Here is a 230,686-nt window from a genome sequence, read left to right as displayed (position 1 = left end):
GGTCGTGGCGGGCAGCACGATATCGGCGTGTCTGGCGGTGGAGGTCCAAGCGGACTCGTGGACGATGATCGTTTCCGGCCGCCTGAAAGCGGCTCGCAACCGGTTGATATCCTGATGATGGTGAAATGGATTTCCGCCCGCCCAATAGACAAGCCGGATGTCAGGATAAAGAAGCGTGCGCCCGTTGTAATGGAACTCGGCGCCGGGATTGAGCAGCATATCGGAGATGCGTGCGCAGGGAATGTAGTCCGGCACAGGGTTTTTGAATTGCTGCAGCGTTGGCAGGGGAACGGCGAGCAGGTTCTTGCCGATATTGCCCAGCGCGCCAAGGGAATAAGAAAATCCGCCGCCGTCCGATCCGATCTGGCCGAGCATGGCGGCAAGCACAATGCCCATCCACACCGGCTGCTCTCCGTAATCGGCCCGCTGCAGCGAATGACTGACGGTGATCAGGGTTCTCGAACCGGCCATCCTGCGCGCCAGCTTGCGTATTGTGTCCGGCGCGATGTTGCAGATTTCGGCCGCCCATTCCGGGCTTTTGTGCTGGCCGTCCTCCCTGCCGAGAAGATAGTTTTCGAACCGGTCATATCCGACCGTATAACGCTCCAGAAACGTCCGGTCGTGCAGCCCTTCCGTAACGAGGACGTGCGCCAGCCCGAGCATCATCGCCACGTCGGTGCCCGGGATGATGGGAAGCCACTCGGCATCCGCCTCAGCGGGGAAATCGTCTGCCAGAGGGCTGATGAATGTGAAATGCGCACCGCGAGCCTTCGCGCCGGCAAGTTTTTGCCGGACCGTGTGCGTGCTGATCCCTCCGCCGTGGACATCGGCATTCTTGATCGCCATCCCGCCAAAGGCGAGCACCAGCTCGCTGCTGCGTTCGATGGCATCCCAGGTCACGCTCTTTCGGTCGAAGCTGTCATAAGGGCCCAGGACATGGGGGATTATGACCATGGCCGCACCGGAACTATAGGTGTTGACCGACCGGACATATCCGCCGAGGACATTCAAGAAGCGGTGAATCTGGCTTTGCGCGTGATGAAAGCGACCGGCACTGGACCAGCCGTAGGAGCCGCCGAACACGGCGCTTGGACCGTGACTGTCGTAGACCCGCCTCAGTTCGTCGGCGACCAGTGTCGTCGCTTCGGCCCAGCTGACCTCGACATAGTCGTCAGCGCCCCGTCGCTGTGCATGGTCGGTTTCGCGCTCAAGCCACCCCCGCCGGACAGCGGGCCGTCGGATGCGGACGGGGCTGTCGGCGATCGCCGGAAGATTGCCCAGTAGCGGGGATGGATGGGGGTCGCCGGAGTGAGGCTTTATCTCCAGTCGCCCATTTGTGAGCCGCCCGGAGAAGGCCCCCCAGTGAGAACTGTGAGTCTTGAAGGAATTCATGGTGTCGCCCCAGCGGTCGCGGATCGCAAAGTAACATTCTATCTCGGCAGGATTTTGCCGGGATTCATGATGCCGGCTGGATCGACTGCATGTTTGATGAGCGCCATAAGATCGACCGCGTCACCATGTTCTTCACGCAGGTAGGCGATCTTGCCGGTGCCCACGCCATGTTCGCCGGTCGAGGTGCCGCCGACCGAGAGGGCGTATTGCACCATCTTCTTGTTGATGGCCGCCACCTCGCCGAGCTCTTCCGCATTGCCGGGATCGACCGCGAAGACGACATGATAATTGCCATCGCCGACATGGCCGAGAATGGCAGCCGGTACGCTGCAATCCTGCAGGAGCTCGCGGGTCTTCAATATGCAGTTGCTGAGCTGCGAGACCGGAACACAGACATCCGAAGACCAGCCTTTGGCGTTTGGCCTTTGCGATACGACAGCATAAAACGCGTTGTGGCGCGCTTTCCAGAGGCGATTGCGTTCTTCAGGGGCGTTGGCCCACTCGAAATCCTTGCCGCCATGGTCTTCCACAATGGCGGACACCATATCGACCTGCTCCTGAACGCCGGCGGGCGAGCCGTGAAACTCGAAAGCCAAGGCGTCCTGGATCTTCAGCTCCAGCCCGGAATAGGCATTGACGGCCGTGATCAGGCCACGGTCCATGAGCTCCATGCGGGCGACGGGGATGCCGAGTTGAACGACCTGAATGGCCGCCGCGACTGCCTGTTCGACGCTCTCGAAAGAGCAGAGCGCCGCCGAGATGGTTTCGGGTATTCCATAGAGGCGAAGGGTTATTTCGGTGATGATCCCCAGCGTTCCTTCCGAACCCACGAAAAGCCGCGTCAGGTCGTATCCGGCAGAAGACTTTCTGGCGCGACCGCCGGTTTTGATAACCTGGCCGGTCGGCAGCACCACGGTCAGGCCCAGTACGTTTTCACGCATTGTTCCGTAGCGGACGGCGTTGGTGCCGGAAGCGCGGGTTGCAGCCATGCCGCCAATCGAAGCGTTTGCGCCGGGATCGATGGGAAAGAACAGTCCCATGTCTCGCAGATATGTGTTCAACTGCTCCCGCGTTACCCCGGCCTCGACCGTACAATCCAGATCTTCACTGCTGATACGGGTGATTTTCGACATGCGTGAAAGGTCGATCGAGACCCCGCCATTGACGGCTGTCAGATGCCCTTCCAGCGAAGTGCCGGCGCCAAAAGCGATGACGGGCACCCTTTCCGCCGCACATAGCCGCACGACCTCGGACACTTCGGAGGTGGTTTCCGCGAAAGCGACCGCGTCGGGAAAGGCGGCTGCGTGATGCGCCTCGCCGCGCCCGTGCTGCTCGCGCAGTGTCGGCGACGTTGAAAGACGCTCCCCGAGGAGGTCTCGCAGGGATCGGATGAGAGAAGGAGACAGGTCAGGCATAAAACATTCCGTGTAGGCGGGTCGCAAAACGCTGCGACAGACTTACAAACCTTGAGGGCGAGGCGCGCGGCTGGCGACGCCAGACCGTCTCCGCCATCTGGCGGTGAACATCAGGCGGCCAGTTTTTCGCCCCTGAGATGACGCTCGAGGAACGGAAGGCTGTCCTGCCCCCAGTAGAGTTCATCCTGATAGCGATAGGTCGGAACCCCGAACACACCGGCGGCCCTGGCAGCTTCGAAGCTCGCCTTCTGCAAGACAGCAACCGCGTCGCTTTTGCCATGTTCATCGAGGGCTGCAGCATCGAAGCCTGCAGACCCTCGCGATGGTCTGGCGGATGTCGGCCTTGCCGATGTCTTCACGGCGGACCCAGAAAGCCTCCTGCAGTGCAACTGCAAGCTTCAGCCAGTCTTCACCCTTCTCGATTGCCGCCGCAACCATCAGGCCTGCCGGGGACGGATCCGAGAGCGCAGCGCGATTGTCGAAATTGAGCACTTTTCCGCGCAATGCCGCCCACCGCTTCAGATCCGTGATCCAGTAGGCGCGTCTGGCCTCCGGGCGATTTTTTGAGTAAATGCCACCGTTTTCCTCGATCAGCGGAATAAGGTGAGGGCGGATAGTGGCGCCCTGCTGTTTCGCCAGGGCGGCAAAGGGTTCAACACCAATGAAGGCCCAGGGTGAGCCGATGCTGAAGAAATAATCGATCGTCTTTGTCATTGTCTGCTGCTTTCAGTTCGGTTGATCGGTGGAGGCGGCGGCCGTGGCGAAAACGGAGAGAGCGCAGTCACGCGCGATCAGCACCGCCTTGGGGTCGCGTCCAACCGCGACGGTCGCCAGCGCCCCTTCGTAGAGAAGTGAGAGATGGGCGGCGGCGATCTCCACTGTGCTGCCGGCCCTCGCCAGGATAGCGGCGAACAGGTCCCTGACCTTCGCCTTATGGGTACGCGCAACGAACACGACCCGCTCGGATTCGCCATGTTCGGCAACCGCGAGAGCGAAGGCGCAGCCGCGAAAATCCGGGCTGTCGGCCTTTTCGTGGAGTTGCTCGAAAATCAGCCGGATCTGCTCCTTCGGAGCCATGTCCGCATCCACCACGTTCTGAAGCGCGTGGATCACCCGCTCATGACGCGCTTCCAGATAGGCTGCAACAAGATGATCCTTCGAAGGGAAATGCCGGTAGAGCGTCGCCTTCGCGACATTCGCTTCCTCGATGATCCGATCGATGCCGACAGCCCGGATGCCTTCGCGATAGAAGAGCGTGCCGGCGGCGGTGAGTATATGGTCTGATATGGCTTCTCTCATTATATCGTTTCACACTGTCGTTTGATAAATCGCACTGCTTGAGCCACCGGTCACGAAGGGCTGGCGGGATTGGGCGCCGGCCGGTCCGGGCCGGCGATGAGCGACGTGATTGCATCGAGCGGCAGCGGCTTTAAAAACCCGCCCTGTTGCGCCAGTTTGCCGGCCAGCGTCTGAACAGCGTCGTTATAGGGCGTTGGCACATTGTGAAGCCGGCCGAGCAATACGATCTCTCCGTTGAGGAAATCCACCTCACTTGAGGCTCCGCGCCTGAAACTCTGCCACGTCGATTGCTGGCCCGGGTGAATGCCGCTGTTCGGTGCTACTCGCCAGTTCGAGATGTCTAAGGTTCGCTCGGAGGGCGAGGCGAGGGTGTAACCTGCCGCGTCGAGCACATGGCGGGCTTCATCCACCAGCGCCGCGCTGATCTTGTCGTTCAGATCGGCCGGGCCGTCGAAGAGTTCGAGGACGTTGCGAACGTTGTGAAGGAGCTTTGCTGCTTTCCAGCGGCGGATATCGTCGCTTGCCTCGGCAAGATATCCCGCCCTGTTGAGGTCTGCCGTGACCTGCGTCGTCACGTCATCCTGTCCGAGCGGAAAACGCCCGACCGTCACGATGCCCAGTTGCGGCTCGCCGCCAACCACCACCTTCCCGGTTTCTGTGAACCGCGCCGGTGTCAGAATGCTTGCCCCATACACCCTGGAGAATGTTCTCAGGGCATTGGCTTCAGTCGCCAGTCCATTCTGAAAAGTCACTATAGGCAGCTGTGCAGCCGCCGGTGCCGTCGTGTTGGAGACGTTCTGCCAGGACCAGAAGGCGAGTGCGCTTATGGCATCCTGAGCCTTCACCGTGAGCAGGAGGATATCATCCCGTCTCAATTCCGGAAGATCCGTCAGGTCGAAGACCTTCAGATCGATCTGCCGCGTCTGTGCGGGTCGTTGAAAGGTGAGGCCATGCTGCCTGATATGGCTTATCTGGGCTCCCCGCCCGAAAAGTGCATAATCAATGCCGGAAAGTGCAAACTGTGCTGCAAGGCTCGCGCCCACCGCGCCGGCGCCAATGATAACATAACGTGGCATCTGTCGTTTCTCGTCCTGTCTCTTAACGCTCCGGATTTACGGAGATATTGGTGTGGTGATTGGTTCGGCGGTTTCGGCGGCGGTTGAGGACGGTGGCAGGATGCGTTCAGGAGCATTCTGAACGGATCGTAAGGCCTTCGAGCGGGGCAAAGGAAGACCGGTCATTCTATATCTACTAATTTTATAGAAAATAAGTTCCCGAAACCGGTGATTTCGGGAGAGATTGCGCCGCCCCGGCCCGCGCCTCGTATTGCCGGGGCAAGGGCGCGCCTTCGTTTGATACCGTCAGCCGCAATGGAATTTATTTGATAGCGAAACCGAGGCGACGCAACGTCCGGCTCAGTTCCGCACGGCCCTTCAGCGCGGCGGCGTTCTCCACACGCTGGGCAATGGGCCCTGTCCAGCCATTTTGGGGCAGGCCCTGTTTTTCCTGAAACACCTTTAATACCTCATCATAAGAATTGAGGTCATCGTGGGCGGGTTCCGAATAGGTTTCATGAAACAGAACGGATGATTGTGACAAGCGCGGTTTGACATCTGTTTTTACCGCCGGGTCAGGATAGCCGACCGTCAGGCCGAAGACCGCAACCGTCTCGGCAGGTAGGTTGAGTTCGCGGGCCACGTCCTCCGGCCTGTTGCGGATGCCGCCGACGTAGCAGGAGCCCAGGCCGACTGAATCAATCGCGGCTACAGCGTTCTGCGCTGCCAATGCAGCGTCGATGGCGCCGATCAGGAAGCTTTCCAGGTAATCCAGTCCTTCGCCCTCATTCCCCTGGCTTGAAGCGACCGTGCGCAGCCGCTTCAGGTCGATAAGCCAGATGAGGAAAAGGGGGGCATCCTTTATATGGGCGTTGCCGCCGGTGAAACCCGCCAGTCGTGCCTTGCGCTCCTTGTCCTGCACCGCAACCACACTCCACGCCTGAAGATTGGATGATGTGGGCGCTGATTGCGCGGCGGCGACCAGAAGCTCCAGGCTGCCCTCCGGCAGAGCCTTGGGCAGATAGGCGCGGGCGGTGCGATGGTTCAGCAAGGCGTCGATGGTGTCATTCCAGAAAGGCGGAGAAAAATCGGCCTGCGTTCCATAACGGGCCTCGACGCGCTGCTGTGGGATTTCCAGTTTGGTAATCGGACTGGGCGGGGTCATCGGATGAAACTCCATAATTGTGGGGGGCGGGCTCAATTGTGCGGATCAGAAAGGTGGCAAATTCCTGTGATTTGATATGGCCGGCCGAGGCATCTGCCGAGCAATGTCCTTCTCAATCGCGATTTTGAGATGAAACAACATTTCCACGGGAATGCTGAAACAAACGCCGGCGAGATTTCTTCGCATTCCACCATCTGCTCCGGATGCGCAACGAAGATCCCGATGGATGGGGCAATTCAGCGCGAGTTTTGGTGCCTGCTTGCGTAAGTATTGAAATAAAATTCCGCAAGGAATGATTTCTTCGACAAGGAGGAAGAATTTTATCCTTAGGAATGCGCTGCATTGCCCCGATGCTTTCGTCATCGAAACGACGTTTTCCAACGGGGATTTTCATGACGATCGGACGCCGGCAGTTCAATAAAATGCTTCTTTTGGCAACGGCAGGAACGGCCCTGCCTGGTTCGGTCTTCGCAGCGGGTGGCGATGCGAGCCGGCCCGTCTCCGGCGGCACGCTCAGGCTGCTTTATCGTGTCGATCCCGGCAACGCGCTTTTCGCCATCAACACATCGTCAGGCACGGGGCAGGCGATCGGCCCAAAGATTGTTGAAGGCCTCCTCACATTCGATTTCGACCTCAAGCCGCAGCCCTTGCTGGCAACGGAATGGTCCGTTTCCGATGACCACCTGCGTTATACGTTCAAACTCAGGCCAAATGTGAAATGGCATGACGGCAAAGATTTTACATCGGAAGACGTTGCCTTTTCGATTTTCCGCCTGAAAGAAGCGCATCCACGCGGCCGCATAACCTACCAGAACGTTCAGGCGGTGGAGACGCCGGATCCCCTCACTGCCATTATCGTTCTGTCCAAACCCGCACCGTTTCTCATTGCTGCGCAATCGAGTTCGGAATCGCCGATCGTGCCGAAGCATATTTTCGAAAAGCTGAAGCCCGCCGATGGCCAGACGCTGCAGACTGCTATTGGCACCGGCCCCTTCAAACTGACCGAATGGACGCCGGGGAGCCATCTGATCTTCGATCGAAATCCCGATTATTGGGATGCCGGCAAACCCTATCTTGATCGCATCATCCTGCGCATCATCACCGACCCGGCTGCGCGGGCAGTGGCGCTGGAGACGGGCGAAGTCGATCTTGGCGACAACCCCGTGCCGCTGGCGGATCTCGAACGGCTGAAGCAGAACCCCGATCTCGTTCTGGATACGAACACCTATGCCTATGCGGGTCCGCAGCAGCAGTTGTTCTTCAATTACGATAACGAAATCTTCCGCAAGAAAGATGTTCGCCTGGCCATTGCGAAGGCAATCAACCTCGACGAGATCGTCAATGTGGCGCTCTTCGGTTATGCGCAGATATCACCCAGCCCCGTCAGCACGGCCCTTCCCAACTGGTATGATGCTTCGGTCAAGCCATATGCCTTAGACCCGAAAGAAGCGGAAAAGTTACTCGACGCGGCGGGATATCCGCGCAAGGAGGACGGCAAGCGTTTTCCGGTACGATTGACGTATAATTCCTATCTGACACCTGGCTATGCCGATGTTCTTCGCAGCCAGCTTGAAAAGATCGGCATTGCCGTTGAAATCCGCAAATACGACCTGCCAACCTATCTGAAAACTGTCTACACCGACCGTGCCTTTGATCTTGTGGTGGAATCCCTCTCCAATACCTTCGACCCGTCGCTCGGCATCCAGCGCGCCTACTGGAGCAAGAATTTCAAGATCGGGCTGCCCTTTTCCAATGCAGCAAACTACGCCAATCCAGAGGCAGATGCGCTTCTTGAAGCGGCCGCCATCGAACCGGATCCGAAGAAACGCTGGGTAACCTGGAGCAAGTTCCAGCATCTCATCCATGACGACGTTGCCTCCGTCGATCTCGTGGCGGCGGGAAGCCAGATCGTGGCGCACAAGCGGGTCAGGAACTATGTCACCGGCGCGCAGGGGCTGAACTGGAGTTTCGGCGATCTGTGGCTCGATCCGACCGCTTGAAACCCCGCATGAAAATTCCGGATTTGTCAGGAGAAAACGCAATGTCCGTATTTGCTGTAACAAAAGATCGTCTCATCGAATGGCTGCGGGATGGCAGGGAACTTGCGGTTCTGGATATCCGTACCGCCGAGGAAGTGGGGTATGCTTCACCGCTATTTGCCACGAACCTTCCGGTTGACAGGCTTGAGGCGGAAATTGATCGCTTCATTCCTCGCCCCGTCGTGCGCACCGTGCTGGTGGATGATGGAAAAGGCAGCGCGGAGCAGGCGGCCGAACGGCTTGCCGCCAAGGGTTGGACCGACATTCATTTTCTGCGTGGCGGAATCCCGGCATGGATCGAAGGTGGCGTCGAGGCGTTGCCGACATTCGATATTCCCGGCGTTCCTTTCGTTCAGAAGGTGAGAAGCGAGAAAAACACGCCTGTGGTTTTTGCGCGTGAGCTCAAGGCGTGGCGGGACGCCGGAGAGGATGTTGTCATCCTCGATACGCGCACATTGCCGGAATATGAAAAGGCACATGTGCCCGGTGCGATCGGTGTGCCGGGTGCGGAACTCCTGCTGCGCTTTTCCGATCTCGTTCCCTCGCCCAAAACAAGGGTCGTCGTCTCCTGCGCGGGCCTGCCCCGCGCAATTCTCGGCGCGCAGACATTGATCGACGCCGGTGTCGAAAACGATGTCAGTTACCTGCATGATGGGACGCGCGGCTGGACGGATGATGGATTTGAGCTGGAAACAGGCCCCTCCCGGACATATTCGCATGTGAGCGCCAACGCGAAAGAGATTGCAGAGGCGCGGTTGAAGGCCTTTTCCAGGGATGACGATCTGCTCTTCATCGACCGTCCGACTGCCGAGACATGGTTGAAGGACCCATCACGAACGACCTATTTCCTGGACGTGCGCACACCGGAAGAGTTCGAGACTTCCCATCTGCAGGGCTCAATTTCGTCGGAAGGCGGGCAGCTTCTCGGTGTCGCCTATCGAACGATCGCGGTGCGCGGTGCCCGGGTCATTCTGGTGGATGACCTGCTCGGCGCCCGCGCCAGGGTCGTGGCCCACTGGCTGAAACGCAGAGGGTTCGAAATCGCGCTCCATTTACACGACTTCGAACAGGGTGCCGAAGCGGCAGCCGCCTAGACCCGGCCGGGTGTTCGCCAGACTGCTCCACAGACAGGAATTTGCAATGACCAATGCCAGCCATGCCTGGGGTTCTGCGCCCAGCAAACGTTTTGACGCGATCGCCGAGAGGTTTCGGGTAATTTTTTCCGAAATCGGCGAAGATTCGATACGACACGATCTGGAACGCGAGCTTCGTTTCGATGACTACGAAGCTTTGAAAAAGGCTGGCTTTTCCAGATTGCGCCTGCCGGAGAAGTTTGGTGGTCTGGGCCTGACGCTTCCCGAGCTTTTTGGCTTGATCATTGAACTCGCGCAGGCGGATCCCAACCTCACCAATGCTTACCGCAGCCATCTCGGCTTTACGGAGGATCTGCTGAATGCACCACCTTCGCCATGGCGGGATGCGTGGCTGGAGCGGATCGGACGTGGCGAAACCATTGGCAGCGGCTTTTCGGAAATCGGGGATGCCAAACTTGGAACCTATTCCACCCAGCTCACCCGGGATGGCGGCGGCTGGCGGCTGAATGGCGAGAAATATTATACGACCGGCTCGCTCTATGCCGACTGGATCACGCTTGGAGCCGTGGATGGGGACGGCATACCGGTTGGCGCGCTTGTTCCCACAAAGGCTGAAGGCGTCGAAATCGTCAACGACTGGGATGGTTTCGGACAGGCGCTGACGGCCAGCGGCACGGCGCGATTTACCGACGTGGCGATTTCCGAGGACCTCATCAAGCCGAGCGCGCTTCGTTTCAGCTATTCAGGCGGCTTTTTCCAACTCGTCCATCTGGCCTCGCTTGCCGGGATCGGCCGCGCGGCCGCATTGGAAATCGCCCGCCATGTTGCGGAGCGCAAACGCGTCTATCAACGCAGTAACGCCGCGCGTTTTTCTGAAGACCCTCAGGTGCTTCAGGTCGTGGGGCGGATCAGGGGTGCGGCCTATAGCGCCGGCGCCATCGTGTTAAAGGCCGCAGAAGCCCTGCAGGCTGCCTATGATGCCAATCTCTCTCGAGACGAGGAGCATATTGCATCTGCGAACCGTGACGCGGAGCTGGAAGTCAGCCAGTCGGTTACTGTCGTCAGTAACCTTATCCTGGATGCGTCCACTGTCCTCTTCGATGCGCTTGGCGCCTCGGCCGCAAAACGCAGCCATGGTCTTGATCGTCACTGGCGAAACGCCCGCACGATAACCTCACACAATCCTCGTATCTATCACGACCGTATCGTTGGAGATTTCGCCGTGAACGGCGCCTCACCGGCGCCAAATGGAGGCGTGGGGATAGCACCGCAAACGCAGAAGGAAAAATCCGAAGCATGATCAAAACATGCGGTCCGACGGGCGATACGCATTGGAGCCTGTTGTTCGGTATCCACGCAGTGCAAACAGGATAGTGAAATTGGGCAGGATTTATCGGGATTTTACAGAACTCGTCGGCAATACGCCGCTGGTGGAACTCACCAGAATTAGGACGAAATACAATCTCCAATCGCGCATTCTCGCCAAGATCGAGTACCTCAATCCCGCAGGCAGTGTCAAAGACCGCACCGCTTGGGGCATCATAAGTGAGGCTGAGAAGAGCGGCCGATTGAAGCCGGGCGATCTTCTTTTCGATTTGACCAGTGGCAATACAGGCATCGGAATTGCGGCGGTTGCCTCCGCACGCGGCTATCGCACGAAATTTTTACCTTCGCAATACCATCAGCGAAGACAAGATCAACATCCTCAGGCAGTTCGGCTCCGAGATCGAGCTGATCGAAAATGAGGAGCTCTTCCAGCCCGATGCCATCCATCGCATCATCGACAGGATCAAGGCTGAAAATCCGGATGCATTTTATACCGGCCAGCGTTCCAATGATGCCAACCCGCAGGTTCATTTCGAGACGACCGGGCCGGAAATCTGGCGCGATACCGAAGGTGACATCGATATCCTGGTCGCCACCGTTGGTACGGGCGGCACCGTGTCCGGTGCCGGACGTTTCCTGAAGGCGCAAAAACCGGAGATAAGGATCGTTGTTGCCGAGCCGACACCGCAGTCCGTTCCATCCCCCGAAAACCCCGGCGCTTCCACGATCGAAGGCGTCCACAAGGTGACCGAGGTGGAGGAAGGGACCTTGCCGGAGACCTACGACAAGAGCGTCGTGGATGAAGTCATTGCCGTTACCACCGAAGAGGCGCGGCGGGGCAGCGCTTGCGGTGGCCAGAGAGGAGGGCTTCCTTGTGGGAACCTCATCCGGTGCAGCCATCTTTGCCGCGATCGAGCTTTCCCGCCGCGCGGAAAACAACGGCAAGACGATTGCGGTCGTGTTTCCGGATAGTGGCGAGCGCTATCTTTCGCTTTTTGATGCCCCTGACTGAAAAGTCTGCTCGCATGGTTCGCGGCCCCGGAGAAGTTTGAACTGTGCCCGTGAATGACCATGTCGGCGAAATCATTGCCCTCTGACGCCGGATGTGGAGCGAACACAAGACCGTCAGCCGCCGATGCTTGAAAAGAGCGCAGGCCGTTATTGAAGCGGCCTTGAATGTCCCATTTTCAAACGCTACATTCCATCGGTCCGCAGCAACAACAGGATGGTCGACAATGGATTTCAACCCGATAGCAACGCCACTTTGCCTTGCCATGCGGGAAAACCTTGTCCATGACCCACTTTATCACACTCTCCAATCTGTCCTGGTTCACGCCTGACGGTCGTTCGCTTTTCACCAATCTGAATATTGTATTCGGCCCGGAGCGTGTCGGGCTGGTCGGTCGTAACGGCGTCGGCAAGACGACGCTCTTGAAGCTGATCGCCGGCGAATTGACACCATCTTCGGGTTCTGTCTCTGCCCCATCGGGTATCCACATCCTGCGTCAAAGCGTCCAGGTGGCCGAAGATGAGACGATTGCCGATCTCTTTGGCGCGCGTGATGCGCTCGCTGTACTTGAACGGGCGCAGGCGGGTGGCGCGACGTTGGAGGAACTGGCCGATATTGATTGGATGCTTGAGACGAATATCGAGGCGGCACTCGCGCGCTTCGGCCTGTCCATGCCCGCGACGACACTGCTCGCCCGACTCTCCGGCGGGCAGCGCACCCGTGCAGCGCTTGCCGCTCAAATCTATCATGCACCGGAGTTCCTGATCCTCGACGAACCCACGAACAACCTCGATCGTGACGGTCGGACTGCAGTGATCGAACTTGTGAGCGGCTGGCGTCACGGCGCAATCATTGTCAGCCATGATCGTGAATTGCTCGAAACGGTCGACAGCATTGCTGAACTGACATCGCTCGGTATCAGCCGTTATGGCGGAAACTGGAACCACTACAGCGATCGCAAGGCACTGGAGCTTGACAATGCCAGGCATGAACTGGCCGAGGCCGAGAAGCGGCTCAGCGCCGTCGAGCGCAAGGCGCAGGAGACGGCCGAGCGGCAGGCTCGTCGCGATGGTGCAGGCAAAAGGAAGGCGGCGGAAGGAGGAATACCGAGAATTTCGGCCGGAGGGCGCGCCATGCGGGCGGAGCAGACAAGCGGTGACAGTGCCGCCACGGCGCGCCGAATGACGGGGGAGGCCAAGGCAGACGTCGCAGAGGCGCGAGGGCGCATTGAGGTGCTTGAACCATTCATGCTGTCCATACCGTCCACCGAACTGGTGGCGTCAAAGACGGTTCTGCGGCTGGAAGACGTAACTGCGGGTTACGAACGCAATGCGCCTGTCCTGTCCGATCTGTCGCTTGCGATTACAGGTCCGGAACGGATTGCGGTGGCGGGGCCGAACGGTTCGGGAAAGACGACGCTGCTTTCCGTCATCACCGGGTCTCTCGCGCCATTTTCTGGTTCGGTCCGAGTTGAGGTTGCTTGCGCGTTGCTGGACCAGAAGGTCAGCTTGCTGCGACCCGGGCTATCCATCCGGGACAATTTCATGCGTCTCAACCCGCGGTCCAGTGATAACGCCTGCCGGGCCGCTCTTGCCCGCTTCCTGTTTCGCGGCGACGCCGGTTTGCAGGATGTGCGGCATCTGTCTGGCGGCCAGATGCTGCGCGCCGGCCTTGCCTGCGTCCTTGGCAACCAGAAGCCGCCGCAGCTTCTCATACTCGATGAACCGACCAATCACCTCGATCTTGATTCCGTCGCGATCGTGGAGGCCGGCCTGAAAGCGTATGACGGCGCAATTCTGGTCGTCAGCCACGACGAGGCGTTTCTGGAGGGGATCGGCGTGTCCCGACGGTTTGAGCTTCATGGACGCCGTCAAACATGAGCAACGCCGCGCATTTTAGCGCGGCATTTGGTCATTCGAGAAGCCAGCTCGACGGCCTGAAGAACGTCCTGAGGCTCTCTGTGCAGGCGATTGACGGCAGCACGCATCTTGATTTCTTACTTCGAAACGGAGGCCACCCGCCACTGCGGTTCAGCGTTAAACCTGTGCCTGGCCGCCGTCCGCGAAGAGCTCGGCGCCGTTGACGAAGCTCGCATCATCGGAGGCGAGGAACAGCGTCGCCTTGGCGATTTCCTCGGCTTCGCCGACGCGACCGAGAGGGATGCGAGAGGCGAGATAGTCGAGCAGGCCCTGCTGCTGTTCCTTGTCGTCGCCTGCAAGTTCGACGAGGCCTGGTGTGCGCGTGGCGCCGGGCGAGATGACGTTGACGCGGATGCCCGTGCCCTTGAGGTCGAGAGCCCAGGAACGAGCCAGGTTGCGCACCGCGGCCTTGGAAGCGGAATAGACGGAAAAGGCAGCCGTGCCTTCGGTGCCGGCAGTCGAACCCGTCAGCACGATGGACGAGCCCTTGCCCATCAGCGGAAGTGCCGCCTGCACGGTCAGGATCACAGCTTTCACGTTGCGGCCAAGGGTGTCGTCAATCTGCTCCTCGGTGATCTGGCCGAGCGGCAGCATGGTGCCGCCACCTGCATTGACGATGAGGGCGTCAAGGCGGCCCTGTTCCGCCTTCACCTGGGCGAACAGCTTGTCGAGGTCAGCGTTGCTCGAGGAGTCCGCCTGTACGCCGACCGCGCCCTGTCCTATTTCTGCCACCGCCTCGTCCAGAGCGGCCTTGCGGCGGCCTGTGATATAGACGCGTGCGCCTTCGGCAGCGAACAACTTGGCCGTCGAAAGACCGATGCCGCTGGTTGCTCCGGTGATGACGGCGATCTTGTTTTGAAGCCTGTTGGCCATGTTAACTCTCCTGATGCTTGGGCGCGCGAAATGGTTCAGCCCGAATGCACGGCCTGTTGAAGTTCTGAATTTGCTCGGGATGTGGCGCTGGCCATTGGCCTCGTCACCGTCCGATGAGGAGAAGTTAGTTCGTCAGCCCGGTGGAGAGAAGCCGCTCAGGATGGAGACATTATCCATCTGGATGGATAGTCGCCGTCACATCGCGCCGTGCGTCGACCGCTTCGAACACCTTCGCTGCCCATTCCGTGAAGGCGCGTAGCCGCGGATTTGGGAAACGATCAGCGGGATAGACGAGATGAAGGGGATGATTGTCCGGCTTCCAGTCGGGCAGAAGTTCAACCAGCGCCCCGCTCTTGAAATGGGGCCGCGCGAGAAATCCGAAGCTTTGGCCAATTCCCAGTCCCGACAGCAGCGCGTTCAGATGCGCGGTACTCTCGTTGACGGAAACGCCGCCAGAGGCCGGGAGATACTCGCTTCGCTCTTCGCCGCGCTGAAAACGCAATGGAAATCTCTTTCCAGATGACGCGGAGAAGTAGGAGACGATCCGATGCTTCTCGATATCGTCAGGTCGCTCCGGCAACTGCAGACCAGCCAGATAGGTGGGCGATGCGCAAATGACGTAGTCCAGCTCGCACAGCTTCCGCGCCTTCATTGATGAGTCACCCAGCGCCCCGCCGCGAATGACGCAATCGATACCCTCACTGACGAGATCGGCGGGGCGATCGCTGACACCGAGCATGAGATCGATTTCCGGATAATGGCGCTGAAAATCCGAAAGTGCCGGGATGAGGATCTGGTTTGCCAGCACAGATCCGATGTCGACGCGCAGCTTTCCTTTGGGTGTGCTGCGGGAGCCGGCAATAGTGCCGTCCATGTCATCGAGATCGGCGAGGAGCTTCAGCGCGCGTTCGTGATAGGCGACGCCCTCCGTGGTCATCGTGACCGACCGTGTGGTGCGCTCCACGAGCTTTGTTCCGAGATGTGCCTCGAGATCCTGCACCAGCTTGCTGACTGAGGACCGAGGAAGGTTCAGCATATCCGCCGCCTTGGCGAAGGACCCGGCTTCGGCGACGCGGACAAATGTTCGAATGGCGAGGATCTGATCCAAGAGAGGCCCAACAAGCAGGTGGAGATAATCTACATCTACACATGCCCGGCGAGCCCTGCCATGCAGGTTCTTGCGAAAGGTGGATAAATCTGCGCCATACGACGATATCCGAACGTTCATTCACGAACACAGGCAAAACGCCGCGTGTCCTTTCGGGCACGCGGCGATTTATCGTGAAACCGGATGGCAATTCCCTCGCGATCCGGTTCCGTTCATGCCTGTGCGTCAGCCGATCTTCACATTGTCGTCGCGCTTGATGGCGATGACGGTCGAGCGGGGCAGCTTGCCTTCGCCGTCCGGGAAGGGGGCGTCGGGGTGCTGGATGCCGACGAAGTGGGTGCGCTTGTCGGCGGACCAGGTCTGGCCGGTGACTTCGGAACCCTTCGGCGCAGTCAGGAAGCGCTCAATGCGGCCAGTGGCCGGGTCGCCCGCCAGCATCTGGTTGTTGCCCTGGCCGGCGAAGTTGCCTTCATTGGTGTCCTCGCCATCGGTCTGGATCCAGAGCAGGCCGGTCGAGTCGAACATCATGCCGTCAGGCGAATTGAACATGTTGCCTTCGTTGATGTTCGGGGAGCCGGCATAGGCGTCCTTGTGGACGGCGGGGTTACCGGCCATGCAGAACAGGTCCCACTTGAACTTGCCGTCCGCATGGTCGTCATTTTCCGGATACCAGCGCACGATCTGGCCGTATTCGTTCTTCTCGCGCGGGTTGGCGGCATTGATCGCCATGGCGTCGCCGCCGGCATTGGCGCGCAGCTTGCCGTCCTTCATTTCGCCGCGGCGGCTGTTGTTGGTCAGCGCGCAATAGGCCTCGATGGCGACGGGGTTGATGGCGACCCATTCCGGGCGGTCCATGGTCGTCGCGCCCACCTTGGAAGCGGCCTGGCGGGTGAAGACGCAGATTTCGTCGATCTTCATGCCCGTGGTTTCCGGCGTCAGGGCAAGCCACTCGCCGGCACCGTCATCGGAGAACTTCGCGACGTAAAGCGTGCCTTCGTCCAGCAGCTTGGAGGTGTCGCCGCCCGGGACGTAGATGCCGCTGGAGACGAATTTGTAGAGGAACTCGCCGCGCTCGTCGTCACCCATGTAAACGACGACACGGCCGTCACGGGCGATCACCACGGCGGCGTTTTCATGCTTGATGCGGCCAAGCGCGGTGCGCTTGATCGGTGTGGACTTGGCGTCCGAGGGATCGATCTCGACCACGTAACCGGCGCGGCGTGGTTCATTGGGGTTCTTGGCAACGTCGAAACGGGCGTCGAACTTCTCATAGGCGTAGCGGGTCTCGGCGACGATGCCGTAACGCTTGTAATCGTCAGGCAGCTTGAAGGCGGCGTCGGTGGTGCCGAAATAGCCGTTGAAGTTCTCTTCGCAGGTGAGGTAGGTGCCCCAGGGCGTGCGGCCTGCGCCGCAATTGTTGAAGGTGCCGAGACAGTCGACACCCTTGGGGTCGGCGGCGGTCTTGACGAGATCGGAGCCTGCGGCCGGGCCGGAAAGCTTCATCGGCGTGTTGTGGTGGATACGGCGGTTGAAAGGGCTGTCGAGAACGATTTTCCAGCCGTCCTTGTCTTCCGCGACTTCCATGACGGTGACGCCCTGCATGTTCTGCAGGATCTTCACGTCGTCGGCCGTCTTCGGGTTGCCTTTTTCGGCGTGCGGCAGGTTGGTTTCCGGGTTCACATATTCATGATTGACGGCGATCAGCTGGTGGTTGCCCACCACGAAGAGTTCCATGCCGTCGGTATTTTCGCCAAAGACCTTGTCGGAATTTTCAACGCTGACGCCCTTTGCGGGGTCGAGATCGGGAACGTTGGAGAACAGCGGCTGGCCCCATTTCGCCAGCGGCTTCCAGTTATAGCCTTCCGGGACATGGATGGTGTGGTCGGTGGCGGCGGCAACCGGCTTGAAGGGGAAACGGCCGACGGTGGCTTCCTGCGCTTCGGCCGAGGTGCTGCTCATCAGGTTGCCGAGCGTGCCCATGGCGGCTGCGGCCGAACCGAAGGCGAGCACGCCGCCCAGAAAGCCGCGGCGGGAAATAGCGATTTCGACCACGCGGTCGAAATCGGTTTCGGCCGGCGGCGGGTTCTGCAGTTCGTCCCACTCGTCCCAGGACAATTTGCTCGTATCGATGTCGGTCATATCGTGTCTCTACCGTTCAATGTTTGGAATCATTCCACAGGCTGCGTACCTTCCGAGTGTTTCACTCGGATGACGGGAAGACAGGTTTAAAATATGATTGTCACGGTTATGAATCTGCTGTTTTTCCCTCAATGCGGGATGAGCACGCGGGTGAGAAGCTGGCCCTCGAAGCGGCAGAAACGGAAAGGAACCTCCGTTCCGCACCGCCATTCCTCGCTGAGTTCAGCCGTCAGGCACAAGGATCCCGAGCCATTTGCGTCCAGGCGGGATAATTCGGCCGCCTCGAAAAAGAACAGCTTTTCCACCATGGGATACAGCGCCTTGAACAGGCTTTCCTTGGCCGAGAAAATCAAGCCGGTGATGAAGGGATCGATAATGTTGCCGAGGTTGTAGCGCTCATTTGCGGTCAAGAGTTGTGGGGCGATATCGCGGGCCTCCTCCTCTGTCAGCAGTTTCTCGATATCGACGCCGATAGCGCGAAACTGTCGACAGCAGCCGACAAGCGCAATCGCCGTACCCTCGCTATGGGAAATTGCGCCAATAACCCCTTCGGGCCAGAGAGGCGCACGGTCCTCGCCCATACCGGGAAAGATGGAACGGCCGGTCAGGCGGCGGATGGCTTCCGCAGCGCATCTGCGCCCCGCGATGAATTCCGCCTTGCGTCTTTGCGTGGCGCTTGAAAGCTGCGGCGGCAAGGGAGGGACCTCGCCGCCGCAGCCCTCATCGGCGCTGAAACGAAGGGTAAGGCAATGGCAGCCGCATATGTCGTCCGGCCAAGGCCAGATGGCCTCGGGTGGATCGCCGGAGATGGCGTCGTGATCAAACGCCGTTACAACGTCCATGTCCCTTACTCTCAATCCAACGGCTCGAATTCAAGCCGCAAGCGTGGCACCGCCATCAACCACGATCTGCTGCATCGTCACGTGCCCGGCCTGATCGGAGGCGAGGAACAGCACGGTATCGGCAATATCGTCCGGCCTTGCGATCTTGCCGAGCGGAATGCCGAGCTTGAACTGCTCGGGCAGGCCGGCGACCAGCCGGTCCCTGCCGGCGGGATCGCTCAACATGCCGGCAAGCATCGGCGTATCGGTGGAGCCGGGTGAAACGACGTTGCAGCGCACGCCATAGGGCGCAAGCTCGAGGGCGGCGCAATGGCTGAGGCTGACCAGCGCCGCCTTGGAGGCGCAATAGGCCATCATGCCGATGCGCGGCACGACGGCGGCATTGGAGCCGATATTGACGATTGCGCCGCGCCGCTGCCGTTTGAAGGTGGCGCTCCACTGTCTCAGCATATGGAACGGTCCGGCAGCGTTGACATCCATGCACGCCTTCCAGTCTGCGGGCGTCAGGCTTTCACTGTCGCCGAGCCGCAATATGCCGGCGGCATTGACGAGAATGTCGAGCCCGCCCCATTCGGTCTCGATCGCCTTGCAGGCCGTCTCCACCGCCGCCGCATCGGTGATGTCGAGTGCGATCTGGCGGAAGGGCGCTTCCGCCGTTCTGGCCTGGAGGTCGAGGCCGATGAGATCGGCCCCTTCCTCGATGAAACGTTCGGCGATGCGGCGGCCGATGCCCTGAGCCGTACCCGTTACCAGCACGCGCCGCCCGGTAAATCTCTGTTGCGTCATCTTTTTTGTCCGCTCAGGCCGCGAGCCGCTTTTGGTCGATCAGTGTCCACCAAGCGGAGAGAGTGGGCACACGCGCAAGCTCATCGAAGCCGACGGTGACGCCGCGTTCCTTCAACTCTCCGGCAAGCTTCATCACCTGCAGGGAATCCAGCCCGTAGAAGATCAGGTTTTCGTCGGGGTCGATATCGCTCTCATCCTCCACCATCTGCAGGACGCGGGCTTTCAGCCATTCGCTGATATCGTCGCCCTTTCCCGCGCCGACAAGGCTTGCGGCATCGATCACCACGCCGCAGCGTGTGGCCACATATTGCAGCGCCATGCGATGCTCCGCCTCGGAAAAATCGGCAACGCCATCACCGATCATGAACGGCTGGATGTCCTTCATAAAGGCTTCCACTGCCGTCATCATGCAGCCTATATGGGCATAAACGCCGCCGACGATGATCTGATCACGGTTCCAGCCCTTCATACGTTCGGCAAGGTCGGAGCGCTGGAAGGCGCTGTAGCGCCATTTGGTCAACACCACGTCGTCAGGCGTGGGGGCGAGCTTGTCCACCACCTTCTGCAGTTCGGGATCAACGACGGTCAGACCCGGTCCCCACATGTCGTTCAGAAGAGCGCGGTCGCCGGGCGGCTGATTATGCGGCTGGGCGGTGTAAATGACAGGGACGCCGTTCTGAACGGACCATGTCTTCACCTTCGCGAGATTGTCGATGAGGGTCGTCATCAGCTTGCCGTCGGCCTCGTAGAACCGCAGGAAATAACGCTGCATGTCGTGGATGAGGAGGACGGCGCGTTTCGCATCGGGCTGCCATTTTGTCTTGTTGGCCGGAAAACTCGCGGCGACCGGCATGGGATAGTCGGAAATGGTGGGGATCGTCATGATGACCTCGGTTTGTGCGGCACCGGCTGGGCTGGCGCATTTAGGAAACATGGGGACGCCATTTTGGCGTCCCATTCGATGGGTGCGGAATGTCAGGCGCTGACAGCGACGGGTGTCGTCAGCAGATCGCGCAGGCGTTTTTTGTCGATTTTTCCGACGGCGGTGAGGGGCATGGCGTCGATGAAGCGCACACGATCCGGCAGCTTGTAATCCGCGACGCCGAGGCCGGCGAGGTGCTGGCGAATAGCCGGCGCCTTGAGAGCGGGATTGCGAGACACGACGAAGACGCAGCTCTTTTCGCCCAAAAGTTCGTCCTGCATGGCCACCAGCGCCGCATGGGTGACATCCGGATGCCGCAAAATCAGGTTTTCGACCTCTTCCGAAGCGACCTTTTCGCCGCCGCGATTGATCTGGTCCTTCACCCGGCCAACGACCCGCAGATAACCTTCGGGCGTGCGCTGCACGACGTCGCCGGAATAATAGAAGCCATCCTTGTCGAAGACCCGGGCGCTGTGTTCGGGCGCGCGGTAATAGCCCCGGAACGTATAGGGGCCACGCGTTGCCAGCATGCCGGCTTCGCCCTCGGGCACGTCGTTGCCGTCCTCGTCGACGATGCGGATTTCGTCATCCGGGCTGATCGGCCGGCCTTGCGTGGTGAAGACGATATGGTCGGGGTCACCGACGCGGGTGTAGTTCACCAGACCTTCCGCCATGCCGAAGACCTGTTGCAGATCGCAGCCCAGCACTTCCGGCACCTGGCGGGCCAAAGCCTCGGCGAAGCTTGCACCGCCGACCTGCAGGAGCTTGAGCGACTTCAGCCGTTCGCGATGGGCGGGCGCCGCCTGCAGCCACAGCGCGACGGCCGGCGGCACCAGCGGCACAATGTTAACGCCGTGTTTTTCGATGAGATCGAAGCAGGCAAGTGGTTCCGGATTGGCAGCCATGACCACCGCACCTCCGGCGTGGAACACACCGAGCGCGCCGGGCGAACTCATCGGGTAATTATGCGCCACCGGAATGGCGCAGAGGAAGCGGGTCTCAGGGGAAAGGCCGCAGATTTCCGCACTGGCCCGAACGCTGTAATCATAGTCGTTATGCGTCCGGGGGATCAGTTTTGGCGTACCGGTGCTGCCACCGGAAAGCTGGAACAGCGCCACTTCATCGGCGGCGGAAGGGGCGTAAACGGGTGGGTTTTCGGCAGGGGCCGCCAGCCGCCGTTCTAGGCTCAACCGCGGATCTGTTTCGCCAAGCAGAAGGGTCACGGTAAGCCCGGGAGAAGCCGCCTTCAGCGCCTCCAAAAATGTGTCATTGGCGAAAAGCTCGTGGCTGCGCGAGCCGATCACCAGCTTCGGCGCGATCTGCTCCGCATAGGAGGTCATTTCCAGCTGGCGATGGCTGAAAAGTGCGTTGACGGGGGCCGCGCCGATCTTCATCAGCGCGAAAAACACGAGATAGAACTCGGCAATGTTAGGCAACTGCACAAGCGCGGTGTCGCCCTTGCCGATGCCCGCGGCGGAGAGATGTCCGGCCAGATTGGAGGATTGCCGGTCGATATCCGCGTAGGTGAAGCGGCGGTCGCCGCAGATCAGGGCCGTCGCGTCCGGCCGGCGCTCGATCTGTTCGGTGAGGATGCCGCTCAGCGGCCTGTCGATCCAGTAACCGCGCTCGCGGTACCGGCGCGTCAGATCGTCGGGCCAGCGTTGAAATTCGATTGTCATGGTTTGTCCCCGGGAAATCAGGCAGAAAGACCGCAGGCGTTCAGCATGGTCTTGAGTTTGGTCTGCACCTCGGCCCATTCGGATTCGGGCTCCGATGCCTCAACGATGCCGGCGCCGGCAAAGAGCCGCACCGTTTTTCGCTGCACGGTGCCGCACCGGATCGTCACCACCCACTCGCCATTGCCCTCAGAATCCGTCCAGCCGACCATGCCGGTGAAGAGGCCGCGTTCGAAAGGCTCGACGAAGCGGATAAGGCGATGGGCACGCTCGGTGGGGAAACCGCAGACGGCCGGCGTCGGGTGCAACAGGCACGCAAGCTGCAGGGCATTGGTCTCGGGGTCGGCGAGGCGGCCTTCGATGCGGGTCGAAAGATGCCAGAGAGCCGCCGTGTTGATGAGGGAGGGTTTTTCAGGGACATCGAGTTCCGCGCAGACCGGCGAAAGCAGGGAGCGGATATCCTCGATAACGAGGCTGTGCTCGTAGTGGTCCTTTTCCGAAGCCGATAGCCGCTCGGCGTTGGCCTTGTCCGCGGCGGGGTCGACCATCCGCTTTGCCGATCCCGCCAGCGGGTTCGAGATGATGTTCTCACCCTGCTTGCGAATCAGGAGTTCCGGGCTGACGCCGATGAGGTCGCCGCCATCGGGCAGCGGAATACGGAACTGGTAACCTTCGCGATTCTGTTTGGCGAGACTCGCCAGCAATCTCTCGACATTGACCTCGGAAGCGAAGGTGAGTTCGCGCATGACGGAAAGTACCGCCTTACGGACATCGGAATGGCGGAAATTGACGATGGCGTGCTCTACGGCGCGTTTAAAGCCGGTCTCGTCCGGCAGGCTGTTCTGGCCGACAAGCGCGGGCATGGCCGAATCGGCGACGACCGGCGCGGTTTCTCGTGGGCTCCACTCATGGTTGTTCGGTATATAAAGGCATGAGGGTTCGCTGACATCGAAGGGGATTGCCCCAATGGCGATCGGATTGTCCTGACCAGCCCGGCGGGCCCGTTCGAAAGCGGCTTTAATCGCTTGCTGCAATGGGCTGCCCGTATCTTCTCCGCCGCGGGCCGGAAGCGTTATCCTTTCGCGAATTCCTTTGGCCCGCAACTGCCCGGCACCGGAAGTGAAAAGAAAATCTCTATTAAAATCAGCAAGTTCGTCGGATTCGACGTCATTCGTCCTGAGTGCTCCCGTTTTCATGGGATGCCTCCTGTTCGAGTGGTTGACGATGGCTTATACTTGATTATGATAATCATGTTTTGTCAATCGGTGCAAATTCACATGCTAAATTTAACTCCGATGCAGGTGGCCTACTGGGTCGGTCGGGAGATGGATGGGATACTCGGAAAAGTTACGCCCCATCTTTATCTCGAGTTCGAGGGGCGAGCTCTGGAGCTGGAAAAACTGGCCGTTGCGGTCGGCAGGCTTTGCCGGCGACACCCGATGCTGAGCCTCAGGATCGATGCGGAAGGGCGTCAATCCGTCGATCCTGATGGTCGCCCGCTGCATCTCGATGTGGAGGACATGACGGCGCTTGATGCGGAGACGCTTGCGCGCCGGCTCGAGATCAAGCGCCACGCGTGGAGCCATCGCGCGACGGATCTTCGCACTGCGCCGCCCGCGGCGATTGCGCTCAGCCTGTTGCCGCATGGCCGTAGCCGGCTGCATGTGGACACGGACATGCTGGCCATCGATCCGGCCAGCGTGCGGATATTGATGGAGGACCTCGCCGGCCTTTACGACGAGGCGGACAAGGATGAGACCGCGCGTCCCCCGGCGGCGCAGCCATCCTTCTTCGACTGGACGAAACGCCTTGCGGCCGATCCTGACCTCAAGAGCGTGCGGGAATACGACCGGTCGTGGTGGCGGCAGCATATTGCGGATATTCCGGACGCGCCGCCGCTTCCATTTTTACCGGAGGATGCGTCACGCGCCGTTCATACGGACCGTTTTGCCACGATGCTTACGGTCGTTGAACGTGACGGTCTTGAACGGGCTGCGCGGCGTTGCTCGGTAACGATGTCGACCCTGTTGCTCGGTGTTTTTGCCGTGGCGCTGTCGCGGGCGATCGATTCCGAAAAGTTCCGGCTCTCCGTTCCGGCTTTCTGGCGTGCACCCCTGGTCGAAGGGGTTGATTCCATCGTCGGTGAGTTTTCCAACGTGCTGGTGCTCGGCGTCGATATCAGACCTGCTGAAAGCGTCGAAGCCCTGCTCGGGCGGGTTTTCGATGACATGAACGGCCTGCTTGCCCATCAGGCCTATCCGGGCGTCAGCATCATGCGCGACCTCTCTCGCCTGCGCGGCGGTTTGCAGACCTCGCCCGTGGTTTTTACCGCCGGTGTCGACCTGCCGGGCGGCGATCTGTTTTCACAAAGGGTTGGGCAGCTGTTCGGCTCCCTGGTCCACACGGTATCGCAAGGGCCGGGGGTTGCGCTGGACGCGCAGGTCGCGAGGCTTGATGGCGGCCTGCTGATAAACTGGGATGTGCGGCTCGATGCGCTGCCTGAACCATGGCTTCGCGCCCTGTTTAAAACCTACGTGGGTCTCCTTCGCCGGCTCGCTGATCACCCGGACCTCGTTGAGGAATGCGTGGAACGATTTGGTGCTGCGATGCCCGAACAGCTGGCCGATAAAAAAGGAAACGCCATGGAACGTCCGCTCTCGCCGCTGCAGAAGGCATATCTTCTCGGTCGCGGCACACATCTGCCGCTCAGCGGCGTGGCGATGCAGGAGTTTCGCGAATATCGCGGCAGCATCGACCCCGCCCTGCTGCGGACCCGCCTTTCTGCCATGGTCGAGAGACATGAAAGCCTGCGCACCCGCATCGACGAGCGGCGCCTCGTGCAGATCGTGTCCGGGGAAGCGGAGATCAACCTTGATATGATCGATCTCTCGGATATTTCCCCGGCGACAGCGGAAGCGAGGATCGATGCCGTCAGACGGGATTTTTCCCACGCCCATTTTGATCTCGCCGCCTCTCCCTGGCGGGTCACGGTCTTCCGCCTGCCGGTGTCCGAGGCAAAGGCTGATCATGTCGTGGTGTTCCTGCGTTTTGACGCTCTCATCCTTGACGGGCGGGCGATAGCCAGCCTCGCAACGGAACTTTTCGACGGAGTCCTGCCGGTCGCAATCGCCGCTGCGGCTGAAACGCCAGGAGAGGATATCGCAGCAGCCCGTGCCGGCGATGCGGCCTATTGGGCCGAGAAGCTGAAAGAAGCTGAAGTGCCCTCGCAGTTGCCCTGGAAAGCACCGCTCGAAACCATTCCGACGTCGCGATATAGCCGCCAGAGTCTGATTGTCGAAAAGCAGCGCTTCTCCGCCTTTGCGCGGGCCGGTGCGAAAGAGCGCCTGTTCAAGAATTCGGCGCTCACGGCGGTCATTCTCGAGGTGCTGTCGCTCTGGCTGAACGAGGGTGGGCTGGTGGTCGGCATTCCCGTTGCGCCGCAGGTGGACGGGGCCTTCGCCAACCGCTCCAGCTTCATCGCCGTCCAGTGGAGCGCGGCAAAAGACGATTTTGCCGTGCGGGCGGCGGGCCTGCAGAGGGATGTGCTGGAAGGGCTGAACCATCTGGCTTTTTCCGGCATCAATCTCAATCGCGTGCTTCTCAATGCGAATGCGGGCGGGCTCGCCCTGCCTGTGGTGATTACCAATGGTCTCACATGGCCGACGCTTTCGCCGGATTCGGCCATGCGCTGGACGGACGGTCTGACGCAGACGCCGCAGGTCGCGCTGGATTTTCGCTTTTCGCAGAATCCGGAGGGCGATCTCGTCCTCGATATCGACTATGCGGAGCAGGCGATCGATGCGGCGATGGTGGCGGATATTCTCGCAGCCGTCGAGCGCGCGATTGCGGGGATCGCGGATAGCGGCGCTTTCGTCCTCAACGGACGCGATATTGTCGACCTGTCCCATTACCGGCTGAATGGCGATGAAGGAAACTTCGTCTGCCCGCCATTTCTGGAACGGATCGCCGGCCGTCTTTTCGAAGGAGAGCCGTCACGCACCGCGCTTGTCAGCGGCAAGCGGCGCATCGCCTATAGCGAGCTTGGCGAGATGGTGGCGCGCGTGATCACGAGCCTAAGGGCGCGCGGCATCGGTCAGGGCGATGTCGTAGCCATCTGCCTGCAGCGTAGCCCCGAACACACGGCGATCACGCTCGCCGCGGCCCTGATGGGTGCGGTCTGGGTGCCGGTCGACGCCGGTTCACCCGACGATCGCCTGCAGTATCTGCTGACCAATTGCCGCCCGGCGCTCATCGTCGCCCGCCGCGCTCCGCAGGGTTTCCAAGCTGTCGATCCGGAAGTGCTTCTGTCCACGCCCGCTCCGGCTGGCGCACCGGTCGCCATGGCGGAGTTAGCGGCGCTTTCCCGAAGCGAGGGGCCTGCCTATTTTCTTTACACGTCTGGCACGACAGGCAAACCGAAATGCGTCGTGCTTTCCAACCGCGCCACGGCCAATGTCATTGGCGGCACGCTGGCGGAATGGGCGGTGACGGAACGCGACGTATTCATCTCGGTCACCCCGCTGCATCACGACATGTCGGTCTTTGATGTTTTCGGCGCGCTCGTTGCAGGGGCGACGCTGGTGCTGCCGGAACCCGGAGAGGAAAAGGATGCGGTGCGTTGGAACGAGCTGGTCGCAGAACATGGTGTCACGCTGTGGTGCTCCGTGCCTGCCATCCTCGAAATGCTTCTCGCCTGCCGCCGTGGTAACCAGCTATCGTCGCTCCGGCTTGTCGCGCAGGGCGGGGACTATATCAAGCCTGTTATCATAGAAGAGCTTCGCCGGCGGAATCCTGACCTGCGGCTGATATCGCTCGGCGGGCCAACGGAAACGACGATCTGGAGCATCTGGCACGAGATTGTTGCGGAAGATGTGGCGGCCGTGCCCTATGGCCACCCGCTGCCCGCCAATCGTTATTTCGTCCTCAACGATCACGGCGGCCATTGCCCGGCGGGCGTCGTTGGCCGCATCCATACGGCCGGCGTGAATGTCGCGATCGGCTATCTCGAGGACGGCGCGATTACCCAGACGGATTTCGTGACGATTACCGATCCGCAGGGAAACAGCGTGCGCGCCTTCCGAACCGGGGACCGCGGCCGCTACCGGCCGGATGGCAAGATCATGTTCGCGAGCCGTGTCAACGGTTACGTCAAGGTGCGGGGCGTGCGCGTCTCGCTGCCGGATGTGGAAAACGAGCTGATCCGCCACCCTTCTCTCCAGAGGGTTCTGGTTGTGGATTACGGTGTCGAGCAAAAGGGCGAGGCGGCCATCGGCGTGCTTTATGTCACGGCACCCGGCCTCGAACTCACCACTGCCGAACTGCGTAACTTTGCCCGCCGGCATCTGCCGGAATCGCATGTGCCCGGCCGGTTTCTCAAGGTTGACGATCTGCCGCTTTCGACCAATGGCAAGCCCGACCGCCGTCGCGCCCGTGAACTCTTGACCAGTGGAACGGCTGACGCGGAACCGGCAAAATTCTCCGCCCCTGCGGTTCCAGACGTCGATCACGGCGACCGCCGGGTGCTGGATATCTATCTCAGCGTATTGGGTAAAAAGCCGGCAAATGTGGATGCAGACAGCGACCTGCTGGCGCTCGGACTTTTGCCATCGCACCTGAAAACCGTCTCGGCCGAAATTCGCGCTGTCTTCGGTGTTGACCTGACACCGCAGCAGCTTTTGCGGTGCCGCAACGCCAGGCAGGTGACGTCGCTCATGGCCGTACGGGCGGCGTGAATCCCATCATTTCGGGTGGCACTTCGCGCCCGGCAACGAAAATAGTGCAAGGAAAAACAGATGGCGCATATCGATCCCGCCGGCGGCTGGCTTCCACTGACGCAGCCGCAACTCGATTTCTGGGAGGAGTTTTCCTTCCATCCCGACGAACCGGTTTCAACCGTCGCCCATTACATTGATCTTTCCGGTGCGGTGAATGAAAGCGCGCTCCTTCAGGCGATCACACGCACCGTGCGCGAATCCGAAGTCCTGTCTATCCGCTTCCGCGTCGGCGATGATGGCGAGACGCCGCAGCAATGCTGCGACCCAAACCATGCCCCGGTTGTGGAACTTGTCGATCTCCGCGGCAATCCCGCTCCGCTGGAGGAGGCTTTGCGGCGCATGAACGCGGATGTGGAAGCGCGGCTCGATCTCACGGCCGACAGGCTCTCGGCGCAGCTCCTCTACCGTATCGCCGATGATCGTTACCTTTGGTATATCCGCGCTCATCATATCGTCGTTGATGGTTATGGTCTGACGCTGGTGGAGCAGCGCTGCGGCCAGCTTTACGGGCACTATTGCGGCAAGGGTGAAGCGGGTCCGGATTTTCACCCCTTCGGTGATTTCCTGGCGGAAGAGGAAGCCTACAAGCGGAGCCGGCGTTTCGAAAAGGATCGCGATTTCTGGACAGCCTATCTCGCCGCACCCGCCGATCTGCCGGTGCTGGACAAGGATTGCGAGGATTATGGCGGCGGTGGCCTGCATGCGGATGCGGCCTTGCCGCCCGGTTTCAGCACGCGGCTGCAACGACTGGCCGGCGCACTGGAGATTGGCTGGCCCGATCTTCTGGTGCTGCTTTCCGGTCTTTATCTCCACCGGGTGCTGCCCCGTCCGGATCGTGATGTCCTGACACTGTGGCTGCCTTTCATGAGCCGCTGGGGCAGTGTCGGCGCGCATATGCCGGCCATGCTCGTCAACATCCTGCCGTTCCACCTCACCATCGAGCCTGGAGAGGACGTCGGCGCATTTCTGACGCGCAACGCCGCCAATCTGCGGAAGCAGCGCCTGCACGGCCGCTACCGTATTGAGCAGATCGCCTCCGACCGGGAAATACCGAAAGGCCGGCGCTTCTTCTTCTCGCCGCTCATCAATGTCCTGCCGTTCAGCGCGCCGGTGTTTGCCGGGCTCACCGTTGCCAGGCACATTCTGGCGAATGGTCCCGGCGACGGGTTCAACCTTACCTTCCGCGGTGAAGATGACGGCAGCGAACTGAACCTGCACATCGATGCGGACTCGGCACTGACACAAGCGGGAGACTTCGCCCGCTACCGTAAAGAGCTACCATTGTTCCTCGATGCCATGCTGCGCGAGGAGGCCTTGGCGCTTGCGGCGGTGGAGGCGTCCACGGCGTTCCGTCTGGCGGTCTGAGGTGTGACGGCGTGCGGATGCAGGGGCCGCGCCAGGACATTCTCATCAGCGTTCAAAGACAAAATAACCCGGCTCCGTCAGGCGAAGCCGGGTTTTCCTTCGCAGGTCCGGCTCAGGTGAGCGTCGTCAGCACGCGGTCCGAAGCCCCGGTTTCCGCAAAACGGCTGAAGATGCCGCTGGTGGTGCTGCGCAGCCGCTCGACATCCTCAGGTCCGTAACGGTCCGAACGGTAGCTCATCAGCACGCGAATGGAGCGATCGCCGCCGATCGTCTCTTCCATTACCTCGAACTGCAGCCCCAGCATGGATTCGTGTTTGTCCGGATCAATCTGGCGGAATTCCACCGCCCTGCCATCCGGCCCCGCAAGGGCGCCGTTCAGCTTGTTCTTGGCGTGGATCTGGATGAAGACCTCGAACAAATGGTCGCGACCCGGCGTCATGCCCAGTGCTTCCTCCACGAGATCGATCGGGATTTCGCTGTGTTCCAGCGAGTCATTGATGGTGTTCTTCACCGAGGAAATCAGTTCGCCGACGGTCATCGTTTCCGTGAAACGAACGCGATGGGCGACGACCGTGGTGAAATAACCGATCGTATCGAAATAGTTGCTGTCGGTGCGGCCCGAAGCCGAGGTGCCGACCACGAGATCGCTCAGCCCGCCGAGATGGCGCAGCGATGCGGCAATCGCGGCATAGACCACGTTGAACAGCGAGGCGCTGTTCTGCCTGGCAATGGCGTAAAGCCCGTCGCTGACATGTTTTTCCAGCTTGAACTCGATCCAGCCGCCCGCCGGTGCTTCGTCCTGCGATGCCTCGTGCGGTGTGCTTTCCTGTCCGTTGAGGGTAAGGCCTTTCGGCGCATCCCGCAACATATCGGTCCAGTAGGCAAGGTGGCTGGAATTGACGCCTGACGCGACCTGTTGTCTTGCAAATTCGTGGAACGGGGCTGGTCTGGTCGCAAAGACCGGGGCAACGCCCGTCGCCCTTGCCCGGTAAGCCTCGGTCAGCTCGTCCATCATCAGGTTCACCGACCATTCGTCCAGCACGATGTGATGGAAGAGGAAGGAAAGCACCTGACGGCCGGTGTGGGGGTCGCGCAGGAAGCGTAGCCGAATCGGCAGTTCGCGCGCTAGATCGAAGCGCCAGCCAGCCTCGGCGTGGCGGTCCACCCCTTCGCTTTCTTCGCTGGTCCAGAACCATTTGTAACCGGGCAGATCATGCATTGGCACGATCCTCTGCAGAACCATATCGTTTTCGACGTAGAAATGGGTCCGCAGGCCAGGATGGCGCTCGATTATATCGAGGAAGGCGCATTCGAAGGCGTTCTCATCGACCGGATCGAGGAAATCGAGCGCGAAGGGAATGTTGAAGATTTCGCCGAAACCGAAAGCGGCATAGGCTTTCCAGAGCGACATCTGCGCCAGCGAAAGCGGCGCGGTCAGCGAGCCGCTCGCCGTCGCGTCCGCCTGCGCAGGCGCAGCGGTTGCGAGCCGCGTCGCCTGTTTTGCGAGCGTGGCGGCGGTCGGGTAGCTGAACAGATCGTTGAAGCGCAGCTCGATGCCGTGATTGGCGAGAAGGCGGCCGATGATGCGGGTCGCGATCAGCGAATGGCCGCCGAAATCGAAGAAATCGTCATCCGGCCCCATGTCGGGTGAGACGAGCGCTTCACGGAACTCGGCGAGGATCGTTTCGGCGGTGTCGTCCTTCTGAGCGGACGCACTGGGCGAAAGGGCTGCCTGCTGCGGTGCTGCCGCGGCGTCTTGAGGGACGACCTCGGAAAAATCCGTGCCGCCTTCAAGATGGCTGACGAAGCGCTCCAGGAGGAAGGCCGTCGCATGCGGCGATGTTTCCCTGCCGCCCGTCAATTCGAGGCGGATCTCGCCCGCGGCCGTCGGCCCGACGGCAAGTGTCAGGCCGAGGCCGGATTGCAGGGAGGGCAGGGGCAGGTGCTCGAAGTGAAGACCATGTTCCGATATGGCCTGCACAGGTGTCGCAAGCGCCTGCAGCGTTAAGGTGACCTTTGCGCCTCCATTGTCGGTTCGTTGCTCCAGCCCTGACAGCACGGCATTTTCAGCCTGTTCGGGCGATTGGTCGCGGGTGATCGCTATCCGCGCCACGGACTCGGCTGAAATCGGTGTGGCTGCTCCGAGGCCGGGCCGCAGGCGAAAGGTTACTGTTTCGGGGCCACCGCTTCTTGCCAGGAAAAGCGCAAAACGCGATCCGGCACGCGCGAGGATCGCGTTTGCAGCCGTGGAGCTGTGGAGGCCGAGCAGGGAAGCCGCAAGGTCGACACCATGGCTATGGCTCGCAGGCCTGTCAATTGTGTTCCGCCGCAGCGCCACGACGGTCGAGCCGGTGGCCGGACGTTGCAGCCAGCCAAGCGGAAGCGGGTCGACGCTGTCACTTTCGACCGCACGCGGCGAAAGCGGTTTCGGCGTTCCACCGGCATAGGCCGCCGTAATACCGTTCAGCAGGATCTGCGGCGAGAGGACCTCGCCCAGCAGGGCATGGACCAGAAATGCCAGCAGGATTTCACCTTCGCTCAAAAGCACGACGGCCTGGAAAGGCGGGTCGGTCTCGGCATCAAAGGGCCTCCCCTGAAGGTCGTGCAGCAAAGTCAGTGCCTCCTCTGCCGAGGGGACATGCAGCAGCTGCACGATGGATGCGGATGGAGCCTCAATACTCTTGGCAAGCGTACCGTCCTCGCCAAAGGCAAAGCGCGCACGAAGCTCGGGCCAGACCTCACAAACCGTCTTCAGTGCCGAGGTTAGACGCAGCAGATCGCATTCTTCACCGATCCGATAGGCGAGAAGCTGCCGAAAAACCTGATCGGGATCCTGAAACTGTTCGAACCAGACCCGTTCCTCATATTGGCTCGGCGGGGCCTCCCCTTCGTTGTCGAAGCCTTCTTCGATGCGACGTGCGAGCATACGTGTGTTGTCTGCTGCCATGGTCCTCTCCTTGCTATAGTCGGAAATCGCGCTCCGGCGCGAAACGTGCCGGTTCGCGGGATCAATGTCCCGCGCGTGACCGTTCGATGAGTGCCTGCCACGCGGCAAGCGTTGGCCGCCGGGCCAGATCGTCATAAGCGAGCCGCGCTCCCGCAAGCTGTGAAAGCGGCTGCATCAGGCGCATGAGGGCAAGCGAATGAAGCCCATAGCCGAACAGGTTGTCCCCCGGTTCGATATCGCGCACTTCATCTTCCAGAACCCTTGCGAGAAGGGCTCTGAGTTGCGTCATAGTCGCTTCCGCATCCCGCATGGCAGCCGTCGTGATTGCCGGGTTACTCATCGAAATGATCGTGAACGCCGCTCGCGCCGCGCCGCCAGTAGCCGGAAGCACGGGTCCATTTGGGGTTGGCGCCAAATTCCTCGACCAGAAGGGCGCGAACCGCCTTTGCGGTCTTCGATTCGCAGGCGACCCAGCTGAAGAAATCGCCCTTTGGCAGTTCGAGCTGGCGCAGGGCGCTCGTTAATGCGTCGTGGTCGGTTCCGTTGTCCGGCCTCTGCGTTATCCAGACGATCGATGCGTCCGCCCTGGTTACGAGCTCCAGCCGGTCCGCCTCCGTCTCGACTTCGATCAGCGCCACGACGGGTGTGCCCGCAGGCATCTCCTCCAGTCGCCGTGCCAGCGCGGGAATGCCGGTATCGTCGGCGATCAGCAGGTGCCAGTCATAGGTGAAGGGAACGGTGAAGGAACCGCGTGGGCCGGCGATCCACGCCTTGTCACCAACTTTCGCGCTCTTCGCCCAGTTGCTGGCCGGGCCATCGTGATGGGTGGCGAAATCGATGGCGAGTTCGCCTTTTTCGGCATCGAAGCTGCGCGGCGTGTAGTCACGCGCCAGCGGCCGCGGCGCGCCTTCCGGGAATTCAATGCCGTTCGGGCCGATCACCGGCAGGGTCGGTTCGGTTTGGCCGGGCTGGGGGAAGAACATTTTGACGTGGTCGTCAAAACCGAGGCTCGTAAAGCCCTCCAGTTCCGGCCCGGTCAGCACGATGCGTACCATGGACCGGCTGAGTTTTTCGGTCCGCGCCACGTCCAGCGCGCGCAGCTTCACGGCGTGGCGGTGGCGTTTGGGAGTGCGGTCCGGAAGGGCGGAATCCATGGTTTCTGGCATGCTCATGCTGCTGTCTTTCCTGGGATGACGCCGACGGGTTCGGCGGTCTCGCTGTCCCGGGTCGGCGTGCCGGATGATCGCGCGTTGGGGTTCTCATCCGGCGCGATATTCCGGCGTCGTTGCGTCAAGATGCGCGGACCATAACAGGCGGTTTCCGCCCCGGCAATATAAGTTTCTTCGAAAACTCAAGTTTATGCCGGCACGTGATCGTGCCGGGATTTGTCGGGCAGAAAGGTGGTCAGCGGCGGCCTGCCCAGCTTTCCACTTCATCCAATGTATGGAGCGCGCTCGGAATGGAAGGCGTCGTCACCCCTGGTGGAATCGAGGAAAACAATCCTTTTCTCGCGTGCCGATTTTACGAAACGCTCCCAGCCGGGAATGATCTTTTCAAGCGCGGCGCGGGTTCCCGCCTCGCCGCGGGCTGGGCTGGTATAGCTGTTCATCACCACAAGCAGATCGGGATTGAGCTTGCCGAATGCTTCGGCGCTCAGCGGCATCATCAGGGTCGAGCCCATTCCGCCCGAAGAGGCGGTACTGTCGATCTTCAACCTGACATAACCGAGATCCTCTATTGCCTGCACCGCGCCGGACATGTTCCCCACGGCGTTGATCTGGTCCGTCAGCAGGATCGCGAGATAAGTCTTGCCGTTGATATCTTCACCCAGCGTCTTTTTGACGGCGGCGAGCTTGGTGTCATAAATCTTCCGACGCTCAGCGAAGACATCGCTTCGCCCGACCAGACCTGCAAGGTCTTCCTCCACGCTGAAGCCATAGGCTTTGCCGGCGCTTGCCTTTTGCAGATAGACCGGTGCGACTGTGGAGAGCTGTTCGGCCTTGCCGCTGTCCATTTCCGTGGCGACGATGAGGTCCGGTTGCAGCGCCCGCAGCTTTTCGAGGTCGATTTGGCCGACAGCGCCGAAACCCTTCGGTTTCGCGTGGCCTTCGCCAAGAACGGTATCAACGAAATCGACGGCGGTTGCGAATTTGCCGTCGCTGTTGCGGCCATAGGCGCCGACCACATCAGCGCCAAGATCCATCAGCGGCACGCCCAGAAGCGGCTCGTGCATGACGACAATGCGTTGCGGCTTTTCCGGAACGGAGAGGGTGCGGCCGGCGGCATCGGTCACGCTGCGCTCGGCGGCGAGACTCGTTCCGGCGGCCAGAAGTGCGGCGACGAGGATGGCAATTCGCATGGCATTCCCTTTATTCGATATATTAGTGAGCGGTGGTTCTGCGCAAGGCCTGCAGGCGCAGCGTGAGGATGAAGAGCGGCACGCCGATCAGCGTCAGAGCAAGGCCAATCGGCATCGGCACATCCGCCACCAGCCCGCGCGAGAGCGTATCGGCGGCGACCACCAGAATGCCGCCGGTAAGCCCCGACAGGAAAAGCCTGGCGCGGCCGACGGCGGGCGAAACGAAGGTGGCGAGATGCGGGGCGATGACGCCGAGAAATGTCAGCGGGCCGACAGCGGTAACGGAGGAGGCGCTTAGAATTACCGCAAACACAATGACGAGCGGTCGCGAATGCCTGACGGTTTCTCCGAGTGCCATGGCCATCTCGCTGCCAAGATCGAACACGGCAAGCGCCCGGCCAATGAGGAAAATGCCGGCAAGGCTTGCTGCAAAGAGGGGAGCAAAAACGATGATGGTCGGCCAGCTTGCCTGAAACAGCGAACCGGCCATCCAGTCCGCCAGCGAAAGCGAGGTTTCGGCTGGCGTATAGAGCAGAAGCACCGATGAGACAGAGGAAAGCGCCGACTCAATTGCGATGCCCATCAGCAATATGGCAAGGCCGCTCGAGCGTTCGCGCCCGACAAGTGCGATCAGAAGGAAGGCCACGGCCAAGCCTCCGCCGACAGCCGCAAGAGCCACCAGCGTCTTGGGGGCCGTCGGCACCAGCACCAGAAGCAGCATGATGGTGGTCATCGACCCCTGGCTTAGCCCGAACAGGCCGGGATCGGCGAGCGGATTGCGCGCGACGGATTGCAGCATCGCGCCTGCCAGCGCCACGCTCCAGCCAGCCATGAAGCCGAGCAGGATGCGCGGCAGCCGTACCGTCCACAGCGCATAGGCCTGATCATCGCCGAGATGCCCGCCGGCAAACCCGTTCAGGAGATCAATAAGGCCCGTTTCGGTATTGCCGAGGCTGACGGACACGGCGGCGATCGTCAACGCCAGCGCAACCAGCGTCAGGCCGGCCGTCAGGTTGCCGATGCCGATCTGCAGCCCGCCGCGCAGCCTGAGAACGGCTTTACCGTCCGTGGCGAAATCCCGTTTCACGATAGCCCCCTTGCCGAAGGCGACAGATAGAAGCGCTTGACGATGACGATGAAAACGAGGCCGCCAAGCAGGTCCATGAACAGCCCGGTATTGACCACGTAGGGCGCAAACAGGGTTTGCGCGCCAAGATCGGCGAGCACACAGATGCTCGCGCCGACAAGCGCGGAGGCCGGCAAAGCAAGCGTGAAATTCACGCCGACCAGCGGCCGGATCATATGTGGCACGATAAGGCCGACGAACCCGATCGGGCCGCAGATCGCTACCGCCGAGCCTGACGCCAGCATGGTGGCAAACAGTGCGAGCCGGGAAATACGCGTGACATTCACGCCGGCGGAAGCGGCTTTTTCCGCGCCCAGCAGAACGAGCGTCAGCGGCCGCGCGACCGATAGCAAAATCACCATTGCAATGGCGCCGATCCACCAGAAATCGGTGAGCCGTTCGATATAGACATGGTTGATATTGCCGCCAACCCAGCTCAGGAATTCGGCCCGACGCGTGGGGTTGGAAAGAAGCAGGGCGTTTGTCACGCCGATCAGCAGCATGGAAACCAGCGCTCCGGAAAGGATGAGCGACAGACCGCGCGGATCGTTCACCCGCCCGGCAAGACGCGCGACAACGAAGCAGGCGGCAAAACCGAAGCCGGCGCCCGCAAGCGCGGCAAGGCCCTGTGCCTCAGCAGAGAGATCGAACAGCAGCGCGCCGGCGATCACGAAAAGCGTCGCTCCGGCATTCAGCCCAAGGGTCGAGGGCGAGGCGAGGGGATTGCGGGCAAGCCCCTGCAGCACGCAGCCGCTGACGGCGGTTGTGGCGCCCACATAGATGGCGATCAGTGACCGTGGAATTTGCTGATAGAGGAGCACCGATTGTTCATAGCTGTCGGCCTCCCCGCGCCACAGTGTCGCCATGACTTCGGCAGGCGGCATGTCGCCGGACATGACGAACAGATTGACGGCGAGGATGGCGGCCAGCAACAGCGCCGCGGCAAGGATCAGCGTTATTTTCGCGATCATGCCGGAGTGGCCTGTTCCTGTCGTTCCAGCCGGGGCACGCAGATGAGACGCCCCTTTCTGGAAAATATATCGGCTTCGAGGTCGAAGATTTCGGCGACATTTTCGGGTGTGACCGTGTCTGCTACCGGCCCTGATGCCAGAACCTGCCCGGCCTTCAGCATGATGACGTCGTCGGCGAAAGTGGCGGCGAGGTTGAGATCGTGCAGCACGACGATAACGGTCTTGCCGTGCCTGTCGGTCAGCTCGCGCACAAGGCCAAGAACGGCATATTGATATTTCATGTCGAGATGGTTGACCGGCTCGTCCATCAGGATCACGTCCGTATCCTGCGCCAGCACCATGGCGATGAACGCGCGCTGGCGCTGCCCGCCGGAAAGCGTGTTGACCTGCGCTCTCGCCTTGTCCTCCAGCCCGACTGTCTTCAGCGCCCCGGCGAAAAGCGCCCTGTCACGCTCACTCGGGCCGCCGGCAAGGCCATAGCGTGCATAACCGGCAAGCTCGATCAACTCGCCGAGCGTCATATAGTCGGGGCAATGGCATTCCTGCGGCAGATAGGCGATACGGCGCGCGAGATCCCTGCGTCCGATGTCGCCCAGCGAACGCTCGCCAAGCCTTATCGCGCCCGATGTCAAAGGCACGAAACCCATGATGGTTTTCAACAGCGTCGACTTGCCACAGCCATTGGGGCCAACCAGCGCCGTGACGCGACCGCTGTGGAAGCGGCAAGAAAGCCCTCGCAGGACGGGAACGTGGCCATAGCTGGCGTGAAGGTCCGTGGCGTCAAGCACCGGATACAACTCCTGTTAGTCATGCGCTCATGCGTCGAGACGCCACATGAGGATTATAAGTCTTTGAATCTTAATATCGAACCTGCGGGAGACGGGCTCCTCCCCGACGGGCGCGACACTCTGGTCTTGAAGCGACACTAAACTATAGTAAAACTCTCCACAAATCGAAATTGCCGATTCAACGCGCGGTTTTCTTGCCGGATATTTCAGTCGAGGTGCATCATGTCAGTCGCAGCCAAACTTCATGTGGGCATGTCGCTGGCCCCAACCTGGCTCAGCGGCGAAGCATGGCGTCGAGCCGACAGCGATATAAATCGGGTATTTTCCAGCGATTATTTCGTCGATCTGGCACAGCGCGCGGAAGCTGCGCATGTGGATTTCGTGTTCCGGCCGGATACGCTTTTCCTCCGCACCGAGGGGCTGGAAACCGGCGGCGGATTTGCCAGCATGGACCCGACCATGCTTCTTTCGGCCATTGCGCGGGAAACGAGCCATGTCGGCCTGTTGTCCACCGTATCGACCACATTTCTGCCGCCCTATGTGGTGGCCCGCCAGCTTCAGTCGTTGAACTGGCTCAGCAATGGCAGGGCCGGGTGGAACATCGTCACGGCACTAGAGGGGCACGAAAATTTCGGCCTGAGAGAAATGCCGTCACCGCAGGAGCGTTATGGACGCGCCGCCGAATTCACGCAGGTCGTGCAGCAGCTCTGGGCGAGTTTTCCAAATGAAGCCCTTAAACTCGACAGGGAAAGTGGGCGATTTGCCGATTCCTCGCTGGTGCGCCCGGTAGCACATGAGGGCAGGCATTTCAGTGTGAAAGGGCCGCTCAACCTGCCAGCCCACGCCAGCCGCATTCCGCTGGTGCAGGCCGGTGCGTCTCCCGAGGGGCGCGATTTCGCCTCTTCGGTGGCGGATGCAGTCTTTGCTTCCACGCCGGACATGCGGGCAGCCATCGAACTGAGAGCGGACTTACGGCGGCGCGCCGAAGGACATGGCCGTGAGCCTGACGGGGTGAAGCTGATGCCGGGCCTCAGCCTATATCTGGCGGATACCGGCAAGGAGGCGCTTGAACTATTTTCTGAGACCCATGCCCGCGCCAACCGCGCCCGCACCCTGGCGTCGGTTCTCGACATGACGGGCCTCGACCTCACCGACTGGCCGCTCACGCGGCTGGTCACCGCTTCCGACCTGCCGCCGCCGCCCGAAAGACCGCGAAGCCGCACCCATGCTGGACTGCTGCGCAGGCTGATTGAGCGGGAGACGCTAAGTGTCGCGGAATTACTGCGGCGGCCGGAGGTGATGGGATCCGGCCATTGGCAGATCGTCGGCACCGTTGAAGATGCCTTTAAGGGCATCCGTGAATGGGCGGCCGCAGGGGCAATCGACGGTTTTGTCGCGGTGCCCGGCGGCTCGGTGGCATCCATGCGGCTGGTGCTGGAGCGGCTGTTGCCGAAACTTGCCGATGCCGGGCTTTTCCGCACCGCCTATTCCGGCCGCACCTTTGCGGAGCATCTGGCCGAAGGTGTCTAGCCGCCACCGGATTCGGCGGTTGCCTGCCGGGCGGCCTCGATCAGTCGCGAAAAATGCCGTTCCGCTTCGGCGGTAGCCACGAAGGAGACGGTGGTGACGACACAACAGAGTTCGCCCTGGGCATCGAAAACCGGCGCCGCCTTGCCCGTCAGGGCGGAGAACAGATGTTCATTGAGTTCGGCGCCGCCCGTCTCGCGGATGGTTTCGAGAATGCCGGCAGCAGGAGGAGAGCCGCGAAAGGCGGGTGGTTGCAGCCTGCGCACGGCAGCCACCCTGTCCGGTGGCAGATAGGCCTGAAAAACCAGACCGCAGGCGCTGTTGTCCAGCGGCAGAACATCGCCAAGAGCGACGGTGCTGATGGAAAAGCTGGCGCTTCGCGCCCACCGCACCACGGTCGGGCCGCGCTCGGTCCAGATCGCCACGCCGCAGCTGGCGCCGATTTGCGCGGCAAGCGCCTTCATCTCACGTCCGGCGGTTTCGACCGGGTTGATTCGTCGGAGGGCGCTGATGCCGATGCCCAGCGCTGCGGGGCCGAGATCGTAACTGCCGCTTGCGGGATCCTGTATCACCAGTCCCTCCCGCACGAGGCTTTGCATGTAACGATGCGCGGTGGAGCGACCGGTGCCGGCGCGTTTAGCAAGTTCGCCAAGCGCAAGCCCCGTATCGGACCTGGAGAGAAGATTAAGAAACCGCGCCGCAATCGATACGGATTGAATAAGCGCCGAGCGCTTTTCACCTTCGTTTTCCGGCCGTTCTTCGGTTTCGTCATCCATGGCGTTCAAGGTCGTGCCCCACTCTTTCGAGAATGCCTAACGCATTGCGACGAAAATCGGAATGGCTGTCTTCAGCCTTTTCAATGACTTCTCCGGCCGGGCTGCCATGGCGGAGAAGGCGGTCCCTTAAACTTTGTTGTAAATATGGCACATCCCGTTACGGAAGCCTGCTTGTCCGCAATACGGAACGCATTCTCTATTGCGAAACGGATAACGCTTCCGTTACTTGAATATGACTCTCATGTTTATTTGGGGTGTATGATGGGGTTTAGCTCTAATGGCCGTTTGATGAGTGGGGTCAGTGTTCTGACGTTGGCGACATTGTTCGTGACGCCGGTTGTCGGTCATGATCAGCAGGCTGATACAGCAGGGACGACCGTGTTGAAGCCGATTGTCGTGACCGGTGAAAAAGTGGCGCGCGACATGAAGAACACGGCCTCGTCCGTGTCAGTCAAAACCGCCGAGGAGATCAAAAAGGAAAAGACCGGCGATCCGACCGTATCCGAGGCGATCAAGGATATTCCGAACGTCGTCTACACCGACAACGTCAGTGCCCCCATCATTCGCGGACAGGACACGCAGGGCCCGAATACCGGCTCCATCGCCTTCTTCACCGGTACGGTGCCGCGCGCGACGATCAATGTGGACGGTCACTATCTCGGGTATAACGAGTTCATCTACGGGGCGACGTCCATATGGGATGTCGACACCATCGAGGTGTTCCGCGGGCCCCAGACGACCTCGCAGGGCGCCAACGCCATTGCCGGCGCCATCCTTGTCAACACCAAGGACCCGACCTTTACGCCGGAAGCCAGCTATCAGGCGGAAATCGGCAACTATCACCAGAAGCGTGGTTCCTTCGCCTTTTCCGGCCCGCTGATCGAAGACGAGTTGGCGGCGCGCATGGCGATCGATTATTCCGGCCGCGATACCTTCATCGATTACATCAATTCCGCCTTTGCGCATGAGGGAACGGACCAAAACTTCAAGGAATTCAACGGTCGCTTCAAGCTTCTTTGGGAACCGTCTGAAATTCCCGGTCTTTCCACAAAGCTGACCTATTCCTACAACGCCTCCAACCGGCCAAGCCAGGAAGCGGCGTCGCGTCCCTTCGAAGATCTCAACCACATCACCACGACGATGCCGAATTTCAGCCAGTATACCAATACGGGCATTCTCGACATCAATTACGATTTCGAGAACGGCGTGAAACTGTTCAACCAGACCCAGTTTTCCGACTCCACCGCCAAACGCCGGGTCGGCATCGCCAACAACGGCGACGCCGATGTCGATCTCAGGAACACGTCGCATGAAACGCGCGTCACCTTCGGCGATCAGGAGGATGTTCTGAGCGGTGTCGCCGGCATTTTTTATGCGCACACGAAAGCCGACGAGGTGCTTTATCTGCGCGGCACCTCTCGCTTCAGCGACACCAAGGACAATCTCGGCCTCTTCAGCGAGCTGAGCTATCGGCTGACCGACCAGTGGACCCTGACGGGTGGCCTGCGCTACCAGCAGGACCAGATTCAGCGCGCCGGTTACCGGACGCTCAGCGCCACCAGCAGAAGTTCGGTCAATTATGACGAAACCTTCTCTGAAATCCTGCCCAAGGCGTCTCTCGCCTATGCCATCAATGATGATTGGACTGTCGGCGGTCTTGTCAGCCGCGGGTACAATCCCGGCGGCGTCGCATTCGACCTGACCACCAGCAAATGGCGGAGCTTCGACAAGGAAACCATCTGGAACTACGAAGTGTTCACCCGCGCCAGCCTGCTCGATGACACGCTGACGGTAAACGGCAATCTGTTCTACATGGACATGAAGAACGCCCAGTTTAACGTACCGGTCGTCGTCTCCACCGGCATCAGCGAATCCTACACCGTTAACGCCGAAGAAGCCCATGCTTATGGTCTGGAAATTGGCGCGGATTATCGGGTGCTCGACAATCTCACGCTGAAAGCCAGCGCCGGTCTGCTGAAGACGAAGATCGACGAGATTTCCAGCAATGCCGCCTATGTCGGCAAGGAATTCGCCAAGTCGCCGGGATACAGTTTCACCGTCGGCGCAAGCTGGGACGTGACGGACAAGTTCACCGTGTCCGGGCAGGTCCGCCATCTCGACGGCTATTATTCCGATACGGACAACAAGGCCGTCTATGCGATCGATCCCTACACGATCGCGGATGTGCGGGCGAGCTACAAGTTCCAAGACGAACTCGAGTTCTACGCTTACGTCAAGAACGTCTTCGACGAGCGCGCGCCGACCCTTATGAAGGAAAACCGCGGCATTGGCGGCATCGAGGCGAGCATGACCGAACCGCGCATGTTCGGCATCGGGGTGCGCGGCACATTCTGAGCCTTCACCTGAGCTTGAAAAGAAAAAGGCCTTCGAAGCGATCTTCGGAGGCCTCTTTCTTGACGCAACCGCTACGGTCCATAACCCTCAGAAAAACGCCTGAATGCCCGTCTGGGCCCGGCCGAGGATCAGCGCGTGCACGTCATGCGTACCCTCATACGTGTTGACCGTTTCGAGGTTCTGCGCGTGGCGCATGACGTGATATTCGATCTGGATGCCGTTGCCGCCATGCATGTCGCGGGCCTGGCGGGCGATATCCAGCGCCTTGCCGCAATTGTTGCGCTTGACGATGGAAATCATTTCCGGCGCCATCTTGTGCTCGTCCATCAGCTGGCCGACGCGCAGCGATGCCTGAAGGCCGAGCGCGATCTCGGTCTGCATGTCGGCGAGCTTCTTCTGGTAAAGCTGCATGCCGGCAAGCGGCTTGCCGAACTGCTTGCGGTCGAGACCATATTGCAGGGCACGGAACCAGCAATCTTCGGCAGCGCCCATGACGCCCCAGGAAATGCCGTAGCGGGCGCGGTTGAGGCAGCCGAAGGGGCCCTTCAGGCCGGACACGTTGGGCAGCAGCGCGTCTTCGCCGACTTCGACGCCATCCATGACGATTTCGCCTGTTATGGAAGCGCGCAGCGAAAGCTTGCCGCCGATTTTCGGTGCTGAGAGGCCTTTCATGCCCTTTTCGAGCACGAAACCGCGGATCTGGTTGTCATGGGCTTCGGATTTGGCCCAGACCACGAAGACATCGGCGATCGGTGCGTTGGAAATCCACATTTTCGAACCGCGCAGACGATAACCGCCCTCGATCTTTTCAGCACGGGTCTTCATGCCGCCCGGATCGGAGCCGGCATCCGGCTCGGTGAGGCCGAAACAGCCGATCAGTTCGCCCGAGACGAGGCCGGGCAGGTATTTCTTCTTCTGCTCATCCGAACCGTAAGCGAAGATCGGGTGAATGACGAGCGAGGACTGCACGCTCATCATCGAGCGGTAACCGCTGTCGATCCGCTCCACCTCGCGGGCGACGAGACCATAGGCCACATAGCTCGCATTCGCCGCGCCATATTCTTCCGGCAGGGTAACGCCGAGAAGGCCTTGCCGGCCCATCAGGCGGAACAGTTCCGGCTCGGTGGTTTCAGAAAGATAGGCTTCGGAGACACGCGGCAAAAGCTCCGATTTGCCGAAGGCGGCCGCGGCGTCGCGTATCATCCGCTCGTCGTCAGTCAGTTGGTCTTCGAGCAGGAAAGGATCCTGCCAATTGAATGCTACGCGTTCGCTCACTTTATGCCTCCGGATTTGCTGGCAGGATTATTCGTATTCAGCCCGGATGGCACAAGCCATGTTTACTCATTTTTGCATTACATATAGTAATGGCTCATGACATCTCTCAGCCGCAAACTCCTGCCATCCACAAGTGCGCTTGCCGCTTTCGATTCCGTTGCCCGGCTCGGCAGCTTTTCCGCCGCCGCAGATGAGCTGGCGCTGACGCAGGGGGCAATCAGCCGGCAGGTTATGTCACTGGAAGAACAGCTTGGCGTGCGGCTCTTCGACCGCGGCGCACGCGGCGTGGCGCTGACGGCGGAGGGGCAGATCTACGCAAAATCGATTGCGGCAGCGCTCGGCGAGATACGCTCAGCCTCGCTGCAGATCATGACCAAAACGCATGGCAATACGCTGAACCTCGCCATGCTGCCCACCTTCGGCACCCGCTGGCTTCTGCCGCGTATACCCGATTTCGTGGCGAACCACCCGGAGATCACCATCAATTTTGCGACCCGCATCGGCCAGTTCGATTTCGAGCGTGAGCAGCTGGATATGGCAATCCATATCGGCCAGGCCGATTGGCCGGGCGCGGAAAGTACCTTTCTGATGCATGAAATGGTGGCGCCGGTGTGCAGCCCGCAGTTCCTCAGCGCCCATCCGGTGGAAAAGGGAGAAGACATCGCTGCCCTGCCATTGCTGCACATGGCCTCGCGGCCGGGCGCATGGGGCCACTGGTTCGAAAGCCTCGGCCTGTCACTCGTCTTGCCGCAGGGCATGCGCTTCGAACAGTTTTCCAGCGTTGCGCAGGCCTGCATCGCCGGCCTCGGCGTCGCGCTGATGCCGCTCTTCCTCATCGATAACGAGTTGAAATCGAAGCAGCTGGTCAAAGCCTTCGATCATCAGGCCAGAAGCCCGAGCTCGTATTACGCGGTGGCCCCGCTTTCACGCGCCAACCACGTCCCGGTCGTCCTGTTTCGAGATTGGCTGGTGCGTCAGGTGGAGGCTTATCGCGCAGCCAGTACCCAGAGCGCGTAAAAATAATCGCTCTTTTTTCGGGCATTTAACCTTTGTGCCCAGCTTTTCGCCCTATTTTGCCAGCGCAGGACTCGACAGCGGTTCGCGCCTCGATTATCGTGATTAAACGTTTAATCAGCCCTTCCGGACCATTATGGCGTCGTCACGACCTGCCACCAATCTGAGCGCGATAGCAGCGGCACTCGGCGTGTCGGTGGCAACCGTGTCCAATGCGCTGTCCGGCAAGGGCCGCGTTTCGCCCGAACTGGTGGAACGTATCCGCAAGACGGCGAGCGAGCTGGGCTATGTGCCGAGTTCGGCGGGCAGGGCGCTTCGCACCGGCAGATCGGGCGTTCTCGGGCTCGTCCTGCCCGATATTGCCAATCCTCTCTTTCCACAGATTGCGCAGGCCATCGAGAAGGCGGCTGTCAACGCGGGTTATGGCGTGCTGATCGCCGATGCGCGCGGTGAGATCGCCATGCAGACGGATGCGATCGACCGGCTGATCGAGCGCGGGGTGGACGGCATGGTGGTCGTTCCCCGACGTGGCACACGCATTTCCGGCGTTGATTGCCCGGTGGCCGTCATCGACAGCCCGTCGACACCTGGAAATACCGTTGCTGCCGACCATTGGGATGGCGGCCGGCAGGTGGGTGAATATCTTGCGAGCCTCGGCCATCGCAAGGTGGTGCTGGTCGGCAAGAACAGGGATTCCAATGTTCAGAATGACCGTCTCGGCGGCATTCGCGATGGTCTCGGCAAAACATGCCTGGCCCAGACGCTCTGGATCGATGGCATTGAAAAGGGCGGTGGCGCGGGCTGCCGGCTGGGCCTTGCGGAGAAAGTTGCCGAAGGTTTCACGGCCTTTGCCGCCGTATCCGATCTGCACGCTCTGCGCGTGCTGACCGAATTGCAGCGCGCGGGAATCGAGGTGCCGGAAGAGGCGAGTGTCACCGGCTTCGACGATCTTATCTTTTCTGCCGTGGTCACCCCGCCCTTGACGACCATGCGCATGGATATGGGCCGCATCGCCGATCTCGCCGTTGGCGCGCTTTTGCGCGCGATCGATGGCGCCGGAGAAAACGGGGCCGCGGTCGACGTCACGGCGGATGTTTCGAAAGTACCGATGGCGCTGATCATGCGCGGCTCCACCGGCAAGACAAAGCATGATGCGATTGAAGCCAAGAACACGACAGCAGGAGAACTCACACCATGAAAAAGATCATTCTCGCATCGGGCGCCGCCCTGATGCTGACGATGGGAGCCGCTGAGGCCCAGGACAAGACGTTGACGATCTCGGTCTACGCCTTCGCGCAGGATGAATTCAAGGAACTGGTCTATACGCCCTTCGAGCAGAAATGCGGCTGCAAGCTCGTCGTCGAGACCGGCAACAGCGTCGAGCGTCTGGCCAAGATGGAGGCCAACAAGGCCAGCCCGGTCGTCGATCTCGCCATCGTCTCCATGGCCGATGCGCTGTCGGCCACCCGCAAGGACCTGATCCAGAAGATCGATGCTTCCAGGGTTCCGAATATTGAAAAGCTCTATGACATCGCCAAGGACCCGAATGGCGATGGCATGAGCGTCGGCGTCAATTTCTACGCCACGTCGATTGTCTACCGCACCGACAAGATGAAGATCGACAGCTGGGCCGATCTTTTGAAGGACGGTATCGTCGACCACGTCGCCTTCCCGAATGTCACCACCAACCAGGGCCCGCCGGCGCTTTACATGCTGGGCAAGGCCATCGGCAAGGACACGCCCGATCTTGCCGGCGCCATCGAGGCCGTGGGCGAAAAGAAGGACGATATCGTCACCTTCTACGTCAAGTCCTCGCAGCTGGTGCAGCTCATGCAGCAGGAGGAAATCTGGGCAGCGCCGATCGGCCGCTTCTCCTGGGCGCCTTTCACCAAGCTCGACCTGCCGCTCGCCTGGGCAACGCCCAAGGAAGGCCAAACCGGCGGCATGAACGTGCTCGTCGTACCGAAGGGCACGAAGAACGAGGATCTTGCGCTGCAATTCATGGATTTCTGGCTCTCGACCGACGTCCAGAAGGCGCTGGCGGAAAAGCTGGTGGACAGCCCGACCAACAGGGAAGTCAAGGTTTCCGACGAGGTGGCGAACAACATCACCTATGGCGATGAAACCGCCCGCAGCCTGCAGCTCATTCCTTCCGACGTAACGCTCGATAACCGCGACAAGTGGCTGTCGGAGTGGAACGCCAAGGTGGGGCAGTAACAAGCTCGAAGGGGCGGGAATGGGTACGTGCTGGCGCACGTCACCCCCCTCTGTCCTGCCGGACATCTCCCCCACAAAGGGGGAGATCGATATGCCGGCACCCACTGACGCCAAATGAACAAGTCCTCCGCCAAACGTAGCCGGCGGAATTTCAAGACCGGAGAATGCCATATGTTTCAGAACCGGGCCGAAGCGCTGGCGCTTGCCTTGCCCGCCGCAATTTTCGCGGCGGCGGTCTTTCTCGTGCCGGTCTTCATGCTTTTGTCGGAAGGCTTTCGCACCGCTGACGGCTGGACATTGTCGGCCTATGGCGCTTTCTTTTCCGATCCGCTGAACCAGACGGTTTTCCTGCGCACGCTGAAGCTCGGCGCGCTCGTCACCGTCGTTTCGGCGGTGGTGGGCTACGCGGCGGCTTTCGCCATCGTCAACCTGTCGCCGGCCAGGAAGGGCCATGTGGTCAACCTCGTCGTGCTGCCGCTGATGATTTCGCCGGTCGCCCGCACCTATGCCTGGATCGTCATTCTCGGCAGAACCGGCATCGTCAACCAGGCGCTGCAGGCGGTGGGCCTCAGCGACGGGCCAATCCGCATCCTGTTTTCCGAAACGGCCGTCTTCATCGGCCTTCTGCAACTGTTCCTGCCATTGATGATCATCTCGCTCATCAGCGCGCTGGAGAACATGCCGAAGGATACGATCGCTGCTGCCCGCGTTCTCGGCGCCAACTGGTTTCAGGTGTTCTGGAAGGTCATCCTGCCGCTCACCCGGGAAGGGCTCGTCGTCGGTGGCACGCTGGTCTTCACCGGTTCGCTGACCGCCTATATCACGCCCGCCATTCTCGGGGGGTCCAAGGTGCTGATGCTGGAAACCCTGCTTTACCAGCAGGTCACGGTTTCCAATAATTTCGTCGCCGCCAGCGTCATCGCCTTCATCCTGATTGTCATGAGCTTTGCCGCCAATATCCTCTTGAAGCGCATCGCCACTGCGAGGAACAAGAAATGACCCGGCAGCTCTTCATTCCGCTCACGCTTCTGCTTGTCGTCGGCTTCCTCATCGGGCCGTTTCTCATCATCGTTGCGGCCTCGTTTTCGGCTGGCGATACGCTCGCCTTTCCGCCGCAGGGCTTTTCGCTGAAGTGGATCGCCAAGGTCTTCACGGTCGAAAGCTTCCGCGAGAGCTTTGCGATGTCGATGTTCCTTGCCATCGGCGGCACGTTCACAGCGCTGATCCTCGGCATTCCCGCTTCCTACGCCATGTCGCGCTACAAGCTGCCCTTTAGCGAGACGGTGCGCACCATCGTGTCCGCGCCGATCATCGTCCCGGGCATTATCGTGGGTCTTGCGCTGCTGCGTTATTTCGTCGTGCCCTTCGGCATCGGCATCACGCTTGCTTTGTTTCTCGCCCACACCGCGCTCATCCTGCCCTATGCGGTGCGCGTGGTTTCAGCCAGCCTCAACAATCTGCGCTCCGATATTGAGGAGGCGGCGGTGCTGCTCGGCTCGTCGCGGCTTGGCGCATTTTTCCGCGTTGTGCTGCCGAATATCCGCGGCGGCATCCTGTCGGCCTTCATTCTCGGTTTCGTGACGAGTTTCAACCAGGTGCCTGTGTCGCTGTTCCTGTCCGGTCCCGGCGTGCGCACGCTACCCATCGACATGCTGGGCTACATGGAAATCGTCTTTGATCCTTCCGTGGCCGCCCTTTCCTCGCTGCTCGCCTTCCTTTCCATCGGCATCGTTTTCATGGCCGAACATTTCCTGGGGTTCTCCCGTTATGTCTGACGCAAATTATCTTTCGCTCCAAAAAATCTCGCTCGCCTATGGTGGCAACGTCGCCGTCAAGGATCTCGATCTCGATATCAGCAAGGGCGAATTGCTTGCGCTTCTCGGGCCCTCCGGCTGTGGCAAGACCACGACGATGCGCGCCATCGCCGGGCTGATGCCGGTGGCTGCCGGGCGGATCAATCTCGATGGCGCCGATATTACCCGGGTGGCGGCCAACAAACGTGCCGTCGGGCTGGTGTTCCAGTCCTATGCGCTCTTCCCGCATCTGACGGTCTATGAAAACGTCGCCTTCGGCCTGAAACTCAAGGGAATGAGCGGCAAGGCGCTGGAGGACAAGGTCGCCTCCGGCCTGAAGTCGGTCGGCCTGTCCAATTTCGCCTCACGCAAGCCGGCGGAACTATCGGGCGGCCAGCAGCAACGCGTGGCATTGGCACGCTCCATGGTCATGGAGCCGAAAGTGCTGCTTCTCGACGAGCCGCTCTCCAATCTCGACGCCCGCCTGCGTCTTGAAATGCGGACCGAACTGCAGCGCGTGCAGAAGGAGACGGGTGTCACGATGATCTTCGTCACCCATGACCAGATCGAGGCGCTGGCGCTTGCCGACCGCATTGTCGTCATGAAGGGCGGCAAGATTGAGCAGATCGGCACGCCGGAAGAGATTTACAACGCGCCGGTTTCCGCCTTCGTGGCCGACTTCGTCGGCTTCGAAAACATCTTCGCCCTTCAAGGCGGGGCTTTGAAAACCGCCAACGGCACAACACCGCTTCCCGGACCAGTCCTTTCAGCATCCGGACTGGCCTGGCGGCCGCGCATGGTCACCCTCGGTTCAGGTCCTTTCCAGGGAACCGTGCGCGGCACATCCTTCGCCGGCAACAGCCGCGAATATCTGCTCGACACACCGCTCGGGCCCATCAAGGCTGAAACCGACGCGGCCCTGACCTCCCACGCAATCGGCGATACGCTTGCCTTCGACCTGCCGGTCGAAAAGGCGGCGAGCCTCAAGGTATTCAACTGATCATGGGTGTTTGGATCGATACCGATATGGGCTTTGACGATATCGCCGCCATCTTGGTGGTGCAATCGTCGGGTCTCGCCATAGACGCCATCTCGCTGGTTTTCGGCAATGCGACGCTTCAGGCCGTCTGCGACAATGCCGCGGGTGCGGTTGCCGCTTTTGGCTGGTCGATGCCGATCCATCAGGGCCGCGCCATGCCGGTGTTGGGTGCACTTGAAACGGCGCAGTGCATTCTGGGCGAAAACGGCATCCCGACCGTCGGCCAAAGCCTGCCGGATGCCGCGGCCTTGCCGAAAAGCGATGCCTTCGCCGCTCTCTGCGCCTGGCTGGAGGGGGAGGGCGAGAGGCGCATTCTCGCGCTTGGTCCGCTCACCAATATTGCCGCCCTGTGCCTCGCCCGGCCTGATCTTACCACGAGAATTTCCGACCTCACCTGGATGGGTGGCGGCGTGACGAGCGGCAATCACACGGCCTCGGCCGAATTCAACGCCTTTGCCGATCCGGAAGCGCTGGCCATCGTGCTCTCCCATGGCTTGCCGTTGCGTATGGTCGATCTGGACGCCTGCCGCAAGGTTACCGCTTCGCCCGCCGATGTGCTGCCGATCCGCAATGCGGGCGGCAGGAATGCCGGGCTGATCGCCGATCTGCTTGATGGTTTCATCGGCATCGCCACCCGTCGCGGCAGACCAGGCATGGCGCTTTACGATCCGGTCGCTGCCGTTGCCTTCGCCTCGGGCTCCGTTTCTGGCCTAATCGGCTGGCGTCACGCGCGGATAGATGTCGAGCTTCAGGCGACGCTGACGCGGGGCAGAACGGTGGTCGAGCCGCGTGCGGAGAAAGCGCAAACATTCAACGCGCATTTTGCTGAGACGCTGGATGCCGACGGTGCGAGGACGGTTATTCTTGAGGCGCTGCGCCGGGAGGCCGCCCGATGAACGCGAACCTCACCACATGCGAACCTGCCGATCTCGGCGATGATGCGCTCCGCGCCCGCGCCGTTGCCGCCGCGCGCGGCGATGCGCCTTTCGACATCCTCATCACCGGTGGAACATTGGTGGATGTGGTAACGGGTGAGCTGCGCCCTGCCGATATCGGAATTGTCGGTGCGCTGATCGCCAGCGTGCACGAACCGGCAAGCCGCAAAGATGCTGCAACAATCATCGATGCGGCCGGCGGGTATGTCTCGCCGGGTCTGATCGACACGCATATGCATATCGAGAGCTCGATGATCACACCGGCTGCCTATGCGGCAGCGGTTGTCGCCCGCGGCGTTACCACCATCGTCTGGGATCCGCATGAGTTCGGCAATGTGCATGGCGTCGAAGGGGTGCGCTGGGCGGCGAAGGCCATCGAAAACCTGCCGCTGCGTGCCGTTCTCCTGGCGCCCTCATGCGTGCCTTCCGCGCCTGGGCTGGAACGCGGCGGAGCTGATTTCGACGCCGCCATTCTCGCCGATATCCTGTCATGGCCCCAGGTCGGCGGTGTCGCGGAAATCATGAACATGCGCGGCGTCATCGAGCGCGATCCGCGCATGAGCGGCATCGTACAGGCCGGGCTTGCCTCGGAGAAACTGGTCTGCGGCCATGCGCGCGGCCTCAAGGACGCCGATCTCAATGCCTTCATGGCGGCTGGCGTCTCGTCCGATCACGAGCTGGTCTCGGGCGAAGACCTCATTGCGAAACTGCGGGCCGGCATGACCATCGAGCTGCGCGGCTCGCATGACCACCTGCTGCCGGAATTCGTGGAAGCGCTGAACGCGCTGGGCCACCTGCCGCAGACCGTGACGCTGTGCACGGACGATGTCTTTCCGGATGACCTGTTAAATGGCGGCGGGCTGGATGATGTGGTGCGCCGCCTTGTCCGTTATGGCCTGAAAGCCGAATGGGCACTGCGCGCCGCAACGCTCAATGCCGCCCAAAGGCTTGGGCGTCCTGACCTCGGGCTCATCGCCTCCGGCCGTCGCGCCGATATCGTTATCTTCGAGGACCTGAGCGGTTTTGCCGCTCGTTACGTCCTTGCCGGGGGCAGGACGGTTGCGGAAGGCGGACATATGCTCGTGGATGTGCCCGCCTGTGATACTTCGGCGCTCGAAGGCTCGATGAAGCTGCCGCTGCGCGTGGCCGAAGATTTTCGGGTTGCTGCCGAAGGCGCGAGGGTGCGCCTCGCCACCATCGACCGCCCGCGCTTCACGCAATGGGGCGAGGTGGAGGCCGAGGTGAGAGATGGTTTCGTCGTTCCGCCCGAAGGTGCGACGATGATCTCCGTCACCCACCGCCACGGCAAGTCCGAACCGGTCACCCGCACTGGCTTCCTCACCGGCTGGGGAGACTGGAACGGCGCCTTCGCCACAACGGTCTCGCATGACAGCCATAACCTCACCGTTTTCGGCGGCAATGAAGAAGACATGGCGCTCGCCGCCAATGCGGTGATAGCGGCAGGCGGTGGTATGGCCGTCGCCTCCGAAGGTAAGGTAACTGCACTTCTGCCGCTGCCGCTCTCCGGCCTCGTTTCCGATGCGGCACTTGAAGATGTTGCAAAGGCTTTCGAGGAACTGCGCGAAGCCGTTGGCAGGGTGGTGGAATGGCAGCCGCCCTATCTCGTCTTCAAGGCCTGCTTCGGGGCCACGCTCGCCTGCAATATCGGCCCGCACCAGACGGATATGGGCATTGCCGACGTGCTGACGGGACAGGTGATGGAGAGCCCGGTGATGGCGGTTTTAGGGTACTAACGCCACGGGCTGCCGCGACGGCAACGTCGCAGCAGCCCGTGCGTCTCAGTTGACATTGTGAAGTTGCGCTTCGCCGTTATGCAGAAAGCAGGCTTTGGTGAACAGGCCCAGATCAAGCAGGTTGGGAAGGCGGATATCGCGCATATCGGGAACTCGTTTGATTTGCGGATCAAATGAGCGGTCAATCTGCGAGATGAAAGCGAAAATAACGCCAGTCTTTTTTGCGAATTCTGCAAGAACGGTGACTTGTTGCGACAGGTCCGGCTTATGGCGCTGCTGGTCGAGTAACTGCAGATAATCGATTACGGCGAAGGTGCCGGATTTGGCTGGCGAGAGGTAACGGATCATGTAGTCCGCGCATATCTCGTCCGATGTCACGATCTCGATTTCTCTCTGAGCGCCTGCGTGTTGCCCGGTGCGTTTTCGTACCTGTTGCTCGGTCATTTCGAGCGTGAATAAAATGGACTGCCGTCCGTCTTCGGCTGCCGCCCGCAGAAGCTCAAAAGCAAGCGCTGTCTTGCCCTGGCCCGGGCGGCCGGCGAGCAGGAGCATGTCGCCATTCACGATGCGCGAGAACAGGTCTTTGGACAAAGAGCCAGCCGCAACGTGAGCGGAAAGCAGGCTCCAGGCTGCAAATCCTTCCTCGCACGCGATCTGGTCCAGCGCTTCGTGAAGGGGAATGGCATTATTCCGGACCATAAGTTTGGCCCGTCGCTTCAATTGGAAAATCGGAGTGGAAAGCTTCATCACAAAACCTCTGTTGCGGGTTCAAAACGCAATCCCTCCTTATGCGAATGCCCGAACAGATGGTTCGATGATGAGATTACCCAGCATGTCGAATGCTTCCCCGAAAGGAGGGGGGAGGCGTGGGTCCAGCCTATGTCTGAAAGCTACCGCGCCCGATGATTCGCCACAAGTGTCTGAGACGTTGCCGGTCGAAAAACAGCAGGGAACAAGATGGATTTACTCCGCCGCCAGTTCCTGCTCCACCAGCGTCGCCCAGAAAGCTACGCCCGGCACGATGGCCGCATCGTTGAAGTCGTAGGAGGTGTTGTGGTGCAGTGCGCCGTCCACCGCCGGGCCGTTGCCGAGCCAGACATAGCAGCCTGGGGCTTCGCCCGCGAAAAAGGCGAAATCGTCGCCGGCGGTCGAGGGCGGAAAGGCGGTGCGCGCCCTGTTGCCGAAGACGGTTTTGGCTGCCCGGACCGCCCGTTTCGTCGCGTCCGTTTCGTTGATGACGGGCGGGATGCGGCGGATGAATTCGTAATTTGCCTCGATGCCGAACATTGCCGCCGTGCCCTTGGCCAGCCTGCCGATTTCCGCCTCCAGCTGGTCTCGCACTTGAGGCGCATAGGCGCGCGCGGTACCGCCGATTTCGACGAGATCTGGGATAACATTGAGTGCCTTGGGGTCGCCTGCCTGCACCGAACAGGCACTGACCACGGCCGGCTGCAATGGGTCGACCACGCGGCCGACGATAGTTTGCAGCGAGGCGAGGAAGGTGCCGGCCGCCGTTACAGGATCGCGACCAAGATGCGGCTTCGCGCCGTGGGTGCCGACGCCCTTGAAGGTGACGCGCCAGCTGTCCGACGAGGCAAGCTGCGGTCCTTCCACCACCGCCATTTCGTCGATGCCCAGCCCCGGCATGTTGTGCAGGCCATAGACCGCATCGCAGGGGAACAGCTCGAAAAGCCCGTCCTCGACCATTTTTTTTGCGCCGCCACGGCCTTCTTCGGCCGGCTGGAAGATGAAATGCACGGTGCCGGAAAAATCGCGGGTCTTTGCGAGGTAACGCGCCGCACCCAGCAGCATGGCGGTGTGGCCGTCATGGCCGCAGGCATGCATCTTGCCGGGGAATTTCGATTTGTAGGGGCGGTCTGGGACCTCAGGCATGGCAAGGGCATCCATGTCTGCGCGAAGACCAATGCTGCGCGTGCCGTTGCCCACCTGCAGCGTGCCGACCACGCCGGTGCCGCCGAGACCGCGGTGCACCTTCAGCCCGGCGCGCTCAAGCAGATCGGCGACGATGGCGCTCGTTCTTTCCTCTTCGAAACCCAGTTCCGGATGCGCGTGCAGATCATGACGGAGTTCCGTCAGGAATGGCAGGTCCTCGCCGATCCGGTCCAGCAGTCTCATGGGAAGCTTGTCCTTGAATGTGGGAAAAACCCGCGTCATAGGTGGGTTTGTCCAAATGCCTGTTGCTTTATTCTCTTCTAACGGAAAAAGCCAATGAAATGAACCCGCAGCGTCTCTGTGGTTGCTAAAATGATAAATCTGCCGAACGGGATTGGCGTGGCTGAAAACCGTCTCCGCCATGCGCCATCTCCGTTCTGAAAGGAAAACAGATGCCATCACCAGCATCGCCCGCCATCGCCCCGTCTCCCGCCGCGCCGCATGAGTTCTGGCAGCAGATCCATCCGCCCCGGAGCTTCGAAACAGCAGGCGCATATTCCACATTCTTTCCCGCGGAACTGGATGATGGAAGGCAGATCTGTCTGCCCATACGGCCGCTTGCGGACGGAGAGCACGCACTCGCATCGCTCATCGTCAACCAGGCTTCCTTTGAGGTTCTGGAGGCGCTGGCCGCCGATCTTGCCGCAAAGCTTCTTCCCTTCAAGCCGGATGTCGTTATCGGCCTGCCGACGCTCGGCCTGACGCTTGCGGCCGCCGTTGCCCGCCATCTGGGCCATTCCCGTTACGTGCCGCTCGGCACCTCGCGCAAATTCTGGTATCTGGAGGAGCTGTCGGTGCCGATGTCCTCCATCACCACGAAGCAGGAAAAAAGGCTTTATGTCGATCCGCGCATGCTGCCGCTCATCGAGGGTAGACGGGTGGCGCTGGTGGATGACGTGATCTCCAGCGGCAGTTCCATCCTGTCGGGCCTTGCGCTACTCACCGCCTCCGGCATCAACCCCGCCGTCATCGGCGCAGCCATGCTGCAATCGGATCGCTGGCGGGAAAAAATCGCCGCTTTCGGGCCGGAATGGCCGGAGCGGGTGAGGGGTGTTTTCGCGACGCCGCTGCTGACCAAAGCGGAAGATGGCTGGCGGCGCCTGACGAAATGCAAATTCCGTCGAAAGGCAAGTGGTGATAAATTCACCGCTGCCTAATTTGTATCTTGCGAAGCTCGAATAGATCGTCCTAAGATCGCGGCTGACAGACAATAGCGGTCGGCTGATAACGCGCCGGCTTGCTTTCGCGCGGTGTCATCCCGGCGTCTGCCTGCCCCGTTTATTGTTTCGATGACTGGAATTTCTTCCCATGCATGCAGTGTTTGACGGTCATAATGATGTGCTGCTTCGGTTGTGGCGCAACAGCAAGGCCGGTGCTGATCCCGTGGCCGAATTCAAGAACGGCACTCGGGAAGGTCATATCGATGGTCCGCGCGCACGGGCAGGCGGGCTCGGCGGCGGTATCTGCGCCATCTATATCCCGTCCGGCGATCTGATTCTGCAGGAACCGGACGAGAACGGCCATTACGATACGCCGCTCGCCACGCCGCTCGAGCGACTGCCTTCGCTCGACATCGCGATGGAAAAGGCGGCGATTGCGCTGAGGCTCGATCGCGCTGGAGCGTGGCGGCTCTGCCGCTCCACGGCGGATATCCGCAAGGCCTTTGCCGAGGATATCTTCGCCGCCGTGCTGCATATGGAAGGCTGCGAGGCGATCGGCGCCGATCTCGATGCGCTGGAAGTATTTTATGCCGCGGGTCTGCGTTCGCTCGGCCCGGTGTGGAGCCGGCACAATATTTTCGGCCATGGCGTTCCTTTCTCCTATCCCATGTCGCCCGATACCGCGCCCGGTCTCACCGATGCCGGTTTTGCGCTGGTGAAGGAATGCAACCGCCTCGGCATTCTCATCGATCTCGCGCATATCACCGAAAAAGGCTTCTGGGATGTGGCCAAGACCACCAACCAGCCGCTGATCGCCAGCCATTCCAATGCGCATGCGCTCACTCCGGTCGCCCGCAATCTCACTGACAGGCAGATGGATGCCATCAAGGAAAGCGGCGGGCTGGTTGGCCTCAACTACGCCGTGACCATGCTGCGTGCCGATGCGCGTGATATCGCGGATACGCCGCTCTCCGATATGGTGCGCCATATCGACTATATGGTGGAGCGTATGGGCATCGACTGTGTGGCGCTCGGATCGGATTTCGACGGCGCGACGGTCCCTGTCGGAATTGCTGATGCCAGCGGCAACCACAATCTGGTTGCGGCGCTGAAATCGGCGGGCTACGGTGATGGAGAACTTGCTAAAATATGCCGGGAAAACTGGCTGCGCGTCTTGTCCCAGGCTTGGCACGAAGCGGCCTGATAAACAGTTTAAGCGAACCAAATCAATCTCATAACAAAAGGGGAGATCCTATGATCAAATCGCTCAACAAATCCATGCGTATCCTCAGCACCAGCGCTGCCCTGTCGCTGATGATGCTGTCTGCCCCACATGCTTTTGCCGCCACGCCGGCCGATACGCTGGTGGAAGGTTTCGCCATCGACGACATCATCACGCTCGATCCGGGTGAGGCTTTCGAACTGTCTGCCGCTGAAGTCACCGGCAACACCTATAGCAAGCTCGTTTCCATCGATCTCAACGACACGTCCAAGGTTGTCGGTGATCTCGCCGAAAGCTGGACGACCTCCGAGGATGGCCTGACCTATACGTTCAAGCTGAAATCCGGCCTGAAGTTCGCCTCCGGCAATCCGGTCACCGCTGATGACGTTGCCTTCTCCTTCGAACGCGCCGTCAAGCTCGACAAGTCACCAGCGTTCCTGTTGACGCAGTTCGGCCTGAAGGGCGACAACGTTACCGAAAAGGCGAAGGCAACGGACGCGAACACCTTCGTGCTGACCGTCGACAAGCCCTATGCGCCGAGCTTCGTGCTGAACGTGCTCACCGCAACCGTCGCTTCGGTGGTGGACAAGAAGCTCATCACCGAAAAGGCGAAGTCGGTCACGCCGAGCGCCGATTACAAATACGACACGGATTTCGGCAACGAGTTCCTGAAGACCGGTTATGCCGGTTCCGGCCCTTACAAGATCCTTGGCTGGAAGGCCAACGAAGCCGTCATTCTGGAGGCCAACCCGAACTATTACGGTGAGAAGCCGAAGCTGAAGCGGGTCGTCTATCGTCACATGAAGGAAAGCTCCGGCCAGCGTCTGGCGCTTGAAAACGGCGATATCGATGTTGCCCGTAACCTTGAGCCCGGCGATATGGAAGCCGTTTCCAAGAAGGAAGGCCTTGCCGTTACCTCCGCACCCAAGGGCACCGTTTATTATTTCAGCCTCAACCAGAAGAACGAGAACCTGAAGAAGCCTGAGGTCATCGAAGCGTTCAAATATCTCGTCGATTATGACGCGATCGGCGCGACGATCATCAAGGGCATTGGCGAAGTCCATCAGACCTTCCTGCCGAAGGGCCAGCTTGGCGCGCTTGATGAGAACCCCTACAAGCTTGACGTCGCCAAGGCCAAGGAACTTCTCGCCAAGGCCGGTCTGAAGGACGGCTTCACCGTCACCATGGATGTGCGCAACACCCAGCCGGTGACGGGCATTGCCGAAAGCGTGCAGCAGACGCTGGCACAGGCCGGCATCAAACTCGAAATCATCCCCGGCGACGGTAAGCAGACGCTGACCAAATATCGCGCCCGCACGCATGATATCTACATCGGCCAGTGGGGTTCGGACTATTTCGACCCGAACTCGAATGCGGAAACCTTCACCATCAACTACGACAATTCGGATGAAGGCAAGAACAAGACGCTGGCCTGGCGTAACGCCTGGGATGTTCCTGATCTGACCAAGGAAACCCAGTCTGCTCTCTTGGAAAAGGACAGCGCCAAGCGCGCCGCCATCTATGAAAACCTGCAGAAGGAAGTTCTGGCGAAGGGTCCCTTCGTCATCATCTTCCAGCAGACGGAAGTGGCCGGTTATTCCGCCAAGCTCAAGGGCCTGAAGCTCGGACCGAGCTTCGACACCAACTATGTCTATCCGATCTCCAAGGAATGATCCGGAAGGATCGGTCTCTTGAGCATCGTTGAAGCAAACAGCCGGGCGAGGCAGGGCAAACGCCGTGCCAACGCCCGCGCGAAGGCCATTCTCGGCTTCGCCGTCACCGTCATCACCACCTTTCTGGGGCTGATGGCGGTCACATTTTTCATTGGCCGTGTGGTGCCGATCGATCCCGCACTGGCGATCGTCGGCGACCGCGCGCCTGCGCATGTGGTAGAGCGCGTCCGTGAGCAGCTCGGCCTCAACCTGCCGCTCTGGCAGCAGTTCTTTATCTATCTGAAGCAGGCGCTTTCGGGCGATTTCGGCACCTCCGTCCTCACCACCAATCCCGTGATGGAGGACATCAAGCGGGTGTTTCCGGCGACGATCGAACTTGCCACGATCGGAACGATCATCGGCGCGGTTTTCGGCATTCCGCTCGGCGTTCTCGCGGCCGTCAAGCGCGGCAGCTTCGCCGACCAGGTCGTGCGTGTCATCGGCCTCATCGGTTATTCCGTGCCGATCTTCTGGCTCGGCCTGCTGGCGCTGCTGGTGTTCTACGCCCGGCTGCAATGGGTGGCCTATCCCGGGCGCATGGACATCGTCTATGAATTCACCTTCACGCCAGTCACTGGCTTCTTCCTGATCGACGCCATCTGGCAGCGGCAATGGGACGTGTTGTGGGATCTTTTCCGCCACATCATCCTACCGGCCTCGCTGCTCGGTTATTTCTCGCTGGCCTATATCAGTCGCATGACGCGCTCCTTCATGCTGAACGAGCTCGCCCAGGAATATGTCGTCGCGGCCCGCGCCAAGGGGCTTTCGGAAACGCGCATCATCTGGTTCCACGCGCTGCGCAACGCCGCCGTGCCGCTGGTAACCGTGATTGCGCTCTCCTATGCCGGTCTGCTGGAAGGTTCGGTGCTGACCGAAACCATCTTCGCCTGGCCGGGGCTTGGCCTCTACATCACCAATTCCCTGCAGAATGCGGATATGAACGCCGTTCTCGGCGGCACGATCGTGATCGGCGCCATCTTCGTCGGCATCAATCTCTTCTCCGATCTGCTTTACCGGACGCTCGATCCAAGGACGCGCAGCCGATGACGATTTCGACCGATACACTCAAACCCTATAGCCGCGAATGGCTGCTCTCCGACCGGCCGGCCTCGCGCAGGCAGGCACGGCTTGGCCGCGCCTATGTGATCTGGCGGCGCTTTTCGGAAAACCGGCTGGCGCTGCTCGGCCTTGGCATCATCATCGCGCTGCTGTTCGTGGCGATTTTTGCCAATGTGCTGGCGCCACATAATCCGGTGCAGGGCGATCTGCGCAATGCCCGGCTTCTGCCGCCCGGCACTGCCGGTTATCTGCTCGGCACCGATGATCAGGGCCGTGATATTCTCTCGCGCCTCATCCACGGTTCGCGCCTGACCCTGTTCGTCGTGCTTTTGGTGGCCATCATCGCCGCACCCATCGGGCTCATCGTCGGCACAGTCTCGGGTTATGCCGGCGGCTGGGTGGATGCGGTTCTGATGCGCATCACCGATATTTTCCTCGCTTTTCCGAAGCTCGTTCTGGCGCTGGCGCTGGTAGCGGCCCTGGGGCCTGGCATTGAAAATGCGGTGCTCGCCATCGCGGTCACCTCGTGGCCGCCCTATGCGCGCATCGCGCGCGCTGAAACCATGACCTTCCGCAATTCCGATTTTATCGCCGCAGTGAAGCTCATGGGCGCGTCGCCCTTCCGCATCGTCTTGAAACACGTCATGCCGCTTTGCATGTCGTCGCTGATCGTGCGTGTCACGCTCGATATGGCGGGCATCATCCTCACTGCTGCGGGCCTCGGTTTCCTCGGCCTTGGCGCACAGCCGCCGCTGCCGGAGTGGGGCGCGATGATCGCGTCGGGACGGCGTTTCATTCTCGATCAATGGTGGGTGGCTGCCATGCCGGGTATTGCGATCCTGATCGTCAGCCTCGGTTTCAACCTTTTGGGTGACGGTCTGCGCGATGCGCTTGATCCCAAGGAGGCGGGCCAATGAGTGCGTCTCTTCTGACGGTTGAGAGCCTGCGCGTTTCCTTCCCGACCCGCACCGGGTTGGTGGAGGCGGTGCGCGGCGTGTCCTTCACGCTGGGGCGCGAGCGCCTCGGCATTGTCGGCGAATCCGGCTCCGGAAAGTCGCAGACTGGCCGCGCCATCATGGGTCTGACGCCGAAAAATGCCCGGATCGAGGCCGATACGCTGCGGTTTGGCGATATCGACCTGCTCAAGGCGTCGGCAAAAGAGCGGCGGCTCATGCGCGGCAAGCGTATGGCCATGATCCTGCAGGATCCGAAATATTCGCTGAACCCGGTCATGACCATTGGCCGCCAGATCATGGAAACGCTGCGTACCCACGAAAAGATTGGCGCCAGCGAAGCGCGCCAGCGCACGCTTGCCATGCTGGAGGCAGTACAGATCCGTGATCCCGAGCGCGTCTTCGATCTCTTTCCACACGAAGTTTCCGGCGGCATGGGCCAGCGCGTCATGATCGCCATGATGCTGGTCTGCGGTCCGGAATTGCTGATCGCCGACGAGCCGACCTCGGCGCTCGATGTGACGGTGCAGCTGGAGGTGCTCGATATTCTCGACAAGCTGGTGCGCGATCGCGGCATGGGGCTGATCTTCGTCAGCCATGATCTCAGGCTCGTCTCCTCCTTCTGCGACCGGGTTCTCGTCATGTATGCCGGCAAGGTGGTGGAAGAGCTTGCTTCCGCTAACCTCAAGGAAGCGAAACATCCCTACACGCAGGGCTTGTTGAACTGTCTGCCGCAAATTGGTGGCCACCGGCATCCGCTGCCCGTTCTGGAACGCAAGCCGGAGTGGCGCGCATGAGCACAGTTCTTTCCATCAGAGACATGGTGGTGGATTTCGACGGTTACATCGCGCTCGACAGCGTCAGCGTGGATGTGGCCGAGGGTGAATCCTTCGGTATCGTCGGTGAATCCGGTTCCGGTAAATCGACCCTGCTGCGCGCCATCGCCGGCCTCAACCATTTCGATGAAGGTTCGTTGATGGTGGCCGGGCGCTCCTATTCGGGCAAGCACCGCGACAAGAGCTTTTATCGCGATGTGCAGATGGTGTTTCAGGACCCGTACGGTTCACTGCACCCGCGCCAGACGGTGGATGCGCTGCTGCTCGAGCCGCTGGTCATCCATGGTCTCGACAATCGCGAACAGCGCATTGCCCGCGCTTTGGACGAAGTCGGCCTCGGTTCCGGTTTCCGCTTCCGTTATTCACACCAGCTGTCCGGCGGCCAGCGCCAGCGTATCGCCATTGCCCGCGCACTGATCGTTGAGCCGAAGGTCCTGCTGCTCGATGAGCCGACCTCGGCGCTTGATGCGTCTATTCAGGCTGAAATCCTGAACCTCCTGGAACAGGCCCGCAAGGACCGCAACCTCACCTTCGTCATGGTCAGCCACGATCTCGGCGTCATCAGCCACATGTGCGACCGTCTGGCGGTGATGAAAAGCGGCAAGGTGGTGGAAATGCTGGAGGCCGAGGCGCTGGAAAGCCGCGAGTTCAGCGCGGATTATACGAGGCAGCTGCTGGTGGCGAGCGAGGGTTTCAAGCGTCCGTAAAGGCGTGAGGGTGCGGGCCGTTTCTTCTCCCTGAGGGGGAGAAGATGCCCCGAACGGGGCAGATGAGGGGGCAAGCTCTCCGTATATCTCCACCGTCGCCCCCTCATCCGGCGCTGCGCGCCACCTTCTCCCCGGCGGGGAGAAGAAACAAGCGGCGAGCTTTACTTTCACGAGCGATCTTTCCGGGTGAAGTATTCTCTCGCGACGCTGCGATGATATGGTGAGCCGCACACCAGCCCACCCGAACAAGGTACCACCCATGCAATTGCGCGCCTTGATGTATTTCGATGAACTCGTCCGCACCAATTCCATGCGCGCCGCGGCGGAAAACCTGAATGTGGCGCCGACGGCGGTGAGCCGGCAGATCGAAAATCTCGAATATTATTTCGGCTCGCCCCTGGTAGAGCGTTCCAGCCGTGGCGTGAAGCTAACGGCGGCGGGCGAGCTGCTGGCCGCCCGCGCCGGCAAGACGCTGCGCGAACTCGACCATGTGCACCAGTTGATCGACGATCTCAAAGGTCTGCAGCGCGGCCGGGTGACCATTTACGCCAATGGCGCTACAGTGGCCAACCTTCTGGCGCCGGTGCTGGCGCAGTTCAGCCTCAAATATCCGAAGCTGCGTTTCGAGGTCCATATCACAAGTGCGCGCCAAGCCATGGAAGCGCTGGGGGCTGCGGAAGCAGACCTCGTTGTCAGCCTGTTTGCGCCAAAGGTTTCCGGGGTTAAGGTGCGCTCGCGCACGCGCATCAATTACGATGCGATCTTTCCCGCCGGTCATGCCCTTGCCGGTCAGCCGGAGGTGTCGCTGAAGGAACTGGCCGGGTTGCCACTTGCCTTGCCGGACAAGAGTTTTGCCGCGCGTCAGGCCTTCGATATGCTTTTTGCCGAGGCGGATATCGAACTTGACCCCGTTTTCATCACCAGTTCGCTGGAAATGCTGAAAGAGCTGGTGCTGGGCCACGCCGCGGCCACGCTGCTGCCGGCGCTTTCGGTGGCGCGCGAAATCCGTAGCGGCCAGATGGTCGCCGTTCCGCTCTCGGGCAAGAAGGGTATCCACACCCAGGTTGACCTCTGTGTAGCGCCCGACAGGCAATTGTCCTTCGCAGCTTCCAAGCTTGCCGATTTCATCGAGCGTTTCATGCGTGAGGCGACTGCGGGATAGTTTCTTCTCCTCGGCGGGGCGAGGAACCGGAGACGTTCCCGGAATTGCCCACCAAGGTTGATTTTCACCCGCATTCCCGTGTAGCCATTTCAGCTACACGGAGCACACAAAAATCATGATTGTGTGTGCGCCTGCAACATGACACTCTTTTTGCAACGGGTGGTCTTTTGAAGGGCAAAAATGCCCCGGCCGCCAGACAGGGGACTAAAGGATGCCACGTACCTATCTTTCGCAGGCGGCGAAGCTCTCGCGCCGTACCGCGCTGGCGCTTGCTCTCGGCACGGCGCTCTTTCTACCGCTCTCGATTGCTGAGGCCGAAGCTGCGGCGAAAACGGCTTTGACGCTCGGCATGACGGTAGAGCCGACCGGTCTCGATCCGACCATTGCCGCTCCCGTCGCCATCGGTCAGGTCACCTGGCAGAATATTTTCGAAGGTCTCGTCACCATCGACAGCAAGGGCAAGGTGAAGCCGCAGCTCGCCGAAAGCTGGGAAATTTCCCCTGATGGCAAGACCTACACCTTCAAGCTGCGCAAGGGTGTCACCTTCCATGACGGCGACGCGTTCGATTCCTCCGTCGCGAAGTTCTCGCTGGACCGGGCGCGTGGTGAAGCTTCTGTCAATCCGCAGAAACGCTTCTTTGCGGCGATCGGCAGCATCGAGACCCCGGATGCCGACACGCTTGTGCTGAAGCTGAAGCAGCCCGCCGGCAGCCTCATCTACTGGCTCGGCTGGCCGGCCTCCGTCATGGTCGCGCCCAAGAGCGCAGAGACCAACCGCACCACGCCCGTCGGCACCGGCCCGTTCAAATTCGTGAACTGGGCCAAGGGCGACAAGGTGGAGTTGCAGAAGAACGCCGCCTATTGGGACGAGGCCGTGTCGGTAAAGCTGGAAAAGGCGACGTTCCGTTTCGTCTCCGATCCGCAGGCGCAGGCGGCGGCGCTGAAATCCGGCGATATCGACGCCTTCCCGGAATTCGGTGCGCCGGAATTGATGAGCTCGTTTGACGGCGATGCGCGCCTCGGCACCTTCGTCGGCAATACCGAGTTGAAGGTCGTGGCGGGCATGAACAGCGCCCGCAAGCCCTTCAGCGACAAGCGCGTGCGCCAGGCGCTGATGATGGCGGTGGATCGTGGCACCGTCATCGAGGGTGCATGGTCCGGTTTCGGAACGGCTATCGGCAGTCACTATACGCCGAATGATCGCGGATACATCGATACGACGGGCGTTCATCCCTATGATGTCGATAAGGCCAAGGCGCTGCTTGCCGAAGCGGGGTATGCGGACGGTTTCAGCTTCACCATCAAGGCCCCGCAGATGGCCTATGCCCAGCGCACCTCGCAAATCCTGCAGGCGATGCTGGCTGAAATCGGCGTGACCATGACCATCGAGACCACGGAATTTCCGGCCAAATGGGTGGCGGACGTCCTGAAGGGTGCGGATTACGACATGACCATTGTCGCCCATGCCGAGCCGATGGATATCGATATCTACTCCCGTGATCCCTATTATTTCAACTACAAGAACCCGGCCTTCAACGAGGTCATCGCCAGCGTCGAAAAGACGGCGGATGCGGCTGAGCAGGAAAAGCTCTATGGCGACGCCCAGAAAATCCTCGCCGAAGATGTGCCGGCTCTGTTCCTGTTCGTGATGCCGAAGCTCGGGGTCTGGGACAAGAAGGTGAAAGGGCTGTGGGAAAACGAGCCCATTCCCTCGAATGTTCTGACGGATGTGCATTGGGAAGAGTGACGTTTGACGATACTCGTGTCTTCCGTCATGCCGAACTTGATCCGGCATCCAGCCAGCCCAAGTCCTTGGGCTGAAAAGGCGCCCTCCGCCGCGCAGACGCGCGTCGGCTGGATGCCGGATCAAGTTCGGCATGACGGGAGAGTGTGGAGCTTTCCAGCCGCCGCGGGTAAAGTATCGCAAGGAGCAGATGCCAGATGTTAGCCGTCCTCTTCCGGCGTCTCGTAAGCCTCGTCATCACGCTGTTTGCCGTCTCGCTCATCATCTATCTTGTCATGGGCCTGTTGCCGGGTGATCCGGCCGCCATCATGCTGGGAACCTCGGCCAGTCCGGATACGCTGGCCGCACTGCAAAAGCAGATGGGTCTCGATCAGCCGCTGCTGCTGCGCTACATCGACTGGCTTGCTGGCGTCTTCCGCGGCGATCTCGGACAATCCTATACCTATGGCGTGCCGGTGGCGGGTCTGATCGTCGAGCGGTTGGCCGTGACGCTGCCGCTTGCGCTGCTGGCCGTTTGCCTGTCCGTCACTATCGCCATTCCGCTCGGCGTAGCGGCGGCGAGGAACCGCAACGGGGCGCTGGATTTCGCGGCCGGGCTGTTTTCCCATGTGGGCATTGCCGTGCCGGGCTTCTGGGTCGGGTTGCTGCTCATCATCGTCTTTTCCACCACGCTCGGCTGGATGCCGGCTGGCGGTTTTCCCGGCTGGTCGCCAAGCTTTGCAGCGGGTCTCACGGCGCTTATCCTGCCGGCGGTCGCTCTTGCGCTGTCGCAGGCCGGCGTTCTCACCCGCGTCTGCCGTTCCGCCGTGCTTGAAGTGATGAACGAGGATTTCGTCCGCACCGCCCGGGCCAAGGGCCTGAGCGAGCGGGTGGCGCTGTGGCGGCATGCGGTGCCGAACGCGATGATACCCGTCGTCACCATGATCGGCCTGCAGTTCACCTTCCTCATTGCGGGTGCGGTGCTGGTGGAAAACGTCTTCAACCTGCCGGGCCTTGGCCGGCTTGCCTATCAGGCGCTGACCCAGCGGGATATCGTCGTCATGCAGTCCGTCGTGCTGTTCTTCTCGGCGCTGGTCATCATCATGAATTTCGTGGTCGATATAGCCTATCTCTTCATCGACCCGAGACTGCGGGCAGGTGCGCGATGATGCGATTTATCCGCCGCCGCCCGGCCTTCGTTATCGGTATTGCCGTCACGGCCTTTCTCGTCGCCGTCGCGCTGTTGTCGCTGGTCTGGACACCGGTTTCGCCCACCAAGATGCAGATCGTCCAAAAGCTGAAATCGCCCTTCGTCTACGGTGGTCTCGGTACCGACCATTTTGGCCGCGATGTGCTCTCCATGCTGATGGCCGGTGCGTGGAACTCACTCTCCACCGCCATTGCCGCCGTCGCCATCGGCGCCTTTATCGGCACGGCGATCGGCGTCACGGTCGCGGCGCTGCGCGGTTTCACAGAAACCGTCGTCATGCGCATCTGCGATATCATCTTCGCCGTGCCGCCCATCCTGTCGGCCATGATGCTCGGCGCCTTCATCGGCACGGGACGCTTTACCGCCATCATCGCCATCGCCACCTTCATGGTGCCGGTCTTTGCGCGACTGACGCTGGGGGCGGCCTTACAAATCTGGGCGCGGGAATACATCACCGCCGCCACCAGCATTGGCCAGAACCGCGCCAAGATCACGATGTTGCACGTCGTGCCGAATATTTCCAACCAGATCATCGTGCAGGTGACGATCCAGCTGGGTCTTGCGATACTGACGGAGGCAGGCCTTTCCTTCCTCGGTCTCGGCATGCCGCCGCCGGCCGCCACCTGGGGGCGGATGCTGGCGGACGCCCAGACCTATCTCGGCGCGGCGCCCTGGCTTGCCATCATGCCCGGCCTTGCCATTGCGCTCGCCGTCTTCGGCCTCAATCTTCTCGGCGATGGCCTGCGCGACCTGCTGGACCCGCGCGATACAAGCTGACCGCTTCAAGCCGATATCGCCCCTATTTCCTGTTTTTCTGACGAGACGATGCCATGACCGATCTCATACACCTCAACACGCTCGAAATTCTGGCGCTTTACCGGGAAAAGAAACTCTCGCCATCGGAATATTGGCAGGCGGTGGAGGCGCGTATCGAGGCATTCGAGCCGGTTGTGAACGCCCTTTACGCTTATGATCCGGAGGATGCGCGCAGGCAGGCGCTGGCCTCGACGGAGCGCTGGCAAAAGGGTGAAACGCTGGGAGCCCTCGATGGAATTCCGGTCTCGCTGAAGGAACTCATCGCCACGAAAGGCCATCCTGTGCCGCTCGGCACCAGGGCGGTGGAGCTTGTGCCCGCGGTTGAAGACGCGCCGGTGGCCGCCCGTTGCCGTGAGGATGGTGCGATTATCTATGCCAAGACGACGTGCCCGGATTACGGCATGCTCTCTTCCGGCCTTTCCAGCTTCCATAAGCTCAGCCGCAACCCGTGGGACCCCACCCAGAATCCCGGCGGCTCCAGCGCCGGTGCTGCTTCGGCCGGTGCTGCGGGTTACGGCACCTTGCATATCGGCACGGATATTGGCGGCTCGGTAAGATTGCCGGCGGGATGGACGGGCCTCTTCGGCTTCAAGCCGAGCCAGGGTCGTATCCCGGTAGATCCCTATTATACCGGCCGCTGTGCCGGGCCGATGACGCGCACGGTCGTTGATGCGGCTTATGCCATGGCAACGCTTTCGCGGCCGGACTGGCGCGACGGCACATCGCTGCCGCCGAACAGCATCGACTGGATGGACCTCGATATTGATGTGAAAGGCCTGAAAATCGGACTGATGCTGGATGCGGGCTGCGGCCTGCCGCTGGACGAAGAGGTGCGCGACGCCGTTGTCGCGGCTGCAAAACTGTTCGAGGCGGCCGGCGCCATTGTCATCCCGGTCGAGCCGGTGCTGACGCGTGAGATGCTCGACGGGCTGGATGATTTCTGGCGGGCGAAGTTCTGGGGCGACATGGTGGCGTTGAGCGCGGATCGTCGTGCCGCGATCCTTCCCTATATTCACGAATGGGCGGAAAAGGGCGCTGATGTTTCCGGCGCGCGTGCCGTTTTCGGTTTTAATCAGACCATGGAAATGCGTAAAGTTTGCGGGCGGTTGATGCAGTCCGTTGATGTGGTGATTTCACCCGTTAACCCCATCGTCTCCTATCCTGCCGACTGGGCTTCTCCCACCAACGATCCTGCACGCCCCTTCGAGCATATCGCTTTCACCGTGCCGTGGAACATGTCGGAGCAGCCCGCATCCTCGATCAATTGCGGCTTCTCCACATCCGGCATGCCCATCGGCCTGCAGATCGTCGGTCCGCGTTACCAGGATCTATTCGTGCTCAAATTGTCCAAGTCTTTCGAGGATTGGGGTGGTGGCGTCCGGCGCTGGCCGGAGCCGCCGGCCGGCTGATATCACCTTTATCGAGCATGTAGTATTGCCATAATACCCGCATCTCGATCCCTCCTGTTAGGGTGCCCAAAGGCATTCGAAAACGGGAGGAGCAGACATGCCGAAGAAGATTTTGATGATCACCGGTGATTTCGCCGAGGATTACGAGACCATGGTGCCGTTCCAGACGCTGCTCGCTGTCGGCCACACGGTGCACGCCGTCTGCCCCGGCAAGAAGGCGGGCCAGACCATCGCCACGGCCATCCACGATTTCGAGGGCGACCAGACCTACTCGGAAAAACGCGGCCATAATTTCGCGCTCAATGCCACCTTCGCCGATATCAAACCGGCGGATTACGATGCGCTGGTCATTCCGGGTGGCCGTGCGCCGGAATATCTGCGGCTCAATGCGGACGTGCTGGCGGCGGTGAAACATTTCTTCGAGGCAGACAAGCCTGTCGCGGCCGTCTGCCATGGCGCGCAATTGCTGGCGGCTGCGGGTGTGCTCAAGGACCGCAACTGCTCGGCCTATCCCGCCTGCCGCCCGGAGGTGGAGCTGGCAGGTGGCACCTATGCCGATATCGCCATCGATGCGGCGGTGACCGACGGCAAGCTGGTGACGGCGCCCGCATGGCCCGCCCATCCCGCCTGGCTTTCGCAGTTCATGGCGGTGCTCGGTAAATAAGACCGGCGAACGGGGCTTTTTCCCGCCCCGTTTTCCGCCTATATCTCAGGCGTGGTGAGGGAGGAAACCATGTGCAAGCTCTTCATCAAGGCAGACCCGACGCTCTGGGAAAGCCATACGCGGTCGCTCCGCATCGATGGCATGGTCACCAGTGTCCGGCTTGAAAACTTTTTCTGGACGACGCTGGACGAGATCGCACGGCGCGACGGCATGAACAGCGTGCAGCTCATCGCCAAGCTTTATAATGAATCGATCGATGCCGGGCACGATCTCGGCAATTTCACCTCGTTCCTGCGGGTCTGCTGCGGGCGTTATCTCGCGCTTCAGCTTTCCGGCGATATTCCGGCGCGGAACGATATCCCGATTGCGGCGCTGGATGCGGACAGCATTCTGGATGCAGAAAAGGTGAATTATCACTAGGGCGCGTCACGCTTCTGTGCCGCGATACGCTCAACCTCATCCCCGTGACTAGCACAGGGATGAGGGAAGGGAAGCGTTCAGCTCTTCAGCGCCCGCGGATCAAGCGCATCGCGCACGGCATCGCCGATGTAATTCACGCTCAGGACCGTCAGCGAAATCGCCAGCCCCGGCCACAACACGCGCGAGGGCGTCAGTTGCAGGAAGTTCGCGCCGTCGAACAGCAGCCGTCCCCAGGTCGGAAAGTCGGAGGGGAAGCCGAGACCGAGGAAGGAGAGGGCGGATTCCGTGATGATGGCGGCAGCGATGCCGAGCGTGGCGGAGACCATGATCGAGCTCAGCACATTCGGCAGAATATGCCTGAGGATGATGCGGTATTCGCGCATGCCGCTCGATTTCGCAGCCATGATGAATTCCTGGCTTTTGATCGTCAGCACATCACCGCGCACGATGCGGGCTGTATGCATCCAGCTGGTTATCCCGATCACGAAGACGATCAGGATGAAGATGCCAGTCTCCGGCCCAAAGGCCGCACGCAGCGTGTCGCGAAACAGCATCAGGATGACGAGCAGCAGCGGCAGAAGCGGTAGGGCCAGGAACAGGTCGGTGAGGCGCATCAAGGGTCCGTCCAGCCTGCGGAAATAACCTGATAGAACACCCACCAGCGTGCCGAGGAACAGAGCCAGCAGCATGGCGGTGATGCCGACGGCAAGCGAAATGCGCCCGCCGGCCAGGACCTGCGCCAGCATGTCCTTGCCAAGATTATCGGTGCCGAAGGGATGCGCCAGCGACGGCCACTGGTTGCGCGCCTTCACATTGATGGCGTTCGGAGCAACGGTGTGGATATAAGGCCCGACATAGACCGCGAGCAGGATGAAGATGAAGACGAAGAGCCCCGCCACGCCGCCCTTGTGAACGCGAAACTGTTTCCAGATATCGGCAAGGGCGGATTGCGTGGGGGTGGCCGCAACCGTCGGCGCTGTAATGGTGGCGTCAGTCATAGCGGATCCTCGGGTCGAGAATGCCGTAAAGTACGTCGGCAATCAGGTTGAAGAGCACGATCAGCACCGCAAAGATGAAGGTCAGCGTCTGAACCAGCGGAATATCCGCCCCCTGAACGGCTGTTATCAGCAATTGGCCAAGCCCGTTCACGCGGAAAATCTGCTCGGTGATGATGGCGCCGGAGAAGATGGTCGGCACCCCAAGCGCAATAACCGTTACGACCGGGATGAGGCTGTTGCGCAGCACGTGGATGAGCAGCACGGATTTTTCCTTCACGCCCTTGGCGCGTGCGGTGCGCACGTAATCCTGATGCAGATTGTCGAGCATGGAGGCGCGCACGAAGCGGCTGATCTGCGAGACGTTATAGAGCGTCAGGACCAGCACCGGCAGGAACATCTGCTTCACCTGCGCCACGAAGCTCGCCCAGTCCGTGACCCTCAGATTGGTGTCGTAGACTGAAGGGAACCATTGCAGGTAAGAGCTGAAGATGACGACCAGCAACACGCCGGTGAAGAAGGTCGGCACCGAATAACCGACCATGGAGACGAACGTGCCGATCTGGTCGAAGATCGAATATTGCTTGTAGGCGGAGATCACCCCGATCGGGATCGCCAGCAGCGCACCGAAGAGATAGGCAAGGCCCACCACCCACAGTGTCTGCGGCATGCGCTGGATGACGAGATCGACCACCGGGCTGCGTGTCGCCCAGGAAAGCACCCGCATACGGCTGCCATCGCCGATCTGCCAGCCGGTCAGCTTTTCGAAGAGGTTCAGCGGCTCGTTGATGAAGAATTGCTGCAGCCACATCAGGTAACGGATGAAGAAGGGCTGGTCGAGGCCAAGCGAGGCACGGATTTGCTCACGCACTTCAGGCGGGATGGTGAGGGGAAGGTCGCCGGTCGGATCGTTGGGCGCGAGATCAAGCAGCGCGAAGATGACGAAGCTGATGACGAGCAACGTCGGAACGGCAAAGGCTAGCCGCCGGAGCGTAAAGGTAAACATCTGAAACTCTCCAGACCCAGAGCGCGGCAGAGCGAAAATTGGGAGCTATTTCGCCTTAACGCGGCAAATGTGTCTTCAGAACATGGTCCAGGGGCATGCAGAAGGCCGGCCTCTCCGAAGGAGAAGCCGGCGCATCTGCGTGTTACTTCTTGCGGGACCAGTCCGCGACGTTCCAGAGTTCCGAGTCCCAGGCATTCATGCGCACGCCTTCCAGCGTCAGCGAATGCGAGGAAACGCTGCCGCGGTGGATGAGCGGAATATGCGCGCCTTCCTCCGTCAGCATGTCGTTGAGCTGCTTGGAAATCTCCGCACGCTTTGCAAGGTCGGCGGTCTTGGAGAGTTCACCCACAAGCTTGTCGAATTCCGGGTTGCAGTAACGCGGAATATTCTGCCCCTGCCAGCCGTTTTCAGGGGCCGGAATCTTGTCGCACAGCCATTCCGCCAGATATTTTTCCGGGTCCGTACCGTCGAAATTGTTGGTGTACATTTCGACGTCGGCATAAAATTTCTGGAAAGTATCCGGGCTCGCCGGGTCACCGCCGAAGAAGACCGAGGCGCTGACATTGCGCAGTTCGGAAGCGACGCCGATCTGCGACCACATGTCCTTCACCAGTTCCTGCGTGGCCTGGCGAACCGAGTTGGTGGACGTCTGGTAAAGGAAGGAAAGTTTCACGCCATTCTTGGCGCGAATGCCATCGGCACCCTTCACCCAGCCGGCATCGTCCAATAGCTTGTTTGCGCCTTCCACATCCTGCTTCAGGCACCAGCTGTCATTCTTGGTGGAAGCGACGGCTTCCGGAGCCGGTACGATGTTGCAGGTCGGCTTGCCCGCTTCTCCGTAACCTGCTTCATCGATGACCTCACGGTCGATGGCGAGCGAAAGCGCGCGACGCACGGCGGGATCGGAAATGGCCGGATGGGGACCGGCCTGTTTGGTGGAGCGCTTGTCGCCCAGCGAAGGATCGGCATTGTACCAGTTGAGATTGATACGCTCGACCTGCGTGCCGAAGGCGGTTTCCAGCTTGCCCTTGCCGGCCGCCACCATGGTGGCGAGGATTTCCGGCTCCACCTGCATGTTCCAGGCATAGTCGAATTCCCCGGTTTCCAGCACGGCGCGCGCGGCGGAAGCGGCATCGCCGCCGCCCTTCAGGGTCGCCGTGGCGAAGGCGGGCTTGGCGGGGTCACGGTAATTGGGGTTGGCAACGAAGCTGATGACGTCGTTCGGCTTGAAATCCTTGACGACGAAGGGGCCGGTGCCGATGGGGCCGAAATTGGCGGAGGTGCAGCCGGGAGCTGCCGCGCCGACGCATTTTTCAAACTGCTTCTTCTGGATGACCGGCGACTGTGCGCCCACGAATGCCGAATAGGGGTAGGGTTTCGGCTCGGTGAAGCTGACCTTGACGGTGTGGGCGTCGATGGCTTCGACGTTCTTCACGCCCTCATATTGTGCCGCCTGCGCGCAGCCGCCATCGGGTGCGGTGCAATATTTCCAGGTGAAGATCACATCCTCTGCGGTGAAGGGCGTGCCGTCAGACCACTTCACGTCGGTCTTCAGCTTCCACGTCATGCTGAGAAGATCCTTCGCGACGCCGCCATTGTCGATCGTCGGAATCTCGGTCACCAGCATCGGCACCAGCTCGCCCTTTTCGTCATACCGCGCCAGCGGCTCGATAACCATGGACGAGCTGTAGACTTCCTTCGTGCCACCCGAAAGATAGGGATTAAGCGTCGATACGGCCTGCCAGAACAGGATTTTCAGTTCGCCGTCACTGCCGCGCTCGGCGTGGGCGGCAGAGCCCGCGAGAGCCATGGCCGCCACCGTGCCGGCAAAGAGAACGCTGCGCTTCTTCATTGTGGTTTTCCCCTTTTTGGATTTTATCTGTTTGAATGTTTGACGCTTTTCCCGTCGTCACGTGCAAGGTCTGTTATTCTAACTATTTGACTTTGCTAAGGAATATTCCTCCATTCCAGATGATGCTATTGTCAGTTTTTTTGAAAAGCAAGTCCCAATGTTTCATTGATGAACAAATTTTGAGCCATTTAGTTTTGGGCCTATTTTTCGCTCATGCAGCAAATTTCATGCTTGCAAAAGAGGAAATTCCAAACTCAATATGGCGTCCGACAACCCGGCGGGGAACAAAAAAAGGGAAAAAGAGAATGCCGATATTGAACCGTGTGGCTGAAATGCAGGAAGAAGTTGCCGGCTGGAGGCGCCATCTGCATGAACACCCGGAACTGCTCTACGATGTCTACGAAACATCGAAATTCGTTGCCGAAAAACTGAAATCCTTCGGCTGCGACGTGGTCGAAACGGGCATTGGCAAAACAGGCGTGGTCGGCATCATCAAGGGCCGGCACGGGGATGGGCCGACCATTGGTTTCCGATCCGACATGGATGCGCTGCCGATCCTTGAGACGAGCGGCAAGCCATGGGCCTCGAAGACGCCGGGCAAGGCCCATTCCTGCGGTCATGACGGGCATACCGCCATGCTTTTGGGTGCGGCGCAATATCTGGCCGAGACGCGCAATTTCAAGGGGTCGGTGGCCGTGATTTTCCAGCCGGCGGAAGAAGGTGGCGCGGGAGCGCTTGCCATGTTGAATGACGGCATGATGGAGAAATTCGGCATCTCGCAGGTCTATGGCATGCATAACGAGCCGGGCATCCCCGTCGGGCAGTTCGCCATCCGCAAGGGTTCCACCATGGCGGCTGCGGACAGTTTCGAAATCACCATCACCGGCAAGGGCAGCCATGCGGCAGCACCGCATCTTTCCATCGATCCGGTGCTGACTTCGGCGCATATCATCATCGCCCTGCAATCCATTGTCTCGCGCGAGACGGATCCGTTGAAATCACTCGTCGTCACCGTGGCCACCACCCATGGCGGCACGGCGTCCAACGTCATTCCCGGTGCAGTGACGCTGACCGGCACCGTGCGCACGCTGCTGCCGGAGACCCGCGATTTCGCCGAAAAGCGCCTCAAGGAAGTGGCCGCCGCCACCGCCATGGCTCATGGCGCGACGGTGGAGGTGAAATACGATCGCGGTTATCCCGTCACGTTCAACCACAGTGACGAGACAGAATTCGCGACCGGCGTGGCGATGGGTGTGGCCGGCGCCAACGCCGTCAACACCAATCCCAATCCGCATATGGGCGCCGAGGATTTCTCCTACATGCTGGAGGCGCGCCCCGGCGCCTTCATCTTCATCGGCAATGGCGATACCGCCGGGCTGCACAATGCCGCCTATGATTTCAACGACGACGCGCTGCCTTACGGCATCAGCTACTGGGTTTCGATGGCCGAAACCGCACTTGCTGCATGAGACATCCGGCGGCCCCTCGTGGCCGCCTTCTGCTTTTCAGGAGATCGGCATGCTTTTGGCAGCGACATCAATGGAACAGACCGGCGGTTCGGTCAGCCCGGTTTTATCGGTTCAAAATCTCACCACCTCCTTCCGCGTCGATGGCGGCTGGAAATCCGTGGTGCGCAATATGAGTTTCGAGATCGCGCCGCGTGAGACGGTGGCGATCGTCGGCGAGAGCGGCTCGGGCAAGAGCGTCACCTCGCTCTCCATCATGCGGCTGCTCGATAAAAAGACGAGCCGCATCGAAGGCAAGGTCATGCTCGGCGGGCGCGATCTGCTGGCACTGCCGGAAGAAGAGATGCGCAAGGTCCGCGGCAAGGACATTTCGATGATCTTCCAGGAGCCGATGACCAGCCTCAACCCGATCTTTCCGATCGGCAAGCAGATCGCCGAAGCGCTGACCGTACATCAGGATATTTCCTCCTCTGCCGCAAAGGCCGAGGTCATCCGGCTTCTGGAAAAAGTCCGCATTCCCAATGCGAAGAACCGTTTCGACGATTATCCTCACCAGTTTTCCGGCGGCATGCGCCAGCGCGTGATGATCGCCATGGCGCTTGCCTCCAAACCGAAGCTGCTGATCGCCGACGAGCCGACGACGGCGCTCGACGTGACCATCCAGGGCCAGATTCTCGACCTCATCAAGACATTGCAGGAAGAGGAGGGCATGTCGGTTCTCTTCATCACCCACGATATGGGCGTGGTGGCGGAAGTCTCTGACCGCACCATCGTCATGTTCCGTGGCGATGTGGTGGAAACCGGCACCACCGACGACATTTTCCATCGTGGCCGCCACCCATATACGCGAGCCCTGCTTTCCGCGGTGCCGAAGCTGGGTTCGATGAAGGAAAGGCTGCTGCCGGCCCGTTTCCCGATCATCGATATCAAGACCGGCGAAAGTCAGCCTGTGGCGGACGTGAAGGATACTGTCTCCGGCGGCCGCACGCCCATCCTTTCGGTCAAGGATCTGACCACCCGTTTCGACATCCGCTCCGGCCTATTCGGCCGCAAATCCGGCGCCGTGCATGCGGTGGAAAAGGTTTCCTTCGATCTCGCCGAGGGCGAAACCCTCTCGCTGGTGGGTGAATCGGGCTGCGGCAAGTCCACCACGGGCCGCTCCATCACCCGGCTGATCGAGCCGACGTCAGGCGATGTCATGCTCGATGGCTACGAGGTGCTGAAGCTCGACAAGACGACGCTGCGAACCATGCGCCGCAGCGTGCAGATGATCTTCCAGGACCCCTTCGCCTCGCTCGACCCGCGCATGAGCGTCGGCACGGCGATCATGGAGCCCTTTATCGAACATCGCCTCGGAACCAAACAGCAGGCCCGGGAAAAGGCTGCCGATCTTCTGGAAAAAGTGGGCCTGAGCCCGGATATGATGCGGCGCTTCCCGCATGAATTTTCCGGCGGCCAGCGCCAGCGCATCGCCATTGCCCGCTCGCTGATGCTCGATCCCAAGGTCATTGTCGCCGATGAGGCGGTATCGGCGCTCGATGTCTCGATCAAGGCGCAGGTCTGCAACCTGCTGCTCGACCTGCAGCAAAACCTCAACCTCGCCTTCCTGTTCATCAGCCATGACATGGCGGTGGTGGAACGGGTCAGTCACCGGGTGGCGGTGATGTATCTTGGCGAGATCGTCGAGATCGGCCCGCGCGCGGCCGTTTTCGATAATCCCCAGCACCCCTATACGAAGAAGCTGATGTCCGCCGTTCCGGTGCCCGATCCCGCGCGACGGCAGATCAAGCGCAACATGGCGACCGACGAGATCAGAAGCCCGATCCGGCCGGTGGACTATGTGCCGCCGCAGCGGCTTTATCGTGAGGTTTCGGCGGGGCACCTGGTGCAGGAAGCGGCTTGATTGAGCAGTGCTGGCTTCGGGCTGAGCGCCGGTAGGGAATCGGGCGGCGGCCACTTGTTTCTTCTCCCCGAGGGGGAGAAGTCCGCGGCAGCGGGATGAGTGGGCAAGCTCCCCGCATATCGCTGGCGTTGCCCCCCTTATCTGACCCTTCGGGCCACCTTCTCCCCGGCGGGGAGAAGAATTACGCCGCACCGCCCAGCGTTCTCTTCCGCATCCCCCGTTTGACAGCCGCTGCAAAAAAATGCCAGCAAATGCGCAGACGTAATTCTCAGAGGGCAGCGGCATGGCCAGACGAAACGACGCACATGGACGGCTGGATGATGCGGCCCGTGCTGGCTGGCTTTATTATGTCGCCGGTCGCACGCAGGACGAGATCGCCGCCGCCATGGGCATTTCCCGGCAGTCGGCGCAGCGGCTTGTGTCGCTGGCCGTTGCCGAGCGGCTGATCAAGGTTCGGCTCGACCACCCCATCGCCGCCTGTCTCGAAAAAGCCGAACGTCTCAAGGAAAAATTTGGCCTTGGATATATCGAAGTCGTGCCGAGCGATCCTGCCGGGATTTCTTCCACGGTGGGGATCGCCGAGGCCGGAGCGGCGGAAATCGAGCGCTGGCTGAGAAATGTCGATCCCATCGTGCTCGCCATCGGCACCGGCCGTACATTGAAGGCCGCCGTGGACCAGCTGCCGCCGATGGAATGCCCGCAGCACCGCATCGTCTCGCTGACGGGCAATATCGGCCCAGACGGATCGGCCGCCTATTACAACGTCATCTTCAGCATGGCCGACGCGATCAAGGCCAGGCATTTCCCGATGCCGCTGCCGCGTGCTCTGCTCATCGGCGGAAGAACGCGAGTTGCTGCACGATCAATCCATGGTGCGCTCCACGCTGGCGCTGGGGGCCGCTGCCAATGTTACCTTCGTCGGTATCGGTGAACTCGGCGAAAATGCACCGCTCTGCGTCGATGGGTTTCTTGATGTCGACGAGATGAAGGCACTGATGGCGAGCGGGGCGGTGGGAGAGATTTGTGGGTGGATGTATGATGCCAACGGCCACATCCTCGATCACGCTGTCAACGAGCGCGTCGCCTCCGTTCCCATTCCCTCACGAGACACCTGCACCGTCATCGGCATGGCGCAGGGTGCCCGCAAGAACGCATCGATTCTGGCGGCGCTGAAGGGTGGCCTGTTGAACGGGCTCATCACCGACGAAGCGACAAGTGAATATTTGCTCACACACTGAGCAAAAATTAATTACGTAAAATCAAGAGCTTGGTTTTTCCCTGTGCGTCCCAGCACAGGATGTCGCTTGACATTTTTGGTCTCCGGGTGAGTAAATGCCCCAGAGCAAAGCGAATGCTCATCATTTTTCTTCTGGGAGGAAGATATGACATTGAAGACCATTTTGCTGGGCGCATGCTCGGCACTCGCCTTTTCGACCCTTGCATCCGCCGAGACGCTGACCATTGCCACCGTGAACAACGGCGACATGATCCGCATGCAGGGTCTCACCTCGGACTTCACCGCCAAGAACCCGGATATCAAGGTCGAATGGGTAACGCTTGAAGAAAACGTCCTGCGCGAGCGCGTGACGACCGATATCGCCACCAATGGCGGTCAATATGACATCATGACCATCGGCAACTACGAAGTGCCGATCTGGGCCAAGCAGGGCTGGCTGCTGCCGCTCGAAAAGCTCGGCGACAAATATGACGTCGACGACATTCTGCCGGCGATCCGTGGCGGCCTTTCCGCTGACGGCAAGCTTTACGCAGCCCCCTTCTACGGCGAATCCGCCATGATCATGTATCGCAAGGACCTGTTTGAAAAAGCCGGCCTGAAGATGCCTGATAACCCCACATGGGAATTCATCGGCGATGCGGCCCGCAAGATCACCGACCGCAAGGCCGATATCAACGGCATCTGCCTGCGCGGCAAGGCCGGCTGGGGCGAGAACATGGCCTTCATCAGCGCGCTCACCAACTCCTTCGGTGGCCGCTGGTTCGATGAAAACTGGAAGCCGCAGTTCGATCAGCCGGAATGGAAGAGCTCGCTGCAGTTCTACGTCGATCTGATGAAGGATGCCGGCCCGTCCGGTGCCTCCTCCAACGGTTTCAATGAAAACCTGACGCTGTTCCAGCAGGGCAAATGCGGCATGTGGATTGACGCCACTGTGGCTGCCTCCTTCGTTTCCAATCCGAAGGATTCCACCGTTGCCGACAAGGTGGGTTACGCGCTCTTCCCGACCCATGGCGAGCTGAAGAACCATGGCAACTGGCTGTGGTCCTGGAACCTTGCTATCCCGAAGAGCTCGCAGAAGGCCGAAGCCGCTGAGAAGTTCATCTCCTGGGCAACCAGCAAGGACTACACCGCACTCGTCGCTTCCAAGGAAGGCTGGGCAAACGTGCCTCCGGGCACGCGCACCTCGCTTTACAAGAACGCCGACTATGAAAAGGCAGCCGCCTTCGCCAAGCCGACGCTTGCCGCCATGGATGCCGCCGACATCACCAAGCCGACTGTAAAGCCCGTGCCTTACACCGGCGGCCAGTTCGTGGCGATCCCTGAATTCCAGGCGCTCGGCACCACGGTTGGTCAGCTGTTCTCGGCGGTCGTCGCCGGCCAGTCCAGCGTCGATGATGCGCTTGCCAGCGCCCAGTCGACCGCGACGCGCGAAATGACCCGCGCCGGTTACATCAAGTAATCCTCCCGAAGATCGCTGTCCGGCGCCAATGCCGGGCAGCGAGACTGCGGGCTGAAGACCGCTATGCGGCTTCGATAGCTTTCAAATCAAAACAAGAATGAGCCGGTTCTTCCGGATATGCCGGGCGCATCTCTTGATGCCCGAGCCCAAGGGGAGGTGAGTGCAAATGGCAACACGAAACACAAGCGGTCTTGCGCGGGTGATGCTTGCGCCTTCGGTTCTGCTGCTTCTGGTCTGGATGATCGTGCCTCTGGCAATGACCCTGTGGTTCTCGTTCCAGAACTACAACCTCCTGAACCCGGCCAATGTCAGCTTCGCCGGCCTGTTCAATTATCAGTATTTCTACACCGACCCCGCCTTTTTCCAGTCGATCTGGAACACGCTGCTGATCGTCGGCGGGGTGCTTTTGATCACCGTGATCGGCGGCATTGCCATTGCTCTGTTGCTTGACAACGACATTTTCGGCCAGGGCATCGTGCGCATCATGATCATCTCGCCCTTCTTCGTCATGCCGCCGGTTGCCGCGCTGGTGTGGAAGAACATGATCATGCATCCCGGCTACGGCGTGCTTGCCGATCTCTCGCGCTTTTTCGGTTTCCAGCCCGTGGACTGGTTTGCACAGTTTCCGCTGCTGTCCATCATCATCATCGTCGCCTGGCAATGGCTGCCCTTTGCGACGCTGATCCTGCTCACCGCACTGCAATCGCTCGATGGCGAGCAAAAGGAAGCGGCCGAGATGGATGGCGCCAACTTCGCCAACCGCTTCATCTATCTGACGCTGCCGCATCTTTCGCGCGCCATCACGGTCGTCATCCTGATCCAGACGATCTTCCTGCTCGGCGTCTACGCGGAAATCCTCGTCACCACCAATGGCGGCCCAGGCTACGCTTCCACCAACCTTGCCTTCCTGATCTATCGCACCGCACTTCTGGGTTACGACGTCGGTGGCGCTTCGGCCGGCGGTATCATCGCCGTCATCCTCGCCAATATCGTCGCCATCTTCCTGATGCGCGCGGTCGGCAAGAACCTCGACCGGTAAAGGGGAAACATCATGGCCCGCAAGACAACCACTCGCGCAAAGATCGGCTTCTCCATCGCTGCATGGATCGTCGCGCTCCTGCTGTTCTTCCCGATCCTTTACGCCTTCCTCACTTCGATCAAGACCGAGCCGGAGGCGATCGCCGGCTTCAGCCTCATTCCCTCGGGCACGCTTGAGAATTACGTGACGGTCCAGACCCAGCGCGATTACTTCAAGCCCTTCATGAACTCGGTGGTGCTGTCACTAGGTTCTACGATCATCGCGCTGATCATCGCCATTCCTGCGGCGTGGGCCATGGCTTTCTCGCCGACCAAGCGCACCAAGGACATTTTGATGTGGATGCTTTCCACCAAGATGATGCCGGCGGTGGCCGTTCTGGTGCCGATCTATCTGATCTTCCGCAATGCCGGTCTGCTCGATACCCGGATCGGTCTCACCATCATGCTGACTTTCATCAACCTGCCGATCGTCATCTGGATGCTCTACACCTATTTCCGGGAAATTCCCGGCGAGATCCTGGAAGCCGCGCGCATGGATGGCGCATCGCTGTGGAACGAGATCGTGCATGTGCTGACACCGATGGCGGTGCCCGGCATTGCCTCAACGCTGCTCTTGAACGTCATCCTCGCCTGGAATGAATCCTTCTGGACCATCCGGCTGACCACCACCAATGCAGCGCCGCTAACGGCCTTCATTGCCTCCTTCTCCTCGCCGCAGGGGCTGTTCTGGGCAAAACTTTCGGCCGCCTCGATGATGGCGATCGCCCCCATTCTCGTCATTGGCTGGTTCTCGCAGAAGCAACTCGTGCGCGGCCTGACCTTCGGCGCCGTGAAATAAGGAACGACAAACATGGGCAGCATTTCCCTTCAGAACGTGTCCAAGGTCTTCGGTGAGGCAAAGGTCATCCCGTCGATCGATCTCGATATCCACGATGGCGAATTCGTCGTCTTTGTCGGTCCCTCCGGTTGCGGCAAGTCCACGCTTCTGCGCCTGATCGCCGGGCTGGAGGATGTCTCCGGCGGCAAGATCGTCATCGACGGCAAGGATGTGACCGAGCGGGCGCCGGCCGAACGTGGCCTTGCCATGGTGTTCCAGTCCTATGCGCTCTATCCGCATATGAGCGTCAGGAACAACATCGCCTTTCCGTTGAAGATGGCCAAGCTCGACAAGGCGGTTATCGACAAGAAGGTGGAGGATGCGGCACGGGTGCTGAACCTCACCGATTATCTCGAACGCCGGCCCTCACAGCTCTCGGGCGGCCAGCGCCAGCGCGTGGCCATCGGCCGCGCCATCGTGCGCGAGCCTTCCGCCTTCCTGTTTGATGAGCCGCTCTCCAACCTCGATGCGGCGCTGCGCGGCACCATGCGGCTGGAAATCTCCGAGCTGCACAACACGCTGAAAACGACGATGATCTACGTTACCCACGACCAGGTGGAGGCCATGACCATGGCCGACAAGATCGTGGTGCTGAACCGTGGCAATATCGAGCAGGTCGGTTCGCCGATGGAGCTCTATCGCTCTCCCGCCAACCTCTTCGTCGCCGGCTTCATCGGCTCGCCGCGCATGAACCTCATCACCGGTGACTTCGCCCGCCAAAAGGGTGCCGCCACAGCCGGGGTTCGGCCGGAACATCTGGTGCTGTCGAAGGAGAGCGGTCTCTGGCAGGGCAAGGTCACCGTCGCCGAACATCTCGGCTCCGACACATTTCTGCATATCGATGTCCCAGGCATCGGCCCGATTACCGCCCGCGCGGACGGCGAATTCGCCTGCAAGCACGGCGACACTGTCTTCATCACGCCCGACGATACCAAAATCCACAGGTTCGATGACAAGGGCAACGCAATCTAGGCGGGGCTGGCCATCAAGACGCAGCGGCTCGCCATTCGGTGGCGGCCGTTTGCAGATAGTCCGAATGCCCGCGACAGGGCGATTGGCAAGACCACCGTTTTCCCTTCGAGGATCATGACATGACATGCAAACTTTCCCTCGCAACGCTTGACGAAGCAAAAAAGACCGCGGCCGTTCCGTCCTACGGCCGGGACGATCTTTCTGCCGGCATCGTGCATTTCGGCGTTGGCAATTTCCACCGCGCCCATCAGGCGGTTTATCTCGACGACCTGTTCAACACCGGAGCGGACCATGACTTCGCGATCATCGGCGCGGGTGTCCTGCCGTCGGATACGGTGATGCGCGAAAAACTCGCCGCACAGGATTTCCTGACGACCGTTGTAGAGCAGGACAATAACCGCACCGGTGCGCGTGTCACCGGGCCGATGATCGATATTCTGCCGGTCGGCGATAGCGCGGCGATAATCGAAAAACTGGCCGATCCGAAGATTCGCATCGTCTCCATGACGATCACGGAAGGCGGTTATTTCATTGACGCCTCCGGCTCCTTCAATCCGCAGCATCCGGCGATTGCCGAAGACGGCAGAAATCCGGCTTCGCCGAAAACCGTGTTCGGGCTGATCGTCGCCGGGCTGAAGGCGCGGCGCGAGAAGGGCGTACAGCCTTTCACCGTCATGTCCTGCGACAACATTCCGCATAATGGCAAGGTCACGAAAAATGCCGTGGTCGGGCTGGCGGCTTTGTCCGATCCTGCCTTTGCCAACTGGATTGGCGAAAACGTTGCCTTCCCCAATTCGATGGTCGACCGCATCACGCCAGCCACCGGCGAGCGCGAACGCAACATCGCCCAAGACGATTTTGGCATCGACGACAACTGGCCGGTCTTCTGCGAAGAATTCAAGCAATGGGTGATGGAGGATAATTTCCCGGCGGGCCGCCCGGCGCTCGAGAAAGCGGGCGTGCAGTTCGTATCCGATGTTGCGCCCTATGAGCATATGAAAATCCGCATCCTCAATGGCGGCCATGCGGCAATCGCCTATCCGGCGGCGCTGCTCGACATCCACTTTGTCCACGAGGCGATGGAGCATCCGCTGATCCGGGCGTTTCTGGCAAAGCTCGAAAAGGAAGAGATCATACCGGTCATTCCGCCGGTGCCGGATACGGACCTTAATGAGTATTTCGCGCTGATCGAGCGGCGCTTCCTCAATCCAAAGATTGGCGACACCATTCCGCGCCTGGCGCAGGACGGTTCCAACCGCCAGCCGAAATTCATCCTGCCTTCCACCGCCGACCGGCTGGAGCGCGGAGAGGATATCACCGGTCTTTCGCTGGTTTCGGCCTTGTGGTGCCGCTATTTCTACGGCACGTCCGACAGCGGCAAGGAAATCGTCTTCAACGATGCCAGCGCCGAGCGCCTGCAGGCGGCGGCCATCAAGGCCAAGGACGATCCCATGGCCTTCCTCGCGCTTAACGATATTTTCGGAGCAGTTGCCGAATCGGAACTTTTCCGTAAACGCTTCGCCCACGCGCTGAAGACGCTGTGGCAAGAGGGTACAGCGAAGACCTTGCAGCTTTATCTGGATGACAAGCTGGCTGAAAAGTGACGATGAGATGGAAGACGACACCGGCCCCCTTTTGATTTTCGACTGCGACGGCGTTCTCGTCGACAGCGAGCCGGTTTCCATCTCCGTCCTCCTCGACATGCTCTCCCATCTGGGTGTGACGATGGGGGAGGAGGAAGCCTATGAGCGCTTTCTCGGCCGAAGCGTCGCCAGCATGACAAGGACGTTGTTCGAGGATTACGGTGTCGAGACGGATATCGATTTTCTCGATCATATGCGGGCGACGCTGTTCGAGCGCTTCAAAAGCGAGTTGCAGCCGATCGACGGCATTGCGCAGACGCTCGACAGGCTTGTGCCATTCAGGCGCTGTGTTGCTTCCTCCAGTCAGCCGGAACGTATCCGTTATTCACTGGGGTTGACCGGCCTGATCGACAAATTCGAACCGCATGTCTTCAGCGCCACCATGGTGAAGAACGGCAAGCCGGCGCCTGATCTCTTCCTGCACGCGGCGCGCCAGATGGGCGTCGATCCGCGTCACTGCATCGTGATCGAGGACAGCCCGGCCGGTATTGCCGCGGCAAAGGCCGCCGGCATGGGCGTTTTTGCTTTTACCGGTGGTTCGCATGCCCGTTTTCCCGCATTCCGTGAAAAGATCGCCGGGCTTGGCGCGGATGCCGTGTTTGACGCGATGCCGGATTTGGTCCAACTTGTCGGCAGCTATGTGGGGAAGGGCGGTTTGGGCGGCCAAGCGGAACGTGATGCAGGCTAAAACGGATTTCGCCTGCCGCCGCTGTCGCCGGGCCGTTGCGCAAGGGATGGAATTGCAGTCTTGAAGCGTCAAAATCTCGTCGCTGTCGATGTCGGCACCGCCAGCGCCCGGGCCGGCATTTTCGATGCGGCCGGCCGGCTGCTTGCCCGCGCCACCCATCCGATCCTGATGCAGAGACCGCAGGAAAACCACGCCGAACATGATTCCACCGACATATGGAAGGCAGTCTGCATCGTGGTAAGGGCAGCGCTTGCCGAGGCGGGTGTTGCGCCGGAAAGCATTGCTGCAATCGGTTTCGATGCCACCTGCTCACTCGTCATCCGCGATGGGCGGGGTGAGCCGGTTTCGGTATCCGTGACCGGGGAAGACCGGTTCGACACCATCGTCTGGCTCGATCACCGGGCGATATCGGAGGCCGACCGGCTGACGGCATCGGGACACCGGGTGCTGGATTTCGCCGGCAACAGCGTCTCGCCGGAAATGCAGATGCCGAAGCTGATGTGGCTGAAGCAGCATATGCCCGAGAGCTGGTCGCGCATGTCCTTCGCCTTCGATCTGGCGGATTTCCTGACGTGGAAAGCGACCGGTTCAGCAAAACGTTCTAATTGCACGCAGACGGCGAAGTGGAATTTTCTTGCGCAGGAAAATCCCGGCTGGCAGGCGGATTATCTCGAACTGGCGGGGCTTGCCGACTTGAGAGAGCGGGCGGGGCTCCCCGAAACCACCGTGATGCCGGGAGAAAGCATCGGTCCGCTTTCGCCCGAAGCTGCAGCCGAGCTTGGTCTGGATACCGGTTGTCAGGTCGCTGCGGGCATGATCGACGCCTATGCCGGCGCGCTGGGGGCGCTGGGCGGATGCCTGTCTGCCGATGTTGGCCGCCATGTTGCGCTGATCGCCGGGACTTCGAGCTGCCTTGTTGCGGTGTCGGAGCGGCAAATGCCCGGCCATAGCCTCTGGGGCCCCTATTGGCAGGCGATCCTGCCCGAGCACTGGCTGGTGGAGGGCGGGCAATCGGCCACCGGCGCGCTGCTCGATCATATGGTACGCATGCATGCGGCGGGCGGGGAGCCGGATACGGCGCTGCATGCCCGCATCGTTGCGCGGGTAACGGAATTGCGGGCGCTTGAGGGCGAGGCCTTTGCCGAGCGGCTGCATGTGCTGCCGGATTTTCACGGCAACCGCTCCCCGCTTGCCGATCCGCACGCCGTCGGCGTCATCAGCGGGCTGACATTGGATACGTCTTTCGACAGCCTCTGCCGTCTCTATTGGCGCACCGCCGTCGCGATTGCGCTCGGCGCGCGCCATGTGCTCGATGCGATGGAGCGTTTCGGTTATGCCGTGGAGAGCCTGCATGTCACTGGCGGACACGTGAAAAACCCGCTGCTGATGGAGCTTTATGCCGATGTGACCGGCAAGCGCATCGTGGTTCCCGCCACTGCCGATGCGGTGTTATTGGGCACGGCAATGACAGCGGCAACCGCCGGCGGGGTGCATGCAAGCCTCGCCGCTGCTGGCGCCGCCATGTATCCCGGCAACGCGGAAATATCAGGCGATCCGGCGCGGGGACCACGTTATGAGCGGGATTATCGCCGTTTTCTCGCCATGTACCGGCATCGTCAGGAACTGGAAAGTCTTTGACTTATCAGCGCGGAATTTTTGCTGACGGATGCCGCGCGATTCTTCTCCGGCGGGAGAAGAAACAGGTGGTGGCCACTCGATCCTGCCGCCTGCCAAGAGCAGATCAGCCGCGTAGCGAGCGCTTCAGCGCGGCAAAGTTTTTCGCCCGCGCTTTTGTTGCGTCATCGGCCCCGGCGCTTAGCGCGCAGAGGGTGAATTCCAGCAGGGAAACCAGTTGCAGCAAGCCTTGGCCGCCATTTTGCGCCTGCGGCATGGCGATACAGAGGTCGGCACTTTCCGGACCCCATTCGTAAAAGCGCGTGGTGATCAGCAATGTGCGATAGCCGCTCTTGCGCGCCATTGCAGCCAAGCGCTGCAGCGGTGACAGGCTGCCGCCGCAATCCATGATGACGAGCAGGGTCTTCGCGGCGTCGAAATCCCACAGGGCGACATAGGCGGCGCTGTCGCTACCGAGATAATGGATGTGCCCCCGGCTTTCGAGAAGACGCGCGTAGAAATGCCGCCCGGCATCGAGACCTTCCGGCGAGGTTGCCAGAAAGACATCGCCCGCCGTGGCGATCTCGTTCATGGCAAGCCGCCAGATTGACTGGGACGTCATGTCGAAGGCGGTCTGGACGGCCTGGATCTGCTGCGAAAGAAGCTGTGAAAACGGGTTGGACTGGCGTTCGCCGCCTTCCGCCGTTGCGGGCTGGTCCGCGCCGGCGGTTTCTTCGGCATGGCGCAGATCGGCGCGGATATCGCTGAACTGCCGGTATCCCAGCGAGCGCAGGAAACGTCCGACCGTCATCGGGCTGAGGCCGAGCTTCGCAGCCAGCGTCTGCGCCGTCTCGAACGGTAATTCGTCGAGATGTTCGATCAGATATTTGGCGATCTTGCGCTCGGAAGGGGTGCCTGCCTTCATGGCGCGCGTAAGGTTCAACAGCAGCTTTTCCACCAACGCCTCATTCTTATCTTTATTGAACGATGATGCATGCGCGCGCGCAGACAAGCGTGCGAACCGCAATTTGACGGTGGGGGATAGCTTTTCCGGCCTTGTCCTCCACCGGACCGGAATGCGAATTATGATAGGTATATTATTATATTTTAGAGATACCTTTTATTCAAGAGAAATTCCATCTCCGGTTTAGATCGCGCTAATCTACCTTTTGGGTCCCCGTCTTGCGCAGGATGGGGTCATCGCCTATCTCCTCCTGAGAGAGTGCCCCAACCCGAGAAGCTTCAAGGAGTTCCGAATGATTTTTGATGCGGCGCGGCTCGCCTTCCAAAATCTCTTTGCCGCCGAAACCCGGTCGGTATTCTGGAAGGTACTGGGGCTCACCCTTCTCGTGCTCGCGGCCCTGTGGTTCGCCATCCGCTCGATCTTCATCTATTTCGCCCTGCCATGGATAGACGCGCTGATTCCCGGCGTGCCGGACTGGGCGGGCTGGCTGAGCTTCGTTTTCGCCATTTTCGCCGGAATAGGGCTGGCTTTGGCACTGGCGCTGCTCATCTCGCCGGTCACTGCCGTCATCGCCGGCCTGTTTCTCGACGATGTCGCCGAAGTGGTTGAAAAGAAGAGCTATCCGGACGATCCGCCCGGCAAGGCGATGCCGATGGGCGAGGCCGTGCTCTCCTCCATCAAGTTTTTCGGCGTTGTCATTGCCGGCAACCTCATTGCGCTTTTTCTGCTGCTTGTTCCCGGTATCAACCTCATCGCGTTTTTTCTGGTGAACGGTTACCTGCTCGGCCGGGAATTCTTCGAATTCGCGGCGATGCGTTTCCGCTCGCCCCGCTGACGCCCGGCTGTTCCGGGTAAAACACCGCACCACCGTCTTCATGGCCGGGCTGGTCATTGCGGCCTTTCTGGCGGTTCCATTCCTCAACCTGCTGACGCCGCTTTTTGCGGCCTCCATGATGGTGCATCTGCACAAGGCTGTCAGCCGCCGCGACCCTTCATTCGCCGCCAGCCGAACCGAACAGCTGCGCGGGTAATTCCACCAGCGGCGCCGGAATATCGAAGGTCTTTTCCGGCGATTTGCAGATATCGGCAATCACGCAACGCTCGCATTCCGGCTTGCGTGCCTTGCAGCAGTAACGCCCGTGCAGGATCAGCCAGTGATGGGCATGGAACAGATATTCTTCGGGAATGATGCGGATCAGCCGGTCTTCAACCTCGTCAGGGGTCTTGCCCGGCGCAAGACAGAGCCGGTTGGCGATGCGGAACACATGTGTGTCCACCGCAAGCGTGGGCACGCCGAAGGCCATCGACATCACCACATTGGCCGTCTTGCGGCCCACACCGGGAAGCGTCACCAGTTCGTCGCGGGTCTTCGGCACCTCGCCGCCGAAATTGTCGATCAGCATCTGCGACAGGGCAATGACGTTCTTCGCCTTGTTACGGTAAAGCCCGATGGTCTTGATGTAACCGATCAGTTCTTCCTCGCCGAGCGCCAGCATCTTTTCCGGCGTATCGGCCACCCTGAACAGCGCGCGGGTGGCCCGGTTCACGCCCACATCGGTCGCCTGTGCGGACAGCGCCACAGCCACCAGCAGGGTGAAGGGATTGGTATGTTCCAGCTCGCCTTTCGGTTCCGGCCGCTGGATGGAAAAGCGGCGGAAGATTTCGCTGAGCTCCTCCCTAAAATAGGCCGTCTTCACCTGCGTCGGCCTGCGCGCGGCTGCCGGATTTGACTTTTTCAAGGTTTGGGTGCTGGATCGTTTCTTGGCGATTGTCATGGATTATCTATAGCCAGCCCGCCCAAAGGAAAGCAACGTGGATACGCTCAACGACCAGCCGATTTTCGCGGCGGAACTCGTTCCGCACCGTTCGCTTGGCCGCCGCGGTTTCCGGCTGCTTCTCATCCTGTCGGGACTTGCCTGCCTGATCTATGGCGGCTTTTTCTTCGCCACCGGAGCATGGCCGATCGGCCTGTTTTTCGGACTGGATTTTCTGCTGCTTTATATCGCTTTCCGCGTCAATTACCGGGCGGCCAAGGCGCGGGAGGAGGTCAGCGTCTCGCGCACCAGCCTGTCGATCCGAAAATTCTCCCCTGCCGGACGAATGGTGGAGCATCGCTTCAATCCGTTCTGGGCGCGTTTCAGGGTGAGGCGGCATGACGAGATCGGCATCGTCTCGATGCATGTGACGGGCGAGGGCCGGGCGACCGACATCGGCTCGTTCCTCAATCCGGATGATCGGGAAAGCTTTGCCAAGGCGTTTGGCGGTGCGCTGGCGACGGTGCGGCGGCGGATGTAAGAGGATAATCCAGCTCTCCCTCCGTCATTCCGGCCCTGAGCCGGAATCCAGCCGACGCGCGTCGGCGCGGCGGAAAAGACTCCTTTCAGCCCAAGGACTTGGGCTGGCTGGATACCGGCTCGAGGCCGGTATGACGGTAGAAATGGAGCAGGGCGCAAGAAACGGGTGGAGACGACCACACTTTAATGGTTTTCTCTTACCCGTTAGGAGATTTGCGATGAACGCCAATATTGCGCTGAACGAAGACATCACCCCCATCGGATCCGATTACGACACGGTGCGCGGGGTCATCGAGCTTTTGACGCTGGATTATCGCGAGCAGCCCTCCCTCGAAGCCATTGCCGCAAGGCTCGGCCAGTCACCGACGCAATTGCAGAAGACTTTCACCCGCTGGGCCGGCCTTTCGCCCAAGGCATTCCTTCAGGCTGTAACGCTCGATCATGCCAAGCGGCTTTTGCGCGAGGAGGATCTGCCACTGCTCGAAACCTCGATCGAGGTCGGCATGTCGGGGCCGGGACGCCTGCACGACCTCTTCGTCACGCATGAAGCCATGTCGCCCGGCGAATGGAAGGCGAAGGGCGGCGGGCTGACGATCCGCTACGGGTTCCACGCCTCGCCCTTCGGCCTTGCGCTGGTCATGGTGACCGATCGTGGCCTTGCCGGCTGCGCTTTTGCCGATCCGGGTGAGGAGAGGGCCTGTTTTGAGGACATGGCCGGCCGCTGGCCGAATGCGGATTATGTCGAGGATCGCGAAGCGACCGCGCCTTATGCCGCCCGCATCTTCGATCCGTCAATGTGGTCGGCGGACAGGCCGCTGCGTGTTGTGCTGCTCGGCACGGATTTTCAGGTGCGGGTATGGGAAAGCCTCCTCAAAATCCCGATGGGCCGCGCGGTCACCTATTCGCACATCGCCTGTGATATCGGCCAGCCCACCGCCTCCCGCGCCGTGGGTGCCGCAGTGGGGGCAAACCCGGTGTCCTTCGTTGTTCCCTGCCATCGCGCTGTCGGCAAAAGCGGGGCTCTAACGGGTTACCATTGGGGCCTCACTCGCAAGCGGGCGATGCTGGGTTGGGAAACGGGAAAGGTGTGAGGCTGGTCTCCCTCATCCCTGTGCTTGTCACAGGAATGAGGGGTGTCTGAGTAGGCTGCCTGACAACGCCTAAACTAGCTCCATCAACGCTCGCGCCGCCGCCTCGTCCGTTATCAGCGTATTGCAGCCGATCCGCTTGATCGTGGCGCGGATGGCGATGGCGCGGTGGGCGCCGCCGGAGGCAAGCACGATGTGTTTGGCCTTGCGCAGCGTGTCGAGATCGATCGCCATGGCGCGCTGGTTGATTGGATGATCGACCGAGCGGCCCTCGGCATCGATGAAGTTGAACATGGTGTCGCAGACGCAGCCGGCGTCAATGAGTTCGCGCAGCGTCTCCCTGGAGATGAAACCTTCCGACAAAGATGTGGAGTGCGGGCCGATATCGCCGCAGGAGACGATGGCAAGATCGAGCGTTTCGGCGAGATCGTACAGAGTTGCAAGCCCGCATTTTTCGATCAGCGCCCGTTTGGTCTCGACCGAATCCACCAGCAGCGGTGCGAGGAACATGTAACATTCCGCGCCGAGCGCGCTCGCCAGCCGCCAGGTGTAATCGAGCGGGTTGGTCTGGTGCACGGCGACGATACCGCCGAGCAGCGAAACGACCTTGCAGTTCTCCCGGCGCGGCGGGCGGAAGCTGGAAAGCGAGGCGGTCATGGTGCGACCCCAGCCAACGCCGATGGTGGCGCCATTCGGCACCGCTTCGGAGAGAAATTGCCCGAGCGCCAGCCCGACGGCCTTGGCGGTGCCTTCCGCACTGGCTTTGTCTGGAGAGGGGATGATCACGGCCTCGTCCAGCCCGTAAGCCGCCTCAAGCTGGCCGGCCAGCGAGACGAAATCTTCGATACCCTCATTGATCCATATCTGCACTTCGGAGCGCTTCATCGCTTCGTCCAGCAGTCGTATGACGGTGGAGCGGCTGATACCCAGTTTTTCGGCGACGTCCTTCTGCGTCATGCCCTGATTATAATAGAGCCATGCCGCCCGCAGCCGCAGCGAAGCCGCTTCCGAATAGGCCGTATGGGTTTCTCTTCTCAGTTTTGCCACGGTTTCCGCCATTCATTGTGTTTGCCGAGTATCGCAGGCATGAAACTTATGTCAATTGCGATGCGCAAATGTCTTGACTTTCGACCGTGCCGCTTGCGATAGTCAGAGCCGACGAAACCGCGATTTCGGCCTTGGGCGCACCCATGGTGCGGGAACGAAATGACGGCTGAGCAAGTTTTCAAGAGATCATGAAGGATCATTCGATATGACATCCAAACTCGAACAACTTCGCGCCATCACCACGGTCGTTGCCGACACCGGCGATATCGAGGCGGTTGCCCGCCTGAAGCCGGTGGATTGCACCACCAACCCGACCATCGTTCTGAAGGCGCTTGGCACGCCGGCATTTGCCGATGCGGTCAAGGAAGCCGTCGCCTGGGGCAAGAAGCAGGGCGGCCAGTCCGACGCCGTTGTTGCTGCCGTTGCCGATCGTCTGGCCATCTCCGTGGGGGCAGCGCTTGCCGGCCTCGTGCCGGGCCGCGTATCGACCGAAGTCGATGCCGACCTTTCATTCGATACCGAAGCCTCCATCACGAAGGCCCGCCACATCATTGCCGCCTACAAGGAGCGCGGCATCGAGCGTGAACGCATCCTCATCAAGCTTGCTTCCACCTGGGAAGGCATCAAGGCTGCCGAAGTGCTGCAGTCCGAAGGCATCGACTGCAACCTGACGCTCCTTTTCTCGCAGGCTCAGGCGATTGCCTGCGCCGAAGCCAAGGTCTTCCTCATTTCGCCCTTCGTCGGCCGTATCCTTGACTGGTACAAGAAGTCGACCGGCGAAAACTACACCGCCGAGACCGATCCGGGCGTCGTTTCCGTGCGCAGCATCTACAACTACTACAAGGCCAATGGCATCAGCACCGTCGTCATGGGCGCGTCCTTCCGCAACGTCGGCGAAATCGAAGCGCTTGCCGGTTGCGACCGCCTGACGATCAGCCCGGCGCTGCTGGAAGAGCTGGACAAGGATACCGGCAAGCTGGAGCGCAAGCTTTCGGCAGACAACGTCAAGGCCGAGCCGCTGCAGTCGCTGGACGAGAAGGCATTCCGCTGGGCGCTGAACGAAGACGCAATGGCCACCGAGAAGCTCTCGGAAGGTATCCGCCTCTTCGCCAAGGATCTGGTGACGCTGCGCGAAATGGTGCGCAAGGAACTGACGGCCGCCGCCGCCTGACGAAAAAAGGGGGAACCATCCACGTTCCCCCGACGTTTACGAGACATAAATCTCCAGTCAACTGAAACGCGATCGGGTCCCTGCCGGTCGCGTTTTTTTGTGCTCAGATAGTGCCCGTCACGATCTCGGAGATACGTTTTGCTGCCTCGCGGATCAACACCTCACAGGCCTCGCGTGTGGGCGCCTTGCCGCCAAGAGGGGTAATATAGGGACAGGTGATCACGGCCAGCGCGGTGCCATCGAGCGTCAGCACCGGAGCGGAAATATTGCGGACACCGGCGGTCTGGAGGCTGTCCATCGATTCGAAGCCGTTCTTGCGCACCTCTGCCAGCCGATCGGCAAGACCCGGCGGTATGGTCTCGCCGCTGCCGCGCACCTGTTCGGTTATCATGATCTGGCGCTGTGCTTCTGTCTGGAAGGCCAGAAGCACGTGGCCCGAGCCGGTGTGGAACAGGCTCATCTGCGCGCCGACACGCATGGACATGGCCCAGTAGGTGGATGATTCCTGTTGGGCAATGACCACAACGCTGCCGCGATCATGGACCGCCAGATGGCAGGCCTGTTCCGCACTCGCCGAAAAATCGCGCATGACAGGGGCCGCGAAGGAAACCAGCCGGCGGATAGGCGCATGGAAATGCGCCAGCCCGAACATCTTCAGCGTCAAAGAGAATCGATCGCCGTCAAGCCGCTGCACATAACCCCGGCGCACCAGCCGGTCCAGCATGCGGTAAAGCTCGTTGGGGCTCTTTCCGATGGACTTGGCGATCTCGATCTGCGTCAGCCCGCCATCGGTGCGGGCCAGAAGTTCGAGAATGTCCAGGCCCTTGTCGAGGGCGGGAGCGCGATATCTTTCGCTGTCGTCGTCAGTCATCTGGCCTCGATGATGATGGTGTGTATGGTCGCCGGCGCCGGGCTGGGCCTGAAAATAGGCTTGCCCTATACCGGCCGTCCACGCAAGTTTGCTTGACGCCATATGAATACCGCGTTTACATATGAATTGTCGATCCATATTTGAGGTCACTGAAATTCAACGGCTCGGCCCCGGCAGGCGGGCGTGCCTTAGCGGGAGGCTATTCATGGTGCAGGATTTTAACGGCCGGACAGTGGTGATCACCGCGGCCGGTCAGGGTATCGGGCGGGCGGCGGCAGAGCGGTTCGTGTCGCTCGGGGCGCGCGTCATCGCCACCGATATCAATGAGCAGGCGCTTTCTACGCTCAAGGGGGCAGAGACGCGGGTTCTGAACGTGCTCGACGGCGATGGCGTAAAAGATTTTGCCGCCGATATCGGCCATGCGGATGTGCTGTTCAACTGCGCCGGTTTTGTTCATTCCGGCACCATCCTCGAGTGTGAGGAGAAGGACTGGGATTTCTCCTTCGACCTCAACGCAAAGGCCATGTACCGTACCTGCCGCGCGTTCCTGCCCGGCATGCTGGAGAAGGGAAAGGGCGCGATCGTCAACATGTCCTCGGTTGCTTCCAGCGTAAAGGGCGTGCCAAACCGGTTTGCCTACACCGCTTCCAAGGCCGCCGTTGTGGGCCTGACCAAGGCGATTGCGGCGGACTTCGTGACAAAGGGCATTCGTTGCAACGCCATCTGCCCCGGAACGGTGGATAGCCCTTCGCTGCACGATCGTCTGCGCGCCACCGGCAATTACGAACAGGCTCTTGCAGATTTCATCGCGCGCCAGCCTATGGGTCGCATCGCCACGCCGGAAGAGATCGCAGCGCTCGTCACCTACCTCGCGTCAGACGAAGCAGGTTTCACCACCGGCCAGATCCATGTCATTGATGGCGGTTGGACGGGCTGACGGATTTTAAGGGAGAGAGGAGGGCGACCGGCGTGACAACCGGTCGCCTTTTTCATTCAGACGACGGCGCTTCCGGCCATCAGTGCAAGCACGAGGAAGACCAGGAAGATCACCACGGCGATGAAGAACAGAATGCGGGCCACGCCGGCTGCGGCTGCCGAAATGCCGGTAAAGCCGAACACGCCCGCGATCAAAGAAATGACAAAGAAAATAAGAGCCCATTTAAGCATGGCGCTTCCCCTTTTGCGAAATTTTCCCGAGCCGCCGCCCCGCGACAGGCTCGATAAAATGACGCGCAAAAGGAGAAAATGTTCCACGCGCCCGTAAAAATCGTTCTTTTATATTGCCGTCTCATGGGCCGTGTCGGTACGGCGGGTTTTCCAGATGGTGCGGACGAATGTCGCGACGAAGGTGACGCTCATGAAGAGCACGATCGTGGGGGCGGGAGCGCTGTCGATCAGGAAACTCAGCCATATGCCCGCTAGCGACGAGGCGACCGCCACCGCAATGGCCACCAGCAGCATGGCGGAAAAACGCCGGGTCAGCAGGAAGGCGATTGCGCCCGGTGCGACGAGCATGGCGACGGAGAGAATGATGCCAACCGCCTTCAGCGCGCCGACTACGGTGAGCGACAGCACCATCAGCAGGCCATAATGCAGCACACGCACGGGCAGGCCGATGGCTCTTGCATGTTGCGCATCGAAGGCGTTGACCAGCAGATCCTTCCGCAGGATGCCGAGAAACAGAGTGGCGAAAAGCGCGATCACGCCCGTCTCCAGCATGTCCAAGGGCGCGATGCCGAGCATGTCGCCGAAGAGGATATGGTCGAGATGTACGTCGCTCTGCACCTTCACGTAAAGCACCAGTCCCAGCCCGAACATGCCGGAAAAGACGATGCCGAGCACCGTATCCTCCTTGATGCGGCTGTTTTCCTTGATGAAACCGGTGCCGAGGGCACATATCATGCCCGCGATGAAGGCCCCGATGGAAAGCGGGATGCCAACGATATAGGCCACCACCACGCCGGGCAGCACGGCATGGGAAACGGCGTCCCCCATCAGCGACCAGCCCTTCAGCACCAGAAAACAGGAGAGCATTGCCATGGGCACCGCGATCATCAGCGTGATCAGGAAGGCATATTGCATGAAGGGCAGTTGAAACGGCAGTATGGCCAGTTCGAGATATTCGCTCATGGCGTTTCCTCCAGCGCCCTGCGCGCCTTGGCGCGCGAGGCGAGCAGGCCGTGTTTGGGTGCAAAGACAAAGGCGGCAAGGAAGATCGCCGTCTGTAGCACCACGATGACGCCGCCGGTCGCGCCATCGAGAAAATAGCTGAGATAGGCGCCGATGAAGCTGGTGGCCGCGCCGATGATGAGGCTCATCAGGATCAGCCGCTCGAAACGGTCGGTTAGGAGATAGGCAGTAGCACCCGGCGTCACCACCATGGCGACGACGAGGAAAGCGCCGACAGTCTGTAGGGCGGCAACCGTGGAGGCGGCCAGCAGGGTGAAGAAGATCACCTTCAGCACTTCCGGTTTCAGCCCCACGGTGCGGGCGTGGTTCTCATCGAAGAACACCACCATGAAGTCGCGCCATTTCAGCGAAAGCACAAGGAGGCTGATACCGCCGATCAAAGCCAGCTGGATGGTGTCTTCAGCGGTGATGGCGAGGATATTGCCGAGCACGATGGTCTGGATATTCACCGAGGTCGGCGAGAGCGACACCATGAACAGGCCAAGCCCGAAAAACGAGGTGAAGATCAGGCCGATGATCGCATCTTCCTTGAGCCGTGTCTTCTGATTCAGAAACAGCATGGACCCGGCCGCCAACCCGCCGGAGAGAAACGCGCCGAGCGAAAAGGGCAGGCCCAGCATATAGGCTCCGGCAACCCCGGGAACGATGGCATGGGAAAGCGCATCGCCGATCAATGACCAGCCCTTCAGCATCAGATAGGCCGAGAGAAAGCCGCAGACACCGCCCACCAGTGCGCTGACCCAGATGGCGTTCAACATGTAACCATAGGTGAAAGGCTCAAGAAGGGTGTCAATCATCGGCTTTCTCTTTCGGAGCCTCAGAATCGCCCCTGTCCTGGCCATTTTTGCCGTAGATCACGAAGGGCCGCTCGTCATCGGTTATGACCTTCAGGCGGCGCGGATCGGCGTCGCTATGTAGGTCTGCCCCGCCGAGAACGAAGTGGCGCAGGCTGCCGCCGAAAGCCCTTTGCAGGTTTTCCTCTGTAAAGGTGTCGCTTGTTTTGCCCGACGCCAGAACCGTACCCTTGACGAAGACGGCGCGGTCGCAGAATTCCGGAACGCTGCCAAGATTGTGGGTGGAGACCAGCATGACGCGGCCCTCGTCGCGCAGCGCCTTCAAAAGCGCGACTATCTGCTCCTCCGTCGTCACGTCGACACCGGTGAAAGGTTCGTCCAGCAGGATCACCTGTCCTTCCTGCGCCAGCGCGCGAGCCAGAAACACTCGCTTCTTCTGCCCGCCGGAGAGTTCGCCGATCTGACGCTTGCGATAATCGAGCATGTTGACGCGTCTCAGCGCCTCTTCCACCATCTGGTGATCGCGCTTCGAGGGGATGCGCAGGAAATTCATGTGGCCATAACGGCCCATCATCACCACGTCTTCCACCAGCACCGGAAAGCTCCAGTCCACCTCTTCCGCCTGCGGCACGTAAGCGACGAGGTTTTTCTTCAGCGCCTCCTTTACCGGCAGGTCGAAGATCGAGACGGAACCGGCGGCCAAAGGAACGAAACCCATGATCGCCTTGAAAATCGTGGACTTGCCGGCGCCGTTGACGCCGACAAGTGCCGTGATCGTTCCGCGGGGAATGGAGAAGCTGGCATCTCTTAATGCGGTGTGGCCGTTGCGATAGGTCACTGTCGCATTTTGAACCGTCAGGCCGCCGCCTGATTTTTTACTCCCCATTCTCATGAAGACAGTCCCTTGGCGATGGTTTCGCTCGTCACACGCAGCAGGTCCAGGTAAGTCGGGACGGGACCATCAGCCTCGCTCAGCGAATCCACATAGAGAATGCCGCCATAGGCCGCACCGGTTTCCTCGGCCACCTGCTGGGCGGGATCGGCGGAAACGGTGCTTTCGCTGAAGATGACGTGGATATTATGCTCGCGCATGGCGTCGATCACACCCCGAACCTGCTGGGGCGTGCCCTGACTGTCGGCGTTGACCGGCCAGAGGAACAATTCCTTCAGGCCGAAATCGCGGGCGAGATAAGAAAAGGCGCCTTCACTCGTCACCAACCAGCGCTTGTTTTCCGGAAGGGCCGAAAGTTCATTGCGGATCGGCTGCACCGTGGCCCTGATCCTGTCCGAATAGGCCTTGGCATTGGCGGCGTAGACATCGGCGTGGGCGGGGTCGATCTCGCTCAGGCCCTTGCGAATATTTTCGACGTAGATCAAGGCGTTATCGGGAGACATCCAGGCGTGCGGATTGGGCTTGCCCTGATAGGCGCCGCCGCTGATCGCCATGGGCTTCACACCATCGCTCACCGTCACATCAGGCACGCCGGAGAGGTTAGTCAGGAATTTCTCGAACCACAATTCCAGATTGAGTCCGTTGCGCAGCACCAGATCGGCCTTGCGGGCCTTCAGAATGTCGCGGGGCGTCGGCTGGTAATTGTGGATTTCCGCGCCGGGCTTGGTGATGCTTTCCACCTCGGCCGCGTCACCCGCTACGTTGCGCGCCATATCGGCGATGATGGTGAAGGTGGTCACGACAACAGGTTTTTCCTGGGCAAGGGCGACGCCCGGAAGAAAAAGCGAGAAAGCGAAAATGGCGTGGCGGAATTTTTGGACGTTCACGTGCTCACCAGATTTTGTTGCGACTAATTCGCAATACCATCTGTTATAAAATCACCTTTGTCAACGCTATTGCAAATCATTCGCAAATCTTGAGATTTCTGAAATGTCCGAAAATGATGCGCTTTTGCGGGTATCTTGCCTGCGGGATTAAACTTTTTTCAATGAGAAAGCGGCACTATCGCAAGGCTCGGACAGCGTGGTCCGAAGCTTATCCCGCGTGTGTTCCTCATCCTTCGAGCCACGTTTCCGGGGTGAGGGCGAGAGGCGGGGTACTTGATGTCAGGATGTTGCGGGTGAAAGCTGTATTCGGACGAATGCGGTTTTCGCGCAAGCTCGTTATGATTGGAGGCGGGATCCTGCTTTTGGCAGGCGCGACCGGTTCCGCTGCCGTGTTCATCGGCAGCGAGCGGCTGCTTGGCCCATCCTATGCCTCCACCAATGGGCTTTCCTGCGACGCAGTCCAGACAGTGAATATCCGCAAGAACGGCTCGCTATGGGTACGCAAGTTCATTCGCACCGAAGGCGGAGACGGCACGGAGCGGTTGAAAACCGCCCTGCGCGTCGCCAAAGCGGTTTACGACAAACAGAAGCCCGATCTGGTTCAGGTCTCCGTGCTTGACAGGAACGGCCCGCAGCTGCGCTCGGAAATGCGTGGCCGGGCCATTGCCGCACAGGTGGTCTTCATTCCGGATCCGGCGAAAATTCCCGAGGGCGCCGAGGCCCGCCGTTATTCAGCCTTCTATTATGACGGCGCAGCAAATGGCAGCGGCCAGTTTTACGGTCTGCGCATCGATCTGCCGCTTGAAGATACCGAAGCCATGGCTGCCAGCCTCAGCGACTTCGCCGATTGTGCGACGCCGGTTGCGGAGCCGGAAGCGGGCGGCCACGAGGGCAAGTCCGCCAAAGGTCACGGCGAAAGCAAGGGCGGGGCCAGCGGCGAACATGACGCTGCGCCAACGGAGCCCGGCCATGGCGAAACTGCTCCGGAAGCACATGACGAAACTCCGTCTCCCGAAGCGCATGGTGAGACCGTCACCGACGAGCTTCTGACCTCGACACCGGAAGCCGAGGGCAGCAGCATCTTCAGCCTGTCCTATCTAAAGTCACTGATCTTCGGAAAAGGCTCGACCACCGCGCAGGCGGCGGAGGAAAAACCGATGGACGGAGAGGCGGCGGTGGCAGAGGAAGCTGCTGGCGAAAAGGCCAAGGCGGGGCATTGAGAGGGATTCGGCTGTTGCCTAGGCGTTCCTGTTTCATGCCGGCGGTAGGTTCCGCCGACGCTGCCTTGTCATGCTTGCCCGACGTCATCCTTGGGCTTGCCCCACGCCTCTAAGCACGTCAACAAAATCGCTACGTTAGCAAATCCTCGGGACAAGCCCGAGGATGAGGTTGAGTGAATATTCACCTTTCAGCGCCAACTTCAAGGGGATTGCAGCTTGCCCGGAAATTCGAACCGGGCAGCGCTCCTGGTGCCTCAATCCGCCTTGTTGCGGCGGGCCGGGAAGAGAATGACGTCGCGGATCGACGGGGCGTTGGTCAAAAGCATGATCAGGCGGTCGACGCCGATGCCGAGGCCGCCGGCGGGTGGCATGCCCCTGGTCGATGGCGTCGAGGAACTCGTCGTCCAGCTGCTTGTCCTTTTCGCCACGCGCATGCGCCTGTTCCAGCTGCTCCACCATGCGGCGGCGCTGTTCTTCCGGATCGTTGAGTTCCGAGAAGGCGTTACCCACTTCCCAGGCGTTGCAATAGCTTTCGAAACGCTCGACGAGGCGCGGTTCGCCCGGCACTTCCTTGGCGAAGGGCGAGATGTCTTTCGGAAAGTGCGTGACGTGGCTCGGCTGGATCAGCGTGCCTTCCACCTTCTCTTCGAAGATGAAGGCAAGGCATTCGCCCCAGGTCCAGTCCTTCTCGACAGCGAAACCGGCGGCCTTGGCGGCAGCGCGGGCTTCTTCGTCGGTCTTGATGGCGAGGAAGTCGATACCGGTTGCTTCCTTCACCGCATCAGGCATCGGCACGCGCTTGAACGGACCCTTGAACGAGATCGTCTGGCCCTGGAATTCCACCTCTGTGGTGCCGTGGAGCGAGATCGCCAGCGTCTCGAACAGCCGCTCAACGAGACCCATGATGTCTTCGTAATCGGCATAGGCCCAATAGCACTCCATCATGGTGAATTCAGGATTGTGCCGTGTGGAGACGCCTTCGTTGCGGAAGTTGCGGTTGATTTCAAAAACCTTGTCGGACAGGCCCGAAACCAGCGTGCGCTTCAGGAACAGTTCCGGCGCGATGCGCAGATACATGTCCATCTTCAGCGTGTTGTGGAAGGTCTTGAACGGGTCGGCCGTTGCACCGCCATAGACGGTCTGCAGCATCGGCGTTTCGACTTCGAGGAAGCCTTCGGCTTCCATGAAGCGGCGGATGCCGGAGAGAATCTTCGAGCGCTGCAGGAATCGCAGCTTGGATTCCTCGTTGGAGAGAATGTCGAGGTGGCGCTTGCGGTAACGCAGCTCGATGTCGGAGACGCCGTGCCACTTCTCGGGCATTGGCAGCAGCGACTTCGTCAGCATGGTGATTTCTTCGGCGTTGATCGTCAGCTCACCGCGCTTGGTGCGGCGCACCTTGCCAGTCACGCCGATGATGTCGCCGATATCGATCATCGGCAGCAGGTTGCGCGCCGCTTCCGGCGTCGTATCCTTGTGCGAGAAGATCTGCACCTTGCCCGAGGCGTCATGAATATCCATGAACATGCCGGAATTGCGCGAGGAATAAACGCGCCCCGCCACCGTCACCGTATCACCGGTCTCGACGTCGGCTTCGATATCGGCATATTTTTCCGCCAGCTCGGCATTGCTCATCGTGCGGTGGAAATGCGCCGGATAGACGTCGCCGATCTGCTCGCGCAGCAGCGCAAGTTTCTGGCGGCGCACTTCTGTCGCGTCGGAGGAGAGGGCGGTGGTTTCGGTCTTGGTGTCGGTCATCGTGTTCGCCTTTAGCGGGCTTGTTCGTTGCGGTTACCCTTGGCGCTCTGGGTTACCCCCCTCTGTCCTGCCGGACATCTCCCCCACAAGGGGGGAGATCAGATGCCGCGCCCGCCCGTTCCATGGGCAAGGTGTCAGCCGCTTGTCGATCTCCCCCTTGAGGGGGAGATGCCCGGCAGGGCAGAGGGGGGTGAGCCCCAGGCAAAGGGCGTATTCTAAAATGCTGCCGTCACCGCCAGCACGTCATCATCAGCTTCCGCTGCCAACCATCGTGGCCACAACGGCGATCGCAGCCTTCAGGCGCTGGCGCACGACGGAGCGGCCAAGCAGCGCCATCGAGTCAAACAGCGGCAGCGAGCGCGACGATCCGGACATGGCGACGAAAAGCGGCGGCGTGACGACACGCAGCTTCTTGCCAGTGCGTTCGGCCACATCGCGCAACTCCGCCTCGATGGCTTCCACGTTCCAGTCGGGCATCTTTTCGAGGTCTGCCGCAACCGTGGTGAGGATTTCGTGGATTTCTTCCGGCTTGCTCTTCAGCCCGGCAAAGGAGGCGGGCGTCAGGCCGGCATCGCTTGCGAGCAGGAAGCCGGCAAGGTTAGGCAGCTCGCCGAGTTTGGAAACGCGGCTCTGCGCAAGCTTCAGGCCCTCGGTCAGGCGGGAATTCTCCATCGCCCATTCCAGTGTGCGGGCAATGAACTCTTCCGGCGAAAGCTTTTCGCGCAGCCAGCGGCCGTTCAGCCAATCGAGCTTCTGAATGTCGAAAATGGCGCCGGCCTTGGAAAGCGCTTCCGGGTCGAACTTCGCGGCGAGCTCGTCCATGGTCAGAAGCTCTTCGCCCTCTGCGATCTGGATGAAGAACAGGCCGAGGAAGTTCATCAACGCTTCCGGCAGGTAGCCGAGCGCGGAATAATAGGAGATCGAGGTCGGGTTCTTGCGCTTGGAAAGCTTGGACTTGTCGGCATTGCGCATCAAAGAAAGATGCATGAACACCGGCTCCTGCCAGCCGAAATAACGGTACAGCAGAATGTGCTTGGGCACCGAAGCCAGCCATTCTTCACCGCGCGCCACATGGCTGATCTTCATCAGATGGTCGTCGATGACGTTGGCCATGTGATAGGTCGGCATGCCGTCGGCCTTGATCAGCACCTGCATGTCGACGGAATCCCACGGGATCGAGACATCGCCATAAACGCCGTCATGGAAATCGCACGAGCCTTCGGTCGGGATTTTCATGCGCACGACGTTGGCTTCACCGGCGGCAACGCGCGCGGTCACTTCCTCGGCCTTCAGGTTGAGGCAGTGACCGTCATATTTCGGCGGCTTGCCGGCGGCGCGCTGGGCCTCGCGCATCTGCTCCAGCCGCTCGGGCGTGCAGAAACAGCGGAAGGCATGGCCCTTTTCCAGAAGTTCTTCGGCATAGGGCCAGTACATCGCCTTGCGCTCTGACTGGCGGTAGGGACCGTAAGGGCCGCCGACATCGGGGCCTTCCGACCAGGTAAGGCCGGTCCAGCGCAGGGCTTCCAGCACCTTCTGCTCATATTCGAGGGTCGAGCGGGTGGCGTCGGTATCCTCGATGCGCAGGATGAACTCGCCGCCGTGTTTCTTGGCGAAGAGATAGTTGAACAGCGCGATATAAGCGGTGCCGACATGCGGCTCGCCGGTGGGGGAAGGTGCGATGCGGACGCGAACGCCGGAAGTGGTCATGAATTTCACTCGTCGTGACGTGGCGGTGACATCGGGGCGGTTCCACCCTGATACCACGGAGTTTTCGTTTGGATGCGGCAGGACATCATGTCAAAAGGCGAAAGGAAAGTGCCTTTTTCATATTCCCGTTCGGCTTGGGCTTAGGCCATATTCTGCCGCAGGCGTCAAGGAAATATGGAGTCTCCAGAGGTCGTCCGGTCCTGCCGGCTGGCTTCAGTTGACCGGCCAGACGTAAAGCAGCATCGGAATGCTGGCGATGACGATCATGATCGACAGCGGCAGGCCAAGCCGCGGATAGTCGCTGAAACGATAACCGCCGGGACCCATGACCAGCGTATTGCACTGGTGCCCGATGGGGGTGAGGAAATCGCAGCCCGCGCCGATCGCCACCGCCATCAGGAAGGCCTCCGGCCGGAAACCGAGCGTGGTGGCAAAACCCGCGGCAATGGGCGCCATGACCAGCACCGTTGCGGCATTGTTGAGAAAGGGCGTAACCGCCATGGCGGTGAGCAGGATCATGCCGAGCGCGGCAAAGGGCGGCAGGCCCTGAGCCGCGTTGCCGAGCCAGGCGGCGATCAACTCGCTGGCGCCGCTGGTGCGCAGCGAGTCGCTGACGGGAATGAGGGCCGCGAGCATGACGAGGATCGGGCCATCGACGGATTTGTAGACTTCGGTAAGCGGAATGGCGCCGACGACGATCATCATGAAGGCGGCTGCGAAAAAGGCGACCGAGACCGGGACCAGACCGCTGCCGGCCGCGATCATGGCGGCGGCGAGTACGATGACCGGCAAAAGCGCGCGGCGCTGTACGCCGAGCAGAATCTCCCGCTGCGCCAGCGGCAGCAGCGAAAATTCCTGCAGCACCTGCGGCAGGTTCTTGCGGCTGCCCTGTAAAAGGATGACGTCACCCGCCTGCAATGTCAGTTCCGAGAGGCGCTGGCTGACACGCTGGCCGCGCCGGCTCACCGCGATCAGGTTGACGCCACGCGTATAGGACAGCGCGAGTTCCCGCGCCGAAATGCCGTTCAGAACGGATTCGTTGCTGATGACGGCCTCCATGGAAATGAGATCGGCGGTTTTCTGGCCGTTCTCCATCAGGGGCTTGCCGGAAAGCAGCAACTTTGCCTGGGAGACGATGCGGTCGAGGCCTTCCGGGCTGCCTTCGAGCAGAACCGTGTCTCCGGCCTTCAGCGTCACGTCGGGAAAGGGGGAAATGCGCCGTGGTCCGCGCAGGATGGTGCTGGCGATGACATCGCCATCGGCCTGCTTGAGAAGTTCGCGCAGCGGCTTGTCCGCAAAGGTATTGTCTGCAGGCAGCGTCGCTTCGGCGGTATAGGCGGACTGGTCGAGAATATCCTCGACAGAGGCCTTTTCCCGGTTGCGCACCGGCAGCAACCGATAACCGAAGGTCAGGAAGATGATGCCGATGACGGTGAGGCCAGCCCCTACGGGCGTGAAATCGAACATCGAGAAGCTCTCACCGGTCATCTCCTCACGCAGGCGTGAGACGACGATGTTCGGCGACGTGCCAATCTGCGTCATCAGCCCGCCCAGCAAGGCGGCAAACGCCATGGGCATCAGGTAATAGGAAACCGGGCTTCCGGATTTGCGGGCGAACTGGAACGCGACGGGCATCATGATGGCGAGTGCGCCAATGTTCTTGATGAAGGCCGACATGACGGCGACGACGATCATCAGGAAGGCGAGCTGCAGGCCTTTGGAATGCATCTCGGGGAAATATTTCTTGATCGTCATGTCGACGATGCCTGAACGCGCCACCGCCGAACTGACAACCAGTGCGCTGCCGACGATGATGACGATATCATCCGAAAAGCCGGAAAATGCCTTGTCGAAAGGCACGACGCCGAGTGCTACAGCCACCAGCAGCGCGCTGCAGGCGACGACGTCATAACGAAACCTGTCCCAGATGAAGGCCACCATCATGCCGGCGATGACGACGAAGGCGAGAATCTGGTCTGTCGTCATTTGTGCGGGTTACTTTCGCATGCGGGGGATGGAATCGTATTTGCTTTTTTTGTCAGGGACCTGCTCATCAACGCAAGTGCGGGGCGGGAGTTCCTCGTGCCTGCGCACATCATTTCATTGCTTGAAAAATGCCTCGATAAAACGGGTTGCCTCGTCAGATATGCCGACGATCTTGTCTGTCGCCTGGCGGTAAAGTTTGAAATTGAGTTCGGTCTCAGGCTGCCCGTCCTCCCAGTCCCGGAAATCCCGCAACTGTGCCCGGCCGAGAGGACGCCAGGCCGTTGCCGTTCTCTTTATGGTGAGATCGACCCGGGGCGTTTGGCGCGCGATGCCCGGTCTGCGGGCAATTGCCCGGGTAGCTGTCACGACGCCGCTCGCAATGAGGCCGTGCCCGCCCTCATTTTCGCTGGCAAACAGGAAAACAGTATCGCCCGCCATGATGGTCTTGCCGCCATACATGGTTTTCTGCGCGGTGAATGCGAAAGTTTCCGCGTCGGGGTCTGAGATTTCCGCTTTAATGACGAAAGCCATGTCCTCGTCCCTTCGGGCGATGCCATGTGTCGGCCCCCTTGGTCCGGTTATGCAAGGCCCGCATGCTGCGGGCCCTACCAGTCGTTGCAGCTATCACTCAATGCAGCTGTTTGTTCTTTCGCCTTGCATTGCGCGCCAGCATGTTGAGCAGTTCCACCAGTGCCGAGAACGCCATGGCGGCATAGACGTAGCCCTTGGGAACATGGAAGCCCATGCCTTCGGCGATCAGTGTTGTGCCGATCATCATCAGGAAGGCGAGCGCCAGCATGACGATGGTGGGGTTACGCTCGATGAAATTGGCGAGCGGCGTTGCGGCCAGCAGCATGACTGTCACGGCCACGATGACGGCGACGATCATGATCGGCAGGTGAGGGGTCATGCCGACGGCGGTGATGATGCTGTCCACCGAGAAGACGAGGTCGAGCAGCAGGATCTGGCCGATGGCGGCGCCGAAATTCATGCCCACAGGGCCGCCTACCAGGTCTTCCTTGTGGTCTTCCGGGTCGACATTGTGGTGAATTTCCTTGGTCGCCTTCCAGACGAGGAAGAGACCGCCGGCGATGAGGATCATGTCCTTCCACGAGAATGGGTGGCCGAAGGCTTCGAAGACCGGTGTGGTGAGCTGCACGATCCATGCGACGGTACCAAGCAGGCCAAGGCGCATGACGAGCGCGAGGCCTATACCGATCTTGCGGGCTTTTTCGCGCTGTTCAGGCGGCAGCTTGTTGGTGAGAATGGAGATGAAGATCAGGTTGTCGATGCCAAGAACGACCTCCATGACGATCAGTGTGACGAGCGCCACCCAGGCGGCGGGGTCCGACAGAAGAGGGAGAATGGACTCCATCAGGTATGTTTTCCTTTCAGCAACAAGGCCAGCCGATATATTCGGTGGGTGGAATTTATAGCGCAATACGCGAGAAACAAGGAGATAGCTCCTGTGTTTGGCAAGATTTCATCGAAATTTCGCGCAAACCGCGTATCGGACGCCATTGCCTTGCCGGCACGATGCCGGTCAGGCCGTCCCTTGCTGAATGGTCTCAGGCCTTGTCTGTTCCGTAAGCCGCCATGAATACGTTGATGGCGCTGCTGATAACCCGGTCCAGTTCCTCGTCGGGAACCGGGCCTTCCAGTTCGCCGAACAGCCGCAGCTTGAAGAAGGTGCCGGTGGAAAGCTCGATATATTGCCGGGCGGCCAGTTCAGGATCATCCACTTTCAGATGGCCGATCTCGACCTGATGTTGGATGAAATCCAGGAGCACGGTGCGTACGTTGTTCGGAGCCGACAGGAAAAAGCGCTGCGCCAGTTTCGGCATGCGATCGATGACGCCGAGCACCGAACGCATGGCGGGGATCATGTCCGAACAGATCATCTTGTTGGCAAAGGCCTTGCCGAACTGCTCCAGCCCCTCGCGCACCTCCTCGGTGCCCTCAAGGATATGGCGCATGGAGGTGGCGAATTCGTTGCGATGGTGGTCGACGAGCGCAACGAACAGATCCTCCTTGTTGGAGAAATAGACGTAGATCGTGCCCTTGGAAACGCCCGCTTCACGCGTGATGTCGTTCATGCTGGCCGCATCGAAGCCCTTGCGCTTGAACACACGCCACGCACCTGCCAGAATCTGCTCGCGTTTGGCCGGGTCTTCGCCCGCCGCAAAACGCCCGGCGGCATTGCCCGGACAGCCCGTTTCCGTTTCCGTCTCCATATCCCTGTCTTCACCTGCCATCGCTACCGCCCTCATAGCATCACAACGGCGTAAAAAAAATTAACCGAACGTCGAACCAATCGGTTCGATAACACTTGATATGTGTCAGGAAAGAGATTATGTCAATCGAACCGAACGGTTCAGTTCGAAAAACTTTCTTCAATCTATCACGGTAAGCTCTCTCATGTCGGCCCAGAAGAATAATGCGGTTCGCGCCGTCAACGATGCGGAAGAGGCGGATATCTCCGCCAAGGCCGAGACCTCTCCCGCAAAGCCGGCGGAGGCGCCTTCCCAGCAGCCGCAGGCAGCGCCGGCACCAAAGCAGAAGAAGCGCTCGAAGCTTCTGCCTGTCATTGCCATTGCACTGCTGGCCGGTGCTGGCTGGTACGGTTACAACTGGTGGATCGATGGTCGCTTCCTGGTGTCGACGGACGACGCCTATATCGAAGGTGACATCGCGGTCATCGCGCCGAAGGTTTCCGGTTACGTCGCCAGGGTGAACGTGGTCGAGAACCAGGAAGTCAAGGCGGGCGACCCGCTGGTGACGCTTGACGACGGCGATTATCGTATCGCGCTTGACCAGGCCGAAGCGCAGATCCGCACCGAGGAACTGTCTCTGAAGCGTATCGATGCGCAGATCATCGGCGGCGAAGCGGCGCTCGAGCAGGCCGTTGCCCAGAAGGGCGCGCTGGATGCAGCCCTTCGTGGTGCGGAAATCACCCAGAAGCGCGCAAGCCAGCTGCAGGCAAAGGATGTCGGCACGGTTGCCGCGTCCGATAATGCGCAGGTCGCGCTCGATCAGGCCAAGGCGAATGTCGTCGCCGGCGATGCCGCCATCGCCTCGGCCAAGGCCAATGTGGAGCTCCTGCGCGCCCAGCGTCAGGAGGCGGAAAGCACCATCCGTTCGCTGCAGCTGTCCCGCGACAAGGCGGCCCGCGATCTGTCCTTCACGGTTCTGAAGGCGCCTTATGACGGCGTTATCGGCAATCTCGCGGTACAGAATGGCGATCTGGTGTCTGTCGGCAAGCGTCTGGCTTCGCTGGTGCCGATGAACGAGCTTTATATCGACGCCAATTTCAAGGAAACGCAGCTCGCCCGCGTCGTACCCGGTTCGAAGGTGCGCGTGCATGTCGACGCCTTTGACGACGCGACGATCGAAGGCACGGTCCAGTCGATCTCGCCGGGTTCCGGCTCGGTCTTCTCGATGCTGCCGCCGGAAAATGCGACGGGCAATTTCACCAAGGTCATCCAGCGCGTGCCGGTTCGGATCGTCTTCTCCAAGGAAGACCTCGAAAAGCATAATCTGCGCGCGGGCCTCAGCGTTGTTGTCGATGTCGATACCCGCACGGCGCCGGAAACCACCAGAACGGCGCAAGCTAATCCGCAGGCCAAGTAAGGCGCGTCTTTGACGCACCGTTGAGGGCAAGATCATGGCGGCTACGGTTGTCGGTACGGGCGGGGCGTCCATCCCCGCCGATCCTCCGATGGACAGGCGCAGGCTCATCGCATTCTTCGCGATGGTCTTCGGCATGTTCATGTCCATTCTCGACATTCAGATCGTTTCCGCCTCGCTTGCGGAAATCCAGGCCGGCCTCGGCGCCGGCTCGGATGAGATCGCCTGGGTGCAGACGTCCTATCTGATCGCGGAAGTCATCATGATCCCGCTATCGGGCACGCTGGCGCGCATCCTCTCCACGCGCGTGCTCTTCGCCACCTGTGCTGCGGGCTTCACGATCTCGAGCGCGCTCTGCGCCACTGCCACCAATATCGACCAGATGATCGTTTACCGCGCGATCCAGGGCTTTATCGGCGGCGGCATGATCCCGTCGGTCTTTGCGGCCGCCTTCACCATCTTCCCGCCGTCCAAACGCTCGGTCGTCTCACCGATCATCGGTCTCGTCGCCACGCTCGCGCCCACCATCGGCCCGACGGTCGGCGGTTATCTTTCCAACGCCTTTTCCTGGCACTGGCTGTTTCTCGTCAACATCATCCCCGGCATCATCGTCACCATCCTGACATGGAGCCTGATCGATTTCGACAAGCCGGAGCGGTCGCTCTGGAAGAAGTTCGACTGGTGGGGACTGATCTCCATGGCCGTATTCCTCGGCTCGCTGGAATATGTGCTGGAAGAGGGTAACAACAAGGACTGGTTTAACGACGAGCACATCGTCATGGGAACGGTCGCCATGGTTATCGGCGCGGTCGTCTTTTTCTGGCGCGCCTTCAAGGTAGAGTTCCCCGTGGTTGATATCCGCGCCTTTGCGGACCGCAACTTCTCCATCGGCTCGCTGTTCTCCTTCGTCATGGGCATCGGGCTTTACGGGTTGACCTATCTCTACCCGCTCTATCTCGGCCGGGTGAGGGGATATGACGCGCTGATGATCGGCGAGACCATGTTCGTGTCCGGCCTTGCGATGTTCTTCACCGCGCCGATTGCCGGCAAGGTCTCCACCAAGCTCGATCCGCGGGCGATGATGGCCATCGGCTTCATCAGCTTCGGCTGCGGCACCTGGATCATGACGCATGTGACGACCGACTGGGATTTCTACGAGCTGCTGATCCCGCAGATCCTGCGCGGTTTCGGCCTGATGATGTGCATGGTGCCGATCAACAACATCGCGCTCGGCACCCTGCCGCCCGCCCGTATCCGCAACGCCTCCGGCCTGTTCAACCTCACGCGTAACCTCGGCGGCGCCGTTGGTCTTGCCGTCATCAACACCATGCTGTCGCAGCGCACGGACGACCATTATGTGCGTCTGGCCGAACATATCAGCTATTCCAACCCCAAGGCGCTGGAATGGCTGAACAGTGTCGGCGCCAACTATGATTCCTACGGGCTGGACGGCGCATCCGTCGCGGTCAAGAAAATGGTCGGCATGGTCTCGCAGCAGGCATGGATTCTAGCCTTCGCCGATGTGTTCTTCGCGCTGACGCTGCTGTTTTCCAGCCTGATCTTCATGACGATCCTGATCCAGAAACCCAAGGCAGCGCCGCCACCAGACGCGGCGCACTGATAACAATCCCCTCCCATCCACCGCAGAGCTGGGGCCGTCGGAAATGACGGCCCCTTTTTTATATCCGGCCAAAATCCCCATTTCGCCTGTTGCCAGATTTCAACTGTTGATCGCAGCGGGCAAGCCATGTATATCAATTTATGAGGCACGTACCTCAAAGGCGCAAGGGGAGCGAAAACGGGGCCGGGAGGACGGCTGACCGGGATTGTGGCCCCTTGGGCAGGGCGGTTCAGAGGGGGAGATCATGGCGGCCTTGGAACTCAATCCAGACTTCGCAATCACGGATGAGCAGTCGCTTCGCGGCCTGTTCGAGCCGACACATGCCCTCGCGCTACAGAAGTGTCAGGACAGGCTCGGCGAACATGCGCAGGAATTCATTCGGCGTTCGCCGTTTTCTCTGCATTGGCACCCAAAACCTTGAGGGAAAGGCCGATGTCAGCCCTCGCGGCGATCCGCCGGGCTTTGTAAAGGTTCTCGACGCGCGCACGCTGGCGATCCCGGACCGGCCGGGCAACAATCGCCTTGATACGCTCAGCAATATCATCGCCAACCCCATTGTCGGTCTCTTGTTTATCGTGCCCGGTTTCGACGACACCCTGCGGGTGAACGGGCGAGCGACACTGAGCACCGATCCAGAACTACTGAAGCTGATGAGCGTTGCGGATCGTATCCCCAAACTTGCCATCGTCTTGAAGGTGGATGAGGTCTTCATGCATTGCGCCAAGGCGTTCCGGCGCTCCCACCTGTGGGATCCCGCGCATCACCAGTCCCGGTCGGAAATGCCCTCGCTTATCAAGATCATCTTGGATGAAACGTCGCGCACTCCGACAAATGGGGATGACCTGCGGAAGATGGATGAGCAGCTGGAGCAGGACTACCGCCGGACCCTCTATTAGCCTCAGCCAATGCCGGGATTGATATTCCGCAGCCATTTGATGAATTATGAGGTACGTACATCATTTTTCGATTTACGGCGGCGGCAAAGCTGGATATGCAGGAGGCGGGAGGAGCCATGAAGCCGACAGTTCACGATATCGCCGAGCGGGCGGGCGTCAGTCTCGCCACCATCGACCGGGTGCTGAACATGCGTCCCGGCGTGCATGCGGCGACGCGGGCGCGGGTGGAAGCGGCCATTGCCGAACTGGGTTATGTGCGCGACATCGCCGCCGCCAATCTGGCTAAGGGGCGCAATTACTCGATGATCTTCATCCTGCCCGGCAACGACAATTCCTTCATGGCGACGCTGCGCGCCGAGGTGCGGGCTGCGGCCAGCCGCTCGCATCTGGAGCGGACGGCGATCCGCGTCATCGAGGTGCCGCCGTTTAATGCTGCGGCTCTGACCGAGGCTCTGGAAGTTGCGCGCCGGGAAAAGCCATCCGGGGTGGCCTTCGTCGCCACCGATTCCGAAGATGTGGCGGAGGCCGCCGACCGGCTGGCGGAAGACGGCATCGCCACGGTGACGCTGGTGTCGGACCTCTCGGGTTCGAGGCGCGACCATTATGCCGGCGTAGACAACGTCGCCGCCGGGCGCACGGCGGCGAGCCTGATGGGACGTTTTCTTTCCGGGCGCGGCGGAGATGTCGCCGTTGTGGCCGGCTCCATGCTGGTGCGCGACCATCGCGAGCGTCTGGAAGGGTTTCGCGCCGTCATCGAGGCAGAGTTTCCCCAGGCGCGGCTGCTGCCGGTGCTGGAGGGCAGGGACGATCCGCTGACCGTCGAGGCGCTGGTGCGCGAGGCGCTCGGCAATGCAACCCTCGCCGGCATTTACAGTCTCGGTGCCGGTAATCGAGGTCTCATCCGCGCGCTTGGAGCGGTAGATGACGAAAGACCGCTTTCGGTCATCGCCCATGAGCTCACCGAAACCACCGCCAATGCGCTGCGGCAAGGGCTGCTGGATGCCGTGCTCAACCAGGACGCGGGTCACGAGGTGCGCAGCGCCATACGCGTGTTGAAGGCGCGCGCCGATGGCCTGCCCGTCATCGCCGCGCAGGAACGTATTCGTATCGATATCTTCCTCAGGGACAATCTTCCCTGAAGAAACTCTTCCGAAGGACAAGTGGCCGCCGGTTTTCCCTCTGGCGGCGGCTTTAAAAAACCGCATGAACTTTGGCGCATGGCGCGCCGGAATGGAGAAATACATGTATCTCGGTCTCGATCTTGGCACTTCAGGCGTCAAAGCCCTGCTGATGGACGGCGATCAGAAAATCATCGGCTCGGCCAACGGCTCGCTGGATGTCTCGCGCCCGCATCATGGCTGGTCGGAACAGGACCCGGCCGACTGGATCGCCGCGACGAAAACCGCAGTTGCCGGCCTGAAGCAGAAGTTTCCGAAAGAGCTTGCCGCGGTGAAGGGCATCGGCCTTTCCGGCCAGATGCACGGCGCCACACTTGTCGATGCCGATGGCAAGGTGCTGCGGCCCTGCATTCTCTGGAATGACACCCGCTCCCATGCCGAAGCAGCCGCACTCGACGCTGATCCGCGCTTCCGCAAGATAACCGGCAATATAGTCTTCCCTGGCTTCACCGCGCCGAAGCTCGCCTGGGTGGCAAAGAACGAACCTGAAGTCTTCGCAAAAGTCGCCAAGGTATTGCTGCCGAAGGATTATCTGCGGCTGTGGCTGACCGGTGAGTATATCTCGGAAATGTCCGACTCCGCCGGCACCTCCTGGCTCGATACCGGCGCTCGCAAATGGTCTTCCGACCTGCTTGCCGCGACGGGGCTCGATGAAAAACACATGCCGTCTCTGGTGGAAGGCACGGATGAGGCGGGCGTTCTGCGCGCCGAGCTTGCCTCCGAATGGGGCATTTCCGGCCGGGCCGTGGTTGCCGGCGGAGCGGGCGACAATGCCGCCTCGGCCTGTGGCATGGGCACGGTGAAGGAAGGTCATGCCTTCGTGTCGCTCGGAACCTCTGGTGTGCTCTTTGCCGCCAATGCCTCTTATCTGCCGAAGCCGGAAAGCGCAGTTCATGCTTTCTGCCACGCGTTGCCCAATACCTGGCACCAGATGGGCGTCATTCTGTCCGCCACGGATGCGCTGAACTGGTATTCGCGGCTGACAGGCCAATCCGCCGCCGATCTGACCGGCGAACTCGGAGACACGCTGCTTGCCCCCACCGGTGTCACCTTTGCACCCTATCTTTCCGGCGAGCGTACACCGCACAATGATGCTGCCATCCGCGGCTCCTTCATCGGCCTTTCGCATGAGAGCGACCGCAAGGCGCTGACGCAGGCCGTGCTTGAGGGCGTGACCTTCGCGATCAGGGACAATCTCGAAGCCCTGAAATCCGCCGGCACCTCGATCTCTCGTGTCACCGCCATCGGCGGCGGCTCGCGTTCGGCCTATTGGCTGGCGTCGATTGCCACCTCGCTTGGTGTGCCAGTGGATATTCCCGCCGAGGGCGATTTCGGTGCGGCCTTCGGTGCTGCGCGTCTCGGCCTGATTGCTGCAACCGGGGCTGACCCGGTGGCGGTGTGCTCGCAGCCGGAGACGGCGCGGACGATTGAGCCGGTGGCCGATCTGGCCGGTGCCTATGAGGAGGCTTACCGGCGGTATCACGCGGTTTATCCGGCGATTAGGGGGCTATCGCATTGAGGTGTTGAGGGTGCGGCTTCACCCCCCTCTGCCCTGCCGGGCATCTCCCCCTCAAGGGGGGAGATCGGCAAGCGGCGGACACTTCGCTTCATCTTCAACCTCGCAAGAGGTGGACACCTAACCTCGAGTCGATCTCCCCCCTTGAGGGGGAGATGTCCGGCAGGACAGAGGGGGGTAGCCACACCCTCCATCAATTAAACCTAACCCACCAAGGAGGAACCACCCAATGAGCACAGGCTTCTTCGGCGATATCGCCAAGATCAAATATGAAGGCCCCGACAGCACCAACCCGCTGGCCTTCCGCCATTACAACCCCAACGAAATCGTTGCCGGCAAGCGCATGGAAGACCATCTGCGTTTTGCCGTGGCCTACTGGCACACCTTTACCTGGCCGGGCGGTGACCCCTTCGGCGGCCAGACGTTCGAGCGTCCATGGTTTGAAGACAGCATGCAGGCCGCGAAACTGAAGGCCGACGTGGCGTTCGAATTCTTTTCGCTGCTGGGTTCGCCGTTCTACTGCTTCCACGATGCCGACGTACGGCCGGAAGGCAAGAACTTCGCTGAAAACACCAAGAACCTCAACGAGATCGTTGATTATTTCGCGCAGAAGCAGGCCGATACCGGCGTGAAGCTCCTTTGGGGCACGGCCAACCTCTTCTCCAACCGCCGCTTCATGTCGGGTGCCGCGACCAATCCCGATCCTGACGTCTTCGCTTTCTCCGCCGCAACGGTGAAGACCTGCATGGACGCCACCAAGAAGCTCGGCGGCGCGAACTACGTTCTGTGGGGCGGCCGCGAAGGCTACGAAACCCTGCTCAACACCGATCTGTCGCGCGAGCTCGACCAGCTCGGCCGCTTCCTCAATCTGGTGGTGGAATACAAATACAAGATCGGTTTTGAAGGCACGATCCTTATCGAGCCGAAGCCGCAGGAGCCGACCAAGCACCAGTACGACTATGACGTCGCCACCGTTTATGCCTTCCTGCAGAAGAACGGTCTCGACAAGGAAGTGAAGGTCAATATCGAGCAGGGCCACGCCATCCTCGCCGGCCACTCTTTCGAGCACGAGCTTGCCATGGCCAACGCCTTCGGCATTTTCGGCTCCATCGACATGAACCGCAACGATTACCAGTCCGGCTGGGATACGGACCAGTTCCCCAACAACGTGCCGGAAATGGCGCTGGCCTATTACCATGTGCTCGCCGGCGGCGGTTTCAAGAATGGCGGTACCAACTTCGATTCCAAGCTGCGTCGCCAGTCGCTCGATCCGCAGGACCTGCTGATCGGCCATATCGGTGGCATGGATTGCTGCGCCCGTGGCCTCAAGGCGGCGGCGAAGATGATCGAGGACGGCGCATTGTCGAAGCCACTCAAGGAGCGCTACGCCAAGTGGGATTCGCCGGAAGCCCAGAAGATGCTGCGCGGCGAGCTGAAGCTCGACGAGATTGCGGCATTGGTCGAGCGCGAGGATATCAATCCTGAGCCAAAATCGGGTCGTCAGGAATATCTCGAAAACGTGGTCAATCGTTACGTTTGACGTGATGGAGGGGGTGACGGCAACGTTGCCCCCTCATCGCCCCGCTGCGCTCCGGCACTTCGCCCCGGCGGGGAGAAGAACAAGCTTCACGCTCCTTGCCAAACGCGGCGGGCTCGGCACATTTCTTCTCTCCGCCGGAGGAGCCCAAAGGGCTGGATAAGGGGCCCCGCTCTCAGTTCTGCTCCAGAAGAAGCGGACAACTCTGCGCCACCCCTCCATCCTTTTCAGTCACTTCCGAAAAAATTCTTCCTCTCCCATCCCCATTGCCTCCGTTGGCTGCATCATTCCTCCCGCAACCGGAACGGAAGGGCGATACGCGCGGCGCCTTTTGCGAACCGGTTGCCGGCATCGACAAGCATGGTTCTGGTAGACCGTGTTTCGGAGAGGCGTCCCGCACGGCCAGAGGCGGGAAGGGCTGATCGGATAGATGTCGTGAAAAGGCTGTAAGCGTGAGGCCATGATCATGGTCTCTATAATGCGGCCCGGTGCATGCAAATACTTCCACCAATACCTGTTCCACCCGCATTCACCGGGCCTGCCTTCCACGCCGCCGGCCGAGCGCCGCGGCGACGTTTGCGCATGCAAAGCGCTTTGGGTCTGTTCACCGCGCATCCTGAAACGTTGTAGATTCCGCCGAGCCCGACTGTACCTCGCAGGCGACATGGTCTAAACCGCTGCTGATCTTTTCACATCCGATGGACTCTCCGATGACCGATCCCAAAACGCTCGCAGCCCGTTTCCCCGGCGATTTCCTGTTTGGCGTCGCAACTGCCTCGTTCCAGATCGAAGGTTCCACCAAGGCGGATGGCCGCAAGCCCTCCATCTGGGATGCCTTCTGCAATATGCCGGGCCATGTCTTCGGGCGTCACAATGGCGATATCGCCTGCGATCATTACAATCGCTGGGAGGAAGACCTCGATCTCATCAAGGAGATGGGGGTGGAGGCCTATCGTTTCTCGATCGCCTGGCCGCGCATCATTCCCGATGGTTTCGGGCCGATCAACGAGAAGGGTCTGGATTTCTACGACCGTCTCGTTGATGGCTGCAAGGCACGCGGGATCAAGACCTATGCGACGCTGTACCATTGGGATCTGCCGCTGACCCTGATGGGGGATGGCGGCTGGTCTTCCCGCTCCACGGCACATGCCTTCCAGCGTTACGCCAAGACCGTCATGGCCCGCCTCGGCGACCGGCTGGATGCGGTGGCGACCTTCAACGAACCATGGTGCGCGGTGTGGCTCAGCCATCTCTACGGCGTCCACGCGCCGGGCGAGCGCAACATGGAGGCCGCGCTTGCCGCCATGCACCATATCAACCTCGCCCACGGTTTCGGCGTGGAAGCTTCCCGCCACGTCGCGCCGAAAGTGCCGGTGGGGCTGGTATTGAACGCCCATTCCGTCATTCCCGCTTCCGATGGCGAGGCTGATCTGAAGGCGGCCGAGCGGGCCTTCCAGTTCCACAATGGCGCGTTCTTTGACCCGGTCTTCAAGGGCGAATATCCCGCCGAGATGATGGAAGCGCTGGGTGATCGTATGCCCGTCGTGGAGGCGGAAGACCTCGGCATCATCAGCCAGAAGCTCGACTGGTGGGGCCTGAATTATTACACGCCGATGCGCGTTGCCGACGACGCGACACCGGGCGCGGAATTCCCCGCGACTATGCCCGCACCGGCGGTCAGCGATGTGAAGACCGATATCGGCTGGGAGGTTTACGCTCCGGCGCTGAAGTCGTTGGTTGAGACGCTCTACAAGCGTTACGATCTGCCGGAGTGCTACATCACCGAAAACGGCGCCTGCTACAATATGGGCGTCGAAAACGGCGAGGTGAATGACCAGCCGCGTCTCGATTATTACGCCGAACACCTCGGCATCGTCGCCGATCTCATCCGCGATGGTTACCCGATGCGCGGTTATTTTGCCTGGAGCCTGATGGATAATTTCGAATGGGCCGAGGGATACCGCATGCGTTTCGGCCTCGTCCATGTGGATTATGACACGCAGGTGCGGACGGTCAAGAATAGCGGCAAGTGGTACAGCGCGCTGGCTTCGGGTTTTCCGAAGGGGAACCATGGGGTGGTGAATGGGTGAAACCTCTCCAACGTCATCCTCGGGCTTGTCCCGAGGATCTGCAACCTACTGATTTTATTCAATGTGATTATATCCTCGGCACAGGGCCGAGGATGACGTCGAGAGGATGTATCGCGGGCACGCCAAAAAGTTCTCTCCCCTTATTATCAGTTTTCCAAACTTTTTTATCGGTTACCCCACGGTGCCTGCTTGCGCCTGCCGTCCCGGCTCCTATGTGAGACGGGCTACGAAGCGTAGCGCCCATCCTGCCGTCAAGGGGCAGGGCGGGCTGGTCCTCCCAGGGAAAACGAACATGCTTATCGAAAAACTTAACTGGCGTTATGCCACCAAGAAAATGGACCCTTCCAAGACGGTGTCCGAAGACAAGGTTGAGCGCATTGTCGAGGCAGCGCGGCTGGCGCCCACCTCCAGCGGTCTTCAGCCCTTTGAAGTCATCGTCGTCACCGATCCGGAAGTGCGCGCCAAAATCCGCGAGATTGCCTGGAACCAGGCGCAGGTGACCGAAGGCTCGCATCTGCTGGTCTTTGCGGCGTGGGATAATTACACCGAAGAGCGGATCAACCATATGTTCGATCTGGTCAATGAAGAGCGCGGTATCAAGAATGAAGGCTGGGAAGCCTATCGCCAGATGCTGCTTAACACCTATCCGCAGCGCGATCAGCAGGTGAATTTCGAGCACGCCGCCCGTCAGGCCTATATCGGTTTCGGCATGGCTGTGGCGCAGGCCGCCTTTGAGGGTGTGGATTCCACTCCGATGGAAGGTTTCGATCCTGCCAAGCTCGATGAAATCCTTGGCCTGCGTGAGAAGGGCCTGCGCTCCGTCACCATCCTGCCGCTCGGTTATCGCCAGCCGGAAGGCGACTGGCTGGTGAACCTGAAGAAGGTGCGCCGTCCCGCCGAAGAATTCGTCAGCCGCGTCTGATTCAAGGTACTCGCAAAATCTTGACTGCCGCAGGGCTGCACACGCGGCTTTGCGGTAGATTTTTCCTCTCTTTTCAGATAATTGAAAAAACATCCCTGTTAAAAGGTGGCGTGTGCGGGCAAGTATGCGCCATCGAATTGCCGATCCCCGGCATTTCTGAGTGAAAGCCTGACGAAATGACCCGGAAAATCAGCTGTCATCGAATGTGCCCGAAGGCTGCATGAAGAGAGCGGTTCAGCACCGCAACAGGATTTTTTGAGACCCGATCCGTCACGCATTCCCAGAGTTCACAATGAGTTTTCCATCCAGTGCGGCCTCGCCCGCGCGCCAAGAACAGGCGGTCCCTGAAGGGGCGGCAAAGGAGCCGATGGTCACGTTCGAAGGCGTGACCAAGACCTTTGGCGGCACGGGCGGCAAGCCCGGCTTCGCAGCTCTAGCCGGTATCGATTACGCCGTGCCGAAAGGCTCCATCACCGGCATCATCGGTCGCTCCGGTGCTGGCAAGTCCACGCTCATCCGCCTCGCCAACGGCCTTGAAAAGCCTTCGACCGGTCGTGTGATCGTTGATGGTGTCGATGTTGCGGCGCTCGATGAAAAGAGCCTGCGCACGCTGCGTCGTTCCGTCGGCATGATCTTCCAGCACTTCAATCTCCTGTCGTCGCGCACAGCGTTCGACAATGTCGCGCTGCCGCTCGAAATATCAGGCATGGGCAAGAAGGATATCGAGACCCGGGTTGCGCCGCTGCTCGATCTTGTTGGCCTGTCCGATAAGGCAAAACGGCATCCGGCGGAACTTTCCGGTGGCCAGAAGCAGCGTGTCGGCATTGCCCGGGCGCTCGCCACCCAGCCGAAGCTGCTCCTTTCCGACGAAGCAACGTCTGCGCTCGACCCGGAAACGACACAATCCATTCTCGAACTGCTGAAGCGCATCAATGCCGAACTCGGTCTGACCGTGCTGCTCATCACCCATGAGATGGAAGTGGTAAAGACCATCGCGTCGCAGGTGGCCGTCATCGACAGGGGACTGATCGTTGAGCAAGGCACCACCTTCGATATCTTCACGGCGCCGAAACACGAGACCACCCGCAGCCTGCTGTCCTCCTCTGTCGGCGTGAAGCTGCCGCACTGGGTTACCTCTGGTCTCAAGCCGCAGGCAGCGGAAGGCGATCGTGTTCTGGTGCGTCTGGTGTTCTTCGGCGAAACGGCCTTCCAGCCGCTGACGGCCCGTCTCGTCGCCGAAATCGGCCCCGATGTGAACATCCTCGCCGGCACCATCGAGGAAATTTCCGGGGAGCCCTTCGGTTCGCTTGTCGTCTCCTATCCGGCCTCGGCTGAGGTTACGGCGCGCGCCGATCGCTTTTATGCTGAAACCGGTCTTCACACGGAGGTGCTCGGTTATGTCGCCTGATATGATCTTCAACCTTCTGCTGAAAGGGCTGTTGCAAACCCTTCACATGGTTGCTGTTTCCGGCATCGTTGGGTCCATCATCGGCGTGCCGATGGGCGTTTTCCTCGCCACCAGCGGCAAGGGCGAACTGTTTCCCGCGCCCATGACCAACCGCATCCTCGGCCTCATCGTGAATGCGGCGCGCTCCACGCCCTTCATCATTCTTGTCGTGGCGATCATTCCCTTCACGCGTCTCGTGGCCGGCACATCGATCGGCACCAGCGCCGCTATCGTGCCGCTGACGGTTGCGACCGTGCCCTTCATCGCCAGGCTGGTGGAGGCGGCGATCCGTGAGGTGGACAAGGGTCTGATCGAGGCCGCCCGCGCCATGGGCGCGACCCCGCTGCAGATCGTCACCAAGGTTCTGCTGGCTGAGGCGAAGCCCGGCATCACGCTGGCGCTCACGCTCACGCTGGTCAGCCTCATCGGTTATTCGGCCATGGTGGGCGCGGTTGGCGGCGGCGGGCTGGGCGATCTCGGCATCCGCTACGGTTACCAGCGCTTCATGCCAGACGTGATGCTGGCCGTGGTTCTGGTGCTGATCGTGCTGGTGCAGCTGGTGCAGAGCGCCGGCGACCGGCTGGCGCGCAGCTTCGACAAGCGTACACGGAAGAATTAACTGCGTTCATAATAACAACCCAAGGAGACACCTATGAAGAAACTTATTCTCGCGGCATCGCTCGCCGCTCTCTTCACTGCCGGTCAGGCGCTGGCCGAGACGATCAAGATCGGCGTCACCCCCGCCGAACACGCGCAGATCATGGAACAGGTGAAGAAGATCGCGGCCGCCAAGGGCCTCGATATCGATATCGTCGAGTTCTCCGATTATGTCGTGCCGAACCAGGCGCTGAACGACGGCGAGCTGCAGGCCAACTCCTTCCAGCACCAGCCGTACCTCGACAACCAGATCGCTGACCGCAAGTTCGATCTCGTCAGCGTCGGCACCACCATCACCACCCCGATGGGCGTTTATTCGAAGAAGGTGAAGAGCCTTGACGAGCTGAAGGATGGCGCGACGGTCGGTATTCCGAACGATCCCACCAATGGCGGCCGCGCCCTTCTGGTTCTTGCTTCCAAGGGCCTGATCAAGGTCAAGGAAGAAGCTGGCCTCAAGGTAACGCCTGCCGACATCACCGAAAACCCGAAGAACATCCAGATCGTCGAACTCGACGCCGCACAGCTGCCGCGCTCGCTTGACGATACCGACGCTTCGGTCATCAACACCAACTATGCCACGGCAGCCGGCCTGAACCCGAAGAAGGACTCCATCGCCATCGAAAGCGAAAAGTCCCCTTACGCGAACGTCATCGCCGTTCGCACGCAGGACAAGGACAAGCCCTGGGTGAAGACGCTGGTGGAATCCTACCACAGCCCGGAAGTGAAGGCCTTCATTCTGGAGAAGTATAACGGCACGGTTATCCCGTCCTGGTAATCGCTCCATCACGATGAAAATGATGACCTCTCCAGCGCGCGGGAGAGGTTTTTTGTTTTACGGACGGGCGCAAATCCACTTTTCCTGAAAAACCTCCGTTCTTTCCAGAAAGGATTTTTCAGATTTCCGGTCGGACTGTCGTTTTGTACCCGTTGTTTTTTGGGTCGGTGTTACGGCGCGGCTTAACGGCTTTTGAATGTTTCCTTCGCAAGATGATGCTTTCGAAGGGGATTTTATGCGGATTGCGCCGCGCAACATTGGGGACTATTTGCCGGTCGGGCGCAGAACCGCCGTCGGCGTTGTGCTGTCCACCTTCGCGCTGGTGCTTCTCATCGTTACGGCGCTCGTCCTCTCCGCTCTCAGTCAGGTCCGGGAAAAGGCCAATCTGCTCGACAGTGCCCGTTCACGCGAGACGACGGCGGGAGCTCTCGTCACTTTTCGCGAACAGCTTGGTGCGACGCTCAACGATTACGCCGCCTGGGACGATGCCGCCGAATATGTCTATGCTCCTGATCGCTTCGACTGGGTGGCCAGCAATTACGGCGACATGACGGCCAATAACGATCTTTTCGATACTGCCGTTATCATCGACGAGGATGACAAGGTCCGTATGGCTTATCAGAATGGCAAGCCGGCGAAATGGGTGCCCGGCACCTATTTCGCCGCCGGCCTTCCGGAAATGATCGAACGGGTGCGGTCCATGCGTCCCGGCGTCACCTCGCAGGTCACGGGTTTCGTCAAAACCGGGGATGGCATCGCCGCTGCCGGTGTTGCGCTGGTGCGGCTCAAATCGGGAGCGCTGCCGCCGGTCGGCGCGGAGCGGCGCTATCTGGTTTTTGCCCGTCATCTCACCCAGGCGACGGTGCACAAACTCGCCCGCAACTACGTGATCGAGGGCCTGGAGCTGCAATATGGCGAGGGAACGGCCGCCAACCACGTGGATATCGTCAATCCGCTGGGGCAGGTGCTGGCACGGCTCGTCTGGCGGTCGCACCTGCCCGGAGATGTCAGTTTTCATGAGGCGCGGCCGGTCGTCTTTACCGCGCTCGGTATCGCCGGCACATTCTTTCTGGTGCTGCTCATTATCGGTTCGGCCACGCTCGATCGTCTGAAGGCGGATGAGGCGGCGGCGCGGGAAGAAGCTCTGCGCGATCGGCTGAGCGGCCTCAATAATCGCGCCGGTCTCTTCGCGAGGCTGGACCGCATGGTCGCCAGGGCAAGCCACGACAAGACGGATATCAAGCTGCTTTATCTCGATCTCGACGGCTTCAAGGAAATCAACGATTCCTACGGCCACGCGGCGGGTGACCGGCTCATCAAGGGCGTGGCGGCGGCGCTCAGGGTGCTGGTGCCGGAAGGCGCGGTTCTGGCGCGGCTCGGCGGCGACGAATTCGCCATCGCCATTCAGGGCGACGACGTGTGGGTGGAAGGCCGCAAGCTCTGTATGTCACTGCTGGAACTCTTCACCGAACCCTTCAGCATAGGCGAGCGTGTGGCAAGTATAGGCTGCAGCATCGGCACGTCAATCTCGCGGGCGGGGGACATCAATGGTGAGGAATTGCTGCGCCGCGCGGATATGGCCATGTATCAGGCCAAGGAAAACGGCCGCGGTCGTTACGTGTCCTACGAATTGAAAATGGATGCGCTGCGCGAGGAAAAACTGCAGCTCGAGGCCGATCTTCGCTCCGCCATTTTGAACGACGAGATACAGGTGGTTTATCAGCCGGTCGTCAGCGCCGCCACGCGCTGCATTACCGGGGTGGAGGCGCTGGCCCGCTGGCAGAGGCCGGGATATGGCTTCGTCCCGCCCGACATATTCATCGCCGCTGCCGAGACGAGCGGTCTCATCGACCGGCTCGGCCTGCTGGTGCTGCGCAAGGCCTGCGAGACAGCACAGCAATGGCCGTCCATCAAACTGTCGGTCAATATTTCACCCGTGCAGTTCCGCAATCCGGCCTTTTCCGGCCATGTCGCGGATATTCTGGATGCGACGAAGACGCCGCCGGAAAGGCTGCGGCTGGAAATGACGGAAGGTTATTTCATCCAGCACCCGGAGCGGGCAAGTGCGGCGATAGACAAGCTGAAACAGCTCGGCCTGCATATTGCGCTCGACGATTTCGGCGCCGGCTTTGCCAGCGTCGGCTATCTGCGTCGCTTCGGCTTCGACAGGATGAAGATCGACCGTTCGCTGATCATGGCGCTCGACAAGGGCGGCCGCTCGCTGGAAATGCTGCAGGCGACCGTGGCGCTGGCGAAATCACTCGACATTCCGGTCACGGCCGAAGGCGTGGAAACGGAAGAGCAGGCGGCCATACTGCATCTGTGCGGCTGCGACGAATTGCAGGGTTACCTGTTCTCAAAACCGGTCGCGGCGGAAGAGATCACCGCCATGCTGGACGGGCAGGATGCGCCGCTCTTTGCGCTGCGGGCGGGGGCGTGAGGTTCTCGACGTGTCGCTTCTCGTTTCTTCTCCCCGGCGGGGAGAAGAAACACGCGGCGCCGCTCTATCCAAATTTAGATACAGTCCTATAGCTACCTGGGCTTACCGCCCAAGATGCCGCTCGCCGCGCTTCTTTGCCAGGTCGATCTGCTGTTGCCGGTCGCGGAAGCGCTGGCGGTCTTCTTCGCTGCGCTCATCGTAGCAGCTCGGGCAGGAGACGCCTTCCTCGAACTTGAGTGACAGGCGCACTTCCGGGGTGATCGGGTTGCGGCAGGCGTGGCACAGCTGGTGGTCGCCTTCGGCCAGGCCATGCACCACCGACACACGCTCGTCGAAAACGAAGCAGGCGCCCTCCCACAGGCTTTCTTCTTCCGGCACTTCTTCCAGATATTTCAGGATGCCGCCCTTGAGGTGATAGACCTCGTCGAAGCCCTGCTCCTTCATGAAGGCCGTGGCCTTTTCGCAGCGGATGCCGCCGGTGCAATACATGGCGATCTTCGGCTTGTTGTGCAGGCCGGGATTGTTCTTCACCCAGTCCGGAAACTCGCGGAAGGTTTTCGTCTTCGGATCGACTGCACCCTTGAAGACGCCGATGGCGGTCTCGTAATCGTTGCGGGTATCGATGACGATCGTGTCCGGGTCGGAGATCAATTCGTTCCAATCGCGCGGGTCGACATAGGTGCCGACGATCCGGTTCGGATCGATATCAGGCACGCCCATCGTGACGATCTCTTTCTTGAGCTTCACCTTCAGCCGCACGAAAGGCATGTGCGAGGCGCGGCTTTCCTTGTGCTCCAATGCCGAAAATTCTGGCTGTGCGCGCAGGAAGGAAAGCACGGCGTGAACGCCTGCATCCGGGCCGGCGATCGTGCCGTTGATGCCCTCGGCGGCCAGCAGCAACGTGCCCTTGACGCCGTTCTTCTGGCAGAGCTCGAACAATGGCTCACGCAGGCTCTCGAACCGCGGCAGGCGGGCGAAATGGTAAAGCGCGGCCACAAGGAAATCGCCAGAGACTTCCGGGCGGGGGAGAATGGTCGTGTCGGTCATGGCCGGTGAAATACAGCGACGGCGGCCGCAAAGCAATATTTATCGGTGGGTTCGGGTATTTTGAAAATCGTCAATCGGGAGGATTTGTGGGCTTCCTGTCATTCCTGCTGCCGTGTGCAGGCAACAGGATGTCGCAATGCCGCCTCCGTCATTCCGGCCTTGAGCCGGAATCCAGCCGACGCGCGTCTGCGCGGCGGGACAAGTCTTTTCAGCCCAGGGACTTGGGCTGGCTGGATTCCGGCTCAAGGCCGGAATGACGGAGGTGAGCGAGCGCCGAAAGTGGCGTTTGGCCTACTTCGCCGCCTGCCGCCACAGCAGGCCGACGATGCGGCTTTCCGTGCGGGCAGATTCGGAAAAGACCTCATCTGCCAGTTCAAGGCCTTCGGCACGCAGCGCCTGTTGCCTTTCGATGATGGCGTCGAGCAGCAGCGCCAGCCGTTCGCCGTTGCCAAAGCGGTCGGGCTCGCGGTCGGCCACGGCGGCGAGAACCGAGAGATCGTGTTCGTGGCCGAGAATGTCGACCAGTCGCTTGGTATCGGCGCGCTTGGCGCGCATGGCGGATGGCCAGATACGCCTCATCAGACCAAGATGCATCCAGTAGGTCTGGCCGGCCTTGCGCAACTCATGAAAATGCTCGACATCGGCCCGCTCGTGGCAATCGGCCAGCGCCTGTCGCGCCCGTTTCCTCTGCCGCGCCCAGCTTGTCCTCAGCAGCCGGGCGCTGTCCTTGAGCTCATCCGGCAGCGATAGCGTCTTCAGCCGTTCACGTCCCGCCTCGCAGCCGGTGATGGCCGCAGAAATCGCCTCGTCGAGAGCGGCCTCGTATTTCACCGCATGATCCCGACGCGCGCGCAGCATCGCCGTGATGGACCGCAGCGCCTCACCCTGTGTATCGGAGAGCGCGAAAGCCTCCAGATATTCCGCCGTTTCCACCAATGCCGTCGCATCACGGGCGAAGGCGAGTGAACGGGCAATATCCCGGAAACGGGCATTTTCCTCTCGGCTGAAATCCGGCGCCGCCTTTCGGATGAGGCGGTAGAGGGACCGCAGCCGCTTGAAGCGCTTGCGCGCATCGTGCACGGCCTCGTGCGGGCCGGACGGACGGTCACGCAGGATGGTGACCGTCTCTTCGATCAATTCCAGGCCGGCGCGGCGGATTTCATCGTCAAAGGGCTTTTTCGGATCAATTCTGAAAGGCATCCGACAGGTCTCCGCTCTGGTCATCCGTGGCGAGGGACTGGTTGGAAAAGCGCCTGTCGCCCGTTACCTCCCTGCCGAGCCAGGCAGGAAGATCCGGATCGGCATTTTCGTCATCCATCTCCACTTCCGCCACGATAAGCCCCTTATATCGGCCTTCGAAAACATCGATCTCCCAGGTGAAGCCGCCGTGATCAACCGTGTGCCGCGTCTTCTCGATCACCACGCCGGGCGCGCTGGCCATCAGTTCCTCGGCATCGTCCAGCGGGATGGGATATTCATATTCGTCGCGGACGAGCGCGCTTGCGCCGATCTTGATGGTGAGTGTCGCGTCACGCCCGTCGACGATCCTCACCCTGACCGAACGATTTTCCATGGAGGCGACATAGGCCTGCCGGAAAGCCATGCTATGCGTTACCTCATCGCGCCATTCACCGCCTGCAACAAGAAACTTCCGTTCGATTTCCTTGGCCATGCTGTCTCCGCAAACTGGTGCGCCAGACTATCGCAAGACAGCTTGATGAAGAAGCGAATTGATTGAAGTATCAGGGCAAAAAATGGCCTTGCCATGCCTCGACATCAAAGCCGGGGCAGGCTAATCGATAAACGGGATTTCAATCGTTTCAATCGCGCAAGGAGGCTCATCTTGGCCCAGGACTCCGAAAAACTTCTCTCCATCCTGAAACTTCAGCCGGTCGTGCCGGTGCTGATCGTGGATGACGCCGCCTCCGCCGTGCCGCTTGCGCGTGCTTTGGTCGCTGGCGGTCTGAAGGCAATCGAGATCACCATGCGCACGCCGGCCGCGCTGGACGCCATCCGTGCTGTTGCGGCGGAAGTGGAAGGCGCCAATGTCGGCGCCGGCACCATTCTCAATGCGAAGGATTTCGAGGCGGCTGCCGAAGCCGGTTCCACCTTCATCGTCAGCCCAGGCATCAACAAGAGCGTGCTGGAAGCCGCGCGCAGCTCCAGGGTGCCGCTGCTTCCGGGTGCCGCCACTGCCAGCGAAGTCATGGCGCTGCGCGACGAGGGTTACAAGGTGCTGAAGTTCTTCCCGGCCGAACAGGCTGGCGGCGCACCTTACCTCAAGGCGCTGTCTTCGCCGCTCGCCGGCACCGTCTTCTGCCCGACCGGCAGCGTATCGCTCAAGAACGCCAACGACTATCTCTCCCTGCCGAACGTCGTCTGCGTCGGCGGCTCCTGGGTTGCCCCACGCGAACTGGTGGCGACGGGTGACTGGGCGGGCATCACCAAGCTTGCCGCCGAAGCTGCTGCGCTGCGCGGCTGATTTGTCTCCTGTCAAACCCGTTCACGAAGGCGTGAGCGGGTTTGACATTTATATTCGGCCCACGGCTTCCTATCTCCCCTGTAGATTTGACCTCTACAGGAGATTTTGATGTTCGACGCCAAGAAGCTTCTTGAACAATTCCTCGGCTCGCAGGTGCCGGGCCTTTCGGGAAGCGTCCGTGACAGAGCCGGGCAGGCCGCCGATATCGCCAAGAACAATCCCCTCAAGGCCGGTGCTCTCGCCGCCGCAATCCTGGGCACCAAAACCGGCCGCAAGCTTGCCGGCAACGTCGCCACCATCGGCGGTGTCGCCGCCATCGCTGGCCTCGGTTACCTCGCCTACAAGAATTACAAGTCAGGACAGGCGCCGGAAGCCGCGCCGAAACCCGAGCCGGAACTTCTCGCTCCGCCCGCCGATTCCGCTTTCCATCCGCAGTCGCCGGCGCTTTCCAATGATTTCGCGCTGAAGCTCATCCAGGCCATGATCGCGGCGGCCAAGGCCGACGGGCATATCGATGAGAAAGAGCGCGCCAATATCATGGACAAGGTGCAGGTTTCCGGCCTCGATAGCGAAGCCGAGCGTTTCCTCGAAAAGGAACTGGCCGATCCGCTCGACATAGACGCCCTTGTGGCCGCTGCCCGTACGGAAGAGCAGAAGGTGGAGCTTTATACCGCCTCGCGGCTTGCCATCGAGGCCGATACGCGGGCGGAGCGGGGGTATCTCGATCTTCTTGCCGGGCGGCTTGGGTTGCCGGATGCGCTGGTGGATCACATCGAGGCGACGGTGGTGGCGGCGAAGGTGTAGGTTGGCGTTTGGACTTGGGCATGAGGTTTGAGCGTGTGGCTCACCCCCCTCTGGCCTGCCGGGCATCTCCCCCTCAAGGGGGGAGATCGACAGGCGGCTACATCTCACCTCTTTCGACATTTGCGATTGAAGCGGCGGTAGGGCCTCCCGCTGATCTCCCCCCTTGAGGGGGAGATGACCGGCAGGCCAGAGGGGGGTGAGCCACGCCCACCGAGGATGATAAGCGCCCCGCCGAGATCACCGCATCCCACCCCCACATCCACTGTTGTCATCCCGCCCCGCTTGCCCTAATCCTTCTCCCAGCAAATGGGGAAGAGAATGCGCGATCTGAGTGAATTCAAGGGATGTCCGGCGCCGCAGCCGGTGGTGCTGAAGGGCCGTTATGTAACGGCGGAACCGTTCGATCGCGACAAACATCTGGAAAAACTCTGGGCTGCGCTTGGCGGCGAGGGCACCAATGCGCTGCTCAGATATTTCCCGCAAAGCGCCTTTCCCGATGCGGATGCCTTTGGCGACTGGCTGGTTGGCGCTGGCGAAAAGCTTAACTGGGTGACGCTGGTCTTTGTCGAAAACACAACGGGCGAAATCGTCGGCATGGCGAGTTACATGCGGCCCGATCCCGCCAATGGCGTGGTAGAAGTCGGCTCCGTCGCCCATGGGGCGAAGATGAAACGTTCCCCGCTTGCCACCGAGGCGCATTACCTTATGGCGAAGCATGTGTTCGAGGACCTGGGGTATCGCCGTTACGAGTGGAAATGCCACAACGAAAACGAGCCCTCCAAGACGACGGCGAAGCGTTATGGCTTCACCTTCGAAGGCGTCTTCCGCCAGCATATGATCTCGAAGGGGCAAAATCGCGATACGGCGTGGTTTTCCATGATCGACGGCGAATGGCCACTGATCGGCAGGGCCTTCGAGGCCTGGCTTTCACCGGACAATTTTACAGCGGACGGCACGCAGAAGCGCAAGCTTGAGGATATTCGCGCGGAGCTTGCCCATGCCAACGCCTGAAAAGCCAAAGCCCAAGACGCCAACCGCCAGAAAGGATTGGTCGCCTGCCATTGCCGCGGTGCTCATCATCCTCGGCTTCGGGCTGATATTCTTCATCATGCCTAAAATCATGTTGTGGCTCGGCGATTATTCGCCCTGGCTGGCGGCCGCCTTCGGCACGGTGGCGGTGCTCTGTTTTTTCCTGCTGTTCTGGCTGCGGGCGCGTTACCAGCGACGCCATAACGATCAGAACTGAAGCGACGCGCCGAGCAGCATCAGGCCCATCAGCAAGACGAAGAGCGCACCGGCGATTTCGATCGCGTGGCTGATACCGGCCGCCCTGCGGCTGCCGGGGCCGGCGAAACGCACGGCCAGACCCTTGGCGGAGACGGCCATGATGGCGAGGACCGAGACCGTGATGGCGGTGCCAAGCGACATCGCAAGGACGGAGAGCACACCGCCAAGATAAAGCCCGTTCAAAAGCGCGAAGCTCATGACGATGATCGCGCCCGAGCAGGGCCTGAGCCCCACAGCGATGATGGCTGACCATGCCTCGTGAAGACTGAAGTTCTTTGCCCTCAGCAGCATCGGATCGGGCGCGTGGGATTTGCCGCAGGCGGTGCAGAGATCGCCCAAGCCGTCATGGGCGTGATCGGCAAAAACCGGTTTGCCCTGAAACCGCAGCCCCGTGCCCATGCCGGTGGTTCTTGCCGCCGGTGCCTCACCCGCCACAGCGAAAACGGTGGCCGGCTCGCGCCGGATTCGCAGCGACCAGAGTTTTCGCACCAGCAGCCATGCGCCGAACAGGGCGACCATGGCGAAACTGGCGATTTCCATCGCCTGTGTCGCTTTCGTCATGGTAATTGAGGTGCCGCGCAGCACCAGCCAGGCCGCGCCGACAAGGCCGATCGCGACAGCGCCCTGAATGAGCGCCGAGACGAAGGAGATGACGATGCCACGTCTCAGCTGTGTTTCATTGGCGATCATGTAGGAGGAGATGACCGCCTTGCCGTGGCCGGGACCGGCCGCATGGAACACGCCATAAGCAAAGGAGAGGCCGATCAGCGAACCGAGCGCCCAGCTGTCCTCGCGCATCGCCTTCAGCGCGCCGGTCAGCGCCCGGTAGAACATCTGCTGGTGCACGTTGATCCACTGCATCAACGGGGCGAAAGGCCCGCCGACGGAAAAGGACGGTTCGGCCGAGCCTATGCCGAGCGGCGATTGCGCATGGGCCGCGCCGGCCACGGCAATGACGCCGATGACGACGGCAAGCAGGCCGACCCGGCGGCTCAGCATGTGACCTCCAGCCGCGTGGCAAAGAGCTTGGTCATGTCTGTACCGGTGGGATCGTTGAAAAAGGCATCGGTGAGCGTATTCTGGTTCTGGGAGATCACTTCGTCCGGATCAGGGCGCACCACATGCTGCTTGCAGGCCTTCAAATCCTTGCCCTCGGTGGCGATATCGCCGTCCTTGGCGAAATCGATCGCCGTGTACATCGTCGGATCCCACGCGCCAAAGCTGAGCCTGCCCTTTACCGCCAGAGGTTTGAGCGGTTTCACGGAAAAGAACATCAGAATCTGCTGGTCCTTGTAATCCACATGAATGGCGTCGGGTTTACCGAACTCCACCGGTTTCCCGTCAGCGGTGATGAAGGTGTAATAGGAATATTCGGCCAGCGATTCCAGCACGGTGTTGCCGATTTCGGCCAGCTCGTCCTTGTCGAGTTTCAGATCGCTGTTCTTGTCGTAATCCATCACAACGCTTGCTGAGAACATCTCGTCGAAACGCCAGATGTTGCGCACTTCCTGGATGGTCCGGTTCGGTCCCTCGACGATTTCCATCCGGGCTTCGGCAAAGATATGCGGATGCGCGGAGGCGGCGACGGGGATGCAGGCGAGGCCGGCCGCGAGAAGCAAAAATCGTCTGTACATTATCCGGTCTGTCCTGCCGTCGAATCTGGAAGGTCTGACTCTAGCAGAAATTGGGACCGAATTTCGACCCGATGCGTCCGAACCTTCGCGCAGGTTGAGACGGAGTTCAGAAGGTGCCGCTGAAACGCGAGGTGACGCTCGAGCCATCATAGGCAAGGTCGGTATCGCGCTCGTCATGCAGCAGTCGGTTGAACTCCACCTCCAGCTTGCTGTTTTTGCCGGTATCGAAAGAGAGGGTGGCGACCAGCCGGCGCTCGCTGGTATCGTAATTGTAATAGATCCAGTCCTTGTGGACCTGCTGCAGCGCGAGGTCCAGGCCGACCTTCTCGGCCAGCCTGCTTTTCACGACGAACTGCCAGCGACGGTGAAATTCGGCGATCGGGTCGTCGGGATCGAACAGGGCGTAATCCTGCGAGAAGCCCACGCCGAAGGCGATGCGGTCCGTGGCCTTCAGCTCGGCTTCCGCCCGGAGATAAGGCCGGGTGCGTTTCACCTTGTCGCTGATCTCGTCTCCGGAAATGGAGGTCAGCCCAGCTTCGGCAAGCACCGCGAGACGGTTCGAGAACCTGTAGCCGTAAGCAAGCGAGCCGCGCAGCGTATGGGCCGGAAACCGCTCATATTTTTCCTGTTGCCCTTCCGGCACGAGAATGCGGTCATAGGCGATCGTGATGCCAGCCTCACCGCCGGCGAGTGGCCGTTCATGTTCCGCCTTCAGCGACAGGAGCGCCTCATTGGCCTCCAGACGCGTGGGGATGAAATAGGCCGGGCGGAAACGCGCCTCGCCTTTCATCAGGCTGGCAAGGCTGGCAGTCAGCTTGTTCTTGCCGCCAAGGGCGAGGATGCCAAGCTGGGAGGAGGCTTCAAGCTTGTGATCCAGTTGCCTGTATCCGATATTTTCTTCCGGCAGGTGCAGGAAAATATCGCCGGCATCGCTGCGGGTGCCGCGCAACTCAAGAGCCCATTCCAGCTTTTCGGAAAAGCGTCTGGTCAAACCCAGCGACGCGATGGTGTTATGCTCATTGGCAAAACGATAACGGGGAAGGCGAACCTCTTCCTGCTCAAGCGAGTAACGCAGTTCCGCCCCTTCAAGCGTGATCTTGCCCGTGAGCCCGAAGCCGGCGCGCAGCGAAATGGCGCTCAACCGATTGGTGTCGGCGAAATAATTGCTGTCATAGGAGATGCCGGATTTGTAGGTGATGGTGTGCTCATCGGCCTTTTCTCCCGCCCACCCGCGGCAGGCGCAGGCAAGCCCGAGAACAAGCGCGATATATCCCCCCAGCCGCATTTGCATCTCCGGTCGCTAATTAAGCAATATCTTATATTTGGATGGTTAATAAAGTTTCCTGCCCGGTTTTACTGTCTTCGCCAAAGGTGCCTTGCCGATACTGTCAGGAAAAGGAGCGAAAGAGCGGAGGCGAGATATGTAGTATTTGATTAAAATCGCCAGTATTAGTGTTAATCGTTTATTGTAATATTAGCCTTTGCTTGAATTAGAATCCTCTAAATATACAGTTCAGTTACGCCAGATGGCGTGATCAAACAAAAGAGGAGAGAGAAATGATTGCAAAGTTCGCTTGTGTAGCCGCTATTCTTACTGTCGCTTCCGTTGGTCAGGCCAATGCGGGCGGTCTTCTGGGTGGCATCCTGTCCGGCAACAGCAACAAGGGCGGCGCCCTTGTCGTGGTTTCGCCGAGCATCGATCTCGGTGTCAGTGGCATCCTGTCCAATAACGGGATTTTGAATGGCAACAAGACCGGCATCCTGAACGGCGTGCTGAATGGCAACAAGACGTCCGTCGATGTCATCGACAACAAGAATGACGGCGGCAAGAAGCGCCGGCACTAAGGAATGAAGAAAGGGATGGCGAAACCATTGTCTTTCGCCATCCCGCTCTGACGGGACAGCTCGAAGATCATCAGGGATTTTCGACGCAGACGATGCGCGAAGCGCATAAGCCGGTAACGAGCCCAGAGTTGCGTGTGTGTGACGCATGGTATTTCCGGCAAGAACAAACGGCGCATCGCATGACTGAAGGGGGCCCTCGGGCTCCCTTTTTTTGGAGGATGATCCAGCTGCGTCGTCGCGCTCGCCGATCCTTGAAGTGCCTTAGAAAGATGCGTGCATCCGGTGTATTTATGTTTAGATATTCTAATTTTACTTCAAATGAAATAAGAAGTTATAATGTAGAAATATACAATATAATTTTCTATTCTTTGGTTTTGGTGTCATTGTTACTTGTTTTTAACGTTTGGATGCTTCAATTAGAACGTGTCCCCGACTCGTCTTTGTGACCGTGATTTCGGCGGCGGCTATGTTCGAGGCCCGCTTCGTGGCGGGTAGGGCAGTTTTGAAGGAGCAATTTATGTTGAAACAATCATTTCTAGTCTTCGCCGCACTTGGCGTTCTCTCCGGCGCAGCCATTGCTGCTGATGCCGTTAGCGACATTCCGGCGGCGCCTGCTGTCAGCGACGCTGCGCCTGCCTTTTCCTGGGATGGTTTTTACGCCGGTGTTTCCGGTGGCTATGGCTGGAACCGTTTGAAAGCCACGGAAGACGGTGACACCGAAAAGCATAGTTTTGATGGCGGTCGCTTCGTGGGCTTTGCCGGTTACAATGCGGAAGTGGCGCCGTCAGTCGTTCTCGGTGTCGAGGGCGACCTCGGTTACGCCTGGGGCAAAAAGACGATCGAGCTCAGCAAGGTTTCCTCGGGCTTGAACGGTTCGGCACGTCTGCGCGCCGGCTATGCCGTCGACCGCGCCCTGATCTACACCGCCGGCGGCTACACCGCCACAAACAGCAAGATCAAGACGCCTTTCGGCAACACGAGCGAGACGCTGAATGGCTGGACGATTGGTGCGGGTATCGATTACGCCTTCACCGACAACATATTCGGCCGTCTCGAATATCGCTACAACGATTTCGGCAAGAAAACCTATACTATCCAGAACCTCTCTGCCGATGGAAAGCTCAGCGACCACGTTGTTAACGTCGGTCTCGGCGTGAAGTTCTGATTGGCGGTTGTTCGTCCCGGCCGAACGCGTCGGGGCGACAGTCAAGCAGTATCAATCCATAATCTGCCCGGTGGCGAGAACATCTCCGGGCGGGTGCCCTTAATCGAACGACACTTGCTTTCCGCTGAAGCAGGTCCAGCCCGTGGGCGATAGAAATCCTGAGTGGAGAGAAGAGGTCTCGTCTTCTTCCAGCGACGAAACGGCATGCAGTGTTGAGCTCAGGCTTGAACAGCGGAGCGTTTTGATGTGATGGTGGGTGCCACCCTCGCTTGCCAGCCTTCAGACGATTCCCATGCAACAAAAAAGCACTTTGCCGGGCGCTTTTGATCGCCAGGCCTATATGATCGCGTTGCTGGTCTTCATTGCCGGCAGCACCAATGCCGCCGTTGTGCCATTTATCGGCTTCTACATCATTCAGGTGCTTGGTCATCCGCCGGCCACCGTCGGATTTTACAGTGTGACGGCGGCGCTGGCTTCGATTGTCGCAAGCCGTGTTTATGGTGAGCGCGTTGATGCCGGGATGCGGGTGAAGCCGCTTTTGTTGCTTTCGGTGTGCGGCGCTCTTGTCGCGGCCGCGGCGGCAAGCTTTGGGCATATGGCGCTGCTGGTGGCCGTGACGGCGACCGGCATGGGGCTTTCCAACGCCGCAAGCACGCTCATTTTCAGTTACGGCCGGTATCATGGCCGGGTGAAGGGGCTGGACACGGCCGCCTATAATGCCTTCCTGCGGACGATGGTGTCGCTGGCATGGATGCTGGTCCCCGCCGCCGCCTATCTGATCTTCGACCTTGCGGGTGCGAAGGCGGTATTCGTGAATGCCATGCTGATGGCCGTCATCTGGGGCGGTCTTGCGCTCGTCGTCGTGCCGTTGAACCAGACAAGCCCGATGGAACGGCGGCCGCAGGGCGAGGGCGACACACCTCGCAATATGCCGCTGCTTCTCGCCGCCGCGGCCAGTTTCTGCATGTCTTTCGCCCATGCGCTCTGCGCTTCGGCATTGCCGGTGTTTCTGGTGCGTGAAGTGGGGTTGCCGGACTATGCGCCGGGCCTGTCGCTCAGCGTCAAATGCGCCATGGAAGTTCTGCTTATTCTTCTTGCGCCGCGCATCATGCGCCGGATCAGCGCACGGCTGCTGCTGAGCGGCGCGGCGATAACGGCGATAATCGCCTTCAACATCATCGCTTCGGTCACGACCCTGCCCGCAATGCTGGTGGGGGCTGCGATGGAGGGTGCCTATTACGGCCTTTTCGCCGGCACCTGTCTGACCTTCGTGCAGGGCTTTGCCCGTGGACGCACGGCGCGGGCAACGGCGCTCTATATGAATTCGATTTTTCTCGCTGCGCTGTTTGCGGTGCCGCTAATGGGATTCGTATCGCAATATGCCAGCTTCGGGGCCTCGATCCGGCTCGCCTCGGTCGGTGCGGGCGCGGCTTTGCTGCTCCTGTTCCTCACGCGGCGGCAGGTGGGAGAGTAGGGTATTGCAGGGGGCAGCAATCCTGCACAAAGGCTTGGCGGCGACATTGCGGACGACCCTCATTCATGTGACAAGCACAGGATGAGGGAGCGAGATTGGCGGTGGGATAAGCGGCCGCCTCGCGGGCGGCCAGCCCTCAAGCCGAAATGTCGATAATCCCGCAATCGCCCGCTTCTGAAGCGAAGGCGAGCAGCTTGCCGGTGGCGCTCCAGTCCATGGATGTGATCGCACCCTTGCCGGGACGACGCAGCAGGGCTTCCTTGCCATCTGCGAGGCGCACGCCGAGGATCATGCCGTCGATGAACCCGATGGCGAGCACATCTTCCACGGGGTGGAAGGCGACATTGGTGACCATGATGTTGGCGCGGGTGCCGAGTTCCTCCGGGGCCTTGCCCATCGGACCATCCTTGCCGGAAAAGGGCCAGACGATGGCGGTCGGTGCGCCCGATGAGGCGAGCCATTTGCCCTTTGCCGACCAGGAAACGGATTTGACCTTGGCGGGATAACCCGTCATGCGCATATGGCGGGCCTCCATGCCGCCCTTGGTGGCTTCCATCTTCCAGCCGTGCAGGGCATTTTCCTGCATGGTGGTGACGAGGAACTTGCCGTCGGGCGAGAAGGTGATGCCGGTATGCGCGCCCTTCCATTCGAGATCGACCGGGTCGCCTGCTGTGGCGACCCAATGCAATGTCACGCCGTTATACCGGGCAACGGCAATGCGCAGGCCCTTGGGCGCAAACGCGATCGCCTCCACCGTGCGCTCTTCCTTGAATTCCTTGACCGTACCGTCCGGCAGCCGCACGAAGCTGGATTTGCCGACACCATAAGCAACCGCCTTCTGTGGCCCGCCGGCAACGACGCCCACCCATTTGCGCGGCACGTTGGCAATTTCGCTGAGGCTGCCATCATGGCCGATGCGCAGCACACGCCCGTCTTCGCCGCCGGAAAGCAGCGTGGCGCTGTAGGGGTCGCGAATGCAGGTCAAGAGCCCGTCATGCGCCTCAGTCACCTTCTCGCCGCCATCGAGCCGGTGAATGGTGCCGGCGGCGGTGGCAAACAGGGGAATGTCGCCGAGAAAATGGGTCGAGACCACGTGGCCTTCGATATCAAGCGGGGCAACAGTCGGCATGGGGCATCGGTCTTTCGTATCTGTGTCTGATTGGCGGGGCGTCATTCCCGCCGGCTGGCATGGTTCTAGAGCATTTCCGGCAAAAGCGGAACCGCTTTTACGTTCGGACGATTCGCGAAATCAAGGAGATAGAATTCTTTGCGGTAGGGGAATCATCCCTGCACAGCGGTTGAAAATTATTGAGATTCCGGTGCTCCGGGCTCACCCCCCTCCGTCCTGCCGGACAGAGGGGGGTGAGCCGAGAGCACCGGAGCGTCAATGATTTCAACTGCCGTGTACGGTGTCGAAGAACGCGCGTCGGCGGATGACGAACGCAGCCGTACCCCGGCTCAGGACCGGGGTGACGGAAGGATAAGATCAAGCCGTGGCGAGGCAGGCGTTAAAACTCTTTTCCAGCTTCTCGCGGTCCAGCTCACGGCCGATGAAGACGAGGCGGCTTTCGCGTTTTTCATCTTCCTTCCACGGGCGCTGGTGATCGCCCTCGATGATCATGTGCACGCCCTGCACCACGTAACGCTCGGCATCGCCCTTGAAGGCGATGATACCCTTGAGGCGCAGAATGTTCGGGCCGTCGGTCTGGGTGACCTTCTGGATCCACGGGAAGAACCGTTCGGGGTTCATCTCGCCGCCGCGCAGCGAAACTGACTGGACCGTCACGTCATGGATCGGCGAGACCGCGCCATGGTGGTGATGATCGTGGCCATGGTCATGATCGTGGTGATGATGCCCGTGGTCATGGTCATGATGATGATGGTCGTGATCGTGATGATGATCGCAATCAGGGCCGCAGACGTGGTCGTCATGGCCGTGCTCTAGGAAATGCGGGTCGTTTTCCAGCGCGCGTTCCAGGTTGAAGGCGCCCTGATCGAGAACCCGGGCGAGATCGACGCCGGAACGGGTGGTCTTGTAGATGCGGGCGGAAGGATTGATGGCGCGCACGATATCCTCGATGCGGGCAACTTCCTCCGGCGAAACGAGATCGGTCTTGTTGACGACAACGACATCGGCAAAGGCGATCTGGTCTTCGGCCTCGCGGCTGTCCTTCAGGCGCAGTGGCAGGTGCTTGGCATCAACGAGGGCGACGACCGCATCAAGCTCGGTCTTGGCGCGCACGTCGTCATCCATGAAGAAAGTCTGGGCGACGGGCACCGGATCGGCGAGGCCCGTCGTCTCAACGATGATACCGTCGAAGCGGCCGGGGCGGCGCATCAGACCTTCCACGACGCGGATCAGGTCGCCGCGCACCGTGCAGCACACGCAGCCATTGTTCATTTCGTAGATTTCCTCGTCGGATTCGACGATCAGATCGTTGTCGATGCCGATCTCGCCGAATTCATTGACGATGACAGCGTATTTCTTGCCGTGGTTCTCGGAGAGAATGCGGTTGAGAAGCGTCGTCTTGCCGGCGCCGAGATAACCCGTCAGGACGGTGACTGGAATGGGCTTGGCTGTTGCTGTTTCGGTCATGGAAAACCCCGCGTGGAGAGAGGCCCGATGGCCTCAGGAAGATGTGTCGTCGTCCATATAGGCGCGACGCTCCGGCAGTTCAAAGAGATTTTGGCCGAATCCGGTCATCTCACTCAAATTTTGTTATGAAATAACGTTATGTCAAAAGCGTGGATATCTTCAAGCAGTTCGACAAGGCCGTTGACGGCGTGGGAAATCAGCCTTTCGCCCTTTTCCGCTGTCGCGGCGGCGGCGTTTCCGGCAACGCCATCGGGGTTGAGGTCGCTCATCAGCCAGCCGAATGCGTGTGGGCCATAGGCGCGCAGGTGTTTGAAGCGGCTGGCGAAATCGCTCTGGCGGGAGGGGAAATTCGCGGCCTTTTCCATTGCCACGCATTCGGGGTGAAGTGCCAGCATGACGGATGTCTCGATATCGCCGCCGTGAATGTCAACCGCCTTGTCCTCCGGCTTCACGATATCTTCCGGCACGCCGAAACGGGTCCAGCTCGTGGCGACCGCCAGCATGCCGAAACGGGCGCGGGCCTCGGTGGCGACGATGGTCATCAGCGGTGAATTGCCGCCATGGGCGTTCAGCATCACGAATTTGCGCACACCTCTTTTATGTTCCAACTCGGCGATGCCGAGCCAGCGCTCGATGGCCTCATCGTATCGCAGCGTCTTCGTGCCCGGCACATTCATGTGTTCGATGGAATATCCGACCGGCTCCGCTGGCAGGAAGGAGACGGGCAGATGACCGGGCAAGGCGGCGGCAAGGCGGGCGACGATGCCTTCGGCAATCAGCGTATCGGTCTCGAAGGGCAGGTGGGGGCCATGCTGTTCATGCGCGCCGAGCGGCAGCACGGAAATTGCGCCTGTTGCGTGAAGATGAGGGTCTGTTACGTTTTCGTCGTGATAATGCGTGTATGAGTTTGGCATCTGGCAGTCCGCGCGAGCATTCGGTAAGGATTTCCAGCAACATATATCGGTTCCGCCACAGGGTAAAAGGCACTCGCGTATGAGCAAGGACAAATCCGGGAACAAGGACAAAAGCGCCAAGAAGGATAAGGGCGGCAAGAAGGTCAAGGACGGCAAAAAGAGGGATGAAAACTTCAACCCGGAGGAGTTGGCGCAATCGATAACCCAGGCCGCCCGCTCCATGCGTACCGCGCTCAGCCACAGCCTCGCCGAAAGCGGGCTTTATGCCGGACAGGACGGCGTCATCCTGGCGCTGGCGCAGGAAGGCAGCCTGACGCCGGGGCAAATCGCCCAGAAGCTGGGTGTCAAGGCGCCGACCATGACGCGCACCATTGGCCGCATGGAAGCCCAGGGTTTCGTGGAACGCAGCGGTGACGACGGGGACGGCCGTGTGACGCTGGTGAAGCTGACCGAAGCGGGCCTGAAAAGCGTCGAGCACATCAACGTTTCCATCGCCAATTGTGGCGCGAGAGCTGTCGAAGGCCTTTCGGCCAAGGATGTTCGCAACATTGTTAAACTCTTGAAAGCAATAGACGCCAATCTTCAATAATTTTTGCTGAAATTTTTAAAAGAACCATCTGTTTTGCGCTTATTCCTTAAACGGGTTGCGGATTTTGTTTAAATTGTTTAATTGCGATTTAAACGGAGCCATCCGTCACTGACACGCGTTTGGGGAGGAATGCCGTGGCCCAAAAGGTCAAACTGTCTACCATCGCCGAAAGTCTCGGCCTTTCAACCGCCACCATTTCCCTTGCATTGCGCGACAGTCCGCTGGTCGCCGCCGATACGCGGGACAAGATCAAGGAACAGGCGCGGGCGCTGGGCTACATCTACAACCGCCGTGCCGCCAGCCTGCGCACCTCGCGCTCCGGCATTGTTGGTGTCGTGTTCCATGACGTGATGAACCCCTTCTATGGCGAAATCCTGAAAGCCATTGAAAGCGAGCTGGACCGCAGCCGCCAGACCTTCATCCTGTCCAACCATTATGATTCGGTTGAAAAGCAGCGCACCTTCATCGAGACGCTGCTGCAGCTCGGCTCCGACGGCATCATCATGTCGCCGGCCATCGGCACGCCGATCGAGGACATGACGCTCGCCGAAGAAAACGGCATGCCTGCCATTCTGGTGGCCCGTTCCATGGATGGCGTTGATATGCCGACCTATCGCGGCGACGACAGCTACGGCATTTCGCTCGCCACCAACCATCTGATCAGCCTCGGCCACCGCACCATCGCCATGGTCGGCGGCACTGACCAGACTTCCACGGGCCGTGACCGTTACCAGGGTTACGTCAATGCGCTGCGCAAGGCCGGCATCGAGGTCGACCCGAACCTGCGCATTCCCGGCCCGCGCTCCAAGCAGGGCGGTTTCGAGGCGGCGGTGCATTTCCTGTCGCTGCCGCAGAAGCCGACCGCCGCCGTGTGCTGGAACGATCTCGTCGCCATCGGTCTCATGAACGGTATTTCCCGCGCCGGTCTGGTGCCGGGTGTCGATATCTCCGTGACCGGCTACGACGACCTGGAGGAAGCGGCCATCGCCACCCCGGCGCTGACCACGGTTTCCAACGGCCAGGCCGAGGTCGGGCGCCTGGCGGCCCGCGCACTGCTGGACAGGCTGGCGGGCAGCCATGAACCTGACGGCATTCACCTCATCAAGCCGGAAATGCGTATCCGGCAATCGACCGGGCCGGTGCGGCCGCGGGTGTGAGGCTTCAGACGATGGGAAATGGTGCGCGTTCTGTGCATTGCAGCTTTCCGTCATTCCGGCCTTGAGCCGGAATCCAGCCACCGCGTGTCTACGCGGTGAAAAGCCTCTCTCAGCCCAAGGACTTGGGCTGGCTGGATGCCGGATCAAGTCCGGCATGACGGTGAGGGGCGCTTAAAAAAATCGGCATGAAACGTCGCTCTGCCCCCATAGCTTCCGCTTATTGGCCTTTTCACGGCAGCCGTTGTTTGAAAAGATCGCGGTCCGATGGAGCAGGATGGCGGGTAGTTTGCCCGCAACCCTCTCCGGCTATTGGAATGTTATCAGGAGGAATATCCGCTTATGTCTGACAAAAAGGCCGTCGTTCTCGTTCCCGGCAAGATCAATCCGCGCGTTCTCGAACGCCTCGAAGGCAAGGTCGAGATTGTCACGGCACCCGCCGGCGCAGAGCCGGTTCTGCCTGACGGCGCGGCGGAGCGCATCAATGCCATTGCCGTTTCGGGCGCCGTCAACGCCAAATGGATCGACGCGCTGCCGAAGCTCGAGATCATCGCCAATTTCGGCGTGGGTTATGATGGTGTCGACGCCAAACACGCCGCCACGCGTGGCATCGTGGTGACGAACACGCCTGATGTGCTCAATGACGAAGTGGCCGATACGACGATTGCTCTGTTGATCAATACCGTGCGACGTCTCTATCAGGCCGAAACCTGGCTGCGGGCTGGCAAGTGGGTCGGCGAAGGCCCGTTCGCGCTGTCGCCGTTTTCGCTGCGCGGCCGCAAGGTTGGCCTGTTCGGCATGGGCCGCATCGGCCAGGAAATCGCCAAGCGGCTGGAGCCTTTCAAAGTGGAGATCGGCTATCACACCCGTAGCAAGCGCGACGAACTCTCCTACACCTATTACGCTTCGCTGAAGGAGATGGCTGAGGCCGTCGATACGCTGATCTGCATCGTGCCGGGCACGCCGGAGACGCACAAGGCGATCAATGCCGACATCCTGACCGCGCTCGGGCCGGAGGGCGTTTTCATCAATGTCGGTCGTGGCTCCAGCGTCGATGAGGACGCGCTTCTTGAGGCGCTCAAAAACGGTGCGCTGGGTGCTGCCGGTCTCGACGTGTTTTATGCCGAACCGAAGGTGCCGGAGGCCTTCCTGTCGCTACCAAACGTTTCCCTGTTGCCGCATGTCGCTTCTGCGTCCATCCCGACGCGCAATGCGATGGCCGATCTGGTGGCCGACAATATTCTCGGCTGGTTCCGGGACGGCAAGGTGCTGACGCCGGTGCCGGAGACGCCAGTTAAGGAGTAAGGTCGGAACCTCCACGCACCGTCACCCCGGACTTGATCCGGGGTCCAGCGCGATCAAGTCTTTGATCGCGAAAGACTCCTCTCACGGCGCAGACGCGTCGTGGCTGGATGCCGGATCAAGTCCGGCATGACGGAGGAGACGTTTTCGCCCGTTGTGGGCGTTCTATTCCACGATCTCCGCGCTTCCCACCCAGCGCCCTTCGGCAAAAGAACGCGCCATGGCGTGAATGCTGCGCTCGATCTTCAACCCTTCCTCGAAATCGATTATGTGGGCCTTCTTGCCCTCAATGGCCGCGATCAGCTCCCGGCATTCGATGACCTTCAGGTCATTGAAGCCGAGACCGTGGCCGGGGGCGGGGATGAAGCGGTCGTAGGGCTTGTGGTGGGGGGCGGTGAGGATGGTTCGGAACCCCTGTTCTTCCGGGCGTCCATCCGTGGTATAAAGCTGGAACTCGTTCATCCGTTCCTGATCGAACAGGATCGAGCCGGTAGAGCCATAAATCTGGATGGCGATGCGCCCCTTGCGGCCCCAGGCGGAACGGTTGGCGATGAGCACGGCGGAAATGCCGCCTTCAAGTTTCAGGAGAACGCTCGCGAGATCATGAGTCTCAACCGCGCGTTCGCCGCCGCCGGCAAGCGGACGGGTCTCGTAAGGTTTGACCATGTCGGTAATGGCGCTTTGTGCGTGGCCGAACAGGGCGTAAAGCAGCGATAGCGGGTGCACGGCGAAATCGTCCAGCGCGCCGTAACCGGAAGACGCCTCGCTCTTCCAGTAGAAGGGCTGGGTGGCATCGGCCATGAAGTCCTCGTCCATTTCGGCACGTACATGATAGACCCTGCCGATCGCACCTTCGTCGATCAGGCGGCGGATGTGGCGGATGACGGGGTTCTGGATGTAGTTGTAACCCATCGCCGCCGCCTTGCCGGACCGGCGGGCGGCATCACGCATCTTCACCGCGTCAGCAAAGGCGGGCGCCATCGGCTTTTCACACCAGACATGCTTGCCGGCCTCAAGCGCGGCAATCGCCATTTCCGGGTGGAAGGCGTTGGGCGTGGTGACGGAGATCACGTCGATCTCGGGATCGGAAAGCAGGTCGCGCCAGTTGCCTGTCGAGCGGGCAAAACCGAACTCTGCGGCTTTCTTCGCGGCAAGCTCGGGGTTGACTTCCGCCAGCGTCACGAGGCGGGGGCGTTCCACATCGCCGAAGACGCTCGTGACGTTATTCCACGCCAGCGCGTGGCATTTGCCCATGTAACCGGTGCCGATAAGGCCCACGCCAAGAGCGGTCATGGTGTTCTCCTCCCGAAATTATTTGAATTAATACAATTCGTTAATTGCGTTTGTTGTGTGCCAAGACAGTCTCAAGACGTGTCTTCGCGCACTCCCTCATTCCTGTGCCTGTCACAGGGATGAGGAGGCGGCGATGTTTGCCCGAAATGCCTTACGGATTATCGCGCTTGAAAATCCAGTCATGATCCGGGTGGTTCTTGAAGCGCCATTTGCGCATCGGCCCCGCCATCACGTTCAGATAATACATCTCGTAACCATAGGGCGCGCCGCAGGGGTGGTGGCCCTTTGGCACCAGCACGACATCCCCATCGGATACCGCCATGGTCTCATCAAGCGAGCCGTCTTCGGTGAAGACGCGCTGGAAACCGAAACCCTGCGCCGGGTTGAGGCGATGATAATAGGTCTCTTCGAGATAGGTCATGTCGGGGTAGTTATCCTCGTCATGGCGGTGCGGCGGATAGGAAGACCAGTTGCCCGAGGGTGTGAAGACTTCCGTTACCAGCAGGCTGTCGGCGACGTCGCGTTCTTCCATGGCGATGGGGAAGATGTATCGCGTGTTGGCGCCCTTGCCGCGCTCGGTCAGCTGCACGCCGTCAGGTCCGATCTGCTGCGCCTCGCGGCTGCCTTTTTCGCCGGGTGCTGTGCAGACGCCGACGGTGCAATCCGTTGTGGCTGTCAGTGACCATTCGGAACCGGCCGGAACATAAACGCAATGCGGCGGCTTGCGCTCGAACACATTCATGCGGTCACCGAGTTCACCGAAATCCTTGCCGCCAGCGGAAATCGTTGCCTTGCCTTCGACAAGGACGAGGATGACTTCCGTGTCGCCGGTGCTTTCGGCTGCCGTCTCGCCCGGCTTCAGTCGGTAAAGGCCGAAACCGACATAACCCCAATCCGCGCTTTGGGGCGTGATATCGTGCACCTTGCCGCCTGTCGCGACCGGCTTGCGCAGAAGTGAGGTCATGGTGTCGTTCCTTTTTCGTGTGTAGCACAAACATGTCGTTCGGTAGTTTCGCGCCCTGCCGTCATTCCGGCCTTGATCCGGAATCCAGCTGACGCGCGTCTGCGCGGCGCGAAGACTTTTTCAGCCCAAGGACTTGGGCTGGCTGGATACCGGCTCAAGGCCGGTATGACGGGTGGGATAGGTCACCCGCCTTCCTTGGCTCAGCTCAAGCGGCCTGAGCCTTGTCCAGCCCCGCTTCGCGCGCAAACGCCTTCAGCGATTTCAGCCCGAGGCTCTGATATTCGAACGGGTTGCGCACGTCAGGATCCTGCTCGGCCTCGATCACCAGCCAGCCGCTATAGCCATGCTCGGCCGCCACTTTCAGCACGGGCGGGAAGTTGACGCCGCCTTCGCTATCGCCCGGCACGGTGAAGACACCGCGGCGAACGCCTTCGAGGAAGGAAAGCCGTTCATTGCGGACCTGATCGGCAATGACCGGGCGCACGTTCTTGGCATGGATATGGCCAACGCGGCCCATGTATTTCTGCGCAACGCGAACAGGGTCGCCGCCGCCGAACAGGCAATGGCCGGTATCGAGCAGCAGATGGGTCTTTGGACCGGTGTGCTTCATCAGAAGGTCGATCTCGTCTTCGCTCTCGACTACCGTGCCCATATGGTGGTGATAAACGAGGGTGACGCCCTGTTCTGCGGCAAAGGCGGCCAGCGCTTCCACGCCTGCGCCGAATTTCGCCCAGTCATCGGCCGCAAGGCGCGGACGGTCCACCAGCGCCTTTCCGTCATCGCCGTGGATGGCGTTGGAGGTCTCGCAGACGATGATGACCTTCGAGCCCATGGCCTTCAGGAGGTCAAGCGCCGGCTGCATCGCCTTCTTTTCGGATTCGATATCGTCGGTGAGAAGGTTCAGCGAATGCCAGCCCGAGACGAAGGAGAGGCCGCGCGGCGAAAGCACGCCCTTCAGGCCTTCCGGGTCGGTCGGGAATTTGTGACCCTTTTCGATGCCGTCGAAACCGATCTTGGCGGTTTCATCAAGGCATTGTTCCAGGCTGATATGGGCGCCCAGCGTGCGGTCGTCGTCATTGGACCAGGCGATGGGGTTGGTGCCGTAACGGATCATCTTACTGTCTTTCCTTGACATGGTTTTCATAACGGGCGCGCGCAGGGCCGATTTCGGCGCGGTCTGAGACTTCAGGCACCGCGACATCCCACCAGTGGCCACCGGCTCGCGGGGTCGGATAGGGGTCGGTATCAATGACAATAACGGTCGTGCGGCTGGATGCACGGGCCGCCGCGAGGGCTTCTTCCAGTTCAGCGATGGTGGAAACCTTGCGTGCATCCGCGCCCATCGAGCCGGCATGGGCGACGAAGTCGATGGCGATGGGATTGACGTTGGTATGGGCGTAGAGGTTGTTGAACTCCGCGCCGCCGGTTTCCATCTGCAGACGGTTGATGCAGCCGTAACCCCTGTTGTCGGTAATGACGAGCGTGATCTTCACGCCCATGGCGACCGATGTGGCAAGCTCGGAATTCATCATCATATAGGAGCCATCGCCGACCATGACGATCACGTCCCGGTCCGGTTCCGCCATCTTGATGCCGAGGCCGCCGGCGACCTCATAACCCATGCAGGAGAAGCCGTATTCCATGTGATAGGAGAGCGGCAGCTTGGATTTCCACAGCTGGTGCAACTCGCCCGGCATGGTGCCGGCCGCGCACATGACGACGGTATTGTCGCGCGACTGGCGCTGGACAGCACCGATGACCTGCATGTCGGTCGGCAGGCTGTTTGCGTGCTCTTCGCCCGGCGCCGCCGTATCGGCATCGGCCTTTTCGAACCATGCTGCCTTCAGGCCCGCATCCGGCGCTGCAAAACGGTGAGCGCCGAGGGCTGCGGAGAGTTTTTCAAGCCCGATTTTGGCATCCGCCGTCAGGCTGATCGCATCATGCTTGGCGCTGTCATAGGGCTGGACGTTGAGCGCCAGGATTTTGCGGTTCGGGTTCTTGAATAGCGCCCAGGAGCCGGTGGTGAAGTCCTGAAAACGGGTGCCGACACCGAAGACCAGATCAGCCTTTTCGCTGATGATATTGGCGCTTTCGGCACCGGTAACGCCAACGGGGCCGAAATTGAGATCGTGATCCCAAGCCAATGCTGATTTACCGGCCTGCGTTTCGACGACGGGGATGGAGTGGGTTTCGGCAAAGCGCTTCAGCGTCTCCGTTGCGCCGGCGAAATGAACGCCGCCGCCAGCAACGATGATGGGGTTCTTCGCGGCCTTCAGCGCCGCGACGGCCTCTTCGAATTCCACCACGTCGGGCTCGGGGCGGCGCTGGCGCCAGACCCGCTTTTCGAAGAAGCTTTCGGGATAATCATAGGCTTCCGCCTGTACATCCTGGCAGAAGGCGAGCGTGACGGGGCCGCAATCGGCAGGGTCCGTCATGGTGCGCATGGCGCGGGGGAGGGCGGTGAGCAACTGTTCCGGGCGCATGATGCGGTCGAAATAGCGGCTGACAGGACGGAAGCAGTCATTCACCGTCATGGTGCCATCGCCGAAATCTTCGAGCTGTTGCAGCACGGGGTCCGGGCCACGATTGGCGAAGACATCGCCGGGGATGAGCAGGACGGGCAGGCGGTTGACATGCGCCAGCGCTGCCGCCGTCACCATATTGGCGGCACCCGGGCCGATGGACGAGGTGACCGCCATGGCGCGGCGGCGGCGCAGCTGCTTGGAATAGGCGATGGCCGCATGGGCCATGGACTGCTCGTTCTGGCCGCGATAGGTCGGCAGCTCGTCCCTGATGCCGTAAAGCGCTTCCCCGATGCCGGCGACATTACCATGGCCGAAAATCGCCCACATGCCGGCGATATAGGTTTCGCCATGTTCATTCATCTGCGCTGCCAGGTAACGAACCATGGCCTGCGCAGCCGTCAATCTTACTGTCTTCACGCTGCCTCTCCCTTTTTGGCGCGCGCCTCATCCCAAATACGGCACAGGCTGGTATAGCGCTGCGCCATATCCTTGACCGCTTCCTCGTCGGTCATCTTGCCCGAGAGCCAGCCGCGGGCGGCGTCGGCAAAAATCGTGCGGCCAACCGCGAAACCTTTGACCAGATCGAAACCAGCCGCAAGGCGGAAGCTTTCTTCCAGCTCACTCTGCGGTGCGTCGAGACCGAGAACGACGATGCCCCTCACGTAAGGGTCGTTGCGGTTAACGGCGTCGCAGGCATTCTTCCATGCCGCGGTGGTTTTCATCGGCTCCAGCTTCCACCAGTCCGGGTAAACGCCGATCTCGTAAAAGCGCTCGATGATGCGGGCGGCGGTCAGATCGTCGGTCGGGCCGACCTTGGAGGGAATGATCTCCAGCAGCATTTCCAAGCGGTTGCGCCGTGCGGCTTCAAACAGCCGTATCACGGTCTCTTCCTGCGCAGCGCGCATCTCATCCGTGTCATCGGGGTGATAGAAACAAAGTACCTTGACGACATTTTCGAGCGGCCATTCGGCGAGCCCGCCAAAGTCCTTGCCGAGATCGGGTTCCAGTGTCAGCGGGCGCGAGCCCGGCCATTCCACCGGACGGCCGATCCAGAGGCCGGAGCCGCTGGCGGCAAACAACGCGTCACGTCCAAGGCGTCCGTCGCAGAGAATGCCATAGCCCGGCTCACCACCGGAAACTTTTTGCGCGGCCTGGAGGCAAAGCTTCTTGAAGGCGCCGATCTGCTCATGCTTGACGCCAAGCTCGTCGGCGATCGCTTCCAGCTGCATGCGATGGTCGAAAGCGAAGACGCGCATGGTCTCCCAATCGCCCTTGCGGTTGGTGGACCAGTGCACCTGCTCCAGCGCCTCGTCCTTGCGCAGCGCCCTGTTGCGAATGCCGGCCTTGAAGAAATATTGCAGTTCTTCCCAGCTTGGATAAGCGGGCGTGCAGCCATGGCGGGAGACGGCGAAGGCGCCGCAGGCATTGGCGTATTTCAGCGTCGTCGGCCAGTCTTCGCCGCGCAGCCAGCCGCGGAACAGTCCGGCCATGAAGCCGTCACCAGCGCCCAGAACATTGAAGACCTCGATCGGGAAACCTTCGCCCGTCTGCCCGTCATCGAGGCTTGCAGGAATATCGCCGGTGAAGACCGAAGCACCCATCGGGCCGCGCTTGCACACCAGCGTGGCATTCGAAACCTTGCGCACGGCATTCAGTGCGGCCAGCGTATCTGTCGACCCACCGGCAATATGGAATTCTTCTTCCGTGCCGACGATCAGATCGAAGAGATGCAGGGTGGATTGCAGCTTGGCGGTGACCTTCTGCGATTCCACGAAACGGCTCTCGCCATCGCCATGGCCGGCCACACCCCAAAGATTGGGGCGGTAATCGATATCGAGCGCGGTTTTTGCACCATTTTCGCGGGCAAGTTTCAGGGCCTTCAGCACGGCCGCTTCCGTTCTTGGATGCGACAGATGCGTGCCGGTGGCGCAGACGCAGGCCGCCTCGGCAATGAAGGCGGGATCGATATCGTCTTCGCTCAGCGCCATGTCGGCACAGTTTTCGCGGTAGAAAATCAGCGGAAACTGGTTCTGGTCACGAATGCCGAGCAGCACCAGCGCGGTCAGGCGCTCCGGGTCGGTTTTCACGCCGCGCACGTCAACGCCTTCGCGCACCAGCTGTTCGCGGATGAAGCGGCCCATGTGCTCGTCGCCGACACGGGTAATGACGGCGCTGTTCAAACCGAGGCGGGCGGCGCCGGCTGCGATATTGGTGGGCGAACCGCCAATATATTTGGCAAAGGAGGCCATGTCCTCCAGACGGCCACCGACCTGCGACCCATAAAGGTCAACAGACGAGCGCCCGATCGTGATGAGATCAAGTTTTTTCAAAAGGTTCCTCCTTAGCACCGCACGCTGGCGCGGTCTGCCTCATGTGTGTCGAGCGGATCAGGCAACCATGCCGCCAGCTATTGCCATCCCCGCTCCGGTGAGCCTCCTCCGCTCACATGGCCCGTCACGAGAAGGACAGTCGTGGAATGTCCGTTTCATGAATTTGGATCATAAATTCTATTTTTTCCGTTTTCAATAAAAATATTCAGGCCGTCTTGCGTGTTCCCACAGCCACGGCCAGCGTGATGGCGAGACAGAGCGTGGCCGAAAGGGAGCGGAAAGCGCCGAAATCGATCTCTGTAACCGTCAGCAGCGTTGCGCCGGATTTCCTTAGCGGATTGACGGCGGAATCGGACATGGCGACAACCGGAACGCCCTTGGCGCGGGCCGTTTCCGCCAGTTCCAGCGTCTCGGTGGAGTAGGGGGAAAAGGTGATTGCGATCAGCGCGTCGTCGCGGGAAATAGCACTGATATTGCCGAGCCCGCCCACGGCGCTATGCAGAACCGCCGGTACCTTCATCTTCTCGAAGGCATAGGCCAGATAGCTGGCAATGGGGAAGGACCGCCGCAGGCCGACGATATGCACGGTGCGCGCCTTGGCCAGCACGGAAACCGCCTCATCAAGCTGTCGGGTGTCGACCGATTTCAGCAGCATTTCAAGCGACGAGCGGCCGGCTTCCACGAATTCGGCAAGCAGGCCGGACGCGCTTTCATCGCCCTTTTCGCGCAGATGATCGAGCCGCGTGGCATAATCCGGCCAGCCGCCGACATAGGAATCACGGAACAGGCGCTGCATTTCTGAAAATCCGGAAAAACCCATGATCTGGCAGAAACGCATGAAGGCCGAGGGTTGCACGCCGGCGCCTTCAGCCATTTCGGCGACGGTGGAAACGGCGATTCGATCCTGATTGGAGGCGACATAATCGGCACATTGCCGCAATCGTTTCGGCAAACCCTCCGCCACCTGGAGCAGCCGCTCCTCAAAAGCCTTTACGGAGTCTGGCGCCTCGATTGCCGTCATTGTCGTTCCCTGGTGCAGATTGAAATCGTGTGCACTCTAACTGCAATGGAATTTTTATTCCATTGGGTTTTTCGGAGGAAGGGCAGATGAGACGGCGGGGGCTTTGTGTGATCGGTCACCCTCCGTCATACCGGCCTCGAGCCGGAATCCAGCCGACGCGCGTCGGCGCGGTGCGAAGGGTCTCTTCACCCCAAAGACTTGGGGTGGCTGGATGCCGGCTCAAGGCCGGTATGACGGAGATTATATATGAACGCGCAATGGCGATGCGTTGGCTTAGTGCAGCCCACCCACGCCTAGATGCGTATCGATAATATCCGGGTTCTCCACCAGTTCGCTCGACGGTCCGTCCCAGACGATGCGGCCGCGTTCCATGATGATGGCGTGGTCGGCGAAGTCGATGGCCATCTGGATGCGTTGTTCGACGAGAAGAATGGTCATTTCGCCGGATTGGGCGAGCTTGGAGAAGGCGGCCATCAACTCTTCGCAGATGACGGGGGCGAGGCCTTCGAGCGGTTCATCGAGCAGCAGCACCCGAGGCTGGCCGAGAATGGTGCGGGCGGTGGACAGCATCTGCTGTTCGCCACCGGAAAGTTGCGAGCCGAGATTGCGGCGGCGCTCCTTGAGGCGCGGAAACAGCGTGTAGGCTTCCTCGATCGCCGATTTCGGTCGCCCCTTGAGGCCCACGAACAGGTTCTCCTCCACCGTCAGCGTCGGAAACACGTCACGGGTCTGTGGCACGTAACCGAGGCCGGCCTTGGCGCGCGCAGCACTTGGCAGGGTGCCAATCTCCTGCCCCCCGATGCGGATATCACCGGAAAAACGTTTCGTCTGGCCGGCCAGCGTGGCGAAGAGGCTTGTCTTGCCGACGCCGTTGCGGCCGAGCACGGCGAAACGCGAGCCCGATGGCACGGAAAGCGACAGGCCCTCGATGACACTTGTCGGGCCATAACCGGCCGTGAGGTTGACAATTTCAAGCGGCGCTGCGGGCATCGGCGTAACTTCCCAGGTAGGCTTGGCGGACTTCCGCATTGCTGGTGACATCATCAGGCGAACCGTCGAAAATGACGGCGCCGGCGGCCAAAACGACGACGCGCTTGGCAAAACGGAAGACCAGATCCATGTCGTGTTCGATCATCAGGATCGCGAGGTCGGATGGCAGCCGGTCAAGCGCCTGTTCGATGCGCGCGGTTTCCGTGGAAGGCACGCCGGCGGCAGGTTCGTCGAGCAAGAGGATTTTCGGGCGAAGCGCCATGGCAAGCGCGATCTCGATCAGCCGCTGCTGGCCATAGGCGATTTCGCGCACCTTTGTTTCAGCGAGGGCCGTGAGGCCAAGCGTGCCGAGAATGTCGCGGGCTTCGCCCATCACGGCAGGCATGGCACGGTAACGGCCGAAAATCCGGCCGGTCTTTCCCTCACGCTGGAGAATGGCGAGCGCCACGTGCTCCTCTGGCGTCATGTCCTGAAACAGCCTGGTAACCTGGAAGGAACGTACGAGCCCGCGTTTCACGCGCTGGCTGGCGCTGAGGCCCGTCACATCCTCGCCGGCGATGCGCACCGTGCCGGCTGACGGTTTGATATTGCCGGTGACGAGATTGACAAAGGTCGTCTTGCCGGCGCCATTGGGGCCGATGAGTACCGTCCGGTCTCCCGGCGAAAGCGACAGCGAGACGTTGTTGGTGACGACGAGGCCGCCGAAATTTTTCTGCAGGCCGGAGACTTCGAAAATGGCGCTCATTTGCGACCTCCCCGGAGACGCGCGATGATCTGTTCGCCTGCGCCATAAAGGCCGCGCGGCGCGAAGAGCACGACGGCGATCAGCAGCAGGCCGACAATGGTGAGCCAGTGAAACGGGTTGGCGGCGGAAACCACGTCTTCAAACCACATGAAGGTGACGGTGCCGATCAGCGCGCCGTAAAGGGAACCCGCGCCACCGAGCACCAGCATGACCAGCCCCTCGGCCGATAGCGTGAAGCTGAGGCTGTCCAGGCCGACAACCTGCGTGGAGATGGCGTTGAGCGCACCACCGATGCCGGCGACGATGCCTGAGATAACGAACATCTTCAGGATTGTGCCATTGACGGCGCCGCCCATGGCCTGAATGCGGATGCTGTCCTGTTTGACGCCGCGGCACAACATGCCGAATGGTGAATTGACGACCACCTTTAGGGCGAGGAAGACGACAAGCAGCAGGCAGACACCATAGATATAGGCGGTGCGGCCGAAGAGGTCGAATTCGAAGGTGCCGAACAGCGCGTCCGGCGAAACGCCGGCAAGACCGTCGCTGCCGCCGGTCCAGCCTGAAGCCTTGTTCGCCGCCTCGTGGAACAGGTGGATGACGGCGATGGATAGCACAAGCTGTGGAAGCCCGTGGGCACGCAGCAGCACCGCGCCGGAAAGCAGCCCGGCCACGCCGCCCGCTGCCGCGCCGATGACGGTCATGAGAAGCGGGTCGGTGATTTCGAAATGGGCGGCGGCGATGCCGGCGGCATAAGCGCCGGCGCCGAAGAGGGCGGCATGGCCAAGCGTGGCGACGCCGCAATAACCGGTGACGAGATCGATCGACAGCACCAGAAGCGCGATGGCTATGATGCGTGTCAGAAGCGCCAGATTATCCGGAAACAGGTAATAACCGGCAACAGCGGCGGCGATGATGAGGAGCGGCCCCGCGAACGTGCGTAGCGGTGAGCGCGCCTTCGGAATGTCTGCCGTTTCAGTCACGTCGTTCATGAGCACCGCCATCTCATTTCGCCCTTCCAAGAAGGCCGCGCGGGAACAGCGTGATGATCACGATGACCGCCAGATAAAAGAAGAATTCGCCATATTCGGGCGCAAGATATCGCCCGGTCGTATCGATGGCGCCGAGCAGCAGACAGGCGATCAACGCTCCGGGAATGGAGCCCGCGCCACCAACGGAAACTACGACCAGAAAGGTGACCATGTAGCGCAGGGCGTAATAGGGTTCCACCGGCAGTAGTTCCGCGCCGATGACGCCGCCCATGGCGGCTAGTCCGACGGCGATGGCGAAGCTGACGGCATAGATGATTTCGGTGCGCACGCCGAGGGCTGCGGCCATGGCGGCATTATCGACCGCCGCGCGCAGCTTGATGCCGAAGGCGGTCTTTTCAAAGGTGAACCACAGCGCGCCGGCCACGGCAAGACCGCAGGCAATGGCGAAGATGCGGCGGGTGGCGATGGTGCGGAAGCCAAGATCGGTGGGGCCGGCCAGCTGCTGCGGCAGCGGAATGGTCTTCAGCGTCGGGCCGAAAACGAAGTTCGCGATGCCAATGATGCAGAAGGTGATGCCGATGGTCATCAGCACCTGTGTCAGTTCCGGCGCGCCATAGATGCGGCGATAAAGGAAACGTTCCAGCGGTATGGCGATGACGATGGTGCCGACGATGGCGACGAGGATCGCAGCCGCATAACCGAGACCCAGTCCGTGGGCGGCATAGGAGGCGAGATAACCGCCGATCATGGCGAAAGCGCCGTGCGCCAGATTGACCACACGCATCAGCCCCATGGTGACCGAAAGGCCGATGGAGATGATGAACAGGACCATGCCATAGGCAAGCGCATCGATGAGGATGCTGAAGACCGTCTGCATGATGAAGAAACTCCTCCCGGTGCTGCAATGCCCGTCCGGGCCGGAAACGGGCCGCCACTGGCGGCCCGGCAATATTGTCCTGTCTGGCCGTTACTTCGCGGCGGCGAGACCCGGATCGCCCTGTTTTTCGAAGGTCTGGACTTCCTTGTTGTAATAGCTGCCGTCATCGGCCTTGGCTACTTCGCGCAGATAGATGTTCTGCGTGATGTGGCGGCTTTCCGGGTCGATGCTGACCGGGCCGCGCGGGCTTGTCCAGGAAAGGCCCTTGACTGCCTCAACCGCCTTTTCCGCATCCTGCTTGCCGCCAGTGGCCTCGATCATCTTGCTGATGACATACATGCCGTCAAAGGCGCCGACGGAAGGGAAGGAGAGTTCTTTCGGATTGCCGATTGCCTTGGTTGCGGCTTCCACGAAGGTCTTGTTCTCGGGTGAATCATGCGAGATGGCATAATGGAAGGTCGTCTGCATGCCGAGTGCGGCTTCCCCGAGCGCCGGCAGATCGGATTCCTGCGTCAGATCACCCGGCGCGAAGAGCTTGACGCCTGCGGATTTCAGGCCGTTGTCGTTGAAGGCCTTGACGAAACCGAGCGTGGTCGGGCCCGATGGCAGGAAGGCGAAAACACCCTGTGCGCCGGAATCCTTCACACGTTGCATGATGGGACTGAAATCATTGGTGGAAAGCGGCATGCGGATGGTTTCAACCACTTCGCCGCCGGCAGCGGTGAAGGCCGCCTTGAAAGCATTTTCGGCATCGACGCCCGGGCCATAATCGCTGACCAGTGAGATGACCTTCTTCACGCCGCCGTCAAAGGCCACCTTGGCGATGGGGGTGGAAGTCTGCCAGGTGGTGAACGACGTGCGCACCACATAGGGGCTCTTGGTCACGATGGCCGAGGTGGCGGCATTCATGACCACCATCGGCACGTTGCCCTGCTTCAGCAGGGGTGTGACGGCCATGGCGTCAGGGGTAAAATAGAAGCCGGCAAGATATTGCACGCCTTCCTTCACCACCAGCTCCTGCGCCAGTGCCTTGGATTGCGCCGGATCGGCCTGCGGCACATCGCGATAGACGACCTCCACCGTGTCATTGCCGACCTTGTTACCGTGAAGGGCAAACCAGGCATCGATGCCGGCCTTGAAGTTCTTGCCCTGCAGCGCAAACGGGCCGGAGAACGGGCCGACAACGCCCACCTTGATCGTTTCTGCATAAGCGGCAGAGCTGAAACAGATGGCCGCTATCGCCACGGTGATCCGAAATTTCATGGTTTCCTCCAAATTCGCCTGTGGCTCCCATCCACCGGTCCAGGCTGCCAGATTGATGATTAAGAATATCAAAGTAAAATGAAATAAGGGGGGTAATAAATAACCTGACGGTTATCAATACCGCGTCTTTGACGCGTTGCCCATATCGGATCGGGAAATCAGCCCGGCGCCTGCCCCTTTTTCAGCTCCGCATCGGCCTTGGTCTTCGCGGTCTAACAGTTCGGGGCAAATGTCGCCTGCAACCGCGCGACCGGCCGTCCCGCAACCAGAGCTTTAACCAGTTCTAAGGGGATTTTTCGTAGTCTCCCCAAGCATATTTAGAACGTTATTTGGTGTCTTGATGGGCGAATATCAGAATAAAGCTGTTGAGCTGATGCGCAATCGCGTTGGAGAAAACAGGCTCAACAACCGGATCGAGCGTCGTGAAGCATTTCTGCGCAAGGCGCTGACGCTTTATCATGCCATGGGTGGTGCGATGGAGGATGTGGAAGCGGCCGTCAAGGACGCCGTGTCATCACCTGCACCGACCATCGACGTGGCCGTTGGCGACGTGATGTACAAGCTGGCCGCCATCGGCCATGTGGCCGATCTCGATATTATCCAGGCGGGATATAACAAGCTTGATGCCGCCAACCTGCATATTCTCAGCAAGGGCAAGAAGCTGCTGCAAAAACAGCGCGATCAGAAACTGGCTGCGACAACGCCGGGGAAGTGAACCGCCCGCCCGGGGCGGTTGCCGTATCAGGCCACTTGCGGCGACAGGATTTCCTGCCAGGCATCGTAGGCGGACAACACCGTTTCCATTTGTGCGGTGTGGCCAGTGATGAAATCCGTGCCATAGATGGTTTCGTCGGGATATTCGGTGATCAGCGTCATCGGCACGGTGTGGCGGTCATCGATGGACGACAGGCACGGAAAGCCGTTGATGATGCGGAAACCGGTTTCGCCGGCGTGGATTTCATAAAGCGCGATCTGGCGGTTATTGTAGTCGAGCAGGCCGGGAATGGCGCCGAGATGGCGGGTTACCTTGTCCAGCAGGGCTTCCGCTCGGCTTTCCCAGTCCGCATGGTGGCGGATGATGAGGAAGAAACCCTTCGGCAGCGTCCACATGGCGAAATTGCGCGGCACATAACCGGACAGAGGCCGGGTCCACTCATGTGAAGGATACCCGTGCAGGTTCACATGCAGGCTGGCGCCGCTCATTTCCTGCGCCTTGAAACGGATTTCCTTCTCGTTCAGATGCGCAGCCGAATTTTCCGGCGTGCGATATTCGAGGTCATCGCCAAGGGCGGTGTACCGCGCCGCATGATGCATGTGGCGCGGATTATCGACGCGCAGACGCTGATGCAGGGCGTAACCGTCAGGATTTTCGAGCGGCGAGATGGTGAAATGCGCGCCCTTGCGATCAGCGAGTTTGCGGGCGGCGCGCGGATGGCGCCGACGATGCCCGTCGTCTCGTTGGGGTGCTGGCCGCCGCTGATCATCACCGCGGCATCGCTGCCGGCGACATAACGGGCGGAAAGGACGCGGCCGGAGCGGGAGCGCGCCTGGAATGGCTCGCCGCCGATTTCCTCAAGCAGCCCTGCGAGCTGGCCTGCCGCAACCGGTTCGCGCGCCTCATCGATCGGTTGCTCGCCGCCATCGAGGAAGGCGGTTGTGAGCGGGCGGGTCTCGATGTGAAGGGTGATCTCGCCTTCGCTTTTGACGATTTCCGGTACGATCTGGCCGGGCTTGAGGCCACGGTCACCCAGCGGGCGGCCGGATTTTTTCTGAAAGAACTCCAGCAGCGAGAAATAGAAATCCTCGTGCAGCGCTTCGCGCAGGCTGACGACCTCATCACCAACGGAAAGAGGCAGATCTTCTGCCGGATGGGTAACACGGATGTTCAGTTCCTCGAAATAGGGCTCTTCATCGCCCCAGCCGTGGTTGGGCGACGGCACTGATTGCCGCTTCAAAAAGCTGTTCGTAATCCGTCTCCAGTCGCTCGCCCGAGGCATCACCGGCAAGCCGGAACCAGCCGGTTGGCGAGACATTGGTTTCGCCGACGATATCGGTATGAACCCGGTTCGGAGCCAGAACCTTCAGAGTTTCCGTCTTGCCACGGCGGCTCAGCGTCACCTCATAATGGAAACTGTCGTCCTCGCGGGCGATGAAATCCAGCTTCGCATCGCCCACCAGCGCCGCCAGCGGATAGGCCTCCAGCCGGAAACGGTTGGCGGGGGCGTTTTCGTGCACCGGGTAACGCACTTCGATGGCGTCGACGCCATCCAGATTGATCTCTTCCAGAAAGGTGAAGAGAAGCGGCTTGTAGGCGCTGCGGATGCGGGCGCAGATGCCTTTTTTCTTCAGCCTCTCCTCAGTCTCGCGGCGGCTTTTGGCGTCATCGAAGGTCCATGCCTCGAAGGACTGGCCGGGCTCGGCTTTGGCGACAAGCGCGTCCAGCGTGCGTTCAAAGGTCTTGTCGAAAATCTGGCTCATCACGGTTACCTCGAGGTTCTGCCTGTTGGGTCGAGGCTGTCGCGCAGCCAGTCGCCGAGAAGGTTGAGGCCAAGCACGGTCAGAAGAATCGCAAGGCCGGGAAAGACGCTAACCCACCATGCCGTCTGCAGATAGGTACGCCCATCCGCCAGCATGCCGCCCCAGCTCGGAATTGTCGGATCAACGCCGAGACCGAGGAAGGTGAGGCTGCTTTCCAGCAGGATGTTGTTGGCGACGTTGAGCGTCATCAGCACGATGACAGGGCCGATGAGGTTCGGCAGCAGGTGCTGTAGGATGATGCGCCAGTCTTTCACGCCGATGGCGCGGGCGGAAAGAATGAATTCCCGCTCCCTGAGTGTCAGCACCGAGCCGCGCACGAGACGGGCATATTGCACCCATTGCGAGACAATCAGCAGGATGATGGTGTTGGTGAGACTGCCGCCGACAATGGCGATGAAGGTGATGGCGAGCAGGATGAAGGGCATGGCGAGCTGGATATCGGCAAAGCGCATGACCAGCATATCCCAGAAGCCGCGATAGTAACCGGCGACAAGCCCAACGGCGACGCCGAAGATGACCGCGCCGATGACCGAGGTGAAACCGACCAGCAGCGAAATCTTGCCGCCGGCGACGACGCGGGCGAGCACATCACGCCCGAGCGGATCGGTGCCGAGGGGATGGGCGGCATTGGCGAAGGGTTTGGCAAGGCGCGCCATCAGGTCGATCTTGTCAGCTCCGCCCGGAAACAGCACGTCGGAAAAGATGACGGCAAGGCAGATGATCGTCGTCAGCGACGCGCCGAGGACGAATTCGAGATTGGTGAAGCGCGCGAGACGCGAGGTTTTGGCAGCCATCGTCAGTTACTCCGTGCGGATGCGCGGATCGACAAGCCCATAGGCGATATCGACCAGAAGGTTGATGCCGACGATCATCAGCGACAGCACGGTGATGACGGCCTGAAGCACGGGATAATCGCGCGCGCCGACCGCGTCGAAGGCGAGCGTGCCGAGGCCTGGCCAGTTGAAGACGCGCTCGATAACGACGATACCGCCCAGCAGCCCGCCAAATTGCAGGCCGAAATAGGTGATGAGCGGAATGGCGCAGTTGCGCAGCGCATGTTTGTAGAGAACCTTGCTTTCACTGAGCCCCTTGGCGCGCGCCACCATGACGTATTGAGAGCGCAGCGTATCCAGCATTGCCGTGCGCACAAGGCGTACATTGGTGGCAGTAAGGATCACACCCATGGTGACCGCGGGCATGATGTAGCTCGCAAAACCGCCCATGCCGCTTGGCGGCAGCCAGCCAAGCGTGATGGAGAACAGCAGCACCAGCATGGTGGCCAGCCAGAAGTTCGGGAAGGAAAGGCCGATAAGCGAGAAGATGCGGATCACCTGATCGGCCGTCTTCCCGCGCGATGTTGCGGCCTTGATGCCGAGCGGGATGGACAGCGCAATCGACACCGCCATGGAGATGAAGGCCAAGAGCAGCGTGGCGGGCAGGGCATCGGCGATCAGGCGCGAGACCGGCGTGCTGCCGGTGAAGCTGCGGCCGAAATCGAGCGTCACCAGGCCCTTGAGGAAGCTGAAATATTGCACGAAGAACGGCCGGTCGGTGCCGAGCGCCGCACGGATGCGCGCCAGATCATCTTCCGTCATGCTGCCGCCGCCCTGGAACATGGTGACGGCGGGGTCACCCGTCAGGCGGATGGCGAAAGAAACGAGAAGGGTGATGGCGATGACGACAAAAATCGCCTGCAGCAATCGCTTGATGAGGAAACCGGCCACGTTTTTTACCTTGAAGAGAGACCCGGCCTTGCCCGCATTGCGGCGGGCAAGGTGTGTTGATCAGAAACCAGCCTGATTATTCGACGGTAACGTCGGTCAGTTTCAGGCGATTGTCAGGCGGTGCGACAAAACCCTTGACCCGCTTGTTGATGCCGTAAATGGCATTGGTGTTGTAGAGCGGGATTTCCAGCGCGCGTTCGGCGGTGTAGCTGCCGATTTCCTTGAGAATCTTTTCGCGCTCGGCGCGGTCCGTCAGCGGACGCTGGGATTCCAGGAGCTTGTCCAGCTTTTCGTCCTTGTCATAGGGGTTCCATTTTTCACCCGAGTGATACATGGAATAGGCGGTGTTATCGTAATCGAAGGTCCAGCCGCCCCATTTCTGCTGGAACATCGCGCCGGTCTTGCCCTGCGGAATGATGTCGTTCAAGAGAACGTTGGTTTCATAGGGCTTGATGGTGGCGGTGATGCCAACCATGGAGAGGTAGCTGGAAATGACCTGCGCCACTTCGTTCATCGTCGCGTCGTTGCCGCGGATGTCGATCTGCAGCGCCGCACCCGGCTTGACGCCGGCTTCCGCGAGAAGCTTCTTGGCGCCTTCAGGATCGTAGGGCAGCGGCTTCAGTTCCGGGTCGTAACCGAAGGACAGCGCGCTCTGGAAGCTTGCGATTTCCGATGCCTGGCCGGCAAGGATCGACTTGACGATCGTGCCGCGGTCGACGGCCATGATGATGGCCTTGCGGACCTTCGGATCGGCGGTGATGCCGTCACGGGTGTTGAAACGCAGCGCATCGACGGTCGGACCGGGGACGCTGACGATCTGAAGCTTGGAATCGCCCTCGATGACCGGGATCATGCCGATCGGGATGGTGGGCGGAATGACGAGATCGACGCGGCCTGCCTGCAATTCGGCAACGGCGGTCGCCGGCTCTGAAATGAAGCGGTATTCCAGTTCGGAAAGCTTCGGTGCGCCGCCCCAGTAATCCGGGTTGGCTTCAAGCTTGATGTTGGTCTTCGGTGCATAGGATACGAATTTGAACGCGCCGGTGCCGATAGGGTTGAGGTTAAAGTTGTCCTCACCCTTTTCCTGGATATATTTCGGCGGCACGATCATGCCGCCATAACCGGCAAGCTTGGTGAGCAGAACCGGATCCGGCGCCTTCAGCTTCATGTCGACGGTGTAGTCGTCGATGACATCGACGCTTTCGATGGCGACATAGTTGGAGCGCTGCGGGCCCTTGGCACCCTGTTCGCCAAGAAGGCGCTCGAAGGTGAACTTGACGGCGGCGGCGTTGAAGGGCTCGCCATTGTGGAACTTGACGTTCTGGCGCAGCTTGAAGCGGATGCGCTTGCCCTCATCCAGCTCTTCCCAGGATTCGGCGAGGCCGGGCACAACCTTCAGGTCCGGGCCGCGATAGGTCAGGCCATCGAAGATGTTGGTGGCGACAGCGGCCCATTGAACGAGGAAGGTGTCGATCGGATCCCAGCTGCCCGGATCCTGCGGGCTGGAAATGGTCATCTTGCCGGCGGCAAGAGCCGGTGCGGCGGTCAAGGCCGTTGCGGCCATGGCAAGCGCGACGAACGTTGTCGTCATCCCCTTCTTGATTATTGTCATCTACCTGTTCCTCTTCAGATGGTTGTGGTTCTGGTTGTTATTCAGGCGCTCTTCGCGATGAAGTGGCCCGGATTGATTTCCTCATGGGCGAGAATGGCCGGCTCATCGCCGACACGGCGCACGGGATTGGGAATTTCGCCCTCGATCATGGCAATGCGGCGCTCGATGGTCGGATCGGCGACCGGCACGGCCGACAGCAGGCGCCGGGTGTAATCATGCGTGGGGGTTTCGAAGACCTGCCGGCGGCTGCCCATTTCCATGATCTGGCCGAGATAAAGCACGGCGACGCGATGGCTCATCTTTTCCACGACAGCCATGTCATGGCTGATGAAGAGATAGGCGAGCCCGCGCTCTGCCTGCAAATCCATGAACAGATTGATGATCTGCGCCTGAATGGAGACATCGAGCGCCGACAGCGCCTCGTCTGCAATGATGAGCTTCGGATCGGAGGCAAGCGCGCGGGCAATGCAGACACGCTGGCGCTGGCCACCGGAAAACTCGTGCGGATATCGCGCGGCGTGCTCGGAGGAGAGGCCCACACGCTCCAGCAATTCATCCACCCGCCGCTTTACGGCTTTCTGATCATTGATCAAACCATGGGTGTTGATCGGCTCGGCAATCGAAAAACCAACCGTCTTGCGTGGATCGAGCGAGGCAAAGGGGTCCTGGAAGATATATTGCACTTCCTGACGCATGCGGAAGCGTTCCGCCGCCGACATCTGTGCAAAGCTGCGGCCGTTGAAGGTTATTTCGCCCGAGATGGCCGACTGCAACTGCTGGATGGTGCGGCCGATGGTGGATTTGCCAGAGCCGGATTCTCCCACCAGCGCCAGCGTTTCGCCGGCATGAATATCGAAACTGACCTTCTGCACGGCGCTGCACCGGTGCGTTGCCTTGCCGAACAGGTTCTTGCGGATATCGAAGCGCACGAACAGGTCCTTGACCGACAGAAGCGGTTTCTGGTCGTATTTCGCGGTATTTTGCACGCGCTCTTCACCGATCACGACCGGCTGGCCATCCTGCAGCACGGTGAGCGGCAGGCGCTTCGGAAAGGCTTCACCTTCCATGCTGCCAAGGCGCGGAACGGCGGAAAGCAGGGCGCGCGTGTAAGGGTGCTGCGGATTGGCGAAGATATCCTTGACCGGACCTTCCTCGACCTTCTTGCCCTTCCACATGACGACGACGTCATCGGCCATTTCCGCCACCACGCCCATGTCATGGGTGATGAAGACCATGCCCATGCCGAGCTTCTTTTGCAGGTCGCGCATGATGTTGAGGATCTGCGCCTGAATGGTCACGTCGAGCGCCGTCGTCGGTTCGTCGGCAATGAGAAGCTTCGGGCGACAGGCGAGCGCCATGGCAATCATCACACGCTGGCGCATGCCGCCGGAAAGCTGGTGCGGGTATCGCTTCAGAAGCTCGGCTGCATCGGGCAGGCGTACCATTTCGAGAAGCTTCTGTGCTTCTGCCATCGCTGCCTGCTTACCCATCTTCTCATGCAGCACAAGCACTTCGCAGATCTGGTCGCCGATGGTGAAGACGGGGTTGAGCGAGGTAATCGGCTCCTGGAAGATCATGGCGATCTCCTTGCCGCGGATCGAGCGCATCTCTTTCTGAGAGGCCTTCAGCAAGTCCCTGCCTTCAAACAGGATTTTGCCTGTCGGATAGGTCGCGCCCATCATGTCCGCAAGGCGCATGGTGGAGAGCGACGTGACCGATTTTCCCGATCCGGATTCGCCGACGATCGCCACCGTGCGGCCGGGCTCGACGCGAAAGGAAATATCGTCCACGACGCGGCTGTTGCCAAACTCGACGCTCAGGCCTTCGACGGACAGCAGGGCGTTTGCGTTTGCGGCAGTCATGTCAGTGTCTCCGGCGTGGCCTGCGCCGGTGAAGCGGCGCGGTGGTCTGGAAAAGGAAAAGGGCGATGGGCAGGCGAGCTACGCGCAACGGCGGGCGGGAATGTCGAAAATGTCGGGTGAGATCGCATCTTCAGGATGCTTTTTCACAGGGAGCCGCGCGACAATCGATGCCCCGCATTAAGAGCCGCAGTGCCGCCGCACCCGTGCCGGTTACATCCATGGCAACCACCCGACGCGAAACGCCGGATGCCAATTCGACAATGCGCATGAAACCTTATTCTCCCCCGCCCTTGTTTTATGGAAAAAGCTAACAAAACAGAACAATCATGTCCATAGTGTTGAACAATTTTTGTGTACTGCTCTACAAATACGCATATGCACCGATTTTGAGCGCGTGTTCCTGCACAATGCTTCGCAAAGAGGCGTGTATTCCGCCTGTAGCGCCACTAAAAACGCTGAGAAGAACGAAGAGGAATGGGGAATACCGTGCATGAACAATAGGGCGGGCGCAGTCAGGCTGAGGGGTTTTCTACGATGCTTGTCCAAGCATGATGTCGATCTGGTCCGGCGCCACCTTCCTGAACATCTTCGCCTGACGAGAGAGGAACCCGGCTGCATTTCCTTCGAGGTATCCGAGACAGACGATCCCCTGATCTGGCGGGTTGAGGAGCTTTTTGCCGATCGTGCCGCCTTCGATTTTCATCAGCAGCGGACGCGGGCGTCGGAGTGGTTTATGGCGACCTCCGCCATTCCACGCGATTACGAGATAACGACATTGGAATAAATGAGAACAGGCCGTAGCGGCATTCCTGCCGGCTGCAGCCTGTTCGGATTTCGCTGCCGAGACCTATTCCTTCGGCATGCCAACCGGCGGCGCAAGGCGTCGTTGCGCGGCAATGCGGAAGGGGGCGTTCATGGCACCATAACCGCCGTAAGCCCCGCGCCTTTCGATGATTTCGAAGAAGAAACCTTCGCCGAAGGTGCGGCTGTAGATCTGGAAATATTCGCCATTGTCGTCGCGGTCATAAAGGATGCTCGCCGCTCGCAGCGCATCGGAAAATTCCGGCTCCAGACCGAAACGGGCCTCCAGATCGTCGTAATAATTGCGCGAGATCGGCAGGGCCTGAAAACCGCGCGCCTGCATCGCCCTGGCCGTCGCGAAAATATCGTCGGTGGCGAAGGCGATGTGCTGGATGCTGGTGCCGAAACCTTCAGCGAGGAATTTGCCCGCGAAGGTCTTGCGATTGTCGGCGCCGTTCATGGTCAGGCGGAAATGCGGTGAGGGTACGCTTTCAATCGCCTGGCTGCGCACCAGCCCGCCCGGATCGACCACATCGATCATCGGTGTGCGGCGGGTAGAAAACAGCGAGGTGTAGAACAGAAGCCACGTCAGCATTTCATCGTAATGCGTTGTTTGCGCAAGATGATCGATCCTCTTAAGCCCGGCATCGCCAGCTGGTTTATTGTCGCCGACTGTCGCAAACTCATTGTCCCAGATGGAAGCAAGCGCCGGCGAATCGTCGAGGAAATAAATGACACCGTTGCCCACGCCCTGAATGGCCGGGACGGCGACTTCGCCCGTCTTGCGCGGCTCGGCGAAGGTGGGCGCACCCAGCGCTTCAGCACGCGCCAGCGCCGCTTTGGCGTCATCGACCTTGAGGCCGAATGCATACGCATTGGTGCCGTGGATGGAATAGGACGCCCCGGCGAAACTGTCGCCGCCATCACTGGTATTGATGACGATGCGGATATCGCCCTGGGTGTAGAGGTCGACATCGCGATTGCGGTGATGTGCGGTTTTCTCGAAACCGAGCGTGGCGAGCAGCGCCTCCAGATTGATCTTTTCTTCCGGCGCCGTGGTGAATTCCACGAACTCCACGCCCCGCGTCTCAACCCGGTCCGGCATGGCGGGCACGTCGATTCGGATATCCGGCTCAAGACGGCGCACCTGATCCATCAGGTTGACGAGCGAGCGGTGGCCGTCCTCGGCGAGCAGCCGGGCCGAGCCGCCGCGGAACTGGTCATTGAAGATTTCGAGCGACAGCGGGCCGCTATAACCGGTTGCAGCCACGGCGCGCATGAAATCCACGACAGGCAGATCGCCTTCTCCCGGCATGTTGCGGAAATGGCGGCTCCAGTAGAGCAGGTCCATGTCGATCAGCGGCGCATCGGCCAGCTGGACGATGAAAATCTTGTCGCCGGGAATGGAACGGATGGAATTGGGATCGATCTTGCGCGACAGCGTGTGGAAACTGTCGAGAATGATGCCGACATTGGCGTGGTCGGCACGGCGCACCACTTCCCAGGCATCGCGGTGATCGCTGATGTGACGGCCCCAGGCCAACGCCTCGTAACCCACGCGCACGCCATGTTTTGCGGCGAGTTCGCCCAGCTGATGGAAGTCGGCGGCGGCGCGGTCTATGCCGCCGAGCGAGACCGGCGAGACATTTGAGCAGATCAGCATCAGATCTGTGCCGAGTTCGCCCATGATGTCGAATTTCCGCTGCGCTCTCTCGAAGGCGCGGGCGCGGTGCGGCTCCGGCATGCCCTCGAAGTCGCGGAACGGCTGAAACAGGGTGATATCAAGTCCGTGGTCGGCAGCCAGTGCCTTTACCTCGCGCGGGGAGGCGTCATAGGTCAGGAAATCGTTTTCGAAAATCTCCACGCCGGAAAAGCCGGCCTTGGCGATCGCCGCCAGCTTTTCGGGGAATTCGCCACTGATCGATACGGTTGCAATGGATGTGCGCATTGGCATGCCGTGTCCTGCTGTGTCATAGCTCGCCATATTGCCTTCCTTTTCAGCCTTATGTACTGATTGGTTAATAAGCAGGGCGTGACCGCAGGCCGCCGCCCCACCGATGGAATGGATGATGACCAAAACTGCGACTTTGAACGCGACCCGAGAAAGCCGGCAGGCGAAGCGTGATCCGGAAGGAGTTCGCCGCGACATTCTTTCGGTGGCCATGGAAGAGTTTTCGCAAAATGGCCTCTCCGGCGCCCGCATCGATGAAATAGCGGCGCGCACGCGCACGTCCAAGCGCATGATCTATTATTATTTCACCGACAAGGAGAGCCTTTACCAGCGCGTTCTGGAGGAGGCTTATGCCAAGGTGCGCGGCGGCGAGAGCGATCTGGAGCTCGATGATCTGGAACCGGCTGCGGCGCTCGACAAGCTCTGTCGGTTCACCTTCGATCACCACCGGCGCAATCCCGCTTTCATTCGCATGGTGATGATCGAGAACATCCATCACGGCCGGCACATGCAGTCCTCCGAAACGATCCGCCAGCTCAACCGTCCGGCCATCGATGCGCTGGAAAGCGTGCTGCTGCGAGGCCAGCAGAGCGGCGTCTTCCGCGAGGGCATCGATGCGCTGGAATTGCACTGGCAGATCAGCGCGCTGTCCTTTTTCAACGTCTCGAATGTCACGACGTTCTCGTTCATCTTCGGCGACAGCCTGTTCACCGATGCGGGACAGGAAACATTGTCGCGGCATGTCAGCGACATGGTGCTGCGTTATGTGCTGACGCCCGCCCATATCACGACGAGCGCGAAAGACGGCCAATGAGGTGGCGCAGCGCCACGTCATAACCTTCGATGCCGAGGCCGGCGATCACGCCTTCCGCGCGGGTCGAGACATAGGAGTGGTGCCGGAAGACCTCGCGCTTGTGGATGTTGGAAATGTGGACCTCGATCACCGGCCCCTCAAAGGCATTGAGCGCATCGAGGATGGCCACCGACGTATGGGTAAAGGCGCCGGGGTTGATGACGATGCCTGCGGATTTGCCGCGGGCTTCGTGAACCCAGTCGATCAGCTCATATTCCCGGTTGCTCTGGGCAAAAAACAGTTCGTGGCCGGCGGTTTCTGCGATCCCGCGGCAACGGGACTCGATGTCAGCGAGCGTTTCATAGCCGTAGATTTCCGGCTGGCGCTGGCCGAGCAGGTTGAGGTTCGGGCCGTTGAGGATGGTGAAAAGACTCATGCCACCCCCTCCGCCATGCACAGCTCGGTGAAATGTGCGGTCATGCGCGCAGCGTCCGGCTCGCGGCCGCAGAAGAGGCGGAATGCGCCAACGGCCTGAAACACCGTCATGCCGCCGCCGGGCAGGGTGCGACAGCCCTTTTTCGCCGCCGTTGCCAGCAACTCGGTCACGAGCGGCATGTAGACGATATCGGCCACCCAGTGTCGTTGTTCGATCAGGGCGGCCGAAACCGGCATGCCGGGATGGGCGGGCATGCCCATTGGCGTGGCGTGGATCAGGCCATCGGCAAAGGGCAGGGAAGCGGCCGGGTCGCCAACGGCAAAGGCGCGCCCTTCTCCGAAGCGGTCGTTGAGTTCGCTCGCCAGGCGCTCGGCCCGGGGCAAATCGCGATCGAAAATATCGAGTCTCATAATATCGAGCTTCAGGGCGGCATGGGCGACAGCCACGCCGGCGCCGCCTGCGCCGACCAGCAGCGCCCGATCACGCTTTGCATCCGGCAGGCCGCGCACGAAGCTTTCGTAAAAGCCGTACCAGTCCGTGTTATGGCCAATGCGGCGGCCGTCGCGGAAGACGACGGTATTGACCGCTCCAAGCATGCGGGCGTCATCAGAAAGTTCGTGCAGATGCGCGATGACGGCCTGTTTGAACGGATGGGTGATATTGGTGCCGGCAAAACCGCGCGCCTCCAGCTCATCGAGCAGATCGGGAAGGGCGCTTAAGGGCAATTTGCGGGCGGAGACATCCACCAGCTCATAAGAATAGTCGAGACCATGGGCTGCTCCCTCGCGCATATGCAGCGCGGGTGACTTGGATAGCTGGATATCGGCGCCTATCAGGCCGACCTTGAATGCGGTTTTGTCTGTCATGATCTCGGGTCGTTCATCTGTTCGGCGGCGGGCATCGCCTGCCTTCGGGTTGCTGGCGAGGTGTTGAAACCTCGCCGTCGTCATCCTCGGGCCTGATCCCGGGGATCTGTCATCCGCTGGCTCCATGGATCCCCGGGCCTGTCCCGGGGATGACGCTGTCTCTGCGCGGGAGGTCGCCAAGAGTTCCCCGCGGAGCGCGAACCTCAATGATGGGCGAGAATTTCGCCAAGGAACGTGCGGGTACGCTGGTGCTTGGGATCGCGGAAGAATTCCTCCGGGGGGCCTTCCTCGATGATCTCGCCTTCCGACATGAAGACCACGCGGTCGGCCACCTGCCGGGCGAAACCCATTTCATGCGTGACGCAGATCATCGTCATGCCGTCGCGGGCAAGACCGATCATGGTGTCGAGCACTTCCTTCACCATTTCCGGATCGAGGGCCGAGGTCGGTTCGTCGAACAGCATCGCCTTCGGTTCCATACACAGCGCCCGCGCAATCGCCGCGCGCTGCTGCTGGCCGCCGGAAAGCTGGGCGGGGTACTTGTCGGCCTGGTTGAGAATGCGCACGCGCTCCAGATATTTGCGTGCCGTCGCCTCCGCATCGGCCTTCGACAGGCCTTTCACCCGCATGGGCGCCAGCGTGCAGTTTTCCATGATGGTCTTGTGCGGGAAGAGATTGAAGCTCTGGAACACCATGCCCACTTCGCGCCGAACCGCATCGATGGCGCGGCTGGAATCCGAAAGCATGGTTCCCTCTACTGTAATCTTGCCCTCCTGGATCTCCTCCAGATGGTTGATGCAGCGAATGAGGGTGGATTTGCCCGAACCGGACGGGCCGCAAAGAACGATCTTCTCGCCCTTGCGAACCGTCATGTTGACATTTTTAAGCGCGTGGTAGGCTCCATACCACTTTCCGACCCCTTCAAGGGCGATAAGCGGAACCTGTGCGGCGGCGGATTGCGGCATGGAAACCTCCAGATTACTTCACGGTGAAGGGGATGTCGGGAAGGCTGTCCGGGAAGGCCGGCACTTCGCGCTTCATCCATTTGTCGTAAATCTTGGCGAGCTGACCATCCGACTTGATCTTGTCGAGGAAGGCGTTGATGGTTTCGTTCCAGTCCTTCTCGCCCGGGCGGGTGCCGGCGCCGTTATACATGGTCGTCAGTTCGAACTTTGATTCGTACTTGCCCTCGGCGGCCTTGTTCAGCCGGTCGCCGTAGAACATGTTGCCGCCCACGGCTTCGACCTGGCCCGATATCAGCGCCTGAATATTGGCGGCGTCGTCATCGAAGCGCAGGATATTGGCTTTGGAGCCGGCACCGGCAGTAATCGCCGTGTCCATGGCGCTCGACTTCGGCACGCCGACATTGATGCCGGTCAGATCATCGTAACCGGCGATCTTCTTGTCCTTGGGGGCATAGACGGAAAACACGTTGCCGACATAGGGCTTCGAATACTGGATGCTCTTGGCGCGCTCGGCGGTCATGGCCATGGTGGCGAAGAGCACGTCGACCTTGCCGGTCAGCAGCGCCGGGATGCGGTTTGCGACGGCGAGCGGCACAAACTCGGCCTTGACGCCGAGATAGTCCGCGAAGGCCTTGCCGATATCGGCATCGAGACCATCCTGCACGCCGCTGGAATTCACGAAGCCCCAGGGCGAATTGTCACCCTGAATGCCGATGACGACCTTGCCCTTGGCCTTTGCCTCTTCAACGGTCCCGGCGAAAGCATCGCCCGGTGTCACGAAAGGCAGCGCAACCGTTGCCGCGGCGAGCGCGAGCAGGGCGCGACGCGAGAATTTCATGCTGGTGGTTTTCATCTTTTGCTCCTCCTTACAAAGCTGATGAGATGGTTTTGACGTTTAACGGGACGCGGCCTGCAGCCGCTTTTCGACGCCGGCGCCCCACAGGGAGAGCGGCCAGCAGATCAGGAAATAGATGATGCCGACGAGGGCGAAGACGGTGAGCGGGCGGAACGTCTGGTTGGAGACGATCTGTCCGGCGCGGGAGAGCTCGACGAAACCCACGATCGCCGCAAGCGAGGTGCCCTTGATGAGCTGCACGAGGAAACCGATGGTGGCCGGCAGTGAGATCTTGAGCGCCTGCGGCAGGATCACATCCTTCATGCGTGAGACGTAATGCAGGCCGAGCGCATTGGCCGCTTCCGTCTGGCCCTTCGGCACAGCCTGGATGCCGCCGCGCCAGATTTCACCCAGAAAGGCGCTGGCATGCAGCGTGAAGGCGATGGCAACGGCGATCCAGGCATCGACATTGAGGCCGGCGAGCGCCACGCCGTAATAAACGACGAAAAGCTGCATCAGGAGCGGCGTGCCCTGGAAGATGGCGATGTAGGCCGTGCTTGCCCGCTGGATTGCCGGGCTGTCCGCAACGCGGGCGAGCGCCACGCAAAGGCCGAAAATGCCGCCGCCGATAAAGCCGATGATGGTCAGCGCAAGGGTCCATTTCAGACCCTGCAGCAGGAAGAAGAGTTCGTTGGGACCGATGGATGCCATTGTCTTTTCTCCTCACTTGACCGGATAGCTGAAGGAAAGGCGGGAGATGAGCGAGAAGACGGCCATCATCAGCGAGGAAATGACGAGATAAAGCAGCGTGATCGAGAAATAGACCTCGAAGGACCGGAACGTATCCGCCTCGATCTTCTGCGCGACCGAAGTCAGCTCGTAAGCGGCGATCGAAGTGCAGACCGACGTCGTCAGCGTCAGCATGATGAACTGGCTGGTGAGTGACGGATAGACCGCGCGCAACGCCGGCTTCAGGATGATATGGCGGAAGATCTGCGCCCGGTGCAGGCCGAGCGCGAGGCCCGCTTCCACCTGGCCCTTGGGGATGGAATCGACCCCGCCTCGAATGATTTCAATGGCGTAGGCGCCACCGTTCAGGGCCAGCGCAATGATGGCGGTGACGGTGGGATTGAGCTTGATGCCGATCTGCGGCAGGGCGAAGAAGATGAAGAATATCTGCACCAGAAACGGCGTATTGCGGATGGCTTCCACAAAGCCGATGACGATGCCGCGCAGCAGCCTGAAACGCGAGCGTCGGGCGACAACCCCGAGAACCCCGATGACGGTGGCAAGCGACATGCCGGCAATGGCAAGGCCGATCGTCGCCAGACAGGCTAAAAGCAGCTCGGGCAGCCGGTCTATGACCGCTGAGAAATCGAGACTGTAAGACATTCTTCCTCCCAACCCCTTCGGGTCCGGACAGGCTTTGCGCCTTGTCCGCATCGCTCTGGAACCGTGCGGCGCCAAAGCCCTCCATTTGTCGATTTTTGCCGCTGCGGGCTTCGAACCCTTGTCGGCGGCGTCTCGTTAATCTTAATGTTTGTACCAGTTAGTTCATTTTTGTGTCAAGCGCCATATCCGGTTAAAAAGCGGCGTCGCCGCTGTTTTTTTGTTTTTTGAAATTCCCGATAAAGTCTTTTTTATCAATGGCTAATGCAAAGGAGCGCAAGCGCTTTCCGCACGTCACCATGTCGCCACCGGCCGCCCGTCTGGCAGTCCCTTGAAGCCCTGGTCTATGGAAGATGCCGATCGTCCTGAGGCTCGTTGTCGCCTGCGCCCAACCTGTCTATCTGCCCCGCCAACCGCTCGGCGATCAACAGCGAGGCTCCCGTTGCCGTCACCATTTGTGGGAGCGACAGCCATTCCAGCATCCAGCCCGCACCGGACCTTTCCTGTTCGTGCACAAGCGACTGGTGCAACGCCGATATGTGCACGGCATTGAAGCGCGCGAGCGTCACCAGCGTTTCGGCATTGACCGGGTTTTGTTTGTGCGGCATGGCCGAGGAACCGCCGCCTCCGGAGAGGCGGATTTCCGTGCCGAGTTCGGCCATCAGCGCGATGTCCTGCCCGAATTTGCCGAGCGTGCCCGTGATCAGCGAAAGCAGACCGGAAAATTCGGCGATGCCGTCACGCTGGCTTTGCCATTGTGGCCGATCGGCAAGGCCGAGGCGCCTTGCCAGATCGATGCGCACGGCTGCGGCATTGTCACCGAGCTTTTCGAGCGTGCCGGCCGCGCCGCCGAATTGCAGGGCGAAACCGGTCTGCGCGAAGCTCTGGAGCCGCAGCAAATGGCGCTCCAGCGGTGAAATCCAGCTTGCCGCCCGATCGGCGACCGTGATGCCGATCGCGGCCTGCATGCGGGTATAGCCCGTCAACGGATTATGGCCGTCGCGGGAGGCGAGATCTCCCAGCGTATCGACGAGACGCCCGAGCCGCATGGCGATGATTTCCGCCGCCATTTTCAGCCGCAGCATCAGGCTGGTATCGATGACATCCTGGCTGGTCGCGCCGAAATGCACCTTGTCCGCTGCCTTGCCGGCGACCGCCGCCCGCATCTGCCGGATGAGTTCGGGAACCACAACGCCGTCCTTTGCGACGCCGTGGCGAAGGGCGGTGATGTCGGCGGCAAAGTCCGACAGGCCTGAGACAATCGCTTGTGCCACCTCATCCGCAAGGATGCCAGCCTCCGCCTCCGCCTCCGCCAGCGCCGCTTCGAAACGGATCATGGCGTCGATATCCGCCCTTGCCGAAAACAGCTCGACGATTTCGCTGTCGCCGAAAAGGCCTGAGAGGAAAGGGTGCTCGAAGGGGGAAAGGCTCATCGTCCGTCTCGCTTTCTTTTGCGCATATCGTTGTCGCAAAACCGCTGCACACTTTTGCGCGATATGCGTCAGATATCGAAAAACACGGTTTCGCCTTCGCCCTGCAGACGGATATCGAAACGATAAACGTTGCCTTCTTCCTTTTTCGCGACAAGCGTGGCGATGCGGCTTTTCTGCTCGATGCGGGCGAGAACGGGATCGGCGGCATTGGCCTCCTGTTCTTCCGGGAAATACATACGGGTCTGCAGGCCGATATTGATGCCACGCGCGACGATCCAGAAGGTGATGTGCGGCGCCATCGGCCGACCGTCGCGGAACGGCACCGAGCCGGGCTTGATGGTTTCGAAGACGAATTCGCCCGTATCCATGTCACCGGGCGAGCGGCCCCAGCCGATGAAATTCGGGTCGGCCTTGCCGCGCGTTTCGCTCGGGCTGTTGTAATAGCCGTCGGTATCGGCCTGCCATATCTCGATCAGCGCATCCTTGAGCGGCATGCCGGCGCCGTCATAGACCGTGCCGCGCACGCTGATGCGCTCGCCGCGGGCCTTGTCGTTATAAAGCGGGCCGGAACCGAGATCCTTCTCGAACACGCCTTCGATGCCGACGAAATTGGGTGTGCAGCCGATATGCACATAGGGCCCTGCCGTCTGCGAGGCGGTTTCCTTGAAATAGTTGAGCGGCTGAACCATGGTCAGTTGCCCTCCATGCGGTTTTCGAAAAGGGTGGAGCGGCGACCGCGCAGCACGATATCGAACTTATAGGCGAGCATGTCCATCGGCAGCGTCGCATTCATGTCCAGTGGCGCGATCAGTCTCCGTATCGCATCCTCGTCCGGAATGGTTTTGACGATCGGACATTTCCAGATCAGCGGATCGCCTTCGAAATACATCTGGGTGATGAGGCGCTGCGCGAAACCGTGACCGAAGATGGAGAAATGGATATGGGCCGGCCGCCAGTCATTGACGCCGTTCGGCCAGGGATAGGCGCCTGGCTGGATGGTCTTGAACCAGTAATAGCCGTTCTCGTCGGTGATCGTGCGGCCGACGCCGCCGAAATTCGGATCGATGGCCGCGAGGTAGCTTTCCTTCTTGTGGCGGTAGCGACCGCCGGCATTGGCCTGCCAGAATTCCACCAGCGCGCCGCCGACGCCGCGACCGCGCTCGTCCAGCACCCGGCCGTGAACGAGAATACGCGGGCCGACCGGCATTTCACCGGGGCGGGCATAGTTGAGGATGAGATCGTTATCCAGCGGGTTCAGCATGCCATGGCCAAAAACGGGACCGGTGATCTCGCTCTTGGTTCCCTCAAGAGATATCAGGGCGCGTTGCGGCGAGCGCAGGATCGAGGTCTTGTAGCCGGGCGCATAGGCCAGCGGGTGAATATCGCGGTTGCGCGCGAAGAAAGGCCCGGTTTCTGGTGGCTGGTTGCTCATTTCGTCTCCTCCCCATCGCCAGTTTTATCAAGGAAACTATCGGCTTTCATGCTGGCCAGGGCAAGCTTGGCAATCTTGAAAGCATGATTGGCGGCAGGCACGCCGGCATAGATCGCCACGTGCATCAGCGCCTCGCGAATATCCGCCTCGGTTGCGCCGGTATTGACGGTGGCGCGCACATGCATGGCAAGTTCTTCGTCCTGGCCCAGCGCCGCAAGAAGGGCGATGGTGACCATCGAGCGCTCGCGTTTCGTCCATTGATTGCCGGACCAGACGGTGCCCCAGGCGCCTTCGGTAATGAGCTGCTGAAAAGGCTGGTCGAAGCCCGTCGTCACGGTCTGGGCGCGGTCAACATGGGCATCTCCCAGCACGGAGCGACGGGTCTTCATGCCCTGTTCGAAACGTTCGTTCTTGTTGTTCTGGTCCGCCATCGGTCAATGCTCCGGCAAGGTCTTGAGAAAAATGCACGCGGCCTGCGCGTAGGCGAGTGGCTGTTCAAGGCAGGGAATGTGGCCGCAGCCGGCGATTGTTACAAAGCGGCTTGCGGGAATGAGGTCCGCCAGCGATTTTACCAGTTCCGGCGGTGTCGATCCGTCCTGATCGCCCACGATACAAAGGGTCGGCACGGCAATGCGCCCGGCGGCCGCGGTAAAATCCGCGTCGCGGATGGCGGCGCAAGTGCCGCTGTAACCGGCTTCCGGCTGTTGCGACAGCATGTTGCGTGCACCGGCATAGGCGGCATTGTCAGGCGTGCGGAAGGCGGGCGTGAACCAGCGCTCCATGACGGGATCGACCAGCGAGCCGAGGCCATCGGCAGAGATTTTGTCGATGCGGGCGTTCCACATGTCGGCCGTGCCGATCTTGTGAGCGGTATTGCTGAGCACGAGTGCGCGGACGAGATCGGGCCGGCGGGCATAAAGCCCCTGGGCAATCAGGCCGCCAACGGACAGGCCCCAGATGACGGCACTTTTCACACCGAGATGATCGAGCAGCGCGATCAGGTCACCGGCATGGTCGTCGATCGAATAGGGTGGGCGACCGATATCGGAAAGCCCGTGGCCACGCTTGTCGTGCAGCACGTAGGCATAGTCATCGCCAAGCACCTCGATCACCGCATCCCAGATGCGGAAATCCGTACCGAGCGAATTGACGAAGGCGATGACCGGCTTGCCGCTGTCCAATCCCTTGACGCGATAATGGATCACGGTCTCGCCGCAGCGCAGAAAATGCATGATGGCTCCTCCTGCCGGGGATATTGCAAGCGGGTTCCGGTTAAGTAAAATGACATTATCGATGAAAATCATAACCACTGGATTATACGAGCGATGGTCGACCAGCGTATCAAGTTCCGCCACCTGCAGACCTTCGTGGAGGTTGCGCGGCAGAAAAGCGTTATCCGCGCCGCCGAAATACTGCATGTCAGCCAGCCGGCGGTGACAAAAACGATCCGCGAACTGGAAGAGATTCTGGGTGTCTCGCTATTCGACCGGGAAGGTCGCGGCATTCGCATCAGCCGCTACGGCGAGGTTTTCCTGCGCCACGCCGGCGCGACGATGACGGCGTTGCGACAGGCGGTCGATTCGGTTTCGCAGGAGGCGGCGCGCGCCGGTCCCCCGGTGCGGGTGGGTGCTCTGCCCACGGTTTCGGTCCGCATCATGCCGAAGGCGATGGCCGGTTTTCTGGCGGAAAAGACCGGCAGCCCGGTGAAGATCGTGACGGGCGAAAACGCTGTTCTGCTGGAGCAGCTGCGGGTCGGCGATCTCGATCTCGTCGTCGGCCGTCTCGCGGCGCCGCAGAAGATGGCCGGGTTTTCCTTCGAGCATCTCTATTCGGAAAGGGTGCGCTTCGTGGTGCGGGCTGGCCACCCGCTTCTGACGCCCGGTGTTTCAGTGTTCGATCACCTGCATGAATATCCGGTGCTGATGCCCACACGACAGTCCGTCATCGGTCCTGTCGTGGAACAGTTTTTGATCGCCAACGGCGTTCCGGCCCTGCCGATCCGCATCGAAACCGTATCCGACGCCTTCGGTCGCGCCTTTCTGCGCACCAGCGACGCGATCTGGATCATCTCGGAGGGTGTCGTGGCGGCGGATGTGGCCGATGGCATCCTCGAAATTCTGCCGGTCGAGACCGGCGATACCAGCGGCCCGGTGGGACTGACGGTGCGGGCCGATACACAGCCCTCGCTGCCGCTTTCGCTGCTGATGCAGTCCATACGTGAGGCGGCGGGCGAGTTGCTGGATGGGAGGGCGGAGGCTGGTTCTTGAGATGAGGGTGAGGGTCGGAAAAGTCTGAGAACCTGTCCTCCGTCATTCCGGCCTTGAGCCGGAATCCAGCCACGGCGCGTCTGCGCCGTGAAAAGAGTCCTTTTTGCGATCAATGACTTGATCGCGCTGGAACCCCGGATCAGGTCCGGGGTGACTGGTGTGGAAACGGTAGGGATAAAAGCCGCGTGTCTGGTGCAGCCCTAATACGGAAGCCCCACGTAATTTTCCGCAAGCGCGGTGGAAGCGGCGCGCGATTGGACGAGATAATCCAGTTCCGCCTCCTGAATGCGCTGGCCGAAATCCCCCGTATCGGGAAAACGATGCATCATCGTCGTCATCCACCAAGAGAAGCGCACCGCCTTCCACACGCGGGAAAGCGCCTTCTGCGAATAGGCGTCGATGCCAGCTTCAGACCTGTCGCGATAAAACTCTATCAGCGCCTCGCTCAGATAATGTACGTCGCTGGCGGCAAGGTTCAGGCCCTTGGCACCCGTTGGCGGCACGATATGGGCGGCATCCCCCGCTAAAAACAGCCGTCCGAACCGCATTGGTTCACTGACGAAGGAACGGAGCGGCGCGATCGATTTTTCAAAGGAGGGGCCGGTCACCATCGCATCCGCATGGTTTTCCGGCAGGCGACGGCGGATTTCATCCCAGAAACGTTCATCGCTCCAGTCTTCAGGCCGGTCCTCGAGCGAACATTGAATGTAATAACGGCTGCGCGTGTGCGAGCGCATGGAACAGAGGGCAAAACCGCGCGGATGGTTGGCGTAGATGAGTTCGTGGTTGACCGGCGGCACTTCGGCCAGAATGCCGAGCCAGCCGAAGGGGTAGACCTTCTCGAATTCCCTGATCGCGCCTTGCGGCACGGATTTTCGGCTCACCCCGTGGAAACCATCGCAGCCGGCAATGAAATCGCAATCGATCCGGTGGGTTACGCCATCTTTCTGATAGGTTACATAAGGGCTTTCGCCATCGAAATCATGCGGCTCGACATCAGATGCATCGTAGATGGTCGAGAGGCCGGCCGCTTCGCGCACATCCATCAGGTCATGGGTCACTTCCGTTTGACCATAGACCATCACACGCTTGCCGCCGGTCAGATCGAATAGATCGATACGATGGTCGCGACCGTCGAAGGTCAGCGAAAAACCGTCATGCGGCAGACCCTCGCGGCGCAGGCGTTTATCCGCGCCGGCCTTTTCCATGAGCTGTACCGTGCCTTCTTCCAGCACGCCGGCGCGGACGCGGCCGAGAATGTATTCCTTGCTGACCCGGTCGAGAATGACGGTCTCGACACCGGCTTTCGCCAGAAGCTGGCCAAGCAACAGCCCCGATGGACCGGAGCCGATGATGACGACCTGTGTACGCATTGTTTCCTCCCGAACTTGTCTCCGGTCAAGAAATTGACCAAGCGTTGCCGGAAGCTCAATGGACTTTCCGGTCCGTAAATTGCACAATCCGACCATCGGGCGCAGGAGGGGGATGAGATGCGTGTGACTGCCAATGAAGGGCTCTATGGTGAGGAAGCCGCGCAGGGCAGCGATTTTCGCTTCCATTGCGAAACGCTTTTTTCGCGGAGCAGCCTGCATCGCTTTGAAATCGGCCTGCATCGCCATTCTGCTTTTTTGCAAATCTTGTACATTTTTGGCGGCGAGGGTGATGCCTTGCTGGATGGCCGCATCGAGCCGATCCGCCCACCGGTCGCCATCATCGTGCCACCCGGTTTCGAACACGGCTTCCGTTTTTCCCGCGATATCGGCGGCGTGATCGTCACCATGCTGCAGGGCGCGCTGCCGGCATCGGTGCAGGCGCTTCTGCTGCGGAATTTCTCCCAACCGGTGCTTCTGCCCGTGCAGGATTTTGCCGATGGAGAAGGAGTGCGCAGCGGGTTCGAACGGATTTCCGCGGAATATGAGGCCCGTGAGATCGGTCGCGACGCGATGATAGAAGGCCAGCTTGCGACCGTCGTAGCGCTTCTTTCACGGGCGGCGCAGCCGCTTCTGGAAACAAGCGGTGAGGGACTGGCGGAGCAGCGTTTCGAACGGTTGCTGTCGCTGATCGCCCGCCACATCCGCGAGCCGCAGAAAGCCGGTTTTTATGCGAGGAAGCTCGGCCTTTCGGAAACGCACCTCAACCGGCTTGTCCGTTCCGTTTCCGGGCTCAGCCTGCAGCGGCTGATTGCCAAGCGCCAGATCGAGATCGCCCAGCAGGAACTGGTCTTCACCGTCTCCAGCGTACAGATGATCGCGGAGGGTCTTGGATTTGCCGATCCCGCTTATTTCAACCGCTTCTTCAGGCGGGAAACCGGCATGACGCCGCGCGCCTGGCGGCTCGCCGAGCAGCGCAAGATGGGCGATACTGGCGCGCGGCAGATGCCGCTTCAGACCAGCATTCTCGCCAGTTCCCGCTGAACGGACAGAAGTGCGGGCAAATATCGCTCCACCAGATCATCCATCGAAGCGACCGAGGCGGCGAGCCCGACATTCAGCGCGGCAACCGTTTGGCCACGCACGCTTTTCAGCGGCACGGCGATGGAGCGAAGGCCGATTTCGACTTCCTGATCGATCAACGCATAACCGCGATGGCCGGTCACCTCGATTTCGGTGAGCAAGGCCTGAATATCGGTAATGGTTTTTTCCGTGCGGGCGACCAGCCGGGAGGCTTCGAGAATGTCGCGCTGGCGTTCGGGCGGCTGAGCGGAAAGAAGAACACGGCCCATCGAGGTGCAATAGGCGGGCAGGCGCGACCCCGGCATGAGCGCAATCGACATGACCCGCTGCTGGGCGGCGCGGGCCACATAAACGATTTCGGTTTCGTCCAGGATAGAGACGGAGGTGCTCTGGCCGATCTCCTCCGAAAGGCGATCGATGAGCGGCTGGACGATTTTGGGAAGCGGCATGGTGGCGAGGCAGCCGGTTCCGAGCCGCAGCACCTTCGGCGTGACGGTAAAGAATTTGCCGTCATAGGCGGCATAACCAAGCTCCGATAGCGTGAGCAGGCAGCGGCGTGTGGTGGCGCGGTCCAGTCCGGCGATCTCGGCGGCATCGGAGATGGAAAGCCGCGGCCGCTCGGCGCTGAAGGCTTCGATCACGCGCAATCCCTTGGCGAGACCGCCCATCATGTCTCTTTCATTGACGGCCATGGCTACGCTCCATTTGTGCGATATACGAACAAAAATCATATAACGCACAAAATCCTTGCCGTCGAGGCAATTTCAGCTTTACCTCATGGCCAAGCAGCCCTGCCGGTCCATCCGCTCGGCTGGATGGAGGTTTTGAGAATGGACAAGACAATCAAGAGCGCGGAAGAGGCGCTTGCTGGCATCGGCGATGGTGCGACGATCATGATCGGCGGTTTTGGCGGCTCCGGCGCGCCGATCGAGCTGATCCACGCACTGATCGACAAGGGACCGAAGGACCTTACCGTCATCAACAACAATGCCGGCAACGGCCGCATCGGCATCGCCGCGATGATCGATGCGGGCATGGTCAAGAAGATGATCTGTTCCTTCCCGCGCTCTTCGGATCCGCGCGCCTTCACCGATCGCTATCTGGCCGGCGAAATCGAACTGGAGCTGGTGCCGCAGGGCACGCTTGCCGAGCGCATTCGCGCTGGCGGTTCCGGTATTCCGGCCTTCTACACCCCGACAGGTTTCGGTACGGAACTGGCAGAAGGCAAGGTAATCGCGGAATTCGACGGCCGCTCCTACGTGCAGGAGCGCTGGCTGAAGGCCGATTTTGCCATCGTCAAGGCCGAGCTTGGCGACACCTATGGCAACCTCACCTACAACAAGGCCGGGCGCAATTTTAACCCGCTGATGTGCATGGCCGCGAAAACCACCATTGCGCAGGTCTCGAAGATCGTCGCCGCCGGCGAGATCGATCCGGAGCATGTCGTGACGCCGGGTATTTTCGTGAACGGCGTCGTGGAAATTTCAGATCCGCAACAGGAAGAAGTCCTCATTCGCGCGGGAGTAGCCTACGCATGACCACGACCATCGACACCCGCGAAGACATCAAGCTTTCCAACGCCCAGATCGCCTGGCGCGCGGCACAGGACATCGAAGATGGCGCCTACGTCAATCTCGGCATCGGTTTTCCCGAAATGGTGGCGCGCTATCAGCCACCCGGCCGTCAGGCGATCTTCCACACCGAAAATGGCATCCTGAATTTCGGCGAAGCGCCGCCGGAAGGCGAGGAGGACTGGAACCTCATCAATGCCGGCAAGAAGGCCGTGACGCTGAAACCGGGCGCCGCCTTCTTCCACCATGCCGACAGCTTCGCCATGGTGCGTGGCGGACATCTGGATGTGGCGATCCTCGGGGCCTATCAGGTGGCCCAGAATGGCGATCTCGCCAATTGGCGCGTCGGCTCCAGGGGTGTGCCAGCCGTCGGTGGGGCCATGGATCTGGTTCATGGGGCCAAGCAGGTCTTCGTCATCACCGAACATGTGACCAAGAATGGCGAGCCAAAGCTGGTTGAGAAATGCGCCTTCCCGCTGACCGGCGTCGGCTGCATCACCCGCATCTATACCAGCCACGCGGTGATTGACGTGGTTGATGGCCGCTTCGTGCTGCGTGAAAAACTGCCGGCAATGACGTTCGATGAATTGCAGGCCATGACCGGCGCGCCGCTTCATGTGGATGGCACGGTTGCTGATCTCGTTGCACCGGAACTTTGAGGAAACACTGATGACCGAAGCCTATATCTGCGATTACATCCGCACGCCCATTGGCCGTTTCGGCGGTGCGCTTTCTTCCGTGAGGGCGGATGACCTCGGCGCGGTGCCGCTGAAGGCGCTGATGGAACGCAATCCTTCAATCGACTGGGAAGCCGTCGAGGATGTGATCTTCGGCTGCGCCAATCAGGCGGGTGAGGATAACCGCAACGTGGCGCGCATGTCGTTGCTGCTCGCCGGCCTGCCGGTGTCGGTAACCGGAACGACCATCAATCGTTTGTGCGGCTCCGGCATGGATGCCGTCATTGCTGCCGCCCGCGCCGTCAAATCGGGCGAGGCGGAGCTGATGATTGCCGGCGGCGTCGAAAGCATGAGCCGCGCGCCCTTCGTTCTGCCCAAGGCGGAGAGCGCTTTTTCGCGCAACGCCGAAATCTACGACACCACCATCGGCTGGCGTTTCGTCAACCCGCTGATGAAGGCGCAATATGGCGTCGATTCCATGCCGGAAACGGGTGACAATGTCGCGGTCGATTATCAGGTCTCCCGCGAGGATCAGGATGCCTTCGCCGTGCGCAGTCAGCAGAAGGCGGCGGATGCGCAGGCCAATGGCCGTCTCGACAGGGAAATCGTTTCGGTAACGATCCCCCAGCGCAAGGGCGATCCACTTGTCGTCTCGAAGGACGAACATCCGCGGGCCACAAGCCTCGAAGCGCTGGCTAAGCTGAAGCCGGTGAACAAGCGCGAGGGCGCTACGGTAACGGCGGGCAATGCGTCTGGCGTCAATGATGGTGCGGCCGCGCTTATCATCGCGTCAGCCGAGGCTGCGAAGAAATATGGCCTCACTCCCATCGCCCGTATCCTCGGTGGCGCCGCTGCCGGCGTGCCGCCGCGCGTCATGGGCATCGGCCCGGCTCCGGCCTCCGCCAAACTTCTGGCGCGGCTCGGGCTGAAGCAGGAACAGCTCGATGTGATCGAGCTGAACGAGGCTTTCGCGAGCCAGGGCCTCGCGACGCTACGCCAGCTCGGCATTGCCGATGACGATGCGCGGGTAAATGCGAATGGCGGTGCCATCGCGCTCGGCCATCCGCTCGGCATGTCCGGTGCGCGTATCGCCGGCACGGCGGCGCTCGAACTTTCCTTGAAGGGCAAGCGGCTGGCGCTCGCCACCATGTGTATCGGCGTCGGGCAGGGTATCGCCGTCGCGCTGGAGCGGATCTGACGGAATAACGGCTTCAGCATCGTGATAACGGTGCCAATGCCGCCGTAAACCGGTACGAATGCCCGCTGCCGCAGCTTCCTTAGTGTGACAGTGGCCATTCAGGTTACTCGGCAGGTGATTTTTTCGCTCTGACACATCCCAGCCCCCTCATTCCTGTGCTTGTCACAGGAATACAGCCGACGCGCGTCTGCGCGGCGGGAAGACTCCTCTCAGCCCAGGGACTTGGGCTGGCTGAATCTCTGTGACAAGCACAAAGATGAGGAGAGGAGGCGTGCTGGGCCAAGCAAGCCGGCCCTGCGATGCAGGCCCCGGTCGATTATTCCCTGATAAAGTACTCCACGCTCTTATCCCTCTGCACATGTTGGATTCCATCATAATCCGTGACATGTTTTGCGAGATATGACAGGAATCTTTGCGTCTACGGGGCACCCGCATGAAACGTCCGACCATTACCGATGTTGCAAAGGCCGCCGGCGTCAGCGTCGCCACGGTCGACCGGGTGCTGAACGGCCGCCTGCCGGTGCGGGAGGAAACCTCGCGGCGTGTGTTCGAGGCCGCGGAGAAGATCGGCTTTCATGCCACCAACATCATTCGTCAGCGTATGCTGGCGGATATGCCTTCCTATGGCCTTGGCATCATTCTGCGCAAGGAACGGCACGCCTTTTATCAGACCTTTGCCGACGAGCTGGAGCTTGCGGCGCGCAACATCCGGGATCGCCACGTCAATCTGCGCATCGAATTTGCGCAATCCGGTGAGCCGGCGGAGCTTGCGGCGCTGCTTATGGGCATGAAGGGCCGGGTACAGGCGGTGGCCGCTACCGGGCCGGACCACCACGATGTCACGGCCGCCGTCGAGGCATTGAAGATCAAGGGCATTCCGACATTCTCGCTGCTTTCCGATTTTGCCCAGGGCGTGCGGGAGGCTTATCTCGGTGTCAACAGCATGAAGGTGGGGCGCACAGCGGCGTGGATGATCTCACGACTGGCGCGCAGCAAGGGCAAGGTGCTTCTGCTGCTTGGCGGTCACCGGTTTCATGGTCACTCGCTGCGCGAAACCGGCTTTCGCAGCTACATGCGTGAATATGCGCCGGAATTTGAGGTTATGGATGCCCTGATCACGCTGGAAACGCGACGCGTAACCTATGAGCTCGTGATGGACTCTATCGCCAAGCACAGGGATCTCGTCGGCATCTATTGCGTGGGCGGCGGCATGGAGGGCGTGATAGAGGCACTTCAACACGAAAAGCGGCAGGAACCCATCGTCTGCCTTGTCAACGAACTGACCCCCTTGTCCCGCCAGGCACTGCTGGAAGGCAGCATCAGCGGCGTGTTCCAGACCCCGCTGCGCGAATTGTGCGCCGATCTCATTGCAACCATGGTTCACACTATCGAACATGGCATGGCGGAGACGCCGGGACAGCGTTTCCTTCCTGCCCATCTCTGGGTTCCTGAAAGCCTTTGATGGTTTGATAGATTACATCATATCGCGTCCGCCCGTTTCTATCATGCTTGATGGTTTTGCCTGCTGCTGACGCGTTGACGTGGTGACCGGACTAGGAAATCTTGCCTGCCTGTGGAGCGGACAGGAGGCCGACCTTCACAGCATGAGATTACGTCGGGGTTGCTTGACGCTGCGGATATTCCTTCGCGGCGCGGGGGCAGCTTTTTCCGGAAAGCCGTGACGGCGCCATTCGAGCGCGATGGTGCGGCCGGTTCTTTTCAAGGTTTGGAGGGGGAACGAGATGAAAAGACATTTCGCCAATGCAGCCTTCGCGACCATGCGGACGACGGGCGCGCCGGTGCAGGCCGTTGGAGTTTCGATGGCGCTGAAACCTGCCAGAAACGATGCGGCAGACAGGAGGGTCTTCGTGCTCTTCGAGCTGGTAACGCCCACCAATCTCAAAAACCATCAGGCCGGGAACTGAGCCATGGCCGTGCCTGCCGGCTTCTGCGCTCCCCGGGGGAGTGCCGCCGGAGGGGCCTGACGCGCCGCAGCCGGGCACGACCGGCTACGGCAAAAACTGGACAATGCAATCAGCAGCGATTTCCGCGGGAGGAAACCTTGAAAAAACTATTGATGGCGACGGCACTCTGTATCTTCGCGACACCGGCTCTGGCCGAGACCCGAATTGCAGTCTCGATGACGTCTTTCGACAATCCGTTTCTGACGATCCTGCTCAACGGCATAAGGGCCGAGGCCGGGCGCGACAAGACCATCGAGCTTCTGGTCGAGGATGCCCAGCTCGATCCTTCAAAGCAGCTGAATCAGGTGCAGAACTTCATTGCCAATGGCGTCGATGCGATCATCGTCAACGCCGTCGATGGTGACGCTACCTCGGCGATCACCAAGGCCGCATCCGCTGCGAAAATTCCGCTTGTCTATGTGAACCATCCGCCGGCTGAGCTGGAAACCGGGCTGCCTGACGGCACGGCATTTGTCGGCTCCAACGAACTTGATTCCGGCACCATGGAAGCCGAAGCCGCCTGCAAGCTGATGGGCGGCAAGGGCAAGGCCGTCATTCTGATGGGCCCTTTGGAAAACCATGCGGCGCTGGTTCGCACCAAGGATGTGGAAACGGTGTTCTCCAAGCCGGACTGCAAGATCGAAATCCTTGAAAAGCAGACGGCGAACTGGAGCCGCACGCAGGCACAGGACCTCGTTTCCTCCTGGCTGACGGCGGGCATACAGTTCGATGCGGTCATCGCCAACAACGATGAAATGGCGATTGGCGCCGTGCAGGCGCTGAAGGCAGCGGGCGTATCCATGAAGGACGTCGTCATTGCCGGCATTGACGCGACACCCGATGGACTTGCCGCGATGCAGGCGGGCGATCTCGATATCACCGTCTACCAGAATGCGACGAAGCAGGGCGAGGTCTCCGTTCAGACGGCGGTGAAGGCCGCTGCCGGTCAAAGCACCGAAAAGACGCTCTGGGTGCCCTTCGAACTCGTCACGCCGGAAAACATGTCCGCCTATGCCAAATGAGCCGGGGCTTCGGCCCCGTCCCTTATCCCACCGACTGGAAACAGCCATGAAACATACGCTCGATCCCCACATGTTCCGGCATCTTTCGCTGGCCGAGACCTGCCGCAAGGTCGCAGAGCTCGGTTACGACTATGTCGAACTTTCACCCCGTCCGGATTTTCTGTCCTGGTGGACGCGACCGAAGGTCTATCCCGAGCGCGTCGCCGAATTCAAAAAGGCCCTGAAGGATCACGGCGTCGGCCTTGCCACGCTGCAGCCCATGTATCGCTGGGCGAGCCCGTATCCGGACGAATGGGAGGTGGCGATCGACAACTGGAAACGCGCCATCGAGATTGCGGTCGAGATGGAGTGCCCGATGTTCGTTTCGGAATTCGGCCGTGGAGGCTCGCCGGAGCGCAGCCTCAACGACCGGTCCGGCCTGCACCGTCCGGAAACCTGCGAAGCGCAGTTCTTCCGCGCCATGGATGTTCTGGTGCCGATCCTCGAGCGGGAGGGGCTGGTGCTGTCGCTGGAGGCGCATCCCGAAGACTGGGTCGAGGAAATCGCGCCGGCCATCGACATCATCAAGACCATCAATTCCAAGGCGGTAAAGGCCTCCTTCATCGCGCCTCACACCTTCTTTTACGGTCCTGACATGGTTGCCAACCTGCGCGCGACCGAAGGTCATCTGGTGCATGTGCGCCTTGCCGATACCTATGACCACACCAAATCGTCGCAGCTGCGCTACATCGTTAATCCGCCCGGCGCCAAAGTCAGGGTGCACCAGCACACGGATTTCGGCCAAGGCGAGATCGACTGGGAGATATTCTTCGCCACGCTGGCCGACATGAAATTCGACGGTGTGCTGTCGAACTGCGTCTTTGCCTGGGAAGATCGTGTCGATGAAAGCGCGCGTTTCATGCTCAGCGAAACCCGGCGATATGTCGCCAAATACTGGAAATGAGGTTTTCAGATGACTGTGAAAATTGGTGTCATCGGCACCGGTGCCATCGGGCGCGATCACGCCCGACGTATCAATGAGGTTCTGGGCGGTGCGAAGGTCGTTGCGCTGAGCGACGTCAACCGCGCCTCGTCCGAAGCGGTCAAAAAAGACATCGCCCCTGATGCCGCCATTTTCGCCACCGGCGAGGAGCTCATCGCATCAGCTGATGTGGATGCCGTGCTTGTCACTTCCTGGGGCGCGACGCATGAGCAATATGTGTTGGCGGCCATCGCCGCCGGCAAGCCGTGCTTCTGCGAAAAGCCGCTGGCGACGACGGCAGAGGGCGCGAAGCGGATCGTCGATGCTGAGGTGGCGCATGGCAAACGGCTGGTGCAGGTGGGTTTCATGCGCCGCTACGACGCCGGTTACGTGGCGCTGAAAAAGACCGTGGACACCATGATCGGCGCCCCGATCATGGTCCATGCCGCCCATCGCAACCCGACCGTTCCGGAGCAGTATGTGACGCCCATGGCGATCCACGACACGATGATCCATGAGATCGACGTGCTGCGCTGGCTGCTCGATGACGACTATGTGTCGGCCCGGGTTCTCTTTCCACGTGCCGCCGCCCGCAGCCATGCAAAGCTGAGGGACCCGCAGATCGTCATTCTGGAAACGGCCAGGGGCACGATCATCGACGTCGAAATCTTCGTGAACTGCCACTACGGTTACGACATACAGTGCCAGGTGGTCGGCGAGGACGGCATTGCCAGCCTGCCGGAGCCGATGGCGATACAGACGCGGCTCGGCGCCAAGCTGCAGAACGATATTCTCACCGACTGGAAGGATCGTTTCATCGCCAGCTACGACGTCGAATTGCAGGACTTCATCCATGCGGCGGCGAAGGGAACAGCCTCCGGCCCCAATTCCTGGGACGGCTACGTGGCCGCGATCACCTCCGATGCCTGCGTCGCCGCGCAGGAGACGGACGGAGCAGCCGTCGCAATCAGGCTTCCCGCCCGTCCCGCCCTTTATCAGTGAGGTCTTTCATGCGTTTTGCCATCAACCACATCACCGCCCCGGCGCTTTCGCTCGAGGACTTCTTCCAGACCGCGCGCGAACTCGGCCTCACCGAGGTCGAGATCCGCAACGACCTGCCGGATATTGTCGGTACGGTGACACCGGCGCAGGTGAAGGCGGCGGCCGACAAGGCCGGCGTGACGATCATCTCCATCAACGCGCTTTATCCCTTCAACGTCTGGTCGGGCGACCTGCCGCAGCGCGCCGTCGCCATGGCCGATTACGCCGCGGCGAGCGGTGCAAAAGCGCTGGTCATGTGCCCGCTCAATGACGGCAGGGCGGTTTCCTTCGACGATCTCGTGACGGCGCTGAAGGCCATGAAGCCGATCCTTGAGGAGAGGGGCCTTACCGGTCTTGTCGAACCGCTCGGCTTCCCGGTCTCCTCGCTGCGCACCAAGACCGAGGCGGTGAGAGCCATTGATGTGGCCGCCGGCGGCGATGTCTACAGGCTGGTGCACGATACCTTCCACCATCACCTCGCGGGCGAAACGGCGTTTTTCCCCGAACGCACCGGTCTCGTCCACATTTCCGGCGTCACCGACCCCGCCGTCTCCGTCGCCGACATGCTGGATGCCCACCGCGTCCTGGTGGATGGCGCCGACCGGCTGGAGAATATCGCCCAGATCAGGGCGCTGGAGGCCGCCGGTTACAAGGGCCCCTACAGCTTCGAGCCCTTTGCGACGGAGGTTCATGACCTGAAGGACCCGGCCGCTGCCGTGAAAGCCAGCATCGACCACATCGCCGGCGCGCTCTGACCGCGCTGCCGCCCGCGGTGAAACGCGGGCGGCAACCGGACGATCGCCCAAGCCGGAGAAATCAATTCCGCATTTACGGATGATGCTGTAGTCTCCGGTAACGAGAGAGCAGCAGACCGGCGCGGTTATTCTTCAGATCGATTGCGTGAGTCTTTCCGCCAGGGCCGTCCGAAGAAGAGTGGTTGAATTCCCTTTTATGAAAATAGACAGGAAAACGACGCTTAAGGACGTCGCGCGGGAGGCGAATGTTTCGCTGAGCACGGCTTCGCATGCGATCAACGGCACGGCGCCGCTCACCACGCAGGTTCGCGAGCGGGTTCTGGAAGCCGCCCGGTCGCTTGGTTATCTCGAAAACCGGCGCCAGAAGGCGACCATCGCCACCTTGCGTGTCGTCCTGCTGGCCATGACCAATGACGCGGCACCGCAGAGCGAGCTCAACATGGTCAGCTGGACAATGCTGAACGGCTTCCGCCGCGAATGCGAGCGGCGCGGCATCCGCATCGTTCCCTATGTCAGTGCAACGAGCCGGCTCGACCCCGTGGCGGTTGCCGAAGCCGTCAGGACAGATAATGTGGACGGTGTCGTGGTTCTGAATGACGACAGGCCGCAGCTGGTCGAGGCGCTTTCCGCGCTTGGCAAGCCCGTGGTGCTGATCAATGGCGAAGATCCGGCCATGATCGTCGATACGGTAACGGCGGAGAACCGGTTCGGCGCTCGCCTCGGCATCGAGCATCTGCTGTCGCTTGGGCATCGCAATATTGTGCATGTGACCTGGAAGGGCCGCACGACGATCCGCCGTCGTCATGATGGCTATAACGATGCATTCCTTGCAACGGGCCTTGCCGTTCCGGCCGATATGGTCATCGAGGTCGAGAGCTACGAACCGGAATGGGGGGAGGTGGCTATCCGCCGTCTGCTTGCCGAGCAGCGACCGCTGCGAAACGCCACCGCGATTTTCTGCGCCGCCGACAATCTGGCGCTCGGCTGTCTGAAGGCCTTGGGGGAGGCCGGCATCCGGGTGCCCGAGGATGTTTCGGTGCTGGGTTTCGATGACATCATGCCAGCCGCCTTCAGCACACCGCCTCTCAGCACCATCCAGTTGCCCGCCGACAGGCTGGGCGGGGCGGCGCTGTCGCTGCTGGAGCAGCGGCTGGTGGCGGCCGATCCCACCCGGCCGGCGCACCGGCTGGAACTCGGTTGCCGGCTGGTGCTGAGGGGCAGTATCGCCCCGCCGCGCAAATAGGCCGCTTTCCGCCGCCGCCGCGCCGATCGACGTTTTCCACGTGATATTCGATTGCAAAAACCTATCCCATGAATAGCCTGTGCGGCATGGATTCTGGAATCGGGAGGGTTCCCCGCATGTCGCACAGCAATGAAAACGTCCCTGCTCTGGCGAGGCTGGATGAGCTGGATCGGTTCTGCCGCGCCGTTTTCCTCGCTGCCGGTACGGATGACGAAACGGCCGATGCGGCGACCCGCGCCATGATGCATGGTACGCGGCTTGGCGTTGACAGCCACGGTGTGCGCCTGCTCGCTCATTATGTCACCGCACTTGAAGGCGGGCGTCTCAATCCGCGGCCGCAGATCAGCCGCGTTTCCGGCTTCGGCGCGGTGGAGACGGTGGATGCGGACAACGCCCACGGCGCCCGCGCCACCTATGCGGCCATGGAAAACGCCATGGCGCTCGCGGAAAAATTTGGCATCGGCGCGGTGGCGATCAGGAATTCCTCGCATTTCGGACCGGCTGGGGCTTATGCGCTGGAGGCGGCCCGGCAGGGCTATATCGGCCTGGCATTCTGCAATTCGGACAGTTTCGTGCGCCTGCATGATGGCGCCATGCGCTTTCACGGCACCAACCCGATTGCCATCGGCGTTCCTGCAGCGGATGACCTGCCGTGGCTGCTGGACATGGCGACCAGCGCAGTGCCCTATAATCGCGTGCTGCTTTACCGCAGCCTCGGGCAGCAATTGCCTGCGGGCGTTGCCTCGGATGGTGACGGCGTCGATACAAGGGATCCGAATGCTGCGGAAATGCTTGCCCCTGTCGGCGGCGAATTCGGCTTCAAGGGGGCGGCGCTGGCGGGAATGGTGGAGATTTTCAGTGCGGTTCTGACCGGCATGAAGCTGAGCTTCGATATCGCCCCGATGGGGGGGCCGGATTTCTCCACGCCGCGCGGGCTTGGTGCCTTCGTTCTGGCGCTGAAACCGGAAGCCTTCCTTGAGCGCGACGCGTTTGACGAGGGCATGAAGCGCTATCTCGAAGTGCTACGGGGTTCCCCCGTTCGCGAGGATTGCAAGGTCATGGCGCCTGGCGATCGCGAATGGGCGGTGGCGGCGAAGCGGGAAAGGGAAGGAGCGCCGGTCGATCCGGTCACACGCGCAGCCTTTTCGGAAATGGCGGCAAGGTTTTCGGTCAGCCCGCCCGCTTATCACTAAGCTTCCACGATTGTCGCAGCGCCCGCTCAGGCGGGACGAAGAAGCATGCTGGGGCGCGGATAGGGTGCTTTTGCGGGCCCCAGCCTTTCCGCCACGACCGGGCGGCCGATGTAATAGCCCTGCGCGTAATCGATTTCCATCTGGCGCACGAGCCTCAGCTGTTCCTCGGTTTCCACGCCTTCGATCAAAATTTTATGGCCGCGATTGCGAATGAGGCGGATCATGTCCTGCAGCATCGCCCGTCCGCGTGGGGTCTTGCTGTCATGCAGGAAGGAACGATCAATCTTGACGGTATCGAAATCCGTCATGCGCAGCCATGACAGGCCGGCGAAACCCGTTCCGAAATCATCCAGCCAGATTTTGATGCCAAGCGTCTTCAGGTCGTTCAGGCAACGCAGCACATCCGAATGCATTTCCATGTCCAGGCCTTCGGTGATTTCGAAGGCGAGCCTGTTGCCGGCAATACCGGCTTCCACGAGAATGGCCGCGACGGACGTGGCGAACCCAGGGTTCTTCAATTGCATGGGTGACACATTGACGCTGACGACATCAACCCTGTCATCGGCCAATATGTGCTTGCAGACCGTCTTGATGGTCCACAGGCCCAGTTCCATGATCGTGCCGGTACGCTCGGCGATCGGGATGAAAATGCTGGGGGCGACGGAATTGCCATCCAGCAGGCGAAGTCGCATCAGCGCCTCGACGCCTGTCGTTTCATTGGTCGAGATGTTCAAGATCGGCTGGTAGACAAGGGAAACAAGGTTCTCCGAAACTGCGATCTTCAGAAGGGCGGCGATGTTTTCCGTTTCGTCGCTGGTCTGCGGATCGTCGGGATCGAACAGCTTCATGCAATTGCGGCCATTGCCCTTGGCGATGTAAAGCGCGCGATCGGCCTCGTTGATGATCTTCTCCAGCTTGCCGTCCGGATTGGGGCGGGTGAAGGAGGCGCCGATGCTGACAGTGACGATGAAGGTGCCGTCACGGCGCTGGTCATGTGCGAGGGACAGGCTTTCCACGGTATGGCGGATCGTTTCGGCGAGCTCGCCAACCTGCTGTTTGGACTTGAATGGCGCCAGCACGATGAATTCTTCGCCGCCATAACGGCCGATCGAGGCGCCGTGCTGGATGATTGCATCCTGCAAGGCATTGCCCACGGTCACGAGACACTTGTCGCCTTCCTGGTGGCCATAACGGTCGTTGTATTTCTTGAAGAAATCGACATCGATCAGGAATACGGAAAAACCTTCTTCCTTCTTCATCCAGTTATCCCACAACAGGCGCAGATGGTGATCGATGGCGCGGCGGTTCTGCAGCCCGGTCAGGGAATCGGTATTGGAAAGACGCAGCAGCGCCTGGCCACGCTCATCCGCCGCCTTCTGCTGGGCCTTCGCTTCCAGCCCGTTGACGAAGACATGGTAGCGTTCCCTGTTCAGGTTCCAGTTCACATAAGACGTGAAGACGAAGCAGGAGATATAGAAGGTGCCGAAAGCGAATTTGTAGAAAGCGTCTTCAGGAAACTGCGTCGCCGCCAGAAAATAGGTGACGAGAATGATGCCCGATGACACCAGCGACAGATGGAATCTGAAAGTGAAAAACAGATTGGCGCCCATCATGAAGATCGCCCCGAAAACCATGTAATAGGACATGTTTTCGATATTGTCGGTCAGCAGCGATGGCAACAGCCAACCGATATAACCCATGACGAGGGCGGTCGCACAGGTGAGGTCGAGCGCTGCGGTGCTGGCTCCCCGGCGTAGCTGGATTTCCAGTGTCAGCAGCGCTGATACGGCGACCGCGAAACGTGCGACAATGGTGTAAAACGCGACGTCGGGTATCAGAACGATGTCTGAAGCGGCAAACAGAAGATAAATGAAGACAGCCGTCCACAGGCCCCGACGGATAGAACCCCGGCGGCTGCGTTCGCCTTCCTGCTGGTAAAGGGCAAGAAGTTCATCAGAAAACCGGGAGTCCGGCCGCCGATAGTCTTGCTGTCCACTCACCTCTCCCAATGTGTGCTTCATGCACTTTCCCATAGTGTTGCGTATACTTATTAAGTAACTGCTTATTCCACTTTTCCGTGTGCTGTCGCACCCAGTTCGGGTTCCTGTCGATCTCTGCCAAAGCGGATTGAGACCATGGAAAGGAAGAACGCATCATACGTTCGCAACATTAAGTTTCACTAAACCGCCTATCCTCCCAGCCGCCACCCGAGAGTGTGACCAAAAAAATACGCTAATTTACTAATCTATCCCTACACCGCGCAAAAATCGAAATCGAGTGGCCTTCGGTGTCCCAGAAACGTATAGTTAACAATGTGTTAACACTGGAGGCTGAAGTGGTGCGGGTAAAGAAGAAAAATCTGGATGGGGCAAGTCTGATCACCCCGGATACTGTCGCAAAAGAGATTTTTGCACGCAAAACGAAAACGTTCGATGAGCAGTTCGCAGTTGCAAAAGCAGAAATTGCCATCATTCTCGAATTGGCACAGCAGCAGTTCGATAATGGTATTTCAGCACATGACATAATACATCGAACGGCGGGGGCGCTGCATGGGTTGCGAGAAAAACTCCACTCAAGCGTGTGGGCTGAACTGATCCCCGTCATACAGAATCACCCCGTGTCGGAGCGTTTTCTGCAGGATCCGTTCACGCGCTGGTCGTTCGACAAGCCGCGGGGTTATTCCGGCGATGCGCAATTGCTGGACTTCATCTATGGTCACGAAAGCGTTGCCGGTCTGGTGAAGAATGCGACGCCGCTGGGGCGTGATCTTTACGACTATACGAAGGACGCCAGTTCTTCCGTGGCGGTGCGCGAGCGACGGGATCTGCTGACGAGCTTTGTCGACGAAGCGGCGGCCCGGCACGGTGAAGATACCGAAATCCTCACCATAGCGTCCGGACATCTGCGCGAGGCGGATGCTTCCGCGGCGCTGAAGGAGGGCAGGCTGCGGCGCTGGGTGGCGCTCGATCAGGACCCCTTGAGCGTCGGTTCCGTTGCCCGCGATTTCGCCGGCACCTGCATCGAGGCGATCGACGGCTCGGTGCGCGATATCGTCCTGCGCACGCAGGAGCTCGGCACTTTCGATCTGATATACGCAGCCGGTCTATACGACTACCTGAACGACCGTGTGGCGATCAAACTCACGCGGCGCTGCATGGAGATGCTGAAACCCGGCGGCATGTTCCTTTTCGCCAACTTCTCCGAGGACATCGTTGTGGACGGCTACATGGAAACCTTCATGAACTGGGCGCTGCTGTTGCGCTCGAAGGCAGATATGTGGCGGATCGTCAATGCCAGCGCCGATCCGGACAGCATCGAGGCTGAGGTGTTTTTTGGCGAGAACCACAATATAGTCTACGCGACGATGCGTAAGAAGGCATGACATCCTTCGGCTCGTCTTCCTGCCAATAACCATTTGCTTAAACCTCGTCGCGGGCCTAAGAATCCGCGCCGAATGCATTGCAGAATGGAATGGCTGAAATGAAGAGATATTATTCGGATATGGGCGGTCTGCCCGGGCAGACGGAACTCCTGTCGAGCAAGGCTGTATTCAAGACCGCCTATGCTGTCATCCCCAAGACCGTGATGTCCGATATCGTGACAAGCGTGCTGCCCCACTGGACCGGCACGCGTGCCTGGATCATCGCCCGGCCGATGACCGGCTTTTCCGAGACTTTCGCGCAATACATCGTTGAAGTGCAGCCCGGCGGCGGCAGCGACCGTCCGGAGCCGGACGCAAGGGCGCAGGCGGCGATCTTCGTCGTCGATGGCGAGATGACCGTGGAATTCGAGGGCGCCCGGCATGAGCTGCGGGAGGGCTCCTTCGCTTTCCTTCCGGCCGGCAGCCGCTGGCAGATCCGTAGTTCGGGCAAGGCGCCGGTCAAATTCCACTGGGTGCGGAAGGCGTTTCAGGCCGTAGACGGGCTGGAGCCGCCGCCGGCGATCTTCACGCATGAAGACGAGACCGCCCTTTCGGCAATGCCGGACACCGACGGCAAATGGGCGACGACCCGTTTCATCGATCCTGATGACGTGCGTTACGACATGCATCTCAACATCGTCACCTTCGAGCCGGGCGCGACCATTCCCTTCATGGAAACCCATGTCATGGAACACGGCCTTTATGTTCTTGAAGGCAAGGCCGTGTACCGGCTGAACGAGGACTGGGTGGAGGTGCAGGCCGGCGACTTCATGTGGCTGCGCGCCTATTGCCCGCAGGCGTGTTATGCGGGCGGGCCGGGCCGATTCCGCTATCTGCTCTATAAGGATGTAAACCGACACGTGAAGCTCTGGTAACGGGCCTGCGGTCTGCAAAAAACCATGAATTGTCGCGCAATCCGGCGGTTTGCGCGATAAATGCTTGCTTTGGATCGAATATCCCTAATAAATTCCCGTAGGCGGCGGCTAGTGCTGCGCCGCTCCGTTTGGTGATCCGCCTGCACCTATCCTTGAGAAGACTTGCCCGTATGACTGAGACGATCGATGCCAATGTCTTCAATCTTGCGCCCGTGGCGATGTGGATCGAGGATTTCAGCGAGGTAAAGCGCCAGTTCGATATCTGGCGGGCGGAGGGCGTAGAGGATCTCAGGGCGTTTCTTCTGGACGATCTGACAAGGGTGGCTGCCTGTTCGCAGAAGATCCGCGTCATCCAGGTCAACGCCAGGACGCTGGAACTGTTCGAGGCCCACGACCAGAACCATCTCGTTGACAATCTGCACCGCATCTTTCGCGATGACATGCTAGAGAGCCATGTGAACGAGCTTTCCGAACTCTGGGCCGGCAAGACGGAATTCACCAGCAATGCTGTCAATTATTCGATCGGTGGCAAGCGGCTGGACATTCAGTTGCGCGGCGCGGTGATACCCGGCCACGAGGACACGCTCGACCGGCTGCTTCTGACCACCGAGGATGTAACGGAGCGGGAGGAGGCCCGCCGCAAGGAGCTGCTCAACCGCCGTTATGCCGAGGGCATGTTCAAACATTCGCCTGTGTCCCTGTGGGTGGAGGATTTCAGCCGGGTAAGGCGCCTGATCGAGGAGGTCAGGGAGCGCGGCATCATCGATTTCCGGGTCTTCATGGATGTGCATCCGGAATTCGTGCGGCAATGCATGAGCGAAATCCGCGTCATCGACGTCAATCGCGCGACGCTCGACCTGTTCTGTGCGCCGGACCGGCAGGTTCTGCTGCAGCGGCTCGGCGATATTTTCCGCGACGAGATGGAAAAGCCGTTCCGCGAACAGCTGATGGAACTCTGGAACGGTAATCTCAGCCATCACCGCGAGGTGGTGAACTACGCGCTGGACGGTTCCGAGCGGCATCTGCTTTTGCATTTTTCGGTTTTTCCCGGGTATGAGCGGGACTGGTCTCTGGTGCAGGTGGCGTTGACGGATATTACCGCGCGCAAGAAAGCCGAAGCCTACCTCGAATATCTCGGCAAGCACGATGTGCTGACCAAGCTGCACAACCGCGCCTTCTATTCCGACGAGCTGAACAGGCTGGAGCGCAGCGCGTTGCGGCCCGTATCGGCGATCGTGATCGATCTCAACGGCCTGAAGGACGCGAATGACAAGCTTGGGCACGATGCTGGCGACGCCCTGTTGCGACGCATGGGCGAGGTGCTGAACGGCGTGGTGACTGCGCCGAACCATGCAGCCCGCATCGGCGGCGACGAATTCGCCATTCTTCTTCCCGGCGCCGACAAGCAGGTGGCCGCCGCCATGGTCGAAACCGTTTATGAGCTGCTGAAGATCAACAACCAGTTCTATTCCAGCGCGCCGCTCAGCCTGTCGTTGGGTGTGGCGACCAGCGAGGCAGGCGAGACGATGGAATCGTTGGTGCGCCGCGCCGATATGAATATGTACGAGCAGAAAAATGCCTATTACGCGGCGCTGCGTAACAGATCTGCCGACAATAACGACAAGACCAATGCCGGCCCCCAGCCCGAAGCCAGCTCGCTGAAGCGTTTGTCCTGAGGGTAAGACGGGTCGTCGACCCTTGCTCGCGCAATTATTTCTGATCTTCCGGCCATAAGGCCCAAGGCGGGACCCGCGCCGTCGTGGGTCCCAGTGCCTTCCGTTTCCCGATGTTCTTGCGAATGCAGGCCGTGTTTCCACGCCGTCTCGCGCGGCTTCACAAGCGCGTGAGGCCGGTTTTGCGCTGCAACAATTCTATTGTCAGAAATTTACATACGTCTTAGTATGTATGTAAATGTGACCTTTTTCATGGATTCGGAGCGCAGAATGGCGAATAGACTGGGGCAGATCGTGGCGGTGTTGTTGGCGGGCATCGTTGTGGTCGGATGTAGCGACGAGCAGGCGTCTGCCCCCGGCGCGCCGCCGTCTGGTGCAGTCAAGGTCGTGACCGTAAAGCAGGAAGAGCTGCCGATAACCAACGACCTGCCGGGCCGCATTGCTCCGACGCGACTTGCGGAAGTGCGCCCGCGTGTCTCCGGCATCATCGTTGAGCGCGTGTTCGAGCAGGGTTCGCTGGTGAAGGAAGGCGATGTCCTCTACCGCATCGATCCCGCCCCGTTCCAGGTGCGCGTCGACAGCGCCGAGGGCACGTTGCGCCGGGCGCAGGCCGCGCAGCTTCAGGCGCGCCAGACGGCCGACAGGCAGCAGCAGCTGCGCCGTTCCAACGTTGGTTCGCAGCAGGAATTCGACAACGCCATTGCCCAGCTGGCGCAGGCCGATGCCGAGGTGGCGGTGGCCGAAGCAGGCCTGGCCGAAGCGAAGCTCAATCTTCAATATGCGGATGTTAAAGCCCCGATCAGCGGCCGGATCGGCCGCGCGCGTATTACGGAAGGCGCGCTCGTCAGCGCGACCGGCTCTGAAAACCTGGCGACGATCCAGCAGCTTGATCCGATCTATGCCGACTTCACCCAGCCGGCGGCCGATCTCATTCGGCTGCGCAAGGCGCTTCAGGACGGCAAGCTGATGACCGGCCCGAATGAAGCCGAAGTCAATCTGCTCTTTGATGACGGCAGCCGTTACCCGCAGCCCGGCCGTCTGCTGTTTTCGGAGGCGGCGGTTGATGAGACCACCGGCCAGGTGACGCTGCGCGGTGAATTTCCCAATCCGAACGGCGATCTGCTGCCGGGCATGTATGTCCGCGTGCAGATCCAGCAGGGCATTCAGAAGGCTGCATTCGCGGTGCCGCAGCAGGCGGTTCAGCGCGATGCCGGCGGTCAGGCGAGCGTGCTTGTCGTCAACGCCGAAGATACGGTCGAGCAGCGGCGCGTCAGCGTCGGCCGTTCCATCGGTGACCGCTGGGTAATTTCGGAAGGGCTGAAGGATGGCGACCGCGTTGTTGCCGAAGGCTTCCAGAAGACCGCCCCGGGAGCCAAGGTGAAGCCTGAACCCTGGTCCGACGAGGCCGATGTCGCCGCTGCCGCAGGTAGCGAGAGCGCGGCTCCGGCCCAGAAGCAATAAGGACCGATTTCATGGCACGTTTTTTCATCGATCGGCCCATTTTTGCCTGGGTCGTCGCCATCTTCATCATGCTGGCGGGCCTGCTCGCCATTCCCATGCTGCCTATTGCGCAATATCCGAATGTGGCGCCGCCGCAGATTTCGGTCTCCACGACCTATCCCGGCGCTGCGCCGGAAGATATCTACCAGAGCGTCACGCGCCCGATAGAAGAGGAACTGAACGGTGTTCCCGGCCTGATCTATTTCGAGTCGACATCGGAGGCTTCCGGCCGCATTTCGATCAACGTCACGTTTGAACCAGGCACCAATATCGGTGAGGCGCAGGTCGAAGTTCAAAACCGCATCGCACGCGTGGAGCCACGCCTGCCGCAGGCAGTGACGCAGCAGGGCCTGCGCGTGGAACAGGCAGGCACCTCGTTTCTGATGATGGTGGCGCTCACCTCCGTCGACGGCAATACCGATGCCATCGGTCTCGGCGATTATCTCAGCCGCAACGTGCTCGGCGAATTGCGCCGCGTTCCCGGCGTCGGCAGCGCGCAGCTCTTTGCCACCCAGCGCTCCATGCGCATCTGGATGGATCCGGACAAGATGCTGGGCCTCAGCCTGACGTCGAGCGACGTCATCGGCGCCATCCAGGCGCAGAACTCGCAGGTCGCCGCCGGCCGCATCGGTGCATCGCCAAACCCGATTGGCCAGCAGATTTCCGCGACCGTCAACGTGCAGGGTCAGCTCACCTCGCCGGAAGAGTTCGGCTCCATCGTGCTGCGCGCCAACCCGGATGGTTCTTCCGTCAGGCTGCGCGATGTCGCGCGTGTGGAAGTGGGCGGCGAAAGCTATAACTTCTCGAGCCGCCTGAACGGCAAGCCGAGCGCCGCCATCGGCGTGCAGCTGTCGCCGACCGGCAATGCGCTGCAGACATCGGAGGGCGTACGCGCCACGATGGAGGAGCTGTCGCGCTATTTCCCCCAGGGCATAGAGTATGAAATTCCCTATGATACCAGCCCCTTCGTCAAGATTTCGATCGAGAAGGTCATTCACACGCTGATCGAGGCGATCATCCTCGTCTTCGTGGTGATGTTCGTGTTTCTCCAGAACATCCGCTACACCATCATTCCGACATTGGTGGTGCCCGTGGCGCTGCTCGGCACCTGCGCCATCATGTATGTCTCGGGTTTCTCGATCAACGTTCTGACCATGTTCGCCATGGTTCTCGCCATCGGCATTCTGGTGGATGACGCGATCGTCGTCGTTGAGAATGTCGAGCGCATCATGGCGGAAGAGCATCTTTCGCCGAAGGAGGCGACCCGCAAGGCAATGGGCCAGATTTCCGGCGCGATCATCGGCATCACGCTGGTGCTGACGGCCGTGTTCGTGCCCATGGCCTTCTTCCCCGGCGCCGTCGGCATCATCTACCAGCAGTTCAGCCTGACCATGGTGGTGTCGATCCTGTTCTCCGGCTTCCTGGCCCTGTCGCTGACGCCGGCGCTGTGCGCTTCTTTCCTGAAGCCCATCAAGGCCGGCCATCATGAAAAGAAGGGCTTCTTCGGCTGGTTCAACCGCAACTTCGACAAGGCGTCGCACAAATATTCGTCTTCGGTCGGCGGCATCATCAAGCGCTCCGGCCGCTTCATGGTGATCTATGCGGCGCTGCTGGTCGGTCTCGGCTGGGCCTATATGCAATTGCCGAGCTCGTTCCTGCCGAACGAAGACCAGGGCTACCTGATCGTGGACATCCAGGCGCCTGCGGAAGCCAGCAGCGACCGCACCCTGCAGTCCATCCAGCAGATCGAAAAGATCTTCCTGGAAGAGCCGGCGGTTGAACGCGTCATCGCCGTGTCGGGCTTCTCCTTCTCCGGTTCCGGCCAGAATGCCGGCCTCGCCTTCGCGACGCTGAAGGACTGGAGCGAACGTGGACCGGAGGATTCTGCAGCGGCCATCTCAGCCCGGATCAATGGCAAGCTCTGGGGCCTGCCGGACGCAATGTCCTTCGCGCTGTCGCCGCCGCCCATTCAGGGTCTCGGCAACTCCAGCGGCTTTACCTTCCGCCTGCAGGACAGGTCCGGAGCGGGCCAGACGGCGCTGAGCGCCGCCGGCGCGCAGCTGATGGCCGCGGCGCGGCAGAGCCCCATCCTTGCCGGCCTTCGCATCGAAGGCATGCCGGATGCGGCGCAGGTCAATCTCGTCATCGACCGTGAGAAGGCAAACACATTCGGCGTGACTTTCAGCGATATCAACGCCACCATCTCGGCCAATATGGGTTCGTCCTACGTCAACGACTTCCCCAATGCCGGCCGTATGCAGCGCGTGACGGTGCAGGCCGAACAGGGCCAGCGCATGAAGACCGAGGATCTTCTGAACCTCAACGTCCGCAACGCCAATGGTGGCATGGTGCCGATCAGCTCTTTCGCCTCGGTGGAATGGGTGCGCGGTCCTTCTCAGGTGGTCGGTTATAACGGCTATCCGGCGATCCGTATCGGTGGCCAGGCGGCGCCGGGCTACTCCTCCGGTGATGCCATTGCCGAAATGGAACGTCTGGCGCGCGAATTACCCGGCGGTTTCGGTTTCGAATGGACCGGCCAGTCACTGCAGGAAATCCAGTCGGGTTCGCAGGCACCGGCGCTCATCGGTCTCAGCGTGCTGTTCGTCTTCCTGCTGCTCGCAGCGCTTTACGAAAGCTGGTCAATTCCGCTCTCCGTCATGCTGGTGGTGCCGCTCGGGGTCATCGGCTCGGTGGCGGCGGTGATGCTGCGCGGCATGCCGAACGATGTCTACTTCCTCGTCGGCCTCGTCGCCATCATCGGCCTTTCCGCGAAAAATGCGATCCTCATCATCGAATTCGCCAAGGATTTGCGGGCAGAGGGCAAATCCACCTATGATGCGACGGTGGAGGCGGCGCATCTGCGCTTCAGGCCGATCCTGATGACGTCGCTCGCCTTCTCGCTCGGCGTGCTGCCCATGGCGATCGCCTCCGGTGCGAGCGCCGCGAGCCAGAATGCCATCGGTACCGGTGTTCTCGGCGGCATGATCTCGGCGACGATCCTCGCGATCTTCTTCGTTCCCGTGTTCTTTGTTTTCGTCATGAAGATTTTCGGGGATCGGAAGAAGGAGAACGAGATTGCTGCTGACGCCGTTTCACCGGCGGAATAACATCGAGGGAAAGCCGGGATACCGTCATGTCATGACGCCCCGGCATTGAGGAAAGGCACGGTGCGGAAGCGCCGTGCCGGCAGTGGAAGGAGATAACGGAATGCGCCGTACCAAGGCCGAGGCAGAAGAGACGCGTCAGGCGATCCTTGCCGCTGCCGAGCGGGTGTTCTTCAAGAAGGGCGTTGCCAACAGCTCGCTGGACGAGGTGGCGGCCGCGGCCGGGGTCACACGCGGGGCGATATACTGGCATTTTTCCAGCAAGACCGATCTCTTCATCGGCCTTTACCAATCGGTGGCGCTGCCGGAATCCGACCTGCTCGATTTCGGCGATCCCGACCTCAGGGGTGCGGCGCTGCTCTCCAGGATAGAAGAAGCGGCCTGCAAATGGCTGGCGCTCCTGGCGGGCGACGAACAGCGCCAGCGCATCATGACGATCAGTCTTCGTACCAATTATTCCGATGAGTTCGCGCCCGTTCTTCATGCGCAGGAGGAGCTGGATCGATACCACAAGGAGCGGCTGGAGGCGGCTTTCGAGCGGGCGCAGGCGGAAGGCGCGTTTAACGACAACTGGACCGCGGAATCCGCGCTTGGCGCGCTTTACTGGCTTTTGAAGGGCATGTGCTCCGACTGGCTGCTGTTCGGCAAACGATTCGATCTGGCCAGCGACGGCGCCGAAGCGGTACATCGCCTCATGAAAGGCTTCCAGCGTTCCCCTGCATAGTGAGGCGTTTTGCGGGCTCCCCGTCCACCGGACGGCCCTCACATTTCAGTGTATTCTAACAGACAAGCGAAATTTGCTTTACGTACCTCAAAACCAACGCTAGCTTCTTCTCCGAGCTTTGGGAGGAGTTCGTTCATGGTCACTTCAAGGACAATCGAAGGGCAGGAGCCGCCCGTTCGCACCGGATGTCGGTGAGGGCGCATGGCTATTGCTGAGGTTACTGCGGAACCGGCACTTGTCCGGACGGTCGGGTTATCGAAATCTTTTGGACCGGTTCAGGTTCTGAAGGACATAGAGATAGACGTGCGGGCCGGTGAGGTGCATGCCATCATCGGTGAGAACGGCGCCGGCAAGTCGACGCTCATGAAACTGCTGGCGGGCAATGAAAAGCCCTCGGGCGGTGAGATCCGTGTCGACGGCGACCCTGTCACGCTGAGCGGGCCGGTGGATGCCGAACATCGCGGCATTGTGCTCGTCCATCAGGAAATATTGCTCGCGCCTGATCTGACGGTGGCGCAGAACATCTACCTTGGCCGCGAACTGCGCAAGGGCCCGGTGGTGGACGATCGTGCCATGCGCGACGGCGCCCGCAGGGCGATCACCGAACTGGGCGGCGCTATAGACCCCGACGCCATCGTCGGCAGCCTGTCTATCGCCCAGCGGCAGTTGGTACAGATCGCGCGCGTGCTGCTCGTGCCGCATCGGCTGGTCATTTTTGACGAACCGACGGCCAGCCTGACGCCTATCGAAACCGAGGCGCTGCTTAACGTCATCCGCGATATTCGCGCGAAAGGCGTGGCCGTGCTCTATATCTCGCACCGCCTGCCGGAAGTGAAGGAAATCGCCGACCGCGTGACCGTGCTGCGCGACGGCCGGCTGGTCGCCTCTCACCCGGCCTCGGAGCTGGAGCCGGCCGATATGGCGCGGCTGATGGTAGGGCGCGATGTGGCGAAACTCTATCCCGACCGGAACGCCGGCGGCGAGCGCGAGCCTGTTCTTGAGGTGGAGAATTTTAACGTTCCCGGTTATGCGCAGGATGCCGGTTTCAGCCTGCGCAAAGGCGAAATCCTCGGTTTTGCCGGGCTGGTGGGGGCGGGCCGGACGGAGCTGATGGAGGGTGTGCTGGGCCTGCGGACCGGGCGTGGGACGGTGCGTCACCTTGGCCGGACGGTGCACTTCGCCAAGGCGGAGGACAGCCTCAGGGCCGGCATCGTTTACCTCAGCGAAGACCGTAAGGGGAAGGGGCTGTTGCTCACCAAGGATCTGCGGGTCAATCTCACGCTTGCGTCGCTGAAAAAATTCAGCCGTCTGTTCCAGATCGACACCGGCCGGGAAACGGCCGCGCTTGATGCTGCAGTGCGCGACTTCGACATTCGCACAGGACGCAAGGACTTGCTGGCGGGCCAGCTTTCCGGCGGCAACCAGCAGAAGCTGCTGCTGGCCAAGATGATGCTGCTCGACCCGTCCATCGTCATCATCGACGAGCCGACCCGCGGCATCGATATCGGCACCAAGGAGCAGATTTACCGCTTTATCGCCGGGCTTGCGGATGAGGGGCGCTCGATCATTGTCGTTTCCTCGGAAATGCCGGAGCTGATCGGCATCTGCGACCGCATTCTGGTGATGCGTTCGGGCAGGATTGTCGGTGAGGTGACGGGGGAGCGCATGACTGAAAACGACATCGTGGCGCTGGCGACGGGTGTTCACACGCAGGAACCCGCCTGAGCGCCCGCTTTCCGGGAAACATGGCCTGACAAAAGAAACTGAGGGGAAATATGACTGAGGCCGCATTTGATAACGGCAAAACGCCGAAGACCTCGAAGGACTGGGACCTGCGCGCCGTCGCGCCTTTCGTGGCGCTGGCACTCCTGCTGGTTCTCGGCACCATCGCCAATCCCAATTTCATCGGCATCGACAATCTGTTGAATGTCATCACCCGCAGCGCCTTCATCGCCATCATCGCGCTGGGCGCAACCTATGTCATCACGTCAGGCGGGCTGGACCTGTCGGTGGGCGCCATGGTTGCTTTCGTGGCCAGCCTGATGATCCTCTTCATGAACAGCGGCGCGATAGCGAGCCCGTTGCTGATGCTTCTTGCGGCAATGGCACTCGCGCTCGCCATCGGCGCGGCCTGCGGGCTGGTAAACGGGCTCATCACCACCATCGGCCGCATCGAACCCTTCATCGCCACACTCGGCACCATGGGTATCTATCGCGGGCTGACGACCTGGCTGTCGCAGGGCGGCGCGATCACGCTGCGCAACCCGGAAATCCAGACGCTTTATCGCCCGGTCTATTTCGGCAATGTTCTGGGCGTGCCGGTGCCGGTCATCGTCATCTTCGTCACGGCTGCGATAGCCGCCTTCGTGCTTTACCGTACCCGCTACGGGCGGCATCTGACGGCGGTGGGCTCCAGTGAGGATGTTGCGCGTTATTCCGGCATTCCGGTCGCCCGGGTTCGCACCATCGCCTATGTGGTACAGGGGCTCTGCGTCGCCGTTGCGGTGCTGCTTTACGTCCCGCGCCTGGCGTCTACTTCGGCAACGACAGGCATGTTATGGGAGCTGCAGGCGATTACGGCCGTCGTCGTCGGCGGTACGGCGCTGCGCGGCGGGGTAGGGCGCATCTGGGGCACGATCTGCGGCGCCTTCATTCTGGAGATCGTCGGCAACATCATGATCCTGTCGAACTTCGTCAGCGAATATCTGATCGGCGCCATTCAGGGGGCCATCATCATCATCGCCATGCTGGTGCAGCGCTCGCTCAGCCGCAGGTAAGGTATCACGCCGCGCCATGTGGGGCAGGCGCGGTTGGAGGAGGAACGCCCCGGTCTTGGGAGGAAAGAGACTATGCGTAATAAATTCATCGGCGTGGCCTTTGCCGCGCTGGCAACGGTGCTGGCGGGTTCGGCCCACGCGCAGGACAAAAAGGTCACGATCGGCGTGTCCATTCCGGCGGCCGACCATGGCTGGACGGCGGGCGTGGTCTACCATGCCGAACGTGTGGCGAAGCTTCTGATGAAGGAGCATCCGGGGCTCAACGTCATCGTCAAGACATCGCCGGACGCCGCAAACCAGGCCAATGCGCTGCAGGATCTGGCCGTGCAGGGGCTCGACGCGCTGGTCGTCCTGCCGTCCGATCCCGATCCGCTTGTCAACGCCATCAAGGAGATCAAGGACAAGGGTACCTTCGTCGCGCTCGTCGACCGCGCGCCGAGTGTCAACGACAATTCGATCCGCGATCTCTATGTGGCCGGCAACAACCCGGCGCTCGGCCAGGTGGCCGGCGAATACATCAAGAAGACGACGCCGGATGCCGAAGTCGTGGTCATTCGCGGCCTGCCGATCCCGATCGACCAGCAGCGCCAGGATGGCTTCGACAAGGGTATCGCCGGCTCGAACGTCAAGGTTCTCGACCGCCAGTACGGCAACTGGAACCGCGACGACGCCTTCCGTGTGATGCAGGACTATCTGACCAAGTACAAGAAGATCGACGTGGTCTGGTGTCAGGACGACGATATGGCGATCGGCGTGCTGGAAGCCATCCAGCAGGCCAAACGCACCGATATCCAGTATATCGTCGCGGGCGCCGGGTCCAAGGACATGATCAAGAAGGTCATGGACGGCGACAAGCTTGTGCCGGTCGACGTGCTCTATCCGCCGGCGATGGTGGCGACCGCCATGCAGCTGACGGCCGGGCATTTCTACGATCAGGTGCCGGTCGCGGGTGAGTACATCCTCGATGCGACGCTGATCACCAAGGACAATGCCGAGCAGTTCTACTTCCCGGATTCGCCGTTCTGACGAGCTGGCTTCTGCCATGCGACGCCCGCTGCAAGGCGGGCGTCGATGCTGCTAAAAGTTTTGCCGAGGTTTGGATTTGACGAGACGGCTGCATCCCCACTCCGTCACCCCGGACTTGATCCGGGGTCCAGGGCGATCAAGTGCTTGATCGCGAGAGAGTCCTTTCACGGCGCAGACGCGCCGTGGCTGGATGCCGGATCAAGTCCGGCATGACGGAAGGACGCTCGGCGAATGCCCCCCGGCCCTTCACCCGTTCTTCCTGAACCACGCCGAGAGATAATCCACGAAACTGCGCACCTTGGCGGGCAGGTAGCGACGATGCGGATAGACCGCATAAATGCCGCGGTCCTTGGAAATGTAATCGTCGAACAGCGTCACCAGTTCTCCGGACTGGATATAGGGCCGGGCGATAAAGTCAGGCACCATGGCGATTCCGAGGCCGGCACGCGCCGCGCGCAGGGTCGCCTGTGGGCTGTTGACCTCGATGGGTCCGCTGATGGCGACCGAATTTGAGCCGCCATCCGGCTCCAGATACCGCACCGTATTATGAAAACGCGTATTGGTGTCGATGATGAAGGGAACGCGGGAGAAATCCTGCGGACCATCGAGCGGTCCGTGTTGCGCGACGAAATCCGCCGTCGCCACCGCATAGACCCGGAAATCGGAAAGCTTGCGGGCGATCAGGCCCGAATCCTCCAGCCGGGTGATCCGGATCGCGAGATCGAAGCCTTCTTCGATCAGGTCGACGAATCGGTCTTCCGCGACGATCTCAAGCGACAGTTCCGGATTTTCCTTGGCGAAGTCGATGAGGCTCTGGCCGACCTCCGCGTCGATGAAAGTGCGTGGAACGGAGATCCGCAGTTTTCCTTTCAGATCGGCATTCTTTTCCCGAACAAGGTCGGCGAGATTGTCGATCTCCTTCAGGATGTCGGATGCTGTGCGGTAATAGGTGTGCCCGGCTTCCGTCAGCGAAAACTGCCGCGTGGTTCGGTTTAAGAGAAGCGCTCCGAGATCGTCCTCCAGTTCCCGCACATATTTGGACAGAAGCGCCTTGGAGCGCCCGGTCTTGCGCGCCGCAGCGGAAAACCCCTCCGCTTCGACAACGTCGATAAAGGCGCGGATGCGCGTCAGCGTGTCCATGAAAACCCTCCAGTTTGTTCCATATAATTGAACGCTGCATCCTGACTGTTCAACCTTAAAATCGCTGCTGAAAAATTCCGCTATATGGTGAAAAAATCCTCTTGATTATGACGGCGAATATTCTTATCTCCCGTGCTGCCCAAAGTCGCACGTGCCCATGTGTGTCCGCCGATTCCTCGATGTGGTGAGGATTTAGGTAAGGTACCTGGAACTAACCCCTCCAGTCGCTATTCCGGCCAACCGGAAAATGCGAGGACATACGAAGCAACGACGGTGCGGGCCTTTCTGGTTCTCTGCCGGCTCTCCATCAGCCGGGGTACTAAAGAGGCACACCATCATTGCCTGAAGTGCGGTCGGGTCATTCCCTCCAATCCATGGCAGACAAAGCCGAATGATGCTCTGGCAGGGCGTCGTTCACATTCGCGCCTTGAGCGTATGCTATCGATTCTGCGCCTCCACCGGCTGATTCGAATGCATGTCTCGAGCGTCCTTTGTCCTCCGGATTTTTCCGGAGCCGGTTTAACAGGGAATACATCGATGACGACTGCACGCATTCTCGACTTCATCAAGACCCGACGTCCCGAAGGCCCTTGCCTTGTGGTTGATCTCGACGTCGTGCGCGACAATTTCAACGCGTTCCGGCACTCCCTGCCGAACAGCGCGATCTATTATGCCGTGAAGGCAAACCCGGCTCCCGAAATCCTGAAGCTGCTTGCTTCGCTCGGCTCCAACTTCGATTGCGCCTCCGTGGCTGAAATCCAGATGGCGCTCGATGCGGGTGCGACTTCCGACCGTATCTCCTTCGGCAACACCATCAAGAAGGAACGCGATGTTGCGCGCGCCCATGCGCTCGGCATCGATCTCTTCGCCGTGGACAGCCATGAGGAAGTTGAGAAGGTTGCCCGTGCAGCTCCCGGCGCGCGCGTGTTCTGCCGCGTTCTGACGGATGGCGAAGGTGCGGAATGGCCGCTGTCGCGCAAGTTCGGCTGCGTACCGCAGATGGCTGTCGACGTTCTGGTTTACGCCCATCAGCTCGGTCTTGAGTCCTACGGCGTATCCTTCCATGTCGGTTCGCAGATGATGAACCTCGACGCGTGGGATGCGGCACTGGCCGATGCCAAGCGCGTTTTCGCTTCGCTTGCCAAACAGGGCATCCACCTGCAGATGGTCAATATGGGCGGCGGTTTCCCGACCAAGTACCTGCGCGACGTTCCGGCTGCCGAAGAATACGGCCAGGCCATCGACACGGCGCTGCGCAAGCACTTCGGCAACCAGATCCCGAAGACCATCATCGAACCGGGCCGCGGCATGGTAGGCAATGCCGGCGTCATCAAGGCGGAAGTCGTTCTCGTGTCGCGCAAGTCCGACAATGACAACCACCGCTGGGTGTTCCTCGACATCGGCAAGTTCGGCGGTCTCGCCGAGACGATGGATGAGGCGATCCGTTACCCGATCCGCACCGAGCGCGATCAGGACGAGATGGAGCCCTGCGTTCTGGCCGGCCCGACCTGCGACAGCGCCGACGTGCTGTATGAAAAGAACATGTATCCGCTGCCGGTCTCGCTGACCATCGGCGATGAAGTTCTGATCGAAGGCACGGGCGCTTACACGACCACCTATTCGGCGGTCGCGTTCAACGGTTTCGAGCCGCTGAAGGCCTACGTCATCTGATCCGAGCGCCGTCCGCTGAAAGGGCGGCGTCTCGACCCTTCCAAGCTTCCGTTCCGGCCCTGCCGATTGTGCTGTTGCGCAAATCCCTGCTTGCTGCACCTCTTCCAGCCGAGGAAAGCGTGTCGGCGGGCCGGAACGGCTCCACCAATTTTCATCAAGGGCCGCGTGTGGGCGGTTGTGTGACGGGAGGCCAAGGATGGCCGCTCTTTTGAATTCGGTACGGGCATTTTTCACACCGCAGACATTTCATGTCGATCAGGAAAATCCGGGCGATGTCGTTGCCCGTGAAAACCTGCTGGACCGCGCCATGGGCGCCGGACGCCGCCGCAAGTCTTCCGAAAAGCTGCGCGCCGGCCGCGTTCCCGCCGAAGGCCTGGCGCTCGTCGCCCGCGATGAGGACGGCCATGTCATCGGCACGGTGCGCCTGTGGAACGTCGAAGCCGGTATCTCCCGCGAAGGCCGCGCCGTCGAAGCGCTGCTGCTCGGCCCGCTTGCCGTCGATGCCGCCCATGAGGGCAAGGGCATCGGCTCGGCGCTGATGCCGCGCCGCCATTACCGAGGCCACCAGGCGGGGCCATGGCGCCATTCTTCTGGTTGGCGACGCACCCTATTACGAGCGTTTCGGCTTTTTCGCCGACAAGGCCCAGCATCTCATCATGCCCGGCCCGTTCGAGCGCAGCCGTTTTCTGGCGCTGGAGCTGAAAGCTGGCTGGCTTGAAGGTGCTGCCGGCCTGCTGGTGGCAAGCGGCCGGCGGCTCTCCGCCTGACCCCGTCAACCGTTGATTTCGTGCTCCGGCCGGGTGGCCGGGGCCGATCCAGCGAAATTGTATTGCTGCAAAATATTCTTTCATGCGAGGCTGGGGAATCGGATGCGATACCGGTTCGGCGGCGATAGGTCGCAATAGGCTCTTTGGCCATTGTGACAGTTTATGTCTGCTCCGGCGTGATTTCAGCGGCAGGGGATCAGGCATGCAGGCAGCTCTACTCCGAACCAATCGTGATTACCGCCTGTTATTCTCCGCGAGCGCCGTATCCAATCTTGCCGATGGTATTTCGATGGTGGCGATACCATGGCTCTGCACGTTGCTGACCAGCGATCCGCTGCTGATATCCATGATCGCGGTGGCGCAACGGTTGCCATGGCTGCTTTTTGCGCTGCCGGTGGGGGTTTGGACCGATCGAAGCGACCGGCGTTTGCTGATGGTGCGGGCAGACATGGTACGGCTGGCGCTGATGATATGCGCAGTCGCCATGATCTCCGCCACTGCAAACCCGCCATTACCGATGCAATCGGGTTCGTCGGCGATTTTTTCGCTCGCGGTAATAGCGTTCCTGTTCGGCTGCGCCGAGGTCGTTCGGGACAATGCGGCGCAGACGATCCTGCCTTCGCTTGTCGCGCCGGGTGATCTTGAACATGCCAATGGCCAGATGTGGAGCGCCGAACAGGTGACCGGCCAGTTCATCGGCCCGCCGCTGGCCGGCCTGTTGATCGCGGCGGGCATTGCCATTCCCTTCGGCCTTGATGCCGGCTTTTACGCGGTCTCGGCGGTGTTGATCTGGCTCATCGTGCTGCCGCCACGCAAACCCTCCGGTCCGGCTTCATTCTGGCCGGCATTGCAGGAAGGCCTTGGCTGGATGTGGCGCAACCCCATGGTGCTACGGCTCGCTATCATGCTGGGCGCAATCAACGCCGTATTTGTCGGGGGAATGACAGTCCTCGTTCTCTATGCGCAGGAGGTGCTCAATCTCTCCGCGACCGCCTATGGCGTGCTGTTGACCTGTGGCGCAGCTGGCGGCGTTCTTGGCGGGCTGGTCTCACCCTGGCTTGCCCGGCGGTTGGGGGCGAGGGCAAGCCTCTTTCTGGCGCTTTGCACATTTGCACTGTTCAATCTGATGCTTGGCCTGTCGGCGTCCTTGCCGCTGGTGGCGGCCGGCCTGTTTTTCGAGGCGGCAGCGGGCATGTTGTGGAATGTGGTCACCGTCAGCTACAGGCAGAGGCTCATTCCAGATGAGCTGCTTGGACGCGTCAATTCCGTCTATCGGTTTTTCGGTTGGGGCGCGATGTCGTTCGGCGCCTTTGCGGCCGGGATAATGGTCAGTTTGGCCGAACCGGAGATCGGCCGCACCGCGGCGCTGCATATGCCTTATCTGGTTGGCGCCTCTGTCTGTGCGGTTCTTGCCGCCTATGGCTTCTTCCGACTGCGCTTCTGAACCCTGCCGCATGCCGATCTCCGGCCGTTTTGTCGCATCTTTGCGTTCCATACCCCCTTGCGCCCGGGAATTTGCGGGTATATACCCGGGGCAAATGCCAAACGATAGCTGCCACTGCATTCTGTTGCGTAAAGCATCCCGCAAGGTCTCGTCCTATTATGACGAGGCGCTGGCGCCGCTTGGTGTCAACATCGGTCAGTTCAGCCTGCTGCGGAACATCAACCGCGTTGCGCCGGTCTCGCTGACCGACCTGGCGGCAAGGGTGGAACTGGATCGCTCCACCGTTGGCCGCAATGCCAAGGTGCTGGCGCGGATGGGTCTGGTCGCTATTGGTCACGGCGAGGATCAGCGGGAAGCGATGCTCACCGTAACGGAGGAAGGGCACGCGATCCTCAAGGCGGGCGCACCGCTCTGGGATGGGGTGCAGGATGAAATCGAGGCCCGGCTTGGGCCCGAGAAAACAGCACAATTGCAGGAACTGCTCGCAGCCCTGTAGTTTTTTGGGCATATGCCGTTATCTGCCCGCAATGTGGGTATATACCCGTAAAATATCGGCCGCGGCCGCCGGAAAGGGAATTCGAACATGCTCTCCACACGCCTCGCCAGCTGGATGGCCGGCAGAAATCTGCACTATGGCTGGCTCGTCGCCGCGACCACCTTTCTCACCATGCTGGCCACCGCAGGTGCGATGGGATCTGCGGGGGTGATGATCCAGCCGCTGCATCAGGAATTTGGTTGGGATATCGCCGATATTTCTTCGGCCATGGCCGTCAGGCTTGTGCTGTTCGGTCTGCTTGGTCCTTTTGCCGCCGCTTTCATGAACCATTTCGGCATCCGGCAGGTGGTTTCCACCGCGCTTGCCCTGATCATGGGCGGCATTGTCGCCTCGTTTTTCATGACTGAGGTGTGGCAATTGCTGCTGCTCTGGGGCGTGGTGATCGGTGTCGGCACCGGCATGACTGCCCTGGTGCTGGGCGCCACCGTGGCGACACGCTGGTTTTCCAAGCGTCGGGGACTGGTGATCGGCCTGATGACGGCAAGCAACGCCACCGGCCAGCTGGTTTTCCTGCCGCTGCTGGCGGCGCTGACGGAAGCCTATGGCTGGCGAACCGCCTTGACCCTGTCCGTTGCGGTGATTGCCACCGCCATGGTCCTCGTTCTGCTTTTGATGCGTGACCACCCCGCCGATGTCGGTTTGCCGGCCTATGGCGAGACGGTGGTGACAAAGCCGGTCAAGCAGGACCACAATCTCCTCGCCACGCTGGCATCGCCGCTGGTGACGCTGAAAAGCGTCTCGGGCAACCCCGTCTTTTGGGTGCTGTTCGGCACGTTTTTCGTCTGCGGACTTTCGACCAACGGTCTCATCCAGACACACTGGATCTCGATCTGCGGCGATTTCGGCATGGCTGCGGTAACAGCGGCGGGAACGCTGGCGGTGATCGGCATTTTCGACTTCTTCGGCACGATCTTCGCCGGTTGGCTTTCTGACCGGTTCGACAATCGCTTTCTGTTGTTCTGGTTCTACGGTCTGCGCGGGCTATCCTTGCTTTACCTCTCATTCTCAGGCTTCAGCTTCGTGGAGCTTTCGGTCTTTGCCGTCTTCTACGGGCTGGACTGGGTAGCGACCGTGCCGCCGACGGTGAAGCTTGCCGCGGAAAACTTCGGCCGTGAAAAGGCCGGTCTTGTTTTCGGCTGGGTCTTTGCCGGCCATCAGTTGGGGGCAGCCACCGCCGCCTTTGGCGCCGGTTTCTTCAAGAGCGACTTCGATACCTATATGCCCGCGCTGCAGATTGCCGGTCTGATGTGCATGATTGCCGCCGTCTCGGTTCTGCTGCTGCGAAAGCCGGGCTCAGCGACCCTGACGCCGCAGACGGCGTGATATGCATGGGGGAGGCCTGCGCATGTGGCCTTCTCCTTATTCCGACTTCCGTAGGCGGGTCGCCCGGCGGCATTGTTGCGTAATTGCCACAATGCTTGCCGGTTCATCGCTTCCATACATGAAGGGCATCCCGGTTTGATCCATCTCAATCGGCCTGCGTCACCCTTCGTCATAGTGGCTCCCAAGCGGTTGCGGCAGGCGAAGATTCGCAAGGCCCGCCGTCATCAGCCGGTTCCGGGGACTTGCCCGGCTGCGGTGCGCTATAGGAGAGATGGAATGACGAATAGAAACAGAAACAACGCCTTGCTTGCCAGTGTTGCGATTGGCGTTGCCGCCATGCTCGGGTCCGCCGATGCGATAGCCGCTGATATGACCCAGGCGGCGCCGGCTCCGACTGCGGAGGAAGCGATTGCGGCGGCAAGCCGGTGGATGCTGCGCGTGCGCGGCCTCGGCGTCATCACCAACGACAGCGGGAGCGTCGACGGTGTGCCAGGGGCTGGCCTGTCCTATTCGGATACCGTAATCCCGGAACTCGACATCAGCTATTTCTTCAACGATAACTTCGCCGCCGAACTCATTCTCGGCACCACCTATGCCAAAATCAATGGCGAGGGCGTGCTGGCCGGCACGCCGGTCGGCAAGACCTGGCTGCTGCCGCCGACACTGACGCTGCAATATCACTTCACCGACTTCGGCGCTTTCAAGCCCTATATCGGCGCGGGCGTGAACTATTCGCTGTTCTACAACCAGACGGAAAAGCCCGGTTTCAGCAATCTCGACGTCAAGAACAAGCTGGGCGCCGCCGTGCAGGTCGGTTTCGACTATATGCTGGATGAGCATTGGGGTGTGAACTTCGACGTGAAGAAGATCTTCCTCAAGACCGACTGGACGGCGGAACTCGGTGGCACGCCGATCAGCGGCAAGGCCAAGCTGGATCCGTGGCTGATTGGCGCGGGTATCACCTATCGTTTCTGACAATAGATCGATGAAGCACGGCTTTTGACGGGCGGCGCTTTCTGGGCTATAGGGACGGCCACGGGCAAGAGCCCCGGCCGTCCGCAGGCGCGTTTGCGCCCCTGGTGAAGCTCTTTTCTTGATAACGGTCATCCCATGTTTTGCATGTCGTCGATGGCAACGCGGACCCCCTTCGGAACATTCGGCATGCACATGTTGGAGAACCGTTATGAACGTGTCCAAACCGCTTCCCGCACTTGAGGGGCTGAAAGAACAGGCAAAGCGCCTGCGTGCCGCTCTTGAGGATGAGGGGCAGTCAATCACCCATTCAAAGGCGTTGGAACTCATCGCCGCACAATATGGCTTCCGCGACTGGAATACGCTACATGCCGCCGCGGGAAATCGTCCCGCCTTCAATCCCCATCTTCTGGGTTCGAGGGTGGAAGGTTTTTACCTCGGGCAGCCTTTCGTGGCCTCCGTTCTGGGCGTGCAGGCGCTCGGCGGGGATCCCGAACGTTACCGGCTGACCCTGCATCTCGATGATCCCGTGGATGTCGTGACCTTCGAAAGCTTCTCCGCTTTCCGCCAGCGCGTTCATTGCAATGTTGATACCTCAGGCCGCACCCTGGAGAAAACTTCCAATGGCCGGCCGCAGGTGGAACTCGTCTGGTAGGTTGGCGCTCCCTTGGTTGGTCGCCGTTCATGGTGGCGAAGCACGGGATTTCAGGCTTTTGAACCCCTTTTCATTTCAAAACTGAAAGGGGGTTCAGTCGAAATTTGCGATGTTTGCTTCACCGCGTCTTTCCGCACCGCCCCCCCTTAATACACGTCAGTGCTCGTCCGAGTATATATAATATATATTTTGGTTGTGCTTGTGTGTTATTAATAGCATTTATTGTTGATGTATTTGTTTTGCAAAGTAATATCTGTTATTGTATTGAATAGTGGATATATAAATATTATTGTCTGCTTATGTTTGAGGGATTTTATGAGCGATACGCAGTGGCTGGAATGGGGCAGGAAAAACCCATATTACGGCGTGTATTCCGAAGACCGATTTCACACTTCAAATATCGAGGCAACGAAGGGGGAATTCTTCGCAACCGGGGAAGCCAATGTCTCTTGGATGCTGGGTCGTGCGGAACAGTATTTCGGGCCGTTGGGTAAAGGACGTGTTCTTGAGTTCGGTGCCGGGGTGGCTCGAATGAGCATACCGCTTGCATCCCGTTTTGAAACCGTAATCGGCGTTGAACTATCTCCAGACATGCGTGCCGAAGCCGTTAAGAACTGCCAGTTATACAATGTCAAAAATGTCGAAATGGTCCCTTCAGACGACGATTTAAGTCACGCTTCGGGCGAATTTGACCTCGTCCTCAGCTATATCGTTCTCCAGCACGTAGATGCCAGGAGGGGAGTGATGCTGATCGACAAGTTGCTGTCTAAGGTCGGCCCCAGCGGTGTCGCCATTCTCCAGGCGAGCGTCAAACGGCCTGAACGCCGCTTGTCAGACCGTCTACGCTATCACCTGCGCCACAATGTGCCAGTGCTGGCGGCAACATACAGATTCCTGCGTGGAAAAGGCTGGAATACACTTTCAATGCGAATGTCGGAATATGATCCTGTCGCCATCCTCGCGGCGTTCAGTCGGAACGGAATGAAGGACGTTTTGCTTTCCGAGCATTATCAAGGTGATGTCCTTACCTTTCATTTCACAGCGAGAAAGGGCGGCTAACACGACGGGACGCCATTACTTAGATGCTGGACGTCGCAGTAATGGCATCCCGCAGTGGCTTAAATCCGCTTCCCCGCCGAATCGAACAGATGGAAATCCTTTGCCTGGGCGGCGATTTTCAGCGTTTCGCCGATGCGCAGTTGTGAGCGGCCGTGGACGCGGAAGACGATGGTGGTGCCGTCGGCGAAGGAGCCGTGCACGTAACTTTCCGCACCCACCAGTTCCACGGCGTCCACCTGCACGGTGCCGGTAAATGCAGCGTCGGTGGGTGCCTCACTGGCAAGGGTGATGTCTTCCGGGCGGATGCCGAGCGTGGCAGCACCTTGCGGCAGTGCCGTGCTTTCTATCACCGACCAACCGGAAGAGCCGTTGGCCGTCGCCGTCCCGTGGTTCAGCAGGTTCATCGAGGGCGAGCCGATGAAGGTGGCGACAAAGGTCGTGGCCGGTTTTTCGTAAAGCTCGATCGGCGTGCCCATCTGCTCGATGCGGCCGGCATTCAGCACCACCAGCCGGTCGGCCAGCGTCATGGCTTCCATCTGGTCGTGGGTCACGTAAACGCTTGTCGTGGCGAGAGAGCGCTGCAGGCGGCGGATTTCGACGCGCATCTGCACGCGCAGCTTGGCGTCGAGGTTGGAAAGCGGCTCGTCGAACAGGAATGCCGCGGGCTTGCGCACGATGGCGCGGCCCATGGCCACACGCTGGCGCTGGCCGCCGGAAAGCTGACGCGGCTTGCGCTCCAGGAATTGTTCGATTTCGAGAGCCTTGGCCGCCTCCGTGATACGCCGCTCGATCTCCTCCTTCGGCGTGTTGCGGTTCTTCAGGCCATAGGCAAGGTTCTGGCGCACCGTCATATGCGGGTAGAGCGCGTAGTTCTGGAACACCATGGCAATGTCGCGGTCTGAGGGTTCCAGATCGTTGACGACGCGGTCGCCGATGACGATCTGGCCGCCGGAAATGCCTTCCAGACCGGCGATCATGCGCAGCAGGGTGGATTTTCCGCAGCCGGAGGGACCGACGAGCACGATCATTTCGCCATCGGCGATGTCCATCGATACGCCCTTGATGGCTTCGACATTGCCGCCATAAACCTTGCGGACGTCTTTCAGCGCAATTTTTGCCATTACTTCTCGGTCTCCACCAAACCTTTGACGAACCAGCGCTGCATCAGCACCACAACGATAACAGGGGGGATGATGGCGAGGATCGCCGTCACCATCACATAATTCCAGGGCGTCGAGGCATCGGTAAAATCCACCATGCGCTTGAGGCCGATGATGATCGTGTTCATCTTTGCGTCGTTGGTCACGAGCAGCGGCCAGAGATATTGCGTCCAGCCGTAGATGAAGAGGATCACGAAAAGTGCCGCGATATTGGTCTTCGACAGCGGCAGCAGGATATCGCGCATGAAACGGAACGGACCCGCATTGTCGATGCGCGCCGCTTCCACCATTTCACCGGGAATTGTCAGAAAGAATTGCCGGAAGAGAAAGGTCGCCGTGGCTGAAGCCATCAGCGGCAGGGTGAGCCCCGCATAGGTGTCGATCAGGCCCAGATCGACGATGACCTTGTAGGTGGGCAGGATGCGTACTTCCACCGGCAGCATGAGCGTGATGAAGATCATCCAGAAAAAGCCCATGCGGAAGGGAAAGCGGAAGAAAACGATGGCGAAGGCGGACAGGAACGAGATGATGATCTTGCCGATGGCGATGGCCAGCGCCACGACGAAGCTGTTGAACAGCAGCCGTTCGAGGCTGACGCCGACGACCCTTTCCACGCCGCCAACCATGGCGTCGGTATAGTTTTCTCCGAGACGGCCGCCTGGCAGCAGCGACATGGGCGGCCGGATGATGTCGTTCGACGTCATCGAGGAAGCGATGAAGGTGTAGTAGATCGGAAAGGCCACGATGATGATGCCGAGCACCAGCATCAGATGGGCAATCACGCGTGCGATGGGGCGATTTTCAATCATCAGGACGTCCTCAGCCGTAATGCACGCGCTTCTCGACGAAGCGGAACTGGAAGGCGGTGAGCGCGATGACGATCACCATCAGGATCACGGATTGCGCGGCGGATGAGCCGAGATTGAGGTTCACGAAGCCATCATTATAGACCTTGTAAACCAGCGTTTCCGTCGCCTTTGCGGGGCCGCCGCCGGTCACCGCATGGATGATGCCGAAGGTGTCGAAGAAGGCGTAGACCGTGTTGACGACCAGAAGGAAGAAGGTGGTCGGCGCAAGCAGAGGGAAAACGATGGTCCAGAAGCGCCGCGAACCGCGCGCGCCATCAATGGAGGCGGCCTCCAGCAATGATTTAGGAATTGCCTGCAAGCCCGCGACAAAAAACAGGAAATTGTAGCTGATCTGTTTCCACGCAGCCGCCGCGACGACGAGCAGCATGGCCTGATTGCCGTTGAGCAGCGGGTCCCACATGATGCCGTTGCGACGCAGGATATAAGAGAAGGTTCCCATGGCCGGATTGAACATGAAAAGCCACAACATGCCGGCCACCGCCGGCGCGACGGCATATGGCATGATCATCATGGTGCGGTAAAAGCCCTTGCCGCGCACCACCCTGTCTGCCGCCGTTGCCAGCAGCAGCGCCAGCCCCATGGAGACAAGCGCGGTGAGGATGCTGAAAACGACGGTGACCTGCAGCGAGTTGAGGTAGCTTTCATCAGAAAGTACCGCGGAAAAATTCGCCAGGCCGACGAAATTGCTGTTCAGCCCGAAGGCATCCTCGCGCATGGTGGACTGATAGAGCGCCTGGCTGGCCGGCCAGAAGAAAAAGATCACCGTGAGGATGATCTGCGGGGCGACCAGCAGATAGGGCAGGATCTTGTTGGGGAATACGACGCTTTGCACGGCGATCTCCTGATGACATGGAAATGCCGCCCGCATCTGTCAGAGGATGCGGGCGGGGCAGGGGATCGTTTAATTGCCGGCGGCCTGTTTGATGGCCGCGTCGCCGCGCTGGACTATCTTGTCGAGCGCTGCCTTCGCATCCTGCTTGCCTGCCAGCATCGCCTCGAACTCCTCGTTCATGATGTCGCGCACCTGCGGCAGGTTCACGAGACGCACACCCTTGGAGTTTTCTGTCGGCGGTTTGCCCATCATCTGCAGCAGCGGCGTTTCACGGCCGGGGTTCTTGTCGTAGAAGCCGGATTTCTTGGTTTCCTCATAGGCTGCGATCGTGACCGGCATATAGCCAGAGACCTGATGCAGGCGAGACTGGATCTTGGTCTGGGAGAGGAAGTGGAAGAACTCCGCTACGCCCTTATATTCGGCATCGCTCTTGCCACCGAAGACCCAGAGGCTGGCGCCGCCCGGGATGGTGTTCTGCGGGCCATGGCCCTCATAATAGGGAAGCTGGCCGATGCCGTAATTCATTCCGGTCTTGATGATATCTCCAAGGCCGCCGGAGGATTCGGTCAGAATACCGCATTCGCCGGACATGAAGAGCTGCTTGGCTTCCGAAGTGCGGCCGCCATAACGGAAGACACCGTCTTTCGCCAGATCGGCAATCGCCTGGAAATGCTCGACAAAGAGCGGCGCATTGACGGCGAGCTTCACATCGGTGCCGCCGAGACCGTTTTCATTGCTGCCATAGGAGACGTTGTTCCACGCGGCGAAGTTTTCGGTCTGGATCCAGGTCAACCAGGTGGAGGTGAAACCACATTGCGCGGCACCGCTGGTCTTGATCTTCCTGGCGGCATCGAAAACTTCCGGCCAGGTCTTCGGCGGGTTGGCGGCATCGAGGCCGGCCTTCTGGAAGATATCCTTGTTGTAATAGAGGATCGGCGAGGACGAATTATAGGGGAAGGACAGCATGGTGCCGTCAGGCTTGGAATAATAGGCGACGATGCCTGCCAGATATTCATCCTTGTTGAAGGTGTAGCCGCCTTCCTTCAGCACGTCCGCTACCGGTTTGATGGCGCCCGCAGCACCCATCATGACACCGGAGCCGGCATCGAAGACCTGAATGATGGCAGGCGCCTGCTTGGCGCGGAAGGCGGCGATGCCGGCGTTCAGGGTTTCGGGATAGGTGCCCTTGAAGACGGGCATGACCTTGTAGTCTTTCTGGCTGTCGTTGAATTCCTTGGCAAGCGAATCCACGACTTCGTTGTTGGCGCCGGTCATGGCGTGCCACCACTGGATCTCAGTCACAGCATATGCATTCGATGTGACAAAAAACGAAAGCGCGGATGCCGCAGCAAGGCGGTAGCTGAGTTTTTTCAAGGCGATTCCTCCCATTATGAAAACAGTAAAAGATACAGCCCCTTAATTGCAGCCTATCCTCCTCGATATGGCTGCGGGCGATCTTTTCTGTATTAGCATCGCCGATTAAAAGCGAACTCTAACGAAAATGCAATAGAACGTGGAACGATTAAAACGAAAGTGAAGGAAACGGATTTATTATTCCATTTCCTTCGTTCCGCGGTTTTTTCATGCGCTTGGCCACCGGCGCGTGTCTCCACTGGATTCGCTCCTGTCGAAATCCAATAGTTGCCAGTGATATGTTATTACATTACGTATTGTATTGCTGTGAATTTGTGCGGGCGAAGAGGTGGATGTGTTCGAATTGAAGCGGAAAAAGGCGGTTGAGCGCAGGGACGATTCGGCTGGCCTGCCATCTTTGGGAACGGTGCCGGTTACCCTGCTTACCGGCTTTCTCGGTGCAGGCAAGACCACCTTGCTGAACGCGCTTCTGGCTGAGCCGGCCATGCGGGATGCGGCCGTGATCGTCAACGAATTCGGCTCGGTGCCCATCGATCACGGTCTGGTGCGGACGGGTTCCGAACGATATTTCAGAACGACGACGGGTTGCATCTGCTGCACCGCCACGAGCGATATCCGCACCTCGCTTTACGAACTGCATCAGGCCATTCTGGAAGGGATAATGCCTGATGTCTCGCGGGTTGTCATCGAAACCACCGGTCTTGCCGATCCTGCGCCGATCATCAACAGCCTCATCGCCGGCGGCACACCGGCGCTGGGCCTGCGGGATCACATCGTCGCCCGGCATTTTCATCTTTCGGGTGTGGTGACGGCTTTCGACGTTGTCTCGGGCCCGCCGATGCTCAACAGCTTCATTGAGGGCTGGAAACAGCTTGCCTTTGCCGACCACATCGTTTTGACGAAGACCGATCTGGCCGATGACGCGACGCTGGACCGCGAAAGCCTCGCCGATCTCAATCCCGCAGCCTCGTTTCATGATCGCAATGCAGCCGATTTCGATCTGATGTCGTTGTTCAACGCATCGGATTATTCGTTGTGTGGCAAGCCGGAGGATGCGCCTGCATGGCTCGCGGCCGACAGGCTTAGCCATCATGCGGCCCATCAGCACGATGTCAACCGCCACGGCGTCGGGGTCGAGGCCTTCAATCTCACCTTTGACGGGGTTTTTGACCCCCAGGCGATTGTGACTTTTCTCGAGCTCGTCACCAGCAACGTGCATTCCGGTCTTCTGCGGCTCAAGGGAATTTTCGGGGCGACGGATGATCCGGAGCGACCGGTTGTCGCCCACGCGGTGCAGCATCGGCTTTATCCGCTTACCCGCCTGGAGCGCTGGCCGGATCAAGATCGTTCGACACGTATCGTGCTGATCGGCATGGACATGCCGCAAAAGCCCATTCGCGAGCTTTTCGACACATTGGCCGCGCAGGCAAGGCGGAAGGGCAGGGCATGAACAATCCGCTTGCACGCAGTGGCTCCGCGATCATCTCGCACGCGCGTCTTCTGAAGCAATGGTCACGCGATTTGCTGCAACTCAAGCCGGAAGACAGTATTACCGTCAGCGAGCTTTCCTGCGCGCTGCCGGATTGCCCGCCACGGGAAACGGTGATCGTCATCCTCGCCGTTTCCGGTACGACCCGGCAATTATCCATCCACAAGGCGCTTCTCGCGGTGGATCATGACGATATTGTGCGCGCCATTGCCGCGAATTCAGCTTGAGAACCCGCCTCCACGCGGCAGAGCCGCTTGACCGCCGCGGCCCTTATCCGCCACTTCAGGGACAGCGATGGGATTCGCGGATGATGAAGGGCACGGAATGGCCGATCTGGCTGTATATGCGGGTTTGTTTCTGACGGCGTTCATTGCGGCGACCATCCTGCCCATGCAGTCGGAGGCGGCGCTTGCGGGGCTCATTCTTCTGAAATCCCAGCCCGTCTGGCTGCTGGTCGTCGTGGCGAGTGTCGGCAATGTCGCCGGGTCCTTCGCCAACTGGCTGCTTGGCCGTGGCATCGAACGTTTTCGACATGAACGTTGGTTCCCGGTCGGGCAGGCTGCGCTGCAACGGGCGCAGAACTGGTACCGGCGTTACGGCAAATGGTCCCTGCTGCTCAGCTGGGCGCCAATCATCGGGGACCCTCTAACGGTTGCGGCCGGCATCATGAAAGAGCCGCTGCCGGTGTTTCTGCTGCTGGTCACCATCGCGAAGGTCGGGCGATACGTGGTGCTCGCGATGGTAACGTTGAATTTTTCATGAAGCTTCTCCTCCGTCATGCCGGACTGGATCCGGCATATCCAGCCACGGCGCGTCTGCGCCGTGAAAAGAGTTTTTCGCGATCAAGAACTTGACCGCGCTGTGCCCGGACCTTGTCCGGGATGAGGGTTCGCGGCTGCCCTGCATCGGTAGCTACCGCTCAAGCCGCCTGCCGGTCCCAGCTGGCGAAAGGATCGGGCAGGTGCCGCCAGGCATCGGGCGTGAAGGCATCCGTGTCTATCAGGCAGGCATCGAGCTGGGCGCGGATGCGGGCTTCATTCATTGGATCGGAACCTATGAAGACGATTTCCTGCCGGCGGTCGCCGAAGACCGGGTCGAGATAGGGCTTCATCATATCAAGGAACTGCTTTTCGCGCGGCCATTGCTCTTTCGGCACGGCGGACCACCAGAGACCCATCTTGCCGGTGCGAACCAGGGCGCCGGCCTGGCTGATCTCTCCCACATAACGCGGCCGCGTCGCCAGCCAGAAAAAACCCTTGGCGCGCACGACCCCCGGCCAGGCGCGATCGATGAAACGCTGGAACAGCACGGGGTCGAAAGGCTTTTTGGCACGATAGACGAAAGAGCGAATGCCATATTCCTCGGTTTCGGGAATGTGGTCCTTGAAACCATGCAATTCCTTGAACCAGAGAGGGTGTTCTTCGGCCCTGGCGAAATCGAAGCGGCCAGTGCCCAGAACCTCCTTCAGCGCCACCTTGCCGAAATCGGCCTCGATGATTTTTGCATCGGGGTTCAGCCCGACGATGATCTTGCGGGCGGCATCCCGCTCCTCTGGCGTTGCAGTGCCGATCTTGTTGAGCACGACGACATCGGCGAATTCGATCTGCTCCACCAGAAGATCGACGATGGTGCGGTTGTCGCCATCGCCCGCCGTTTCGCCTCGGTCGGCCAGAAAATCGGACGAACCGTAATCGTTGAGAAGATTGGCGGCGTCCACCACCGTCACCATCGTGTCGAGCCGGGCAACATCGGAAAGGCTGCGACCATTCTCGTCGCGGAAATCGAACGTCGCGGCGACGGGAAGCGGCTCGGCGATGCCGGTCGATTCGATCAGCAGATAGTCGAAACGGTCCTGCTCCGCCAGCGCCCGCACTTCCTTGAGAAGATCGTCACGCAGGGTGCAACAGATGCAGCCATTGGTCATTTCCACCAATTGCTCTTCGGTTCGGGAGAGATTGGCCCCGCCGTCACGAACCAGCGCCGCATCGATATTGATCTCGCTCATGTCGTTGACGATCAAGGCCACGCGCAAACCATCGCGATTGGCGAGAATGTGGTTTAGAAGCGTCGTCTTGCCAGCGCCTAAAAAGCCGGAAAGCACGGTGACGGGTAGTTTTTTCGACATTTGGACCTCGTTTTGTAAACGTGTTTCGAGTGGACCTCGGCGGGCACATCGGGCCATTGGGAAACGATCCGGCGCGCATCGTTACCATATGTAACGTAATAACATTACATATACAGGGAATGTCAACAGGTGAGCGAGAAATTGCCTTCGGCATGAGCGTGGTGGTTACGCGTCCGGATGAATAATTCGCCGTTTGCCAGCAACGGCCTACCGCCGGAGGTGACAGCGTGCCAGTCCGCCTCCACCAGTAAATGTTATTTCATTACATATTCGTTTGACGAATGTAATAACATTACATATCAAGGGTCATCGAATGACATCCTGCTTCCGGAGGGATCGATGAACGATCCGTGCCTTATCTTCTCAAATCTGACCCTTGGATATGCCGGCCGGGCGGCGGTGCACCATCTCAATGGTAGTATTGCCTGCGGCTCGCTTACCGCCGTTATCGGCGCCAACGGCTCGGGAAAATCCACGTTGATGAAAGGCATTGCCGGCATTTTGAAGCCGCTTGGCGGCGAATGTCGGGTCAGTTCGGCGATCTCCGTCGCCTATCTGCCGCAACAGTCGGAGCTGGACCGGTCCTTTCCCGCTCAAGTACGAGACCTTGTGGCCCTCGGTCTCTGGCCGAGACGCGGCCTGCTCGGACGACACCGTTCCGAAGATCGGACGGCGATCGACCAAGCGCTGAAAGCGGTCGGACTGTCCGGTTTTGAAAGGCGAAATATCGACTCCCTCTCGGGTGGCCAGATGCAGCGTGCCCTTTTTGCCCGGGCCATGCTGCAGGATGCGCAGCTCATTCTGCTCGATGAGCCCTTCAATGCCGTCGACGAGCGGACGGTGACCGACCTGCTGGTGCTGATCAAGGCATGGGTGGCGCAAGGGCGCACCGTTCTGGCCGTACTTCACGATCACCAGCTCGTGCAGCAGCATTTTCCCCAGACGCTTTTCCTGGCGCGAAGGCTGGTCGGGCTTGGCCCAACGGCTGAAGTCCTGCAGGCGGAGAATCTTCGCCAGGCCCGACATTTCCATGAGGCGTGGGAGGCGAATGCGCCTTGGTGCGCGCCGGCTTCCCCTCCGCTCCCTCCGGATCCGGCGGCGCCGCCGCACGCCCACGCCCACTTCCACGCGAATTCGAATAGCCATGGCTGATATCTTCATCGATCCTTTCATCCAGTATGTCTTCATGCAGCGTGCGCTTGCCGGTGCGCTGATCCTCGCGGTCAGCTGCGGTCCCGTCGGGGTTTTTCTGATGCTGCGCCGCATGAGCCTGACGGGGGATGCCATGTCGCACGCCATCCTGCCGGGCGCTGCTGTCGGCTTTCTGTTTTATGGGCTGGACATTCTGCCGATGACGATTGGCGGGCTCGTCGTTGGCCTCGTGGTCGCGCTGGGGGCCGGCGCGGTGTCGCGTTTCACCGTTCAGAAGGAGGACGCCTCTCTCGCCGCGCTTTATCTGATTTCGCTGGCGCTCGGCGTGCTGCTCGTCTCATGGCGTGGCTCCAGCGTCGACCTGATGCACGTTCTGTTCGGCACGGTGCTGGCGCTGAACAATGAGGCGCTCGGACTGATCGGCGGCATCTGCGCCATTACGCTTGCGGTGATGATCACCTTCTGGCGCGCGCTCGTGGCGGAATGCCTCGATCCGCTCTTTCTGCGCTCGGTCAGCAGATGGGGCAGCCCGGTGCATTTCCTCTTCCTCGGCATCGTCGTGCTCAATCTCGTGGGTGGCTTTCAGGCGCTGGGAACGCTGCTTTCAGTCGGGCTGATGATGCTGCCGGCTGCCGCCAGCCGCTTCTGGTCAAATCGCGTCGCGCCCATGTGCTTCATTTCCATCGGCATCGGCATGGTGTCCTGCTTTGCGGGTCTTGTCCTGTCCTATCACGCGTCGCTGCCATCGGGCCCGGCGATCATCCTTTCGGCGGGTGCCGTCTATGCGCTCTCCATCCTCTTCGGCACGCGCGGCGTGCTCATCGATCTTCTCGGTTCCGGCCGCCACCGCGCGGCCTGAAAACAGCCTTTTAAACAGGAGAATCCAATGTTCAAAACTTTCCGCTTAGCCACGTACGCCAGTCTTCTTTCCCTCTCACCGGTTCTGACGGCGCAGGCTTCCGCCGCCGAACTGAAGGTCGTCGCCAGCTTCTCGATCATCGCCGACTTCGCGAAAAATGTCGGTGGGGATCGTGTGGAGGTCACCACGCTCGTCGGGCCGGATGGCGATGCCCATGTCTATGAGCCGCGCCCTGCCGATGCTGTCGCCGTCAGCAAGGCGGATGTCGTGCTGGTCAACGGCCTGGAATTCGAAGGCTTTCTGAAGCGGCTGATTGAAACGAGCGGCACGAAGGCGCCAGTTGTCGAGCTGACCAAGGGTGTCGAGCCGCTCAGGCTTTCCGACGAGCCCGCCGGCCACGCCCATCCTGAGGCCGAGGAAGAGGAGGCTCACGACCACAAGACCGGGGAAGCCGGCCACAAGCACGAAACGGCTGACGCCCACGATCACGACCATGGCCATGAAGGACATCACCATCACGGCGAGTACGATCCCCATGCCTGGCAGTCCATCAAGAATGCCCAAATCTACGTGAAGAACATAGCCGGCGCCTTTTGCAAGGCCGACAAACCCGGCTGCGCGACCTATACCGCGAATTCCGACGCCTATGTCGCCAAGCTTGCCACTCTGAACGAGAAGGTGAAGACGGAGATCGCCGCGATCCCGCCGGAGAAGCGCGTCATCATCACCTCGCATGATGCCTTCGGTTATTTCGAGCATGCCTATGGCCTGAATTTCCTCGCGCCGGAGGGCATCTCGACGGAGTCCGAAGCCTCTGCCGCCGATGTCGCCAAGCTGGTGGACCAGGTCAGACACGACAAGGCTTCGGCCATCTTCGTCGAAAACATCACCGACAAGCGGCTGATCGACCAGATCGCCAGCGAAACCGGCCTGAAGATTGGCGGCACGCTTTATTCCGACGCGCTTTCCACGGCCGATGGCCCGGCCGCGACCTATATCGACATGGTCAACCACAATATCGAGACCATCTCGGCCGCTGTACTCGGACAATAAGACCGCCGTTCAGCCGAAAAGTTTCAGGGTGGCTTCGGCCACCCTGATTTCGCTCGTGTCATTCAGGCCGGGATCACCCTGCTGTCATCGGCGTGATGAAAGGGCCTGACCGAGCCTGAGCTCGAGCTTGCCATCGGTTCTGGCCGTCGACCCCCGTCGACCTTGCGCCCTGGCAGGGACGGACCGGAGCTTTCGAGTTGTCCGATCCGGCCACTATAAAACTCTAATTTGCGGCCGATTGATCGTTTGGCCGTTGATAACCGCATCGAACCGGCTTTTCGTGCGAAGGCCCGTCGATGTAAAGTGCCACCTGTGACGTTCATGGGGGCAAGCACTTTGGCCAAATCTATCAGGACGATGGAGGAGTTTTCGGAGTTTGTCGGCCTTTCCCGCCCGACCGTTTCGAAATACTTCAATGATCCGGCCTCGGTCCGCAAGAAGACGCGGGATGCCATCGAGGATGCGCTGAAGAAATCCGGGTTTCGGCCGAACATTTTCGCCGTCAACCTCAACCGCCGCCGTTCCAACATCGTCGGCATCATCATCCCGAGTTCCACCGACCCCTTTTATATGGCGCTCACGAGCCGTATCGAGCTCATCGCCAGCGAAGCCGGGTTTCTGGCCTTCGTGCTTTCATCGGACGGCAAGCCCGAAATCGAAGACCGCGCCATCCGCACCTTCAAGTCGATGAACGTGGCGGGTGCCATCATCGCGCCGCTTGGCGTCAAATCCCATCGCGCTACGCTGGAGCAACTCGCGGCCACTGTCCCGATCGTCTATGTCGATTCGCCACTCGACGAGACGTCCGCCTTTGTCGGCACAGATAACCGGCAGAGCGTGGGACTGATGGTGGATTATCTCTGCCGGTCGGGAGAACCGCCCTGTTTCTTCGACATGCCGCAGGTCAATACCAATGCCGCCACGCGTCGCACGGCCTATGTGGAGGCCATGCAACAGCTCGGCTTCGAGCCACATGTGATTAACGTCCCGGGCGACATCACATGGGAGTTTGAACGGTTTGCTTTCGAGGAAGCAGGCCGGCTTCTGGAACGGCGCACGCTTCTGCCGTCGCGGACGATCCTGTGCGCCCATGACCGCATCGCCTTCGGCGTCATCGCCGCGGCTTTTCAGAAGGGCATCAGGGTCGGCCACGGCGCCGATTGCGATCTGAGGGTCGCTGGCCACGACGATCATCCGCTGGCGCGTTATGCCTGCCCGCCCATCACCACCGTGGCGCAGAACTACAACGAGATCGGCAGGCTGTCGATCGAGCTGCTGTTTCAGAAACTGAACGAGGAGGCAGACGATGCCACCCGAATGCGGGAGCGCATCCTGCTCAGCGCCGATCTGATGCTGCGGAAATCGGCCTGAGGATCGTTAGAAAAACTAAAATAAAAATGTGATTTTCTAAATAGAACTAATATTTGAACGCTCCTACTCTGTTCTCAAGGTTGCTTTGGGAGGCGACCGCGAGAGCCGGCGCACAGGTGTGCCGGGCTTCGGGAGGAACGTCAGATTGCCATGTCTCCGGTGCCGTGAGGGGAGCCTCGCAGCCGCGGTATCGCATGGTTTTCGCCGGGCTGACTGGACATTCTCGCCAGCAATTTCCCCAGCGAAGGATGATGAAACATGAACCTCTATTCTCTTCTGTCAGAACGTGCGGCCGGCGGCAGGCCTGTCCGCGTCGGTCTCATCGGCGCGGGCAAGTTCGGCTCCATGGTGCTGGCGCAGGCGCAGCGCATCGCCGGTTTCCACATGGTCGCCGTTGCGGACCTCAATGTCGGAAAGGCGAAGGAATCGCTGGATCGCGTCGGCTGGCCGAAGGAGCGCTACGATGCGAAGAGCTGCGCCGAGGCGCTGAAGAGCGGCAAGACCTATGTGACCGACGACGTGAACGAGCTTTTCGCCTGCGGTGAGATCGAATGCGTCATCGAGGCCACCGGCCATCCGCTGGCCGGTGCCCGCCACGCGTTGGGCGCCATCGACCACAACAAACACGTCGTCATGGTCAATGTCGAAGCCGACGTCATGGTCGGCCCGATCCTTGCCGAAAAGGCCCGCGCCAGGGGCCTGATCTATTCCATGGCTTACGGCGACCAGCCGGCGTTGATCTGCGAGCTTGTCGACTGGGCGCGCGCCACCGGCTTCGAGGTCGTTTCCGCCGGCAAGGGCATGAACTTCGAGCCGCGTTACCGTTATTCGACGCCGGACACGGTCTGGGGATATTTCGGCTGGACGGACGAGGAAGTGGCCAAGGGCGACTTCAATCCGAAAATGTATAATTCCTTCACCGATGGCACCAAGGCGGCCATCGAAATGGCGGCTGTCGCCAATGGTACGGGGCTGGATTGCCCCGGATGACGGTCTGGCTTTCCCGCCCGCCGGCCTGCACGATCTCGCCCGTGTTTTCCGTCCCGCCGCCGATGGCGGCCGCATGGCCCGTTCAGGCCTGGTGGATATCGCCGCAAGCCAGGAACCGGATGGACGCGAGGTGTTCAACAACATCCGTTACGGCGTCTTCGTCACGTTCAAGGCGCATAATGAATATGCCCGCGCCTGCTTCAAGCAATATGGCCTGCTGACCGATCCGTCCGGCTGGTACGCCTCCATGTGGCGTCCGTTTCATATCATCGGACTCGAAACCTCGATCAGCGTGCTCTCTGCCGTATTGCGAAACGAGGCAACCGGCTGCTCGAAGGAGTTCCGCGGCGATGCCGTCGCCACCGCCAAGAAGGATATGCAGCCCGGCGAGATGCTGGACGGCGAGGGCGGTTATGCGGTCTGGGCGAACGCCATTCCAGCGACCCGCAGCCTGGACATGAAAGCGCTGCCGATCGGCCTCGCCCATAACGTCAAGCTGAAGCGCGCCATCAGGAAAGACCAGATCGTCAGCTTCGACGATGTGGAGCTGGTCAACGATCTCGACGTGGTGACGCTGCGTCAGGATATGGAAAACCGCTTCCGCCCGCAAAAGGACGCTGCGGCGTGACGGGCGGGGATCAGGACATGTCGAAGGGGGCTTTCGTGGTGATAGCGGAATTTCGGGTCAAACCCGACGCGATGGAGGCCTTTCTCGACGCTGCGCGTGATGATGCCACCCATTCGGTTCGTGATGAACCGGGTTGCCGGCAATTCGACGTGGTGCGGCCGGAAACGGGAAACAATGTGGTGTTCTACGAGGTCTATGACGACAAACAGGCTTTTGACGACCACCTGAAGACACCGCATCTCGACCGCTTCCGCGAGGCGTTCCCGGCGCTTATCGAAGAAGAACTGCCGGTGCGCTTCCTGAACCGGCAATGGCTTTGAAGGATGGGAACGATGGCAGACATCCGCCAGGTCGCCGTTATCGGTACGGGCATCATGGGCGCACCCATGGCGGCGCGCCTGGCAGAGGCCGGGTTTTCCGTCAAGGCCTGGAACCGCAGTGCCGACAAGGCTGCGGTTCTGGCAGAGAAGGGCGTGCAGCCGACCGTAACGGCTGCCGAGGCTGCGGCCGAAGCGGATGTGGTGCTCTGCATGCTGAGTTCCGGGCCGGTCTGCAACGATGTTCTGCTCGGTTCGCCGGGCATCGTTTCAGCCATGAAGCCCGGTGCGGTTCTGCTGGTCATGAGTTCCATTCCCGTTGAAATTGCAATGGAACAGGCTGAAGCCGCCATGGCATGCGGCGTCAGATATGTCGATGCGCCCGTGTCCGGCGGTGAAAAGGGAGCGATCGAAGGAACGCTCGCCATCATGGCCGGGGGTGAACAGCGGGATGTGGATGCGCTGCGGCCGCTCCTCGGTTTTCTTGGCCGCGTCACGCACGTAGGGCCGGTGGGCTGCGGCTCTCTGGCCAAGCTTGCCAATCAGCTGATCGTCGCCTCGACAATCTGCGCCGTTGCCGAAGCTCTCACCCTTGCGGAAGAAGGGGGAGCGGACCCGGCACAGGTGCGCCACGCCCTGCTTGGCGGATTTGCCGATTCCACCGTCTTCCGTCAGCACGGAAAACGCATGGTTGAGGGCGATTTCCGCCCCGGCGGGCCGGCGAAATATCAGGTCAAGGATACGTCCACGGCGCTGGCCTTCGCCAGAAGCCTCGGCCTGACATTACCGGTCAGCGAGGAGGTTGACCGGCTGTTTCGCTCCATGGTCGAGCATGGCGCGGGCGAGCTTGATCACAGCGGTGTGATCCTTGAAATTAAGCGCATGAATGCGTTCGGAGGAACGCTCGAAACTGTTTAAGACACAACAAAGGGAGGAACACATGAAAATTTCAAAACTTTACGGGCTGGCCCTTGCCGCCACCATGCTGGTCGCATCGATTGCAAGGGCCGAGACGCTGACCCTGTCGACGCCGGATGCAGACAATTCCGAAATCACGCTTTCCGCCAACAAGTTCGCGGAACTGGTTTCAAAAAAGACCGACGGCAAGCTCAAGATCAAGGTATTCCCCAACGGTACGCTTTATGGCGGCGATCCTTCGGCGGGCGTCAAGCAGCTTGCCGGCGGCTCGCTTGACATGCTCCTGAATTCGACATCGCTCTACGCGACGTTCAACCCGAAATTCACAGCTATCGCCATCCCCTACCAGTTCCGCGATATCGACCAGCTTCGGGTCTATCTCGACAGCGATCTCGGCAAGGAGCTTTCCAGCGATCTGAGCAAGATCGGCATTCTCGGGCTCGATCTCTGGTCACGGCCGCTGCGCCAGATCACCAATTCGAGGGCGCCGATCAAATCCCCAGCCGATTTGAAGGGCATGAAGCTGCGGGTGCCGAACAATCCGCTCTGGGTTGAATTCTTCGGCGCCATGGGGGCCGCCCCGACGCCGATGGCTTTTGCCGAAGTCTATAATGCCCTCCAGCTCAAGGTGGTCGACGGGCAGGAAAATCCGGTCAATGTGCCGGTCAGCGCCAAGCTCTACGAGGTGCAGAAATACCTGACGATCAGCAACCACATCGCCGACGCCTGGGTGCTGGGCATGAATCCTGCCCGTTTTGAAGGTCTTGATGAGAACTTCAAGACCGCGCTCAAGGAGGCTGCCGTGGAAACGGAGGCCTGGAAGGCGCAGAACGACGCTGCCGATATCGACAAGTCACTGGAAACGCTGAAAAAGAACGGCATGGAGGTGAACGCGCTGACCGATGACGAGCGCAAGGCTTTCGTGGCCGTGGCGGCCGGCCTTTCGGCGAAATTCTCCGCTCTGGTGAAGGATCAGGCCTTCTTCGACAAGACGCAGGCGTTCCTCAAGACGAACTGACCTTTCCGCAAACGGACGGCCGGGTTTCGATCCGGCCTTCCCAAATGTCAGGCAGGGTCGTCTTGCCGTGAGGGCAGGGTGGCATTCGTTTTACCGGATATCCGGTTTCAGCAGTGGAAGGGTATTGTCATGAACGATACGAAACCTTCGGTGCTCGGCACCATCGT

The 230,686-nt window shown here is 60.4% G+C and carries 194 protein-coding genes and 10 pseudogenes (2 of these 204 running past the window's edge); 115 read left to right on the top strand and 89 right to left on the bottom strand.

Going from position 1 to position 230,686, the window contains the following annotated elements; genetic code table 11:
- From QE453_RS01575 to QE453_RS01550, 6 genes and pseudogenes are all read right to left on the bottom strand, one after another.
- On the bottom strand, nucleotides 1-1,392 hold the 5' portion of the coding sequence (locus QE453_RS01575) for a molybdopterin guanine dinucleotide-containing S/N-oxide reductase (RefSeq protein ID WP_309776235.1). It extends 975 nt beyond the left edge of the window; 1,392 of the gene's 2,367 nt are visible here — the first part of the coding sequence; it begins with the start codon at nucleotides 1,390-1,392; its stop codon lies off the left edge, out of view.
- Between the two features lie 38 nt (nucleotides 1,393-1,430).
- The gene (locus tag QE453_RS01570; protein WP_112766234.1) at nucleotides 1,431-2,807 is read right to left on the bottom strand and encodes an FAD-binding oxidoreductase; all 1,377 of its coding nucleotides are present in this window, start codon (nucleotides 2,805-2,807) and stop codon (nucleotides 1,431-1,433) included.
- Nucleotides 2,808-2,917: 110 nt separating this feature from the next.
- A pseudogene (locus tag QE453_RS01565) lies at nucleotides 2,918-3,521 on the bottom strand (2-hydroxychromene-2-carboxylate isomerase).
- 12 nt (nucleotides 3,522-3,533) lie between these two features.
- On the bottom strand, nucleotides 3,534-4,106 hold the full coding sequence (locus QE453_RS01560; protein WP_022562817.1) for a TetR/AcrR family transcriptional regulator: 573 nt from the start codon (nucleotides 4,104-4,106) through the stop codon (nucleotides 3,534-3,536).
- Between the two features lie 50 nt (nucleotides 4,107-4,156).
- Nucleotides 4,157-5,182, bottom strand: coding sequence for a ketopantoate reductase family protein (locus tag QE453_RS01555; RefSeq protein WP_112766235.1), 1,026 nt, complete (start codon nucleotides 5,180-5,182; stop codon nucleotides 4,157-4,159).
- A 301-nt stretch (nucleotides 5,183-5,483) separates the two neighbouring features.
- The gene (locus tag QE453_RS01550) at nucleotides 5,484-6,326 is read right to left on the bottom strand and encodes an NADPH-dependent oxidoreductase (RefSeq protein ID WP_112766273.1); all 843 of its coding nucleotides are present in this window, start codon (nucleotides 6,324-6,326) and stop codon (nucleotides 5,484-5,486) included.
- 392 nt (nucleotides 6,327-6,718) lie between these two features.
- Between QE453_RS01550 and QE453_RS01545 the strand changes: the two genes are divergently transcribed.
- The 6 genes and pseudogenes from QE453_RS01545 (at nucleotide 6,719) to QE453_RS01520 (ending at nucleotide 13,674) form a co-directional block, all read left to right on the top strand.
- Nucleotides 6,719-8,326 carry an ABC transporter substrate-binding protein gene (locus tag QE453_RS01545; RefSeq protein WP_309776234.1) on the top strand — a complete coding sequence of 536 codons (1,608 nt, stop codon included), beginning with the start codon at nucleotides 6,719-6,721 and terminating at the stop codon, nucleotides 8,324-8,326.
- Nucleotides 8,327-8,367: 41 nt separating this feature from the next.
- Nucleotides 8,368-9,459, top strand: a complete 1,092-nt coding sequence (locus QE453_RS01540) for a rhodanese-like domain-containing protein (RefSeq protein WP_309776233.1) — start codon at nucleotides 8,368-8,370, stop codon at nucleotides 9,457-9,459.
- Nucleotides 9,460-9,505: 46 nt separating this feature from the next.
- Nucleotides 9,506-10,759: an acyl-CoA dehydrogenase family protein gene (locus QE453_RS01535; RefSeq protein WP_309776232.1), complete on the top strand. Its 1,254-nt coding sequence runs from the start codon at nucleotides 9,506-9,508 to the stop codon at nucleotides 10,757-10,759.
- Between the two features lie 7 nt (nucleotides 10,760-10,766).
- Nucleotides 10,767-11,060: pseudogene (locus QE453_RS01530) on the top strand (pyridoxal-phosphate dependent enzyme); the annotation flags it as partial.
- A gap of 1 nt (nucleotide 11,061) precedes the next feature.
- Complete coding sequence (locus QE453_RS01525) at nucleotides 11,062-11,757, top strand: pyridoxal-phosphate dependent enzyme (protein ID WP_309776231.1); 696 nt, start codon at nucleotides 11,062-11,064, stop codon at nucleotides 11,755-11,757.
- Nucleotides 11,758-12,078: 321 nt separating this feature from the next.
- On the top strand, nucleotides 12,079-13,674 hold the full coding sequence (locus tag QE453_RS01520) for an ABC-F family ATP-binding cassette domain-containing protein (protein WP_282455441.1): 1,596 nt from the start codon (nucleotides 12,079-12,081) through the stop codon (nucleotides 13,672-13,674).
- A 156-nt stretch (nucleotides 13,675-13,830) separates the two neighbouring features.
- Here the strand turns inward: QE453_RS01520 and QE453_RS01515 are convergent, their stop codons facing one another.
- From QE453_RS01515 to QE453_RS01480, 8 genes are all read right to left on the bottom strand, one after another.
- A complete protein-coding gene (locus QE453_RS01515; RefSeq protein ID WP_004445340.1) occupies nucleotides 13,831-14,586 on the bottom strand; it encodes an SDR family NAD(P)-dependent oxidoreductase in 756 nt (251 codons plus the stop codon).
- 169 nt (nucleotides 14,587-14,755) lie between these two features.
- Complete coding sequence (locus QE453_RS01510) at nucleotides 14,756-15,694, bottom strand: LysR family transcriptional regulator (RefSeq protein ID WP_035207002.1); 939 nt, start codon at nucleotides 15,692-15,694, stop codon at nucleotides 14,756-14,758.
- Nucleotides 15,695-15,919: 225 nt separating this feature from the next.
- Nucleotides 15,920-17,833 (bottom strand): PhoX family phosphatase, encoded by a 1,914-nt coding sequence (locus QE453_RS01505; protein ID WP_309776230.1) that lies wholly within the window; start codon nucleotides 17,831-17,833, stop codon nucleotides 15,920-15,922.
- A gap of 128 nt (nucleotides 17,834-17,961) precedes the next feature.
- Nucleotides 17,962-18,675, bottom strand: a complete 714-nt coding sequence (locus tag QE453_RS01500; protein WP_309776229.1) for a 4'-phosphopantetheinyl transferase superfamily protein — start codon at nucleotides 18,673-18,675, stop codon at nucleotides 17,962-17,964.
- Between the two features lie 30 nt (nucleotides 18,676-18,705).
- Nucleotides 18,706-19,461, bottom strand: a complete 756-nt coding sequence (dhbA, locus tag QE453_RS01495) for a 2,3-dihydro-2,3-dihydroxybenzoate dehydrogenase (RefSeq protein ID WP_113381705.1) — start codon at nucleotides 19,459-19,461, stop codon at nucleotides 18,706-18,708.
- 13 nt (nucleotides 19,462-19,474) lie between these two features.
- Nucleotides 19,475-20,344, bottom strand: a complete 870-nt coding sequence (locus QE453_RS01490) for an isochorismatase family protein (RefSeq protein WP_309776228.1) — start codon at nucleotides 20,342-20,344, stop codon at nucleotides 19,475-19,477.
- 92 nt (nucleotides 20,345-20,436) lie between these two features.
- Nucleotides 20,437-22,062, bottom strand: a complete 1,626-nt coding sequence (locus tag QE453_RS01485) for a (2,3-dihydroxybenzoyl)adenylate synthase (RefSeq protein WP_309776227.1) — start codon at nucleotides 22,060-22,062, stop codon at nucleotides 20,437-20,439.
- 17 nt (nucleotides 22,063-22,079) lie between these two features.
- Complete coding sequence (locus QE453_RS01480; RefSeq protein ID WP_309776226.1) at nucleotides 22,080-23,255, bottom strand: isochorismate synthase MenF; 1,176 nt, start codon at nucleotides 23,253-23,255, stop codon at nucleotides 22,080-22,082.
- Nucleotides 23,256-23,336: 81 nt separating this feature from the next.
- On the opposite strand from QE453_RS01480, the gene QE453_RS01475 reads away from it, so the two are divergent.
- Together QE453_RS01475 and QE453_RS01470 are read left to right on the top strand one after the other, a co-directional pair.
- Nucleotides 23,337-27,791, top strand: a complete 4,455-nt coding sequence (locus QE453_RS01475) for an amino acid adenylation domain-containing protein (RefSeq protein ID WP_309776225.1) — start codon at nucleotides 23,337-23,339, stop codon at nucleotides 27,789-27,791.
- A gap of 60 nt (nucleotides 27,792-27,851) precedes the next feature.
- Nucleotides 27,852-29,198 (top strand): condensation domain-containing protein, encoded by a 1,347-nt coding sequence (locus QE453_RS01470; RefSeq protein WP_136883033.1) that lies wholly within the window; start codon nucleotides 27,852-27,854, stop codon nucleotides 29,196-29,198.
- A gap of 112 nt (nucleotides 29,199-29,310) precedes the next feature.
- Here the strand turns inward: QE453_RS01470 and QE453_RS01465 are convergent, their stop codons facing one another.
- The 7 genes and pseudogenes from QE453_RS01465 to QE453_RS01435 form a co-directional block, all read right to left on the bottom strand.
- Nucleotides 29,311-32,145, bottom strand: a complete 2,835-nt coding sequence (locus QE453_RS01465; RefSeq protein WP_309776224.1) for a condensation domain-containing protein — start codon at nucleotides 32,143-32,145, stop codon at nucleotides 29,311-29,313.
- 61 nt (nucleotides 32,146-32,206) lie between these two features.
- On the bottom strand, nucleotides 32,207-32,485 hold the full coding sequence (locus QE453_RS01460; protein ID WP_108081550.1) for a phosphopantetheine-binding protein: 279 nt from the start codon (nucleotides 32,483-32,485) through the stop codon (nucleotides 32,207-32,209).
- Complete coding sequence (locus QE453_RS01455) at nucleotides 32,478-33,317, bottom strand: siderophore-interacting protein (RefSeq protein ID WP_309776223.1); 840 nt, start codon at nucleotides 33,315-33,317, stop codon at nucleotides 32,478-32,480. Before QE453_RS01455 ends, QE453_RS01460 begins: the two co-directional genes overlap by 8 nt.
- A gap of 232 nt (nucleotides 33,318-33,549) precedes the next feature.
- A pseudogene (locus QE453_RS01450) lies at nucleotides 33,550-34,504 on the bottom strand (ABC transporter substrate-binding protein).
- Between the two features lie 22 nt (nucleotides 34,505-34,526).
- Nucleotides 34,527-35,591 carry an iron ABC transporter permease gene (locus QE453_RS01445; RefSeq protein ID WP_309776222.1) on the bottom strand — a complete coding sequence of 355 codons (1,065 nt, stop codon included), beginning with the start codon at nucleotides 35,589-35,591 and terminating at the stop codon, nucleotides 34,527-34,529.
- The gene (locus QE453_RS01440) at nucleotides 35,588-36,601 is read right to left on the bottom strand and encodes an iron ABC transporter permease (RefSeq protein ID WP_006698352.1); all 1,014 of its coding nucleotides are present in this window, start codon (nucleotides 36,599-36,601) and stop codon (nucleotides 35,588-35,590) included. The genes QE453_RS01445 and QE453_RS01440 overlap by 4 nt, the downstream gene beginning before the upstream one ends.
- Entirely contained in the window at nucleotides 36,598-37,398 is an 801-nt protein-coding gene (locus tag QE453_RS01435; protein WP_309776221.1) for an ABC transporter ATP-binding protein, read from the bottom strand. The genes QE453_RS01440 and QE453_RS01435 overlap by 4 nt, the downstream gene beginning before the upstream one ends.
- Nucleotides 37,399-37,611: 213 nt before the next feature.
- Between QE453_RS01435 and QE453_RS01430 the strand changes: the two genes are divergently transcribed.
- On the top strand, nucleotides 37,612-38,919 hold the full coding sequence (locus QE453_RS01430; RefSeq protein WP_309776220.1) for an NtaA/DmoA family FMN-dependent monooxygenase: 1,308 nt from the start codon (nucleotides 37,612-37,614) through the stop codon (nucleotides 38,917-38,919).
- On the opposite strand, the gene QE453_RS01425 is transcribed toward QE453_RS01430, so the two are convergent.
- Nucleotides 38,916-39,692 (bottom strand): IclR family transcriptional regulator, encoded by a 777-nt coding sequence (locus tag QE453_RS01425; protein ID WP_034496869.1) that lies wholly within the window; start codon nucleotides 39,690-39,692, stop codon nucleotides 38,916-38,918. The two genes, QE453_RS01430 and QE453_RS01425, sit on opposite strands and share 4 nt — an antisense overlap.
- Nucleotides 39,693-39,980: 288 nt before the next feature.
- On the opposite strand from QE453_RS01425, the gene QE453_RS01420 reads away from it, so the two are divergent.
- On the top strand, nucleotides 39,981-42,047 hold the full coding sequence (locus QE453_RS01420; RefSeq protein WP_309776219.1) for a TonB-dependent receptor: 2,067 nt from the start codon (nucleotides 39,981-39,983) through the stop codon (nucleotides 42,045-42,047).
- Nucleotides 42,048-42,134: 87 nt separating this feature from the next.
- On the opposite strand, the gene QE453_RS01415 is transcribed toward QE453_RS01420, so the two are convergent.
- Nucleotides 42,135-43,322, bottom strand: a complete 1,188-nt coding sequence (locus QE453_RS01415; RefSeq protein ID WP_278067605.1) for an acyl-CoA dehydrogenase — start codon at nucleotides 43,320-43,322, stop codon at nucleotides 42,135-42,137.
- A 96-nt stretch (nucleotides 43,323-43,418) separates the two neighbouring features.
- Here QE453_RS01415 and QE453_RS01410 point away from each other — a divergent pair, with 96 nt between their 5' ends.
- The 8 genes from QE453_RS01410 to QE453_RS01375 all read left to right on the top strand — a co-directional run bounded on the left by QE453_RS01410 (nucleotide 43,419) and on the right by QE453_RS01375 (nucleotide 52,074).
- Nucleotides 43,419-44,339, top strand: coding sequence for a LysR family transcriptional regulator (locus QE453_RS01410; protein ID WP_004445308.1), 921 nt, complete (start codon nucleotides 43,419-43,421; stop codon nucleotides 44,337-44,339).
- Between the two features lie 133 nt (nucleotides 44,340-44,472).
- The gene (locus tag QE453_RS01405) at nucleotides 44,473-45,534 is read left to right on the top strand and encodes a LacI family DNA-binding transcriptional regulator (RefSeq protein ID WP_309776218.1); all 1,062 of its coding nucleotides are present in this window, start codon (nucleotides 44,473-44,475) and stop codon (nucleotides 45,532-45,534) included.
- Nucleotides 45,531-46,553, top strand: coding sequence for an ABC transporter substrate-binding protein (locus tag QE453_RS01400; protein ID WP_022562787.1), 1,023 nt, complete (start codon nucleotides 45,531-45,533; stop codon nucleotides 46,551-46,553). The genes QE453_RS01405 and QE453_RS01400 overlap by 4 nt, the downstream gene beginning before the upstream one ends.
- Nucleotides 46,554-46,724: 171 nt before the next feature.
- Nucleotides 46,725-47,552 (top strand): ABC transporter permease, encoded by an 828-nt coding sequence (locus tag QE453_RS01395; protein WP_004445303.1) that lies wholly within the window; start codon nucleotides 46,725-46,727, stop codon nucleotides 47,550-47,552.
- On the top strand, nucleotides 47,549-48,328 hold the full coding sequence (locus tag QE453_RS01390; RefSeq protein ID WP_309776217.1) for an ABC transporter permease: 780 nt from the start codon (nucleotides 47,549-47,551) through the stop codon (nucleotides 48,326-48,328). The genes QE453_RS01395 and QE453_RS01390 overlap by 4 nt, the downstream gene beginning before the upstream one ends.
- Nucleotides 48,321-49,346, top strand: coding sequence for an ABC transporter ATP-binding protein (locus QE453_RS01385; protein WP_309776216.1), 1,026 nt, complete (start codon nucleotides 48,321-48,323; stop codon nucleotides 49,344-49,346). Before QE453_RS01390 ends, QE453_RS01385 begins: the two co-directional genes overlap by 8 nt.
- Nucleotides 49,347-49,348: 2 nt before the next feature.
- The gene (locus QE453_RS01380) at nucleotides 49,349-50,281 is read left to right on the top strand and encodes a nucleoside hydrolase (protein ID WP_309776215.1); all 933 of its coding nucleotides are present in this window, start codon (nucleotides 49,349-49,351) and stop codon (nucleotides 50,279-50,281) included.
- Nucleotides 50,278-52,074 carry an adenine deaminase gene (locus tag QE453_RS01375; RefSeq protein WP_309776214.1) on the top strand — a complete coding sequence of 599 codons (1,797 nt, stop codon included), beginning with the start codon at nucleotides 50,278-50,280 and terminating at the stop codon, nucleotides 52,072-52,074. Before QE453_RS01380 ends, QE453_RS01375 begins: the two co-directional genes overlap by 4 nt.
- A gap of 45 nt (nucleotides 52,075-52,119) precedes the next feature.
- Here the strand turns inward: QE453_RS01375 and QE453_RS01370 are convergent, their stop codons facing one another.
- Together QE453_RS01370 and QE453_RS01365 are read right to left on the bottom strand one after the other, a co-directional pair.
- Entirely contained in the window at nucleotides 52,120-52,821 is a 702-nt protein-coding gene (locus QE453_RS01370) for a DNA helicase (RefSeq protein ID WP_006698344.1), read from the bottom strand.
- 216 nt (nucleotides 52,822-53,037) lie between these two features.
- On the bottom strand, nucleotides 53,038-54,210 hold the full coding sequence (locus QE453_RS01365; protein ID WP_309776213.1) for a M20 aminoacylase family protein: 1,173 nt from the start codon (nucleotides 54,208-54,210) through the stop codon (nucleotides 53,038-53,040).
- A gap of 209 nt (nucleotides 54,211-54,419) precedes the next feature.
- Between QE453_RS01365 and QE453_RS01360 the strand changes: the two genes are divergently transcribed.
- The 14 genes from QE453_RS01360 to QE453_RS01295 all read left to right on the top strand — a co-directional run bounded on the left by QE453_RS01360 (nucleotide 54,420) and on the right by QE453_RS01295 (nucleotide 69,080).
- Entirely contained in the window at nucleotides 54,420-55,184 is a 765-nt protein-coding gene (locus QE453_RS01360; RefSeq protein WP_309776212.1) for a phosphoribosyltransferase, read from the top strand.
- 151 nt (nucleotides 55,185-55,335) lie between these two features.
- Entirely contained in the window at nucleotides 55,336-56,391 is a 1,056-nt protein-coding gene (locus tag QE453_RS01355; RefSeq protein ID WP_004445294.1) for a dipeptidase, read from the top strand.
- Between the two features lie 50 nt (nucleotides 56,392-56,441).
- The gene (locus QE453_RS01350; protein WP_004445293.1) at nucleotides 56,442-58,082 is read left to right on the top strand and encodes an ABC transporter substrate-binding protein; all 1,641 of its coding nucleotides are present in this window, start codon (nucleotides 56,442-56,444) and stop codon (nucleotides 58,080-58,082) included.
- Nucleotides 58,083-58,100: 18 nt separating this feature from the next.
- The gene (locus tag QE453_RS01345) at nucleotides 58,101-59,168 is read left to right on the top strand and encodes an ABC transporter permease (RefSeq protein ID WP_004445291.1); all 1,068 of its coding nucleotides are present in this window, start codon (nucleotides 58,101-58,103) and stop codon (nucleotides 59,166-59,168) included.
- Nucleotides 59,165-60,097 carry an ABC transporter permease gene (locus QE453_RS01340; protein ID WP_004445289.1) on the top strand — a complete coding sequence of 311 codons (933 nt, stop codon included), beginning with the start codon at nucleotides 59,165-59,167 and terminating at the stop codon, nucleotides 60,095-60,097. The genes QE453_RS01345 and QE453_RS01340 overlap by 4 nt, the downstream gene beginning before the upstream one ends.
- Nucleotides 60,094-60,930 carry an ABC transporter ATP-binding protein gene (locus QE453_RS01335; RefSeq protein WP_309776211.1) on the top strand — a complete coding sequence of 279 codons (837 nt, stop codon included), beginning with the start codon at nucleotides 60,094-60,096 and terminating at the stop codon, nucleotides 60,928-60,930. Before QE453_RS01340 ends, QE453_RS01335 begins: the two co-directional genes overlap by 4 nt.
- Nucleotides 60,927-61,676 (top strand): ABC transporter ATP-binding protein, encoded by a 750-nt coding sequence (locus QE453_RS01330; RefSeq protein WP_309776210.1) that lies wholly within the window; start codon nucleotides 60,927-60,929, stop codon nucleotides 61,674-61,676. Before QE453_RS01335 ends, QE453_RS01330 begins: the two co-directional genes overlap by 4 nt.
- A 259-nt stretch (nucleotides 61,677-61,935) precedes the next feature.
- Nucleotides 61,936-62,838, top strand: coding sequence for a LysR family transcriptional regulator (locus QE453_RS01325; protein ID WP_309776209.1), 903 nt, complete (start codon nucleotides 61,936-61,938; stop codon nucleotides 62,836-62,838).
- Between the two features lie 211 nt (nucleotides 62,839-63,049).
- Nucleotides 63,050-64,585: an ABC transporter substrate-binding protein gene (locus QE453_RS01320; protein WP_309776208.1), complete on the top strand. Its 1,536-nt coding sequence runs from the start codon at nucleotides 63,050-63,052 to the stop codon at nucleotides 64,583-64,585.
- A 194-nt stretch (nucleotides 64,586-64,779) separates the two neighbouring features.
- Nucleotides 64,780-65,730 carry an ABC transporter permease gene (locus QE453_RS01315; RefSeq protein WP_309776207.1) on the top strand — a complete coding sequence of 317 codons (951 nt, stop codon included), beginning with the start codon at nucleotides 64,780-64,782 and terminating at the stop codon, nucleotides 65,728-65,730.
- Nucleotides 65,727-66,548 carry an ABC transporter permease gene (locus tag QE453_RS01310; protein WP_004445277.1) on the top strand — a complete coding sequence of 274 codons (822 nt, stop codon included), beginning with the start codon at nucleotides 65,727-65,729 and terminating at the stop codon, nucleotides 66,546-66,548. Before QE453_RS01315 ends, QE453_RS01310 begins: the two co-directional genes overlap by 4 nt.
- Before the next feature lie 53 nt (nucleotides 66,549-66,601).
- Nucleotides 66,602-67,996, top strand: a complete 1,395-nt coding sequence (locus QE453_RS01305; RefSeq protein ID WP_045531570.1) for an amidase — start codon at nucleotides 66,602-66,604, stop codon at nucleotides 67,994-67,996.
- 97 nt (nucleotides 67,997-68,093) lie between these two features.
- Complete coding sequence (locus QE453_RS01300) at nucleotides 68,094-68,660, top strand: DJ-1/PfpI family protein (protein ID WP_309776206.1); 567 nt, start codon at nucleotides 68,094-68,096, stop codon at nucleotides 68,658-68,660.
- Nucleotides 68,661-68,729: 69 nt separating this feature from the next.
- On the top strand, nucleotides 68,730-69,080 hold the full coding sequence (locus QE453_RS01295; protein ID WP_309761896.1) for a ribbon-helix-helix domain-containing protein: 351 nt from the start codon (nucleotides 68,730-68,732) through the stop codon (nucleotides 69,078-69,080).
- 77 nt (nucleotides 69,081-69,157) lie between these two features.
- On the opposite strand, the gene QE453_RS01290 is transcribed toward QE453_RS01295, so the two are convergent.
- The 3 genes from QE453_RS01290 to QE453_RS01280 form a co-directional block, all read right to left on the bottom strand.
- On the bottom strand, nucleotides 69,158-70,078 hold the full coding sequence (locus tag QE453_RS01290) for an ABC transporter permease (protein WP_004445269.1): 921 nt from the start codon (nucleotides 70,076-70,078) through the stop codon (nucleotides 69,158-69,160).
- Entirely contained in the window at nucleotides 70,071-71,081 is a 1,011-nt protein-coding gene (locus tag QE453_RS01285) for an ABC transporter permease (protein WP_004445267.1), read from the bottom strand. Before QE453_RS01285 ends, QE453_RS01290 begins: the two co-directional genes overlap by 8 nt.
- Nucleotides 71,082-71,223: 142 nt before the next feature.
- Nucleotides 71,224-72,933, bottom strand: a complete 1,710-nt coding sequence (locus QE453_RS01280) for a peptide ABC transporter substrate-binding protein (RefSeq protein WP_004445265.1) — start codon at nucleotides 72,931-72,933, stop codon at nucleotides 71,224-71,226.
- Between the two features lie 305 nt (nucleotides 72,934-73,238).
- Here QE453_RS01280 and QE453_RS01275 point away from each other — a divergent pair, with 305 nt between their 5' ends.
- From QE453_RS01275 to QE453_RS01230, 10 genes and pseudogenes are all read left to right on the top strand, one after another.
- The gene (locus QE453_RS01275; protein WP_004445263.1) at nucleotides 73,239-74,402 is read left to right on the top strand and encodes a M20 aminoacylase family protein; all 1,164 of its coding nucleotides are present in this window, start codon (nucleotides 73,239-73,241) and stop codon (nucleotides 74,400-74,402) included.
- Between the two features lie 49 nt (nucleotides 74,403-74,451).
- Nucleotides 74,452-76,302, top strand: a complete 1,851-nt coding sequence (locus QE453_RS01270) for an ABC transporter ATP-binding protein (protein ID WP_022562770.1) — start codon at nucleotides 74,452-74,454, stop codon at nucleotides 76,300-76,302.
- A gap of 283 nt (nucleotides 76,303-76,585) precedes the next feature.
- Nucleotides 76,586-77,540 (top strand): annotated as a pseudogene (locus tag QE453_RS01265) (sugar-binding transcriptional regulator).
- A gap of 144 nt (nucleotides 77,541-77,684) precedes the next feature.
- On the top strand, nucleotides 77,685-78,998 hold the full coding sequence (locus QE453_RS01260) for a sugar ABC transporter substrate-binding protein (protein WP_034496827.1): 1,314 nt from the start codon (nucleotides 77,685-77,687) through the stop codon (nucleotides 78,996-78,998).
- Nucleotides 78,999-79,164: 166 nt separating this feature from the next.
- A complete protein-coding gene (locus QE453_RS01255; RefSeq protein ID WP_034496826.1) occupies nucleotides 79,165-80,037 on the top strand; it encodes a carbohydrate ABC transporter permease in 873 nt (290 codons plus the stop codon).
- 12 nt (nucleotides 80,038-80,049) lie between these two features.
- On the top strand, nucleotides 80,050-80,874 hold the full coding sequence (locus QE453_RS01250; protein ID WP_004445255.1) for a carbohydrate ABC transporter permease: 825 nt from the start codon (nucleotides 80,050-80,052) through the stop codon (nucleotides 80,872-80,874).
- Nucleotides 80,875-80,886: 12 nt separating this feature from the next.
- Complete coding sequence (locus QE453_RS01245; protein ID WP_309776205.1) at nucleotides 80,887-81,885, top strand: ABC transporter ATP-binding protein; 999 nt, start codon at nucleotides 80,887-80,889, stop codon at nucleotides 81,883-81,885.
- A gap of 119 nt (nucleotides 81,886-82,004) precedes the next feature.
- Entirely contained in the window at nucleotides 82,005-83,489 is a 1,485-nt protein-coding gene (locus QE453_RS01240) for a mannitol dehydrogenase family protein (protein WP_309776204.1), read from the top strand.
- A 7-nt stretch (nucleotides 83,490-83,496) separates the two neighbouring features.
- Entirely contained in the window at nucleotides 83,497-84,216 is a 720-nt protein-coding gene (locus QE453_RS01235) for an HAD family hydrolase (RefSeq protein ID WP_037092314.1), read from the top strand.
- A 60-nt stretch (nucleotides 84,217-84,276) separates the two neighbouring features.
- Entirely contained in the window at nucleotides 84,277-85,854 is a 1,578-nt protein-coding gene (locus QE453_RS01230) for an FGGY-family carbohydrate kinase (protein ID WP_309776203.1), read from the top strand.
- 103 nt (nucleotides 85,855-85,957) lie between these two features.
- Here QE453_RS01230 and QE453_RS01225 read toward each other — a convergent pair whose 3' ends face one another.
- Nucleotides 85,958-86,791 (bottom strand): MurR/RpiR family transcriptional regulator, encoded by an 834-nt coding sequence (locus tag QE453_RS01225; protein WP_309776202.1) that lies wholly within the window; start codon nucleotides 86,789-86,791, stop codon nucleotides 85,958-85,960.
- A 295-nt stretch (nucleotides 86,792-87,086) separates the two neighbouring features.
- Here QE453_RS01225 and QE453_RS01220 point away from each other — a divergent pair.
- Nucleotides 87,087-87,825: pseudogene (locus tag QE453_RS01220) on the top strand (sulfate transporter family protein).
- Here the strand turns inward: QE453_RS01220 and nth are convergent.
- Entirely contained in the window at nucleotides 87,787-88,569 is a 783-nt protein-coding gene (nth, locus tag QE453_RS01215) for an endonuclease III (RefSeq protein ID WP_309776201.1), read from the bottom strand. The pseudogene QE453_RS01220 and the gene nth overlap by 39 nt on opposite strands.
- A 37-nt stretch (nucleotides 88,570-88,606) precedes the next feature.
- Here nth and QE453_RS01210 point away from each other — a divergent pair, with 37 nt between their 5' ends.
- Both QE453_RS01210 and QE453_RS01205 read left to right on the top strand, forming a co-directional pair.
- Nucleotides 88,607-89,089, top strand: a complete 483-nt coding sequence (locus QE453_RS01210) for a DUF2244 domain-containing protein (RefSeq protein WP_309776200.1) — start codon at nucleotides 88,607-88,609, stop codon at nucleotides 89,087-89,089.
- Between the two features lie 217 nt (nucleotides 89,090-89,306).
- On the top strand, nucleotides 89,307-90,179 hold the full coding sequence (locus QE453_RS01205; protein ID WP_034496818.1) for a bifunctional helix-turn-helix domain-containing protein/methylated-DNA--[protein]-cysteine S-methyltransferase: 873 nt from the start codon (nucleotides 89,307-89,309) through the stop codon (nucleotides 90,177-90,179).
- 69 nt (nucleotides 90,180-90,248) lie between these two features.
- On the opposite strand, the gene QE453_RS01200 is transcribed toward QE453_RS01205, so the two are convergent.
- The gene (locus QE453_RS01200) at nucleotides 90,249-91,223 is read right to left on the bottom strand and encodes a sugar-binding transcriptional regulator (protein WP_034497564.1); all 975 of its coding nucleotides are present in this window, start codon (nucleotides 91,221-91,223) and stop codon (nucleotides 90,249-90,251) included.
- Between the two features lie 205 nt (nucleotides 91,224-91,428).
- On the opposite strand from QE453_RS01200, the gene tal reads away from it, so the two are divergent.
- Nucleotides 91,429-92,394 carry a transaldolase gene (gene tal, locus QE453_RS01195; RefSeq protein ID WP_004445235.1) on the top strand — a complete coding sequence of 322 codons (966 nt, stop codon included), beginning with the start codon at nucleotides 91,429-91,431 and terminating at the stop codon, nucleotides 92,392-92,394.
- Between the two features lie 103 nt (nucleotides 92,395-92,497).
- On the opposite strand, the gene QE453_RS01190 is transcribed toward tal, so the two are convergent.
- Entirely contained in the window at nucleotides 92,498-93,265 is a 768-nt protein-coding gene (locus QE453_RS01190; RefSeq protein WP_006699543.1) for an IclR family transcriptional regulator, read from the bottom strand.
- A gap of 205 nt (nucleotides 93,266-93,470) precedes the next feature.
- Here QE453_RS01190 and QE453_RS01185 point away from each other — a divergent pair, with 205 nt between their 5' ends.
- Nucleotides 93,471-94,202 carry an SDR family oxidoreductase gene (locus QE453_RS01185; protein WP_004445231.1) on the top strand — a complete coding sequence of 244 codons (732 nt, stop codon included), beginning with the start codon at nucleotides 93,471-93,473 and terminating at the stop codon, nucleotides 94,200-94,202.
- Between the two features lie 56 nt (nucleotides 94,203-94,258).
- Here QE453_RS01185 and QE453_RS01180 read toward each other — a convergent pair whose 3' ends face one another.
- The 5 genes from QE453_RS01180 to QE453_RS01160 form a co-directional block, all read right to left on the bottom strand.
- On the bottom strand, nucleotides 94,259-94,432 hold the full coding sequence (locus QE453_RS01180) for a DUF1328 domain-containing protein (RefSeq protein ID WP_003499086.1): 174 nt from the start codon (nucleotides 94,430-94,432) through the stop codon (nucleotides 94,259-94,261).
- Between the two features lie 108 nt (nucleotides 94,433-94,540).
- On the bottom strand, nucleotides 94,541-95,395 hold the full coding sequence (locus QE453_RS01175; protein ID WP_309776199.1) for a metal ABC transporter permease: 855 nt from the start codon (nucleotides 95,393-95,395) through the stop codon (nucleotides 94,541-94,543).
- Nucleotides 95,392-96,252 carry a metal ABC transporter permease gene (locus QE453_RS01170; RefSeq protein WP_034496805.1) on the bottom strand — a complete coding sequence of 287 codons (861 nt, stop codon included), beginning with the start codon at nucleotides 96,250-96,252 and terminating at the stop codon, nucleotides 95,392-95,394. Before QE453_RS01170 ends, QE453_RS01175 begins: the two co-directional genes overlap by 4 nt.
- Nucleotides 96,245-97,141, bottom strand: coding sequence for a manganese/iron ABC transporter ATP-binding protein (locus tag QE453_RS01165; protein ID WP_309776198.1), 897 nt, complete (start codon nucleotides 97,139-97,141; stop codon nucleotides 96,245-96,247). The genes QE453_RS01170 and QE453_RS01165 overlap by 8 nt, the downstream gene beginning before the upstream one ends.
- Entirely contained in the window at nucleotides 97,138-98,028 is an 891-nt protein-coding gene (locus tag QE453_RS01160; protein WP_112766266.1) for a metal ABC transporter substrate-binding protein, read from the bottom strand. Before QE453_RS01160 ends, QE453_RS01165 begins: the two co-directional genes overlap by 4 nt.
- 284 nt (nucleotides 98,029-98,312) lie before the next feature.
- On the opposite strand from QE453_RS01160, the gene QE453_RS01155 reads away from it, so the two are divergent.
- Nucleotides 98,313-99,248 (top strand): hypothetical protein, encoded by a 936-nt coding sequence (locus tag QE453_RS01155; RefSeq protein WP_153775763.1) that lies wholly within the window; start codon nucleotides 98,313-98,315, stop codon nucleotides 99,246-99,248.
- Between the two features lie 254 nt (nucleotides 99,249-99,502).
- Here QE453_RS01155 and lysS read toward each other — a convergent pair.
- From lysS to QE453_RS01125, 6 genes and pseudogenes are all read right to left on the bottom strand, one after another.
- Nucleotides 99,503-101,003: pseudogene (lysS, locus tag QE453_RS01150) on the bottom strand (lysine--tRNA ligase).
- Nucleotides 101,004-101,252: 249 nt separating this feature from the next.
- Nucleotides 101,253-102,710: a glutamate--tRNA ligase gene (gene gltX / locus QE453_RS01145; RefSeq protein ID WP_022562751.1), complete on the bottom strand. Its 1,458-nt coding sequence runs from the start codon at nucleotides 102,708-102,710 to the stop codon at nucleotides 101,253-101,255.
- Between the two features lie 213 nt (nucleotides 102,711-102,923).
- The gene (locus QE453_RS01140; RefSeq protein WP_309776197.1) at nucleotides 102,924-104,696 is read right to left on the bottom strand and encodes an SLC13 family permease; all 1,773 of its coding nucleotides are present in this window, start codon (nucleotides 104,694-104,696) and stop codon (nucleotides 102,924-102,926) included.
- Nucleotides 104,697-104,810: 114 nt separating this feature from the next.
- A complete protein-coding gene (locus QE453_RS01135) occupies nucleotides 104,811-105,227 on the bottom strand; it encodes a hypothetical protein (RefSeq protein ID WP_022562749.1) in 417 nt (138 codons plus the stop codon).
- 97 nt (nucleotides 105,228-105,324) lie between these two features.
- On the bottom strand, nucleotides 105,325-106,071 hold the full coding sequence (locus tag QE453_RS01130; RefSeq protein WP_004445214.1) for a TerC family protein: 747 nt from the start codon (nucleotides 106,069-106,071) through the stop codon (nucleotides 105,325-105,327).
- Between the two features lie 193 nt (nucleotides 106,072-106,264).
- The gene (locus QE453_RS01125; RefSeq protein ID WP_004445213.1) at nucleotides 106,265-106,951 is read right to left on the bottom strand and encodes a TetR/AcrR family transcriptional regulator; all 687 of its coding nucleotides are present in this window, start codon (nucleotides 106,949-106,951) and stop codon (nucleotides 106,265-106,267) included.
- A 163-nt stretch (nucleotides 106,952-107,114) separates the two neighbouring features.
- Here QE453_RS01125 and QE453_RS01120 point away from each other — a divergent pair, with 163 nt between their 5' ends.
- The 12 genes and pseudogenes from QE453_RS01120 to QE453_RS01065 all read left to right on the top strand — a co-directional run bounded on the left by QE453_RS01120 (nucleotide 107,115) and on the right by QE453_RS01065 (nucleotide 123,402).
- Nucleotides 107,115-108,326 (top strand): HlyD family secretion protein, encoded by a 1,212-nt coding sequence (locus QE453_RS01120; protein WP_004445212.1) that lies wholly within the window; start codon nucleotides 107,115-107,117, stop codon nucleotides 108,324-108,326.
- Between the two features lie 34 nt (nucleotides 108,327-108,360).
- Nucleotides 108,361-109,944, top strand: coding sequence for a DHA2 family efflux MFS transporter permease subunit (locus tag QE453_RS01115; RefSeq protein WP_077986917.1), 1,584 nt, complete (start codon nucleotides 108,361-108,363; stop codon nucleotides 109,942-109,944).
- Nucleotides 109,945-110,188: 244 nt separating this feature from the next.
- Nucleotides 110,189-110,840 (top strand): annotated as a pseudogene (locus QE453_RS01110) (pyridoxamine 5'-phosphate oxidase family protein).
- A gap of 116 nt (nucleotides 110,841-110,956) precedes the next feature.
- Nucleotides 110,957-111,979 carry a LacI family DNA-binding transcriptional regulator gene (locus QE453_RS01105; RefSeq protein WP_035207134.1) on the top strand — a complete coding sequence of 341 codons (1,023 nt, stop codon included), beginning with the start codon at nucleotides 110,957-110,959 and terminating at the stop codon, nucleotides 111,977-111,979.
- 103 nt (nucleotides 111,980-112,082) lie between these two features.
- Nucleotides 112,083-113,537, top strand: a complete 1,455-nt coding sequence (xylB, locus tag QE453_RS01100) for a xylulokinase (RefSeq protein ID WP_072493040.1) — start codon at nucleotides 112,083-112,085, stop codon at nucleotides 113,535-113,537.
- A gap of 226 nt (nucleotides 113,538-113,763) precedes the next feature.
- A complete protein-coding gene (gene xylA, locus QE453_RS01095) occupies nucleotides 113,764-115,074 on the top strand; it encodes a xylose isomerase (RefSeq protein ID WP_125271326.1) in 1,311 nt (436 codons plus the stop codon).
- A 707-nt stretch (nucleotides 115,075-115,781) separates the two neighbouring features.
- On the top strand, nucleotides 115,782-117,161 hold the full coding sequence (locus QE453_RS01090; RefSeq protein ID WP_309776196.1) for a GH1 family beta-glucosidase: 1,380 nt from the start codon (nucleotides 115,782-115,784) through the stop codon (nucleotides 117,159-117,161).
- 292 nt (nucleotides 117,162-117,453) lie between these two features.
- Nucleotides 117,454-118,083: an NAD(P)H-dependent oxidoreductase gene (locus QE453_RS01085; RefSeq protein WP_004445205.1), complete on the top strand. Its 630-nt coding sequence runs from the start codon at nucleotides 117,454-117,456 to the stop codon at nucleotides 118,081-118,083.
- Between the two features lie 367 nt (nucleotides 118,084-118,450).
- On the top strand, nucleotides 118,451-119,491 hold the full coding sequence (locus tag QE453_RS01080; RefSeq protein WP_309776906.1) for a methionine ABC transporter ATP-binding protein: 1,041 nt from the start codon (nucleotides 118,451-118,453) through the stop codon (nucleotides 119,489-119,491).
- On the top strand, nucleotides 119,481-120,149 hold the full coding sequence (locus tag QE453_RS01075) for a methionine ABC transporter permease (RefSeq protein ID WP_006699527.1): 669 nt from the start codon (nucleotides 119,481-119,483) through the stop codon (nucleotides 120,147-120,149). The genes QE453_RS01080 and QE453_RS01075 overlap by 11 nt, the downstream gene beginning before the upstream one ends.
- Nucleotides 120,150-120,182: 33 nt before the next feature.
- Entirely contained in the window at nucleotides 120,183-120,962 is a 780-nt protein-coding gene (locus QE453_RS01070) for a MetQ/NlpA family ABC transporter substrate-binding protein (RefSeq protein ID WP_006699526.1), read from the top strand.
- 196 nt (nucleotides 120,963-121,158) lie between these two features.
- Complete coding sequence (locus QE453_RS01065; protein ID WP_034496788.1) at nucleotides 121,159-123,402, top strand: bifunctional diguanylate cyclase/phosphodiesterase; 2,244 nt, start codon at nucleotides 121,159-121,161, stop codon at nucleotides 123,400-123,402.
- 102 nt (nucleotides 123,403-123,504) lie between these two features.
- On the opposite strand, the gene QE453_RS01060 is transcribed toward QE453_RS01065, so the two are convergent.
- From QE453_RS01060 to QE453_RS01050, 3 genes are all read right to left on the bottom strand, one after another.
- Complete coding sequence (locus QE453_RS01060; RefSeq protein ID WP_309776195.1) at nucleotides 123,505-124,449, bottom strand: rhodanese-related sulfurtransferase; 945 nt, start codon at nucleotides 124,447-124,449, stop codon at nucleotides 123,505-123,507.
- A 291-nt stretch (nucleotides 124,450-124,740) separates the two neighbouring features.
- Nucleotides 124,741-125,649: a CHAD domain-containing protein gene (locus QE453_RS01055; RefSeq protein ID WP_309776194.1), complete on the bottom strand. Its 909-nt coding sequence runs from the start codon at nucleotides 125,647-125,649 to the stop codon at nucleotides 124,741-124,743.
- The gene (locus tag QE453_RS01050; RefSeq protein ID WP_309776193.1) at nucleotides 125,633-126,121 is read right to left on the bottom strand and encodes a CYTH domain-containing protein; all 489 of its coding nucleotides are present in this window, start codon (nucleotides 126,119-126,121) and stop codon (nucleotides 125,633-125,635) included. The genes QE453_RS01055 and QE453_RS01050 overlap by 17 nt, the downstream gene beginning before the upstream one ends.
- Before the next feature lie 171 nt (nucleotides 126,122-126,292).
- Between QE453_RS01050 and QE453_RS01045 the strand changes: the two genes are divergently transcribed.
- The 4 genes from QE453_RS01045 (at nucleotide 126,293) to QE453_RS01030 (ending at nucleotide 128,981) form a co-directional block, all read left to right on the top strand.
- The gene (locus tag QE453_RS01045; protein WP_006700245.1) at nucleotides 126,293-126,931 is read left to right on the top strand and encodes a 2-dehydro-3-deoxy-phosphogluconate aldolase; all 639 of its coding nucleotides are present in this window, start codon (nucleotides 126,293-126,295) and stop codon (nucleotides 126,929-126,931) included.
- 108 nt (nucleotides 126,932-127,039) lie between these two features.
- Nucleotides 127,040-127,735 carry a tellurite resistance TerB family protein gene (locus QE453_RS01040; RefSeq protein WP_004445183.1) on the top strand — a complete coding sequence of 232 codons (696 nt, stop codon included), beginning with the start codon at nucleotides 127,040-127,042 and terminating at the stop codon, nucleotides 127,733-127,735.
- A 318-nt stretch (nucleotides 127,736-128,053) separates the two neighbouring features.
- Nucleotides 128,054-128,746, top strand: coding sequence for a GNAT family N-acetyltransferase (locus QE453_RS01035; protein ID WP_004445180.1), 693 nt, complete (start codon nucleotides 128,054-128,056; stop codon nucleotides 128,744-128,746).
- On the top strand, nucleotides 128,733-128,981 hold the full coding sequence (locus tag QE453_RS01030; RefSeq protein WP_309776192.1) for a hypothetical protein: 249 nt from the start codon (nucleotides 128,733-128,735) through the stop codon (nucleotides 128,979-128,981). The genes QE453_RS01035 and QE453_RS01030 overlap by 14 nt, the downstream gene beginning before the upstream one ends.
- Here the strand turns inward: QE453_RS01030 and QE453_RS01025 are convergent.
- The 3 genes from QE453_RS01025 to QE453_RS01015 all read right to left on the bottom strand — a co-directional run bounded on the left by QE453_RS01025 (nucleotide 128,972) and on the right by QE453_RS01015 (nucleotide 131,941).
- The gene (locus tag QE453_RS01025) at nucleotides 128,972-130,021 is read right to left on the bottom strand and encodes a nickel/cobalt transporter (RefSeq protein ID WP_108081583.1); all 1,050 of its coding nucleotides are present in this window, start codon (nucleotides 130,019-130,021) and stop codon (nucleotides 128,972-128,974) included. The two genes, QE453_RS01030 and QE453_RS01025, sit on opposite strands and share 10 nt — an antisense overlap.
- Nucleotides 130,015-130,656 carry a DUF1007 family protein gene (locus QE453_RS01020; RefSeq protein WP_004445173.1) on the bottom strand — a complete coding sequence of 214 codons (642 nt, stop codon included), beginning with the start codon at nucleotides 130,654-130,656 and terminating at the stop codon, nucleotides 130,015-130,017. The genes QE453_RS01025 and QE453_RS01020 overlap by 7 nt, the downstream gene beginning before the upstream one ends.
- 106 nt (nucleotides 130,657-130,762) lie before the next feature.
- Entirely contained in the window at nucleotides 130,763-131,941 is a 1,179-nt protein-coding gene (locus tag QE453_RS01015; RefSeq protein ID WP_244455328.1) for a hypothetical protein, read from the bottom strand.
- Between the two features lie 272 nt (nucleotides 131,942-132,213).
- Between QE453_RS01015 and QE453_RS01010 the strand changes: the two genes are divergently transcribed.
- The 3 genes from QE453_RS01010 to QE453_RS01000 all read left to right on the top strand — a co-directional run bounded on the left by QE453_RS01010 (nucleotide 132,214) and on the right by QE453_RS01000 (nucleotide 135,140).
- Nucleotides 132,214-132,501 (top strand): hypothetical protein, encoded by a 288-nt coding sequence (locus QE453_RS01010; protein WP_004433441.1) that lies wholly within the window; start codon nucleotides 132,214-132,216, stop codon nucleotides 132,499-132,501.
- A 517-nt stretch (nucleotides 132,502-133,018) separates the two neighbouring features.
- Nucleotides 133,019-133,666 (top strand): porin family protein, encoded by a 648-nt coding sequence (locus QE453_RS01005; RefSeq protein ID WP_309776191.1) that lies wholly within the window; start codon nucleotides 133,019-133,021, stop codon nucleotides 133,664-133,666.
- 292 nt (nucleotides 133,667-133,958) lie between these two features.
- Entirely contained in the window at nucleotides 133,959-135,140 is a 1,182-nt protein-coding gene (locus QE453_RS01000) for an MFS transporter (protein ID WP_042936845.1), read from the top strand.
- Between the two features lie 136 nt (nucleotides 135,141-135,276).
- Here the strand turns inward: QE453_RS01000 and QE453_RS00995 are convergent, their stop codons facing one another.
- The 3 genes from QE453_RS00995 to QE453_RS00985 form a co-directional block, all read right to left on the bottom strand.
- A complete protein-coding gene (locus tag QE453_RS00995; protein WP_309776190.1) occupies nucleotides 135,277-136,269 on the bottom strand; it encodes a WD40 repeat domain-containing protein in 993 nt (330 codons plus the stop codon).
- 357 nt (nucleotides 136,270-136,626) lie between these two features.
- Nucleotides 136,627-137,736, bottom strand: a complete 1,110-nt coding sequence (locus tag QE453_RS00990; RefSeq protein ID WP_034496758.1) for a GTP-binding protein — start codon at nucleotides 137,734-137,736, stop codon at nucleotides 136,627-136,629.
- A gap of 113 nt (nucleotides 137,737-137,849) precedes the next feature.
- Nucleotides 137,850-138,650 carry a creatininase family protein gene (locus tag QE453_RS00985; protein WP_035207167.1) on the bottom strand — a complete coding sequence of 267 codons (801 nt, stop codon included), beginning with the start codon at nucleotides 138,648-138,650 and terminating at the stop codon, nucleotides 137,850-137,852.
- Between the two features lie 79 nt (nucleotides 138,651-138,729).
- On the opposite strand from QE453_RS00985, the gene QE453_RS00980 reads away from it, so the two are divergent.
- The 3 genes from QE453_RS00980 (at nucleotide 138,730) to QE453_RS00970 (ending at nucleotide 141,698) form a co-directional block, all read left to right on the top strand.
- On the top strand, nucleotides 138,730-139,239 hold the full coding sequence (locus tag QE453_RS00980) for a MarR family winged helix-turn-helix transcriptional regulator (RefSeq protein ID WP_125271337.1): 510 nt from the start codon (nucleotides 138,730-138,732) through the stop codon (nucleotides 139,237-139,239).
- Nucleotides 139,240-139,373: 134 nt separating this feature from the next.
- Nucleotides 139,374-140,396, top strand: a complete 1,023-nt coding sequence (locus tag QE453_RS00975; protein WP_003505469.1) for a LacI family DNA-binding transcriptional regulator — start codon at nucleotides 139,374-139,376, stop codon at nucleotides 140,394-140,396.
- Between the two features lie 339 nt (nucleotides 140,397-140,735).
- Nucleotides 140,736-141,698 (top strand): 2-hydroxyacid dehydrogenase, encoded by a 963-nt coding sequence (locus QE453_RS00970; protein WP_142182758.1) that lies wholly within the window; start codon nucleotides 140,736-140,738, stop codon nucleotides 141,696-141,698.
- 162 nt (nucleotides 141,699-141,860) lie between these two features.
- On the opposite strand, the gene QE453_RS00965 is transcribed toward QE453_RS00970, so the two are convergent.
- The 11 genes from QE453_RS00965 to QE453_RS00915 form a co-directional block, all read right to left on the bottom strand.
- Nucleotides 141,861-142,988 carry a Gfo/Idh/MocA family protein gene (locus tag QE453_RS00965; RefSeq protein WP_107339567.1) on the bottom strand — a complete coding sequence of 376 codons (1,128 nt, stop codon included), beginning with the start codon at nucleotides 142,986-142,988 and terminating at the stop codon, nucleotides 141,861-141,863.
- A 151-nt stretch (nucleotides 142,989-143,139) separates the two neighbouring features.
- Nucleotides 143,140-143,952, bottom strand: a complete 813-nt coding sequence (iolB, locus tag QE453_RS00960) for a 5-deoxy-glucuronate isomerase (RefSeq protein WP_309776189.1) — start codon at nucleotides 143,950-143,952, stop codon at nucleotides 143,140-143,142.
- A gap of 205 nt (nucleotides 143,953-144,157) precedes the next feature.
- Entirely contained in the window at nucleotides 144,158-145,066 is a 909-nt protein-coding gene (iolE, locus tag QE453_RS00955; protein WP_309776188.1) for a myo-inosose-2 dehydratase, read from the bottom strand.
- A 1-nt stretch (nucleotide 145,067) separates the two neighbouring features.
- Nucleotides 145,068-146,894: a 3D-(3,5/4)-trihydroxycyclohexane-1,2-dione acylhydrolase (decyclizing) gene (iolD, locus tag QE453_RS00950; RefSeq protein ID WP_309776187.1), complete on the bottom strand. Its 1,827-nt coding sequence runs from the start codon at nucleotides 146,892-146,894 to the stop codon at nucleotides 145,068-145,070.
- Entirely contained in the window at nucleotides 146,891-148,807 is a 1,917-nt protein-coding gene (gene iolC / locus QE453_RS00945) for a 5-dehydro-2-deoxygluconokinase (protein ID WP_113382264.1), read from the bottom strand. The genes iolD and iolC overlap by 4 nt, the downstream gene beginning before the upstream one ends.
- Nucleotides 148,808-149,012: 205 nt before the next feature.
- Entirely contained in the window at nucleotides 149,013-149,828 is an 816-nt protein-coding gene (locus QE453_RS00940) for a MurR/RpiR family transcriptional regulator (protein WP_004445154.1), read from the bottom strand.
- Nucleotides 149,829-150,101: 273 nt separating this feature from the next.
- Nucleotides 150,102-150,818, bottom strand: a complete 717-nt coding sequence (locus QE453_RS00935; protein WP_309776186.1) for an ABC transporter ATP-binding protein — start codon at nucleotides 150,816-150,818, stop codon at nucleotides 150,102-150,104.
- Nucleotides 150,799-151,563, bottom strand: coding sequence for an ABC transporter ATP-binding protein (locus QE453_RS00930; RefSeq protein WP_004445150.1), 765 nt, complete (start codon nucleotides 151,561-151,563; stop codon nucleotides 150,799-150,801). Before QE453_RS00930 ends, QE453_RS00935 begins: the two co-directional genes overlap by 20 nt.
- Complete coding sequence (locus QE453_RS00925; RefSeq protein ID WP_309776185.1) at nucleotides 151,560-152,567, bottom strand: branched-chain amino acid ABC transporter permease; 1,008 nt, start codon at nucleotides 152,565-152,567, stop codon at nucleotides 151,560-151,562. The genes QE453_RS00930 and QE453_RS00925 overlap by 4 nt, the downstream gene beginning before the upstream one ends.
- A gap of 1 nt (nucleotide 152,568) precedes the next feature.
- Complete coding sequence (locus tag QE453_RS00920) at nucleotides 152,569-153,432, bottom strand: branched-chain amino acid ABC transporter permease (protein WP_309776184.1); 864 nt, start codon at nucleotides 153,430-153,432, stop codon at nucleotides 152,569-152,571.
- Between the two features lie 90 nt (nucleotides 153,433-153,522).
- A complete protein-coding gene (locus tag QE453_RS00915; RefSeq protein ID WP_004445145.1) occupies nucleotides 153,523-154,695 on the bottom strand; it encodes an ABC transporter substrate-binding protein in 1,173 nt (390 codons plus the stop codon).
- A 340-nt stretch (nucleotides 154,696-155,035) separates the two neighbouring features.
- On the opposite strand from QE453_RS00915, the gene QE453_RS00910 reads away from it, so the two are divergent.
- A complete protein-coding gene (locus QE453_RS00910) occupies nucleotides 155,036-155,410 on the top strand; it encodes a hypothetical protein (protein ID WP_006700227.1) in 375 nt (124 codons plus the stop codon).
- 26 nt (nucleotides 155,411-155,436) lie between these two features.
- Here QE453_RS00910 and QE453_RS00905 read toward each other — a convergent pair.
- The 5 genes and pseudogenes from QE453_RS00905 to QE453_RS00885 form a co-directional block, all read right to left on the bottom strand.
- Nucleotides 155,437-157,173: pseudogene (locus QE453_RS00905) on the bottom strand (M14 family metallopeptidase).
- A 5-nt stretch (nucleotides 157,174-157,178) separates the two neighbouring features.
- Nucleotides 157,179-158,027 (bottom strand): ABC transporter permease, encoded by an 849-nt coding sequence (locus QE453_RS00900; RefSeq protein ID WP_004445140.1) that lies wholly within the window; start codon nucleotides 158,025-158,027, stop codon nucleotides 157,179-157,181.
- A 6-nt stretch (nucleotides 158,028-158,033) separates the two neighbouring features.
- The gene (locus QE453_RS00895; RefSeq protein ID WP_037092271.1) at nucleotides 158,034-158,957 is read right to left on the bottom strand and encodes an ABC transporter permease; all 924 of its coding nucleotides are present in this window, start codon (nucleotides 158,955-158,957) and stop codon (nucleotides 158,034-158,036) included.
- Nucleotides 158,958-159,033: 76 nt separating this feature from the next.
- Nucleotides 159,034-160,569 carry an ABC transporter substrate-binding protein gene (locus tag QE453_RS00890; protein ID WP_113382267.1) on the bottom strand — a complete coding sequence of 512 codons (1,536 nt, stop codon included), beginning with the start codon at nucleotides 160,567-160,569 and terminating at the stop codon, nucleotides 159,034-159,036.
- A gap of 41 nt (nucleotides 160,570-160,610) precedes the next feature.
- On the bottom strand, nucleotides 160,611-162,431 hold the full coding sequence (locus QE453_RS00885; protein ID WP_309776183.1) for an ABC transporter ATP-binding protein: 1,821 nt from the start codon (nucleotides 162,429-162,431) through the stop codon (nucleotides 160,611-160,613).
- A gap of 490 nt (nucleotides 162,432-162,921) precedes the next feature.
- Between QE453_RS00885 and QE453_RS00880 the strand changes: the two genes are divergently transcribed.
- A complete protein-coding gene (locus QE453_RS00880) occupies nucleotides 162,922-163,215 on the top strand; it encodes a putative quinol monooxygenase (protein ID WP_309776182.1) in 294 nt (97 codons plus the stop codon).
- A gap of 63 nt (nucleotides 163,216-163,278) precedes the next feature.
- Here the strand turns inward: QE453_RS00880 and QE453_RS00875 are convergent, their stop codons facing one another.
- Nucleotides 163,279-165,180: a bifunctional sugar phosphate isomerase/epimerase/4-hydroxyphenylpyruvate dioxygenase family protein gene (locus QE453_RS00875; protein ID WP_045531797.1), complete on the bottom strand. Its 1,902-nt coding sequence runs from the start codon at nucleotides 165,178-165,180 to the stop codon at nucleotides 163,279-163,281.
- 121 nt (nucleotides 165,181-165,301) lie between these two features.
- Between QE453_RS00875 and QE453_RS00870 the strand changes: the two genes are divergently transcribed.
- On the top strand, nucleotides 165,302-165,997 hold the full coding sequence (locus QE453_RS00870; RefSeq protein ID WP_042936849.1) for a TetR/AcrR family transcriptional regulator: 696 nt from the start codon (nucleotides 165,302-165,304) through the stop codon (nucleotides 165,995-165,997).
- On the opposite strand, the gene aroQ is transcribed toward QE453_RS00870, so the two are convergent.
- From aroQ to pcaD, 11 genes are all read right to left on the bottom strand, one after another.
- Nucleotides 165,969-166,412 (bottom strand): type II 3-dehydroquinate dehydratase, encoded by a 444-nt coding sequence (gene aroQ / locus QE453_RS00865; RefSeq protein ID WP_004445128.1) that lies wholly within the window; start codon nucleotides 166,410-166,412, stop codon nucleotides 165,969-165,971. The two genes, QE453_RS00870 and aroQ, sit on opposite strands and share 29 nt — an antisense overlap.
- Nucleotides 166,409-167,278 carry a shikimate dehydrogenase gene (locus QE453_RS00860; protein WP_034497559.1) on the bottom strand — a complete coding sequence of 290 codons (870 nt, stop codon included), beginning with the start codon at nucleotides 167,276-167,278 and terminating at the stop codon, nucleotides 166,409-166,411. Before QE453_RS00860 ends, aroQ begins: the two co-directional genes overlap by 4 nt.
- A gap of 203 nt (nucleotides 167,279-167,481) precedes the next feature.
- Nucleotides 167,482-168,243 carry an amino acid ABC transporter ATP-binding protein gene (locus QE453_RS00855; protein WP_004445125.1) on the bottom strand — a complete coding sequence of 254 codons (762 nt, stop codon included), beginning with the start codon at nucleotides 168,241-168,243 and terminating at the stop codon, nucleotides 167,482-167,484.
- Nucleotides 168,244-168,256: 13 nt separating this feature from the next.
- On the bottom strand, nucleotides 168,257-169,096 hold the full coding sequence (locus tag QE453_RS00850; protein WP_006700221.1) for a transporter substrate-binding domain-containing protein: 840 nt from the start codon (nucleotides 169,094-169,096) through the stop codon (nucleotides 168,257-168,259).
- Between the two features lie 42 nt (nucleotides 169,097-169,138).
- Nucleotides 169,139-169,789, bottom strand: a complete 651-nt coding sequence (locus QE453_RS00845) for an amino acid ABC transporter permease (protein ID WP_004445121.1) — start codon at nucleotides 169,787-169,789, stop codon at nucleotides 169,139-169,141.
- 12 nt (nucleotides 169,790-169,801) lie between these two features.
- A complete protein-coding gene (locus tag QE453_RS00840) occupies nucleotides 169,802-170,470 on the bottom strand; it encodes an amino acid ABC transporter permease (RefSeq protein ID WP_004445120.1) in 669 nt (222 codons plus the stop codon).
- 341 nt (nucleotides 170,471-170,811) lie between these two features.
- On the bottom strand, nucleotides 170,812-171,900 hold the full coding sequence (locus QE453_RS00835) for a 3-carboxy-cis,cis-muconate cycloisomerase (protein WP_004445119.1): 1,089 nt from the start codon (nucleotides 171,898-171,900) through the stop codon (nucleotides 170,812-170,814).
- A 68-nt stretch (nucleotides 171,901-171,968) separates the two neighbouring features.
- Nucleotides 171,969-172,589: a protocatechuate 3,4-dioxygenase subunit alpha gene (gene pcaG, locus QE453_RS00830; RefSeq protein ID WP_004445117.1), complete on the bottom strand. Its 621-nt coding sequence runs from the start codon at nucleotides 172,587-172,589 to the stop codon at nucleotides 171,969-171,971.
- 2 nt (nucleotides 172,590-172,591) lie between these two features.
- A complete protein-coding gene (pcaH, locus tag QE453_RS00825) occupies nucleotides 172,592-173,332 on the bottom strand; it encodes a protocatechuate 3,4-dioxygenase subunit beta (protein ID WP_004445116.1) in 741 nt (246 codons plus the stop codon).
- Entirely contained in the window at nucleotides 173,329-173,763 is a 435-nt protein-coding gene (gene pcaC, locus QE453_RS00820) for a 4-carboxymuconolactone decarboxylase (RefSeq protein WP_309776181.1), read from the bottom strand. The genes pcaH and pcaC overlap by 4 nt, the downstream gene beginning before the upstream one ends.
- 3 nt (nucleotides 173,764-173,766) lie before the next feature.
- The gene (gene pcaD / locus QE453_RS00815; RefSeq protein WP_309776180.1) at nucleotides 173,767-174,564 is read right to left on the bottom strand and encodes a 3-oxoadipate enol-lactonase; all 798 of its coding nucleotides are present in this window, start codon (nucleotides 174,562-174,564) and stop codon (nucleotides 173,767-173,769) included.
- Nucleotides 174,565-174,657: 93 nt separating this feature from the next.
- On the opposite strand from pcaD, the gene pcaQ reads away from it, so the two are divergent.
- Entirely contained in the window at nucleotides 174,658-175,599 is a 942-nt protein-coding gene (gene pcaQ, locus QE453_RS00810; protein WP_309776179.1) for a pca operon transcription factor PcaQ, read from the top strand.
- A gap of 200 nt (nucleotides 175,600-175,799) precedes the next feature.
- Here the strand turns inward: pcaQ and pobA are convergent, their stop codons facing one another.
- The gene (gene pobA / locus QE453_RS00805) at nucleotides 175,800-176,972 is read right to left on the bottom strand and encodes a 4-hydroxybenzoate 3-monooxygenase (protein WP_072493009.1); all 1,173 of its coding nucleotides are present in this window, start codon (nucleotides 176,970-176,972) and stop codon (nucleotides 175,800-175,802) included.
- 117 nt (nucleotides 176,973-177,089) lie between these two features.
- Here pobA and QE453_RS00800 point away from each other — a divergent pair, with 117 nt between their 5' ends.
- Nucleotides 177,090-178,013 carry a helix-turn-helix domain-containing protein gene (locus QE453_RS00800; protein ID WP_309776178.1) on the top strand — a complete coding sequence of 308 codons (924 nt, stop codon included), beginning with the start codon at nucleotides 177,090-177,092 and terminating at the stop codon, nucleotides 178,011-178,013.
- Here the strand turns inward: QE453_RS00800 and QE453_RS00795 are convergent.
- On the bottom strand, nucleotides 177,983-178,744 hold the full coding sequence (locus tag QE453_RS00795; protein WP_077986937.1) for an IclR family transcriptional regulator: 762 nt from the start codon (nucleotides 178,742-178,744) through the stop codon (nucleotides 177,983-177,985). The two genes, QE453_RS00800 and QE453_RS00795, sit on opposite strands and share 31 nt — an antisense overlap.
- Before the next feature lie 138 nt (nucleotides 178,745-178,882).
- Here QE453_RS00795 and QE453_RS00790 point away from each other — a divergent pair, with 138 nt between their 5' ends.
- The 11 genes from QE453_RS00790 to QE453_RS00740 all read left to right on the top strand — a co-directional run bounded on the left by QE453_RS00790 (nucleotide 178,883) and on the right by QE453_RS00740 (nucleotide 189,677).
- Nucleotides 178,883-179,590, top strand: coding sequence for a 3-oxoacid CoA-transferase subunit A (locus QE453_RS00790; RefSeq protein WP_004445108.1), 708 nt, complete (start codon nucleotides 178,883-178,885; stop codon nucleotides 179,588-179,590).
- Nucleotides 179,587-180,282, top strand: a complete 696-nt coding sequence (locus QE453_RS00785; RefSeq protein WP_113382274.1) for a CoA transferase subunit B — start codon at nucleotides 179,587-179,589, stop codon at nucleotides 180,280-180,282. The genes QE453_RS00790 and QE453_RS00785 overlap by 4 nt, the downstream gene beginning before the upstream one ends.
- Nucleotides 180,283-180,292: 10 nt before the next feature.
- On the top strand, nucleotides 180,293-181,498 hold the full coding sequence (gene pcaF / locus QE453_RS00780; RefSeq protein ID WP_034496710.1) for a 3-oxoadipyl-CoA thiolase: 1,206 nt from the start codon (nucleotides 180,293-180,295) through the stop codon (nucleotides 181,496-181,498).
- Between the two features lie 433 nt (nucleotides 181,499-181,931).
- Nucleotides 181,932-182,960 (top strand): LacI family DNA-binding transcriptional regulator, encoded by a 1,029-nt coding sequence (locus QE453_RS00775; protein ID WP_077986941.1) that lies wholly within the window; start codon nucleotides 181,932-181,934, stop codon nucleotides 182,958-182,960.
- Between the two features lie 280 nt (nucleotides 182,961-183,240).
- Complete coding sequence (locus QE453_RS00770) at nucleotides 183,241-183,423, top strand: hypothetical protein (RefSeq protein ID WP_309776177.1); 183 nt, start codon at nucleotides 183,241-183,243, stop codon at nucleotides 183,421-183,423.
- Between the two features lie 152 nt (nucleotides 183,424-183,575).
- Nucleotides 183,576-184,484: a sugar ABC transporter substrate-binding protein gene (locus QE453_RS00765; RefSeq protein ID WP_034496704.1), complete on the top strand. Its 909-nt coding sequence runs from the start codon at nucleotides 183,576-183,578 to the stop codon at nucleotides 184,482-184,484.
- Nucleotides 184,485-184,530: 46 nt separating this feature from the next.
- Complete coding sequence (locus QE453_RS00760; RefSeq protein ID WP_004445102.1) at nucleotides 184,531-185,427, top strand: sugar phosphate isomerase/epimerase family protein; 897 nt, start codon at nucleotides 184,531-184,533, stop codon at nucleotides 185,425-185,427.
- Between the two features lie 9 nt (nucleotides 185,428-185,436).
- Complete coding sequence (locus QE453_RS00755; RefSeq protein ID WP_034496696.1) at nucleotides 185,437-186,447, top strand: Gfo/Idh/MocA family protein; 1,011 nt, start codon at nucleotides 185,437-185,439, stop codon at nucleotides 186,445-186,447.
- Nucleotides 186,448-186,455: 8 nt separating this feature from the next.
- The gene (locus QE453_RS00750) at nucleotides 186,456-187,241 is read left to right on the top strand and encodes a TIM barrel protein (RefSeq protein WP_309776176.1); all 786 of its coding nucleotides are present in this window, start codon (nucleotides 186,456-186,458) and stop codon (nucleotides 187,239-187,241) included.
- A 196-nt stretch (nucleotides 187,242-187,437) separates the two neighbouring features.
- Complete coding sequence (locus tag QE453_RS00745) at nucleotides 187,438-188,484, top strand: LacI family DNA-binding transcriptional regulator (protein WP_244455340.1); 1,047 nt, start codon at nucleotides 187,438-187,440, stop codon at nucleotides 188,482-188,484.
- A 116-nt stretch (nucleotides 188,485-188,600) separates the two neighbouring features.
- The gene (locus tag QE453_RS00740; RefSeq protein WP_169692092.1) at nucleotides 188,601-189,677 is read left to right on the top strand and encodes an Ldh family oxidoreductase; all 1,077 of its coding nucleotides are present in this window, start codon (nucleotides 188,601-188,603) and stop codon (nucleotides 189,675-189,677) included.
- Between the two features lie 26 nt (nucleotides 189,678-189,703).
- On the opposite strand, the gene QE453_RS00735 is transcribed toward QE453_RS00740, so the two are convergent.
- Nucleotides 189,704-191,698, bottom strand: a complete 1,995-nt coding sequence (locus QE453_RS00735; protein WP_022562703.1) for a bifunctional diguanylate cyclase/phosphodiesterase — start codon at nucleotides 191,696-191,698, stop codon at nucleotides 189,704-189,706.
- A gap of 314 nt (nucleotides 191,699-192,012) precedes the next feature.
- Here QE453_RS00735 and QE453_RS00730 point away from each other — a divergent pair, with 314 nt between their 5' ends.
- From QE453_RS00730 to QE453_RS00690, 9 genes are all read left to right on the top strand, one after another.
- On the top strand, nucleotides 192,013-193,059 hold the full coding sequence (locus tag QE453_RS00730; protein WP_309776175.1) for a class I SAM-dependent methyltransferase: 1,047 nt from the start codon (nucleotides 192,013-192,015) through the stop codon (nucleotides 193,057-193,059).
- An 89-nt stretch (nucleotides 193,060-193,148) separates the two neighbouring features.
- The gene (locus QE453_RS00725; RefSeq protein ID WP_309776174.1) at nucleotides 193,149-193,973 is read left to right on the top strand and encodes a bifunctional allantoicase/(S)-ureidoglycine aminohydrolase; all 825 of its coding nucleotides are present in this window, start codon (nucleotides 193,149-193,151) and stop codon (nucleotides 193,971-193,973) included.
- A 170-nt stretch (nucleotides 193,974-194,143) separates the two neighbouring features.
- On the top strand, nucleotides 194,144-195,649 hold the full coding sequence (locus QE453_RS00720) for a sensor domain-containing diguanylate cyclase (protein WP_004445093.1): 1,506 nt from the start codon (nucleotides 194,144-194,146) through the stop codon (nucleotides 195,647-195,649).
- 225 nt (nucleotides 195,650-195,874) lie between these two features.
- A complete protein-coding gene (locus QE453_RS00715) occupies nucleotides 195,875-197,107 on the top strand; it encodes an efflux RND transporter periplasmic adaptor subunit (protein ID WP_309776173.1) in 1,233 nt (410 codons plus the stop codon).
- Between the two features lie 11 nt (nucleotides 197,108-197,118).
- Nucleotides 197,119-200,253: an efflux RND transporter permease subunit gene (locus QE453_RS00710; RefSeq protein ID WP_045531658.1), complete on the top strand. Its 3,135-nt coding sequence runs from the start codon at nucleotides 197,119-197,121 to the stop codon at nucleotides 200,251-200,253.
- A gap of 100 nt (nucleotides 200,254-200,353) precedes the next feature.
- Nucleotides 200,354-200,974: a TetR family transcriptional regulator gene (locus QE453_RS00705; protein ID WP_037093074.1), complete on the top strand. Its 621-nt coding sequence runs from the start codon at nucleotides 200,354-200,356 to the stop codon at nucleotides 200,972-200,974.
- 201 nt (nucleotides 200,975-201,175) lie between these two features.
- Nucleotides 201,176-202,699 (top strand): sugar ABC transporter ATP-binding protein, encoded by a 1,524-nt coding sequence (locus QE453_RS00700; protein WP_137069358.1) that lies wholly within the window; start codon nucleotides 201,176-201,178, stop codon nucleotides 202,697-202,699.
- 50 nt (nucleotides 202,700-202,749) lie between these two features.
- Complete coding sequence (locus tag QE453_RS00695) at nucleotides 202,750-203,751, top strand: ABC transporter permease (protein WP_004445079.1); 1,002 nt, start codon at nucleotides 202,750-202,752, stop codon at nucleotides 203,749-203,751.
- Between the two features lie 72 nt (nucleotides 203,752-203,823).
- On the top strand, nucleotides 203,824-204,777 hold the full coding sequence (locus QE453_RS00690; RefSeq protein ID WP_004445078.1) for a substrate-binding domain-containing protein: 954 nt from the start codon (nucleotides 203,824-203,826) through the stop codon (nucleotides 204,775-204,777).
- Nucleotides 204,778-205,023: 246 nt separating this feature from the next.
- On the opposite strand, the gene QE453_RS00685 is transcribed toward QE453_RS00690, so the two are convergent.
- Nucleotides 205,024-205,917 carry a LysR family transcriptional regulator gene (locus QE453_RS00685; protein WP_004445076.1) on the bottom strand — a complete coding sequence of 298 codons (894 nt, stop codon included), beginning with the start codon at nucleotides 205,915-205,917 and terminating at the stop codon, nucleotides 205,024-205,026.
- 537 nt (nucleotides 205,918-206,454) lie between these two features.
- Between QE453_RS00685 and odc2 the strand changes: the two genes are divergently transcribed.
- The 8 genes and pseudogenes from odc2 to QE453_RS00645 all read left to right on the top strand — a co-directional run bounded on the left by odc2 (nucleotide 206,455) and on the right by QE453_RS00645 (nucleotide 214,364).
- Nucleotides 206,455-207,588 carry an ornithine/lysine decarboxylase gene (gene odc2 / locus QE453_RS00680; protein ID WP_004445074.1) on the top strand — a complete coding sequence of 378 codons (1,134 nt, stop codon included), beginning with the start codon at nucleotides 206,455-206,457 and terminating at the stop codon, nucleotides 207,586-207,588.
- A gap of 196 nt (nucleotides 207,589-207,784) precedes the next feature.
- Nucleotides 207,785-208,355 (top strand): annotated as a pseudogene (locus QE453_RS00675) (GNAT family N-acetyltransferase).
- Nucleotides 208,356-208,557: 202 nt separating this feature from the next.
- On the top strand, nucleotides 208,558-209,799 hold the full coding sequence (locus QE453_RS00670) for an MFS transporter (RefSeq protein WP_309776172.1): 1,242 nt from the start codon (nucleotides 208,558-208,560) through the stop codon (nucleotides 209,797-209,799).
- A gap of 94 nt (nucleotides 209,800-209,893) precedes the next feature.
- The gene (locus tag QE453_RS00665; RefSeq protein WP_004445069.1) at nucleotides 209,894-210,295 is read left to right on the top strand and encodes a MarR family winged helix-turn-helix transcriptional regulator; all 402 of its coding nucleotides are present in this window, start codon (nucleotides 209,894-209,896) and stop codon (nucleotides 210,293-210,295) included.
- Nucleotides 210,296-210,382: 87 nt separating this feature from the next.
- Nucleotides 210,383-211,678 carry an MFS transporter gene (locus QE453_RS00660; protein ID WP_034496672.1) on the top strand — a complete coding sequence of 432 codons (1,296 nt, stop codon included), beginning with the start codon at nucleotides 210,383-210,385 and terminating at the stop codon, nucleotides 211,676-211,678.
- Between the two features lie 276 nt (nucleotides 211,679-211,954).
- Entirely contained in the window at nucleotides 211,955-212,653 is a 699-nt protein-coding gene (locus QE453_RS00655; RefSeq protein ID WP_309776171.1) for an OmpW family protein, read from the top strand.
- Between the two features lie 208 nt (nucleotides 212,654-212,861).
- The gene (locus QE453_RS00650) at nucleotides 212,862-213,305 is read left to right on the top strand and encodes a glyoxalase superfamily protein (RefSeq protein ID WP_309776170.1); all 444 of its coding nucleotides are present in this window, start codon (nucleotides 212,862-212,864) and stop codon (nucleotides 213,303-213,305) included.
- Between the two features lie 315 nt (nucleotides 213,306-213,620).
- Nucleotides 213,621-214,364 (top strand): class I SAM-dependent methyltransferase, encoded by a 744-nt coding sequence (locus QE453_RS00645; protein WP_034496668.1) that lies wholly within the window; start codon nucleotides 213,621-213,623, stop codon nucleotides 214,362-214,364.
- 59 nt (nucleotides 214,365-214,423) lie between these two features.
- Here the strand turns inward: QE453_RS00645 and QE453_RS00640 are convergent, their stop codons facing one another.
- The 4 genes from QE453_RS00640 to ugpB form a co-directional block, all read right to left on the bottom strand.
- Nucleotides 214,424-215,485 carry a sn-glycerol-3-phosphate import ATP-binding protein UgpC gene (locus tag QE453_RS00640; protein ID WP_006700376.1) on the bottom strand — a complete coding sequence of 354 codons (1,062 nt, stop codon included), beginning with the start codon at nucleotides 215,483-215,485 and terminating at the stop codon, nucleotides 214,424-214,426.
- Nucleotides 215,485-216,333, bottom strand: coding sequence for a sn-glycerol-3-phosphate ABC transporter permease UgpE (gene ugpE / locus QE453_RS00635; protein WP_309776169.1), 849 nt, complete (start codon nucleotides 216,331-216,333; stop codon nucleotides 215,485-215,487). The genes QE453_RS00640 and ugpE overlap by 1 nt, the downstream gene beginning before the upstream one ends.
- 10 nt (nucleotides 216,334-216,343) lie before the next feature.
- Nucleotides 216,344-217,225 (bottom strand): sn-glycerol-3-phosphate ABC transporter permease UgpA, encoded by an 882-nt coding sequence (ugpA, locus tag QE453_RS00630; protein ID WP_004445049.1) that lies wholly within the window; start codon nucleotides 217,223-217,225, stop codon nucleotides 216,344-216,346.
- A gap of 69 nt (nucleotides 217,226-217,294) precedes the next feature.
- Nucleotides 217,295-218,605, bottom strand: a complete 1,311-nt coding sequence (ugpB, locus tag QE453_RS00625) for a sn-glycerol-3-phosphate ABC transporter substrate-binding protein UgpB (protein WP_169692189.1) — start codon at nucleotides 218,603-218,605, stop codon at nucleotides 217,295-217,297.
- 337 nt (nucleotides 218,606-218,942) lie between these two features.
- Between ugpB and QE453_RS00620 the strand changes: the two genes are divergently transcribed.
- The 3 genes from QE453_RS00620 to QE453_RS00610 all read left to right on the top strand — a co-directional run bounded on the left by QE453_RS00620 (nucleotide 218,943) and on the right by QE453_RS00610 (nucleotide 220,850).
- Nucleotides 218,943-220,049: a GTP-binding protein gene (locus tag QE453_RS00620; protein WP_309776905.1), complete on the top strand. Its 1,107-nt coding sequence runs from the start codon at nucleotides 218,943-218,945 to the stop codon at nucleotides 220,047-220,049.
- A complete protein-coding gene (locus QE453_RS00615; protein WP_006700378.1) occupies nucleotides 220,046-220,315 on the top strand; it encodes a hypothetical protein in 270 nt (89 codons plus the stop codon). Before QE453_RS00620 ends, QE453_RS00615 begins: the two co-directional genes overlap by 4 nt.
- Nucleotides 220,316-220,412: 97 nt before the next feature.
- Nucleotides 220,413-220,850: a YqaA family protein gene (locus QE453_RS00610; protein ID WP_309776168.1), complete on the top strand. Its 438-nt coding sequence runs from the start codon at nucleotides 220,413-220,415 to the stop codon at nucleotides 220,848-220,850.
- Nucleotides 220,851-221,007: 157 nt separating this feature from the next.
- Here QE453_RS00610 and zigA read toward each other — a convergent pair whose 3' ends face one another.
- Nucleotides 221,008-222,213 carry a zinc metallochaperone GTPase ZigA gene (gene zigA / locus QE453_RS00605; RefSeq protein ID WP_037093064.1) on the bottom strand — a complete coding sequence of 402 codons (1,206 nt, stop codon included), beginning with the start codon at nucleotides 222,211-222,213 and terminating at the stop codon, nucleotides 221,008-221,010.
- 339 nt (nucleotides 222,214-222,552) lie between these two features.
- Here zigA and aztA point away from each other — a divergent pair, with 339 nt between their 5' ends.
- From aztA to QE453_RS00560, 9 genes and pseudogenes are all read left to right on the top strand, one after another.
- Nucleotides 222,553-223,365 carry a zinc ABC transporter ATP-binding protein AztA gene (gene aztA / locus QE453_RS00600; RefSeq protein WP_136882950.1) on the top strand — a complete coding sequence of 271 codons (813 nt, stop codon included), beginning with the start codon at nucleotides 222,553-222,555 and terminating at the stop codon, nucleotides 223,363-223,365.
- On the top strand, nucleotides 223,358-224,224 hold the full coding sequence (gene aztB / locus QE453_RS00595) for a zinc ABC transporter permease AztB (RefSeq protein WP_045531674.1): 867 nt from the start codon (nucleotides 223,358-223,360) through the stop codon (nucleotides 224,222-224,224). Before aztA ends, aztB begins: the two co-directional genes overlap by 8 nt.
- 27 nt (nucleotides 224,225-224,251) lie before the next feature.
- Nucleotides 224,252-225,277, top strand: a complete 1,026-nt coding sequence (gene aztC, locus QE453_RS00590) for a zinc ABC transporter substrate-binding protein AztC (protein WP_309776167.1) — start codon at nucleotides 224,252-224,254, stop codon at nucleotides 225,275-225,277.
- A 357-nt stretch (nucleotides 225,278-225,634) separates the two neighbouring features.
- Entirely contained in the window at nucleotides 225,635-226,648 is a 1,014-nt protein-coding gene (locus tag QE453_RS00585) for a LacI family DNA-binding transcriptional regulator (RefSeq protein WP_309776904.1), read from the top strand.
- Between the two features lie 258 nt (nucleotides 226,649-226,906).
- Nucleotides 226,907-228,266: pseudogene (locus QE453_RS00580) on the top strand (NAD(P)H-dependent oxidoreductase).
- 17 nt (nucleotides 228,267-228,283) lie between these two features.
- The gene (locus QE453_RS00575) at nucleotides 228,284-228,586 is read left to right on the top strand and encodes a putative quinol monooxygenase (protein ID WP_034497555.1); all 303 of its coding nucleotides are present in this window, start codon (nucleotides 228,284-228,286) and stop codon (nucleotides 228,584-228,586) included.
- A 12-nt stretch (nucleotides 228,587-228,598) separates the two neighbouring features.
- A complete protein-coding gene (locus QE453_RS00570; RefSeq protein ID WP_309776166.1) occupies nucleotides 228,599-229,501 on the top strand; it encodes an NAD(P)-dependent oxidoreductase in 903 nt (300 codons plus the stop codon).
- A 22-nt stretch (nucleotides 229,502-229,523) separates the two neighbouring features.
- Nucleotides 229,524-230,519 (top strand): DctP family TRAP transporter solute-binding subunit, encoded by a 996-nt coding sequence (locus tag QE453_RS00565; RefSeq protein ID WP_035210337.1) that lies wholly within the window; start codon nucleotides 229,524-229,526, stop codon nucleotides 230,517-230,519.
- A gap of 129 nt (nucleotides 230,520-230,648) precedes the next feature.
- Nucleotides 230,649-230,686, top strand: the 5' end (the start) of a protein-coding gene (locus tag QE453_RS00560) for a TRAP transporter small permease (RefSeq protein WP_004445019.1). 514 nt of this gene lie beyond the right edge of the window; 38 of the gene's 552 nt are visible here — the first part of the coding sequence; its start codon is at nucleotides 230,649-230,651; its stop codon lies off the right edge, out of view.

Origin of the sequence: Agrobacterium sp. SORGH_AS_0440 (assembly GCF_031453135.1) — a bacterium.
In the GTDB taxonomy this organism is placed as follows: Bacteria; Pseudomonadota; Alphaproteobacteria; order Rhizobiales; family Rhizobiaceae; genus Agrobacterium; species Agrobacterium pusense.
This window is presented reverse-complemented; position numbering and strand designations above follow the sequence as displayed.

Excerpts from the sequence above, each read along its gene's own strand:
- QE453_RS01070 (WP_006699526.1), top strand. The coding sequence starts at position 120,183 with ATGAAGAAACTTATTCTCGCGGCATCGCTCGCCGCTCTCTTCACTGCC.
- QE453_RS00575 (WP_034497555.1), top strand. The coding sequence starts at position 228,284 with ATGTCGAAGGGGGCTTTCGTGGTGATAGCGGAATTTCGGGTCAAACCC.
- QE453_RS00650 (WP_309776170.1), top strand. The coding sequence starts at position 212,862 with ATGAACGTGTCCAAACCGCTTCCCGCACTTGAGGGGCTGAAAGAACAG.
- QE453_RS01385 (WP_309776216.1), top strand. The coding sequence starts at position 48,321 with ATGTCTGACGCAAATTATCTTTCGCTCCAAAAAATCTCGCTCGCCTAT.
- QE453_RS00760 (WP_004445102.1), top strand. The coding sequence starts at position 184,531 with ATGAAACATACGCTCGATCCCCACATGTTCCGGCATCTTTCGCTGGCC.
- QE453_RS01535 (WP_309776232.1), top strand. The coding sequence starts at position 9,506 with ATGACCAATGCCAGCCATGCCTGGGGTTCTGCGCCCAGCAAACGTTTT.
- QE453_RS01135 (WP_022562749.1), bottom strand. The coding sequence starts at position 105,227 with ATGGCTTTCGTCATTAAAGCGGAAATCTCAGACCCCGACGCGGAAACT.
- zigA (WP_037093064.1), bottom strand. The coding sequence starts at position 222,213 with ATGTCGAAAAAACTACCCGTCACCGTGCTTTCCGGCTTTTTAGGCGCT.
- QE453_RS01040 (WP_004445183.1), top strand. The coding sequence starts at position 127,040 with ATGTTCGACGCCAAGAAGCTTCTTGAACAATTCCTCGGCTCGCAGGTG.
- QE453_RS01555 (WP_112766235.1), bottom strand. The coding sequence starts at position 5,182 with ATGCCACGTTATGTTATCATTGGCGCCGGCGCGGTGGGCGCGAGCCTT.
- QE453_RS01015 (WP_244455328.1), bottom strand. The coding sequence starts at position 131,941 with ATGCGGCTGGGGGGATATATCGCGCTTGTTCTCGGGCTTGCCTGCGCC.
- QE453_RS01365 (WP_309776213.1), bottom strand. The coding sequence starts at position 54,210 with ATGAGACTGCTGGACCGGATCGGCGAGGACCTGCCATTCCTGACGGAA.
- QE453_RS01050 (WP_309776193.1), bottom strand. The coding sequence starts at position 126,121 with ATGGCCAAGGAAATCGAACGGAAGTTTCTTGTTGCAGGCGGTGAATGG.
- QE453_RS01245 (WP_309776205.1), top strand. The coding sequence starts at position 80,887 with ATGGGCAGCATTTCCCTTCAGAACGTGTCCAAGGTCTTCGGTGAGGCA.
- QE453_RS00925 (WP_309776185.1), bottom strand. The coding sequence starts at position 152,567 with ATGGCGGTGCTCATGAACGACGTGACTGAAACGGCAGACATTCCGAAG.
- QE453_RS01320 (WP_309776208.1), top strand. The coding sequence starts at position 63,050 with ATGCCACGTACCTATCTTTCGCAGGCGGCGAAGCTCTCGCGCCGTACC.
- QE453_RS01250 (WP_004445255.1), top strand. The coding sequence starts at position 80,050 with ATGGCCCGCAAGACAACCACTCGCGCAAAGATCGGCTTCTCCATCGCT.
- QE453_RS00900 (WP_004445140.1), bottom strand. The coding sequence starts at position 158,027 with ATGGCTGCCAAAACCTCGCGTCTCGCGCGCTTCACCAATCTCGAATTC.
- QE453_RS01140 (WP_309776197.1), bottom strand. The coding sequence starts at position 104,696 with ATGACGACAGACCAGATTCTCGCCTTCGTCGTCATCGCCGGCATGATG.
- QE453_RS01490 (WP_309776228.1), bottom strand. The coding sequence starts at position 20,344 with ATGACGATCCCCACCATTTCCGACTATCCCATGCCGGTCGCCGCGAGT.
- QE453_RS00965 (WP_107339567.1), bottom strand. The coding sequence starts at position 142,988 with ATGACCGCTCTTGGCGTGGGCCTTATCGGCACCGGTTACATGGGCAAA.
- QE453_RS01255 (WP_034496826.1), top strand. The coding sequence starts at position 79,165 with ATGGCAACACGAAACACAAGCGGTCTTGCGCGGGTGATGCTTGCGCCT.
- QE453_RS00660 (WP_034496672.1), top strand. The coding sequence starts at position 210,383 with ATGCTCTCCACACGCCTCGCCAGCTGGATGGCCGGCAGAAATCTGCAC.
- xylB (WP_072493040.1), top strand. The coding sequence starts at position 112,083 with ATGTATCTCGGTCTCGATCTTGGCACTTCAGGCGTCAAAGCCCTGCTG.
- QE453_RS01170 (WP_034496805.1), bottom strand. The coding sequence starts at position 96,252 with ATGATTGACACCCTTCTTGAGCCTTTCACCTATGGTTACATGTTGAAC.
- QE453_RS00740 (WP_169692092.1), top strand. The coding sequence starts at position 188,601 with ATGTCGCACAGCAATGAAAACGTCCCTGCTCTGGCGAGGCTGGATGAG.
- QE453_RS00755 (WP_034496696.1), top strand. The coding sequence starts at position 185,437 with ATGACTGTGAAAATTGGTGTCATCGGCACCGGTGCCATCGGGCGCGAT.
- QE453_RS00705 (WP_037093074.1), top strand. The coding sequence starts at position 200,354 with ATGCGCCGTACCAAGGCCGAGGCAGAAGAGACGCGTCAGGCGATCCTT.
- QE453_RS01165 (WP_309776198.1), bottom strand. The coding sequence starts at position 97,141 with ATGAGAATGGGGAGTAAAAAATCAGGCGGCGGCCTGACGGTTCAAAAT.
- QE453_RS00720 (WP_004445093.1), top strand. The coding sequence starts at position 194,144 with ATGACTGAGACGATCGATGCCAATGTCTTCAATCTTGCGCCCGTGGCG.
- QE453_RS01505 (WP_309776230.1), bottom strand. The coding sequence starts at position 17,833 with ATGACCGACATCGATACGAGCAAATTGTCCTGGGACGAGTGGGACGAA.
- QE453_RS01425 (WP_034496869.1), bottom strand. The coding sequence starts at position 39,692 with ATGGATGACGAAACCGAAGAACGGCCGGAAAACGAAGGTGAAAAGCGC.
- QE453_RS01480 (WP_309776226.1), bottom strand. The coding sequence starts at position 23,255 with ATGAAAACGGGAGCACTCAGGACGAATGACGTCGAATCCGACGAACTT.
- QE453_RS00990 (WP_034496758.1), bottom strand. The coding sequence starts at position 137,736 with ATGACCGAAACAGCAACAGCCAAGCCCATTCCAGTCACCGTCCTGACG.
- iolB (WP_309776189.1), bottom strand. The coding sequence starts at position 143,952 with ATGACCTCACTTCTGCGCAAGCCGGTCGCGACAGGCGGCAAGGTGCAC.
- xylA (WP_125271326.1), top strand. The coding sequence starts at position 113,764 with ATGAGCACAGGCTTCTTCGGCGATATCGCCAAGATCAAATATGAAGGC.
- QE453_RS00880 (WP_309776182.1), top strand. The coding sequence starts at position 162,922 with ATGAACAATAGGGCGGGCGCAGTCAGGCTGAGGGGTTTTCTACGATGC.
- QE453_RS00690 (WP_004445078.1), top strand. The coding sequence starts at position 203,824 with ATGCGTAATAAATTCATCGGCGTGGCCTTTGCCGCGCTGGCAACGGTG.
- pcaD (WP_309776180.1), bottom strand. The coding sequence starts at position 174,564 with ATGCATTTTCTGCGCTGCGGCGAGACCGTGATCCATTATCGCGTCAAG.
- QE453_RS00665 (WP_004445069.1), top strand. The coding sequence starts at position 209,894 with ATGCCAAACGATAGCTGCCACTGCATTCTGTTGCGTAAAGCATCCCGC.
- QE453_RS00645 (WP_034496668.1), top strand. The coding sequence starts at position 213,621 with ATGAGCGATACGCAGTGGCTGGAATGGGGCAGGAAAAACCCATATTAC.
- QE453_RS01375 (WP_309776214.1), top strand. The coding sequence starts at position 50,278 with ATGAACGCGAACCTCACCACATGCGAACCTGCCGATCTCGGCGATGAT.
- QE453_RS01115 (WP_077986917.1), top strand. The coding sequence starts at position 108,361 with ATGGCGGCTACGGTTGTCGGTACGGGCGGGGCGTCCATCCCCGCCGAT.
- QE453_RS01010 (WP_004433441.1), top strand. The coding sequence starts at position 132,214 with ATGATTGCAAAGTTCGCTTGTGTAGCCGCTATTCTTACTGTCGCTTCC.
- tal (WP_004445235.1), top strand. The coding sequence starts at position 91,429 with ATGACATCCAAACTCGAACAACTTCGCGCCATCACCACGGTCGTTGCC.
- QE453_RS00790 (WP_004445108.1), top strand. The coding sequence starts at position 178,883 with ATGGACAAGACAATCAAGAGCGCGGAAGAGGCGCTTGCTGGCATCGGC.
- QE453_RS00725 (WP_309776174.1), top strand. The coding sequence starts at position 193,149 with ATGGCTGAAATGAAGAGATATTATTCGGATATGGGCGGTCTGCCCGGG.
- QE453_RS01130 (WP_004445214.1), bottom strand. The coding sequence starts at position 106,071 with ATGGAGTCCATTCTCCCTCTTCTGTCGGACCCCGCCGCCTGGGTGGCG.
- QE453_RS00775 (WP_077986941.1), top strand. The coding sequence starts at position 181,932 with ATGAAACGTCCGACCATTACCGATGTTGCAAAGGCCGCCGGCGTCAGC.
- odc2 (WP_004445074.1), top strand. The coding sequence starts at position 206,455 with ATGACGACTGCACGCATTCTCGACTTCATCAAGACCCGACGTCCCGAA.
- QE453_RS01430 (WP_309776220.1), top strand. The coding sequence starts at position 37,612 with ATGTCAGTCGCAGCCAAACTTCATGTGGGCATGTCGCTGGCCCCAACC.
- QE453_RS00875 (WP_045531797.1), bottom strand. The coding sequence starts at position 165,180 with ATGCGCACATCCATTGCAACCGTATCGATCAGTGGCGAATTCCCCGAA.
- QE453_RS00640 (WP_006700376.1), bottom strand. The coding sequence starts at position 215,485 with ATGGCAAAAATTGCGCTGAAAGACGTCCGCAAGGTTTATGGCGGCAAT.
- QE453_RS01350 (WP_004445293.1), top strand. The coding sequence starts at position 56,442 with ATGATCAAATCGCTCAACAAATCCATGCGTATCCTCAGCACCAGCGCT.
- QE453_RS01025 (WP_108081583.1), bottom strand. The coding sequence starts at position 130,021 with ATGCTGAGCCGCCGGGTCGGCCTGCTTGCCGTCGTCATCGGCGTCATT.
- QE453_RS01055 (WP_309776194.1), bottom strand. The coding sequence starts at position 125,649 with ATGCCTTTCAGAATTGATCCGAAAAAGCCCTTTGACGATGAAATCCGC.
- nth (WP_309776201.1), bottom strand. The coding sequence starts at position 88,569 with ATGACAATCGCCAAGAAACGATCCAGCACCCAAACCTTGAAAAAGTCA.
- QE453_RS01270 (WP_022562770.1), top strand. The coding sequence starts at position 74,452 with ATGCTTTTGGCAGCGACATCAATGGAACAGACCGGCGGTTCGGTCAGC.
- QE453_RS00745 (WP_244455340.1), top strand. The coding sequence starts at position 187,438 with ATGAAAATAGACAGGAAAACGACGCTTAAGGACGTCGCGCGGGAGGCG.
- aztC (WP_309776167.1), top strand. The coding sequence starts at position 224,252 with ATGTTCAAAACTTTCCGCTTAGCCACGTACGCCAGTCTTCTTTCCCTC.
- ugpE (WP_309776169.1), bottom strand. The coding sequence starts at position 216,333 with ATGATTGAAAATCGCCCCATCGCACGCGTGATTGCCCATCTGATGCTG.
- QE453_RS01305 (WP_045531570.1), top strand. The coding sequence starts at position 66,602 with ATGACCGATCTCATACACCTCAACACGCTCGAAATTCTGGCGCTTTAC.
- pobA (WP_072493009.1), bottom strand. The coding sequence starts at position 176,972 with ATGCGTACACAGGTCGTCATCATCGGCTCCGGTCCATCGGGGCTGTTG.
- QE453_RS00935 (WP_309776186.1), bottom strand. The coding sequence starts at position 150,818 with ATGCCCGCAGCGCCGCTTGAAATTGTCAACCTCACGGCCGGTTATGGC.
- QE453_RS00655 (WP_309776171.1), top strand. The coding sequence starts at position 211,955 with ATGACGAATAGAAACAGAAACAACGCCTTGCTTGCCAGTGTTGCGATT.
- QE453_RS01440 (WP_006698352.1), bottom strand. The coding sequence starts at position 36,601 with ATGATCGCGAAAATAACGCTGATCCTTGCCGCGGCGCTGTTGCTGGCC.
- QE453_RS00910 (WP_006700227.1), top strand. The coding sequence starts at position 155,036 with ATGGGCGAATATCAGAATAAAGCTGTTGAGCTGATGCGCAATCGCGTT.
- QE453_RS00710 (WP_045531658.1), top strand. The coding sequence starts at position 197,119 with ATGGCACGTTTTTTCATCGATCGGCCCATTTTTGCCTGGGTCGTCGCC.
- QE453_RS01125 (WP_004445213.1), bottom strand. The coding sequence starts at position 106,951 with ATGGCAGGTGAAGACAGGGATATGGAGACGGAAACGGAAACGGGCTGT.
- QE453_RS01075 (WP_006699527.1), top strand. The coding sequence starts at position 119,481 with ATGTCGCCTGATATGATCTTCAACCTTCTGCTGAAAGGGCTGTTGCAA.
- QE453_RS00800 (WP_309776178.1), top strand. The coding sequence starts at position 177,090 with ATGCGTGTGACTGCCAATGAAGGGCTCTATGGTGAGGAAGCCGCGCAG.
- QE453_RS01420 (WP_309776219.1), top strand. The coding sequence starts at position 39,981 with ATGAGTGGGGTCAGTGTTCTGACGTTGGCGACATTGTTCGTGACGCCG.
- QE453_RS00750 (WP_309776176.1), top strand. The coding sequence starts at position 186,456 with ATGCGTTTTGCCATCAACCACATCACCGCCCCGGCGCTTTCGCTCGAG.
- QE453_RS00565 (WP_035210337.1), top strand. The coding sequence starts at position 229,524 with ATGAAAATTTCAAAACTTTACGGGCTGGCCCTTGCCGCCACCATGCTG.
- QE453_RS01325 (WP_309776209.1), top strand. The coding sequence starts at position 61,936 with ATGCAATTGCGCGCCTTGATGTATTTCGATGAACTCGTCCGCACCAAT.
- QE453_RS01120 (WP_004445212.1), top strand. The coding sequence starts at position 107,115 with ATGTCGGCCCAGAAGAATAATGCGGTTCGCGCCGTCAACGATGCGGAA.
- QE453_RS00940 (WP_004445154.1), bottom strand. The coding sequence starts at position 149,828 with ATGACGGCAATCGAGGCGCCAGACTCCGTAAAGGCTTTTGAGGAGCGG.
- QE453_RS01280 (WP_004445265.1), bottom strand. The coding sequence starts at position 72,933 with ATGAAGAAGCGCAGCGTTCTCTTTGCCGGCACGGTGGCGGCCATGGCT.
- QE453_RS01355 (WP_004445294.1), top strand. The coding sequence starts at position 55,336 with ATGCATGCAGTGTTTGACGGTCATAATGATGTGCTGCTTCGGTTGTGG.
- QE453_RS00700 (WP_137069358.1), top strand. The coding sequence starts at position 201,176 with ATGGCTATTGCTGAGGTTACTGCGGAACCGGCACTTGTCCGGACGGTC.
- QE453_RS00715 (WP_309776173.1), top strand. The coding sequence starts at position 195,875 with ATGTATGTAAATGTGACCTTTTTCATGGATTCGGAGCGCAGAATGGCG.
- QE453_RS00845 (WP_004445121.1), bottom strand. The coding sequence starts at position 169,789 with ATGGCATCCATCGGTCCCAACGAACTCTTCTTCCTGCTGCAGGGTCTG.
- dhbA (WP_113381705.1), bottom strand. The coding sequence starts at position 19,461 with ATGACGCAACAGAGATTTACCGGGCGGCGCGTGCTGGTAACGGGTACG.
- QE453_RS01315 (WP_309776207.1), top strand. The coding sequence starts at position 64,780 with ATGTTAGCCGTCCTCTTCCGGCGTCTCGTAAGCCTCGTCATCACGCTG.
- QE453_RS01340 (WP_004445289.1), top strand. The coding sequence starts at position 59,165 with ATGACGATTTCGACCGATACACTCAAACCCTATAGCCGCGAATGGCTG.
- QE453_RS01515 (WP_004445340.1), bottom strand. The coding sequence starts at position 14,586 with ATGGCCAACAGGCTTCAAAACAAGATCGCCGTCATCACCGGAGCAACC.
- QE453_RS01520 (WP_282455441.1), top strand. The coding sequence starts at position 12,079 with ATGACCCACTTTATCACACTCTCCAATCTGTCCTGGTTCACGCCTGAC.
- QE453_RS01035 (WP_004445180.1), top strand. The coding sequence starts at position 128,054 with ATGCGCGATCTGAGTGAATTCAAGGGATGTCCGGCGCCGCAGCCGGTG.
- QE453_RS01105 (WP_035207134.1), top strand. The coding sequence starts at position 110,957 with ATGAAGCCGACAGTTCACGATATCGCCGAGCGGGCGGGCGTCAGTCTC.
- QE453_RS00860 (WP_034497559.1), bottom strand. The coding sequence starts at position 167,278 with ATGACAGACAAAACCGCATTCAAGGTCGGCCTGATAGGCGCCGATATC.
- QE453_RS00885 (WP_309776183.1), bottom strand. The coding sequence starts at position 162,431 with ATGACTGCCGCAAACGCAAACGCCCTGCTGTCCGTCGAAGGCCTGAGC.
- QE453_RS01465 (WP_309776224.1), bottom strand. The coding sequence starts at position 32,145 with ATGGCAGCAGACAACACACGTATGCTCGCACGTCGCATCGAAGAAGGC.
- pcaH (WP_004445116.1), bottom strand. The coding sequence starts at position 173,332 with ATGAGCAACCAGCCACCAGAAACCGGGCCTTTCTTCGCGCGCAACCGC.
- QE453_RS01335 (WP_309776211.1), top strand. The coding sequence starts at position 60,094 with ATGAGTGCGTCTCTTCTGACGGTTGAGAGCCTGCGCGTTTCCTTCCCG.
- QE453_RS00890 (WP_113382267.1), bottom strand. The coding sequence starts at position 160,569 with ATGACAATAATCAAGAAGGGGATGACGACAACGTTCGTCGCGCTTGCC.
- QE453_RS00995 (WP_309776190.1), bottom strand. The coding sequence starts at position 136,269 with ATGCCGACTGTTGCCCCGCTTGATATCGAAGGCCACGTGGTCTCGACC.
- QE453_RS01030 (WP_309776192.1), top strand. The coding sequence starts at position 128,733 with ATGCCAACGCCTGAAAAGCCAAAGCCCAAGACGCCAACCGCCAGAAAG.
- aroQ (WP_004445128.1), bottom strand. The coding sequence starts at position 166,412 with ATGAGTCTTTTCACCATCCTCAACGGCCCGAACCTCAACCTGCTCGGC.
- QE453_RS01290 (WP_004445269.1), bottom strand. The coding sequence starts at position 70,078 with ATGACTGACGCCACCATTACAGCGCCGACGGTTGCGGCCACCCCCACG.
- QE453_RS01360 (WP_309776212.1), top strand. The coding sequence starts at position 54,420 with ATGCCATCACCAGCATCGCCCGCCATCGCCCCGTCTCCCGCCGCGCCG.
- QE453_RS00615 (WP_006700378.1), top strand. The coding sequence starts at position 220,046 with ATGAACAATCCGCTTGCACGCAGTGGCTCCGCGATCATCTCGCACGCG.
- QE453_RS01020 (WP_004445173.1), bottom strand. The coding sequence starts at position 130,656 with ATGTACAGACGATTTTTGCTTCTCGCGGCCGGCCTCGCCTGCATCCCC.
- QE453_RS01185 (WP_004445231.1), top strand. The coding sequence starts at position 93,471 with ATGGTGCAGGATTTTAACGGCCGGACAGTGGTGATCACCGCGGCCGGT.
- QE453_RS01000 (WP_042936845.1), top strand. The coding sequence starts at position 133,959 with ATGCAACAAAAAAGCACTTTGCCGGGCGCTTTTGATCGCCAGGCCTAT.
- QE453_RS01240 (WP_309776204.1), top strand. The coding sequence starts at position 82,005 with ATGACATGCAAACTTTCCCTCGCAACGCTTGACGAAGCAAAAAAGACC.
- QE453_RS01065 (WP_034496788.1), top strand. The coding sequence starts at position 121,159 with ATGTTTCCTTCGCAAGATGATGCTTTCGAAGGGGATTTTATGCGGATT.
- QE453_RS00870 (WP_042936849.1), top strand. The coding sequence starts at position 165,302 with ATGACCAAAACTGCGACTTTGAACGCGACCCGAGAAAGCCGGCAGGCG.
- aztB (WP_045531674.1), top strand. The coding sequence starts at position 223,358 with ATGGCTGATATCTTCATCGATCCTTTCATCCAGTATGTCTTCATGCAG.
- QE453_RS01370 (WP_006698344.1), bottom strand. The coding sequence starts at position 52,821 with ATGAAGCTTTCCACTCCGATTTTCCAATTGAAGCGACGGGCCAAACTT.
- QE453_RS01405 (WP_309776218.1), top strand. The coding sequence starts at position 44,473 with ATGGCGTCGTCACGACCTGCCACCAATCTGAGCGCGATAGCAGCGGCA.
- pcaQ (WP_309776179.1), top strand. The coding sequence starts at position 174,658 with ATGGTCGACCAGCGTATCAAGTTCCGCCACCTGCAGACCTTCGTGGAG.
- QE453_RS01390 (WP_309776217.1), top strand. The coding sequence starts at position 47,549 with ATGACCCGGCAGCTCTTCATTCCGCTCACGCTTCTGCTTGTCGTCGGC.
- QE453_RS01560 (WP_022562817.1), bottom strand. The coding sequence starts at position 4,106 with ATGAGAGAAGCCATATCAGACCATATACTCACCGCCGCCGGCACGCTC.
- QE453_RS01380 (WP_309776215.1), top strand. The coding sequence starts at position 49,349 with ATGGGTGTTTGGATCGATACCGATATGGGCTTTGACGATATCGCCGCC.
- QE453_RS01300 (WP_309776206.1), top strand. The coding sequence starts at position 68,094 with ATGCCGAAGAAGATTTTGATGATCACCGGTGATTTCGCCGAGGATTAC.
- QE453_RS01235 (WP_037092314.1), top strand. The coding sequence starts at position 83,497 with ATGGAAGACGACACCGGCCCCCTTTTGATTTTCGACTGCGACGGCGTT.
- QE453_RS00735 (WP_022562703.1), bottom strand. The coding sequence starts at position 191,698 with ATGAAGCACACATTGGGAGAGGTGAGTGGACAGCAAGACTATCGGCGG.
- QE453_RS00840 (WP_004445120.1), bottom strand. The coding sequence starts at position 170,470 with ATGTCTTACAGTCTCGATTTCTCAGCGGTCATAGACCGGCTGCCCGAG.
- QE453_RS00685 (WP_004445076.1), bottom strand. The coding sequence starts at position 205,917 with ATGGACACGCTGACGCGCATCCGCGCCTTTATCGACGTTGTCGAAGCG.
- QE453_RS00765 (WP_034496704.1), top strand. The coding sequence starts at position 183,576 with ATGGCGACGGCACTCTGTATCTTCGCGACACCGGCTCTGGCCGAGACC.
- QE453_RS00930 (WP_004445150.1), bottom strand. The coding sequence starts at position 151,563 with ATGAGCGCCATTTTCGAAGTCTCCGGCCTGCAGAAAAATTTCGGCGGC.
- QE453_RS01475 (WP_309776225.1), top strand. The coding sequence starts at position 23,337 with ATGCTAAATTTAACTCCGATGCAGGTGGCCTACTGGGTCGGTCGGGAG.
- QE453_RS00585 (WP_309776904.1), top strand. The coding sequence starts at position 225,635 with ATGGAGGAGTTTTCGGAGTTTGTCGGCCTTTCCCGCCCGACCGTTTCG.
- QE453_RS00855 (WP_004445125.1), bottom strand. The coding sequence starts at position 168,243 with ATGCCGCAATCCGCCGCCGCACAGGTTCCGCTTATCGCCCTTGAAGGG.
- QE453_RS01005 (WP_309776191.1), top strand. The coding sequence starts at position 133,019 with ATGTTGAAACAATCATTTCTAGTCTTCGCCGCACTTGGCGTTCTCTCC.
- QE453_RS00980 (WP_125271337.1), top strand. The coding sequence starts at position 138,730 with ATGAGCAAGGACAAATCCGGGAACAAGGACAAAAGCGCCAAGAAGGAT.
- QE453_RS00915 (WP_004445145.1), bottom strand. The coding sequence starts at position 154,695 with ATGAAATTTCGGATCACCGTGGCGATAGCGGCCATCTGTTTCAGCTCT.
- QE453_RS01470 (WP_136883033.1), top strand. The coding sequence starts at position 27,852 with ATGGCGCATATCGATCCCGCCGGCGGCTGGCTTCCACTGACGCAGCCG.
- QE453_RS01455 (WP_309776223.1), bottom strand. The coding sequence starts at position 33,317 with ATGAGCATGCCAGAAACCATGGATTCCGCCCTTCCGGACCGCACTCCC.
- QE453_RS00920 (WP_309776184.1), bottom strand. The coding sequence starts at position 153,432 with ATGCAGACGGTCTTCAGCATCCTCATCGATGCGCTTGCCTATGGCATG.
- pcaC (WP_309776181.1), bottom strand. The coding sequence starts at position 173,763 with ATGGCGGACCAGAACAACAAGAACGAACGTTTCGAACAGGGCATGAAG.
- QE453_RS00785 (WP_113382274.1), top strand. The coding sequence starts at position 179,587 with ATGACCACGACCATCGACACCCGCGAAGACATCAAGCTTTCCAACGCC.
- QE453_RS01545 (WP_309776234.1), top strand. The coding sequence starts at position 6,719 with ATGACGATCGGACGCCGGCAGTTCAATAAAATGCTTCTTTTGGCAACG.
- QE453_RS01330 (WP_309776210.1), top strand. The coding sequence starts at position 60,927 with ATGAGCACAGTTCTTTCCATCAGAGACATGGTGGTGGATTTCGACGGT.
- QE453_RS01460 (WP_108081550.1), bottom strand. The coding sequence starts at position 32,485 with ATGAGTAACCCGGCAATCACGACGGCTGCCATGCGGGATGCGGAAGCG.
- QE453_RS00770 (WP_309776177.1), top strand. The coding sequence starts at position 183,241 with ATGAAAAGACATTTCGCCAATGCAGCCTTCGCGACCATGCGGACGACG.
- QE453_RS01570 (WP_112766234.1), bottom strand. The coding sequence starts at position 2,807 with ATGCCTGACCTGTCTCCTTCTCTCATCCGATCCCTGCGAGACCTCCTC.
- QE453_RS01060 (WP_309776195.1), bottom strand. The coding sequence starts at position 124,449 with ATGACCGACACGACCATTCTCCCCCGCCCGGAAGTCTCTGGCGATTTC.
- QE453_RS01550 (WP_112766273.1), bottom strand. The coding sequence starts at position 6,326 with ATGACCCCGCCCAGTCCGATTACCAAACTGGAAATCCCACAGCAGCGC.
- QE453_RS00670 (WP_309776172.1), top strand. The coding sequence starts at position 208,558 with ATGCAGGCAGCTCTACTCCGAACCAATCGTGATTACCGCCTGTTATTC.
- QE453_RS00850 (WP_006700221.1), bottom strand. The coding sequence starts at position 169,096 with ATGAAAACCACCAGCATGAAATTCTCGCGTCGCGCCCTGCTCGCGCTC.
- iolE (WP_309776188.1), bottom strand. The coding sequence starts at position 145,066 with ATGATCCGTTACGGCACCAACCCCATCGCCTGGTCCAATGACGACGAC.
- QE453_RS00570 (WP_309776166.1), top strand. The coding sequence starts at position 228,599 with ATGGCAGACATCCGCCAGGTCGCCGTTATCGGTACGGGCATCATGGGC.
- QE453_RS01190 (WP_006699543.1), bottom strand. The coding sequence starts at position 93,265 with ATGACTGACGACGACAGCGAAAGATATCGCGCTCCCGCCCTCGACAAG.
- QE453_RS00695 (WP_004445079.1), top strand. The coding sequence starts at position 202,750 with ATGACTGAGGCCGCATTTGATAACGGCAAAACGCCGAAGACCTCGAAG.
- QE453_RS00985 (WP_035207167.1), bottom strand. The coding sequence starts at position 138,650 with ATGCCAAACTCATACACGCATTATCACGACGAAAACGTAACAGACCCT.
- QE453_RS01155 (WP_153775763.1), top strand. The coding sequence starts at position 98,313 with ATGTTGCGGGTGAAAGCTGTATTCGGACGAATGCGGTTTTCGCGCAAG.
- QE453_RS01410 (WP_004445308.1), top strand. The coding sequence starts at position 43,419 with ATGACATCTCTCAGCCGCAAACTCCTGCCATCCACAAGTGCGCTTGCC.
- QE453_RS01395 (WP_004445303.1), top strand. The coding sequence starts at position 46,725 with ATGTTTCAGAACCGGGCCGAAGCGCTGGCGCTTGCCTTGCCCGCCGCA.
- QE453_RS01400 (WP_022562787.1), top strand. The coding sequence starts at position 45,531 with ATGAAAAAGATCATTCTCGCATCGGGCGCCGCCCTGATGCTGACGATG.
- QE453_RS00835 (WP_004445119.1), bottom strand. The coding sequence starts at position 171,900 with ATGAGCCTTTCCCCCTTCGAGCACCCTTTCCTCTCAGGCCTTTTCGGC.
- QE453_RS01205 (WP_034496818.1), top strand. The coding sequence starts at position 89,307 with ATGAACGCCAATATTGCGCTGAACGAAGACATCACCCCCATCGGATCC.
- QE453_RS01175 (WP_309776199.1), bottom strand. The coding sequence starts at position 95,395 with ATGAGCGAATATCTCGAACTGGCCATACTGCCGTTTCAACTGCCCTTC.
- QE453_RS01485 (WP_309776227.1), bottom strand. The coding sequence starts at position 22,062 with ATGACAATCGAATTTCAACGCTGGCCCGACGATCTGACGCGCCGGTAC.
- pcaF (WP_034496710.1), top strand. The coding sequence starts at position 180,293 with ATGACCGAAGCCTATATCTGCGATTACATCCGCACGCCCATTGGCCGT.
- QE453_RS01090 (WP_309776196.1), top strand. The coding sequence starts at position 115,782 with ATGACCGATCCCAAAACGCTCGCAGCCCGTTTCCCCGGCGATTTCCTG.
- QE453_RS01540 (WP_309776233.1), top strand. The coding sequence starts at position 8,368 with ATGTCCGTATTTGCTGTAACAAAAGATCGTCTCATCGAATGGCTGCGG.
- QE453_RS01260 (WP_034496827.1), top strand. The coding sequence starts at position 77,685 with ATGACATTGAAGACCATTTTGCTGGGCGCATGCTCGGCACTCGCCTTT.
- aztA (WP_136882950.1), top strand. The coding sequence starts at position 222,553 with ATGAACGATCCGTGCCTTATCTTCTCAAATCTGACCCTTGGATATGCC.
- gltX (WP_022562751.1), bottom strand. The coding sequence starts at position 102,710 with ATGACCACTTCCGGCGTTCGCGTCCGCATCGCACCTTCCCCCACCGGC.
- QE453_RS01180 (WP_003499086.1), bottom strand. The coding sequence starts at position 94,432 with ATGCTTAAATGGGCTCTTATTTTCTTTGTCATTTCTTTGATCGCGGGC.
- QE453_RS01295 (WP_309761896.1), top strand. The coding sequence starts at position 68,730 with ATGTGCAAGCTCTTCATCAAGGCAGACCCGACGCTCTGGGAAAGCCAT.
- QE453_RS00610 (WP_309776168.1), top strand. The coding sequence starts at position 220,413 with ATGGCCGATCTGGCTGTATATGCGGGTTTGTTTCTGACGGCGTTCATT.
- QE453_RS01310 (WP_004445277.1), top strand. The coding sequence starts at position 65,727 with ATGATGCGATTTATCCGCCGCCGCCCGGCCTTCGTTATCGGTATTGCC.
- QE453_RS00970 (WP_142182758.1), top strand. The coding sequence starts at position 140,736 with ATGTCTGACAAAAAGGCCGTCGTTCTCGTTCCCGGCAAGATCAATCCG.
- QE453_RS01275 (WP_004445263.1), top strand. The coding sequence starts at position 73,239 with ATGCCGATATTGAACCGTGTGGCTGAAATGCAGGAAGAAGTTGCCGGC.
- QE453_RS01285 (WP_004445267.1), bottom strand. The coding sequence starts at position 71,081 with ATGTTTACCTTTACGCTCCGGCGGCTAGCCTTTGCCGTTCCGACGTTG.
- QE453_RS01080 (WP_309776906.1), top strand. The coding sequence starts at position 118,451 with ATGGTCACGTTCGAAGGCGTGACCAAGACCTTTGGCGGCACGGGCGGC.
- pcaG (WP_004445117.1), bottom strand. The coding sequence starts at position 172,589 with ATGGTTCAGCCGCTCAACTATTTCAAGGAAACCGCCTCGCAGACGGCA.
- QE453_RS01500 (WP_309776229.1), bottom strand. The coding sequence starts at position 18,675 with ATGGACGTTGTAACGGCGTTTGATCACGACGCCATCTCCGGCGATCCA.
- QE453_RS00795 (WP_077986937.1), bottom strand. The coding sequence starts at position 178,744 with ATGGCCGTCAATGAAAGAGACATGATGGGCGGTCTCGCCAAGGGATTG.
- QE453_RS01085 (WP_004445205.1), top strand. The coding sequence starts at position 117,454 with ATGCTTATCGAAAAACTTAACTGGCGTTATGCCACCAAGAAAATGGAC.